We start from the raw sequence: 219,059 nt of genomic DNA, 5'->3' as shown, positions 1-219,059 counted from the left end.
GGCCCTGCCACCTTCCGAATACACCGCTGCACCCGATGGTTTGGCAAGCCCACTCTTCCACCCCGACACGTCGGTCGCGAGCCGCCCTAATGGGATGGATGACAAGAATTATGGCGCACAATATTGGGAGGGGGATAAGTTTTGTATTGTCCACACTATCTAGCCACAATACGACATAAAAAACCCGCCCAGAGTGACCTGAGCGGGCTTCTATTATTTAGCATTCAAATTTGAAAGCCGAATTTTAGCCAACAATTTCTTCTGGACGGAAGAAGTAGTTGATTTCACGTGCAGCAGATTCAGCAGAGTCAGAACCGTGAACTGAGTTCTCACCGATTGATTGAGCGAAAAGCTTACGTACTGTGCCTTCAGCAGCTTCTGCTGGGTTAGTTGCACCCATAACTTCACGGTGCTTAAGCACAGCGTTTTCGCCTTGAAGAACTTGAAGAACAACTGGTGCAGATGTCATGAACTCAACAAGCTCACCAAAGAATGGACGCTCAGAGTGCTCAGCATAGAAACCCTCAGCTTGAGCAGCTGTCATGCGTACACGTTTTTGAGCAACAATGCGAAGACCAGCGTCTTCAAACACGGCGTTGATTTTACCAGTTAGGTTGCGGTTTGTTGCATCAGGTTTGATGATAGAGAATGTACGCTGGATAGCCATTTTCAATTCCTTTGATTCCGCAACAAATAACGCGGAAATATTATATAGTGGGTTACTGTTGCGCCCTATAGCGCTGCTTTGTCATAAGGACAAGTCATAGCTGCTATATTGTGGCAATTTGGATGAGAACTTATCCCTTTTTATCCCAACCGCCGCGATCATTTTGCTGAAAATATCCAACAGTTTGGCCGGCATCTTTGGCAGCTTTAAACTGCGTGCGCGCTGTGTCGCGTGCATTGTAATCATCGCCATCAAACACAACCATGCACCGCACATATTTGGCGGCGTCAGATGGCTCATCAGGCAAACGATTTCCATCTAACAACACGATTATATCGGCATTGTTTGCAGGAGTAGATTCCGTTGAAAGCAAGATAGGTTGACGCTCTAGCGTATCTCCAGCTTTATCAGCACGCGCATGCGGCAGAAAGCTTGTATCTTTCCATGTCCATAAACCGAGATCCAGTCGCGGCAGGCGTTCCTTACTACCGACTATAAGGACACGCCATTCTTTTTGCAGGCATTTTTCCAGCAAAGGGCCGAGCGCTTCTTCTAAAGAAGTGCGCTCTAAATGGTAAAACCACCATTCCCCTTTTGATGTGCTGGCGTCATCAGACAAAGAGATTAGTCCTCGTAATTGTCAGCGACGATACGGTCTAACAAACGTGGACCATAACCTGAAGCCCAACCTGTTTCCATTGGACGGTTTTTGTTTGAACGCCAAGCCACACCCGCGATATCAATGTGCGCCCACGGTGTTTCGTTTTCAATGAAACGTGCAAGGAATTGTGCGGCTGTTGCTGATCCAGCAAGTGGGCCCCCCATATTGCGCATGTCTGCAATTTCTGAATCAATTTGTTTGTCGTATGTTGTAGATAAAGGCATACGCCAGATTGTTTCACCTTCAGCTTTACCAGCAGCATCAATCTGCCCAGCAAGCTCATCATTATTTGAGAACACACCTGCATGCTCATCACCCAAGGCAACAAGTATCGCGCCTGTGAGTGTCGCAAGATCAATAATTGCACGTGGCTTGTGTTTTTCCTGAGCGTACCAAAGCACATCCACAAGGACGAGACGACCTTCTGCGTCAGTGTTTTGAATTTCAATCGTTTTACCAGCAGCAGATTTAAGCACATCACCTGGGCGAATAGCATTTCCATCAGGCATATTCTCAACAAGACCGACAAGCCCAACAACATTGGCTTTGGCTTTACGTGTTGCAAGAGAGACCATAGCCCCAACAACAGCGGCGGAACCACCCATATCGCCTTTCATGTCTTGCATGTTCAAGCCAGGTTTGAGGGAAATACCACCCGTGTCGAATGTGACGCCTTTTCCAACAAGCGCGACTGGCGCAGCAGATTTATCTTTACTGCCATTCCATTTCATCACAACAAGGCGCGAACCTTTAACAGAACCTTGGCCCACACCCAGAAGTGATCCCATGCCAAGTTTTTCCATCGCTGCCTCATCAAGCACTTCGACTTCTAGACCCAAAGTTTCAAGCTCTTTAAGACGCTCTGCGTAGCTTTCAGGGTGGAGCGTGTTCGGCGGCTCATTCACAAGGTCACGGGCCATTTCTGTTCCATCAGCAGTTGCTGAAAGACGTACCCAAGCACTTTCAGCTTCTTTTACTGAGGATGTTACAATGGCGACATCTGTGAGGGTTGGTTTTGCATCATCTTTTAAAGTTGTGCGGTAATTATCGAATCGGTAAGAGGCCAAACGCGCCCCCAAAGCAAGGCGCGCAACTGAGTCAGCAGAACCTGCACCAACGATATCCAAAGAATTTGCACCTGATACGAGAAGTTTTTTCACAAGTGTTGCACCTGTGTTTTCAAAACTGCGATCATCAGCCTTATCTGATTTACCAAGCCCAACAATCAGCACACGCTCTGCGTCTACACCAGACGGTGCTAAAATTTCGACTATTTGTCCTAATTTTCCCTCAAAACGTGCAGCTTTCATCGCTTTTGTCAGAGCGCCTTGGGAGGATTTGTCTACCGATACTGCAGCTTCATCGAGAAGACTGTCACCTTCATAACATAGATAGGCGATTGCGTCGGCGTTTGCGCTGGATTTAAAAGTGATGTTCATATTGGCACGTCCCTTTAGAGTGTGTTTGCTCTGAAATAAGCGTCGACAGCCAGTATGCAAGGCGTTAGGCACAACTTATAGACAAAGCGCGTTTGGTTAAAACATAGACATTGGAATTGCCTTTAAATCAATCTGGCAATTTCAAGTTTTAGCTGTCAGGGTCAACTTCTTGCCTTTCTTGAAAGGCACAACATTGATAAGGGAAGTGAATGGATCGCTTTCAGCAATATCTGTTTGGGAATGTTTTGCGCACTATGGTCGCCATTGTGGGCGGTCTTGTCCTCATTGCACTGTTAACGCAGGGGCTAACCCAAATTGATTTGATTGTCGAAAATAGGCAATCAGCCCTCACCTTTCTATACGTGTCCGTGCTGGCTGCTCCCCAAGTGGTAGGTCTGTTGTTGCCTATTGCTTTGTTTGTGGCTGCCATCAGCACGTTGAACCGCGCGCACCGAGATAGTGAAATTGTTGTTGCACAAGCTGCGGGCATGTCACGCCTTCAAATTGCATCACCTGTTTTACGTATCGCAGCTTTTGCTGCCATCATTCATCTGTGCATAAATTTATGGGTGCAACCGGCTTCTTATCGAGAGATGCGCGAAACACTCACTTCCGCTAGAACTGACTTGGCCGCAACATTGGTTAAACCCGGGGAGTTTAACTCTCCTGCGCACAATTTGACAGTATATGTAGGAAAGTCTCTAGGGGGCGGTGAATTACGCACCCTTCTTATAAGCGATTCACGCGACCCAGATGCAAGCACGACATATATTGCGCGCACAGGTGCAGTGACGGAAGTTGAAGGCGTTCCAGCTATTCTCATGCGCAATGCGCGTGTTCAGAAAGTCGATGCCAATGGGCAATTGTGGGATGGAACTTTCGATCAATATATATACGAACTTGCTGCCTTTATGGATTCAGACACAAGCTATGTTCTCAAAGCATCAGACCGCTTTCTAGCGGAGCTGTTTTATCCAGATCAGAATAATTTTTACGACCGAGACAATGCTGATAAATTCCTTGCAGAAGGACACTCCCGTCTGGCATTGCCTTTGATGAATATGTTCATGGCGATGCTTGCTGTTGTAGCCGTTTTAGGTGGAGATTTCAGTCGCAGAGGCTATCAACGCCGCATAAGTATTGCGACAGGTATTGGATTATTTGTCCAACTGCTTGCATTGGCTTCCTCTTCCATTGGAGAAGACGATCCAAGCTTGAACATCATCCAATATGCCGTACCGATTTTAAGTTTTAGCGTACTCGCTTTCTTGTTCTTCTGGGCACGTGGCTTAAAATTGGCCGCAAAAGCGATGAAAAAAGACAATTCCGGACAATCCGAGGTTACAGCTTAAATGGTTATTGCCGGACGCATTCAACGCTATATTTTTATGCAATCGCTTGGTGGCTTAGCTATGACGCTGGGCATCATTCTCGGCGCTATTTTGCTTGTTGATATGGTAGAGCAATTGCGTACAGTCGGTGCGCGTGCAGAACTATCACTACTGGGTGCTTTTCAGCTTACCATTCTAAAAGCTCCGCAGCTCATTCTCGAAACAATGCCATTTGCCATACTTGTCGGTAGTATGTTGGCTTTTTCCAAACTCAATCGTTCATCAGAATTATCCGCGATACGTGCATCCGGAATATCGGCTTGGCGTTTCTTAGGGCCAGTATTCGCTCTCGCTGCAATGCTTGGCATATTATCCATGACCGTATTGGACCCGTTATCCACCTATTCAAACGCAAAATATGAATTTGAACGCGAATACCTTCTTAGCGACACAGGCGGTATAAAGGAAGAAAATGTCAAACTGAAAAATGTTTGGCTTCGACAAGGTAGTGATGGAAATCAGTCAGTTGTCCATGGAAACATCGCTGAAAACGACAATCAAAGCCTTGTCGATGTAGAGATTTTTATCTTTGACCGCGATGGTGATGAATTTGAATATCAGCGCCGGATTGATGCCAAACGGGCCACATTGCGTCCCGGTTTTTGGCAATTGGAGGACGTTACAGAATATTCCTCTTCAAATGAGCCAATCAAACAAGATTATCTGGCACTTACCACGACTCTTGATCCCGGAACCATTCTCAACCGTTATACAGATGCAAAGTCTGTCTCGTTTTGGAAACTTCCTCAACTCATTCAAGAAGCGCGACGGGCTGGCTTGGATGATGAACAATATGTTCTCAAGCTGCATACCCTTCTAGCTATGCCAGCATTACTGGGTGCAATGGCACTTATCGGTGCTGTCGTGTGCTTGAGATTAAGACGATCTGGCGGCGTTACGCAGTTATTGTCTGCGGGAATTGGCGCGGGTTTTCTATTGTTTTTCGTCAACCAAGTCTCGAAAGGGTTGGCAAGTTCAGGTGCAACACCGCCCGAGGCTGCTGCTTGGGCACCTGCTCTAATTGCTCTATTTAGTGTGCTAAGCATCATTGCTTTTGTGGAAGATGGCTAAAGAGACACAATAAAACAATCATTTTGCTCTGGACGTGGATACTCGCTTTCCCTAATCAGAATACAAGTTTAGTAAATAGTATCTGCAATAGTGTGCGGGCAAGGAAGAGTAGTGGTTTCAAATATTTTCCGATACGCAGCTGCTGCTGGGGCAATCATTTCTTTTGCCGGTCCTGCAATTGCACAGGATTCAGCACTTAGTCTGCCGCAATCTCAGCGCGTTTATTTGAATGCAGAACGTCTGATTCAAGATAATGATAACGAACAAGTTATCTATGAAGGCAATGTTCTTGCTCGCTTTGGCAATCGTATGCTGCGTGCAGATCGCGTTATCTATGATCAAAAAAACCGAATTGTACGCGCGCAAGGCAATGTCGAAATCATCGATGAAAATGGACAATCGCGATATGCTGACGAAATTCAGGTCGATGAGAACCTAAAAGACGGATATGCGCTAAACTTTTCCTCGCGGTTAGACGGCGGCGCAGTCGCAACAGCATCGGCTGTTATTCACGATGAGGAAAAAGGCAATACACTCGAGCAAATGGCATATACGGCCTGTCCTGTGTGTGTTGAACCCGGCACTGAACCCACTTGGTCGATTAAAGCCAAACGCGCAGTGCAGGACAAACAAAGCCAAATGATTAGTTATCAGCATGCCTTTTTAAATATAAAAGGCGTGCCTGTGATGTATGTGCCCTATTTCGCACACCCAGATCCAAGCTCCGAGCGACGCTCAGGTCTTTTACCGCCCGATCTAGGGATTAGCTCAAAGACAGGTGTTTTCTACGAACAACCCTATTATTGGACGATCTCACCATCTTCCGAACTGACCTTCAGTCCAACATTTTACGAGCGCGTAAACCCTTTGCTTGGGTTAGAATATAAGAAACGTTTTTGGTCAGGTTATGTCGCCGCCAAAGGGGCTTTCACATATGATTCAAACTTTGATGGTGATGGTGTAAAATTTGGCGACGAAACATGGCATAGTCACCTTTATGGTGAAGGCCTCTTCAACATAAACAAAGATTGGAAATGGGGATTTGGAACTGAAGTACAGTCTGACGATTTGTACGACCGCCGTTATGATATTGACGGTCAAAACCAAATTCGCGGTATTTACGCCAACCAATCCAGAAGCCTACTGACTCAATTGTTTGCTCAAGGGCAAACTGAAAGCATGTATACAGAAGTTGGTATTCTGCGATTTCAGGGACTTGAGGAAAGAACCGACCCAGCAAGAACGCCTCTTATTGCACCGACATTATTTGCTGAGAAAAATTTTGGCCTCGGAAGTTGGAGAGATTTAAACCTCGGCAACATCTCAGTCGCAGCCTCCACAGCAGTCATTGAGCGTGATCTTGGCGTCTCTTCCCGTCGCGCGACGGTTGATAGCAATTGGCGTATGCGAAACATTGTTGGTCCAGGGCTAGTTGTTGAGCCATTTGCACAAGTACGCGGCGATATCTATGATATCGAAGATACTGACGGTGTATATGAAGAAAAATCGACGAGCCGCACGCTCGCTTTGGCAGGTACTCAGGTTAGCTACCCACTGACACGTCGTGCTGGATTGTTTGATGTTGTTATCGAACCCACGGCGATGGCTGCTTGGGGAACAGACAATGCCAATAATGGCGGCATTCCTAATCAAGATGCAGTGCGGTTTGAAGCCGATGAATCAACACTGTTTAGACCGAATGCTGCTTCCAATTATGACCTCTGGGAAGGTGGATCGCGCTATTCTGTAGGCTTTAACGCAGCAGCACGTTGGGGACAAAACAACTCTATCAATGGTATTTTCGGAAGACGTTGGCAAGAAACAGCCGACCCAGCCTTTGATGAATTGACGAACCTAAAAGGCGCTGACTCTGACTATGTTGCGGGTGCAGCATTGAAATTGGGAAAAACACTCAACCTCAGCACACGTTTTCGCATGGATAATGATACCTTTGATCTGAAGCGTATTGATGCACGTGCGACTGTAGATTATTGGCGTTTGAAAAACACAATCCAGTATTTCCGTCTCGACGAAACACTAAGTAATTCCGGTGGTGAAGAAGGTTTCTCTTCATACGGTACGTTTAGACTTACAAAAAATATCGGGCTTGTTGCTGGAATAGACCGAAACATTGCAGATGAAAGCAATACGCGCCAAGTCTATGGTTTGTCATTCCAAGACGATTGTTCATTCTTTGAACTCACCTATGAGCGCAACCAAACTTTGGATCGCACAATTGGGCCATCAGAATCGATTAATTTCCGTTTTACGCTTAAATCATTAGGAAATATGGGCAGCAACGAATTTGATTAAACGCATCCTTCACTGCACAAAAACATTTCTTGCCTTAGAGTTTCCTTTTTTGTCGATAGAATGCATACCAACTCAGCTTTCTAATTGCGCCCACGCACAGAGTCGCTATGCTTGGCCTTCTTTGACGAAACTGGCTTTGACGATAGAAGGCGGGCACAAAATGGATAGATATATGACACGTTTTACATCCCGACTTAAAAAGCTAGCAATTGTTTCTACAAGCTTTCTGGTTTGCTCCCCTCTTTTGACGGCTCCACTGACAGCTTCTGCGCAAGAAGCACCTGCTGTAGAAGCCAGCGAGGGAATTGTTGCTATCGTTAATGATAAGCCAATTACTTATGAGGATGTGCGCCAACGTACACAGTTCATTCTCATCAGTTTGGGTGTAGCCCCCAATGAAGAGACAATCCGCCAAGCACAAACACGTGCTGTTGAAAGTTTGATCGACGAAAAACTTCAAATGGAAGAAGCTGCAGAGTATGATCTGGAAGTTTCCGAAGAAGAAATTGATGAAGCCATTGCAAATCTTGCTGCTGGTTCAAACGTAACTGTTGACGCTTTTCTTGCGAGCCTAGCTCAACGAGGGCTGAACCCGCGTACTCTTCGCGATCAGATACGTGCCGATACTGCATGGCGTCAGCTTGTGGGTGGTCGTTTTGGATCTCGCGTAAGAATTTCAGACCTTCAGATTGATGATAACCTTGAGCGTCTTGAGAAAAACCTCGACGAAACCCAATACAGAATTGCAGAGATTTTCCTACCTGCGAGTGGGCAGGAAGAATTTGCTCAAGTATTCCAAGGGGCTTGGGAATTAAAACGTCAAATTGAAGCGGGTACAGCACCTTTTGGAGCAGTCGCTAGACAATTTTCTGCATCACCTACAGCGAGCGCTGGTGGAGAAGTGGGTTGGTTGGGTGAAACACAGCTTAAAGCAGCTTACGCAGATCAAATAAAAGCACTGCAAGGCCCAGGGATAACTGAACCCATTATGACGGATAATGGTGTTTATCTTATTTCACTTATCAACAAACAGGCACCTGTTGAAGCAGAGCTTTCAGGGTTTGACCTCAAACAAATTTATGCAACGGGCGCAAACGCTGAGGCGGCTGTGTCTGAGGCTGCCAGCCAGATCAATTCTTGTAGCAATCTGAATGCAGAAACTGCAGCCGCCGCGAATGTTAAGTTTGCGGATTTAGGCGAGACAAAAATTGAAGAATTGAGCACAAGCTATTTTGATTTTTTCAATGCTTTGCCTGAGGGTGGCAAGTCTCAAATCCTAAACTTGAATGATGATAAAGCAGCGTTAGTGTTTGTTTGTTCACGTATTATGTCTCGTGGTAGCATGCCTACACGTGAAGAAGTTGAAGATAAACTTCATGGCGAAATGGTTGAAATGATGGCGAGCCGCTATCTGCGTGACCTGCGTCGCGAAGCAACTATTATCCGCCGCTAAACATCGTTTTAGCCTTTTACTGAACGGAATTATGCAGTGTCTCACCCCTTGCCGCTTGCTTTAACTATGGGCGATCCGGCGGGTGTAGGACCGCTACTGACATGGCGCGCTTGGGAAAAATGTAAGACCAAGCATGCGGACCATCAAAGTCCCTTTTTTGTCATTGCGTCTAAAGATATCCTTCATGCCGCCCAGAAAAAATCAGGGATTGAAGGGCGGATAGAAACGATTAATTCTCCTCAAGACGCGGTGGATATCTTTCATAAATCGTTGCCTGTTTTGCATATAGATTGCCCTGAAACCCAATTAGGAAAGCCAAACCCAGAAAGCGCGCACGCCATAATTGAGTCCATCCAGATGGCTGTGGATTTTACATATAAAAATCAAGCTTCTGGCGTCGTCACCAACCCAATTAACAAATCGCTTTTGTATAAAAAAGGCTTCTCTTTCCCCGGCCATACTGAATTTTTAGCGCATCTTGCACATTCTCAGCAGGGCGACAGCTTAGCGTCTGCTCCCCTTCCGATCATGATGTTGGTGGGCGGTGGTTTACGTGTGGCTCTTGCCACCATCCACACTGCTTTGCGTGAAGTGCCGGACTTGATCACTCAAGCTTTAATTGAGGACGTTTCGCGCATTGTCCATGCAGGGTTATCGCGTGATTTTGGATTAAATTCGCCGCGTATCGCGCTAGCAGGATTAAACCCACATGCAGGCGAAGAAGGCAGTCTTGGAATGGAAGAGATTGAACAGATAAATCCTGCGGCAAAAACTTTGCGTGATTCTGGATTGAACATCTCTGATGCGCAACCGGGAGATACTGTTTTTCATGCTATGCTGGAAGGACAATATGATGCTGTCATCGCCATGTTTCATGATCAGGGACTAGCCCCACTCAAATCGCTCGATATGTGGGGCGGCGTAAATGTGACACTGGGACTTCCATTTATTCGCACATCTCCCGACCATGGAACCGGATATGGTGTGGCAGAGGATGGATCTGCACGAGCAGATAGTTTAATCGCTGCTATTAATTTGGCATCTGATATGGCGAAAGCGCGCGCAAGCGCTTAAAGACATAGAATGTCCGAACCACACATCTTAAATGCACGCGCCAATAAATCTCTCGGTCAACACTTCTTGTTTGACCCAGACATCTTAAACCGCACCGCCCTTTGTACTGGCCCCGTTGAAGGGCGTACTGTAATCGAAGTCGGCCCCGGACCGGGTGGATTGACGGCTGCTTTGCTACGCAATGGTGCCAAAAAGGTTATCGCTGTGGAAATGGACCCCCGGTTTGCTGAGAATTTGCGAAGCTGGAAAGAGTGTAAGGAAGGCCGACTCAGCGTCGTCGGGGGGGATGGACTAACGCTCGATTATGAAAAGCTGGTGGAGGGTGAGTCCCTGCCCGTCAAAATCATAGCCAACCTTCCTTACAATGTTGGTACGCCCATGCTCGTCAATTGGATCAAATCTAAATCATGGCGCGGTGAAATGGGACTGATGTTTCAGCATGAAGTTGCGATACGAGTCTGCGCGCAGCCCGAAGATAAACATTATGGTCGCCTTGCCGTCTTATCACAGGCCGTCGCCAATACACACATCGCTTTCACTTTGCCACCCGGTGCTTTTAAACCGCCGCCTAAAGTAGATTCTTCAGTTGCTGTCCTCATGCCGCTCGCTGATGAAGAAAAATATCCTCACCTTGGTGCTTTAGAAAAAGTGACAGCAGCCGCCTTTGGCCAACGCCGAAAAATGCTGCGCGCCGCTCTAAAATCTTTGGCAAAAACTAAAAACTTGGACGCAACTGAATGGTTGGAAAAATGTGACATTGACCCCACCCGCCGCGCAGAAACACTAACGCAGCACGAATTTCGCGCGCTCACAGATGGTTTTTTATTGGGTTAAGTGGGGTATTTCAAATAGATACTCAAACATGCTTGCCTTTTGCGTTCTGCTTACGCATGGATTTAAACTAAGTTTCTTCTTACACGTGTTGGTGGAAACTAGCATTTGCAGAATTAAACCGATTAGCATTGAGTGATATTTTATGGCGGACTCACAAAAAACGATTGAGCAACTTTCCGCTCTAGCTCAGGACACACGCTTTGCAGTCTTTAAAGTCTTGATGCAGGCTGGAAAAGATGGATTACCTGCTGGCGAAATTGCCAAAATATTATCTGTTGCGCCCAACACACTTTCAAGCCATCTAGCCATTATCACACGCGCCAATCTCGCCACTGTAACCCGCGATGGACGAAGCTTAATATATAAAGCTCAGCTTGAGGGCGTGAAGGACTTGCTTTCAGCTTTAGTGGATGATTGCTGCAATGGGCATCCTGAAATCTGTATTGAATTATCTGATCTGACCTCGAAACGATGCTAAACATCCAATTCATTATTTCGGCAACTATTGAAATAAAAGAATTCCCCTGATATCACAGCCTCAAAGGAGCCTGTGAAATGGGTATATTCGAACGCTATTTGTCGTTATGGGTCGCACTATCTATCGCAATAGGTATTGGTCTAGGGACATTCTTTCCTGCCGTTTTTAGCGCGCTGGCCAATCTGGAATATGCAAATGTGAATTTGCCTGTCGCCATTCTCATATGGGCGATGGTGTGGCCTATGATGATTGGTGTTGACTTCACCAGCTTGAAAAACGTTGGCGATAAGCCAAAAGGTCTAATCATAACAATTGTCGTAAATTGGCTGATTAAACCTTTCACAATGGCCGCCTTAGCGGTTTTATTCTTCAAGCATATCTTTGCTGGCATCATTCCTAGCGAAGACAGCGAAAGCTATATTGCTGGATTAATATTGTTGGGAGCCGCACCTTGCACCGCAATGGTGTTTGTGTGGTCACAAATGACTAAAGGAGACCCCGCCTATACGCTTGCCCAAGTGAGCGTGAATGACACAATTATGGTGTTTGCTTTCGCTCCGATTGTAGCGTTCTTATTGGGAGTGACAGAAATTGTCGTTCCTTGGGCGACTTTAATCCTGTCTGTGGTTTTATATGTGCTTATCCCCCTCATAGCCGGCTTAATTATGCGGTCATGGCTTCAGCGCAAAGGCGGCATGCAAGCAATTGAGGGCTTTATCGCAAATGTGAAACCGTTTTCTGTTATTGGATTACTTGCAACAGTCGTTTTGCTTTTCGGCTTTCAGGGACAAGTCATTCTTGAAAGCCCTCTTATTATTGCCCTTATCGCTGTGCCAATCCTTATTCAATCATATGCGATATTCGCACTCGCTTATGGCGCTGCTTGGGTTTGGAAAGTTCCTCACAATGTCGCTGCACCCTGTGCAATGATTGGCACATCTAACTTTTTTGAACTCGCTGTTGCAGTCGCCATTAGTCTATTTGGCTTGTCATCTGGGGCTGCTTTAGCAACTGTAGTTGGCGTTCTGGTTGAAGTGCCGGTAATGCTATCACTCGTCGCATTCGCAAATCGAACACGGTCTAAATTTCCTAAGTGAGAACATCCATGATTGTTATTCATCACAACCCAGATTGCGGCACATCCCGCTCAACTTTAGAGCTTATAAAGGCTGAGGGACATGATCCCATTGTGATTAATTATCTTGAAGAAGGTTGGACACGGGCCCAGCTTCTCGCACTCTTTGCAGCAGCAGACCTAACACCGAGTGCCGCTCTTCGCAAAACTCAATCTCCGGCTCAAGAATTGGGGCTACTTGAAGAAGGCGTTTCAGAAGAGGCTATTCTAGCGGCTATGCTGGAACATCCCGTGCTGGTAAATCGGCCAATCGTTTGCTCACCCTTGGGCGTCAAACTTTGCCGCCCATCCGAGACAGTCAAAAACTTACTTTAAAGCTGTCGGTTTCTTAGAATTAAAGGCAGGGATTAACCTCCCTTCTCCAATTTTTCAGCATCAGCCAATAGCACATCAACGCGTGCACCTTGGCTCGCTTTACGGCGCGCTAGGCGTTCAGTATAAAGGATTGAGCGCAACTCTTCATAGGCCGTTTCGATATTGTCATTCATGATGACATAATCATACTCACCCCAGCGCTTTATATCTGGACCTGCACCTAACAAGCGCTTCATCACTGCTTCTGGTGTAGCTTCGGCGCGGCCTTCAAGACGTTTTTTCAATTCGGCTATGCTTGGCGGTAAAATGAAAACAGAGACAACATCGCCCGGCATGCATTGTTTGAGCATGCGTGCACCCTGCCAATCCACATCGAACAAGACATCAATACCCTGACGCAATAATGGTTCAACTTTGCCACGTGGCGTCCCGTAATAGTGCTCAAACACTTGCGCCCACTCAAGGAATTGATCTCCGCCAATTAGGCTTCTAAATTCATCATGTGATTTAAAGTAATAGTGAACGGCTTCTTCTTCATCCGGCCTGATGGCACGGGTCGTCGCCGATACGGAAAGCTCAACACCTTCAACCTCTTTCAACATCCTACGCGTGAGCGTTGTTTTTCCGGCACCTGAAGGGCTGGACACAACAAACATAATACCGCGGCGATCGGGACGATTAGGTTGAAGAGGGTTATTCGACATTTTGTATCTGCTCTTTAAATTGATCTATACCCGTCTTAAGGGCCAAACCGACATTTGTCAGGTCTAGTGAGGCAGATTTAGAGCACAAAGTGTTTGCCTCACGGTTAAGCTCTTGGCACAAAAAGTCCAGTTTTCGGCCTCTCGCACCTTCACCAGCAAGTAATTGACGCCCCGCTGCAATGTGTGCATCCAAACGGTCCAGCTCTTCTTTTACATCCGCTTTAGCAGCAAAAATGGCCGCTTCCTGTGCAATACGCTCATCTGTGACTTCATCCGCTTCTGCTTTTAACGCCTGCAAGCGGGCAACAAATCGATCACGAACCAAGGCCGGTTGCTCCTTTGCAATTTCAGCAGCTTTGATGGAATTTTCCGTTAGCTCATCCAAAATTCCATTGAGCACATTGAGCAACGCTTGCCCTTCAGAAGCGCGTGCAGCTTGAAAATTATCAAGTGCCTTATCCAGACTAACAAGCAGTTCTTTTTGCATATCATCATCAAAAGTATTGGCTGAACGGTTTGAACCGGATGCAACAACGCCTTTTATACTCATCAATTGCGATAGATTGTCAGCTAAGGTCGCATTCAATTGAGATTGAAGACGACTCTGACGTGAAAGGCGCGATAAGAGTGCAGTATCAATGCGCGGTCCTGTTTCAACGCGCTCGTGCTCGACCTGCAATTGGATCTGTAAATTACCACGTGTGAAGCGCGACTTTATACGTTTTTTGGCCTCAAAATCCAAAGCGTCCAGACCCGATGGCGTGTTCAGACGCACATCCAATCCCTTTCCGTTTACGCTACGGATCTCCCACACCCAATGGCCCCAATCCGCACTTCCCTCAGCACGCCCAAAACCGGTCATTCCCATAAGAGTCATACCGCTGGTCTCCACTTGTTTTTAATATTTCTGTCTACTTTTTCTTTTCACGCTCTATACGGCGCCAATTAGCTACATTGCGCAAATGCTCGCCATGCGTGACAGCAAATGCATGCCCGCCCGATCCATCAGCAACGAAAAATATGTATTTTGATTGAGGCGGATTTAAAACAGCCGCAATAGCCTCCTTACCCGGATTACATATCGGTCCTGGAGGTAAAGCAGGGATTTTATAGGTATTATAACCCGTTTCCATATCAAGTTCACTGCGCCGTATGCCGCGCTGATTGCCTTTGGAATCCACAAGGCGACCATTGCTACAACGATCAGGATGAAGCAAACAAACGCCGTAAATAATTGTAGGATCGGTTTCTAAACGCATTGAGCGCCGCAAACGGTTGGTAAACACAGCTGCCACTTCAGGGCGCTCTTCTGGAAGACCTGTTTCTTTTTCAACAATGGATGCCAGAATTATGGCATCTTCCTTTGTTTCAATAGGAAGTCCGGCCTGACGCGTCGCCCAAAGCGAATCAATCAGCGTATTTTGAGCGGCTATCATTCTCCGCACAATCGCTTCACGGCTCTCTCCACGTGATACCATATAAGTATCGGGCAACATCACACCTTCGGCAATATCGCTGGGTGCCTCACCTGTTAGAATATCCATTTCAGCTAAACGCTGAAGAATCATATCACTCGTAAGTCCTTCAGGAATCGTCACAGGATAAAGAATCGACTTCCCGTCTACGAGAATTTCCACGATTTCTTTCAAGCTGGCACCCGAAGGGATAGCAAACTCACCAGCCTTCATCTGCGTTTCTGATTTTAGATATTTGGCAGCAAGACGGAAATGGCGCGTATCTTCAATCGCACCCACTTCTTCGAGTGCATTCGCCATACTAAGGACGCTTGCACCTTTAGGGATCATAACAATACGATCTTCGCCTGTAGCCGTGATTGGACCAGGAGCGATAAGTTGTTGTTTTGCGTAATAATACCCGCCACCCACTAAAAGAGCGGCGAGCAATAATAAAGCTACAAACAGCGAAACGAGAATCTTCAAGGCACCGCCTTTTTTCTTCGGCGGGGTATCAATGCTCGTTTCGTTCATAGACTAATCTACTTTTTTTAGAACCATCGCTGCGTTCGTTCCACCAAATCCAAATGAGTTGGAAATCGCAGCCTTAACTTCTCTCTTAACAGCAACCTTTGGAGTGAGGTTTATTGTGGCATCAAAAGAAGGGTTATCAAGGTTAAGCGTTGGCGGCACGATATTGTCACGTATAGCAAGCGCACAAAAAGCAGCCTCAACCGCACCTGCAGCCCCTAAGAGGTGACCAATAGCAGATTTAGTAGAAGACAAATTCACACTTGCAGCATGCTCACCAAGGACACGCTCAACAGCACGCACTTCGGTTTCATCACCTGCAGGCGTTGAAGTACCGTGAGCGTTTACGTAATCGATGTCTGCAGCTGTGAGGCCCGATTTTTCTAGAGCGGAACGCATTGCACGTTCACCACCATTACCCGATGTATCAGGAGACGTAATATGGTAGGCGTCACCAGAAAGACCATACCCAGCAACTTCGGCATAAATCTTTGCACCACGTGCTTTTGCGTGCTCATATTCTTCAAGCACAACTATACCAGCACCTTCACCCATAACGAAGCCATCACGGCCTTCATCATAAGGACGGGATGCTGTTTCAGGGGCATCATTATAGCTTGTCGACATAGCACGACAGGCCACAAAACCTGCAATACCAATGCGACATACAGCAGCTTCAGCACCACCCGCAATCATCACGTCAGCATCACCTGACTGGATCAAACGCGCACTGTCACCAATTGCGTGCGCACCTGTGGCACACGCTGTTACAACAGCATGGTTGGGGCCTTTAAAGCCGTATTTAATGGAAACTTGACCGGAGACTAGGTTGATCAATGCGCCCGGAATAAAGAAAGGGCTGATCTTACGGGGGCCTTTTTCATGCAATACAACAGCAGTGTCTGCAATTGAAGAAAGACCTCCAATACCTGAACCGATTAAAACACCTGTACGGAATTTTTCATCATCACTTTCAGGAACCCATCCGGAGTCGGCGACCGCTTCATCAGCAGCCGCCATCCCGTAAAGGATAAATTCATCAATGCGCCGTCTTTCCTTAGCGGACATGACTTTGTCCGGATCGAACGAAGCAGGATCATCTTCTGATCCGCCGCCGCGACCTGATTTCCAAGGAACCTGACCAGCAATTTGGCAAGCCAAATCATCAGTCTCGAAAGTGTCAATCCGGCCAACGCCAGATTTCCCCTCGATAAGTCGTGACCAAGTCGCTTCACGCCCATGGGCGAGAGGCGTCGTGAGTCCGATACCAGTTATGACTACGCGGCGCATCAAATATCTAAAGCTTAAACGCGCTCTTTGATGAACTTAACAGCGTCACCAACAGAGTTGATTTGCTCTTGCACTTCATCTGGAATTTCGATTGAGAACTCTTCCTCAAACGCCATCACTAGCTCAACTAGGTCAAGACTGTCAGCACCAAGATCTTCTTGGAATGTTGCTGCTTCTACTACTTTGTCGGCGTCTACTTCCAGGCGCTCGACCACGATTTTCTTAACGCGTTCGATTACGTCAGCCATGGCTAAACCTCTTCTTTGTTAGCGGCTTCGCGGAGAGACCCCGTCTTGCCTTAGTGGAATGGCGCGTTAACACGCCATATTTTTTTTTACCATACTAAAAAGCGAAATTAACGCCTTTATAGCATAGCCATTCCGCCATTCACATGCAGAGTCTGTCCTGTCATGTAAGCAGCTTCATTACTGGCCAAATAAGCGACTGCGGCTGCAATGTCAGCCCCTTCACCCAATTTACCTGCAGGAATTGATGCTAAAATGTGTGTTTTTTGCGCTTCATTAAGCTCATCAGTCATTGGAGACGCGATAAATCCAGGTGCAACACAGTTCACCGTGATGTTGCGACTCGCCACTTCCTGAGCAAGTGATTTAGAAAAACCAATCATTCCAGCCTTGGATGCAGCATAGTTTGTTTGGCCTGGATTTCCAGTCACACCAACAATACTTGTAATCCCAATGATTCGTCCTGAGCGGCGTTTCATCATTCCGCGCATGCAAGATTTTGCGAGTCGGAAATAAGATTGCAAATTCACATTCAAGACGGTTTCAAAATCTTCGTCCTTCATTCGCATAAGAAGCCCATCACGTGTGATACCCGCATTCGCAACAAGAATATCTAAACCGGTGCCTAGAACTTCTTCAGCTTTACCAACAAGCGCAGATGTCTCTTCCGCATCCGATAGATTACAGGCGACAGCATGAGCACGCTCACCAAGTTCTTGGGCTAACACATCAAGCTTTTCTTGACGCGTGCCAGATAGAACGACGGTTGCACCCTGTGCATGGAGTGTTCTAGCGATCTGTCCGCCGATGCCACCTGTCGCACCCGTTACAAGTGCTGTTTTTCCACTTAAATCAAACATGGCTATTCCTTTAGACCTCGTCTAGCGATTTTGCGAAAGCCTCAAGGTCTGCTGGCGCATTGAGAGCCACACCTTTAAGCGAACGCGCAATGCGTTTATTCATTGTCGTTAAAACCTTGCCTGCACCAGCTTCTACCGTTAGGTCAAGCGCTCCGCCCTCTTCAGAGGCCATCCATTCCACAGATTCGCGCCACCGCACACGTCCAGTTACTTGCTCAACAAGCTGTTTACGGATTGTTTCTGGGTCCTCTGTAGGACGCGCCGTCACATTTGCGACCAGCGGGGCCATTGGTGCGATAATTTTAGTATCAGCTAAGGCAATCTGCATTTTTTCCTGAGCAGGCTGCATTAAAGAGCAGTGGAAAGGCGCGCTTACAGCAAGTGGAACTGCTTTTTTAATGCCAACATCTCCAGCCGCTGCACACGCAGCATCAATGGCTGCTTTGGAACCTGAGATTACAATTTGGCCCGGTGCATTATCATTTGCAATATCACACGCACCTACTTTGCGACCTATTTCAACCAATGCCTCTGCCTGCTCTTGGTCAGCACCCAACAAAGCCGCCATAGCACCTTCACCAGCCGCTACAGCATCCTGCATTGCCTCTCCGCGCAAACGAAGCAGCTTCGCGGCATCTGCCAATTTGATAGCACCAACAGCAGCAAGCGCAGAATATTCACCCAGCGAATGCCCCGCTACGAATTTCGCATCCGCAGGCTTAACATTGAATTCATTCTCCAATGTACGCATTACAGCAATGGAAACAGCCATCAAAGCAGGCTGCGTATTAGCTGTCATAGTCAATTGTTCTTCTGAACCATTCCATATGAGGTCTGAGAAGTTCTCGCCCAATGCAGAATCAACTTCATCAAAAACCGCTTTAGCAGCAGGAAATGTATTTGCGAGGTCTTGGCCCATTCCAACGCTCTGAGCGCCTTGTCCAGGAAAGATAAAAGCGTATCCGCTCAATGTGTCACTCCGAATTTGTTTTCTTCTTTTGGTAAATGCCTGAACGCAATCGCACAAGCTCCTATTTTCATTGATATGACTCGTTGGCTTTGTAATCATATCTTTTCAGGAAAAACTTGCTTTGCGTGCAGATATAGGTTATTTGCGCGCTTCGCCAAATTGGCGGTCCCGTCTTCGTCCTTTGAAGACATCAGGGATCCGACGTTTTTAGGTCGCCCTTCGTCCTTTAAGCGCCGCCAATTGCTAGAAGGGAATTATCTATGGCGTTTTATGAACACGTGGTCATTGCTAGACCAGACATTTCTCAGCAGCAAGTAGAAACACTTGTTGAAGAAATCACAGCAATTATCGTTGAAAAAGAAGGTACTGTTTCTAACACAGAGTACTGGGGTCTTCGCAATCTTGCTTACCCAATCAACAAATCCCGTAAGGGTCACTACTCACTTATTAACATCGACGGACCAGCAGCTGCTATCCAAGAAGTTGAGCGTCGCTTACGCATCAACGAAGATGTTATTCGTTTCCTGACCATCCGCGTCGAGGAATTGTCAACAGAACCATCAGCTGTATTGTCTCGCAAAGATCGCGGTGACAAGCCAGAACGTGGTGATCGTGATCGCGGTGAACGCCGCCCACGTCGTGACCGTGAGGATTCTTAATCATGGCCCAGCAAAAACTAAACATTTCAAACATTCCTTCACGTCGTCCATTCGGTCGCCGTCGTAAGGTTTGCCCATTTTCAGGTGATGCAGCTCCTGCACTCGACTTTAAAGATGTAAAACTTCTACAGCGTTACATCTCTGAAAAAGGGAAAATCGTTCCTGCACGTATTACTGCAGTAAGCCACAAGAAACAGCGTAAACTAGCACAAGCTATCAAACGCGCACGTCACTTGGCTCTTTTGCCATATGCTGTGAAATAAGGGAGATAAATTTATGAACATTATTCTCCTTGAGCGTATCGAAAAGCTTGGCGACATCGGTGATGTTGTAAATGTAAAAAACGGTTTCGCACGTAACTTCTTGCTTCCACAAAACAAAGCTCTTTTGGCAAATGCTGCTAACAAAGCTCGTTTTGAAGCAGAGCGTGAACACATCGAAGCGCGTAACGCTGCTAAACGTGAAGAAGCACGTGTTGCTGGTGAAAACATTGATGGTGCATCATACACATTGATCCGCCAATCAAGTGACACTGGTTTCCTATACGGTTCTGTTTCTGCCCGTGACATTTCAGAGCACGCAAAAACACTTGGCCACGACATTGCGCGTAACCAAGTTGACCTAAACCAACCAATTAAGAAAATTGGTTTGTATGAAGTCAAAATCCGTCTTCACGCTGAAGTCGTTATCACAATCTCAGTTAACATTGCCCGTTCAGAAGATGAAGCTGAACGCCAAGTTGCTGGTGAAAACGTTATTGAAGCAACACTTGAAGCATCCCGTGCTGAAGCAGATGCACAAGCTCAAGAGATGGCTCGCGCCTCTCGTGAAGCAGCTGCACAACGTGGTGATGTAGACGAAGAGCTTTAATCTCTCTTTGATCACAAAATTTAAGGGAGCCTTTAATCAGGCTCCCTTTTTTGTGCCTAAATTTCAGCTATCATAAAAAATGTTCTCATCTGTTCACGACTTCTCCACAGAAGCCGCAAACTTGTGAATCAGTAAAAATAAGGTAAAGATTTTACCTCGAATAAAGGTTAATATCGCTGCCATGACCCAAGATGACATTCCAGAATATTCAGCTGACGACTTTCGCGACAACACACCTGATGAAGTCGCATTAGCCGACAATGCACCGCTTGCAGATGTAATTGCGCATCCCTCTTCTGCCGAAAAATCGCGTGATAAAGGGATTAACGTTGACGAGCCTCACAATCTAGCCGCTGAAATGGCTGTTCTGGGGGCGATTCTATACGACAACAACGCTTATCAGCGTGTTGGTGACCTATTACAAGGCAGTGATTTTTACGCACCTGCCAATCAGCGAATCTACGAAACTGCGCAAGTTATGATTATGAAAGGTCGCGTCGCTGACGGTGTGACCTTGATGGAACATTTTGAAAGTGATGGTGTATTTGCAGATATCGGTGGCGCTCAATACCTCACGACACTTCTAGATTCGAGTGCTTTTGGTCCGGAGATTGTTGACTATGCACGTCTGATTCGTGATCTGGCCATCCGGCGTGAGCTAATGCAAATTGGTTCGATGATTGTCCAAAGCGCAGCCAAAAGTGATGGCGAAATGGATGGTGCGGGTCAAATCGAATCTGCTGAGAAACAACTTTTTGCACTTGCAGAACGAGGAACAGCACAGGGTGGATTTGTTTCTTTTGAGCAAGCGGTGGCAACATCCATCGAGCATGCCACAGTCGCCTATCAATCAGACGGTGGCCTCTCTGGTATCTCTACGGGATTGGATGATCTTGACCAAAAAATAGGTGGACTTCACCGCTCCGACTTGTTGATTCTCGCTGGACGCCCTTCCATGGGTAAAACAGCTCTAGCAACGAATATTGCATTCAATGTTGCTCAAGCTTGCGTTCGTGAAAAACAACCTGACGATAGCTATAAGAGTGTTCAAGGCGGCGTTGTCGGCTTCTACTCTCTTGAGATGTCAGCAGATCAGCTTGCTGGACGTATTCTTGCGGATGTGTCTTGCGTTCCATCAGACAAAATCCGTCGTGGTGATATGGATGAACGCGATTATGCACGCCTAAGGGAAGCAGCGAAAGAAATTGAACGTATTCCTCTTCATATTGATGATACTGGGGGGATCTCAATATCTCAGCTTGCGGCACGTGCACGTCGTTTACAACGTAGCCATGGGTTAGACCTTCTTGTCATTGACTATCTTCAGCTAGTGACGGCTGCAGCCGGAGCTAAATCCGATAGCCGTGTGCAGGAAGTATCTCAGATCACGATGGCGATGAAATCACTCGCTAAAGAATTGGCTATCCCTGTTATCGCCCTCTCCCAGCTTTCTCGTAAAGTGGAAGAACGTGATGATAAGCGTCCACAATTGTCAGACCTTCGTGAATCAGGTTCGATCGAGCAAGATGCGGATATGGTGATGTTCGTTTATCGTGAGAGCTATTATCTGGAACGACAAGAGCCAGACGAGAACAACGAAAATTTCCTCGCATGGAAAGAACGCATGGAATCTAAAGCTGGAAAAGCTGAAGTCATTATCGCCAAGCAACGGCACGGACCAATTGGTAAAGTTGAACTCGCCTTCGATTCAAATCGTGTTCGTTTTGGAAATTTGGCACCAGCTTTCCGCTCAAATGACTTTGATGACGACGAATAATAATCGATTATAATTCAAGTAGGGGTCGCGCTTGCCATAAAATCAGACTAATTGGGCTGGCATGACTCCTACTATGACAAACGCGCTCCATAACTCGACTGATTCTAACTCGATGATTTCATCTTCGAGCCCATCTTCGACAATTCATTTGCAGAATATAGTCGCCAATTGGCATACACTCGCAAAACTAAGTGGATCTGCGGAAACAGGTGTTGTCGTCAAAGCAAATGCTTATGGCCTTGGAGCAACAAAAATCGCACAGGCATTATACGAGGCAGGATGTCGTACTTTTTTTACAGCACATACCAATGAAGCAACAGAAATAAGAAAAGCGGTGGGACCGCTGGCTTTGGTATTTCTGTTCCACGGTTTGCAACAAGACAATGTCGATATCGTGATATCTCAGGATATCGTGCCCGTTCTAAATTCGCTAGAACAATTAAAACTATGGCAAAAAGCTAACGCTCCCTTCCCCGCAGCATTGCATATAGATACCGGTATGAACCGCCTTGGTTTGCAAATTAAGGACATTGCAGACGCAAAAGACATCTTACCTGAAGGACGCATTGGTTGGGTCATGAGCCATCTTGCATGTGCAGATACTCCAGAACACCCTATGAATGCGCGGCAATTAGAATTGTTTAAAAAAGTCGCCGCAGTTTGGCCTCAAGCACAAAAATCACTCTGCAATTCTGCGGGCATTTGCTTGGGTAAAGACTTTACATTTGACCTAACACGCCCAGGCATCGGGCTTTACGGCGGATATTCGCGCGCAAATGTATTTACGCCAAAACACGCAATCACGCTTACAGCGCCGCTTCTGAACATATTCTCACCGGAACATTTTGAAGATGCGACGATTGGTTATGGTGCGACATTACCGGTAAAACCAAATCAAAGGCTTGGCACTGTTGCACTTGGATATGCTGATGGAATGTTGCGCTCATTATCCAATTATGGATTTGGCTATATAAAGGGCGTGCGGTGTCCGATCGTGGGCCGCGTCTCTATGGATTTAATTACATTAGATATCACAAATGCGCCATCAGACACCTCAATTCTGGACAGAGTTGAGTTTCTAGGGCAACACGCCAACATAGAAGAACAAGCGCGTGCTGGCGTGACAGCAAGCTATGAACTTTTAACATGTTTGGGAACGCGTATACCACGTGTATATGAACAACCAGAACAGTCCTCGTAAGGACACATATTTATACAAGGGTGAGCCTTAAATGAGCCTTGCACTATTTAATCCATTTGCAGCTATCGGGCGCATGGTTCTTGCGACAAGTAAAGAAGTTGGACGTCTAACTATTTTTGCTGGTCGTACCTTATGGGCCTGTCTCACTCCCGTTATCTACATCCGCGAAGTTTTGCGTCAGTGTGTACAAATAGGCTTCTACTCCTTGCCCGTGGTGGGGCTAACAGCAGTCTTCATTGGTGCAGCTTTAGCTTTAAATATTTATACAGGTGGTTCACGCTTTAACGCCGAGCAATTCGTTCCTAATATTGTCGTCCTCGGTATTACACGTGAGCTCGGACCAGCATTCGCAAGCTTGATGCTTGCAGGACGTGTCGGTGCTGGGATCGCTGCGGAAATTGGAGCGATGCGCGTTACCGAGCAAATTGATGCGCTTCATACGCTTTCAGCCAAACCCGAACGCTACTTGTTTGCGCCTCGGGTCATAGCTGCCACGCTTACCCTACCCCTTCTTGTGCTTGTCGCAGATATCATTGGCGTTATGGGCGGCTGGCTCGTGAGTGTCGGTGCGCTAGACTTCAATGGAACCATATATCTTCGTAACACACTCGATTTCGTCACCCCTAGTGATGTTGCAACAGGTTTGATTAAAGCTGCTGTTTTCGGAGCAATCATTGCAATAATGGGCTGTTATCAAGGTAACAACTCCAAGGGCGGTGCTGGCGGAGTAGGACGAGCAGCGACGCTTGCCGTTGTATCTGGCGCTGTTCTGATCCTTGCCTCCAACTATGTGCTTACATCTTTATTCGTACAATTGGGGCTCTAAGATATGACCCAGTCAAACTCAAACGCACTCCTTGAACTTCGTAATGTTCATAAGTCCTTTGGTTCTAAACACATTCTACGCGGTGTTGACCTATCCGTTGCTCCCGGACAATCGCTTGTCATCATAGGCGGCTCAGGTACAGGAAAGTCAGTGACGCTCAAATGCGCTCTTGGCTTACTAAGCCAAGATACCGGAGATGTGTTTTTCGATGGCGAGCCGGTAAAGTCTCAAAAATCCATTGAAGAAGTCCGCGAACGCACCGGCATGTTGTTTCAAGGCGGCGCGCTATTTGACAGCCTAAAAATATGGGAAAATGTATCTTTTGCTCTCATTAATCGAGGCGGCATAAGCCGTAAAGCAGCAAAGAAGCAAGCTATAGATACATTGGCAAAAGTGCGTCTTGGCGCTTCCGTTGCTGACCAATACCCCTCAGAATTGTCCGGCGGTATGCAAAAACGTGTCGCCCTCGCTCGTGCCATCATCGATAAGCCAGACTTAATTTTCTTTGATGAGCCAACTACGGGTTTGGACCCAATCACTGCGGATGCAGTAAATGACCTTATCGTCGAACAAGTAAAAGCTTTGGGTGCAGCTGCGGTGACGATCACGCACGATATGGCATCCGTACGAAAAATCGCTGATGTAGTCGCGATGATATATGAAGGAAAAATCATTTGGTCCGGCCCTGTCGATCAACTGGATGATTCAGGCAATGAATACATTGACCAATTTGTGCATGGGCGCGCACAAGGGCCAATCCAGCCTTCTATGTAAACATCCGCTTCAGCATCCATTCAGTATCGGTGTGATTTAGGTATTTCATGGCCAAAATAACGACAGCATTTGTATGCCAATCCTGCGGCGCAACTTATTCCAAATGGAATGGGAAATGCGATGCATGCGGAGAATGGAATACACTGGTAGAAGAAACCCAAGGCGCACCCGGTGGTCTTGCTATGCCGCCAGCTGGTAAAAAGCGCAAAGTTGGCGCAATGACATTTGATGCGCTGGGTTCTGACATCCCAGTTCAACCACGATTGTCAACAAACATTCCTGAACTCGACCGTGTGTTTGGTGGTGGCCCCGCTCCATCTTCAGCCGTACTTATCGGAGGAGATCCTGGGATTGGGAAATCTACGCTCCTTTTGCAAGCAGCTGCCGCCTTAGCAGACCAAGGCATCAATGTTGTGTATGTTTCAGGTGAAGAAGCTGTCGCTCAAGTACAGGGCCGCGCGCAGCGACTAGGCGTTGGAAATTCACCAGTTAAGCTCGCCTCAGAAACAGACTTAAGAACCATAATTGAAGCTTTAAAAACAGAACGTCCGCAAGTCGCCGTCATCGATTCTGTGCAAACAATGTGGTCTGATAGCCTTGATGCTGCGCCCGGCTCAGTAGGGCAAGTGCGTGCGTGTGCACAGGAACTTACGCGCTATGCCAAGAAAAATGATTGTGTCATGGTCCTTGTTGGGCATGTCACAAAAGATGGCCAGATCGCGGGTCCACGTGTCATGGAACACATGGTTGATGCTGTCTTTTATTTCGAAGGCGAGCGCGGTCACCAATACAGAATATTGCGCAGCGTAAAAAACCGTTTTGGCCCCACAGATGAAATCGGTGTTTTTGAAATGTCCGAGCGCGGTCTTCATGGCGCACTTGATCCATCACAATTATTTCTTGGCGGCAATGAGGAATCAGTCCCAGGACGCGCTGTATTTGCAGCAATGGAAGGCTCCCGTCCTGTTCTATCAGAAGTACAGGCACTTGCCGGCCCGCAAGCACTTGGATCTCCTCGGCGTTCGGTAGTGGGCTGGGATTCCCCACGGCTATCAATGTTGCTTGCTGTCTTTGAAACGCAATGTGGTCTCGCCTTCGGAGCGCGCGATGTATATCTAAGCGTGGCAGGAGGGTATAGAATCGCTGAACCTGCAGGTGATCTAGCGGCAGCAGCAGCGTTGGCATCATCAGCTTTTGACAATCCAGTTCCAGAAGCGTCCGTCTTTTTCGGAGAAGTTTCGTTATCGGGCGCAATTCGCTCTGTAGGCAGAATGGATTCTAGGCTAAAAGAAGCAGCAAGACTCGGGTTTGAACGCGCATACGCACCTCCGGGCGCACCTTCCAATATCGACGGAATGGTGGTTCATGAGGTATCAAAGTTAGAAGACTTACTTAAAGTACTCCAAAAAGAGGCTCAATAAGATCATGGAAGAGTTTGCAGGCAGTCAAATCACTGCGTTTGATATTGTTGTTGTTGCTGTTATTTTCATTTCAGCCGTGATGTCTCTTAGTCGAGGACTCGTTAGAGAAGCATCATCCATATTGTCTTTTGTTGCAGGTGGTGCAGCTGCAATATTGCTGGTTCGATTCTTTGGCGAATCTGCACGCAATATGCTGCCCGAATCTTGGCCACCTTTAGCAGCCGATGCCGTATTAATTGTAGGTGGTTTCTTAACTGTCTACATCATTGCGGGTTGGTTGGGATCTCAATTGGCGAGATTCATTCACACTTCTCCCCAAATTGGCTCGCTTGACCGCATTGCAGGTGCAGTTTTTGGTGCTGCGCGTGGCATGCTTGCAATAATGCTCTTTGTTTTGCTCATGCACATGATGATTCCTAAAGATAATACGCCTGCCTTTATTGCCAACTCCAAACTTTATCCTTACGCGGATAATGCCGCGACTTGGTTTAGCGATAATTTCCCCGGCTTCGTGCAACAAGCCAAGGATGCTGCAGACCTATAGATTACTCGGCTCAGATATTCTGGGCCGATTTTCGTTTAATGCTGATGACCTAGGCAAAGGAACGCTTGTGCGCAACGACATGAAGACTGCAAACTCAGAAACGATTGCAGAAGAAAATATCGGGCTGGAAACAGCAAGCCTTAGACATAAATGTGGTGTATTTGGCGTATTCGGCCATAAGGATGCAGCGATCCTCACCGCACTTGGCCTTCATGCCCTCCAGCATCGCGGACAAGAAGCCGCTGGTATTGTCAGCTTTGATCGCACCTATCCAACAGACACCAAAAACGAAAAATCCCGTGACACTGCCTTCACACAATTAAGAAAAAACATGACAACCCATTCTGGGAAAATCCATGTTGAATATGATGCCTCTGATAGACCCGATACGGAAGAACCGGTCGAATCATTTTATATTGAACGTCACCTTGGTCTGGTCGGAGACAATTTTGGTAAAGATGGTGAGGCCATCAAGAACCTAAAAGGTAGCGCAGCGATAGGTCACAACCGCTATTCTACATCTGGAGGCGTTGCCCTTAGAAATATCCAACCAATTTTTGCAGATTTAAAACTTGGTGGCTTCGCAGTTGCCCACAATGGAAACCTTACAAATGCTGAAACGCTTTGGGATTCATTGATGCAGAAAGGCGCTATTTTCCAGTCCAAGATGGACACAGAAGTTATCCTTCAATTGACGGCGCACTCCAAAGAAAGCAACACAATCGATCGTTTCCTTGATGCGATCAAACAAATAGAGGGCGGATATGCCCTTGTCTGTCTTACAAATAAAAAACTTATCGGCGCGCGTGACCCATGGGGTATTCGCCCACTCATTCTAGGTAAAATCAAGAATTCCGACCCTGAGGCTCAACCCGCCTATGTGTTAGCTTCTGAAAGTTGCGCACTCGAAGCGGTCGGGGCTGAAACTGTTCGTGAGATCGAAAATGGTGAAGTCGTCGTCATCACGCGCAACGGCATCAAAAGCCACTTCCCATTCCCGAAAACTGAACCTCGTCCCTGCGCTTTTGAATACCTTTATTTCGCACGCCCAGACAGCATTATGCACGGAAAAAGCATTTATGAAGTCCGAGAAGAAATGGGACGTCAATTAGCCCTAGAACACCCTGTTGCAGCAGACCTTGTCGCGCCTGTTCCCGATGGTGGAAATCCGGCTGGACTCGGCTATGCAGAGGCAAGCAAGATACCCTTTAAGTTTGGAATTATTCGTAACCACTATATTGGACGCACATTCATCCAACCAACGCAGGATGCACGTGCAGGAAGCGTGACACGTAAACATGCTGCAAACCTGCACCTCGTACGCGGCAAAAGCGTTATTCTCGTGGATGACTCTATCGTACGCGGCACGACCTCAAAAGCGATTGTTGCAATGATGCGCAATGCAGGCGCAAAAGAGGTACACTTCCGCGTTGCATCTCCACCTATTAAACATCCAGACTTCTACGGCGTAGATATGCCCACGGAAGCTGAGTTGCTGGCGTCTCGAATGAGCATTGAAGAAATGACTCAATGGTTGGGCGTTGATTCCTTGGGCTTCTTATCCATTGAAGGGTTTTATAAAGCCCTTGGCGAAGACGCATATGACCCAGAAAACCCTAAATTTGCTGATCATTGCTTCACCAATAATTATCCGACCGTTTTGACGGATAAACGCAATGCTGAAAATAAAATTCACCAACAGAATATTTTTGGCCGCGATCGCTAAAATACCTCCTATCACACGGATATTATCATGACTGACAAACGCATTATTCTCGTTACAGGAGCTTCAAAAGGCATTGGCCGCGCAACGGCTAAAGCTCTTGCGAAAGAAGGTGCGCACGTCATTGCATTGGCACGTTCAACAGAAGCTTTAGAGGCATTGGATGATGAAATCCGTGCTGACACAGGCGAGAGCGCTACGCTGATAACATTGGATCTAAAAGATGGTTCCTCAATAGACCGCATTGCTGCCCCCCTAAAGGAGCGGTTTGGACGCATTGATGGTCTCGTCGCAAATGCAGGTATTCTCGGCACAATCGGTCCATTGGAAACCGTTAGCCCTCGCAGCTTTGAAGACACCATCAACATAAATCTAATTTCGAACTGGCGTCTTATACGAGCACTAGACCCATTGCTTCGTCAGAGTGAAGCGGGCCGCGCCCTGTTTATGACCTCAGGGGTTACAGTGCGACCACGCGCTTTCTGGGGCCCGTATCAGGCATCAAAAGCTGGTCTAGAAGCTATGGTACAAGCATGGGCTTTTGAAACAGAACAATCATCGTTGAATGTAAACTTGTTTGACCCAGGTGCCACAAAAACAGATATGCGTTTTTCAGCCGTTCCCGGTGAGGACCAATCTCTGCTACCGACGCCAGATGAAGTGGCGTCCAAACTGACATTTTATGTGTCCAAAGCCTGTGATCTACACAACCAACGTATTTCTTATCGTGAGCTGTAAACCTGCACTTGCACTTTCATAAAAACATCGTCAAAAGACGATAAATGATGAGAAAACTACCTTCTCATCAACGATTTGAAGCGCATTTGGACACAAATTAACGCATTATGATTTCTAAACACACTGTTTCGTTTAGAAATACGTGTGGTTAGGTTACAAGCGAGCCTCGAACGGCTATGACATCAACAATATATTAGCCATTATTTGACCGGACTTTAGGAGACCCCTCTCATGACAAGCCCTTTAACATCAGGAAAATCTCCCGAAGCCTACATTCAGGCCACCCGTGAAATTTTGGCCAAATACTCGTCAGAAGTTGCTCTGGACCCTCAGACAAACTCAGTGCGCCGTTTGGCAATAGATTTATTTCGTGAACTTGAAGTAGGTGACCTTCAGGTTTCAGATTTGCAAAGTGTGATCAACACTCTAGGCGGCAACGTCTTAGAGGACAGATGTGAAACCTTCCGCTCGCGCCACCGCCTCTTAGCAGAAGATGACCCTAGCGCCGAATTGCGCGGCTTGCTGGAAGCGCTCGCAAACAAAGGCGAGGCAGTATATCGCGCCGCTATGGAACGTGTCGCTTCTGGTGTTGTGTTCACAGCGCACCCAACATTTGCCCTTCACCGTAATTTGCGTCGCGCCTATGTTGAATCAGCCATATCAAAAGACGGCACACCGTGCCGTGAAGAGCTAAAATCCATCGCTGCTAAAGGCTTGTATCAAGACGACAGCATTTCCTTGATGATGGAACATGAAGATGTTCAAAATGCACTTCACAATGGGCAAGCAGCACTAAAAGAAATCTGGAGCCTTATTCTGGATGTTGCTAAAGATAAATTCGGTGACTCATGGAAGACAATCCACCCTGCACTCATCAATCTTGCGTCTTGGGTTGGATATGACCTTGATGGTCGTACAGACATTCACTGGGGCGCAACATTACACCTACGTCTCTCCGAGAAAGCTGTACAACTTGAACGCTATGCAGCTGACCTAAACTCTTTTGCGTCTTCAAACGAAGAACTAAAAGGTATCGCGTCAAAGCTTGAAACGGCTGCCGTCCATGCCCGCACCGCTGCAAATGCATTTGGTGGTGACCTTGATGACGCCGAAGTTCTCGTAAACGCAGCAAACACTTTGACGCCTGACAATGACGCAAAGCTCATTACACTAAAACCAATCATTGCACGTCTAAGAGAAATCGCTGTTAATTCAGATGACGCAACCGCAAAATCTCTTCTCTTATTAAGTTCACAAATGGATGCGCTTGGCTTGGGAACTGCGCGTATTCACTTGCGCATCAATTCCGCCCAAATCCACTCTGTATTGCAGCACGAATTGCGCATTGCGACAGATGATGTCGAATTTGGTCGTGTTGTATTGGCCGAACTTGCTAAACGCGCAGATGATGCTGATGTTCAGCACGTCAACTTTGCCGACCTCTTCCGAGAGCAAATGACTGCACGTCGCCAAATAATGCTGTGTGCGCAAATTTTAAAACACATTGATGCGGATACACCTATTCGCTTCTTGATCGCGGAAAGTGAAAACCCAGCGACAATTATGGGTGCTCTATTCCTAGCGCGCCAATATGGTGTTGCAGACCGCGTTGACCTATCACCGCTCTTTGAAACACCAGATGCGCTAGAGCGTGGTGACCGTTTTGTTGAACGCCTCATCGAAGATCCTGCTTTTGTCACATATGTAAAAGAGCGTGGACGTTTGAGCTTGCAATTTGGCTTCTCGGACTCAGGTCGTTTCTCATCTCAACCAGCCGCGAATATGGCAATTGAACGTATCCACAACCTTGTGGGTTCAGCTATGACAGCCCATGGCGATTTAGATGACGTTGAATTGCTTGTATTCAACACGCACGGAGAATCAATGGGTCGCGGAGCCTACCCTGGTCACTTCAGAGAGCGTTTCGATCACCTACTCACACCATGGACACGCACACAATTTGAGAAAAAAGGCCTCGCCTACATTCACGAATTTTCTTTCCAAGGCGGTGATGGTTTCATGCACTTTGATGCATTTGAAATTGCTAAATCTACGCTTTTAGAAGTTGCGACGCATATTTTAGCCGAGCCTAATGTAGACTTGGACGACCCTTTCTATAAGCGTCGGGATATCAGTTGGGATTTCTACCGCAAACTTCGTGAATGGCACGAAACTTTGTTTGAAAACAAGGACTACCCTGCTGCCCTTCTTGAATTTGGTCCTGGCCTTCTATTCAAGAGTGGATCTCGTAAATCTCGCCGCCAAACAGGTGCATCTGCAGGTGAATTAGGCTTACGCTCACTGCGCGCCATCCCGCAAAACGCTATTTTGCAACAGCTCGCAATTCCATTGAATGTTGCTTGTGGGTTTGGCTCTGCTGCTGGAAATGAACCAGACCGTCTTGTGGACCTCATGCGAAACTCAAAGCGCATGAAAAGTTTGATCCACATGGCTATTGAAGCACGTAACCTTACAAGCTTGCCGGCTTTCCGCGCTTATGGCTGTTTATATGACCCAAGCCTTTGGTTCGCGATAGCAAAGCGCAATGACCGTGCAAATGCCCAAGTTTACCGCCGTCTTGGCTATTTGTTTTCAGATTTGGAAACACATTCTTCGATCACAAAACTTGCAAATGCAATCACAGTAGACCTTGCACGCTTTGACCGTATTCTTGAAGATGTCGAAGGTGAAAGCGTCACAGCAGACCGTTATAAGTCGCGTTTGGATATGCACGTTTTCCACGCTGTACGCCAAGCCTTGATGATGCGTGCTTTCTCATTGTCAGCACGTCTACCAGAATTTTCGCGTCGCCATGGTTCAGCCATCAGTGCTGAAACGCTGCTCAAGCAAATTACACAACTGCAAATTCCAGACACGGTCACTAAGGTGCGCGATGTTTTCCCTGCAGAAGACAGACGTAACCCGAAATTTGACGAGTTGCTTGAACCATCAGATATGAATGCATCAGAGGACCAAGGTTATTCTGAAATTCACACTGAACTTCTAGCACCACTGGAAGAAATTGATGACGCTATGAAAGACCTAACTGTCGCTGTCTGCAGCCTCTATTCTGCCTATGGCTAAAACATAGAAACACCTCATAAAGAAAAGGCCTCCCATTTGGGAGGCCTTTTTTATTATATCAGAGTTATTTTGTTTTTCGGTTTCCATCCGCTTTATCCGCATATGGGTTTGCCCCTTGCCGGACAAATAAGCGAATAGGCACACCCGGCAAATCAAATGCTTCTCGCAATCCGTTCACCAAATACCTCTTATAACTTTCCGGCATTTGATCTCCACGTGATGCCATCAAAACAAAAGTTGGCGGCCGTGTTTTCATTTGAGCCATATAACGCGGTTTAATCCGCATACCACCTGGTGCTGGTGGCGGATTTTTCTGAACTGTATGCTGAAGCCAATTATTCAAATCACGCGTCTTAATACGCGCAGACCAGTCGCTAAACACCTTCGTTGCCGCAACCATCATCTTATCGAGATTACGCCCTGTCTCACCTGAAACAGTTACGAGCGGCGCACCTTTAGCTTGAGGCAATAAGCGACGCGCTTTATCTTCCAATTCCTTACGCAATGTAGATGCATCTTCTACCAGATCCCATTTCGTACACACAAACACTACACCGCGGCCTTCACGTAGAACTAGGTCAGCAATCTGCAAATCCTGCTTCTCAAATGCATCCCGAGAATCCATTACAATAGCCACGACATCGGCATATTTAATCGAGTGAATCGTCTCACCCGTGGACATTTTCTCTAGGCGCTCTTGGACTTTTGCCTTTTTGCGCAATCCTGCCGTATCGACCAGACGCATCTCACGACCTTCATACTCCCAAGCGACGGTTACACTATCGCGTGTAATACCAGCTTCCGGCCCAGTAAGAAGACGATCAGATTTTAGCAAAGCATTTAAAAGCGTTGATTTACCGGCATTCGGGCGACCAACAACTGTGAATTTCATCGGGCGCTCAGGCGGCGCTTCCAATTCTTCAGCTTCCATATCAAATTCAACAGAATCATCGTCCCAATCGGGTTCTGAATCTTTGTTTTGATCTGGGTCCGTTAAATCCGGTACAGCATCACAGATTGCTTGGAATAGGTCACTCATGCCTTCGCCGTGCTCGGCTGAAAGCGCAACAGGTTCGTTAAAACCTAAACTGAAAGCTTCAATCAGTCCGTCATTTCCCTGACGGCCCTCACACTTATTCGCGACAAGAATAGTTGGCTTGTCCGCTTGGCGTAGTAATTTCGCAAACCGTTTATCAATAGGTGTCACACCCACACGTGCATCAATCACAAAAAGTGATACATCTGCTTCTGCGATAGCAAGCTCAGTCTGGTGACGCATACGCGCTTCTAGTGATGCATCATTCACATCTTCAAAGCCCGCAGTATCAATCAAATCCAGCTCAAGATCGCCCAATCGACCACGCGCTTCTTTACGGTCACGGGTAACGCCCGGTTGGTCATCAACCAATGCGATTTTTTTACCGACGAGTCGGTTAAATAGCGTCGATTTCCCAACGTTAGGGCGACCGACAATGGCCACCTTCAACGCCATGATTCTGTCCTTCGTTTTAAAAGCTGTAAACCTTCATCTTATCGGATAGCGACTAGATCACCTTTATCCGTAAGAAGGTAGACACGCTCATGAGCTACAATTGGTTCAATGTAAACAGGGTCACCAACTTTCAATTCTTTTACCACATCGCCAGTTTGCGGGTCCAGAGCCACAACATGGCCTGTTGAGGAGGCAAGAATAACATGATCTGACGCGACCACAGGACCAGACCAAACAATTCTCTTCTTACGCTTCTTCTCTTTTTTATACTGACGTAATTGCTTAACCCAGACGACTCCACCCGTGCTTTTATCAAAACACGCAATCTGGCCCTCTGTGCTTATCGCAAATAGGAATTGTCCAGATAGTGCTGGCGAATGGATTGAACCAAAAGGCTTCTCCCACAAACGTACACCGCTGACAGCATCAATAGAGACAAGCACGCCAGATTGACTCGCGGCATAGACCGCACCTGAATCAATCACAGGGTTTCCCGCAATGTCATTAATCGCTGAGATCGGCGTGAACCGTCCTCCACGTGTTAGACTGTCAGTCCACAAACGGCGACCATTGCCCGGCACGTAGGCGATAACTTCTCCAGAAGAAAATGGAACAGCAAGCAAATCCCCCTCAATAGCTGGGCTTGGCGCTGATAATACACGCGCACTCTCTGCAATGGCCTGATCAGACCACGCAATGCTACCATCATTCAGGCTAAGAACATAAATCTCATTGTTTGAAGATGTAATGTAAGCATACCCATTATGTATAGTTGGCGATCCGGTGATAGGCGCTTGTGTTTCACGTTTCCACAACTGGGTTCCAGAATTAATATCTAACGCCACAACATAACCAAAGCCAGATGTCACAATGATCTTATCGCCTGCAACAGCCAAACCGCCACCAATTGCGATTTTATCACGCTTGCGTGGCGGCTCTAATTTCTTCTTCCAAATTGAATTACCCTGCAAGTTTACAGCACGCACAGTTTGTTCACTGTCGAGGATATAAAGCGCATCCGCTGTTGCAACTGGTGTGGCAATTAACCGAAGTTTGCGAGACGAGCCGCTTGCAACACCTTTTTTCCAATCAATCTTAAAATCAACGCCGCCAACGCGATTCCCAGCGTTTTTCTGAGAATTTCCGCCTGATTGTGGCCAAACACCCTCATTAGTAGCTGTCGGCAAATATACAGACATGGTCGCATAGTCGACATCAGCTTCAAGATCAGCGTCACTCGCAATAAGAGGCACGCGTTGCGCGCGGTCTGCTGCTTCAGCTTCCTTTTTCTCAGCTGACGTACATGCACCGAGTGCAAATAACAAAACAGCACCCATCGCTATTTTACATAGATTTCTCATGATGGGTCCTCTTGATTACCCGAAGCACCTTCTGACGCATCTTCAGAAACAGTTTCTTGTTCTGCCTCTACTTTCACGACAGTTTCATCAGTGACTGCTGTATCGGCTTCCGCATCAACTTTCACCGATGCAGGCAGAATCGCCAATGCTTCATTTGCGCGACTACGCACCCCTTCAGGTGCATTCAAGCGCAATGTTAACGCCTGATACTCAGAGCGAGCACGTTCTAAATCCCCTTCATCAAAAGCTTTAGCAGCGATCAATTCGTGTGCAAGGGCACCAAAACCGCCCTCATCGTCAACAAGATCACCAAGCGCAGTCTCTATTTCTGAGAGAGTTTTTGTATCCGCCAAAAAATAAGCCGCTTTTATCGTCGCTAATTTTGCAAGTGCACCTTCACCATCGGCAGCTGCTTTAAGCGCATTGGCCGCCGCTTCAGTATCTCCAGCCAACTGCAATTCAGCTTGTGCTAGATATTGCGCTGATAAGTCGGCAAATCCAGAGTCTGTATCCAACACTTTTCCAAAGTGATTGCGTGCGCCTTCAATATCTTGAATTTCAAGGGACTTTAGACCTGTTTCAAACGCACGACCATTCGCTTCCATTTTGGCAACAGCCGCATCATCAAAATACGACTTTGCACCGACCATTCCCACAATGGCGATGGACCCACCTAACACAAACGGCCAAGCCATTTTCCAAAACTGATTCAGTTTATCGGCCTTAACGTTCTCTTCTACTTCGTCAAAAATGTCGCTCACGCGTCGACCTTCCTCAATTCATTCAACTGATCAACCAACTAGGCAAATCACCTTCTCAGGCGGCGACACTAGCCGCCCCGCTTTTTCACTGCAATGCGCGATTGCTTGGTTTTTCCATTTGACGACATTGTATATGTCTCTTCTTCTCCTGGAAAACGTCTTCCTCGCACATCTGCGGCATACGCTTCTACCGCACGCCCAATCTCTCCGCGTACATCTCCATAGCGACGCACAAACTTTGGTGTCCAATCAAACATGCCAATCATGTCGTGCGTGACAAGGACTTGCCCATCACATGACACGGAAGCCCCAATCCCAATTGTTGGACATGAAACTGCTTTTGTTATTTCTTCCGCTAAGTCTTCTGCAACACCTTCCACGACCATTGCAAAACACCCAGCTTCGTCCGCCGCCTTTGCCTCAGCCATAACGCGCTTACGCTCTATATCCGAACGTCCCTTTGCGCGAAAGCCTCCATCGACATTCACAGCTTGAGGTCGCAGCCCTACATGCGCCATGACAGGGATACCACGCTCCACCATGTGAGCAACGGCACCAGCAGCATATTCACCACTTTCAATTTTAATAGCCTGACAGCCTGTCTCTTTCATAATGCGTGCAGCATTCAAAAAAGCGACATCAGGGTTTGTTTCATATGATCCAAACGGCATATCCACAACGACCATCGCCTGAGACGAACCACGCATAACTGCCTGCCCATGCAATATCATCATCTCCATCGAGACACCGACAGTCGAATCAAGGCCGTGTACCACCATGCCCACACTATCCCCCACAAGAATGAGATCACAGAATGGGTCCATCATTTTCGCCATGGGTGCATCATATGCTGTGAGACACACAATAGGTGTTGCCCCTTTCGCTTGCGCGATATCACGAACAGTCTTACGGCGAATTTGGTTTTGGGCAGACATAGGCTAAAGCTCCAACGCAAATATGAGCGCACATATTAGATTGCACGCTCACATTCATTTGTCGCGAAAATTAGGCGACTTTTCTTTTAAGATAAAGACTTAGATCAATACCGGCCTTCCGATCAACATGTCGTGCAGTATAAATACCGTCGCCATATAAAGTAAAAGTCCAACGCCGACTGCAATCACATCACCCTTCACGCTTACTTGCGCGCGACGCATACCTTCATCTCCGCGCAGCTTGGCCATAGTGCGCGAAATACTCGCCATGATCAGAAAACCTGCAAATAAGAGAACCGATGGCCAATCTCCATTATAAATCAGGTGAACACTTGCCCATAATTTAACACCGTTCAGCATGGGGTGTTTTGAGTATTTTTTTATGTAACCCGCCGGTGCCTCTGCCGCGACGAGCAGAATAAATGAAAATGGCATCACTGCGATAATGATATGGCGCGTCCACTCAGGCGCAATCCATAGTGGCGTATTCCAATTTTCATCTATCCGCGCCAATCCATAACCATAGATAATCATTCCGAGGCCAATTACCGAAAATAGCGCAAAAATAGCCTTATATTTTACACCAAATTTTTGGGAGATATTGCCATCCGCGCGAGACCTAAAGGATGCAAATACATGCAATCCTAAAAATACAGCCAATCCAGAAATCAAAATATACATTATTCTACCCCCGTTTTACGTCCTAAATTTCCAGACACACGCTTCAACAATCCTAGCAACACTTTAACGTCATCCGACGACAGCCCCTCAACAGCGACTAATTCTTGCGCACTAAAAGCCTCAATTACTTGTTTCATTTCATACGCTTTGGGAGTGCATTTTACCCTTAAGATGCGCGCATCATCTTTATCGCGCTCACGTACAACAATGCCTTTTTTCTCAAGTGCTTTCAGCGTGACCGAGATACCCGATGCATCCAACCCAAGCCGCGCTGCTAGAACCTTTTGTGGCACGCCCTGTGCCTCTTCAAATAACAGTCCCACAAGCCGAAATTCCGCGTAAGTAACGCCAATCGGCGCTAACGCATCTCGCATCAGTATGGAAAAGTGCCGCTCAATCCGTCCGATCCACGGTAAAATTTGGTTGGAAAACTGCTGATCCATATACCTCTCCCTACTTTAGTCTCTCCCTTAGCGCAATTAGATGAATTTATCAATGATTGATTTAATCAACTAATTGATCGCATTATTCGCCCTAGCGTAAAATCAGCAATCAGCGTATCCAAATGTCATGTGCGGACGATTTTACATACATGACATACCGTGGTCAGAATATTACGGGTATCTCAATCTCATTGAACCAGAAGGCGTATCGCCACCTGCGGCCAATTATAACATTGCGCCCATATCGATTGCGCCCATCATTCGCCCTCGCGAACACCGCCAACCCGGATATGAGATGATGCCGGCTTTATGGTCTCTTGTGCCATCTTGGTGGAAAAAGCCGCTTTCTGAGAAAAAATTCTCAACCTTCAACGCACGCAGCGAAGGTGTAAATGAAAGCAAAACCTTCCAAGGGCCATTTCGCCATCATCGCTGCCTCATCCCTATGAGTGGTTTTTACGAATGGTCCGGTAGCAAGGGATCGAAAACACCGTTTGCAATTTCACTCAGAAATCGCCGCTGGTTCTGCTGCGCTGGCTTATGGAGCCGCGCAATGATTGATGGATCAGAAATAGATACATTCTCAATCCTCACAACCTCTCCAAATGATGTCATGGCGGGACTACACACACGTATGCCAGTTATCATTCATCCTGAAGATTATGAGCGATGGATGCAGGCGCACTACAATGACGTTTATGACCTTATGCGCCCCTTTCCATCCGCTGGCATGCATGCATGGCCTATTGGACCAGATGTTGGAAATGTCAGAAACAATGGTCCGCACCTCATTGAAGAGGCCTAGGCCACATTGCCTTAACCAAAAATCTTAGATTTTTCAGACAAAACGCCCTCAAAATGACACGCGCTATCATTAAAAAACTGTTAGCAAGGTATATGCACAAAAGAATGTCGCGCATCAGGTGAATAGACTATTTGCATAGAATAACTTGTTGTAAGAGTGCTTCATCATCGATTTTTATCAACATTTCGATTCCGTGGGGCTCTTGCGGTCATTTCCATCGCGATCAGAAGGGACAAATTTATGAACACTCCAACTTCTTTGGCTACCCAAAGCCCAACTGCACTACAATATTTAGATAAAGCCGTCGGTGGTCTTCGCAATCTTGGGATCATGCCCGACAAACAAAACGAAACAGCACCGATTGTTGCGCTTCTAAACCAGATTTCAGACTTAGACCCAGATAAGACTGCTGCGATTGCGCGCACTCTGGATCAAATGTCTACCTTCAACGACATTGTACGCGAGCACATCTCAGGTGTGACAGTCGGTGAACGTTATGAAGGTATCACCACAGCATTCAACTCCATCCGCGACGATTCTAAATCACTCGTTGATCAATATTCCGACGGTAAGATCTCAACAATGGAGCGTGTCTCCAATGCTTGGATGAAAATGACACGCGGTGATGTTGCCTCTCGTTTTGGCAAAATCAAAGAGCTCTACCTCGAAGTGCAAGCAGAATCCGCCAACCAGATCGACAAAGAAAAGCAAATCCTCGAAGCCTACTTAGATTTCCGTGGCGCATTGAAACAATCAGAAGTCTTGGCTCTCGAAATTCTAAAAACAGCTGAGACCAAACTTGACGAAGCCAAAGCTACTGTAGCAGCCGCTCTTCAAGATGTTGTTGATTATGTTGGGCATGATGCTGCCCGCCGCGCAAACCTTGAATTGGTCCGCGATGAAAAATTGCGTAAACTTCAAGCTGAAGAAAAACGCTACCAAATCGCAAAAGACCTCTCAGACAATATCACAATCGGTTACAACACTTCCGAAGTGATTATGGCGCGCTTGGTTCAAACAACATCAGCTAAAGAGCGCATCTACGCACAATCTGTTTCATTCTTCTCAACCAATGAAGTTGTGCTGACAGCTCTTACAGCCTCTTTCACTGGCCTTCACGGATTGCACGAAAGCACACAAACACTTGAAGCCATGAAGAAGGGTGTCAATGAATCTCTTGAAACACTCGCTAACATTGGTGGAAAAGTTCAAGAAGCTGCCCTCAAAGCTGGTTACGGACCTACAGTCTCCGCAGCATCTGTAAAAATGCTTGTAGACTCAGTTGTGAAATACCAAGAGCGCAGCCAAGAAATCATTAAAGAAATGCGTACCCTCGCTACCGAAAACTCCGAAGAAATCCGCGAAAGCGTGGAAGAAGGCAAACGCCGCCTTACACGCCTCGTACAAGAAGGTGCATCCAGCGCCCTATTACCTCGTGCATAGAATGCCAACCGCATAAATGACAGAAGACCAAAATACTGAGCCGGCAACATCTTCAAAAACTCCCGATGTTGCCGATGCTCACACAAGCCCTCAAAAGCTAGACGATGTCCTCATTGCGATGGACATCGTTGATACGTTGCGCCATCGCGAACAATTGGTCTTAAGAGAGTTGGATACAGATTCCCGTGAACAGGAACTAATCCAACGCCTCAAAGAAATTTATGCAGCACAGGGAATTGATGTATCAGACGATACGCTCCGCGATGGTGTAAAAGCGCTTGAAGAAAATCGTTTCGTCTACACACCGCCCAAAAAAACGTGGAAAACAAAACTCGCAAAAATTTATGTAAAACGCGACAAATGGCTAAAGCCAGTCCGCAATGGTTTGCTTGCACTTTTAATTGGCTCCGGCGTTTGGCATTTTGGTGTATCGGCACCTCACAAACAAAAGCTTCAAGCTCAACAAATTGAGCTTACACAGACTTTACCTGAAGAGCTTACAAAGCTGCGTGACAACATCCAAGCAACAGCAACGCAAGATAAAGTCACCACGCAGGCAGAAGCCTATTATCAGGACGGTATCACAGCCATAGCGGACGCAGACCTGAACGCTGCCAAAGCAGCACTAAACGCTCTAACAACGCTTAAATCTGACCTTGATGTTGAATACACCGTCCGCATTGTGTCTCGCCCAGGCGAATATTCTGGCTTATTTCGTATTCCAGATGATGCACCTCAAAGACCCAATTATTACCTCATTGTAGAGGCAATTGATGGTGCTGACCGCGTGATAACAGTTCCTATTTCAAGCATTGAATCACAAAAAGCTAAACGCGTTTCCATTTGGGGCGTGCGTGTTCCTAAAGCTGTTTTCGACAAAGTTTCAGCTGATAAAAAGGACGATTCAATTATCCAATTCTCAGAAATTGGTTCAAAATCAAAGGGTCAGATAACCCCAGACTACACTATCGACACGCTCGATGGTGCAATTTTCGATTGGTGATGAGACATGGCTAGGCCCATAAGCGGACGAGAAGCCCTAGAACAACTTGATGGCAGCATTGTAAAAGCTCGCCAACAGTTAGCTCATGCTATCGAAGCAGCGGATGATGCACGTGCGCGCATTGCTGAAATTCGCAAAGAACAAGTTTCGGCCTATCAATCTCTCGCAGAGATGCGCCTAGAAACTCTTTCAGAAGACAAAGACTCTGATGAACTCACACTCCTGAATTCTGAAAAAAGAGCGCATATCCTATTGTTATCTCACGATTCTTTTATCGCTGACGAACAAGAAAAACTAAACACGGCCTCAAAAGACATTCTCCGCCTCGAAAATGATCGCGAAGAAATTGCCTTCCGCCTTGATGCTGCTGTGGAGCTTTATGAAAAGCGGGTTGCTAAAATAGAAGCTGAACTGTCAGAAGATGAAGCTTATCAAGCACTTGCTGAAGCAATGGAAGATGCAGCAGCAATTTCAGAACGCGCGCACTCCAAGCTCACTTTAGCGCAGGAAGATAAGTCCAACAAAGGAAAGCCATACGAAGAAGACCAGCTTTTCTCTTACCTATGGAAACGTAAGTTTAGAACGCCCGGTTACAAAGCCTCCCCTTTTATCCGCTTTATGGATAATTGGGTCGCGAAGCTGTGCAAATACGATCAATCTTATCTAAACTATGGCAGGTTAACTGAATTACCTATTCGCTTGGCTGAACACGCCAAGAGAACAGATGACGCCCTTACCAAAGCGCACAAAATGCTAGAAACAGCCGAAGCAGATGCTTTAACCGAAGGCGGTGCTGACGCACTCAAGAAAAACGCAGATGACCTCAGGGCCCAAGTGGAAAATTTGGATGCTCAAATTGAGGCTGCAGAAGCACGCCACCAAGCCTTAGCGCATTCGCATGACGCGGCTGTAAATGCAGAATCAGGTCCAGCCTTGGAAGCAAGACGCGTCCTCGAAAAAGCCCTCATGCGCGCAAGTTTCCCTGATCTTCGTGTCCTCGTCGCCGAAACGACAACCCCCGAAGATGATCGCTTAGTAGACAGACTGGTAAAGCTACGCACTGAAGAACTCGAATTTGAAGTTATTGCAGATGACCTTACAGAGGCACCTAAATCACGCCGCGACGACTTGTCTTTGCTCGAAGAATTACGTCGCGAATTCAAGCGTGCCAAATTCGACAGTCCATATGCAAGTTTTAAGTCTTCCAGCATTGAAACTGTCATTACATCGCTTCTTCGCGGTCACACAGATGTAAATGGTGCAAGACGATTGTTAAACAAAGCGATTATCCGGCAAAATCCACGGGTAGACCCCGATTTTGGTGGACGCAACCGCTCTTCAACTTTGGGACTGCCAACAATTTTCGGAGATATTGCTATTGAAATCGCTAAAGAGGCTGCCCGCCAAAGCACAGGGATGGGTGGTCGAAACCGGTCACCTTTCCCGTTTGGAGGACGTCCAACAACGCGACGCTTTCCTAGCCGCCGATCGTCTTCTGGTGTGAAATTTCCTTCTTCACGGGGAGGTTCAAATGGTATGGGGCGCAAAGGTGGAGGCTTTAAAACTGGTGGTGGTTTCTAAATCCAAAAGCCAAGTTTAACCATATTCGATTGATTGTTTCATTTTTATTCAAGTAATATTTAAGCAAGTTCAGATATAGAATAGCAACTGCAATTGCAGCATAACCGAGGTTGGAAATACCTCGTTAACTTGCTATAGCGCAACGAAGATTATGATTTATACATAGTTAGACTTGTGACGCGTTATTGGGGAAAAGGCAGGCATGAGCCTCGACACTACGGATCCTGACAAGAGTGCAAAGCGTGATAATTATCACGTGGCGAAACTGCGCCAGTTCCGCAATTCCGAGACAAATACCTCTAAAAATTCAAGCCTCAAACCCTCAAAAAGATTCCCAATTGATCGGTCTGGACTACGCTTCATATTGCGTAGTGTTGATTTTGTATTCGGCCTTGCATTGATCATAATATCCAGCAAGCTTTTGAATCTCGACCTTTTAAACCAAACTTTGCGTACATCTCTTCCCTATATTGCAGCCCCTATTATCGCTTTTTTAGGAATGCGGATTGGCGGCGCTTACCGTTTCACTTTCAATGAGCACCCTTTAATGCATTTATGCCGTGTCCTTTGGGGTGCAGGCTTAGGCTTAGGTGTGGTGCTAGCCTTAAGTTGGTTTTTCAAACTTGGTGGAGAACCTCGCAACCTCTTTGAAATCTGCGCAATCGTTTTACTTGCCTATATTGGTCTTCATGCGCACTACATGGCTATGATCCGATCACTAACCCGCTCCGGCGCACTTGCTGATAATGTTGTGGTGATCGGCGCGACGCCGGCTGCTTACGACCTTATCGAACGTAATCAAGAGAAGCGGGAGATGAACATTCTAGGCGTATTTGAAGATCGCTTAGACCGCACACCCAGCACAATCTCCAACGTACCCGTTTTAGGCAAAATAGATGATCTGCTCAAATGGGATAAGCTCCCCGAAGTTGACCGTATCATCCTGACAGTTACCTCCACGGCTCAAGATCGTGTACGCACTTTAATTGATCGCCTACGCCTATTGCCACAGGAAGTTATTCTTGTGCTTGATCTAGATGGTTTCAGTCCAGAAAAAACATCTATCGCTGACATTATTGATATGCCTGCCGCCTATGTCTCTGGTGCCCCCAAAGATGCCCGTCGTGCTGCTGTAAAGCGCTGTTCCGACATTGGTGTTGCGCTCAGCATGCTGATTTTGTTTTTCCCCTTCATGCTGATTATCGCTGCGCTTATCAAACTAGATAGCAAGGGACCTATCTTCTTCAGACAGAAGCGCCATGGATTCAACAATCAAATTATCAGAGTGTGGAAATTCCGCACAATGCGTCCCGATTCGGCAGCTGAAGAAGGTATCAAAGTTGTTCAGACTGTTAGCAATGATGAACGCGTAACACGTATCGGAAATTTCTTACGTCGCACAAGCCTCGACGAGCTTCCTCAGCTAATCAATATTCTTACTGGCGATATGTCCCTCGTTGGTCCACGCCCACACGCTGTTGGGATGACTACTGAAGAAGTAGAAGTGCACAATATTGTCGCTGAATATGCACACAGACACCGTATGAAACCCGGCCTAACTGGATGGGCGCAGATCAATGGATCTCGTGGACCTGTTCACACCGCTGAGCTTGTGAAAGAACGTGTCCGCCTCGACATGGAATATATGGAAAAGGCATCTTTCTGGTTCGATCTATACGTCATACTGATGACCGCGCCCTGCTTGCTGGGCGACACCAAAACCATGCGATAGGCGCGGACAGCACAATGAACATAATAAACGATACGCACTCTGCCTCTCCCGCAGTCATTGATAATGGCCGCGAGGTTGTCGTTGATAATCCGGTTTGGCATACGCACCCCCACCAGAAACTATCCATCCTTGTTCCTAGCTATAAGGACGACCCTGAGCCGCTCCTCACGGCTTTGGAAAAATGCTATGCAGTCGTCGATATTGAGCTGATTGTATATGATGATGGTGGCGGCAATGACCTACTCATTGAGAAGCTATCTAGCTGCGCTGCGGACCTATCCTACCCTATCCGCATCGTATCAGCATCTAAAAATACAGGTCGCTCATGCGCCCGGAACAGACTTCTGCACTATGCAAGATCTGATTGGGTTTTACTGCTAGATGCCGACATGATCCCAGATAAACCTGATTTTATCTCAAACTACATATTCGAAATTGAAAAATCTGCCGCCCCTAAACTCGTCGTCGGCGGTTTCTCCCTTAAACAAGCTTCAACAGCGCGTGAATTTGCAATTCATCGTTGGCAAGCTGAACAATCAGAATGTGTACCTGCAGAAATTCGAAGTACAGAACCAGGGCGCTATGTTTTCACAAGCAATGTGCTCGTTCATGCATCCGTATTTGAACATACACCGTTTGATGAGTCGTTTTCAGGTTGGGGCTGGGAAGATGTCGATTGGGGTTTACGCGTTGCTCAAGCCTTCCCCATCATCCACTTAGATAACACCGCCACCCATTTAGGGTTGGATCGCATAGAAGATCTTTTGAAAAAATATGGCGGGTCGGGCCCCAACTTTAGAAAAGCTGTCGAAAAGCATCCCGACACACTCCAGACGACCAATCTCTATGTGATATCGAATAAGCTAAAGCCCTTACCTTTTAAGCCTTTGGCAAAAAAAGCACTGAGCCTAGTCATGACGATACAGCTCTTACCAATTCCGATAAAAATGCGCGGTAACGCTCTAAAATTATGGCGTGCGATAGTGTGTGCAGAGGCTCTCAATGAAAAACGCTAACTACTCGCCAAACATAGATTGGTCACATACTCCCTCACGCTCCCTCCCAGCCAAGATACAACGCCGCCTTACACAATGGCGCTTTGCTGCGCCTGCGGTCGCGAGCGATAAAAGCTTCAATGTATCTTTCACTTTTGATGACTTTCCAATGTCTGCTGTAAATGGCGCGGATATCGTTGAAGCGCATGGTGGCCGTGCTGGCTTTTATGCATGCACCAGCATGATCGACACAATCGGTCCCTATGGTGAGATGTTTAACATTGAAACCATGTTGGAGCTCGATAAACGCGGACATGAAATTGGTGCCCACACACACTCGCACATAGATTGCGCCCTAGCGGATAAAGCTAAAGTCTTGGCTGATATTGCCAAAAACCTCGAAGAACTAAAAAAAGCTGGTTTAGAACAGACGCCAACCAGCCTTGCTTACCCTTTTGGCGAAACTCTATTTGATACGAAAAAGCAAGTTGTCGAACAATTTAATCTTTGTCGCGGTATCTTACCGGGCATCAATGTCGGCAAAGTTGACCGCGCACAATTGCGATGTTTTGAATTAAATGGCGATCCCTCCACTACGCTTCGCGCACAAGAGGCAATCGAAACAGCAGGGAAAACTGGCGGCTGGGTTATAATTTTCACCCATGATGTCTCGCCCACTCCGACTGATTACGGAACTACGTCTGCAACATTGGAAGACTTGTGCAAGCGATCTAACGATCTTGGCGCAAACCTTCTACCACCGACCCAAGCAGCAAAAGCGTGTGGAATAATTTGATGACAGAGACTTCATCCCCCTCAGGCTCTTCTATAGACGTTAGCATTGTCATTCCCACCTTCCGACGCAATCATGGTCTAAACGATGCCGTAAATAGCGTACTCGCAATGACAGACACATCGCTATCAAACGCGGAAATCGTCATCGTGGATAATTCTCCGGAAGCAGGCGCAAAAGAAACCGCGACTAAGCTACAATCAATTAGCCGTATCCCGATTAGCTATGTAAGCGAGCCAAACCCCGGTGTCGCAAATGCGAGGAACGCAGGTTTAGAAAAAGCTAAAAGTCGCATCATTGCATTCATTGATGATGATGAAACTGCCCGCAATGGCTGGTTGGACGGCTTGCTCTCGGCTCATAAATTACTCAATCCAGCCGTTGTATTTGGCCCTGTGGAAACTGTCCTTCCACCGGAAGCACCTAAAGCACACAAAGCCTATTTGGAGCAATTCTTCTCTCGCCGAGGCCCAGAAGAAACAATACTCATTGAAGAACCTTTTGGATGTGGAAATGCCCTTCTTGATCTAGACAAGATTCAACCCTGCCTTCCTGCTGGCGAACCATTTTTCAATAAGATTGCAAATGAAACAGGTGGAGAAGACGATTATCTTTTTGCTCGCGTTTCTCAAGCCGGACAAACATTTGCTTGGGCCCACAATGCAGTTGTAGACGAAAATGTTCCTGCCAAACGCGCACACCTTGGCTACACATTGCGACGTGGCTTTGCCTATGGCCAAGGACCTTCCACCAATTGCTGGCGTAATAATGAACGCCTAGATATTCTTGGTTTAATTTTTTGGATGATTATTGGTGCAGGACAATTTGCAGTGTTTGGTACTGCCGCACTTGCAATGTTCATTATCCGTCACCCACGTCGCGCCTTCATGATAGATAAAGCGATCAGAGGGTTGGGGAAAGTTTTATGGTTCCCGCCCTTCATTCTCCAATTTTACGGTGATGTACCTGAGAAAAAGAAGAAACAAAAGCAACAACCCGCTTAAACGGTAACGGGTATATAACTTTTCTCCTAATAAGATTTAGCCCGAAAGTTCGTCAGCCAATCGTGCATCTGCGCGCGTTGCATTTAATACAATGCCCATACACGTGCCACCATGACCTTCAATTTCTTGCCCAAGCTTGGATACTTGCGTGGCCGGAGTCTTATCTGCGCGTACGACAAGAGCAGTTGCATCCATCTGCGAACACACCGCTAATCCGGCTGAAGAAGAAGCCAATGGCGGCGCATCCACAATGACCCAATCAGCAATTTCACGAACAGCTTTCCAATAGTCCGCTCCCGTTTTCACTCGCACGCGCTGACCTGTATCAAGACGCTCTTTTCTAAAGCGAGATACGAGTAATTTAGAATCACCGACTCTATGCACGACAAATAAACCAGAATTGCCCTTTTGCCCTGGAGGCGGAGGCGGTGGTGGCGGAGAAATTGAGAAAAAAGCAGAATTATCAAGTTCTGCATTATGCGCAGGTCCGATACGTCCAAACGAATCAGAAAACTCTCCACCTCGGTCAAATGCCTTGAACAAAGTACCGTTCATAAGGTTGAGATCCACAAGCCAGACACCCTTACGTGCGCGCTGAGCAGCAAGCATTGCAAAAGAAGCTGCAACACTTGATGTACCCTCTCCCGCCATCGCTGACATAAACATAATTGTGCGTCCACCTGACTTGCTGGGCGCTTTCGTGGCAACTCGCCAAGTTTCTGTCAGGTCTTTGCGTAAATCTATCATAGTCTCAGCTCAATATGTCCCACACACTCAATTGGAGCACTTTTATAGTAAAGATACGCTAACTATGTTAATTGAATCACAAACCTGACCGACAAATGCTATCTAGTTTCAAGCTTTTGTCTGAGTGCTAGCGAACCCTGTTCCTACTGTTTTGATGTCACACCGATAACAGGTAGCCCAATCGTTTTTTCAGTAGAACGTCGCGTTGAAAGGCCTTTACGGCTAAACGCAGCCAACAAGCCAGCAATCAAAGCTGTAAACCCACCAAACATTATAGACGCAAGCGCAACAGGAATTTTCATACTTGTTCCTTTTGTTGGCACAAGCGCAAAGTCAACAATCGCGATATTGCTATTGGAATTTTGAGAAATTTCGGCTTCCGTTTTCTTTGTCTGCTCTTTTGTAGACAGCTCATACATAGCCGCTTCGAGAATATCACGCTCTCTAAGCAATTTTTTATACTCAGGTTGAACTGAAATTAGTTTCCTCTGACGTGCAGCAACTTCATTCATCTGACGACGCAACTCAGTCGCACGTGACCTTGAAGCCTCCACTTCCGATTGGGCAATATTTATACTGGACACGAGTTCTTGATAGGCAGGGTTGGGACCACTTCTACGCACCCCACCATCACCGCTCTCCAGCAAGGCCTGCATACCATTGATACGTGCATCAATCTCTTGCACCGCACGACTATCAGGTAGATACCTCAAGAGAAGCTGCTCACGCTCTAACTGCAAATCTAGCAAACGTTGTTTTGCATCATTATCCACGTGAATATCAATAGTTTCCGGCGTAGATTGGCGAACAGCACGCAAACCGTTTAGTCGTCCCTCAGCTTCTTTTCCAGCAGCCTCAACACGCAATAATTCATCCCGTAAATCAGACAAGAGTTTGGCAATAGAATCGCGATCTGTTTCAAACTCTCCGATGTCATGTTTGACTAAAAAATCACGCAATGTTTGCTCTGCTACGGCAAGTGAATCACCGACACGGCGTCGTTGACCCGCGACTGCATCGACATCATTCTGACTGCGTCTATTCTCTCTATAGTCTTGAAATTGTTCTAAAAACTCATTCACTACCAAAGCTGAAATTTCAGGTTCTTTATGCGTAAAAGAAAATGTCAGCAATGGAGATTTTGGTGCATTTCCAGCCGCAGAATCAGCGCCGAATGTCTCATAGGCTAAATCTTTTAAATCCTCTAATTTCTTCGCATCCTGTGTTTCTGCCATCTCTTCGGCAATCTTGGGATATACTCTTGCAATACCCAACTTTTCCAACACACGGCGCGCCAACACAGGCGAGTTAGCTTTCTCGACTTCGGCGCGTAAAATAGCATCAATTTCAAGTGACACACCGCGTCCAGCATCCCCCACAAGAGGATCGTAAACATATTGATTATCAAGGGAAACTTGCGCTGTTCCATAGGCAGTATATTTTTTCGGCATAGACATCGCAAACAAGATGCCCAAAATGGCAATGGGTATAAAAACCAAAATCATTAACCACAATGAACGCCATAATTGCAGAACAATATCGCCTATTCCAAAGCGAGGACGCACACGCAAATTCACACCGCGCTGCCCGCGACGATCTATTGTTGGTGGTGAAGAATTGTCTTGCGTCATATTCTGTGTCTACTTTCCCGATAATCCCAGCCTGTTGTCGCTTGAATTGCCTTAATATTTTGTTATCCAAAATGGATGCAATAAGAAAGCATTATGATGAAAACTAAAGCATCTCTTTTAACGTTAGCTTTACTTGCCTCTGCAAGCTGCTCAACGCCGCAACCGGGCCCGAACGTGCCTGCCTTCCAACCGATCCCTTTTGCAAAGTGGACGCAGGATGATGCTGCATATCGTTTTTATCCCGGTGACAAGCTTTCAATTTCATTTCAACACGCACCGGAACTAGATAGAGAAGTTACAATTGCACCTGATGGAAGAATTAGTCTTCCCCTCATGGACCCCGTCGTTGTAGCAGACCTCTCTGCTTATGAGTTACAGCAAATTCTAGAAAGTGTTTATGGACGAGAGTTGGTGGACCCCTCGCTCACAGTGACACCGACTGAATTTGCATCGCAACAAATCTTTGTTGGCGGCGAAGTTGGCAATCCCGGCGTATATCCATTGCCCGGTCAAATCGACTCACTTCAAGCCATTCTTATGGCAGGAGGCTGGTTAGACACCTCCAAACCCGAACAAGTCATCATCATGAGACGTGGTCGCAATGGCCAAGTTATGACGCGTGTCGTCGATGTTAAAAATGGCCTCAAAGATCCGCGTAAATTTGATGTCGGTCCGCTTAAGCGATTTGATGTTATCTTCGTATCCCGAAGCCGAATTGCAAACGAAAATCAGTTTATACAACAATATATCCTGAACGCATTGCCTTTGGACTTCTCATTCTTCTACGATTTGAATGACCGCCGCTTCTAATCGGCAGTTATCTTAAATCTCAAAGCAGGAAAGATAAGCCAACTTTTAGTTAGTTCGCTTTTTGCATCCACTCGCGTGCAGAACGTTGCGCTTGGCGCAATTCTTGTGTCGACATGTAGTCAACCATTTCTCTGCGAAGCATACGGGCTTCCTTGACGCCTTTAAGAGCTGCAAGGTTAAACCATTTGTGAGCAGCTACGTAATCAATAGCAACACCCATTCCTGTAGAATACATTAGTCCTACACGGTAAATCTCTTCACCCGCAGAGTTTTTGTTCAAGCACGCTTCCGGCGCTTCGATCAGTGCATCAGCATAAGCCATTTTATGTCATCCTTCGACAATGTGGCTCCGTGTCGGGTTATTTCCCATGATCAAAGAGCCGTTCCACCATAAACCATCACCTTCTCCGGCGATGTACACATTGAAGCGAATCTCTATTGATCTATAGTTAATTACAACGACAAATACTTCAAAACAGGCAGTTGTCACCGATCTTTTATTTTAAATTATTTGAATATAAACTGACAATAACAAAACGTTACTTGAACAGTTCAATTCTACATAGTTCTGCTTACCATGTTTAGGTAGGTCCTTAAAACAAGGTTGATAGAATGGAATAGATAAGCAGAACCATAGATAGACTATTGGAAGAATTAAAAACGCAAGACTGAAATAGTTCTCACTATTCCTTCAGCAAGGCATCTAATAACGGCTTCTCCCACCGCTCTGTCTGCGTGTCATATATAGAGAACGCCGCGCCAAAATCCCACAAACACCACCCAATGCCATTTTCTTCTGCGGCTTTGCGATAGGCTTCCGTCCATTTTACGCGCTCGTCTTGGGGCACTGTATTGATCACACCAAACTCACCAAGGAATATCGGCACCTGCCTTTTAATACCTAGCTCTCGAGCATCTTCAAACAATTGCAATGCGTCGTCTCGCTCTTTCTCGCTGCCCCAGACCTTCCCCGTTGGGAACTCCTGCTCGGTGAATGTTGCGCCTTGGTGGGTAAACTCAAACGGACTGTAATCATGGAAAGTCAGAATAAGACGCGGGTCATCTGGTATCCGGGCATTCTTGATACCATCAAAATTACCCCAATTATCGCCACCAACCATAATCCACGGCTCAGCTCCAACGATATTGCGTACTTTCACCACCAAAGCCGCATTGATTTTCTCAAGTTTTGTATTGGTCAAATTCTCTGTCGCTTCATTTAGAAGCTCAAAAACAATCTTATCGCCACGCCCTGCAAAACGCCGGGCAATTTGCCCCCACATTCCCTCAAGCCGCTCTACGTGCGCATTGGGATCTTCCATAATCTCTAAATAATGATGCACATTCAAAACAACTTTGAGATCATGTGCGATGGCCTCATCAACAACATGAACAACTCGGTCCATAAACTTGGGATCAATCTCATAAGGCGGCGCATCATCAGCATGCGCAGACCAACGCACAGGCACACGAACGCTTTGAAACCCTGCGTCTGCAATAGCTTTTAGGTGCTCATCTTCAATACGGTAAGTCCAATCACCTTCATTGGGTGCATCCAACGCATTCCCAAGATTTATACAGCGATCTACCGGCCCCTCAGGAATTGATGTTTGTATATAGCTATTTGTATCTGGCTCAGAATAGCCTTTCAGGACATAGTAGCCGCCCCCTACAATTAGCGCCCCTAGCGACAGCGCGGACATCAGCGCCAGTTTCATATTCATCTCACACGCTCCACAAAAAGGGATTTACTTTCAGCCACTTCCCCTACAGGTGGAATTCCACCCATATAGACCCGATAATAATTTCTTTATCGTCTATTTCTCATTGAAACACACCCCCTAACCGCCTAGTTTGCGACCACCTAATCTATTTTTTGGACACCCCACGCGATGCTATTTGAGACAGATCGCAAGTTTCAGCTCGAGCACCCAAAGGCGTTTTTCTGCGAGAAACTCCTGACAATGTTTGGTGTACTAGGCTATTCAGGCTTCATTCTGTTTCTCGTCATGCCCAATGCTGGCTTGACCGATGAATTTTCTGTCCTTGCAAAAGCGTCTTGGTATCTTGTCTACCTCGTAACATTACTCTTGGTATGTTTTCGTTGGAGAACACTTCTCCTAAAGTTACCCAAGATCATTCCGCTTATAGTAATGCTGGCATTGATCATCGCCTCGATAAGTTGGTCAATCATGCCAGAGGTATCTATCAAGGCCACGATCTCTCTCATCTTCACGCTTTTTTTCGGGCTATACCTCGCCACTCGAGGCCCACTCCTCTCCACATTGCGCATTTTTGGCGGCGCATGGCTGATAATGACCTTCCTAGCCCTAGCTTTGATTTTTGCCGTACCATCCTTTGGAGTCGATCAAGATATCCATATCGGTGCTTGGAAAGGATGGATGCTAACTAAAAACCACTTTGGTGGTAATATGGCACGTGCCAACCTGCTTTTCTTTTGTCTTCTCTTTTTAGATCAGCGCAATCGCAAACTCTGGATGCTCGGTCTCGCCATCACAATGATCTGCGTCATTGGCTCAACATCCAAAACAGCACTCTTATCAGCTTTAATGCCCTATGGATTGTGGATAGTGTACGCTATTTCAAAGCGTTCAATTTTATATGCCATAGCAATGGTATGGGCTTTCATCAGCATCGTCACCCTCACCACATATATGATCACAAACCACCCCGAACAATTTGTATCTCTTATAGGTCGAGACCTCACATTCACCGGACGTACAGGCATTTGGGAACAATCACTGCATTGGATACAACTCAACAAATGGATTGGGTATGGGTATTCAGCCTTTTGGGAAGCCCCCAACGGGCCTGCTGATCACATAAGATATGAGCTCGATTTTGAAGTCGCCCACGCCCACAATTCATGGCTAGATATCGCATTGGATACTGGCCTTATCGGTGCTGCCATATTTGCATCCATCACGCTCTGGTGCCTCCTGAAAAGCGCATGGCTCGCCACGGGACAGCACGGCCCCATACTGATAATTATGATGGTTCAAATTCTAGCTGTCACCTTTTCAGAAAGTGTCCTTCTAGGGTATAATTCCTATGTGAATGTCTTCTATTATTTTCTAATCAGCTACATTCTGATTGGGTACAAAATTCCATACCCAAACATAAACCAACCCCTCTCAGCTCCCGACTGGGCCTTCTCCACAAAACCCGCAAACTATCATGCATAACTAACGCTCAGTCAGAGAAATTTAACCTCGGACTCAGCTAGATACCTTGTCAGATATTGCGAACGCCTAAAGAGTGTCTCCTTTCCAGTTTTGGAATGGGTAAAGATGCTAGGATTTGGAGCAAGTTGAGTGCTATCAAACGACACTTATATTTCTAAATGGCATCCGCCTATCGGTCTCAAACTCACACCGATAGAATTAACTGAACGCGTTCTCGTATTCTTCGTCACACTTACCTATTCAGGTCTTTGGGTTGCGCTTTTACTCGGCCCCAGCACTGAAAGCCCTGGAATGATGGAGGTTGACCCCGGGCCAGTTGCTCGCGCCTCCTGGTTTCCCGCCTACCTTTGCCTGCTGGGGTTACTGGCCGTCAAATACAAACAATTTTTCGCCGCTATAATACGGTTTTGGCCAGTATTATTACTCATACTTCTAACTTTCCTATCCATCACATGGTCGATCAATCCTGAGATCACTCAAAGACGTGTAATTGCACTTAGCTTCACCTTCTTTTTCGGCATGTATCTGGCCATACGCGCACCATTTTTAGATACGCTAAAAATCATAGCAATCGCTTATCTATGTATCGCGATCATCAATCTATTGGTCATTGTCGGCATTCCCTCTTGGGGTATTCACTCGGAACTGCATGTGGGTGCTTGGCGTGGTTTCATGCTCGAAAAAAACCATATGGGCGGAGAGATGGCGCGTGCAAACCTCCTCTTCCTTGCCCTACTGTTTTATGATGGCAAACACGACAATGGCGATATCAAGAAAATCTGGTGGGTAGGGCTTGGCCTTACATTTCTACTCGTTTTAGGCTCAACATCGAAAACATCACTCATTGCGATGATTGTGCCCTATTTGGGATTGGTCTTTTACCAAATTGCGATCCGTACACCCATTTTAGCAATCATAGCTATTTGGGTAGGTCTAAGTATTGCCGGTATTGGATATGCAGTGCTCGCCATTGCGCCTGAATTTGTCGTTTCTCTTATCGGAAAAGACCTCACCTTCACCGGACGCACAGACATCTGGATACTGGTGATTGATCTTATAAATCAGCACAAATTTACAGGGTATGGATATGGTGTCTTCTGGAAAGATCCTGACGGTCCATCCGCTGACATTGTTACGATCTTGGATTGGAAAGTTCCCACGGCACACAATAGCTGGTTAGAGATTGGCTTATCGCTCGGGTATACAGGGTTAGCGCTTGTTGTCGTATTCACCCTGTTTGGACTCATAAAAGGTGCCTTCTTAGCCACAGGAAAACACGGCCCTTTCCCTTTTTTGATTGTCTTTCAGCTCGTACTTTTTTCGCTTTCAGAAAGTTTACTACTAACTCAAAACTCCTCTTCGTCCGCGCTCTTTTTCTATGCTTTAAGCTATATTTGCATCGCCCGGAAAATAGCGCCCGACCTCGATATTCCTAAAATATCAGCCCCACGCTGGGCACAAAAACCCCGCACAACAAGACGTCGATAAAGAATGATCTCCAACCGACTAATTTAGCATTATTCACTTTTGCTATGTACCAAAACGCAAATATAGTATTCAACACCACTCCCCCTTTTATTGGTCCCAAACCTATTTGGAGAAACTTGATGTCCCTTGATGATGTTGTATCCGCAATTGCACCCGTTTCTATGACGCTACGTGCAAGTGATCCTCAAGGGTTCGCAAATTCTCTTGGAGAAAGTTTCAAACGTTACGGATTTGCCGTTTTGTCTGACCACGGATTAGATCAAACAGTCTTAGACACCGCGCTTGATCGTACAAAGGCTTTCTTCGCTTTGCCAAACGACACCAAGCAGAAGTACAAGCATACGCGAGAAGGCCAACGTGGATATTTCCCATTCGGTCAAGAAAAAGCTAAAGATGCTCAACACATCGACCTAAAAGAATTTTGGCATATCGGACGCTCGCTCTCCACAGGTCATGCATACGCAGACCTCATGCCACCCAATGTCATACCAAACGAGGTGCAGGACTGGAACACAGCCACATATGGCATGTATCAGGCACTCGACGCATTAGGTGCAGACGTCCTCTCTTCAATCGCAATTTATCTTGGACTCGATGAAAATTGGTTCAAAAACCCTATGCAAGACGGCAACTCCATCTTGCGCCTTCTTCACTACCCAGCCCAAGATACACCCCCGCCAGAAGGCTCTGTGCGCGCCGCTGAACATGGCGATATCAATGTGATTACGCTGTTATTAGGTGCCGAAGAAGGCGGACTAGAGTTAAAAGACCGCGATGGCCGCTGGTTACCAATTTCTCCCCCTCCGGGATGCATCGTCGTAAATATCGGTGATATGTTAGAGCGCCTTACAAACAATGTCCTGCCGTCCACATTGCACCGCGTTGTGAACCCAAAACCTGAACGTTCAAAATTTGCGCGCTATTCAACGCCATTTTTCGCACACTTTCGTCCAGACTTTGAAATCAAAACTTTAGAGACGTGCATTTCACCAGAAAACCCAGACCTCTACCCTGAAAGCATAACTGCTCACGAGTTTTTGCTGCAAAGATTACGTGAAATAAACCTCATTTAATCAATCAGTTGGGTTTACCCGCCCGCGCAGTTTCTTGACTTGTCCGCGCTTCGTTTTTGTATCTGTACGCTTACGTTTTGCCGAAAGACTGGGGCGAGATGCAACACGAAATTTTGGCTTGTGCGCAGCTTCATTTAGCATTGCAAGTAATCGTTCTCGTGCATCATCACGGTTCATTTGCTGAGTACGATGTTGTTGCGCTTTGATTATAATAACGCCTTCTTTGGTCAGTTTAGACGCCAATTTGCGTGAAATTCGAGATTTAGTGGCGCCGTCAATCGTATCACATGCAGCCAGATCAAACCGTAATTGCACCGCAGTTGAGACCTTATTGACATTCTGCCCGCCAGGGCCACCTGCGCGAATGAAGCTCTCTTCTATAAAGGGCTCAACATCTAAAAACTCTATATTTGTCATTGCACTAGGCCAATTTCTATTTTCAACACCGGCCCATTTAGGCTTCATTCTTGCATACTATACACTAAATCGTGATATAGATGGAACCTTACTGTTCAGATTGAGTTCATCCTTATTAACGCACCATTTGCCATCGATAACGCCCAAAAGCAAAACTGCTTTTCTATAGACTTCTCGGCGTTTTCTCAGAAATAGCAGGAGATCCTGTTCATGACCTCGTTTAAAAAGATAGTCTCTGTCGTTAGCGCAATAGGGTTAAGCGCTTTTCTTATGCCCTCCGCTCTAACCGCAAATGCTCAATCAGCGCATCATTCCCGTTCCGACACACTCGCAGGCGGTTATGACGACAAGGCACGCACAACACACTATAGACATGGTCGAGATTATAGCAGTGGATACCGCAATAATTCGCATTACAATGACCAATGGAAACGGGCTGACCGCAATTATAACGCACACCATAATTCCCATTATAACCGATCTTATAATCCGGATGCGTTTCACCATCGCGAAAAACGTCGTATTATCCAGTCGCACAATCGTCACCGGAATGACAGATATTACGGCTATAACAACTCACGTTACAATAACTCACGTTATTACAGTAATTCACGCTTTGGGTCTCACCACCATACAGGCAATCAGCACCTTTATTGTGCCGACCACTCAGGTGCGCGCTATCACATAGGTGGAAATTACCGTCGTTCAGGCTCAAGCATCGTTATTTCAAATTACAACCGCCACGGCCTGTATTCTCCACCGCGTGGACATCACTGGGTTCGTGACAATGATCGTGGGGATGCCATTCTCGCATCTGTCGCAACTGGAGCCATTATCGGCCTCGTAGTCGGTGCGATCATCTCTGATGATGACAATGGACGCCACCACCACCACGGCCGCGGTTGGTAAAACGAAACGGTATCTTCTGAATACAAAAAAGGCGTCGGACTTTCATCCGGCGCCTTTTTTTTCATAACCTTGAAACTACAAACCTAGCTTGTCTTTAAGAATATCATTCACAGCTTTAGGGTTTGCCTTACCGCCGGACAGTTTCATTGCTTGCCCCACAAACCAGCCAAGTGCTTTTGGCTTTTTGTGGCCCTCTGCAAACTGAGCTTTCACTTGTTCAACTTGTTCAGGGTTACCCGCAATAATCTCGTCGACAACTTTCTCAATCGCGCCAGTGTCTGTGACCTGCTTCAAACCATCACGTTCCACAATAGCTGCAGGGTCCGCATCGTCTTCTTCGATCAATTTTTGGAACACATCTTTAGCGATTTTTCCTGAAATTGTGTCATTCGCAATCAAGTCAATCAAGCCACCCAATTGCTTCGCGGATACGGGACTATCAGCAAGCTCAAGGTCAAACTTGTTCAGATATCCAAACAATTCCTGCGTTACCCAATTTGCGGCCATCTTCGCATCACGGCCCTTAGCCACCTCTTCAAAGAAGGCTGCTTTATCAGATTCCGCAGACAAGACTCCAGCATCATATGGCTTCAACCCATACTCATTTACAAAGCGCGCTTTTTTCTGATCCGGCAGCTCTGGTAGGCTTGCCTTGATCTTATCGACATACTCTTGCGTCAGCTGCAGCGGCAATAAATCAGGGTCCGGAAAATAGCGGTAATCATGCGCATCTTCCTTGGAGCGCATAGACCGTGTGACTCCTGTCTCAGCATCAAACAAACGTGTTTGTTGATCAATCATACCGCCATCTTCAAGTATCTCTACTTGGCGGCGTGCCTCATATTCAGCTGCTTGCTCAATAAAACGAAATGAGTTGACGTTTTTTATTTCACAACGTGTTCCAAGGTGAGAGAAATCTCCCGTTTCTTGGAATTTGGCGTATTGCCCCACCTTACACACGGACACATTCACATCCGCACGCAAATTACCTTCAGCCATCACACCATTACATGTTCCAAGAGCCACCACGATAGAGCGCAATTTTTTCACATAAGCAGCAGCTTCTTTTGGTGAGCGAATATCCGGCTTAGATACGATCTCCATCAGCGCAACGCCAGAACGGTTCAAATCAACATAAGTTGAGTTTGGATCTAGATCGTGAATAGATTTACCGGCATCTTGCTCCATGTGTAGGCGCTCAATACCCACCATAATTGTTGAGCCATCCTCAAGCTCAACCTCAATCTCACCCTCACCTACAATTGGGTATTGGAATTGTGAGATTTGATAGCCTTGAGGCAAATCAGGATAAAAGTAATTTTTGCGGTCAAATCGCGAATACAAATTAATCTGTGCATTCAAGCCAAGTCCGGTCCGAACGGCTTGCTCTACGCAGAATTCATTGATGACAGGCAGCATGCCTGGAAGTGCCGTATCAACCAATGCCACATTGCAATTGGGATCAGCACCAAAATGGGTGGACGCGCCAGAGAACAATTTGGAATTGGATGTGATCTGGGCATGAACTTCAAGCCCCATCACGACCTCCCAGTCGCCAGTTACTCCAGAAATGATAAGTGGTTTACGGTCCGACATACGCTTCGCCAGTTTGTTGAATTTGAATCAGGGAGATGTTTAAAACACCTTATACCCTGTTTGACCCGATGATGAGCCATTTTTCAATCCGTCAACCGATGTTTTCTTAACTCAGATACACATCGATTGACGAAAAGATTCATTTTCAACTAGGCAACGTCGTCCCAGTGCGGCGCAAACGCAGGATCAAACAGTCTGCGATTGTTAGAACGCAATTTGTCGATGGTCTGCATTTCTTCAGATGTCAGCTCAAAATCGAAGACATCTATGCACTCTTCCAATGAAGAACGACGTGTTGCGCGTGGCAAAGCAATAATGCCTTCTTGCTGCATCATCCAACGCATAATAATCTGCGTTTTTGATTTTCCGTGATCAAGCGCAATGCGAGAAATCTCGTAGTGATTTAGCGCTTCACCATCTGCAGTTGGTCCATAGGCTACAATAGCAGCCCCCGTTTTATGCGTCGCATCAATAACACGACTTTGATTGATTAAGGGGTGATATTCAATCTCATTGCACAAAATTGGATTTTCAGAATATTCTGAAACTGTTTGAAACTGGCTAGCTGTAAAGTTAGCAACACCTAAATGGCGTGTCAGTCCCAATTCTTTTGCCTCATTCATCGCATCCATTGTACGGTGAAGTGAGTATTTCTCATTCGGCCAATGCAGAATCAGAAGATCCACATGATCCAAGCGTAAACGGTCAAGACTTTCCCGTACAGACCATAACAGGTCATACAAGCGGTAGTCATCGATCCACACTTTTGTGGACACAAATAAATCATCGCGCGGGACTTTAGATTCTTTTATTGCAGCACCGATTTGACGCTCATTGTTATAAATCTGAGCAGTTTCAATATATCGGTATCCTAAGCTCAAAGCTTTTTGAACTTCAGTCTTACATGTCATCCCGGATAGACCGCGGGTGCCTAGGCCTATGCGTGGCAATTCCATGCCAAAATGTGTTGTTGTGAGTGACATATTTTGCACTCCTAATTAAATTATATACTTCCTTACGAGGTTATTAGATTTAGCTCGCGACGAACCAATTCCAATGATTTACACATTGCACAATTGATGTAACGCCTGATTTTAGAACCCTTCTGAGGTCTAAAACTGCGCATTATTTCCATAGTATACACACTTTTTCTCATAGCACAACAAAATGTATATACGCACAATATACATTTATTTAATGGTCGAAAAAATAGCCGCAGGATAACCTACGGCTTGATATACATGATATCCAAACCATTTCAGCTTAACGTTAGTCGAGCTGGAAAGTTCCCATTTTTTTAAATTTTTTGGAAATTAATTTTCGTACATTTCATCAGCACACAGATCAGTAACTGTACGTCGAACAATGCCGCCTACCTCAATATCCAGCAAAGCTTGATCACGTGCCAAACGCTTTAACTTGCGCTCTAAAACACCACTCTCAAAAACTTGCGCCACGCATTCAAACCAAATTGGTGGTATTTCTGATCTGTTTTGCGCAGGATTTAACATGTCCGACACTTCTGCATTTACCAATTGAAGTGCGTTGTCACGCTGATTTCCACCCTGCTCTAAATCACTGACCAATACGCCGAGTGTCAGCGATAATGCTGTAAAAGAAGCCAAAATCACGAATTATTCTCCCAAACTCTACTTACGCCACATAATCTGCTGCCCGTCAGATTAACCTTAAGTACAAAAAATGACATAACAAATTGCAGTCATTTTCAGTTTGGAAAACCGCCCCCCTGAGGATCTCCGAAGCACATCTTGAACAGGTTATTACCAAAAGCTCAACAGCAAATGACTAATTTTTAATAAAAATCCGCTGTTGAGCTAAAATGGAACACTAATTCATGCTAAGTGACAGTTTTTAATCAATAACCCGCTAAACCTAGATCTGCCCTTAGGTTATTTATCCAGCGATTATATGTATTGTGAATCGTGCCTTCTTCGGGATTATACCGCATACGTTTACTATCAACGTATTCAATACTGTAGCTATTTTCTGTGTAGCTGACTTTGATAATTGCGCCGTAAGTTTGCTCCTGCGTTTCCTTATCAACCTTGTAAAGAGACGCGATAATCTCACCTGGCTTCTTCTCATCTACAGACCAACGGCGAAAACGCAGTGCATCTAAAATAGCATCTTCTGCTGCAGCTATCGTTCTTTCTTGGTTTGACTGAAATGTTTCACCCTTAACCTCATAAAGGCTCGGATAGGATTTTGAACATCCCCCCAAAACTGCACCAGCCATCAACGCAGTTACAATCAAAATATTCTTCATTTATTTCACCTAATACAAAAACAGCGTGAACATTACGCTCACGCTGCCTTCTATCAAGATTTAGGCCAGTTTAGGCCCACCATTCTTTGGCTTTCGCTGAAAAACCAGCTGAGTCTTCAATCACCTTTGCGACACGGAAACAGCTTTCTTCATCCAAGGCTTTTCCAATTATCTGCAACGAAAGCGGCAGCCCCTGTTTATTCAAGCTTACCGGCAGACTCATAGCTGGAAGTCCAGCGAGATTAGCCGTCACTGTGAAGATATCATTCAGATACATTTCAACAGGATCAGCAGATTTCTCTCCAAGTCCAAAGGCAGCAGACGGACATGTTGGCGTTAGCAATGCATCACACTGTTTATAAGCTTCTTGGAAGTCCATCAAAATGCGTTGGCGCACTTTTTGAGCTTTCAAGTAATATGCATCATAATATCCAGCAGACAGCACATAAGCACCAATCATCAAACGCCGCTTAACTTCTTCACCAAAACCTTCAGCGCGTGTCGTTGCATACGTATCGTCTAAGTTTTCACCTTCTTTGCGCACGCCATAGCGCATACCGTCATAACGCGCCAAGTTTGAAGACGCCTCAGCAGGCGCAACAATATAGTATGCTGGCAGAGCATATTTTGTGTGCGGTAAAGACACGTCCACAATTTCAGCACCAGCTGCTTTAAGCCATTCAATGCCTTGCTGCCAAAGTGCTTCAATCTCATCAGACATACCATCGACACGGTATTCTTTAGGAATACCAATCTTCATGCCCTTCACGCCTTTAGAAAGGCTTTGTGTCCATTTTGGTGTATCAACGTGTAAAGATGTTGAATCCTTATCATCAGCCGAACACATCACTTCCAACATCAAAGCTGTGTCTTCAACATTCTTAGCAATCGGGCCCGCTTGGTCCAATGAACTTGCAAACGCCACCATACCATACCGGCTTGCACGTCCATAAGTGGGTTTAATACCTACAGTCCCGGTAAAAGCAGCAGGCTGACGAATAGAGCCCCCCGTATCAGACGCCGTCGCAGCTAGACACATGTCCGCCGCAACAGACGCAGCCGATCCACCAGAAGAACCACCCGGTGTTAGCTGTGTCTCGTCACCAACACGACGCCAAGGGTTTACAACATTCCCAAAGCTGGACGTTTCATTGGATGACCCCATAGCAAACTGGTCCATGTTGAGTTTCCCCAACATAACAGCGCCTTGATCCCACAAGTTTTGCGTAACTGTTGATTCATAAGTGGGAACGAAATTGCCCAAAATATCCGAACATGCAGTTGTTCGCACACCTTTGGTACAAAACAGCTCTTTAACACCGATCGGTGCGCCTTCAAGAATACCGCCCTCACCTTTGGCAAGTTTAGCATCAGATGCATCCGCCATTTCAAGCGCTTTTTCACCTGTCACCAATGTATAAGCATTGATTTGCGGATTAGCTTTATCAATCACATCCAAATGGGCCTGCGTAATTTCTCTTGCTGAGAAATCTTTCGCTTTTAAGCCTTTTACCGCATCCGTCAGTGTCAGTTTTGTAAGATCGCTCACGCAGCGCTCCCGTTCGATTGTGACAGCTCATCAACAAGCCGTTTTTCCATAAAAATACTTAGAGGATTATCAGGATATCCCCCAAAAGGCCCGCACCGTTCATAACCTGCGCCTTCATACAACGCGACGGCTTCTATTTGAGGCGGTCCTGTCTCTAAAAATATTGTCTCAAACCCCATCGCCAGCGCTTCGGCTTCAAGTATCGCTAACATTTTTTTAGCCAACCCCTTACCGCGCGCCTCTGGACGCAAATAAAAACGTTTAAGTTCAATCTCATCAAACTTCGTCCGTTTTAAAGCTCCACACCCAACAGCATTTCCATCCAATGTCGCTAAAAAGAAAATACCATTTGTATTTATCTCTTCAGGCGACGCGCGATAGCAAAGACCTATTGAGTCTGGATAGAGGTCTTTCAGATAGGCATCAATTTCAGCAATCAGCACACGCCCTATTTGACTAGTCGCGTCAGCTTTACCAAATTCCAATGCCTGCTCCACCGATTACTCTACCGATTTAGGGACAACAAAAAAGCCATCAGCGGCGCTTGGCGCATTTGCCAAAACTTCCTCCTGGCGATTTCCATCTGTGATATCATCTTTGCGCATAGGCAGACTTGTCTCAACAACAGTTGTCATTGGTTCAATGCCGTCAACGTCAACTTCGTTAAGCTGCTCAATCCAATTCAGGATACTGTTAAGTTCCTGCGCCATTGGTTCAACACGCTCATCTTTGATTTTGATACGAGAAAGACGCGCTGCTTTTCGCACATCATCTGGGGTGACGCTCATGCCACTCTTGCCTCTTCATCTTTAATTCCACATGCGAGAGTTACGACCCCTCGCTTAATCTATCAAGGGCGTAAGCTATTCAATCAGCAAATGAAAGGGATTTGACGCTTTTACAATTACAAGCAAAGCAAATTCGTGTATATTTTCGGCAACCCTACGTGTTTTAGATAATTAAAAGAGGCATGCCATGACTAAAATTGCATCACTGATTCCCATCTTAGCAACCTCTCTCGCTTTAATTGCCTGCTCCACATCAAACGATGACGGCCCTCGCTATAATGAGTTTAGCGAACAAGACCCGCGCATTGGTGAGGAAGTCAAACGCGTATGTCGTGGCGGTGGTATTGATGGCTTTGGTGAAACAACACGCAATACTGTTGTTGTCTCCACCGGTGTTAAGAAACAACACCTGCTCAAAGTCGCTGGCGGCTGTTTCAATCTTCAAAATGCCCAATCAATCTCATTTGACCAGCACTCAAGCTGCCTTACGCGCGGCGATTCTTTACTCGCTTTTGAGAATGTATTTGGTCCAAGTGATACAGATCCTCGCCCTATCAAATGCATCATCACAAACATTTATGAATATGACATGGATGCCGTGAGCGACAGTGACCCAACGATCGAGCAAGAAGCCATCAGCAACTAGCTCCCCTGAATGGGCGTCAAATAATGATAGTGTTTCATATAATACCTCTATCATTCTATGTTCACTGGGATTAACACTGCCCAATGGCAATATGTGAATTCAGTGAACTGCCGCCCAAAGGCGCGCTCTTAGGTTTAGACCCTGGCACCAAGACAATTGGTGTCGCCGCATGCGATGTGACGCGTCTTATCGCAAGTCCAGTTGAAACTATCAAAAAAGGTAAGAAGCTGGCTCCTTCATTAGAGCGGTTGTTCTGGCTTTATGATGAGCGTAAATGTGTCGGCATCATTATGGGCCTCCCCGTCAATATGGATGGCAGCCATGGCCCACGCGTCCAAGCAGTCAAAGCCTTTGCACGTAATATATTGGAAAAACGCGACCTTCCGATCGCATTTTGGGACGAACGCCTTTCAACCGCCGCCGTCGAACGCACACTCATAGAAGCAGACACCAGCCGCGCACGTCGCGCCGAAGTGATAGATAAAGTCGCCGCAAGCTACATCTTGCAAGGCGCAATTGATCGACTAGCTGAAGGCTGGAATTAATTTCTCAGATCGACCTATACATGCTGCCGGCGCGTCTTTACCTTCATTCAAAAACTATGGAGGAATAAATGAGAAAACTGATCATCAGCTTATGGTGCGCCTTCAGCACGCTATTTCCTCTTTCAATGCATAGCGAAGAAATGGCTCAAACCAGCAAACCAGAAACTTTCGTCATCGTTCATGGCTCTACTGGCGGCGGATGGGATTGGAAAACAGTTGCAAATATTCTCGAAGATCGGGGCCACACAGCCTATCGCCCCACGCTTAGTGGACTTGGGGAACGCATGCACCTTGCAGCTAAAGACATAGACCTAGAAACCCATATCACTGATATCGTAAACACGATTGTTTTTGAAGAATTAGACAATGTCATTCTTGCTGGACACAGCTATGGCGGAGCCGTCATCACTGGCGTGATGGACCGTATCCCCGAGCGTATCAAACACGTTATCTTTCTTGATGCCATGGTGCTTGATGATGGCATGAGCATGCTGGATTTAAATTATGACTGGATGCAGGGGTTGGAAATCAAAAACCACCAAATCCACTTCAATTGGCTCGAACCAGAAGCTGAATACCCAAAGGATGTCCCTCATCCAGTTAAGACCTACACCTCTCCTGTTTCTTACAAAAACCCAGCCGCCAAAGAGCTCAACGTGTCTTATGTGGCGTTTATTCCTGAAGGGATGACTAAAGAAGAGAGAGCTAAAGATTCCTCTTGGAGCCGCGCTAAAGCACGTGGCTGGACCATCCGCACAATTCCTGGTCATCACACAATCTATCGAGAAAAACCAAATGAGTTTGTAGACATGCTGATCGCAAGTATCAGTGACAGAAACACTCAGGTCGAAGACATACAATAGCTTCTTGTATTCTAGGGTTTGCAAGTTGTGGAATTGTATAAATTTCACACACTTGCACCAATTGATGTGAGTAGCTATGCCTAGCTAATAAGTCCTGAAACGTTGGAACAATCATGCAAGACATGCCTATTGCGATTATCTACGCCATTGCCATCGCCGGTGGATACTTTTTTGGGTCTATTCCTTTTGGCCTCGTCATCACACGCATGGCGGGCTTAGGTGATATTCGCAGCATCGGCTCGGGAAACATTGGAGCCACTAATGTTTTACGGACAGGGCGCAAAGACCTTGCCCTCGCAACTCTCCTTCTAGATGCTGGAAAAGCAGGAATTGCTGCTGCGATTTTTAGTTTCATTTTTAGTTTTCACGCTGGATTACTTGCTGGTGCAGCCGCTTTTGTAGGCCATTGCTATCCTGTTTGGCTCAAGTTCAAAGGCGGCAAAGGTGTTGCGACATTTATCGGCATGCTCTTTGGCATTATGTGGCAAGTCGGGATCGCCTTCGCCATCTGCTGGCTCTCAATCGCAGTCGCTTTTCGCTATTCCTCACTTGCCGCACTCGTCACTGCCGCCCTCCTACCCGCGCTGACATATTGGCTAGTTGGAGACATTTTCGCCTTATGCGTCACGGCCGCACTTTCCATTCTACTATTTTATCGCCACCGCGAAAACATCAAACGATTGATGAATGGCACGGAAGAAAAAATCGGTAAGAAGAAAGCCAAAGACCTCGCATAGCTAAAGCTTAAACATTTGGAGGGGGGCCAAATGATGCATTCGCAAGAACATAAAACACTTTCTGATCAAGAACGGGTCAAGAGATTACAACTCTTGCGTACGCCTAATATTGGTCCAATGACATATGCACAGCTTATGGCGCGCTTTAAAGGCGATGTGGATGCAATCCTTGATGCACTCCCCAACCTCACGACAAAATCAGGCAAAGCCAAAAGCTTCAAAATTCCCAGCGCCGCCAATATAGAAAAAGAACTGATCCAAGCGACTAAATTAGGCGCGCGCTTTATTGCCTATGATGAAAGCGATTACCCCCTCCCTCTGAGCGCAATCTCGCCGCCTATTCCAATAATATGCGTACGCGGCGATATGGAAGCCTTTCTGAAGCCTGCCATTGCAATTGTCGGTGCCCGCAATGCGTCAGCGGCAGGACGCAAACTCACGCGGGACATATCTGCTGATCTTGCAAAATCTGGATACACCATCGTTTCAGGCATGGCACGTGGCATTGATGGAGAAGCCCACGCCGCCGCCCTGCAACATGGTCACACAATCGCCGTCCTCGCTGGCGGTGTGAATGCCATTTATCCGCCCGAACACGCAAAACTCTACGACCGAATATTAGAACGCGGCGCGATCGTCTCTGAAGCGCCAATTGGATATACAGCGACCGCACGCGATTTTCCAAAACGCAATCGTATCATTACAGGTCTTTCTATGGCGGTTCTTGTGGCCGAAGCTGCAAAGCGTTCTGGCTCCCTCATTTCGGCACGCGTAGCACTTGAACAAGGACGCGAAGTGCTTGCCATACCAGGCTCCCCCCTGGACGAACGCACGCATGGATCAAACGGCCTCCTCAAGCAAGGCGCATGGCTCGTAGAAGATGCCCACGATGTCATCGCAGCCCTAGAAGGCTGTACACTCCCCATACTCGCCGAGGCAGAATCTGAAGAATATGACCTTCCTCCACTCACAGATTGTTCAGCTTCAACTCTGAACACATTAAAAATTGCACTTTCACCAACGCCTACCCATATCGATGAACTTGTGCGCGTTGTTGGTGCGCCTCATAGAGAGGTCCAAATCGCGCTTACTGAGTTGGAATTAGAAGGTTTTGCGCAAACACACGCAGGCGGATTTGCCAATACAATCATCGAATGATTATCAGTCGCAAGCTGATAAGACCTGTGTAAAACTCGCCTTTTAAGTGAGAATTTTAGGCTAGATCACACATTGTCTTAAATTGATTAATTGACTTTCTTGTTCAGCTCTACCAGTTTCCGCCGCTCTAATGCATTGGGGTGGACAAGGTCTAAGACCGCCTAGAACACGTATAAACAGCCGGGAGAATATAATATGAAAGTCGTTGTCGTTGAGTCCCCGGCCAAAGCCAAGACAATCAACCAATACCTTGGAAAAGACTTTAAAGTGCTCGCCTCATACGGGCATATTCGTGACCTCCCATCTAAGGATGGTTCAGTCGATCCCGACAATGATTTTGCGATGACGTGGAAAGCGGATGCAAAATCCAACCAGCGCATCAAAGACATTGCAGACGCCTTAAAGGGAGCCGACGGCCTGATACTTGCCACCGACCCTGATAGAGAGGGAGAAGCAATTTCGTGGCACGTGCTAGACGTTCTATCTAAAAAACGTGGCGCGCTTAAAGACAAATCCATTGAGCGTGTTGTCTTTAACGCGATTACAAAAAAATCCATTCTTGAAGCTATGCAGAAGCCACGCGAGCTAGACCAAGAGCTTGTGGACGCATACCTCGCACGCCGTGCACTCGACTACCTCGTGGGCTTCAACCTATCACCTGTGCTATGGCGCAAGCTCCCCGGTTCTCGATCGGCTGGCCGTGTGCAATCCGTTGCGCTGCGTCTTATCTGTGAACGCGAAATGGAAATTGAGGTTTTCAAACCTGAAGAATATTGGCAAATCAAAGGTTTAATGAATTCAGTTTCAAAATCTGAATTTGAAACCCGCTTATATGAACTTGAAGGCAAGAAAGTCCAGAAATTCTCGCTTCCAAATAAAGAAGCAGCAGACAAAGCCCTCGAACATGTTCGTGTAGGTGGATATACAGTTCAATCTGTTGAAGCAAAGCCGGTAAAATCAAACCCGCCGCCGCCATTCACAACTTCAACACTTCAGCAAGAAGCCTCACGTAAACTGGGCTTTAATGCATCTCGCACAATGGGTGCCGCTCAAAAACTATATGAAGCCGGTCTCATCACATATATGCGTACTGATGGTGTTGAAATGGCTGAAGAAGCCATACATGCAGCGCGCGATGCAATTAAAGAAGTGCATGGCGAACGTTATGTGCCATCTAGCCCTCGTCGCTATTCATCTAAAGCAAAAAACGCACAAGAAGCGCACGAAGCCGTTCGCCCGACTGACTTCATGAAACACCCTTCCACCGTTCGTTTGGACCAGGATTTATCTCGCCTATACGAACTCGTGTGGAAGCGTGCCGTTGCCTCTCAAATGGAAACTGCCCAACTTGAACGCACAACAGCGGACTTAAAGTCTAAAGATGGAAATGCCATTTTACGCGCCACGGGTCAGGTCGTAAAATTTGATGGTTTTCTTGTCTTGTACCAAGAAGGCCGTGATGATGAAAACGGCGATGAAGACGGCAAACGCCTTCCAGCTTTAACGGTAGGCGATAATATCGACTTGAAAAAAGCCGATGCAAACCAAAGCTTTACTCAACCTCCGCCGCGTTTCACAGAAGCATCGCTCGTGAAGAAAATGGAAGAGCTAGGCATTGGCCGCCCATCCACATATGCCTCGACGCTCGCCACATTGCGTGACCGTGACTATGTGCACATGGATAAAAACCGTTTCATTCCAGACGATAAAGGTCGTTTGGTCACGATCTTCCTTGAAAACTATTTCAATCAATATGTTCAATACGACTTTACGGCTGACCTAGAAGAAAAACTCGACCTTGTTTCCGACGGAAAGCTTGCTTGGAAAACATTCCTTGCTGAATTTTGGAAACAGTTCAGAGCGAAAATCGAAGAAGTGTCTGAATTGCGCGTCACCCACGTGCTCGACCTTCTAAACGAAGTGCTTGGCCCTAAGATCTTCCCACCAAAAATTGATGAAAAGACTGGCGAACCAACGGGCGAAGACCCGCGCCTATGTCCTTTGTGTAAAGAAGGCCAGCTTTCAATGAAGCTTGGTCGTAACGGTGCCTTTATCGGGTGTTCAAACTATCCTGAATGTAAGCACACACGCCCCTTCACAACGGATGGATCAGACGCTGAGGACGCTGTATCACCAGACGGCAAGTTACTAGGACAAGACCCAGTTACAGGCAAAGACATTAGCCTACGTACAGGCCGGTTTGGCCCCTATGTGCAGCTTGGCGAAGGTGTCGGCAAGGAAAAACCAAAACGCGGTTCTATTCCTAAAGGATGGAGTGTTGAAGAACTCACACTTGAGCAAGCCATCAAGCTAATCAACCTGCCCCGTGAAATCGGTCCTCACCCCGAAGATGGTGAAATGATGTATGCCAATTTTGGGCGGTATGGACCTTATGTTCAGCACAACAAAACCTACGCTAACCTACCAGACCCAATGGAAGTGTTTGAAGTTGGCCTTAACCGTGCAGTTGCACTCATCGCTGAGAAAAATGCTAAAGGTGGTCGCGGCGGCGCAGCTAAAGCGCTGAAAGAACTCGGTAAACACCCTGCAACAGATGAACCAATCAATGTGTTTGATGGCCGGTATGGCCCCTATGTAAAACACCAAAAAACCAATGCCACCCTTCCCAAGGATGTCACTCCAGAAACAATTACTCTGGAAAAGGCAATTGAATTGATTGACGCAAAAGCAGGAAGTGCAACCAAAAAGAAAGCACCAGCCAAAAAAGCAGCCGCTAAAAAGCCAGCAGCTAAAAAAGCGACTGCCTCAAAAACGCCTAAAAAATCGACCAAAGAAACGTCATAATATAAGTCACGTCGAATTTAAGCTCAAAACAGGTATCTGTTTGCCGTTTTAAAATAGCAAATTGTGCAACAGAAACCTGCAAATATGCCTCAAACACCTACCACCAGATATGCGCGTCAGGCCCATTTCTGGTGGTTTTGGTTTTGAGCCATTTATACAGGTCACGTTTCGAATGCTATTGAATATATTACCCTCTGCCTTGGTTTCCATCATGCCAATGTCTGGTGTAGATTCCGCACAAATTGATCAATTGGCCTCAACATCAAAACGGGTAGCAATTGAATATATTAGCACCCTCAAAGAGAGCGAAACCTATATCCTCAAAGAGCTACTCGTTCCGTTCGAACAAGCTCGATTAGCCCGCATTTTCCCCAAAAACTTACAAGTTTGCTATCGTGATGGACGCCGCAACACCCCTGCTTCAGACGCATCGCAAAATATCAAAGACTATAAGCAAACATTTAAAATCACCTCCAAAGTCCGCCTCGCTTCAGCGCCCGTTGCCCAAGGTTGCCTTATGTCAGGATATGGTTTTCGTGGAACATCTCGACGCGCCTATTTACACAAGGGATGGGACATTGCCTTCTCAGAACCTGTCGATGTTTATGCCGGCGGAGATGGCACTATCATAGAAGCCCATTATCGCGGCGATTATGGAAATATGATTCTTATCGATCATGGAGATGGTGTTTTCACCCGATACGCGCATCTGGAAAATTTCGCACCGGAGATAAGCATTGGCACCCCCATTAAAGCGGGTCAAACCATTGGCCGTATGGGAACCAGTGCCGACAAACCCGTCGCGCGACACCTACATTATGAAATTCTAATCGGTGATTACAACACACCCAAACAATCATTTGGGCTAAAGCCAATCGATGTAACAGCACCACTTCCCAAAGTAAGCGAAGCGCTTGAATCGTCATAATATCCGTAAAATAGACGGTGAATTTGTTTTCTTTGCTGCAAACCTAAACAAAAAACGCGCATTGATCGCATTTTTAGGTTATATGCCCCCACATGAGTAATATAACTGAAAAAGCCGTTCTAGAATTTTTAGAGCGCAATCCCGATAAATCTAACAAACGCGAAATTGCACGAGGTCTTGGTGTTCAAGGCTCCGACCGTGTCGCGCTGCGTCAGATTCTGAAAAAGCTAGAGACAGAAGGCACGATTGCACGCACAGGCAAACGCCAGTTTGCAAGCGTTGATGCGCCCCCGCCAACCTCTGTTGTGAAATTTGAAAAAATCGATGAGCATGGCGATCTTGTTGGTCGCTGCATCGGCACAGATGGTCTGTACGGACCAGACATCACCTGTGTCGCAACCGCTTCGCGCAAACGCAATGAAACCTTTGCCATAGGCGACCGCGCTTTATGTAAAGTGGGGAAAGCGAATGATGGTCTATGGTATGCGAAAGTCATCAAGAAGTTTGACGACACACCGCAAACCACTGTCATTGGTCTGTTTGAAGCCAATAGACATGGTGGCCGCGTCAAACCGACAAGCCGCAAAGACAAACACGAATACCTCGTTGAAAAAGCACTCTCAAAAGATGCTGAAACAGGCGACATTGTTCGTATAAAACTAAAAAAATCTAAACCTCACGGCCCGCAAATGGCTGAAGTGGTTGAAATTGTCGGCACGATGGATAACCCCAAATCTGCCTCGATTGTCGCGCTGCATACGCATGATGTGCCAGATGAATTTCCAACAGAAGTTCTTGCTGAAGCCGAAAACGCCACTGCACAAGATACCAAAAGAGAAGACCTTACACACCTTCCCCTCGTCACGATTGACCCTGCGGATGCCCGTGATCATGACGATGCTGTTTATGCCAAGCCCGATGACGCCGAGAACAATAAAGGCGGCTGGATTGTCTATGTCGCGATTGCCGATGTCGCAGCCTATGTGCAGCACGGTACAGCGCTAGATGATGAAGCCTTTAGACGCGGAAACTCTACTTATTTCCCTGATCGCGTTGCGCCCATGCTTCCTGAAGCGCTTTCTGCTGAACAATGTTCGCTTAAAGAAAATGAAATCCGTGAGACATTCGCCGTTGAAATGCGTTTCAACGCGGCAGGTGACAAAATTGATCACCGTTTCATTCGCGGCACGATGCGGTCAGCTGCAAAGCTATCATATGAGCAAGCCCAAAACGCTGTTGATGGAAAGCCTGACGAAAAATCAGCGCCTCTGTTAGAGACAGTGCTGAAACCATTGTGGGCCGCCTATGCTTGCGTTGGTAAAGCACGTGAAAAGCGCCAACCTCTCGATCTAGACCTTCCAGAGCGCCGCGTTGCTCTCGATAAGGAGGGCAATGTCTTAGGCGTTTACACAAAAGATCGTTTTGATGCGCACAAGCTGATCGAAGAATTTATGATCCAAGCTAATGTGTGTGCGGCTGAAAGCTTAGAGAAAACGCACTCGCCGCTCATTTATCGTATCCACGAAGAACCTTCAGATGAGAAAATCCTCGCTCTAGGCATTTTCCTGCCAACAATCGGCATGAAGTGGACACGCGGCGAGAAGAAGACCTCAGCGCGCTTCAATCGTCTACTCGAACAATCGCGTTCAACCGAGCATGAACACCTTGTGTCTGAAATGGTGCTAAGATCTCAATCTCAAGCGCGCTATTCACACGAGAATTACGGGCACTTTGGATTAAACCTCGCAAAATATGCGCACTTTACATCCCCTATCCGTCGTTACTCCGACCTGATCGTACACCGCGCACTCATTCGTGCGTTGGGTCTTGGTCCTGATGGCATTTCTGATGTGGAATCAAAGCGCCTAGAACAAATTGCCGAACACCTCACAACGACTGAACGCCGCTCAATGGCGGCCGAACGTGATGCAACAGACCGCTATCTCGTGGCCTTCATGTCAGATAAAGTCGGTGCGGAATTTCAAGGCCGTATCGCCGGTGTCACCAAAGCTGGGCTATTTGTAAAACTCAACGATAGTGGCGCAGATGGCTTTATTCCAGCAGCACGCCTCTCGGAAGAATACTGGCTCTATGATGAGAACAATGCTGCGCTCGTCGGTGATCGCACAGAAATGCGCTATGAAATGGGTATGCCAGTCCTAGTAAAACTTGCAGAAGCCACACCGGTCACAGGTGGGCTATTGTTTGAAATGCTATCTGACCCGCGTCCTGCACGTGAAGAATTGTTAAAGCCTAAACGTGCACGGCATGGCCGCGACAACCATCCACCACGTGGACGCAAAGGTGGCTCTAAAAAGCGCACTGCTGCTTCACAAGGCCGCCCAAAAAACATACGCTTAGGAAAAAGAAAATAAGCCTAAGCGTAGGTGCGGGAGTGAAACGCAATGTCAGAAAACACATTCAAACCCGGACAATTTGACGACGCACCACCGGATATAAGCCTTGCGGATAATCCGGTGGATGCCAAAGATGCAGCCACAATGATCCTTGTGCGTAATGATGGCCCAACGCCGCGCATCCTTATGGGCCAACGCGCAAGTGGCCACACATTCATGCCTGATAAATATGTCTTCCCAGGTGGCCGCATGGACCCCACTGATTTGGACATAACAGCCATTGGCGACATGAACCCAACATGTCGATCCTTACTGCAAATTCAAAGCAACACCTCACCCGAAGGATTGGTTCTATCTGCCATCCGTGAAACATTTGAAGAAACCGGCCTCGTCATAGGTAAGCCCGTCTCTGAAGATATTGAGATCACGCCAAACCTAGATGAAAGCTGGCGCACATATCTTTCCTTTGGTGTACGTCCCTATCTCAACAACATCCAGTTTATAGGCCGTGCAATCACACCGCCCTACCGCCCAAAACGATTTGATGCACGTTTCTTCCTCGCTAAATCCGAAGACGTTCTCGCAGAACTCAAACGTCCCGTGGATAGTCATGAACTATTAGATTTGCGCTGGTTCACCTTCGAAGAAATCGCAGACCTAGACCTGCCCGGCATCACCCGCTTCACAATAAGCGAAGCCCAAAAGCGCATAGAAGAACCTGACGCGGACCACGCCCCCTTCATGACCTACTGGAAAGACAATGAAAGCTTTCTTGAGCGGCTGACATTGGATGCGTTTCCTTAAATCTCGGTCTAATTCTATGAAACTAATACCTAAAACACCTACAGAAAAAGAACGTGATTTAGTTCAACTCCAAGCCCAATTACGTGGCCAAATTATTGGCGCTTACAGCCAATGCGAGTTTTTGCTTTTAGATGTCGGAATGCAAGCACGAATAATTCGCGACTACTGGAAACTTAATATCCGATATCACCGCAAACTTAAAAACAGGATCGCTCAGGCCAAAGCGTTATTCTCGTCCCCCGGACCTCTAAATAAATATAATGCTAGAGCAATCAATTTAATTGATCGCTTAGAGCCATTCAGAGAGTATCGCGACTTTTTTGCTCATGCATTTTGTAGAATACATTGCAAAAGAGACGAAACTACCTTCGTTTACAAAATGTGGCGTGTAGATGATGAAAAGACCAACCGAATCCAAAAACAGTTTACGCAAGCTGAATTAGTAACATTGGAAAGAGATATCACTCTTATCGCTCAAGACTTCAACTTGTTATTTGCTGAGATCTACCTCAACGAGAATCTTGAAGTTTTCTCTAGAGATACGAATACAGTTTAATAATTTTAACAGCTCTTATCACTCTGCCCACTCAACAAAAAAGGCGGCCCCGCTAAGAGCCGCCTTCCTAATATTTAATCCTGCAAAAACTTACTCAGCCGGCACTGTTTGCTGTGCGACAGGTGCAGCTGCCTTCACTCCGTCGGACACATAAGCCTCAAACACTTTGAAGTTCTTCACGAACATTCCCGCAAGCTTTGCTGCTTGTGCATCATAGGCTGCTTTATCAGCCCAAGTTTCGCGCGGTGTCAGGATTTTATCATCCACGCCTTCAAGCTTGGTTGGCACCATAAAGCCAAATGTCTCATCCTTACGGAACTCACCCCGAACCAATGATCCATCCAGCGCAGCGTTTAGCAGCGCTCGTGTCGCTTTAATCGGCATACGGCTACCCGTGCCATAAGGACCACCTGTCCAGCCTGTAGACACCAACCAGCAGTCCACATTGTACTTCTCAATCAGCTTACCGAGCAGATCACCATATTCAGATGGATGACGCGGCATAAATGGCGCACCAAAACACGTTGAGAATGCAGCCGTTGGCTCCGTGACACCCTTTTCAGTTCCAGCCACTTTCGCTGTATAGCCCGATAAGAAGTGATACATGGCTTGCTCTGGCGTCAGTTTCGCAATTGGCGGCAACACACCAAAGGCATCCGCTGTCAGCATGATCAAGTTCTTTGGCTGTCCACACCGCCCGCTCTCCGACGCATTAGGAATAGCCGAGATCGGATATGCCCCGCGTGAGTTTTCTGCCAATGAGTTATCAAACAGATCAAGCTCACGCGTCACAGGGTCCATCACAGTGTTTTCAAGCACTGTTCCCCATTGCTTCGTCGTCGCGTAAATTTCTGGTTCAGCCTCTTGGGAGAGGTTGATCATTTTGGCGTAACAGCCCCCCTCAAAATTAAACAAACCATTTTCAGACCAACCATGCTCATCATCGCCCACAAGAATGCGAGATTGATCAGCAGACAAAGTCGTTTTACCCGTACCAGATAGGCCAAAGAAAATAGCCGCGTCTTCTTTCTCAGATGTATTCACCGAACAATGCATCGGCATCACATTTGATTCTGGAAGCAGATAGTTCAAAATCGTGAACACAGATTTCTTCGTCTCACCGGCATAAGATGTGCCGCCAATTAGAATCATCTTCTTTTCAAAATTCACAGCAATCACAGTCGAAGACCGTGTCCCGTGACGCGCCGGATCAGCGCGGAAAGATGGCAAATTCACAATCGTGAAATCATTTTCAAATGTCGCAAGCTCGGCGTCTGTTGGACGGCGTAGCAAGTGACGAATGAACAGATTGTGCCACGCCAATTCATTGACAATACGCACGCTCACACGGTGATCTAAGTCAGCCCCTCCAAAAAGCTGCTGAACATAAAGCTCATTGCCATTCATATGTGCTTGGAAATCTTCCCATAGAAGATCAAACTGCTCAGGCGTGATTGATTCATTATTGTCCCACCACACAGTTTTTTCTGTGTAAGCGTTCCGTACAGTGAATTTATCCTTTGCAGAACGGCCCGTGTGTTCGCCTGTTTTCACAACAAGCGCACCACCTTTTGCAACTTCACCTTCGCCGCGACGGATCGCAGCTTCATAAAGTGGCGCTTCTTTGAGGTTTAAATGCAATTTAGCTGGCGCGACCCCAAGGTCCGCCAATATGTTTGATGTTTTCATGTCCCGTACACTCTTTTATTTATTGAGCTTTTTTATTTTGAGTCTAAGAAAAGTCAGACATAAGTCAGAAACATTTCCCGCCCTGATTTCACTGTATCAAGAAAATCGGAGCTGTATATCCTTCCCAAAGCGTCAACTCTCATTCGCACAGGATTAAATTATTTCACAGGAAATGAAGACAATTGAGAAACGGCTCTTGACGAAATGAGGGGTTACTGATTAAAGCACGCTTTCCGTTTCACGCGCGAGTAACCGCGCCTCGACCAGAGCAAGAGATCAATGGCTAAACCTACCACTGTGAAAATTCGCTTGAATTCGACTGCGGACACTGGTTTTTTCTACGTAACAAAGAAAAACCCGCGTAACTTGACTGAAAAACTCGTCTTGAAAAAGTACGACCCAGTCATCCGTAAACACGTTGAATTCAAAGAAGGTAAGATCAAGTAAGATCAAACTTTCTATTTCATTATTAAAAAGGGCTTGGATGAATTTCCAAGCCCTTTTTATTTGCCTCAATGAACATAAAAAAATAGCGCCTCATCCGAAGCGCCATTTCCTAAAAACCATCAAAATTACAAACAATCTTATTCCGCCCCGATTCCTTAGCGCTATATAGCGCCTCATCAGCACGTTTGATCAATTGGTTCACGCTATCATCTGGCGGGAAAGTAACAGCCGCCCCACCCGACATGGTGACGCTTAATTTCCCAAGCCCACCATTGATACTGAATGGTGTTCCATCCACCTTTTCGCGGATACGTTCTGCCGTTAATTGGGCCATTTGAATGGTCGTATCAGGCATAATCACCAGAAACTCTTCTCCACCATAACGACATGCAATATCTGTTGGTCGAATGTTTTTCATCAAGCGGGTTGAGAACTCCCGCAAGACTTCATCGCCCACATCGTGACCATATCCATCATTCACTTTCTTAAAGTGATCTAGATCACACAGAAGAACAGACACAGGCCCGCCACCCATATTTGCGCGCTTCATGAATTGCTCAAGCTGGCTCTCCATATAGCGGCGATTGTGCAATCCTGTTAGCTGGTCGGTCACAGCCAATTCCATAGACTGGTCTAAGCGCGCACGCAGGGAATCAACATAACGCTTCTTGCTCACTTGCGTTTTCACACGCGCAAGCAATTCCTCAGGATCAATCGGACGTACCAAAATATCTGATGCACCAAGATCTAGCGCCCGCACGGCGAGTTTTTCATCTTCCGCGCCAACAATAGCAAGAATCGGCAAATCACGTGTAGCTTCCAAATTGCGCAGATAAGAACAAAGCTTCAGCCCGTCATATTTCTCGCCGCCAAGTGACAACACCATAATATCAACAGTCGCCGCACCTGCACCTAGCCCACCCGTCGCGTTTGCCAGCGTCATAGGCTTGTGGTCAGTTTCAAGATAACGACAAATTCTCGCGGCTTGACGTTCATTATCATCTACAACAAGCACACGCGCAGGATTTTGCCCGCGCCCTGTTGGCATGACATCAATCACACCAATGCGGCGTCCTGATGCTTCACGCTTGCGCAGCTCATCTGCTACCAATTTATATTTAGACAGCGCACGAACACGCGACAAAAGCTGCAAATCATTGATTGGCTTTGTCAAAAAATCATCCGCACCCGCACGCAAGCCCTTCAAACGGTCTTCACGTTCGCTAAGTGCTGTCACCATAACGACAGGAATGTGCTCAGTCCGTGGATCAAATTTCAGCTCACGACAGGCTTCAAACCCATCCATGCGCGGCATCATCACATCCAGCAGAATTACATCAGGCTCAGTCGCAATCGCTTTATCAATTGCATCCAACCCATCTACAGCAGTCGTCACCTGAAAATACTCATGCGCAAGCTTTGCACATAGAAGTTTTCGGTTAGCCTCTATATCATCAACAACAAGAACACGCGCGCTCAATGGGCTCGCTCCCGTCGTGCAGTCAATTCTTCAACCGCTTTAATAAATGAGCCCATTTGAATTGGCTTCGTCATATAGGCCTCACACCCCGCCTCAAGCACATCTTCTTCATCTTGACGCATAGCAAACGCTGTCACCGCAAGAATTGGAATGTCACGTACAGACTCATCATCTTTAATCCAACGCGCAAGGTCCAGGCCAGACACGTCAGGAAGCTGAATATCCATAATTATCAAATCTGGGTGAATGTCTTTAGCCATCTCAACAGCACGCAAGCCGTCTTCAGACTTCACCGCTTCAAAACCGAAAGCATCAAGAAGGTCGCAGAACAATTTCATGTTCAGCGGATTGTCCTCTACGACTAGGACTTTTTTCAATGTACTTCCGGCCATATCAGTCATTGCTCCAAGCGAAATCGCGCTTGCGATTCCTCACTCTTAACCTTCAATTTGGCGCAAGAGAGTTAAACACCCTTTTACATTCAAGCGAAATGCACTCTTTTCTCTGCTATTATCTTAAGAAAAGTGCATGAATATTCAGTCAATTAACAAACGTTCAGATTGAATTGCTCTAACTTATCATCATCCTTTTAAAACCAACCCAAAAAACGATTCTCAACAGACTCAGTCTGCACAATAAGAAAACCTAGCCTAACGATACCTTAATCTCGTCAAATAGAGTTAACGAACTTGTAAAAAGTCGATAATCTGTCATCTCATTAAACATCAAAAATTCGACAATTCTAAGCCGATCCGGAGACACACAATGCAATCACCTGAAGCTAAACTAGAACAATTGGGTATCGTTTTAGGTGAACCTAAAGCTGCTGTCGCAAACTACCTTCCCTATGTTATTTCCGGAAACCAGCTATTTATCTCTGGTCAAATTTCAATGGGTGCAGATGGATTGGTCCACGGGCGTCTGGGCGAGAATATGACAACAGAGCAAGGCCAAGCTGCCGCCCGCCTTTGCGCAATCAACCTCATCACCCAAATGAAGGGCGCACTTGGCTCACTCGACCGCGTCAAGCGAATCGTCAAGCTCGGTGGCTTCGTGAATGCAGCTCCAGATTTCGTGGAAATCCCTCAAGTTATCAATGGATGTTCAGACCTGATGGTTGACGCGTTTGGAGATAAAGGCCGTCATGCACGTTCCGCCGTCGCATGTCCGGTTTTACCTCTTGGCGTTGCTGTTGAAATTGATGCAATCGTTGAATTTGAATAAACGCAATCCTTTTGCGATTGCATCCGTTACACAAGGTCTCCACATATAGCCCATGACGGATGATGAACTAACACTTTCCATGCGCATAGAGACTTCCCTTTCCAAGGTGGATCGGGAAGCTTGGAATGCAATCGCAAATCCTGCTGATCTTCCTTACGATCCTTTTCTGGACTGGGATTTTCTTCAAGCACTCGAAGAAACTGAATGTGTCAGCCCCCAAACGGGATGGGCCCCACACCACATCATTGCGCAAGATCAAAACGGTATAATCGTCGGCGCTTGTCCAATGTATCTCAAGTCTCATTCTCAAGGTGAGTTTGTATTTGATCATGCATGGGCAGATGCGTTTGAACGTGCCGGTGGTCAGTATTATCCCAAGCTTTTGATCGCAATTCCCTTCACACCAGTGACAGGCCGCAGGCTGCTGACAAGCACAGCCCCATCAGGCCAACACATCAAAGATGCCTTGCTGCAAACAGCCATCCAGCTCACAGCAACCAACAAGCTATCATCCCTACACCTAAACTTCATCGACGCACTCGAATACGAGCATTTAGGTGCCCAAAGCTTGCTCCAACGGACGGATCAGCAATTTCATTGGGTAAATGATAATTACAAAAATTTTGACGCATTTCTCGATGTTCTCGCCTCTCGTAAACGCAAAAACCTCAGAAAAGAGCGCGCCCAAGCGCAAGATGGCATTCTCTATGAACACCTCACAAGTGATCAAATCACATCTGAACACTGGGATATATTTTACCAATATTATCAAGACACTGGTGCACGAAAATGGGGTTCACCCTATTTAAACCGCGCCTTTTTCCAGCTGCTTGGTCAACGAATGGGCGATAAAATTCTGCTCGTTTTAGCGCGCGATACTGAAGACAATCGCCCCATAGCCGCCGCCCTCAACATGATTGGTTCAGACACACTATATGGCCGCTATTGGGGATGTTCAGAACCGCGCCCCTGCCTTCATTTTGAAACCTGCTATTACCAAGCCATAGATTACGCTATCGCCCACAATCTAAAGCGCGTAGAAGCTGGTGCCCAAGGCGGCCACAAGCTCGCCAGAGGCTACGCACCCACCCCCACCTATTCCGCCCATTGGATTGCAAACCAAGGCTTCTCAGACGCTATCGCTCAATATCTGGAACATGAACGCGAACAGGTTGAAGCTGATATTGAATATCTTGGTCAACGTACCCCATTTCGCAAACCCGAAGACTAAACAAAGGAACATCCTATGAGCCTTCACGGACCTTATGATAATGAGAATATTTTCGCTAAAATCCTACGCGGTGACATGCCATGCGTGAAGGTCTATGAAGATGATATCGCATTGGCATTTATGGATGTCTTCCCTCAAGCTGACGGTCACACGCTAGTTATTCCCAAAAACGTAACAGCACGCAATTTTCTGGAAATGCCAACCGAAAAGCTCGGCCCCTATATGGAACGTGTTCAAAAAGTTGCAAAAGCCGTCGAGCGCGCTTTGGGGCCAGATGGCATTGTTTTAACTCAATTTAATGGCGAACCAGCAGGCCAAACCGTCTTTCACCTGCACTTCCATATCATCCCACGCAGACGTGGCCATTCTGTTGGAACACACGCCTCCGGCACGATGGCAGATATGGCCGAATTAGAAGCTATCGCGACAGAAATACGCGCTGAACTTTAAGCACTGTCCCGTGGATAGATAACAGGTACATGATCCTCATTTCCATAAGTATCTTTCCACGGTTTTCGCTTCACCATAATTGCCTCAAACAAAGGCGATGCCATCGCTGCCTGTAGCCATTTATGCACATGAGGAATGTCTTGCGCATCAAACCATTCACGGTCGGCCACGCGAAACTGTCGGATGAATGGAAATATAGCATAATCAGCTAAGCCCATAGTCTCCCCAGCTAGAAAGGGTTGTTCTGCTAATCGCTTGTCTAAATCAACTATGGTTTCAAATCCGGCGCTACGATGCTCTAAACCATCAACACCATCATATCGCGCCGCGTATTTATATCGGTCCAAATGCCCCTTAAAGGGACCATCATTGCGCTCAATCAATTCATACGTGACGGCACGATCCATTGCATTGATCGGCAACCACCCCTCAGGGTCATTCATCGTCAGCGCCCACAGCATCACATCAAGGCTTTCATCAATGACGGCCCCATTGGGCAAAACAAGCGTTGGCACAGTCCCTTTTGCGCTCGCCTCTAGCATTTGCGCGGGCTTATCCCGTAACAATATTTCACGCCACTCAAAGGATTGCCCAGACACAAGCAGAGCCATTCGCCCTCGCATAGCGTAGGGACAACGACGAAAAGTATATAAAATAGGTAGGGAGTCTTTAGTCATGTAGATATGGCTAACTGAAAACCGGCAAATTTCCAAACAAAAATGAGCTATCAACTCATTGTGATAACGCCCGACTTAAAAGTCTGATCCACTTGCTAGTGTTAGTATAGCATTCTAACCTTCTCCCAAAATACACACAAATGAACTACCAAAGTGCACAACTAAGGCACGTTATATTTTCTCGGGGACAGGCTTATGAAAAAAACACTCAAAACACTTCTATGCGCAACTGCGATCAGCTTAACCGCGACGCCTTTAGCGCTCGCAGACACAATCTACATTCATGCCGGTAAGCTCCTTGCCGAACCAGGTAAGGATATTCAAACCGAGCGCACAATCATTATTGTAGATGATAAAATCACAGATATTAAAAGCGGCTATGTGAAAGCAAGCAAAGGCGCGACGACTGTTGATCTAAAAGGCTATACCGTCCTGCCAGGCATGATTGATTGTCACGTTCACGTCCTACACGAAGGCGGGCCAGGAAGCGCCATTCGTGCACTATATGATAGTGAAGTTGACCTTGCTTTGGCGGGTGCTCAATTTTCTAAGCGCACATTGGATGCAGGCTTCACCACTGTCCAAGATCTTGGCGGAACGAATGAAGCTATTTTCTCTCTGCGTGATGCTATTGCCAGCGGAAAAGTCAGCGGACCACGCATCGTTGCTGCCGGACAATCCATCTCGGCAACGGGTGGTCATGGAGATACTAATGGCTACGCACCTAAAATCTCAGCCGTTTTTGACAGACAAAGCATTTGCAACGGCGCTGACGATTGCCGCCGCGCTGTTCGCGAACAGGTCAAACGCGGAGCTGATGTCATTAAAATCACAGCAACGGGCGGTGTTCTCTCCAACACCAAAGCAGGCTTAGAACAGCAATTATTTGACGATGAAATGCAAGCTATTGTCGAAACAGCTAAAACAATGGGCCGCCGCGTCACCGCTCATGCCCACGGTAAAAACGGCATTAACGCTGCCCTTCGTGCAGGTGTAAACTCCATCGAACACGGCACCTATTTAGATGATGAAACCATCGCCTTATTCAAGGAAAATGATGCGACGCTTGTGCCAACAGTGCTCGCTGGAATGACTGTTGTAGACTGGGCTAAAGAAGATTGGATGCCACCTGCCACCAAAGCAAAAGCGAAAATCGTTGGTCCGCTCATGCTCGATATGTTGCGCCGTGCGCGTGAAGGCGGCGTAAACGTCGCTTTTGGAACCGATTCTGGTGTTTCCAAACACGGCCTCAATGCGGGCGAGTTAAACTTCATGGTCCAAGCAGGCTACACCCCTACAGAAGCTCTACATGCCGCCACGGTTAATGCTGCTAAAAACCTCGAACTCTTTGATAAAATAGGCTCAATCAGCGTCGGCAAACATGCAGACATTATCGCCGTAGATGGGGATGTCACGAAAAGCGTGGAGCCAATGTTGAACGTTGATTTCGTAATGAAATCAGGAACCGTCCACAAAGCCCCCAAGAGCTAAACACGCCCCCAAAACGCTACTCAGCCGAGCATATCTATATGCTCGGTTGATAGCTTATATATGTTAGTCCTTACGCGCTTCTTCCTTGCCTGCAATAGACTTTAACCTTGCTTCTTCAGCGGCTGCGCGGGCGGCTTCTTTTTCAGCCTTTAAATCTTGGCCGACATGCGATTTACCGCGTTTTTTTGCTAGCTCAATTTGCTTTTGGCGCTCCATGAATGCAGCCTTTTTCTCAGGCGTATACTCATCATAACATTGGTGACAAGACACACCCTTTGTATATTCAGGGCGCTGCTTTTCTTCTTCTGTGATTGGACGACGACACGCAAAGCACTGGTCATAATCGCCAAGTTCTAGCCCGTGTTTCACCGAAACACGCTGATCAAACACAAAGCAGTCACCTTCCCATAAACTATTGTCTTCTGGAACATTTTCTAAGTATTTTAGAATGCCGCCTTTAAGGTGAAATACTTCCTCAAAGCCCATATCCTTAGCAAAAGCAGTGGATTTCTCACACCGAATGCCGCCCGTACAAAACATAGCCACTTTGGGCTTGTTGTGCGTGCGTTGAAACTCTTTAAACCAAGCTGGAAACTCGCGGAAGGTTTCCGTTTTCGGGTTCACTGCCCCCTTAAACGTCCCAATCTGCACTTCATAATCATTGCGTGTATCAATCACAACAACATCGTCACGGCTGATCAAATCATTCCAGTTTTCCGGATCAACATATGTGCCAACGATATTGCTAGGGTCAGTTCCCGGCACGCCCATCGTTACGATTTCATTCTTCAAACGCACTTTCATGCGCAAAAATGGCATCTCTTCAGCATGACTTTCTTTATGCTCTGTATCTTTCAGTTCCGGAATAGAACGGATAAATTGAAGAACTTCATCAATGCCTGAGCGCGTCCCCGCAATCGTTCCGTTAATACCTTCAGTCGCCAAGAGCAACGTCCCCCGCGTACCTGCTGCTTCACATGCTGCAAGTAATGGCGCTTGGATGTCTTTATAGTGAGGAAGCTTGGCAAAGTGATAGAGGGCGGCAACGACGATCTGGGTCATATTCGGTTTTTCAGTGCTCGTATTGAAGGTATTCATATTTATAAAACAAAGGGCGAGAGTACTTCTACCCTCGCCCCGTGTCTTAATACTTGTCTGCCGTAAAAGCCAGATCAAATTCCCATATTTAAAATGGGGCTAATTAATCTGTTAGTTCCGGCTCCTCTTCCTCTTCATTAGATGGACGCTTATTAGATCCATCTTCAAAAGTGAAAGCGAGTTTACTTGTGTCTTTGATGTCTACATCAATCGTCACAAGGCCACCCTTGCGCAGTTTTCCAAACAACAACTCTTCAGCCATTGGCTTCTTAACATGCTCTTGGATTACACGCCCAAGCGGACGCGCCCCATAAGCCTGATCATAGCCGCGTTCAGCCAACCAAGCCCGGGCTTTATCGGTAAGGACGATATCAACATTGCGGTCAGACAATTGACCCTCAAGTTGAAGTACGAATTTATCAACCACACGACCAATGACATCTGGGCCCAATGGTGCGAATGGAATAATCGCATCCAACCGGTTGCGGAATTCAGGTGTGAAGAGCTTTTTAATCGCATCCTCATCTTCACCTTCACGTTTACCGCGTCCAAATCCAATAGCCTCTTTTGCTGCATCCGCCGCACCAGCATTGGTCGTCATAATCAAGATCACATTACGGAAATCAATTTTCTTACCGTTTGCATCCGTCAACGTACCATTATCCATCACCTGCAACAGGATATTGAACAATTCAGGATGTGCTTTCTCAATCTCATCCAGCAACAAGACACAATGTGGATGTTGATCAACGCCATCGGTCAAAAGACCACCTTGATCATATCCAACATACCCTGGAGGCGCACCAATCAAACGTGAAACAGTGTGACGCTCCATGTATTCAGACATGTCGAACCGCAAGATCTCAACGCCCAAAATAGATGCCAATTGACGTGCAACTTCAGTTTTACCAACACCTGTAGGCCCTGAAAACAGGTATGACCCAATAGGTTTATTTGGTTCACGCAATCCCGCACGCGCAAGCTTGATAGCGTCAGACACAGCCAAGATGGCCGGGTCTTGCCCATAAACAACGCGCTTCAAATCGTTTGAAATAGATCGTAACGCCTGCTCATCTGTCTTATTGACTTGCTTCGCAGGAATACGCGCCATTTTCGCGATCACAGCTTCTATTTCTTTAGGTCCAATCTGCTTGCGACGCTTAGAATCCGGTTGCAACCATTGGCTCGCACCCGCTTCATCAATCACGTCAATCGCTTTATCCGGCAGTTTCCGGTCCGTGATGTGACGTGCCGCAAGTTCAACCGCAGTTTTAATCGCATCATTTGTATATTTGAGACCGTGAAAGTCCTCAAAACGTGATTTCAATCCCTGCAAAATCTTGATGGAGTCAGCTACAGTTGGTTCAACCACATCAATTTTCTGGAAACGACGCGCCAAAGCACGATCTTTCTCGATATGCTGACGGTATTCTTTATATGTCGTTGAACCCATACAGCGAAGTTCACCAGATTGAAGCGCAGGTTTCAGCAAGTTAGATGCATCCATAGCACCGCCAGATGTGGCGCCCGCACCAATCACAGTGTGGATTTCATCAATGAACAAGACTGAACGTGGCTGCTCTTCCAGCTCTTTTACAACTTGCTTCAAACGTTCTTCGAAATCACCGCGATACCGTGTACCCGCAAGCAATGAGCCCATGTCGAGAGAGTAGATAATGCTCTCTTCAAGAATTTTTGGAGCTTCACCGTCTACGATACGTTTTGCCAAACCTTCAGCAATCGCCGTCTTACCAACACCGGGATCACCCACAAGAAGCGGGTTATTCTTGCGGCGACGACACAAGACTTGAATACAACGATCCACCTCTAGCTGACGTCCAATAAGCGGGTCAGTTTTGCCAGACCGTGCTTTCTCGTTCAGATCAACACAATAGGCTTGAAGAGCTTCACCACCAGATTTAGCAGCCTCTTCTTTTTCTTCGCCCGCACCATCAACAGGGCGTGTACGCGACATGCCCGGCTTTTTGGCAACACCATGTGATATGAAGTTTACGGCATCATAGCGCGTCATATCTTGAGCTTGCAGGAAGTAAGCCGCATGGCTCTCCCGCTCCGCAAATATAGACACAAGCACATTCGCGCCCGTGACTTCATCACGGCCAGAGCTTTCCACATGCAAAACTGCACGCTGAACAACACGTTGAAATGCTGCAGTGGGATGCACATGCTCATCATCATCTACGACGATCGCATTTAGCTCTTCATCCATATAATCATTCAGGTCGCCACGTAGCTTATCTATATCAAGCTTACACGCGCGCATGACCTCCGAAGCGTCTTCATCTTCTGTCAAAGCAAACAACAAATGCTCAAGCGTGGCATATTCGTGCTTACGATCAGAAGCGAGATGCAGCGCTTTTTCAAGCGCGCGTTCTAGGCTGGGGGTCATTGAAGGCATTTAGTAACCTTTATTCTTCGCGTTCCATTACACATTGAAGAGGATGCTCACTTCTGCGGGCAAGGTCCATAACTTGCGCCACTTTTGTTTCAGCAACCTCATAAGTGAACACTCCACACACACCCACGCCCGTATTATGGACATGGAGCATGACTTTCGTCGCTTCTTCACGAGTCTTGTTGAAGAAGTGCTCAAGGATTAGAACAACAAACTCCATCGGTGTGAAGTCGTCATTCAAAATTAAAACACGGTACAAAGAAGGACGTTTCGTCTTTGTCTCAGTACGCGTGACGACACCAGTTTCATCATCGGTGTCTGTTGGGGATTTTTCGTCTGACATGAACCTATCAAAAGTTAACCAACATCACTTTGCCCTAAACACATTAAATATTTAGAACGCGTGTTTCATATTATTAACATATGAAGACACATCCGTTATGTAAGGGGGTAAACCGCATTAAAAATTGCAAACACTCCCTTAAGCGTTTTTACGTAGTAAATCTACCCAAAGCTCAATCCGTTTCCGATTTACACCAAAATCCTTGCGTCCGTATTTTGATCTGGAATAGATTGCCAGCGTAGATTTACCCTCTTCTAAATTAATAAACTTTACTGAAATAAAATCGGGGAAACCCATAAGTGGCGTTTTTTGACGCAATTCCAACCCCAAGCCCTCATCTTCAAGCACAGAAACCCGTGGTTGGTCCTGCATAATATGCAGAAAATCAGCTTTTAGTGTCGCCGCATTCTTTAAATAAAACACCGTCGGTTCCGCGTCTGGAACAGCATTTTCACACACTCCAATGGGCGCGAGCAAATAAGTGTTTGGTGTTTTGGGTCGTCTTAAATTTTTAAAGTCCAACATAATATTATCACAATTCATTGATCAGAATTCAGTTTGCAGCTTCCTCCACAAAACTTAATCTTCACTGCCTCAATTAGTTAACCTCGCCTCAATGAATCGAGATTAACATTACAACTAATTTACGCACGCATCTTAACAAGAGGGTCCCGCAGACATGACTATCCAGTCGAAATTCGCCGGTTTGACACGTAAACTCCTTATCGCCGGAACATTGTCTGTGCTCGCCGCATGTCCTTCATGGGCCGAAAAATACGCTTCTTATGTTATTGATATCGACACAAACACAGTTTTGCACGCACGTAACGCAGATGAACCGCGTTTTCCTGCATCTATCACCAAAGTGATGACGCTTTATATGGTGTTTGACGCACTCGAATCTGGTGATCTTATGCTCACGGACGAGCTAAAGATTTCCAAAACTGCAGCTGCTCAAGCCCCATCAAAATTATACCTTAAACCAGGTGAGACAATCACCGTTGAAACAGCCATAAGCGCGCTTGTAACAAAATCAGCCAATGATGCAGCCGTTGTAATTGCGGAACGCCTTGGTGGAACAGAAACACGTTTCGCTGCTTTGATGACTGCTAAAGCACGTCAACTTGGGCTTAAAAACACACGCTTCAAAAATGCATCCGGCCTCCCCGACGCTGCGCAAGTATCAACAGCGCACGATCTTGCACTCCTTGGCGAAGCCATGCTCGTGGATCACGCTGATTATTATGATTATTTCTCAATCACAGAATTTCAATATGGCCGCGCTAAATACAAGAACCACAACAATCTGCTAGACAAAGTGCGCGGTGTGGATGGCATTAAAACAGGCTACACACGTGCTTCTGGTTTCAACCTGCTCGCATCTGCTGAACGCGATGGTCACCGCGTTATCGCGGTTATGTTAGGCGGCTCAACATCAAAATCGCGCGACATGCACGTCACCGACCTCCTTGAAGCAGCATTTGATGTCATCGAAACCGATGGTTCAGATAAAAAGCCAAGCATCACAACCCGTATCGCCTTCAACGAATTGCGCGGCATGACAACGGATGATCTTAACTCCATCACTCTCAACGATATGGCAGAAGTTGACGAGAGCATTGTTGAGCAAGGCTCCTCTAAATAGGAGCACAACCAAAGCCCCCCCCTATTGCTTTAAGTTGCGCCAAATGCCATACCCCAATGACGTCGAAACGAAGACGTAAACATTGGGTTGGGGCACATGGTAAAGTATAGACACGCGCTAGATGGCTTGCGGGCCATCTGCATCATTTTCACGATTTTCAATCACATTTCATTTGTACCGCGCTATATTGATGGCTCGTTTGGCGTTGATATTTTCTTCGCCTTAAGCGGGTGGCTAATCACGTGGCTTCTATTGCGGGACACGTCAGCGGATGAAAAGTTCAATCTGAAGGCTTTCTATATCAGGCGCTTCTTCAGAATTGTCCCCTTATACGCCTTTACTATTCTTCTCTATTTTTGCGCTTCCACGCTTTTAGCGCGATTGGGACAGCCAGAGAAACAACATGATTTCCTTCGTGCCCTTCCCTATATTGCCTCCTTTAATAGCGAGTTCAGACCACTTGCCGCAGGCGACTCTTTTCTCCATGCATGGACGCTCGGCATAGAAGAAAAATTCTATATCATCTGGCCATGCATCCTATTTTTCTTGGTCAAAAAGCCACTTTGGGCATTCTCGGTGTCAGCACTTATTATAGGTTGCTTACTCTTTGTATCTCACGGTGAGAGTTTTTTTGTACGCGGCTATTTTGGTCTTGCCTTTGGCGCATTGCTGGCGATCATCGTCAAAAACAAACCCCACCTCATAGACATATTCAAGAAAAGCGAGATTGCATCCATTTGTGTCGGTCTGATGGTCCTCACATACACAGCATCTCTCATATTTCCGATGGTCAATATCTGGAACCTCGCCATGTCGTTTTTCGGTGCGGGCCTTGTCGCAAGCTTATGGTTTAATACCCACAGCCCAACATCCCGCATCTTATCCTTTGCTCCACTTGCATGGGCAGGAAAACTCACATTCGCAATCTACTTAACGCATGTGCTCGTTCTAAACGCTGTAGAGATTGCCATTGCTAAACTCGGTTTAGAAAGTTCAATGATGTTAGAGTTTATACTCGTCTACCCACTCTCCATCGCTTTGGCATACATGCTCCACGTCACGATTGAAAAACCCTGCATCGAAATCGGCCGCTCTATCGCAAAAGGCCCCATCATACACACGGGTCTATCACCGCGCATTTGATCACGCGCTTCGCACACCACAATGCCAGTCATTCACACTTTGACTCGAACGGCCTTCAAGGAATGACTGCGCATTTTCAATATTCAGGGGTTTGGAGAAATAATACCCCTGAATGAGCTGACAGCCCAATAGCTGCACAGTTTCCAACTGCTTATACGTCTCAACACCCTCTACAATACACGTCACATCAAGGCTGCGGCACAAATCAACAATCGTCATCATAATATCGCGTGTTGTTTTGCGAGTTTCGATATCAGAGATAAAAGCGCGATCAATTTTCAGTCGATCTATGGGCATTTTCTGAATGTAACTAAGACTGGAATACCCCGTTCCAAAGTCATCCAGCGCAATGCCAACGCCCATATTCCGAAATGGTTTCAACACCTCATTGGCATGCTGAAAGTTCAGCATCATAGTCGTTTCAGTAATCTCAAACACGATACGATGTGGCGCAAACCCACTCTTCATTATGATCGCCATCAAATTCAGCGCGGTTTCATTCGAAGAGATATCAATGGCGGATAAATTAAACGATAGATATGTGTTTTCCGGCCATGATTTCGCCGCTGCCAATGCTTTCCTCAGCAATATGGAACTTAACCCGCCCACAATTCCAAGGTTTTCAGCTGCGGGAATAAATTTATCGGGCGGCACTACCCCTATAACGGGGCTTGTCCAACGCGCTAACGCTTCCATTCCCACGACATGCCCCGCCACACAATCTACGATAGGCTGAAAAAACACTTGAAGTTCAGCTTCTAAATCAGCGTCTAATAAACACTGCTCCATTTTTCGTTTGCCGCTGATTTGCAATTCATGCTGAGTGGAAAACGTAACTGATGTTCCCTTGCAATTCTCCTTGGCATGGTAAAGCGCATAATCAGCGCATTCAAATAAACTCTCAGACAAGTGCTTTGTCGCTTGCAATTGGGCAAACCCAACCGTTCCTGCAATGCGCACAACAGCATCATTTAATGTGAAGGGAGATTTCAAACTCGCGCATATTGTAGCCCCTAATGCCGCCAGATCATCTTCTGTCCCACCATTGCTTACAATAATACCAAACTCATCACCGCCAAGGCGCGCGAGGAACACCCCCTCATCCATCAAGCCTTCTAATCTGCGCCCCACAGCGCTCAAAAGCTGATCCCCCGCGCCGTGGCCATGAATATCATTCACAGCCTTAAATCCATCCAGATCAATAATCCCAACACTCAATGTAGAATACACATGTGCCTTAGGGCCATTTAGTTCTTTTAATTCGCGGAAAAAACACCTTCTATTGGGAAGCGACGTCAGCGCATCTATATAAGCGAGCTTATCAATTTCCAGGCTTAATTTCTTATGCCGATAGATAACACTCACCAGCAAACCAATCCCGATAGCACCAAGCAATCCAAGCAATAATATAGAGAGCTGAGACAATGACCTATGGATATTCCCCTGATCCTTGGCGTATTTTGCCCGCTCAAAAGACAATCGAATTAATGTGCTCATCACACTATCGACTATCGCAAATGCTTGGTCGATTTCTTCAATCGTATTATTGAGGCGTTGGCGGTTTTCAGACCATTTGGTGAAATTCCGGCTATAATCTTCCAAGTTTAAAATCAGGTCTCGCTTTAAAGAGGTTTGACCAATTCTCTCTTCAATTTGCGCTTTGAGCATATGCATACGGTCAAAATATCGCTGCATATATTTAGGTTCATCCCGCAGCATAAAGTCTTTTTCATGCCTGCGCAGATACATCAAATTAGCTAATAGCTCTGAATCTCCCAATTCTTGGATTTTACTTTCAGCACTATGCGCTGCGATCCGCAATTGACCTTCAAGTCCTGAATTTTGATCCAATCCTATGGATTTGTGAAACTCAAAAAGCTTGCGTGCCGAAGCATGATATTTCAACAACCCACTTTGTAATTGAACCGCTTCTTCAATGTCTAAGGGGAGCCAGCGTGCATCAATCTCGCTATATATTTCACCAAATATGGTTTCAAATTCAGATAGCAATTCAAGCTTTCTCTCAATTGCAAAATCCTTTTCAAGCTTTCGCAATCCAATCACTTTCGTCTCAAGCAAAAGCCCGGAAGAAACTAACTCATTTTGCTTACGTTCTGTCGCAAGTGTCTCCACGCCCACAACCGATGTATAAATATAATACCCGATACAGAATATCAGAAAGAAACCGATTACCGATCCGATCAGCGTTTCACGTTTATCAATCGTACTTATGGAGTGCATTTTTTCAGCCAACACAGCAATAGAGACAAGAGGTTCCTTGCTATGTGAATTGGATTAATTTTCAGTGGTACACAATCGTCACAAAACTGTCTTAAACCTTATTTTTATAGTGTTTTTTCTATCATTTTACCCTCACACAAAACCTTGAGTTTTAGCTGAATGCAGTCTTCAATCTATAGAAGCATTCCTGCCTGAATGCACATTCATCATTCCGAAACAGAAAACTTATCCCCCTCCTGAAAACCTCGTGCATACTACCTCCATCACATCTCATGGGGCGGCTCGCGACCGATCGTGCTGGGGTGGGATGGTGTACCCTTCAAACCACATAGCGCATTCGGAGTGTCTATGCAGGTGTTGGGCGTGCTCTAGGGGATATCCTTTGCGGGGGTGGCTGTCGTCATCCTTAGCGGGCTTTGGGGGCAGGAACCCCTTATAAGAAGGAACCTCACCACGGTAAATCACCATGCGAGGCACGCAGATTTGCGGCCTACTTACCTGCTGAGGCCCGTGTGCAGATCGGGTCTTAGCTATACTGCCAAAAATCTGTGTGCTTCGCGCCCTGATTTTACGATTAAACCTTATACTCTCGCATCAGAAATGGTGGCGGAGGTTTTGGTGTATGTGTGTGTAATTTAGCATCTTTCCAACACCCAAATTTCACGCAAAACTAAAGACATACAATGAGCATTTGGAAATCCACGATATGAAAACCTCAGACGCATTTTTAGATAAATACGACGTCACGCTATTTGTCACTGATACGCCGGTGTACTTTGATATTTCCGCATCTTTTGATGAAGGCGGCAAACTCACCATCAGCAAAGGCAATAAGGACGATGATTGGTATCTTCACATCTCTAAAGGTGAAACACCTGCCCTTAAACGCGTTTTAGACAAAACCTGTAAGCCCCGCATTCACACCGGCGATGCAAATGCCGATACACTCGCAATGCTCAAAGCCCAATTTGGCGGTGAACGCGATGCATTTGAAAATATCTTAAAGTTTTTAGATAATCGCGGCGTAAAATACACCCAATCCCATTGGATCGGATCAGATCAATAAGAGGTCGCCTAAAACGATATTTCCTCGCCTTCCATACCCGGCAATTTCAACACTATAAGCAGGTCTCGGATTTCTTGACGCGCCGCCACATGGCTCATTGTAAAAGCGACATTTGATCCAGCTTCAGTCAGATCAAGCAATGTTAAACCCATAGGAAAGAGTTCACGATATATCACCCGCTCAGACAAACCCGGCGCAATCCGAAACCCAATCCTGCGTGCAAGATTATCCAGTGCCTCACCCACGCGCTGCTTATTGCGCGCATCAAGGGGCGACATACGGTTACGCATCACCACCCAATCAATTGGTTTACGGCTGGTTTTGGCTTTGCGTTTACGACAATCCCACACTTGCTCCGCATAGAAACTTGGTCGCACGACTTCCAGCGTTTGCGGGTCAATATCACCCAGAAGGTCAAAGTCGACAAAACTATCATTCAACGGTGTGATCAGACTATCCGCAGAAGAATGCGCCATGCGGGACAAGAATGTGTCCCCACCCGGACTATCTACAATAATGAAATCACATGTCTGAGAGAGACGCTTCACACTCTCATCAAAACGTTCTGCTTCTTCTTGTTCCGCCGCATCCAGATCTCGCGCTTGCGACCCATCAATACGAATCGTCTCCGGCACAGGCAGGCTACCACCGGTGGTCTGGTTCCAGCGAATACGGTTTTCAAGATAACGGGAAAAAGAGCGCTGGCGCACATCAAGATCAAGCAAGCCAACCTTTTTACCCATACGCATCAACGCAACAGACAGGTGCATAGCAACGGTAGATTTCCCCGCGCCGCCCTTTTCATTCCCGATGACAATTACGTGCGCCAAACGGTTGCTCGCTGATCTGCCAGCGCCAGCCTGCTCGGCTCCTTGAATTGTCATAGTCATTACTCCACAGTCCGCCAAATATTACTGAAGCACATTACCAGCTTTAGCTGGCTCACATGCCCCTGCGACTCGGCTCAAGTCAACACACACATCCGCAACTTCTTCCGCACTCGCAAAAGGCCCTGTGGATAGTCGTACACCGCCGCCGACTTCATCGTAATATGGGGTTAATTCTTGTAAATCCAACTCGGACTCCAAACGATTCCAGTCAGCTTGTGCAGCTCCTTGGGTCGGATACATCGCCAAATCTGCGTAACGGAATAAGGATTTCCCTTTCTCCAACGCTGGCGCTTTTTCATATTCGTCTGCATTTTCTGGCATATCAACAGAAGGCGTTGTCTCAGAAACTGTCACTTTTGAAGTGCTTTGCAGCGGCGCAGGTTTAGCTGCATGCTCACTATCTGCATAACTCAGCGCAGGTTCATCTACGGGCTGCATAATCTCAAGCGCGCTACGAAGCGTCTTGAGTTCATGGTTCAGCGCTTGAACCTTAGACTCAAGTTCATCCACCATCGCCAAATCATCGGCGGGTTGATAACCACGAAGATTAAGGGAGCGAACACTCCCCTCAGGCGGGTCTTGACGACGCGCATCATCGTAGAAAGAAGTTTCACCAGATCCGGATATGCGGGTGCACGCTGATAAAGCGATAGCGCCTACAGAGAAAACCGAAACACGAAGAATATGGAGCAAGTTAATTTTCATAACTCTAAAATCGCGCAACGTGGTTAATACATCATTGATATAGCGCGACCAAATCACCCATTTTTCGTTCACTTCTTGATAAAACAGAGAAAAGAAATTAACGCTTCGCATCATGAGCACACAAAACAAAATCCAAGTCCTTCGTACACCAGAAGAATTACGCCGCTGGCACACCGCCCAACGCCGCGCGGATAAGCGTATCGGCTTCGTCCCGACAATGGGCGCTTTGCATGACGGCCATGTCTCTCTGGTCAAAGAAGCGCAAAAACATGCTGACAGCGTCATTGCATCCATATTCGTGAACCCAACCCAGTTTGCGCCGAATGAAGATTTTGACAGCTATCCGCGTACCCTCGATTCTGATCTTGAAAAACTTGAAGCGGCTGGGTGTTGTGCAGCCTACTGCCCTGTCGCACGCGACCTCTACCCCGAAGGCGATGCAACAAAGGTTTATGTCGAAGGTCTCTCCAGCATCCTTGAAGGCGAACACCGCCCGCATTTTTTTGGCGGTGTCACAAATATCGTCTCGCGCCTCTTTATTCATGTTGCGCCAGATGTCGCTGTATTTGGACAAAAAGACTATCAGCAGCTCATGATCATCAAACGTATGGTCAAAGATTTAGGCATGGCCGTTGAAATCATAGGTGCGCCGACTATCCGTGAAAAAGATGGCTTGGCCATGTCATCTCGCAATCAATACCTCTCCGCCGATGAACGCACAAAAGCAGGAAATTTTGCAGGCGCTTTGCGCAAAGCCGCATCAAGTATTGAATCCGGTGAATCTATAAAAGCAAGCATAGACCAAGCGCTCAAAGACATTGCAACAGCAGGACTTGGCCCGATAAACTATGTCGCTGTGCGCAATGCAGACACGCTCGCCCCACTCGAAAGTGATACTTTAGAAAAAGGCACAAATGCCCGCATCCTTACAGCCGCATGGATGGGCAAAACAAGGCTCATTGATAATCTTCCGCTTGCGGGGAAGAAATAAAAGGGTTCGTGGAAATCACACTAAAAAACCCTCATAAACATCCCGCAAGACTTAACCTACCAGACGCCCGCTTCCTTGAGCGCTAAGGCTAGGTGAAGCGGGGTGTCACCTAGAGAGCGCGCAGCTTGCGATATGTCTGGAGGCGCGTCCGATGATTTCAAATAGCGCCACCCCTGAAACGGACGCTTCACCTTCACATGAACCGGCACCAACTCAGGATCAAAATGGATAAGACAAAACTTTGGCGCGCCTTCAATTTCAACACGTTCAATCTCGATAATGCGCTGACGTAGACATATCTTGTGCTTGATAACCCAATACATCGAACCACCATTGATAATCTCAGGGCCGCGCTTAGGCATCATTCGCGTTTCATGCACAGGATTAGGCGATAAGCCAGCTGCTTTTCGTCTTTCAATTACGCTTTGCTGCCACTGGGTGAAACTCTCAACAGATTCAGCACCCGCAGCCAGTTTAATCATGTTTAACGCCATATAGGCTAAATAGGGCGACTCTCAGCTTAGGTCAGCCCTCTGAATGTAAAATTTTAGTGAGACGGATAAATTTTAGACTCTAATTCCTGACGCGCATCACCAGCCAATGAAAACGCAACATCTGTGACTCGGACGGCAAAAGAGCGCTCGTCCTTCATGCCAAACCGTCCGCCACTCGCATACACATCATAACCAGTTACAAATGTGACCGCCCATTGCGTAGAGCGACCAAAATTGTACACTTGACGATATGTATCCACCCAAGCGCCTTCTGGCGTTTTAAACGGTGTATTTATCGAATATTCCAATCGTGACAAATTCCCCGTCTGCGCATCAAGAGTTAACCCACCAACCATGCTTTGGGATAAGATAGCGTCTACTGGACCATCATTGCTCGAAAGCTTATGCTGAAACGCAACGGTCCATCCTGTTGCCGTTTGTACAATCTCGCCCTGTCCTAAACTGGAGCGCAGATCATCCGCAAATAAACGCACATCCGGTTGAGCTTCCCTAGCCCAATCATCAACAATCGCATCAAGTTCTTCATCTTCACCGACGCGTCGAGAGATCCGAAAACGCCGGCTGGGCGGCTTTAGCGGGTCATACTCAATTTCTCGCACCGCACCCGCACTTGTAATACTGGCACGAAAAGCTGCCCGCATAGAAGGAATAGGTTCTGCATCCATCAATGCGTTATTGAGCGTTTCTATCGGTGATAATTGGCCACCCGCCAGATAAAGTAAAACCCCAACCAAAGCCGTCATCGTTAAAAGATCACCCATTCAAATGGAAAGAAAACGCAGAACACATTTACAAAAAAGCCCCTAAGAAAAAGGAAATCCTTTTCATTAGAGGCTTTGGTCTCACATCAATACGTTCAAAAAATGCAAACATCTTCGCATTATGAAGGCATTGTAATTTTAAGAGCGATTATTCTTCACGCGGTGCCCATGCAGGCCGACGTTCTTCAACCATCGCTGTCAGTCCTTCCACACCCTCGCTAGAAGAGCGTTGCTTGCTGCTTCGTTTCGCAACAGCATGCATCAGTGAATTATCAATAGGTTCAGCCTGCACAAAAGAGACAAGCTCCTTCGTGTTCGCCACAGCCGTCGGACTCGCCTTAAACACAAGCCCCGCAAGATATTCTGCGAGCTCTTCCATTTCACCTTCATTCTCAACAGCGTATTGAACCAAGCCAATTTGCTCGGCAAAACCTGCATCAAATGTCTCACTGGTGAGAAACAATGCCTTCGCCCAGCGTGGCCCGATTGCCTCCACGACAAAAGGCGCTATCGTCGCAGGCAATATTCCGCGAGAAACATCCGTGAAGCTAAAGCCTACTCCTTTGATCGCAATCGCGACATCACATGCCGCCACAATACCCAAACCGCCGCCACGCGCATCTCCATGCACCATAGCAAGAGTCATTTGCGGCATGTCATAAAGTTTGTGCAGCATGTTCGCCATAGCCAACGCATCTTCTTCATGCTCTTTTTCAGTGTAGGCAATCGCCGCTTTCGTCCATTCTTTATCTCCGCCGACGGAGAAAACCTCCCCTGCACCCCGGAAAATCACAAAGCGTACTTCTGGCGTTTTTGCGACCAAATCAATCGCGTCAGTAAGCTCTTCCACGACGAGCGTGTTAAACGCATTATGCTCTTCTGGTCGATTGATGAGAATGACCGCGAGACCCGCGCGCGAAACATCGAGTTCTATATGTTGGTAAGTGGACATAGATCATTCCTTTTTTCAAAACACGCCATCACATAAACATACACGAGACCAAAGCTGAACCACCAGCGATGTTTTAACGCACACTATTTGTAAGTTCGCCCACAAAACCTGATTTCAGACACATTTCATTTATTCAGAATTAATCCAATATAGGCAAGTATTAGCTATAAAACCCAAATAACAACTTGTATTTGAGAGCATCGTGTCACTTCCCGTACGTTTCCGTAAAGAAAAGCCAAAAATAGATAAGAGCCGATTACGTGGCCTCTTCTTTGGATCTCTGTCTTTTATCGGGGTTATTCTTGGATTGTTTTTGTGTTTCAGCATAACAATGGATGGCGTCAAATTCCTCAACAGCACGCCAGAAAACACTGCCATTGGGGAACTCGCCTTTGCTTGTAATCGCGCAATGAGTCATAATGACATTCGCGATACTGGCGGGTGTCGCTGTATAGCTAAAGCTGCCCTGACTGATGAGACTCTTGGCCCCAAAAGAACCAAAGCCCTACAAGTTTATTTTGAAAAATTAGAAACGACGACTGAAACCTTAAACGGCCATATCCCATCTCAATTGGAAGTATCTCGCTCGGTTGGGCTCATATATGGACACCCATTCCTGCGCGCTTATGGGCAGTGCATGCAAACAGGCTTGCAGTCAGACCAAACTAAAACAACCATTAACTAACAACCGACCTGCTCGATAACGAATATACGAAAAATCAACACCAAAGGTTAGCCATAAATTCTTACACATTTGTTTGGTATTGTCAGATACACTAAGAAAAATTCTGATACATCCTGTTTCCAAAACTTATATAAGTTTTAGCTGGAATGAATAAATGAGCGTAAAGTATGGGCCTCCTACCAAGTAAAGAAAAGAAACTCACCCAGTCGGTGCTTGATGGTATTCCTTTTTTGCAAGACGTACCCAAAGCCACATTGAAACTGCTTGAAAATGAAGTCTCTCACTTTTCAGTCCCTGGTGGACAACAGCTCTTGGCAGCAGGCTCCGCCGCAGATGCTATCTATTTTGTTATATCTGGCTCTTTAGGTGCCTTCACCCCCAGAATAGATGGCAGTTCAGAATTTCTAGGCCATATTCGCGCGGGTGAGCCCGTTGGTGAAATCGCTCTTGTCGCTGGTGAAAGCCACAATAACGATGTTTATACCCTGCGAGATTCTGAACTCATCCGCCTCACGCGAAATGGATTCATGAAGCTGATAAAATCCAGCCCAGGCTTACTAGAACGCCTCACCCGCGTCCTATTGCTTCGCTTACGCAAATCTCGCCGTAAACAGCCTCAACGCGCAGAGCCTCGTGTTTTCACGCTCTTAGCAACATCACCAACAATAGACTTAGACCTGCGTACGAAAACCCTCGCACAAGAGCTCGAGAAGCTCTCTCTTCGTGTAAAAATCGTTGATGAAAGCGATGCCGATAAAGATTCGCGTTACTTCGATGATTTGGAATCGCGCCACGATATTGTTTTATTCAAAGCAACTGTTGGCGACACTAATTGGTATCGCATGAGTATGCGCTATGCTGACCGCATTTGGGTTATGGCAAGGGCAGACGCACACCCATCGACTCCACTAATGCCAGAAGATGATAATCCAACCCGCCAATTCAAACTTGTTGATGTCGTCCTGCTCCATCACGGTAATTCTCGTACAGGTGCTACACCCGAAAAATGGCGCAACGCGGCCAAAGCCTCTCGTATATTCCATTGGGATGGTTTAGCCGATGATGATGCTTGCCGCCTTGCTCGTGTCATGGCGGGACGTTCAGTGGGCCTTGTCATGTCTGGCGGTGGAGCACGTGCCTATGCCAGCGTCGGTGCAGTACGCGCACTTCGAGAAGCAAATTGTCCAATTGATTTTGTAGGTGGCACTTCAATGGGCGGCGTTGTTGCTGCGTGTGTCGCGGCTGGCTGGTCAGATAGTGAGATTGACCGCCGCATCCGCAAAGCCTTCGTCGAAACCAATCCTCTTGGTGATTACAACCTTCCCGTCGTGGGACTGGTAAAAGGGCTAAAAGTGGACCGCCGACTTGAAGAACATTTTGGCGATATGATGATAGAATCTCTTGATATCCCATTCTTCACAGTCTCAACAAACCTCACTCACGGCACTGTTCGCATACACCGAGAAGGTTTACTGCGCCACGCTCTACGAGCATCTATCGCATTGCCAGGCATACTCCCACCTGTTGTTGAAGATGATCAGGTTTTGGTGGATGGCGGCGTACTCAATAATTTTCCGGCAGACATCCTCAAAGACATGCATCGCGGACGCAATATAGGAATTGATGTGGGGCAAGCAGATAAGGGCTTAAATGCTGAAGACTTTATCAACCCGCCCGGTTTCTTCCGCTGGACATTTAAACACGGCTTTAAAGCAGCGCCTCCTATCGCAGCATTGCTAATGCGCGCCGCGACCGTCAGTGTAGACCCGAATGAAGGGGCACAACATATTGATATGTTGGTTTTACCCGACAGCGAAGATACAGAAATTCGTGACTGGAAAGCCTATGACCGTGTCGTCGAAGGCGGATATTTAGCAACTAAGCGTGCCTTAAACGAAATCAATGGTCCGCTTGCACGTACGCTTCATATAACTCCCTAAGCAGGAGCAATACTCCGCCTCTTACTTACTTTCCGCGACGCGACACAAGGAAATAAGCTGCCATAAGGAATATTAAGCCACCAATGGCAATCATGAGCGGGCCAAAAGCGATATCGCTTTGGTTCACAATCTTACCGGGTTGCGCTTTTCTGTAAAAATCCAACACTCCCAATACGATAACAGCGATTGATGCGAACATAACACCAATCCACAAACGCCCATCAGAACGCGATGCTTCGGCATTATCTAATTCGTTTTGAGGAATATCATAGGCTGTTTCCTCCTCTAAAGCATCAAACCGAGGATCTTTAGGAATTGAGTTCTCAGCATAGCCATAGCCTGTTTGCAGCTCTTCTTTGGCAGCCGCTTCGACATCAGTTTTGGCACGTTTTTTAGGGTTTAGTGTCTCCGCTTTGCGATCATCATCAAAAACAGAAAGCTCCTCTTGGTCCTGCGTAAGACCTTGAGATAAATTCCATGCGTCTTGAGTTGAACCTTCTACATCATCCACAACTGGGACTTTGTCATTCACTTTTTCTGTAAGTGTCAGAAGGTCAGGTTCAAAAATACTCTCTAAGCGTTTTGCAACAGCATCAGCTGCTTCTTGAGGTGTTTTCGATGTTGAGGAAGGTGTTTGATCTTCTTTCTCAACACTCTCTTCAAGCAAGCTAAGAATAACTTCTTCTGGTGTTTCTTGTGATTCAGCAGCATCCGCGTCTGTAGTGTCTGGGTCAATTTTAAGCGAACCAATAATTGCATCATCATCAGACAGGATATCAAATTCACTTGCAGTATCTTTTGCCGCCTCAAAATCGGTAGATTGCTCATTATCTTGATCAGGCAAAACATCATTAGCGACAAGACGTTCAACTTTTTCAGACGCCAACGCAACTGAGCGGATGCGCTCATGCGTGGTTTCCACCTCTTTAGGCAATGTATCAACGACCGGATCGGACGAAGCTTCACTTGTATTCAGTGCATCATCTACTTCCGCACCAATAGCACTGAACACGTCTTCATCAGTTTCGCCGATAAAAACGATTTCGTTCTCATCCAACTCAGCCTCTTGTGAATCAATGTCTTTTTCATTGGCGTATTTGCTAAAATCATTGGCATCATTTTCTCCGATAAAATCCACTTTAAAAGCATCAAGATTAGTGTCTTTTTCTAAATCTTGTTCGGCTTTAGCGGTGGTGGCGTCAGAAAATGCCTCACCTTTATCTGCTTTGCGATTCAGCAATGCATCAATATCAAGCGTATTGCCCGCGCTTTCTGGATTGATAGACCCAGTCGCAATTAACCTCTCAATAGCCGACGTCATGCCTGCAACATCATCCTCACGCGGCGGTTGCGGCGCTATTGGACTAACCTTATTTGCTGAGAGGCCTTCGATAAGACCGCGATCAATTTGCGGCGCTACTAATGGAGTCGCAGCTGTCGCACGACCATCTGGGTGCTCAAGAAAAAGTGCTTTTTCAATAGCACGGCGGCGCACAAGCGCATCCACGACACAAACTTGACCATTTATCCGAGCTTTACGCCAAGCTTCTAGCGCATTCGCTGCCCCAAGATGATCTCCTGTATTTAATCGGTGCAATACATCACTGTCCCGAAATAGGCCAAGCGAGATATTGAACACAAATGATACAAGCGCGTCATGTTGGTTCTGGTTTAAGGGTGAGAATAATAAATCTTCAAACGCCTGCTCAATTGGCTTTAAGTCATACACCAACAGTGCTTCAGCATCTTCAGGTGACACTCTAACGCCTTCACGCGCTGATTTCACGTGTCCATGCCCAATAACCCAACGTCCGTCGGGGAGACGTGTCGCGCGCTCACGATAACCTTCAAAGCTCTTGATAAGAGCAAGGCCCGCACGAGAAATACGAAGTGAAAGAGTCATAGGGTTTGGCCTGAACTTATTACTATACATGTCGTTTGGCCAAACATATGCAATAAGGGTGCCTCTTTTATGGCAGCCTACATTAACACCGCCGTCGCCAGCCCGAGAAACGAGCTAAAGGCCACAATATCAACACTTGTCAGCACAAACACAGACGATGCCACAGCTGGATCAGCCCCCAATTTCTCCAAGCCAATCGGGACCAAAACGCCCGACACTCCCGCCCAGATAAAAGTGGAGAACATAGCCACCGATATCACACCGCTTAATTGCGGGTCTTTAAACCATACTAATGCGATCAGGCCCACACCTACAGAGAACACGACGCCGTTAAACATAGCGGTCAAAAACTCCCGTCGCACAGCACGACCAGCTCTAGCCCCTTGCATATCCCGTTCAGCAATCGCCCGCACTGTCACCGCCAAAGCTTGCGAACCTGCATTCCCGCCAAGTGCTGCAACAACCGGCATCAGCACAGCCAACGCAATAATCTCGGTCAATGTATCTTCAAATATAGAAATCGCACCTGACACGATAAACGCTGTAAACAAGTTCACGCCCAACCATGGCGCGCGTGATTGCACAGCATCCCATACGGATTGATACGACCCACCATCGCGCACCCCCGAGAGTGCAAGCATGTCTTCTTTGTTCTCCTGATGAATAACATCCACCATGTCATCCACAGTAATCATACCCGTCAAACGTCCTGCTTCATCAAGCACAGGCACCGATGCAAGGTTATATTGTTGGAAGATGTACGCCACTTCTTCTTGGTCCATATCCGGCTTCACCGCCGCAGATATATCCACACCCAAATCAGATAACAGCGTCTCTCTTGGTGCACAAATCAACACAGAAAGCGGCACTGCACCAACAAATCTAAAACCAGGATCAACCAAATACACCTCGAAGAATGGCTCCGGCAAATCCTCCGTTGAGCGCATGTGATCAATCGCTTGACCCACAGTCCAAAACTCTGGAGCGGCAACAAAATCCCGCTGCATCAGACGTCCAGCGGTTTCCTCATCAAAGTTTAGAGACGTTTCAATTGCGGCTCGGTCGGTCGCATTAATCTGTTCAAAGACGCGTTCTTGCCGGTCATCCTCAAGGTCAGATGCCAAAAGCGCAGCGTCATCGGAATCCAGTTCTCCCAGAACATCCGCCACCACTTTATCAGACAATGCATTCAGCGCATCAATCCGCAAATCTTCCGACAATTCCGCTATCGTGTCACCGGGCAGCATATCATCGAGCAATTTAACAGCTGTGTTGAACGTCTGACGTGGCATCTGCTCAAACACATCCGCCATATCGGCAGGGTGATAATCTTCCATCGCGACGATCAACCCATCACGTGCGCCCGCCTCCACCAGATCAATGAACAGATCAACTGTTTCTTCATCAACACCGGATGTTTCGCTCAATAACTCTTCGTGGGGAGAAATAACTTCGTTTATCTCTTGAGTCATGCTGGTGCCTCGCAGACTAAATCCAGACATCTCCTTAAACCAATACCCAACCAATTGCGAGTGACATTGCATCCAGAAAAGCCATGCTTGATAAAACAATTATGACCTATAATTTCACCCACCATTTCTAAGAGGTTTTGGTTTAGAAACCGCCTATTTTCAGTCCTCTTTGTTTGAAATAATATGCACATCGCGTTGCGGAAAAGGAATGGAAATCCCTGCTTCCTTCAATTTCTTGAAAATCGCGACTCGTAAATTTGATCGTATCATAATCCCCTGCTTCACATCGCTTGTGAAACAGCGCAGTTCAAAATTCAGCGAACTATCCGCAAAATCGCTAAAATACACGAAGGGTGCCGGATATTTTAAAACCTGCGTGTTTTCTTTAGCAACGGCTTCAAGCAACACCAACACTTCTTCTGGGTCAGCATCATAAGACACTCCCACATTGATCACCATGCGCCCGATTTTATCTTTATGCGTCCAGTTGGTTACTGCACCCGATATAAGCTCAGAGTTGGGCACAATCACTGAAGCACGATCAAATGTCTCAATCTCAGTGGACCGAACACTAATCTTTTTGACGAACCCCTCGCCGGACGCGGTCACAATCCAATCGCCCACTTTAATCGGACGTTCAAATAAGAGGATCAATCCAGATACAAAGTTGCTAACAATACTTTGCAATCCAAAACCAATACCCACCGATAGCGCACCAGCGATAATCGCTAGATTAGACAGGTTAAACCCAAACGCGCTCACCCCCGTCAAAAATGCAAAGACCAGCCCGATATACCCAATGAGCGTTTTCAGGGAGTTTTGCACTCCCACATCTATCCTCGACTTCGGGAAAACACGCACTTCAGCTGTTTTCTGAACAAAACGCGTCAGCGAAAGAATCAGTAGGAATACACCTATTGCCGTGACGATTTTCAAAACAGAGAAATTCACATTCCCGATTTTGAAACCAATAAAGGCATCCATAATGCCATCACGTACATCCGCCCAATCAGCGCCAAGCAGCAATAAAGCTGGTGGAATAAATGCAAGGATTGCCACAAAATCTACTGCAAAACCTATCCAGTAAAATAATAGATTTTCATGTCCACTATTGGCCTCTTTTGATTCGTTTTCATTGGGCAATGTGAACCGCTTATCAAACAAGCGCACCACTTCATGAAGGATGGACCTCAACACCCAAACTACTGCCGCTAGCGCAACAAGGAAGAAAGTTCGTGTTGTAAGATAATGGCCTAAATCAACATATCCAATACAAGCTGCAACTATAGAAACACCCGCAATAAGGCTCCCTAACAAGCGCACATGCGACCAATAAGACGTCGCCTCAATGACCTTCACCTCGTCGGGATTATCTTCCACTGGATGCTTGTGCCAATTTGACGGTCGCGACAGCATGAATAAGGTCACGGAAAGGATAATCGTCGTCACAGCCTTAACTAACGTCACAACTGAATCTGTTGCGCCAGCTAACTGCAAGGACTCCATTAACACCCGCTCGGCTACAATTGTGAAGGATGACACGAACAACAATGTTCGTAATCTAAACACTTGCGCATCAGCCAATTCTGCAATGCGCCATTTGGGTGCATTGGGTGCAATTAATCCGGATATAGCGGCATCTACCATGCTCAGCGCGACAAAGCCCAACCATATAGTACGCGCCAACGCCTCACCTTCTTGAGGGATAAACCCCATAGATCGCAGCGCTTCGTAAATAATATATCCACCGACAAGCCCGGGCAGAAAACGCGCAATCGTAAACACTGCTAGCACTAGCACTTTACGCCAGCGCAACACCTCAACACCCTCCAATCTATGCGCAATCGTCTTTTGCAATTGCCGGCGTATTGGAATGAAAAAAGCAAAGGCGAGCAAGAACGCACCACCCAAAATCAAAAGCGGTGTCCACCCCTTACCTTGCTCTGCCATACGTGTTTGAAAGTTTACAAATTGCTGTTTCCCTCGTGAAAAATCAGTCACAGCTTGGGCGAATGCATCCTGCCATATTTGTGGGCTTAATATTGACCCACTGCGCGCAAATACGGATGATGAGAATTGCTCACGGCGCAAGCTTGCAATCTCTTTCATCAATCGGTCAGCCTCGGCCATATTGATATCAGATTTACGCAAAATCCCATTTAACCGAGATATCTCCGTGTTTAGCCTGTCACGTTCACGCGCAATGCTCGCCGCTTCTTGAGGACCGCCTTCTTCTGGTGCTGGGCCCAATCTTTCTAAATCAGATGATGCTGCTTCAAGTTGCGCACGTAGCGGAGCTGATTGTTGTTCCGCGTCTCTTTGCAAATCCCGCAACGAATCACGTAACGCAATGAGATCAACATCCTTTTCACGCAGATTATTGGCAATCACCTCCAATTGCTCGGACCGTTGCTGGAAACCGGACATATCTGCTTTGTCTACTTGCGCAAAAGCTACGCAATTTACAAAAAACGCTATGAAAAGAATAAAACCGATACGCATCAAATCTAGATCCAGTTCTTTTTCCGAAACCAAAGCATTAAGCCAAGCGAGATAACTGCCAACAACACACAAAACGCCGCAAATGCAAACGGGTTATCCGCGCCCGGTATTCCGCCAATATTCACCCCTAGCAACCCTGTGAGAAACCCCAAGGGTAAGAAGATTGCAGCGACAACAGATAAAACCAACATATTACGGTTCATCTCTTCACCACGTTGATCAGAAAGCTGATCGTACAAAATAGCACTACGTTCGCGCACGGCATCCAATTCTTCCACCATCCGCGTGATTCGATCCAACGTTTCGCGAAGTGTGATTTGTTGCGCCTCATCTAGTATAGATAAACCATCCGAAGTCAGCTTACTCAAAGCTTCCCTTTGCGGACCAATATGCCGACGCAGCATAATCGTCGTGCGGCGCAATTTGGCTAAAGATGTACGCAAACCTTCTGGCTCAACTAGGCTCATCTCTTCCATCTCATCAACCTTGTCGCTCAATCCGCCAATGACAGGGTCCATACGTTCCGTCAAAGCCGCAGCAAGGTCTGTTATAAAACACCCCACTGTTCGCGGCGGGTTTCCGCTTTCAACGGCTTCTCGAATTCCAACCACCGCCATAAGACGGCGCAAGCGAACCGAGACAACTAAATTTTTCTCCACCCACATCCGAATAGACACCATGTCTTCTGGATTAGATTCTGGGTTTAGATTCACGCCGCGAAGGTTAAGCAATATACCATCATCATGGCGTGCAGATCTTGGCCGCGTATCTTCTAAAGTGAGAGAACGCGCAACCACATCGTCGACATGATGACGAATCCATTCACGTGTTCCGCCATGCGCTAAATCAAGGTGGACCCAGCGATAGGCAATATCGGGATTGTGTGGCTCAACAACTTGCAAGCTTGTTAGTTTTTCAACGCGACCATCTTTGTGAACATCAAATGCATAAATCGGCTCAACGGCCTGTGCGCCACTCATCATTATTGATCTCTTATCCAGTGGCAAATGCCAATTTCTAAATGTGATTCACTACAGACTATCGCGTTTCGCCTACTCTCCCAACGCTTTAAACACACAAGCAAAGCAACATAGTACCTGCAAGCATAAAGAACTTGCCCTTCATAGTACTTTCAGAGCAAAACCAGACGACTATCATCCCCAGCAAAGGCATAAAGCAAAGGGGCACCAGCGCATTAGCTGGCACCCCTCACACTACTCTACTTTAGGCTACTCTACACTCAATGGCTCTAATTCACGTTTGATGCGATTTCTTTATATTGCGTCTCAACGGATTTCATTTCTTCTTCACCCTCTTTGATAAGGCGCTTACCTTTTTCAATTTTGGATCTACCATCTGAAATGTCTTTTCGAGCTTTTTTCTGCTTTTTCAATGCGTTATTCAGGTCAGACTTGGCATCTTTTAGGTCTTTACTTAAAGATTTAATGCTATCGGCCTCATCCATAGCTTGATCAGGGTTCACAGCATCTCCAAGCGTAGAAATCGCAAGATCATATTTGCTTTGCGTTGCATCAACATTGCGCTGTGCTGCACGCTCGTCGGCTTCAGCCTTATCTAATGCCTTGTTTCCTTTACGAACTTTCTTGTTTCCATCACGCACAAGATCTTCACCAGTCGCAAGTTTTTTCTCGCCTTTTTTCCAGTCTTTCGCAACCTGACCGACTTCATCTCCAAAGTCTCTACCTGTTGACGCACATCCCGCTGTGCCAAGTGCAGCAGCAGCAAGGATTACGATAATGGCCATTCTTTTATCGAATTTAAACATAGCCTTTTCCTTTCATGCTGACGGGAAGTTCCGCCTATGCATTTCGTTTTAAAGACTAGATTTAAATCAGGCAAACGAATATAATTGGGCTTTAATATCGAAAAAAGCGATTTAAAATGGACATCACCCAAGCTCAAACCTTCCTCGCGATTGTTGAATGCGGTAATTTTATCGAAGCCTCCAAACGCGTATATGTGACCCAATCAACAGTCAGCGCACGCATAAAATCCCTTGAAGAACAATTAGGTAAGCCACTTTTTATTCGATCCAAAGGTGGCTGCGAACTCACTCCTGCTGGCCAACAATTTTACCGTTTCGCACATTCCATGGTGCGCATATGGGAAGAAGCCAAGCATCATGTCGCTGTGCCTGAAGGTTATGAAGATACATTGATAATTGGCGGACAATACAGCCTGTGGAATCGCTTATTGGTGCAATGGGTTCCCCATTTTCAAGCTTTAATGCCCAATGTTGCTTTACGCTGCTCTATAGGAATGCCAGCGCGCCTCATAAGAGAAATGGGAGAAGGCGTAATGGACATCGCCGTTGTCTACCAACCCGAACAACGGCCAGGTATGCATGTCGAAGAATTATTCGATGATCAACTCATCCTCGTTACAACAGACCTGAGTATACCTCTTCATAAAAACTATATTTACAACGACTTAGGGGAAACTTTTCGGTCAACTCATGCAGCAGCTTTCCCTGACCTTCACAATCCAGGCCTGACAATAAATTTGGGGGCTATCGGCGTAAACCTTGTGATACGTAATAAAGGTGCCGCCTATTTTCCTCGGCGAATTGTCCAAGACTATTTGAATAAAGGGGTACTTTTCAAAATTGAAACAGCACCAGAATTTTCCTACCCCGCCTATGTTGTCTATCAAGAAGAATTCTCAACACCTCACATTATGGAAAGCGCACTTTCGTCTTTGAGAGACATAGCAAACATGGCCCAAACCGGAGACCTACCGCCACCATTCTGGCAAAAACTAATCTCAAAATAGAGTGTAATCGTAAAGTCATGCCTAGCCTACTGACCAAAAGCAGATACATTGACCTTACCCCACATTGGCATCGCCTAATATCTCTCCTCTGAAAGGAAAAATATGCGAACCTCCCTATGCCTCGCCATGAGTTTACTTCTCACCCCTATTTCAGCTTGCGCGTCATCACCTTGGCAACAGCATGGAAAATTAGAAGTTTCTGAAAATGGGCATAGAATACAATATGAAGATGAAACACCTTTTCTTTGGATTGGGGACACCGCTTGGGGACTATTTCAACAGCTCACGAGAGAAGAAGTTGACCTATATCTCGATCACCGGAAAGAATTAGGCTTCACAGTCATTCAGTCTGTTGCCTTCTGGTACCCTCATGGTGGAGGCCTCCCAAATGGCCCACATAATGCGACCAATGCTTATGGCCACCGCCCATTTTCCGGAGAAGATGACGCCCCCAATACAAGCGAACCACTTATCGTAGACGGCGGGTCATCATCCGATCCCAATGACTATTGGGACCACGCTGATTACGTTATAAATGCAATAGAAAAACGAGGCATGCACCTTGCTCTACTCCCTTGCTGGGGCCGCGCTTATGTCACACCTCAGTTTTCAGGTGCCCACCCCGAGTTTACAGCTGAAGAAGCAAAGAAATATGGCGCATTTCTAGGAGAGCGTTATAAAAACTACCCAAATATAATTTGGGTTATAGGCGGCGATGCAAAACCTGAAATTGCACCAGACGAAAACAATCCTTCCGCCCAAAGTTATGATCACAAAGACATATTCAGAGCTATGGCAGAAGGTATTGCCTTAGGTACAACCCAGAAACAACTCAGCTGGAATCAACCCGATAAAGCTTGGGATGAAATCTTCATGACATATCATCCTGACGGTGATGTACCGTACAATTCTTCGAGCTGGTTTCACAATGATGCTTGGCTTGATGCAAATGGTGTAGAAGTCTGGAAGGAGGTCGATCACGTCTTCTCAACGATGCTTCGAGATTATCAGCTATCCTCTCCCGCCAAGCCAAGCCTTTTTCTTGAAGGCTCATATGAATATGGATCTTATCAACATGGGTGCGGATGGGTAACTCCTTTAAGAGCAAGGAGACAAGCCTACCATACGTTCTTCGCTGGTGGTGCAGGCCACACCTATGGAGCTGGCCCTATCTGGGCTATGCGTGGCACTGATGGCGATTACAATTGCGGCCACACATGGCAAGAAGCCCTAGACTTTCCTGCAGCCTTTCAATTGGCAAGCATCGCAAAGCAATTCCTCATTGACCACAATTGGCATGATTGGATTCCCGATGACAGCTTAATCACAGGCCCTAAGGAAGAAGGCGAAAACCTGAAATCTGGTGTTTCTTCTCCCCAACACGAAATAGCTCTCGTCTATTTTACCAACACATCTTCTACCGACGTAAAGAACACAGCTTCATACCCCGCATCCGCGCAATGGTTTGACCCTCGAAATGGAAACAAACAAGACGCAGGTAACTTCCAAATAGGCCAAGAGCGTTCGATGACGCCACCTAAGGAATGGGAGGACGCTATTTTAATCCTCGAAAAGGACTAAACATCTCTTCAATCAAATATTGCTTTAAATAACAGTATTATGAGACATTTCTATCCGAGTTCCCCGCTTGGCACGGGGCCTCTCTAGGATAGTTTGGTGCGGCCGAGAAGACTCGAACTTCCACGGGTTTTACCCCACAGCGACCTCAACGCTGCGCGTCTACCAATTCCGCCACGGCCGCAAACCGAAACGAGCAGCGACATATACAGATAGCTACGCGCATGTGAACCCCGAAAATTCACCATAATGAATTATTTTTTTGATTTGGCAGAGAATTTGATAAAAAAACGTCAGATTACTGAAATTTTCTTTCGCCTGAACACCGCCTCCATAGCAGCTACATGGTGTCTGCGACCAGACTGGGCACCTACAGCTACCAAGCAGCTTTGGGTGAGCTTATAGTCTGATAACCGAATGCTATTGCTCTGTGGCGTAATAGTCTTCTACTTGCGCAGCACCCGTTATAGATACGGATACACGTTCACCATCAATCACTAGCTCACCGCGTGCGATTGGGTGATTATTTGCAAGAATCCATACTTCATCGTATTCGCTAGCGTCCAAAGGAATCACAGCACCACGTCCCATACGCAATAATTGTTGCATAGGGATTTTGGAGCGCCCTAAAAGCACTGTAATCTCTATTTCGACGGAATCCATTTGCGACGACAAGAAAGAAACCCCATTTCTTAGTTATTAACCTAGACTTGGAAAATGACCTATCTAGGTGAGTAAGGAGTTAACATATTCAATGAGCGCGTCGATTAGTTCAAACATTCACGATCAAAGCATCCCAAAAATTGAATGGGCTATCTCTGACAATCTTGTTGATTACAACAAAGCCGTAGAAATAATGGAGGCGCGCGTCGCAGCTATTTCAGCGGGTGAAGCTGCTGAACTTGTATGGCTTCTGGAACACCCGCCAGTGTATACTGCCGGCACTAGCGCCAAAAAGGATGATCTTACCGACCCAGACCGCTTTCCTGTGATTGATGCAGGTCGCGGCGGACAATTTACATATCATGGTCCAGGCCAGCGTGTGGCGTATGTCATGCTGAACGTTGGCAAACGTGGGCGTGACGTGCGCGCGTTTGTAAGTGGATTGGAAGAATGGGTTATCGCGACGCTGGGAGAGTTTAATATACGGGGTGAACGGCGCGATGGACGCGTTGGTGTATGGGTGGACCGCACTGCATCAACCGGTCAAATGCACGAAGACAAAATAGCCGCCATAGGCGTGCGCCTACGCAAATGGGTGTCATTTCATGGCATTAGCTTAAATGTAGAACCCAATCTTGAGCACTTTAGTGGAATTATTCCCTGCGGTATTTCACAGGATGGATTGGGCGTAACCAGTCTCGCCGACCTTGGTTATCCGGTTACGCTCCCAGAAGTAGATAGTGTTCTTAGAGGCCAATTTGAAAAACTGTTTGGGGAGACGGTCAACGCCTCCCCTCCAGCCTAAAAGTAGTAATGACTATTCAAACTCAACAAGGACAGCATCCGCCGCAACAGAATCGCCAGCTTCTGCATTTACAGCAGCCACTGTGCCATCTGCTTCAGCGCGGATAATGTTCTGCATCTTCATGGCTTCCACCACACACACAGCCTCACCCGCCTTCACAGCCTGCCCCACCTCAACAGCAATAGACACCACAAGCCCAGGCATCGGGCTAAGGATCAATTTTGACATATCAGGTGCTTCTTTTTCAGGAAGCTTGGCATAGAGTTCAGCAGTCTTGGGCGACAGCACCAATACTTTAGCCTTCACACCGCGATGACGCAGCACATAGCCCTCAGTAGTATCTTCAATACGCACAGCGAATGGCGCATTTTCGATTGTGCCATCCATAATGCCCATGCCCGGCTTCCAAGCCGTAGATAAGCTGACCGGAGTCTTCTTGCCCTTAAAGCTAATTTCAGCTTCGCCTTCACTAAAAGCAATTTTCACTGGGTATGGTTTGCGATCAATCATCACCACCCACTCATTACGCAATCCACGCTCTGTATCCATCTGGTCTGAAATCTGGTTGGCGCGTTTTACAAAAGTAGAGTGAATGAAGGTTGCTACAGCCGCAAGCAAGATTTGTTGCTCTTTAGATGGATCAACGCCGCTAAACCCGTCAGGAAACTCATCTGGAATATAGTTTGTCGTTAGCTTACCGCTTTTAAAGCGATCTTGAGCAATCACCGCTTGCAAGAAAGGTGAGTTATCCTGAATACCTTCAATGTGAAGACGGTCCAACGCCATTTCATGCACATCAATCGCATCGCTGCGTGTTTTGCCGTGCGTGATTAGTTTAGCGATCATAGGGTCATAAAACATGGAAATTTCATCACCTTCGCGCACACCTGTATCGATACGCACTTCGCCTTTGCCTAGCTTACCTTCAGCTGGAAATTGGCAACGCTTCAAACGCCCAATGGACGGCAAGAAATTACGGTATGGGTCTTCAGCATAAATGCGCGTTTCAACTGCCCATCCTTTAATGCCGATATCGTTTTGCTGATGCGCTAGTTTTTCACCATAAGCGACAAGCAGCATTTGCTCGACGAGATCAATACCAGTTGTCATTTCTGTAACTGGGTGCTCCACCTGCAAACGCGTGTTCATTTCTAGGAAGTAGAAATTCTTGTCTTTATCGACGATGAATTCAACCGTACCAGCTGAGTCATAATTCACTGCTTTAGCAAGCGCTATAGATTGCTTCCCCATTGCCGCACGTGTTTTCGCGTCAATAAAGGGTGAAGGCGCTTCTTCAACCACTTTTTGGTTACGGCGCTGAATAGAACATTCACGCTCATTCAGGTGAATACAATGGCCGTGCTTATCACCTAAAACTTGGATTTCGATATGGCGTGGCTCAGTGATAAATTTCTCGATAAAGATACGGTCATCACCAAATGAGCCTTTAGCCTCAGCTTTGGAATCGCGGAAACCTTCACGGGCTTCCTCATCATTCCAAGCGATACGCATACCTTTACCGCCGCCGCCAGCAGATGCCTTGATCATCACAGGATAACCAACACTTTGGGAGATTTTAACCGCCTCTTCAGCGTCTTCAATCAATCCCATATGCCCAGGCACTGTGCTTACACCTGCTTCAGCAGCGAATTTCTTAGAAGTGATTTTGTCACCCATCGCTTCAATCGCTACGGGGTTTGGACCGATGAATGCAATTTTCTCTTTTTCGAGACGGCGCGCAAATTCAGCATTTTCAGATAGAAAACCAAATCCTGGGTGAACAGCTTGGGCACCTGTTTGCTTTACCGCCGCAATGATTTTGTCTTGCACCAGATAACTATCTGCTGATGCGGAGCCACCAATAAAGACAGCCTCATCAGCAAGTTCTACCGCTAAAGAGCCTGCGTCAGCTTCTGAATACACAACGACTGTTTTGACCCCGAGCCTTTTACAAGTCTTGATGACTCGGCAAGCGATCTCTCCGCGGTTTGCAATCAAAATTTTAGAAAACATAAGTTACATGTGCCCCGTTATATCTCGGATTAATCCGTTATTTTTATTTATTGATAGCCTTTACACTCTTGAAATACAATCAAGACCTTAGGCAGATAGTGCGACTTTCCAACACAGGCTAACGCGCTTCAAATTAATCGTTTCGATTGTTTTTTGTATGCATCCATACATTTTTCACACCAAACACAATCAATACGTGCATCTTACTATTCATATTGAATATTTTGCACGTTCTGGAAACCTACCCCATCCCCCTTTGGCGTATTCGCATACCAACGAAAATCTGTGTTCGTGTCGCGTAAATTTTCTCTAATTTCCGAAACCTTACCCCCACCATCGAATCTTCACTCGCACGCCACAATTCATTAACGAGACGTTAACCAAAAACAGCAAATGCTATTCTGTTAGAGCTCCATAGATGGACGCAAAAAGACAGGTTGAGTAAATGCTTATTTTCGGACTGCATCGCTGGCGTGGTGAAACAGGAAAAAAATACTGGTTCAACATTACCCTGACTGACAAAGGCCTCCCTTCTGACCCCGGAATTTACATTTTCGTGCGTCGCTATTTCGTTTTCTGGCTCAAGCCTCTTTATGTGGGTAAGGCAGCAAGCCTTAGCGGTCGCTTGAAAGGCCATGAAAAATGGGGGCGTGCATGGTGGCAATTGGGCGCAACCGAACGTCATGTTGCGCGTTTCAAATCCGAAGCAGAAAGACGTCGTGTTGAAGAAGACCTCATTCGCGGTCTCAAACCCGTCATGAATGATGTTCACATCCCGCGACACGCATTTGATGCACCCAATGACAAGAAATTATTGAAAAAATGGAATATGCGCCATTTCTGGTTCAAACGTAAAAAGCCACACGCGTTTTAATTAGCTCGACGACACCTGCGACATAGCTAAGATCAGCAAGCTGATGTTTTAATCTGTTGCTGAACAAGCAATGGGTTGATGCTTGGACACAATATGTATATACTTTGTCATACGTTTGATCCGTATGATGAAAGTATACGATTATGTCTCCTTCCAAAAAGAAGAGCAAAAAAAACAAAAAAGACAGTCAGTTGGTGCTTCGCGTCAACAAAGACGAACGCGATCTGTTTGTGGAACTCTGTGATGATCTCGATACGAGTGCCTCCAGAGAAATCCGCCGGTTCATGAAAGAATTTATCGCAGAACACACTGAAGAAGAAATTGAAGCTCCCAAAGCAGTCCCTCAAGAAGATCCAAAATCTGATCCTGCGGCAGCATAAGCTAAAGCTCTTTACAAGACACATAAAAAAGCCCGCTATCATAAGACAGCGGGCCTTTTATTATCTTGTGACAAATCGCCAATTATAGCGGGATGTTGTCATGCTTTTTCGTTGGATTTTTCACGTCTTTATTCTTCAATTGGCGCAGTGAACGCGCAATTCTAAAGCGTGTGTTGTGTGGCTGGATAACATCATCAATATAGCCCTTACCCGCAGCAACAAATGGGTTGGCAAATCGATCTTCATATTCCTTCGTGTGCTCAGCCATTTTTTCAGGGTTATCACGGTCCGCACGATAAATAATCTCAGCAGCCCCCTTCGCACCCATCACAGCAATCTCAGCATTTGGCCATGCATAATTCACGTCCCCGCGAATATGCTTAGAGCTCATCACATCATAAGCACCACCTAGGCTTTACGTGTAATGATAGTGATTTTAGGCACTGTGGCCTCAGCGTATGCAAACAATAGTTTTGCACCATGCTTGATCAAGCCACCATATTCTTGCTTAGTTCCCGGCATGAAGCCCGGTACGTCTACAAACGTAATAATCGGAATATTGAAACAGTCACAGAAACGCACAAAACGCGCAGCCTTGCGAGACGCATCAATATCTAACACCCCTGCCAATGTCATAGGTTGGTTCGCAACAAAGCCAACTGGCGCGCCTTCAATACGACCGAAACCACAGATAACATTCTTCCCAAAATCAGGGCTGACTTCAAAGAAATCCCCTTCATCTGCGACTTTCAAAATCAACTCGCTCATGTCGTATGGCATGTTCGGGTTAGCAGGAATAAGCGTATCTAAGCTTGCTTCCATACGGTCTATTGTATCAAAAGTGGGACGTTTAGGTGGTTTGTGTGCTTGAGAACCCGGGAGGAAGTTCACCAAACGGCGAATTTGCGTCAATGCTTCTACGTCATTGTCAAAAGCGCCATCTACAACACCCGATTTCACAGCGTGGACAGATGCACCGCCTAACTCTTCGTGAGACACAGTTTCATTCGTCACGGATTTTACAACGTCTGGACCTGTCACATACATGTAGGATGTATCTTTGACCATGAAAATGAAGTCCGTGATGGCAGGAGAATAGACATCCCCACCCGCACATGGCCCCATGATCACAGAAATCTGAGGCACAACACCGGAAGCCATGACGTTTTCAAGGAAGATTTCTGCATATCCAGCAAGCGAATCAACACCTTCTTGGATACGCGCACCACCCGCATCAAACAAACCAATCACAGGAGCACCATTGCGCACCGCTGCTTGTTGTACTTTGATGATTTTCTCAGCATGCGCTTTAGAAAGTGATCCACCAAATACAGTAAAGTCTTTTGAGAATACATAGACCGGACGGCCATCAATCGTACCCCAACCAGTCACAACACCATCACCGGGAATACGTTTATCAGCCATACCAAAGTCGCTACAGCGGTGCTCGACGAACATGTCCCACTCTTCAAAAGAACCTTCATCCAGAAGAACTTCGATTCTTTCACGTGCGGTCAGTTTACCTTTTTCGTGCTGCTTATCGATTCTAGCTTGCCCGCCACCAAGTCTTGCTTGTTCACGCTTTTCTGCGAGCCGTTCTAAGATATCGCTGCTCATCAAATGCCCCGTACTTATTATGTATCTTTATCTCTTACCTAAATAGAAGGCAGAAGCCCCATCTGGCAAGTGACGAATCCTCCCCAAACCGCCCAAATGATATATTCTTTAAGCAAAAATGCCGCAAAACCTGCATTTTTAGGTCGCGGCACTTTGTCATATGCTGCATTGCATCATTCGCTTTCGCAGCATTTATTCATTAACGACCAAAACTAAATTGATCGACTCGTCCATCCCGTCCCAAAGAGCATTGCGTACTCCTATTGCGGAATCCATCTGGACTATGCACACGCACAATGCCGGTGACGCGAAGGCTACCATGCCGCCCAACTTCAACACGTGGCTGCTGGGTATATTGGGCAGAATAGGCATTATACCGATAAGCTTGCTGGCTTGCTTCTCGTGCACAACTACCAATCGCCTCGCGTTCTTGGTAATGGCTTATCTGCTGATATCCGCCATGCCGATTGTGCCGGTCATATCCGCGATTATGGTTTTCATGCCCGTTATTGTAGCGGTCATTGTCATACACGCGGTCGTAATTTTCAGGGAAGCGCACACTAGAAAGCTCAAATATCGCGCGACACCCATCTCTAATCCACATGGAATTACCGCGAATACCCCATTCATCTCCGCGATCACAACTTCCCTTGGACTTGCGATCATGCACACGCGCATCCGCAATAGGGAAACCTACATCAAAATGGCAAGTGTTTTGACGATACCCACTTGATCCACATTCGCGTAAAACGGTTACTGCACGACCATTATTATTATGACGATTGCCACCAAAATGCTGTTTGGATATCTGCGTTTTAACGGACACATCAGCAAGAGTTGCGGGAGCTACGAAGAGCGTGGACGCTGCTATCGCAGCGACGGACGCCCATTTATGTAAAGATATATGTGTATTCATACATCCAGAATGCGCCCTACAAACCCAACCCAATATGAACAACGCATTCAAGCATCGCCATGTAAACGTTTGTAACTACAATAACTTAGATATTATCACGCGCTTGTGATTATCGCCTTATTTTCAGCTTTAAAGCGTCGCGAAAAAGACACCCAATCCTAAAGCTTGGTGACGGTTATATGCTGTTCGCGCCATCGCCTCTTCATCCTCACCCCATTGTTCAGCCTGAAATATCTCGTCAATACGTGAGAGATCAAACGCCTCTTCCGCCATTAAGCGCCCCTGCTCAACAGCCAAAGCCAAAACAGCAGATCCAAACAATCCAAGTCCAAAATTCAATCCTGTGAGCCGCATATCGCCAAGTCCCGCCGCATGCGCGCGCGCTGCCTCAAGTGATGTCGTCGGTTGAGGGCTTGCCATCACGCCTTCAACTGGCAGCAAGAATACGTTCAGCTCTTGTGCAGCCCAATCTCTGATAGGTGCCCACCCTTCCGCTTGGCGTTCGCGTAGACTCGTCGGGCCTTCAGCCAAATGCGACACCAGATCCGTTTCCGCATAACGTGCCACTTCCAGCGCCATTTCTTCACGCGCCAAAGGTGTTCGGTCAATCGCGACATTCACCAGTCGTGAAATATGCATTCCCGCAACATCAATATAATCTACCTGATCCGCCCATTCTGCGGCCACCGCACCTGCCAGTTCTTCTGTCGGCAGATCGAGCACTTTCTTTGCCGGCGTCTTAAGTTGGCGCCCATCAAGCAAAATCGTCCAGCCACCCTGCTCTAATTTTTCAACAGCCACTTGTTTGTAGAATTTTTTTAGTCTTTGGCCTGCATTTCCCAGCTCACTCATGACGTCACCTTTGCGCCAAATTCAAACAAGGATTGGCGTAGCTCGTTATAATCATGCACGACAGCATGCGCGCCCGCAGCAGCTAGCTCATCAGCTTTACCAAACCCCCAAGACACACCCAAGGCATGCACATTCGCTGCACGCGCCATTTGCATATCGAAAATTGCGTCCCCAATCATCACGGTCTGCTCGGCAAAGCATCCAAGCTGATCCATATTCTTCTGCACCATATGCGGATGCGGTTTACCCGGTCCATCATCAGCACACCAATGCGTGTCGAAGAACTTCTCCAAATCATGCATATCCAAAATATGGCTCAGCCCTTGGCGAGATTTTCCCGTCGCCACGCCCATCAGCCACCCATCGGCAACCATATCATTCAACAACTGAATTGAGCCGTCATATAATGGTTCTTTATAATCGGGCGCTTGGCGCAAAGCGATAAAGCTCTTCTTATAGTCTTCAGTTAGATTGGCGATGAGAGCAGGCTCAGCATCCGGCACGAGGTTTTCAATCGCCGTAGCCAGCGTTAGCCCAACGATTTGACGTGTTTGGTCATAATCAGGTGCTTTGATGCCCCATTTCGTAAAAGCGGAAACCATCGCGCCTTGAATGATTTCACGACTATCCACGATGGTTCCATCAAGGTCCCACACGGCTAATTTCAGTGACATAAAATTCTCCTCAGTGCCCGCACGCTCTAGCGACGGCGTCCTACAGGTGTAATTGTTTCAAATGGATTGCCCGCTTCTGATGGATGGAAACCAAACAAATCAAATGTTTTTTCCATGTGATCAGGCAAAGGTGCCACTATCTCAACGTCTGGCCCGTGACGACGCGGCAAACGCAGTGCACGCGCATGTAGATGCAAACCACCACCCACACCCGTTGGTGTTTCACGATCACATGTGTATTTATTATCGCCAATAATCGCGTGGCCAATTTCAGACATGTGATAACGCAATTGGTGCTTTCGCCCCGTAGATGGTTTTAGCGCGACCCAAGATGCACGCTGCCCTGCATTTGCTACCACTTTAAAATCTGTCACCGCAAACACGGCACCTTTTTGGCCGTGCACACCTGCTGTCATCAGCTCCTTATCAGCGCCCGTGGATTTATTCATCCAACCGCGCAGCTCCCCCTCGGTTGGGTTCGGCACACCGATAATCACAGCCCAGTAAATCTTATCCAAAGACCGCGACCGAAAGTGTGCGCTCATTTCTGCTGCTGACGCTGCTGTCTTCGCAAGCACAAGCAAACCGGACGTATCTTTATCAAGGCGGTGCACTAGCTTTGGCTTATCTTGTCCCGGACGCGTTAAAGCAGCTGCCATTCCATCTACGTGGCGCAATGTCTTAGTTCCGCCCTGCACCGCAAGTCCCGAAGGCTTATTCAGCACATATACGTCTTCATCTTCATATAGAATGAATGACTTAATCAATTCAGCATCGCGAGGTGATACGTAAGGTTCGTCATCTTTCTCAGCGTGCTTCTTGCCGCCTTCTGTTGATGGCATAGGCGGTATACGCACACTTTGACCTGCTTGAAGCCGTGTATTGGATTTAGCGCGCGCACCATCAACTCGCACTTCGCCCTTGCGTAATAGTTTTTCGACCTGCCCCTGTGTCAGCCCCGGAAAGCGGCGCTTTAACCAGCGGTCCAACCGTACATCATCTTCTGATTCAGATACAGGAATCTGTAAGACCTGTCCTTGGTTCCAATTCATAGTGCAAACACCTTTCGGGCGATCATCAAGCCAACAAACATGGCGACCACCCCGAGCGCCAAACTTCCAAATGCATATAACGCTGCTTGGCTATATGCTTTACGTTCTATCATCATCACAGTTTCTAGGCTGAAGGTGGAGAATGTCGTAAAACCACCCATCATCCCAGTTCCCAGTAACATTTTCCAATGCGTCCCTGCATCGCCTTTAAATGCGAGCCACCCCACAAGGATGCCTAGCAGAAACGATCCAAGAATATTCGCGCTAAATGTCCCCCACGGTATGCTCGGCCCTAATGTGCGCAATGCAAACCCCGAAAGGAGATAGCGAGCCGTCGCGCCGATAGCGCCGCCCATAGCAACAAGTAAAATGTTCTGCATGGCTGGCCTCTTAGCCTGTTTTCTCTTTCAATGCCAGTAGTCCCTCTTCAAGAGATAATTGTGCGAGACATTCACGCATATCATCTGGAGTATCTGCGATAATATCAATCTCGCCGCCCTCTGGGTGTGGCGTCAATAATCTATAGGCATGCAACATTAGACGCGGTGCTTGAAAACCATCTTCTAATTGCGCGACGCCATAATATGGATCAGCAAGAATTGGTCGCCCTATATGCTCCAAATGCACGCGCAATTGATGCGTGCGTCCTGTTTCTGGTGTCAGCAATATAAAATGGTAATCTTCATGGCTCGCCAGCACGAGATATCGTGTGCGCGCTTCTTGTGCGCCCTCATCTTCGGGTGCAGCCACACGCATCAATGCCAAATTTGGCTCTTTCTGATAGCGCTGAAGATGTGCATCAATCACGCCTTCATTTTCTTCAAATGCAGGACCACGCACAATAGCAAGATAAGATTTATAAACGCTACGCTCTTCAAAAGCTTTGGACATAAACACTGTTGCAGGTTTCGTCCGCGCAGCAATAATTACGCCTGAGGTCAACATATCCAAACGGTGCAATAAACGCGGGCGCTTTCCATTACGCTTTACATACACCTCTAACAAAGCATCAAAAGTACGATCAGCGGGGCTTCTTGTTTGACAAGCCAAACCACTGGGCTTGTTAAACGCTAGTATAGAATCGTCCATACCCAGAAGAAGATCGTCCATATAGTCTCTATCTTCGTTATTTACTTGGTAAGGTTTTATTAACTTTTTGGAAAAGTCGCCTTTTTTCCATGGTTTCTCGTCATTACTGTTGTTTTCCATGAAATTACCTTAGTTCTTAACGTAAAAAAGCATTGTCAATACACGAATCATTGTTCATGCTGTTTGTGGGGCTGTTCTATCTAATGCTTGATAAAGGTTACAAGCAAATGGACGAACAGAGTAAGCGTAGCGTATTTTCAGTGGTTGTATCCGAACGGCGTAATCGTTCAACACAACCAAAACTTCAGCTACCTAAATTTGATCTAACAGAAACGCATAAGCGTGACGCATATTGCTTGCGCGCAATTCTGTTTTCTTTTGATGCTGCGATTCTAAAAGCACCTACCGTGTTATTGGATCCCGCAGCATTTGTTCGGCTAGCGGCTGCACATGGGTTTCCTGTCAGCAGCGCTATCCAACGCGAACGCACATACGGCAACATCAGCGAAAACGCAATCAGGATGCTCGCCCAGCAAAATTGCTTGGGACACCGCCTTATCCAATTATGGAAACGTATATCCCCTGTAACTGCCAGTAGAGTTTTACAAATGCCAGCCACAAACCCAACACCAATGGAGCCATTTTCTCCGGGTACGATCCGCAAAATCCGAATGGCTCTCACCCCAATCCGTGATCAACTTGGTTTTGAAATTATTCGGAACCTAAATCTATTAGATGACCCTGTCGCGTTTTTGGCCATGTGCAAACGCATTGGCTATAATGGTCCAGGGTGGACATTCAACACCGACCGCCCAAACGACATGAACAAAGCTGTAGGTCAACGTTTGATCGACACTTGGCGCATTATGGTAGTCAGCTAATTTTCGCCTAAGCAAATGACGGCGAGACGACCCATCTTGCCGTCATTTATACATTTCTAGCGCAGTTTTCCTGACGGAAAACCACCAGACTGCCGCCAGCTCTGTTGCAGATACATGTCACATGCGTATCAAACGCCTAGCTCACACCCATCTGCCAACAAGCACACCCCCAGAACGGCCATAGCGCAAACCTAGCAGACTAGTCGTTTTTACGCGCAATCTCTGCACGACGCTTGGCCCAATAGTCCATTCTCTCACGAATGGGCGCTTCTCTGCCTCGACCTTCCGGCTGATAGAAAGAAGGACGCTCCATGCCATCTGGAAAATAATTTTGACCTGAGAATGACCCCTCCTCATCGTGATCATACTTATAGCCTTGATTATACCCAAGATTTTTCATCATCGTCGTAGGAGCGTTGAGTATATGCTTAGGCGGCATCAACGACCCCGTTTGCGCCGCTGCCTTACGTGCAAGTTTATAAGCTGCGTAAACCGCATTTGATTTGGGCGCAGTCGTGATATGAACCAAAGCGTGCGCTAGCGCCAACTCCCCCTCAGGCGACCCTAGCCGCTCATATGTCCTCGCCGCCTCTCCAGCTACCATTAGAGCGCTTGGATCAGCAAGCCCAACCTCCTCCGAGGCCATCCTTACAATACGGCGCGCTAAATAGAGCGGATCTTCGCCGCCTTCCAGCATACGGCAAAACCAATACAAAGCAGCATCAGGATCAGACCCGCGCACAGATTTGTGCAGAGCAGACGCCATATTATAATGCTCATCGCGATCTTTATCGTAAGAAGGCGCACGTTTTTGTAGAATTTTAGCTAAGTTTTCAACGCTCAAGGGTGCTACTTGACCCAAGGACGTGACTTCTTCAGCAAGGTTCAGCAGATAGCGCCCATCCCCATCAGCCATATCAACCAACGCAGACCTCGCATCAGTCTGTAGTGGTAAAGGCGAATTTGTTTCCTTTTCAACGCGCTTCAAAAGGCTTTCAAGTGCAAATTCATCTAACCTTTTCAACACCATAACCTGACAACGCGACAACAGCGCGGAATTCAGTTCAAAACTTGGGTTTTCTGTTGTTGCGCCAACGAGTGTAACAACGCCGCGCTCTACAAAGGGCAAAAAACCATCCTGTTGCGCACGGTTAAAGCGATGTATTTCATCTACAAATAAAAGTGTTCCCTTACCCGTAGAACGCCTTGATTCCGCGCGATCAAACGCGGCACGCAAATCCTTAACGCCTGAAAAGATTGCCGAAATTGGATCAAAGGCTAAACCCGCATCTTCTGCAAGCAATTGCGCGATAGTCGTTTTGCCCACTCCGGGCGGCCCCCACAAAATCATGCTCGCGAGACGTTTATTCGCCAGCATTCGACCTATGGGACCATCCTTTCCAATGAGATGGTCCTGCCCAATCACTTCAGTCAAATTTTTAGGCCGCAAGCGGTCAGCAAGCGGTTGCGGCGCATTTTCATCAAGTCCGGCAGCGGAAAATAAATCGGTCATAGCTACCTTCTAATCCCGCTCAAAAGTAAAAGTAAGCCCCAATTAAGAGGCTCACCAAAACTACATACGAACATTGGAAGATATGCGTCTTCCGTTTCGTTCTATTGTTATAGCCCACGTTGAGCCACGACCACCTTTTCCTTCAATGATATCAAGGAGTTCTTTGGAGGTTTTGATCACTTTTCCATTAACTTCGCGCACCATATCACCAGGTCGTAATCCAAACCTTGACGCGAGTGAACGCCCTAAAACCCGATTGACCAATACTCCAGAAGCAAAGGGGTCACGCCCTAATTCATCTGCCAATGCAGGCGAAAGGTCAGCAACTTCAGCGCCAGAAAAAGGTGTATTTCCTTCAATCAGCGCCATCTCTGCTTTTGTAGCACCTGGTGGTGGTGAAAGCGTAACTTTTACTGATTTTAATTTTCCAGACCGCATGTAATCCAGGGTTACTTTTTCGCCTGGTGCCAATGTTGCAGCTAAAAACTTCAATCCGCGCTCATCAAAGACTTCGCGACCATCAATTTGCGTTACCAAGTCGCCGCGTTTTAACCCTGCCTTCTCCACTGGTCCATCAGGATATATCTCTGTGATGAGAACCCCCATAGGACGTTCCAAATTCATAGATTTGGCAATTTCTGCGTTCACCGACTGACCTTTCAGCCCAAGCCATGGTCGAATAATTTGACCGTCATTCACAGCTGCATCGACAACACGCTTTACCATTTCAGATGGAATTGCAAAACCAATCCCATTTGAACCACCTGAACGTGAGAAAATAGCGGTATTTACCCCGACTAAACGCCCGTGAGAATCCACTAAAGCACCGCCTGAATTTCCAGGGTTGATAGCGGCATCTGTTTGTAAGAAAAAGGCATAATCAGACACACCAACATCTGTTCGCGCTTGAGCTGAGATAATACCCGTTGTCACCGTTTGCCCGACACCAAATGGGTTACCAATAGCGAGCACCAAATCACCCACTTCAACATCACGCGTTCCAGTAATTTCTAATGTCGGTAATTTTTCGCCTTCAGTATCAATTTTCAAGACGGCCAGATCAGTTCGCGCATCTGCAATCAGCAACTCGGCAGCATATTCACGTCGGTCTGACAACACGACTTTAAACTCGTCTGCGCCTTCTACTACGTGATTATTCGTCACGATAACACCGTCGCTACCCACGATAACGCCGGAACCAAGCGATGACTCAACGCGCTCTCTGGGCACGCCCCCCATTTGATCGCCGAAAAAGCGTCTAAAAAAGGGATCATTAGCAAACGGAGATGTGTTTTGCTTTACCACCTTGGTGGTGAACACATTCACAACGGCCGGTGCAGCCTGCTTTACCAACGGCGAGAAAGACATGGTCAATTCAGCTTGCGAAGACGGAACCACACGTTGCACGTGTTGTTCATTTACTTGCGCAGAACATGCTGACACCCCAAGCAGCGCAACGCCAAAAGTCGCTATCGCACCACAAGCCAATCGTTTGAAACGTGTTTCCATCATACTTTCAAATCCCTGAAAAACACGGCGCATTTAGGGCGAACCATGCCAAATTTATAATGATTTTACAGTGATATGTATGTTGTTAAAGTAATTTCAATTCCATCCGAACAAAAAAAACGCCGCCCTACACTATGCTATGGAAGGCGGCGTTCTTAAATATTATTCTGAAAACTTGGTTTAGTCTTCTAGGCTCATTGCAGCTTCAGCTTCAACTCGCTCACGGTCCACTTTACCTTTTGCTTCAACATCGCGATCTACAAGCTCGATAACAGCCATTGGTGCGTTGTCACCATAGCGGTAGCCAGCTTTAAGCACGCGAGTGTAACCACCGTTACGGTCTTTGTAACGCTCAGCTAGAACATCAAATAGCTTTTGAACTTGCTCTTTGTCGCGCATCTTGGAGATAGCTTGACGACGAGCAGCAAGGTCACCCTTTTTGCTCAATGTAACAAGCTTATCCACGAAAGAACGTAGTTCTTTAGCTTTTGGAAGCGTTGTTGAGATCTGCTCGTGTTGCACTAGGGAAGCAGCCATGTTTGCGAACATGGCCTTACGGTGCTCCGACGTGCGGTTTAGCTTGCGGTGCGCAATTCCGTGACGCATGGCTTCTTATACGGTCAAAAAGACCGCTCCTCTATCTTAATCTTCGTATTTTTTAGCTAAGTCTTCGATGTTTTCTGGTGGCCACGATGGTACATCCATACCAAGGTGAAGCCCCATAGACGCTAAGACCTCTTTGATTTCGTTTAGTGATTTACGTCCAAAGTTTGGCGTACGTAGCATTTCTGCTTCGGACTTCTGGATAAGATCACCGATGTATACAATGTTGTCGTTACGCAAACAGTTTGCTGAACGAACAGACAATTCCAACTCGTCAACTTTCTTAAGTAGAACTGGGTTAAAGCCAAGGTCTGGCTCTTGCTCAGCTTCCTGCTCAAGCACTGGCTCATCAAAGTTGATAAGCAGCTGAAGTTGATCTTGCAAGATACGTGCAGCATAGGCCACAGCATCTTCTGGTGTCACTGAACCGTCTGTTTCAACAGTCAATGTCAATTTATCGTAGTCAAGAACCTGACCTTCACGAGTGTCGTCAACTTTAAAGCCAACGCGCTCCACAGGAGAGAAAATCGCGTCTACTGGGATAAATCCAAGCGGAGCATCGTCAGGACGATTACGGTCTGCAGGAACATATCCTTTACCAGCAGCCACCGTAAATTCCATACGAATGTTTGCACCCTCATCCAACGTACAAATGACGTGGTCTGGGTTCAAAATACTCATATCACCAGGCAATTCGATTTGACCGGCTGTCACGACACCAGGGCCGGACGCAGTCAAAGTCATACGCTTAGAAGTTTCAGATACCATGCTGATTGCGATACGCTTCAAGTTCAGCACAATGTCAGTTACGTCTTCACGAACACCTGGGATAGATGAAAATTCGTGAACAACACCATCAATTTGAACGCCAGTGATTGCCGCGCCTTGCAAAGAAGACAAAAGAATGCGGCGCAAAGACGAACCAAGAGTTGTTCCAAAACCACGCTCTAGCGGTTCTACGATCAAGCTCGCTTTACGACGCGCATCAAAATCGTGCTCCACCACCGGACGGGATGGACGGATAAGCTCTTTCCAGTTTTTGTCGTTGACCTGAGCCATATTCATGAGGCGATCACCTTAGAAATTGCGTTTATAAGTGTTGTTCAAAAGAACGATGACGAAGCGTTTAACCTGTTTAGATTATACGCGACGGCGTTTGGGTGGACGGCAACCATTGTGAGGAATGGCTGTAATATCGTGGATAGTCGTAATTGTAAGACCAATAGACTGAAGCGCACGAAGAGCTGATTCACGACCAGAACCTGGACCGCGCACTTGCACTTCTAATGTTTTCAGACCGTGTTCTTGTGCCTTACGACCTGCATCCTCAGCAGCAACCTGTGCAGCATAAGGAGTCGATTTACGAGAACCTTTAAAACCCATGTGACCAGCCGAAGACCAGGAAATTGCATTTCCTTGAGCATCAGTAATTGTGATCATTGTGTTGTTAAAGCTTGAATTTACGTGAGCAACACCTGAAGAGATGTTCTTACGCGCGCTTCTTTTTACACGTGTTTGTTCGCGAGCCATTCTTAATTATCCGGTCTATTTCTTCTTACCAGCGATTGCTTTCGCTGGACCTTTGCGCGTACGCGCATTGGTGTGAGTGCGTTGACCACGGACTGGAAGACCACGACGGTGGCGTAGACCACGGTAGCAACCCAAATCCATCAATCGCTTAATATTCATTGAAACTTCACGGCGAAGGTCACCCTCCACCACGTAGTCTGCATCAATAGCTTCACGAACTTGAATGACTTCTGCGTCAGACAATTCGTTTACACGGCGTTCAGCCGTAATTCCCACTTTATCACAGATTTCCTGCGCCTTCGCCGGACCAATGCCGTGAATGTAGCGCAGCGCTATCGTGACGCGCTTATTAGTGGGTATGTTGACACCTGCAATACGGGCCACACTGCCCCTCCATTCATTAAACTGTTTCACGGCGATAGACGACAAATGGTCCTCACGCAGTATAGGAACACTGCATTCAGACCGTCTCTTCGTCGCGGAAGCCGTCACTTATATGCTGTGATATTCTGACGTCAACTAAATATTGAGTCAAAATACGGCTTCTTTTCCTGTTTCGTGCTTATGCACCCAAAACCTTGTCGATTTCTCGGGCCACAACCTCAATTGATTGCATCCCATCGACTTCAGTTAACTTTCCTTGCTCCGCATAAATCGGCAACAAAGGTGCAGTTTGCGCATTATAGGCATCCAAACGCTTACGGAAACTTTCCGGGTTATCGTCTGAACGCCCTTCTTCTTCAAAACGCTTAATGATTCGAGCCATCAAAGCGTCATCGTCTACTTTCAAGCGAATCACATGATCCACTTGTGTCTGCCGAGTTTCCAATAATTTATCCAAAGCCTCGGCTTGCGGAACTGTTCTTGGAAACCCATCAAAGATAAAACCAGCTGCATCTGGATTAAGATCCAACTGCTCATTAATCAATGCAATTACGATCTCATCTGACACAAGGCCACCCGAGTCCATAATTCCAGATACTTTTTGGCCCAACTCAGAACCAGATGAACGTGCTGCTCTAAGCATGTCCCCTGTTGAAAGTTGAATAAAACCACGCTCAGCAACAAGCTTCTTCGCTTGTGTACCTTTACCCGCAGCTGGCGGTCCAAAAAGTATTAAGTTCATTTTTTCCGACCCCCGAGCCGTGATCTTTTAATCATGCCCTCATATTGGTGGGCAATTAGGTGAGATTGAATTTGAGAAACTGTATCCATAGTCACAGAAACCACAATAAGAATCGAAGTTCCACCGATATAAAATGGAATGGACTTGAAATTCATTTTTAAAATTTCTGGTAAAAGACACACGATAGTCAAATATAATGCACCAATCACAGTCAGACGGCTAAGTACATAGTCGAGATAGTCAGCTGTCCTCTTCCCTGGGCGATACCCTGGAATGAACCCACCATGCTTTCTCAAATTGTCCGCTGTTTCTTCAGGGTTAAACACAATCGATGTGTAGAAGAAGCAGAAGAACACAACTAACAAACCATATAACACAACGAATAAGGGCTGCCCGGGACCGATAGTCGCAACAACTGAACGCAACATGTCAGACGCCGCACCTCCACCAGCTGCCCCCTGTCCTGCCGCCATCATTCCAGCTGCAGTTGTCGGTAATATAAGTAGAGACGTTGCAAAGATTGGTGGAATAACACCCGCTGTATTCAGCTTCATAGGTAGGAAAGAACTTTCTCCACCCATCATTCTGTTTCCCTGTTGTCGCTTAGGGTATTGAATCAGCAGTCTTCTCTGTGAACGCTCTACGAAAACGATAAATAGAATCATAGCGACACTGATTGCTGCGATCGCTATCAATACCATCACATTCATTGTCCCTTCACGGGTCAACACAAGAGCATTCCAAATTGTTTTTGGCATTATGGCCACGATACCCGCGAAAATGATGAGAGAAATACCATTCCCCACTCCTCGCGCAGTTACCTGCTCACCTAACCACATTAGAAAGACTGTTCCACCAACCAAAGTTACAACAGTTGATGTTAAGAAATACCAGCCTGGGTTCAAAGCAACAGACCCGCCAGTATTCGGGTCTATGGCGCTTAATGAAGCCGCGATACCATAGGCCTGCGCAATCGCAAGCAATACCGTACCATAGCGTGTATATTGATTTATTTGTTTTCGGCCTGCTTCACCTTCTTTTTTAAGGCGTTCCAAAGAAGGAACAGCAGTCGTCGCCAGCTGCATAATAATAGAAGCTGAAATATAAGGCATCACGTTTAGTGCGAAAATCGCCATGTTCTCGATAGCACCGCCAGAGAACACGTTCATCATTCCTAGAATACCACCTGACTGATTGCCAAAAGCAGCAGCCAAATTTGTAGGATCAATTCCTGGTATTGGGATGTGTGTACCCAGTCTGTACACAATAAGCGCGCCTAATGTGAATAGGATACGCTGTTGCAATTCTTTCGCCTTACCAAAAGACGAAAGATTGATATTCTTTGCGAGTTGTTCAGCGGCTGAAGCCATAAATGCTCGCTCCCCTAAAAGCAGCAAAATGCCAGCTACGCGGAACGAAGCTGACACAATGCAGTTACACTAATCGATACCTTACGCGACTCGCAAAGTATGAGACAGTCTTATTCAGCGTTTTTTACAGGCGCTGTAATTTTGACTGAGCCACCAGCTTTCTCGACAGCTTCAATAGCTGCTTTAGAAGCACCAGTAACCACGATCTCTAATTTGGAGCTTACTTCACCTTTTGCAAGGAGACGGATACCATCTTTTGCACGGCGAATAACACCAGAAGCGACCAATGCTGCTTCATCAATAGTAGATTTTGCGTCGAGCTTGCCTTCTGTGATCGCTTTTTCAATACGACCAACATTTACCCAAGCATATTTCTTAGCGTTAGGGTTATTAAAACCACGCTTAGGCATACGCATGTGGATAGGCATCTGCCCACCTTCAAAACCTTTGATAGCAACACCTGAACGGGCTTTTTGACCCTTCACACCGCGACCAGCAGTTTTACCTTTACCGGAACCGACACCGCGTCCAACACGCATACGGTCAGACGTAGCGCCCAAATTGTCGGAAAGTTCGTTGAGTTTCATCATCTTATCCTCGAACCAGTCGCCAAGCGCTTTTAATTGCGCGGCGCTTGGGTCTAACCTTCAATCACTTCGACCAAGTGGCCGACTTTGGAAATCATGCCGCGGATAGAAGGAGTATCCTCCAACTCACGTTCGCGACCTAGTTTATTCAACCCCAAGCCAACAAGTGTCTTGCGTTGAGTTTCGTTGCGACGGATCGGACTGCCGGTCTGACGCACACGCAGTGTTTTTTTGTCTGCCATTGTGGTTACTCCAACTTATCCCGACCCTACTGGGCCACCTCAGCAACACCAGCGCCATCTGTACGACGACCCACGATGTCTTGAACCTTCAGCCCACGCTTAGAAGCAACTTGACGAGGACTAGATTGTCCTTTCAACGCATCAACTGTTGCACGCACCATGTTGTACGGGTTTGATGACCCAATGGATTTAGCAACAACGTCTTGCACACCAAGCACATCAAAAACTGCACGCATTGGACCACCGGCGATAACACCAGTACCCGCAGGTGCTGCACGCATTACAACCTTACCTGCACCCCAACGGCCTGCACCGTCATGGTGTAGAGTACGTCCTTCACGCAATGGTACGCGTACCATTGATTTCTTTGCGTCTTCAGTAGCTTTACGGATCGCTTCAGGCACCTCACGGGCTTTACCGTGACCGAAACCTACACGACCTTTTTGGTCACCAACAACGACGAGTGCAGCAAAACCGAAGTTTTTACCACCCTTCACCACTTTAGCAACACGGTTAATCGCAACCAAACGGTCTACGATTTCTGACTGCTCTTCATCACGGTCGCGGCCTTTGCGACCGCCTTTTTCACGATTATCACGTGCCATGACGGTCTCCTTCTAAAATTTGAGGCCGCCCTCACGGGCAGCATCTGCTAGGGCTTTGATACGACCATGGAAGACGTAGCTTCCGCGGTCAAAAACACATTCTGTAACGCCAGCTTTCACTGCGCGCTCAGCAATAAGTTTTCCGATTACTGATGCAGCATCGCTAGATGCTCCAGTTTTACCGGCCTTTTTAAACTCAGCTTCTAACGTCGATGCTGCAGCAACTGTTATGCCTTGCAAATCGTCAATGAGTTGAACGGAAATATTCTTAGATGAACGGCTAACCGACAAACGAGGCTTGCCATTCGCATTCTTCCGAAGGCGAGTGCGCACCCGTTGGGCGCGGCGTATTTGCTTTTCGCGCGATGACAACATGGCTTACTTCTTCTTACCTTCTTTGCGACGAACATGTTCGCCTTCATAACGAATACCTTTACCTTTATAAGGTTCAGGCGGGCGATAGCTACGGATCTCAGCAGCCACTTGACCTACGGATTGTTTATCAACCCCTTCGATCTTGACTTCAGTTGGCTTCGCACAAGTAAATGTGATGCCTTCTGGTGCTTTGTGAACGACTGGGTGCGAAAACCCAAGGTTCAATTCCAAATCCTTGCCTTTAACAGCTGCACGATAACCAACACCGACCAACTCAAGGTTTCTTGAGAATCCTGTGGAAACACCATCAACCATGTTTGCTACACGAGCACGAACTGTACCCCACATAGCACGACTACGGTTGTCGTTTTCATCCACTGGAGACACAATCACTTCAGCACCTTCAACAGCAACAGAAACTTCTTCTGTTATATCGAGCGCTAAAGTACCCTTTGGGCCTTTAACTGAAATCGTACGGTCTGCAACAGTAACTGTAACACCACTTGGGACAGTTACTGGTTTTTTTCCAATCCGGGACATATCAAATAATTCCTCTACGTCCTAGGAGACCCGACAAAGAATTTCGCCACCGACATTAGCGGTACGAGCAACATTGTCAGACATCACGCCTTTAGGCGTCGATAAGATAGAAATACCCAATCCATTACGTTCCAAAGGAATGTCCTTTGAAGCAGAATAAACACGGCGTCCAGGTTTGGAAACACGAGCGATCTTTTGGATCACAGGCGCGCCATCAAAGTATTTCAGCTCAATTTCAATCTCAAGCTTCCCACTTTTCTCGATCTGTGTATATCCGCGGATGTAACCTTCAGATTGAAGAACATCCAATACACGTACGCGAAGTTTGGAAGCTGGCGTTAATACTGTAGACCGACCACGCATTTGCGCGTTACGGATACGAGTCAGCATATCGCCAAGAGGATCATTCAGGTTCATAGCCTATCCCTCCCTTACCAGCTCGATTTCACGAGCCCGGGGATCATCCCCGCGCTGCCAAGTTCGCGTAATGCGATACGAGACATCTTTAACTTGCGGTAAAAACCACGCGGACGACCAGTTACTTCACAACGGTTACGTACACGGTTAGGTGCAGAGTTGCGAGGCAATTTTGCCAATTTAAGGCGCGCTTCAAAACGCTCCTCTAACGGCGCATTGTCATCCAAGGCTTTTGCCTTCAAAGCAGCACGTTTAGCAGCATATTTCTCCACCAAACGCATACGCTTTTTATTCTTTTCGATTGCACTTTTCTTAGCCATTTAACTTTCTCCAGCGCCCTAGTTTCGGAAAGGGAAGCCAAACTCCTTAAGGAGTGCCTTCGCCTCTTCGTTCGTGGGCGCCGTTGTGCACACGATGATATCCATACCCCAAGGTTGATCAACTTCTTCATAGTTGATCTCTGGGAATACAAGATGCTCTTTCAAACCCATTGCATAGTTTCCACGACCATCAAAAGATTTACCGTTTAGACCACGGAAGTCTTTTACGCGAGGAAGCGCAATTGTTGTAAGCCTGTCTAGAAATTCGAACATGTGCGCACGACGCAAAGTTACCTTCGCACCGATTGTCATGTCTTCACGAAGTTTAAAACCAGCGATAGACTTACGAGCTTTAGTTTCAACAGGCTTTTGACCAGAGATAGCTGCAAGAGCCGCTACTGCTGATTTAACCTTTTTAGAATCGGATACGGCTGCACCCAAACCCATGTTGATAACGACTTTATCAAGTTTCGGTACTTGCATTTCATTGCTGTAGCCGAATTCTTTTTTCATTTTCGCGCGAATTTCATCCCGATAAAGGGCTTGAAGCCGCGGCTCGTATGTGGCGACATCAGACATCGATGGCCTCCCCTGAGCGTTTTGCAACACGAACCTTGCGGCCGTTATCGTCTGTTTTAAAACCGACGCGTGTTGGTTTACCGTCACGTGGATCTAAGTGAGCCACATTTGAAACATGCATAGGAGCTTCAAAGTTTTTGATGCCACCCTGGTCAGCTTGTGAAGGTTTCGTGTGACGTGAAACCATGTTCACACCAGACACAACAACCTTTTGGTCATCTACTAACACACGAGACACTACGCCTTGCTTGCCTTTATCTTTACCAGCAAGCACTACGACTTTGTCACCCTTCTTGATCTTGGCGGCCATCTTACAGCACCTCCGGAGCAAGTGAGATAATCTTCATGTGGTTTTTCGCACGCAATTCACGAGGAACTGGTCCGAATATACGAGTACCAAGAGGCTCACCGTTATTGTTCACAATAACTGCAGCGTTAGAATCGAAACGGATCACTGAGCCGTCGCGACGTTGGATGTCTTTAGATACGCGTACTACTATCGCACGGCGCACATCACCCTTCTTAACACGACCTTTAGGTGTCGCCTCTTTCACAGAAACAACAATCAGATCGCCGACAGAAGCGTAACGACGTTTAGCACCACCAAGAACCTTGATACACTGAACGCGTTTAGCGCCGGAGTTGTCCGCTACATCCAAATTGGTTTGCATCTGGATCATGTGTTAGATCCTTCCGCACCATTGACTAATTCCCAATGCTTCAACTTTGAGCGTGGTGGACATTCTTGGATAGACACTTTTTGTCCAACCTCAGCCACATTACCCTCATCGTGAGCGTGGTATTTCTTTGACCGACGAACGGTCTTCTTTAAAAGGGGGTGAAGATATGTACGATCAACACGTACAATTGCAGTTTTATCCGTTGATGTGGATACGACTACGCCTTCCATAATCCGCCTGGGCATCGTTCTCTATTCCCTCAAACTCACGCAGCGCCGGTTTGCGCTTTGGATTTTTCCGCTAGGATCGTCTTGATCCGTGCGATGTCCTTACGCACCTGCCGCACGCGGGCGGTGTTCTCCAACTGGCCAGTAGCCCTTTGGAAGCGAAGATTGAACTGTTCTTTCTTGAGTTTAGTCAATTCAGAAACAAGTTCATCGGGCGTTTTTGCACGAACGTCTTCAGTTTTCATTTTCTTTCAACGCTCCCTATTCGCCCAACCGTTTGACGATCTTGGTTTTGATCGGCAATTTGGCAGCACCCAGAGAAAGCGCTTCACGTGCGACCTCCTCAGATACACCATCGATCTCAAACATGATACGACCCGGTTTTACTTTGGCCGCCCAAAATTCAGGTGACCCTTTACCTTTACCCATACGTACTTCTGTCGGTTTAGATGACACAGGCACATCTGGGAAAATTCTGATCCATACTTTACCGACACGTTTCATGTGACGGGTAATCGCACGACGAGTAGCCTCAATTTGACGAGATGTCACACGCTCTGGCTCGAGCGCTTTGAGACCGAAAGAACCAAAGTTCAAAGTCGCGCCGCCTTTAGCGTTACCTTTGATCCGGCCCTTAAACTGTTTGCGGAACTTAGTCCGTTTTGGTTGCAACATGACCTATCCCCTTAACCCCGACTATTGTTGTCAGGACGAGATTGACGTGCACGCGCATCACCAGAGGCTTCAGCTTTACGATCACGCGCCATTGGGTCGTGTTCCATGATCTCACCTTTAAAGATCCAGACCTTGATACCAATGATACCGTATGTCGTTAGCGCTTCAGCTGTTCCATAATCGATGTCAGCACGCAAAGTGTGAAGTGGAACGCGTCCTTCGCGATACCATTCTGTACGCGCGATTTCAGCACCACCAAGACGACCGGCAACGTTCAAACGGATACCTTCAGCACCCAAACGCATAGCAGATTGAATTGTACGCTTCATAGCACGACGGAAAGATACACGACGCTCAAGTTGGTTTGCTACATCTTCAGCAACCAATTTCGCATCTACTTCTGGCTTGCGCACTTCTACGAGGTTCACAAAAATCTCATCAGAGACAAACTTTGAAAGATCCTTACGAAGCTTTTCAATGTCTTGGCCTTTTTTACCAATAATCATACCCGGACGGGATGTGTGAATGGTAATTCGACACTTTTTGTGAGGACGCTCGATGATGATCTTTGACACACCTGCACGGCGCTGCAAAGGCTCACCAACACGCTTGCCTGAGTTTTCGTCTTTTGGACGCCACTCTCTGATATACTTACGCAAACGAAGGTCTTCATGCAAAAGACGACCAAAGTCAGCGCTATCAGCATACCAGCGACTGTCAGATGTACGGTTTACGCCGAGACGCAACCCGATGGGATTTACTTTCTGACCCATTATGCTGCCTCCTGGCTTTCAGCATCCATAGACGAGTCACGCAAGACGATAGTCAATTGTGAAAACGGCTTCAGGATACGAGCTGCGCGACCACGAGCACGTGCCCGGATACGCTTCATGACAAGATTCTTACCAACGTGAGCTTGAGCAACAACAAGACTGTCAATGTCCAAACCGTGGTTGTTTTCTGCGTTTGCAATTGCAGAATTCAGAAGCTTCAACACATCTTGTGAGTGACGCTTACGTGAAAATGTTAGTTCAGCTTGTGCCTTTTCAGCCGACAAACCACGAATGGTTTGAGCGATAAGGTTAAGCTTTTGCGGGCTAACACGAAGCATACGCAATACTGCGCGACTTTCGTTAGACGCCTGCTTTGGAGGATTCTTGGCCTTACCCATCGTCCCTACTTCCGCTTAGCTTTTTTATCGGCACCGTGGCCATAATATGTCCGCGAAGGTGCGAACTCACCGAATTTGTGACCAACCATATCTTCGGACACATTTACCGGCACGAATTTGTTACCATTGTGAACCTGAAATGTCAGACCCACAAAGTTTGGTAGTATTGTCGAACGACGTGACCAAGTCTTGATCGGCGTCGGACGTTGGGCTTCTGAGGCAACTTCTGCTTTTTTTAGCAAGTAGCCGTCCACAAAAGGACCTTTCCAAACGGAGCGTGGCATATCGTTATTCCTCCGCTATTTCTTGTTACGACGACGAATGATCAAGCGATCAGTCGTTTTGTTATTACGAGTTTTTGGACCGCGAGTTTTCTTACCCCAAGGTGTCACAGGGTGACGACCACCGGAAGATTTACCCTCACCACCACCGTGCGGGTGGTCGACTGGGTTCATCACAACACCACGAACTGAAGGACGCTTACCAAGGTGACGTTTACGGCCAGCCTTACCAAGGTTTTGGTTCATGTTGTCTGGGTTAGACACAGCACCGATAGTTGCAATACAAGCTTCAGGGATCAAACGAAGCTCACCAGATGACAACTTCACCTGAGCGTATCCGTCTTGACGCCCAACGAGCTGCACATAAGTACCAGCTGCACGCGCGATTTGAGCACCTTTTAGAGGCTTCATCTCAACATTGTGGATGATTGTTCCAACAGGAATGTTCTTCAATGGAAGAGCATTACCTGGCTTCACATCAACCTTCTCACCAGCGATAAGAACATCACCAGGTGCAACACGTTGAGGTGCCACAATGTAGCTTTGCTCGCCATCTTCATAAGTTAGCAATGCAATAAAAGCTGAACGGTTCGGGTCATATTCCAAACGCTCTACAGTCGCAGGCACATCCCACTTACGACGCTTAAAGTCGATAATGCGGTAAAGTTTTTTAGCACCACCACCAATACGGCGCGCAGTGATACGACCAAGATTGTTACGTCCACCACTTCCAGTCAAACCCTGAGTCAACTTCTTGACAGGACGACCTTTGTGAAGCCCGGAACGGTCAACCAAAACAAGTTGACGAAGACCAGGCGATCTTGGGTTGAATGTCTTAAGAGCCATTTTCTCCGCCCTCGCCTTACAAGCCGGTCGTTACATCGATGGACTGTCCGTCCTTCAAAGTAACAACTGCTTTTTTAATGTCGTTGCGGCGTCCAAGAACACCTTTAAAACGTTTTGTCTTACCCTTTTGAACAACTGTGTTCACAGAGATAACGTTCACTTTAAACAAAGCCTCAACCGCATCCTTAATCTCAGGCTTAGAAGCCTCAAGAGGAACACGAAAAACAACTTTGTTTTGCTCAGACAAGATTGTTGATTTTTCCGTAATAATCGGAGCAACAACTTTATCGTAGTGAATTGTTTTCACGCCAGCCATGACTTAGGCCTCCTTCGCACGTTTGGCGATGACTTGAGCTACGTAACGTTGATCAACCTTCGCGCGAGGCGGCTTACCAGAAACCATCTCTTTCGCTTGAGCATACCAATCTTCACGTGCAGCGCGAGGACCATAACCAGCTTCCTCAAACACTTTCGCAGCAGCATCAGCAGACAATTTTGCGATAGACGTCAATGTTGCATACCCTGCCTTAGCCAAAGCTTTAGCAGATTGAGCACCAATCCCGTCCACAAGAACGATATCGTCCACAAAGTTATCGCCAGTAAAGTCCATCGCAACAGCTTCACCGTCAAAACGCGCATGAACACCTTCGAGCGCATCTTTAGTAAGAACCAATGTCTTACGACGCATAACATCATAAACATTCAATCCAGCCAAAGGCAGAACATCAATGTTTGGAATGTTACGAGCAGCTTTTGCAAAGTTATCGTCTAGCGTGACGCCACCAATAACCAAAGCATTTTGCAAGCCCAAAGCTTCAAACTGTGCACGCAATGTTTTTGTCTTAGCTTCTTTCACAGACGCTTCTTCAAGAATGATAAGAGATGAATCTTTCACTTTTGCAGACAAAGCGTGCTTAAGAGCCAAAGCGCGGAATTTCTTGGTAAGATCGTGAGCATGCGAACGGACGCGAGGACCGTGAGCCACACCACCACCAACAAAGATAGGAGCGTTACGTGAACCGTGACGCGCACCACCACCACCTTTTTGACGACCAAAACGTGTAGTTGTTTTATTCACTTCTGAACGAGACTTAGTCTTGTGATTACCAGACTGACGCTTAGCCAACTGGTAACGCACCATACGCTGAAGCACATCAGCACGAATTTCTTCGATACCGAACACAGCGTCGCTAAGCTCAACACTGCCCGCGCTCTTAGCGTCAAGATTTAGAACATCAAGTTTCATTAGGCTTCGCCTCCCTCAGCTGACACTTCAGCAGCTGCAGCAGCGACCTTCAAACCAGCCGGTGTAGGCACATCAGCAGGCACAGCCTTCTTAACAGCATCGCGAACTTCAACCCATCCGTTACGAGCACTTGGAACAGCACCCTTAACGAGAACCAAACCACGATCAGCATCAACGCGAACGACTTCAAGGTTTTGAGTGGTGATACGCACGTTACCGTACTGACCAGCCATCTTCTTACCTTTAAAAACCTTACCCGGATCTTGACATTGACCAGTAGAACCAAGCGCACGGTGAGAGATAGACACACCGTGTGATGCGCGCAATCCACCAAAATTCCAACGCTTCATCGCACCAGCAAAACCCTTACCCTTAGCAACACCAGCGATATCTACTTTCTGACCTGGCACGAAGTGCTCTGCAGAAAACTCAGAACCGATATCCACCAGCATATCTTCCTCAACGCGAAACTCGCGGAGAACTGCTTTAGGCTCAACTTTCGCAGCCGCAAACTGACCGCGCATTGGCTTAGTCACATTCTTAGCTTTACGAGAACCAGCACCTAGCTGAAGCGCAACATAGCCGTCACGCTCTTTTGTACGCTGACCAACAACCTGACAACCATCAAGCTGAAGCACAGTCACAGGTACGTGAGCACCATCTTCAGCGAAGACGCGTGTCATACCCAATTTCTTAGCAAGCAAACCCGTACGCATGATTAGCGGGCTCCCTCAAGTTTGATTTCAACAGCAACACCCGCTGAAAGATCAAGCTTCATAAGCGCATCAACAGTTTGTGGAGTAGGATCCACAATGTCCAATACGCGCTTGTGTGTTCTGATCTCGAACTGCTCACGTGACTTCTTATTCACGTGTGGAGAACGGTTTACTGTGAACTTTTCGATACGAGTAGGCAATGGCACAGGACCACGCACATCAGCGCCTGTGCGCTTAGCGGTCGACACGATTTCGCGAGCGGACTGATCCAGCGCGCGGTGGTCGAAGGCTTTTAGCCTAATACGAATGTTTTGTCGGTCCATGAGATCCGCCCGATAAACTGAAACGCGCCATATACCAAGGAGAACCAATCCCCGTGGCAGGACGTCGCGTGTAAAAATAATTGTTTCGTCTTATTCGCTTGCCGGTGTGTTTACATCTGCGCTCTCTAAAAGGCACTTCGCACGACCACCGTCGCAAGAGAAGGGCCTTATTAGTCTCCGACTCCCGAGTCGTCAACTGTTTGTTACGCTTGAATCAAAGAAATATGAAAAGAATCGCAGATTCTTATAAAAATCAGATTTCTCATCACTTTCTCGGATCACCACAACCAGCATCCAAACACAAAAAAGCCCGACCACAGGGGCCGGGCTTTCTTAATTCTTCTAGCTTGCGCTAGCGATACTAAACTTAGTCAGTGATCGCAGCAACAACACCAGCACCAACAGTACGACCACCTTCACGGATAGCGAAGCGAAGCTTCTCTTCCATAGCGATCGGCTGGATAAGTGCAACGTTCATTTTAACGTTATCACCTGGCATAACCATCTCTGTACCTTCAGGAAGTGTCACAACACCAGTCACGTCAGTAGTACGGAAGTAGAACTGTGGACGGTAGTTTGTGAAGAATGGAGTGTGACGTCCACCCTCTTCTTTTGTCAGAATGTATGCTTCAGCAACGAAGTTTTTGTGAGGCGTGATTGATTTAGGCTTACAAAGAACCTGACCACGCTGCACGTCTTCACGACCAACACCACGAAGAAGAACACCAACGTTGTCCCCTGCTTGACCTTGATCAAGCAATTTACGGAACATCTCAACACCAGTACATGTCGTTGTTGTTACTTCTTCAGTAATACCAACGATGTGAATTTCTTCACCAACTTTAACAATACCACGCTCAACACGGCCAGTTACCACTGTACCACGACCTGAGATTGAGAACACATCCTCAATCGGCATTAGGAATGGTTGGTCTACTGGACGCTCTGGCTCAGGAATGTAAGCATCCACAGCAGCCATAAGCTCAAGAACTTTTTCTTTACCGATGTTGTCGTCACGACCTTCAACAGCAGCCAAAGCTGAACCAGCAACGATAGGAATATCATCACCTGGGAAGTCGTAAGCAGAAAGTAGCTCACGGATTTCCATTTCAACAAGCTCTAGAAGCTCTTCATCATCAACTTGGTCAACTTTGTTCAAGAAAACAACAAGCGCAGGAACACCAACCTGACGCGCAAGCAAGATGTGCTCACGAGTTTGCGGCATTGGACCATCTGCTGCGTTCACAACAAGGATAGCACCATCCATTTGAGCCGCACCCGTGATCATGTTTTTCACGTAGTCAGCGTGTCCTGGACAGTCAACGTGAGCGTAGTGACGTGTAGCTGTCTCATACTCAACGTGTGATGTGTTAATCGTAATACCACGCGCTTTTTCTTCTGGCGCGTTATCGATGTCTTCATAAGACTTCTTCTCAGCACCAGTCACTTCAGCAAGCGTCATAGTGATCGCAGCTGTAAGAGTAGTTTTACCGTGGTCCACGTGCCCAATCGTACCGATGTTCACGTGCGGTTTATTACGTTCAAATTTTTCCTTAGCCATCTTATTACTCCTTGGGACGACCTAATTCAACACGGCTTACGCCGCACTTATCGATTAACCATTCAGTTTTTCAATGACTTCTTTAGACACAGCGTTTGGCACTGTCTCATAATGGTCGAACTGCATGCTGTACTGTGCTCGGCCCTGGGTCATTGACCGCAACGTGTTCACGTAACCGAACATATTTGAAAGTGGCACCATAGCTGAAACAACAACAGCTACACCACGCACTTCTTGACCAGAAACTTGCCCACGACGTGAGTTCAAGTCACCAATCACTCCACCGACATATTCTTCCGGTGAAATTACTTCTACCTTCATCACAGGCTCAAGCAACTTAATTTGAGCTTTGCTTGCGGCATCACGGAAGGCACCACGTGCCGCGATTTCAAACGCCAACACGGAGGAGTCAACATCGTGATACTTACCTTCAAGCAATGTTGCTTTAAAGTCGATAACAGGGAAACCAGCAAGAGGACCAGAATCCTTAATGCTTTTCACACCCTTCTCAACACCCGGAATGTATTCTTTAGGAACAGAACCACCCACAACTTTACTTTCAAAGATAAATCCTTCGCCCGGCTCAAGCGGCTCGAAAATCATCTTAACTTCAGCGAACTGACCAGAACCACCAGATTGCTTCTTGTGAGTGAACACAACCTCAGCCGCACGGCCAAGAGATTCACGGTAAGCAACTTGAGGCTGACCAATGTTAGCTTCAACACCGAATTCACGCTTCATACGGTCAACGAGAATATCAAGGTGAAGCTCACCCATACCCGCCATAATTGTCTGACCGGACTCTTCATCAGTTTTTACACGGAATGAAGGATCCTCAGCAGCCAACTTCTGAAGAGCAAGACCCATTTTCTCTTGGTCTGCTTTCGTTTTTGGCTCTACAGCAATCTCAATAACAGGCTCAGGAAATTCCATACGCTCTAGGATCGCTGGGTGAGCTGGATCTGAAATCGTATCACCAGTTGTTGTATCCTTTAGACCGGCAACAGCAACGATGTCACCAGCAAACGCCTCTTCAATATCTTTACGATCGTTAGAGTGCATCTCAAGCATACGACCAATACGCTCTTTCTTACCCTTAACCGTGTTCAACATTGTTGTACCTTTAACCAGCTTACCTGAGTAGATACGACAGAATGTCAATGTTCCCACGAACGGGTCGTTCATAATTTTGAACGCAAGCATACCAAGCGGCTCATTGTCGTCAGCTTTACGAGTCAATGGCTCTTCTGTTTTAGCGTCAATACCTTTAATCGCCGGAATATCTAGCGGAGACGGCAAGTAATCAACAACAGCATCAAGCAAAGGCTGAACACCTTTGTTTTTAAACGCAGTACCACACAAGATCGGCACGAACAGGTTCGCGATACAACCCTTACGGATCAACGCTTTAAGCTGCTCTTCATTTGGCTCCTCACCTTCAAGGTAAGCTTCCATTGCAGCTTCATCAGCTTCAACAGCCGTCTCAATTAGCTTGTCACGATACTCTTGAGCTTTATCAGCTAGATCAGCAGGGATTTCACCATACTCAAACTTCGCACCCAAGCTCTCTTCAAGCCAAATAACAGAACGCATCTTAACGATGTCGACCATACCTTTATATTGGTTCTCAGACCCGATTGGGATCTGCAAGCACAAAGGAGTCGCACCCAAGCGATCAACAACCATTTCCACACAACGGTAGAAATCAGCACCAAGCTTATCCATCTTGTTGATGAATATCATGCGAGGCACTTTATATTTATCAGCTTGACGCCAAACAGTCTCGGTTTGAGGCTCAACACCAGCATTGGCATCAAGACAACAAACTGCACCATCGAGCACACGCAGAGAACGCTCAACCTCAATAGTGAAGTCAACGTGCCCTGGAGTATCAATAATGTTTAGACGTTTTTCGTTCCAAAAACACGTGGTCGCAGCAGACGTGATTGTAATACCGCGCTCTTGCTCTTGGGCCATCCAGTCCATGGTAGCCGCACCATCGTGAACTTCACCGATTTTGTGCGATTTACCAGTGTAGTAAAGAATACGCTCAGTCGTCGTGGTTTTACCCGCGTCGATGTGCGCCATGATTCCGAAGTTACGATAGTCTTCGAGCTTATGCGTACGAGGCATGGCCTAAGTCACCCTGAATTTGGAGTGTTAAAATACTAAAACGAATTACCAGCGATAGTGTGAGAACGCACGGTTGGCCTCAGCCATACGGTGTGTGTCTTCACGCTTCTTCACTGCAGCGCCGCGCCCGTTAGCTGCATCAAGCAACTCACCAGCTAGACGCTCGCGCATTGTGCTCTCTGAGCGCGCACGAGAAGCAGCAACCATCCAACGGATAGCCAAAGCTTGACGACGCTCAGGACGAACCTCAACAGGCACCTGATACGTAGCACCACCAACACGACGGGAACGTACTTCCACAGATGGGGACACATTGTCCAACGCTTCGTGGAACAGCTCAACAGCATCGCGTTTTGCACGATCAGTGACAATCTCCAAAGCACCGTAAACAATACGTTCTGCTTTGGACTTCTTGCCGTCGATCATGAGGAGGTTCATGAATTTTGAAAGAATTAAATCGCCGAACTGAGCGTCCGGTAGGATTTGGCGTTTTTCTGCGCGGTGGCGACGTGACATATCTTACTCTTATTTCGGGCGCTTCACACCGTAGTGTGAACGACGTTTCTTACGGTCTTTTACGCCTTGAGTATCCAAGACGCCGCGAAGGATTGTGTAACGCACACCAGGAAGGTCGCGCACACGTCCACCACGGATAAGAACAACTGAGTGCTCCTGAAGGTTATGCCCCTCACCCGGAATGTAACAAATTGACTCATAACCAGAAGTCAAACGTACTTTCGCAACCTTACGAAGCGCTGAGTTTGGCTTCTTAGGTGTTGTTGTGTAAACGCGCGTACAAACACCGCGACGCTGTGGGCAGGCCTTCAGAGCCGGCACCTTGTTCCGTCTTGCCTTGTCTTGACGCGGCTTGCGGATCAACTGTTGAATCGTAGGCATCAGCCCTCGCTCTTTTCCAAACAGTATAGCGCAGACCAGTTCAGCCAATACGCGATACCAAATTCCAAATCACATAGCCGCAGCAGACCCCTGCCCGCCCCGGCTACTCTATATTACTAATTTGAAGGCTTTCGCACTTCAGAATTCTCAGGTGCTAAAACAATATTCAACGCTTATAGAACATCGTTTACGCGCAACGTGAGCGGGGGTCATACTCATCCTAGAGTGCTGGGTCAAGTGATTCATTAGCATCAGTTACGCTAATTCCTAAAAAGAGGTGATAAATCCCCTTTAAGCGCAAGCCTGCATCGACTTTTAAGACCCAATCATTCCCCTATAAGAAGAATATGCCTTTTTCCTTCGCAATATTTAACCGATCAATTCACAATCGAATCTACTGGAAAAATCTTCCGGAATAAGAAGAAAATAACATAACCAATTCCAAAATTAAACACGGACATCTTCCTCAAGATCCGAGCGGTAGGCTTTATATACTGATATAGGTCACAGTCACACCACAACATGACCGTACAAGGTACAGCTCAGCACCTGCCCCACACGACTCCGAGGCCACGTCATAGGCGGCTAGATAACAGCAGACTAACTCTCCTCTTACTGTTTGGTGGCGCAGACAAAAAAAGGGCAGCTCCTACGGAACTGCCCTCCTAAATTTAAAAGCTATAAAGCTTATTACTCTTCAGCCGGAGCTTCCGGAGCTGGAAGTGCTTCGACAGCTGCATTAACTTTGCGTTGCTCACGCAATTTAATATCACGATCATAAGCAATCTTACGATACTTACGAAGCGCTGCACCAGTACCAGCAGGGATAAGACGCCCGACAATAACGTTCTCTTTAAGGCCCTCAAGAGTATCAATTTTACCCTGTACAGAAGCCTCAGTAAGCACGCGTGTAGTCTCTTGGAACGATGCTGCAGAGATGAACGAACGTGTCTGTAGAGACGCCTTCGTAATCCCTAGAAGGATTGGCGTACCAATCGCCTCACGCTTCTTCGCACGACGCGCAGCAGAGTTTGCATCTTCAAACTCAACCGCATCAATTGTCTCACCTTTCAACAACATTGTTTCACCTGCGTCTGTCACTTCAACTTTTTGAAGCATTTGACGCACGATTACCTCAATGTGTTTATCGTCGATAGGCACACCCTGAAGACGGTAAACTTTCTGGACTTCATCAACCAGATAGTTGGCTAGAGCTTCGACACCCATAATTGCAAGAATATCTTGCGGTGCTGGGTTACCATCCAGAATATATTCACCTTTTTTGATAAGGTCGCCTTCTTGGATAAGAAGGTGCTTACCTTTAGGGATCAAATATTCAACAGGCTCGCGACCTTCTTCAGTTGGTAACAGACGAATACGGCGCTTGTTTTTATAGTCGCGTCCAAACTCTACTGTACCATCCAATTCAGCGATAATCGCGTGATCTTTTGGACGACGTGCTTCAAACAATTCAGCCACACGTGGTAGACCACCCGTGATATCTTTTGTTTTAGCACCACCTGTTTGAAGACGTGCAACCATGTCACCAGGCTTCATCTCATCGCCTTCAGCAACAGATAGAATCGCATCCACTGGCAAGTGGTAACGAGCTTCCGTTCCATTTTCCAGTTTCACAACTTCACCATTGCCGTCAACAAGAACAACAGCAGGCTTCAAGTCTGCAGCAGCTTTTGCACCTGATCGCCAGTCAACAAGCACTTTTGAAGCAATACCTGTGGCTTCATCAGTCTCATCACGTGTTGTCAAACCATCAAGCATGTCCTCATAGCGAACAATACCAGATGCTTCAGAGATAATTGGTGTCGCAAACGGGTCCCAATCAGCAACACGGTCACCACCAGAAACTTTGGCACCTTCACCAAATCTCAAGCGTGTTCCATATGCTGGCTTGAACGTCTGACGTACACGACCATCCTCATCAACGATCTTCACTTCCATTGAACGTCCAACAACCACGAAGGTTTTGTCTTCACGTTCAACAAGTGCAGCATTTTCAAAGGCTAACTTACCGGCAAATGCTGCATCCACAGAACTTTCTGTAGACACCTGAGCCGCTCCACCAATGTGGAAAGTACGCATTGTTAGCTGTGTACCTGGCTCACCAATAGATTGAGCCGCAATAACACCAACTGCTTCACCTTCGTTCACGCGTGTACCACGCGCCAAGTCACGGCCATAACATGATGCACACACGCCATTGCGCGTTTCACAAGTCAGCACTGAACGAACTTTTACCGAAGCAATTCCCAACTCATCAATTGAAGTTGCTAATTCTTCTTCAATATATGTATTAGCAGGTGCTACGATATCGTCTGTTGAAGGGTGCTTAATGTCCTCAGCAGTCGTACGCCCAAGAACGCGATCCCCCAAGGATACAACAACCTCAGCACCATTCATCACAGCTGCAAGCGTAATACCGCGTTCGGTACCACAATCTTGCTCCGTAATAATAGAATCCTGAGCCACATCCACTAGACGACGTGTTAGGTATCCAGAGTTAGCTGTTTTCAGAGCTGTATCCGCAAGTCCCTTACGTGCACCGTGCGTCGAGTTAAAGTATTCAAGAACAGATAGACCTTCCTTGAAGTTAGACACAATCGGTGTCTCAATAATCTCACCCGACGGCTTGGCCATAAGACCACGCATACCCGCAAGTTGCTTCATTTGGTTCTTAGAACCACGCGCACCGGAATGCGCCATCATGAACACAGAGTTTGCTTCGTCTTGACGCCCAGTTACAGGATCAACTTTAGGCTCAGCAGATGCATCCATCATTGCATCAGCAACTTTGTCTGTACACTGAGACCAAACATCAACAACTTTGTTGTATTTCTCACCACGTGTGATCAGACCATCAGCATATTGACGCTCATACTCTGTGACTTGGTCACGTGTATCTTGCACAAGTTTGATCTTCGCTTCTGGGATAACCATGTCATCCTTACCAAACGAAATACCACCACGCGCAGCTTCACGGAAACCAACAGCCATGATTGCGTCACAGAAAAGCACTGTCGCTTTCTGCCCACAAGCACGGTAAACTGTATCAATGATACGACCCACAGCTTTTTTGGTCATCAATTCGTTCACTAGGTCTGGGTTAATCCCTGCGACCTTCGGCAAACACTCAATGATCATCATGCGTCCAGGCGTCGTTTCAATCAGACGTGATACTTTGTTTCCATCAGCATCGAATGAATTGTAACGTGCCTTGATTTTGGTGTGGATTGTAAGCGAACGCTCAGCAAGCGCATGCTCAATCTCAGCCATATCAGCGAACACCATACCTTCACCAGGCTCATTTTCTTTCACGATAGAAAGATAATAAAGCCCCAGAATGATGTCCTGAGATGGTACCACGATCGGCTTACCATTTGCTGGAGACAAGATGTTGTTTGTCGCCATCATCAATACACGAGCCTCCAATTGAGCTTCCAAGCTCAATGGAACGTGCACTGCCATCTGGTCACCATCGAAGTCCGCGTTAAACGCAGCACATGCAAGCGGGTGAAGCTGAATTGCCTTACCTTCAATCAACTTAGGTTCGAACGCTTGGATACCTAGACGGTGAAGCGTTGGCGCACGGTTGAGCATGATTGGGTGTTCGCGGATAACTTCTTCAAGGATATCCCAAACTTCCGGCTTCTCTTTCTCCACCATTTTCTTAGCAGCCTTCACAGTCCCTGTGAGACCTTTGGCTTCTAGGCGAGAATAGATAAACGGCTTGAACAGCTCCAGCGCCATCTTCTTTGGAAGACCACATTGGTGAAGTTTCAATTCAGGACCAACCACGATCACAGAACGACCAGAATAATCCACACGTTTACCGAGCAAGTTTTGACGGAAACGCCCCTGCTTACCCTTCAACATGTCAGACAAGGATTTCAATGGACGTTTGTTTGTTCCTGTAATCACACGTCCACGACGGCCATTGTCAAACAACGCATCCACAGACTCTTGAAGCATACGCTTCTCGTTGCGAATGATAATGTCTGGCGCACGAAGCTCCATTAGACGCTTCAAACGGTTATTACGGTTGATCACACGACGGTAAAGGTCGTTCAAATCAGATGTCGCGAAACGACCACCATCTAGCGGCACCAATGGACGCAATTCTGGTGGAATAACAGGAACAATCGTCATAATCATCCACTCAGGACGGCTGCCCGAATGCATAAAGTTTTCGATGATTTTTAGACGCTTAGCGATTTTCTTAGGCTTAAGTTCACCTGTCGCTTCAGCAAGATCTTCACGAAGTTGATCAGCTACAGCTTCAAGATCCATGTTGATAAGAAGCTCACGAACAGCTTCCGCACCAATCATACCTGTAAAGGAATCTTCACCATACTCATCCTGAGCATCCATATATTCCTCTTCCGTTAGAAGCTGTTTAGGCTCTAGCGGAGTAAGACCTGGCTCAGTTACGATATAGGCTTCAAAATATAGAACGCGCTCAACATCTTTCAACGTCATGTCGAGCATGAGTGAAATACGTGAAGGTAGTGATTTTAGGAACCAGATGTGCGCAACAGGCGCTGCGAGGTCAATATGGCCCATACGCTCACGACGCACACGTGCCAATGTGACTTCAACACCACATTTTTCACATGTTACACCACGGTATTTAATACGCTTATATTTACCACAAAGACATTCATAATCTTTTACTGGTCCAAAAATACGCGCACAGAACAACCCGTCACGTTCAGGCTTGAACGTTCTGTAGTTGATCGTTTCTGGTTTTTTAATCTCGCCCGATGACCAGTCGCGGATTTGCTCCGGACTAGCGATTGAAATTTGAATGGCCTCGAAATTCGGTGCCGGGGCGTTTGGATTGTACAGATTGCTGACTTCCTGACTCATCCTGACGCGATCTCCCTTGAAGGGTGGGCTTGCGGACCGAGTCAACGAACCCGCAAGCATAAAAACATAACGAAATAGTCTCTAGAAGCGTCGAACTACGCTTCTGGATCCTCGGCCTCAAGCAACTCTACATTCAAACCAAGAGAACGCATCTCTTTGATCAAAACATTGAAACTTTCAGGGATACCGGCTTCGAAGCTATCATCACCACGAACGATAGATTCATACACCTTGGCCCGTCCTGCTGTGTCATCCGATTTAACGGTCAACATCTCTTGAAGAGTGTAAGCAGCACCGTAAGCTTCTAGTGCCCAAACCTCCATCTCTCCGAAACGCTGTCCACCGAATTGCGCTTTACCACCTAGCGGCTGCTGAGTCACAAGCGAATAAGGACCAGTTGAACGTGCGTGAATCTTGTCGTCCACCAAGTGGTGAAGTTTCAAGAGATACTTATATCCAACCGTTACCTTACGGGAGAAACGCTCCCCTGTTCGGCCATCATAAACGACAGACTGCCCTGACGTATCAAAGCCGGCACGTGTAAGCATTTCATCAATGTCACTCGCGCTCGCCCCATCAAATACAGGAGTCGCAATCGGAATACCTTTTGTGACGTTTCCAGCCAGCTCAACGAGCTCTCCTTCACCCTCAGGCAGCTCTTCGCCTTCACCATAACAGTGCTGAAGCATGCCTTTAAGCTTAGAAATATCATGATCACGGTGATACTCTTTTAGGGAGTTATCAATCATGCGACCAAGTCCAGAACACGCCCAACCAAGGTGCGTTTCAAGAATTTGCCCAACATTCATACGCGACGGAACACCAAGCGGGTTCAGCACGATATCAACAGGCGTACCATCTTCAAGGTGCGGCATGTCTTCAAGCGGGTTAATGCGAGAAATCACCCCTTTGTTTCCGTGGCGACCAGCCATCTTATCACCCGGTTGAAGCTTACGCTTCACAGCAATAAAGACTTTTACAATCTTCATCACACCAGGAGGCAGATCATCACCGCGTTGCACTTTGTCAACTTTGTCTTCAAAACGCGCTTCGATCAATGAGCGGGAGTTATCCAAAGCAGATTTAATGTTATCGATCTGCGTTTGAATACCTTCGTCTTCAACCGCAATCTTCCACATGTCTGTTTCATAAACTTCATTCAAAGCTTCAGCAGTCACTTCGCCTTTGCTAAAGCCTTTTGGCCCGGCAATAGCTTTTTGACCGATAAGAAGACTGCGGAGACGATCATATGAGTCACGCTCGATAATCGACAACTCGTCATCTTTATCTTTTTGTAGCGCTTCGATTTGTTCACGTTCAATTTGAAGCGCACGTTGGTCTTTATCTACACCGTGACGGTTAAAGACACGCACTTCAACGATCGTTCCAGTGTCACCCGGAGGTACACGAAGCGATGTATCACGTACATCAGAAGCTTTCTCACCGAAGATCGCACGAAGAAGCTTTTCTTCCGGCGTCATTGGGCTCTCACCTTTAGGTGTCACCTTACCGACTAGAATATCACCCGCAACGACTTCTGCCCCTACCGCAATAATACCAGCTTCATCGAGGTTACGAAGTGCTTCCTCACCAACGTTTGGAATATCACGTGTAATTTCTTCAGGACCAAGCTTTGTATCACGGGACGCGATTTCAAACTCTTCAATGTGAATCGAAGTGAAAACATCATCACGCACGATACGCTCTGAAATCAGAATGGAGTCCTCAAAGTTGTAACCAGACCATGGCATGAATGCCACAAGAACGTTACGACCAAGAGCCAAGTCACCCAGATCAGTAGATGGACCATCCGCTATAATATCACCAGCAACAATTTCATCACCAACCTTCACGATTGGGCGCTGGTTAATACAAGAGTTTTGGTTTGAACGTTGGAATTTAGACAAACGATAAATGTCCACACCTGAGCGTGTCGCATCCAGTCCATCCAACGCACGCACAACAATACGTGTCGCATCTACTTGCTCAACCACACCAGAACGCTTTGCCACAATCGCAGCACGAGAATCACGCGCAACGATACGCTCCATCCCTGTTCCGACGAGAGGTGCATCCGTTTTCACAAGCGGAACCGCCTGACGTTGCATGTTGGATCCCATAAGCGCGCGGTTCGCATCATCATTCTCAAGGAATGGGATCATCGCCGCAGCTACAGAAACAACCTGCTTCGGAGACACGTCCATATAGTCGATTTCTTCACGAGCGACCAAAGTTGCCTCACCAGCCACACGTGCATGCACGAATTCATTCGTGTAACGACCGCCTTCACCGATTGACGTGTTCGCCTGCGCAATCTTGAAACGATATTCTTCCATTGCAGACAGGTAATCCACCTGATCCTGAGGAATACCATCTTTCACACGGCGATACGGGCTCTCGATAAAACCATATTTATTAATACGCGCGTGTGTCGCCAAAGAGTTGATCAAACCAATGTTTGGACCCTCTGGTGTCTCAATCGGACATATACGACCATAGTGAGTTGGGTGCACATCGCGCACCTCAAACCCAGCACGCTCACGTGTCAGACCACCAGGCCCTAGCGCTGAAAGACGACGCTTGTGCGTAATCTCTGAAAGCGGGTTGGTTTGGTCCATAAACTGAGACAATTGCGAAGAACCAAAGAAATCACGCACTGAAGCATGAACCGGCTTCGCATTGACCAAGTCATGCGGCATAACTGTATCAATATCTACAGAAGACATACGCTCTTTAATGGCGCGTTCCATGCGGACTAGACCAACACGGTATGCGTTTTCAAGCAACTCACCACACGAACGCACACGACGGTTTCCAAGGTTATCGATATCATCGACCTCCCCTTTACCATCTTTGAGATCCAACACAGTAGACATCACACCAAGGATATCATCCTCACGCAATGTACGCTCAGTGTCCGGAGCTTCTTCTAGAGTAAACCCGAGGCGCATGTTCATTTTCACACGACCAACAGCAGACAAGTCATAGCGCTCTGGGTCGAAGAATAATTGAGTAAACAATGCTTCAGAAGCTTCAAGTGTTGGCGGCTCACCTGGACGCATAACACGGTAAATGTCTGACAAAGCTTCGGTACGGTTTGTCGCTTTATCAGCTTTCAGTGTGTTACGGAGCCAAGGGCCACGCGCAGCTTCACTATCAGTATCAAGGACAGTAATCATGTCCACGCCAGCATCGCGAAGTTCTGCAATATTCTCTTCAGTCAGCTCATCACCAGCTTCGACGAAGATTTCACCTGTTTCCATGTTGACGATATCTTCACCAACAAATTTACCTTCAAGGAAGGTAGATGGTACAAGCACTTCTTCAACACCAGCATCTGCAGCACGTTTAGCTTTAATCGGAGAAATCTTCTTCCCACCATTAAAGACAACCTTGCCGTCAGCTGCATTCAGAATATCAAATTCAACACGAACACTTTTCCAGCTCTCTGGAGAGAAAGAAGTGATCCAGCCAGCTTTATCAATGCGGTAGCCAACTTTTGTATAGAATGTATCAAGAATACGCTCATGATCATAACCAAGCGCTTGAAGCAATGCCGTCGCAGGCAGCTTACGCTTACGGTCAATACGCACGTGCATAATATCTTTAGCGTCGAACTCAAAGTCCAACCAAGACCCACGGTATGGAATAATACGCGCAGCAAATAGCAACTTCCCAGACGCGTGCGTCTTACCTTTATCATGGTCAAAGAACACACCAGGTGAACGGTGCATCTGAGACACGATAACACGCTCAGTACCATTCACGATGAAGGTACCTTTTTCCGTCATCAATGGGATATCACCAAGATAAACATCTTGTTCTTTAATATCTTTAATAGAGCGCGCACCCGTTTCTTCGTCTGTTTCAAAAACAATCAGACGGAGCTTAACCTTCAAGGGAGCCGCGTAGTTTAAGTCGCGCTGCAAACACTCTTGAGTGTCGAATTTCGGCGGCTCAAACTCATAAGATACATATTCAAGGGTCGCACGATCAGAAAAATCCTTGATCGGGAACACAGACCTGAACACTGCATCCAGGCCTTCACCCTGGCGTTCAGAAGAGGATACGTGCATCTGCAGAAAATGCTCGTAAGACGAACGCTGAATTTCGATCAGGTTCGGCATTTCGATGGATTCAGGGATGTTCCCGAAGGACTTCCGAATACGCTTTTTCGCCGTAAACGACAGAGCCATGTTTGGGCCTCTTGTTAAGGGTCAACAACATCGCGCCAATCAAGGGAATGCAGTGACCTCGCCACGTTCGGTGCGCAAAAGCGACGACCCTTCTGGGACGCCGCCTTTAGTGTTTTAAGGCTATTCGGCTACCTTCACGCGGGGTAACCGAATCGCCTGCATTCGTTAAGCTTACTTAAGCTCGACTTCAGCACCAGCTTCTTCAAGCTTTTTCTTGATGTCTTCTGCTTCAGCTTTTTCAACACCTTCTTTAACTGCTTTAGGAGCAGCTTCAACAAGATCTTTAGCTTCTTTCAGACCAAGACCAGCAACGATTTCGCGAACAGCTTTAATTACGTTGATTTTCTTGTCGCCTGCAGATTTCAGAATAACGTCGAATTCTGATTTCTCTTCAGCAGCAGCACCAGCGTCACCGCCAGCAACAGCAGCAACTGCAACAGGAGCAGCAGCTGAAACGCCCCACTTCTCTTCAAGAAGAGTAGCAAGCTCAGCAGCTTCCATAACGGTCAATGAGGATAGTTCCTCAACAATTTTATCTAGGTTGGACATTGGGTTTCTTCCTAATACTTCTGTAGTCTTCAAACTTGAACTGAGTGTTTAGAGATGTAAGCCTTAAGCAGCGTCTTTTTTGGCGTAAGCCGCGATAACGCGCGCCAATTGACCGGCTGGTGCTTGAAGTACGCCAGCAACTTTCGTTGCAGGAGCCTGAAGAACACCAATGATCTTGCCACGAAGCTGATCCAGAGAAGGCATTTTGGCCAGAGCCTCAACCTTAGCTTTATCAAGCACATCACTTCCCATAATACCGCCAACGATAACAAGCTTGTCGTTATCCTTAGAGTATTCTGCAACAACCTTAGCGGCTGACACAGGGTCTGGAGCAAATGCAATAGCAACAGGACCTTTGAACAAGTCTGTTGCCGCATCTCCACCTTGACCATCAAGAGCGATCTTCGCGAGACGATTCTTAATAACTTTCAGACTTGCACCTTCAGCGCCAAGCTTAATGCGCAGGTCTGACATCTCCGCCACAGTCAGTCCGGAATAATGGGTTACGATTACCGCACCCGCTTCACCAAAAATGCCTTTGAGCACTTCTAGCGCTTTAGTTTTTCCAGCTCTATCCATAGCGGCCTCCAATTTAGGCAACCGAACCATCCGGTCGCCCCAGGATAGCACGCGAACAATTATCGAATCGCACCTCAAAGCCTCCGAAGAAGCTAAACCGAGATACAACTAACACTTGTTAGCGTACCCCCGTCCTAGGGCGAAAAGGAAACCCAGCCTCAACACACCGTTACCAGCACATGAAACCTTAATCCGTTACACCCCGTCTCATACGGGCCAAATGATTATGCGAGTAATTCAGAAGAATTACCCCCACCCGCAATCTCGGACGAGAAAGGCGGCAGTACGATGTTTAACCATCGAGCTGCCGCCGAATTGATCTCTTATGCACACTTACGCGTTAGACGCAAGTACTTCTTGAGTATCAACTGCAACACCAGGCCCCATTGTGGAGCTCAGTGTGATTTTTTTAACATATGTACCCTTCGCACCAGATGGGCGTGCTTTTTGAAGCGCACCAATCAAAGCAAGAGTGTTTTCTTCAATAGCTTTCTCATCGAAAGAAGCTTTTCCAACACCGACGTGCACAATACCTGATTTCTCAGCGCGGAACTCAACAGCCCCACCCTTTGAATCTTTAACAGCCTGAGCAACGTTTGGAGTAACCGTACCAACCTTTGGGTTAGGCATAAGACCGCGAGGACCAAGCACTTTACCCAAACGACCAACAATCGCCATCATATCAGGCGTCGCGATAACACGGTCGAAATCCATTTTACCTTCTTGGATTGCTTCCATAAGGTCTTCCGCACCAACGATATCTGCACCTGCTTCACGCGCCTCGTCAGCCTTTGCGTCACGCGCAAACACTGCAACACGCACAGAACGACCCGTACCATTAGGCAAAGACACAACACCACGCACCATTTGGTCTGCGTATTTTGGATCAACACCAAGGTTCACAGCAAGCTCAATTGTCTCATCAAACTTTGCTTTTGCATTTGACTTAACAAGCGCAACAGCGTCAGCAACAGAGTAAAGCTTGCCAGCTTCAACAGCAGCACGTGCAGCTGTAATTCTTTTTCCTACTTTAGCCATGATACTACTCCGTCACCGTCAAACCCATTGCGCGCGCAGAACCGGCAATGATTTTTGTACCTTGATCAAGGTCAGAAGTGTTCAAGTCAGCTAATTTGATCTCAGCAATCTCACGACACTGAGCCATTGTCACATTACCCGCAGACTGACGACCAGGCTCTTTACTTCCTGATTTCAAACCAGCCGCACGCTTCAACAAGAAGCTCGCAGGAGGAGTTTTTGTAATAAATGTGAAAGATTTATCTTGGTAATAACTGATCACGACAGGCAAAGGCATACCCTTTTCCTGATCCTGTGTTTTAGCGTTGAACGCCTTACAGAATTCCATGATATTAATACCGCGTTGACCCAAAGCAGGACCAATTGGCGGTGACGGGTTTGCCGCCCCAGCCGCGATTTGCAGTTTAATCTGCCCTAATAATTTCTTCGCCATAATTTCCCTCTCGAAACGCGAAGCGTGCGCACAAGTGGAAACCTCCTCTCATACGCACTGGGAATAGCGTGGTTCGGCAAAACTATGGACTTACAGCCCGCCTCCCACACCGATTTAAAATCAAGCAAAAAGCCTTACAGCTTTTCAACCTGACCAAACTCAAGGTCTACAGGTGTTTCACGCCCAAAGATAGAGACTGTCACTTTTAAGCGCGCATTCTCTAAATCGACATCCTCAACCTCGCCCGCGAATGTCGCGAACGGACCATCAATAACTTTAACTTTTTCACCAACCTCGTAGATTACGGTTGGAATTTCTGGACGCTCAGCAGCTTCCGTTACCTGACCTAGAATACTGTCAACTTCACTCTGGCGCACAGGCAGAGGACGCTTACCACCATCAGATCCAAGAAAACCTGTTACCTTTGGTGTTTCTTTCACCAAGTGGTAGGCCGCATCTGTCAATTGCATTTTGACCAGCACGTAACCAGGAAAATAACGACGCTCTGTCGTCTTCTTCTTCCCGCGCACTACAGACACAACCTCTTCGGTCGGAACTTCAATTTCTTCGAACAGCTCCTCAAGCCCCTGCATTTCCGCCTGCTCGCGGATTGAGGCTGCAACTTTCTTCTCAAAGTTTGAGTAAGCGTGAACGATATACCATCTGGCTTTGGCCATGGACGATTAGATCCCTGTAATTAGTCCCACGACAAAGGATACCACCATGTCCGTGAGTAAAAAGAAAATTGACGCGAAAACAACCATAATCAATACCATGATTGTGGCTGCGATAGTTTCCTTTCGCGAAGTCCATGTGATTTTACGCGCTTCTGCTCGAACCTGACTAAAAAAAGTAAAAGGGTTCGTGCGCTTCTTGGTCTCAGCCATGAGCTATCCGTGTCTTCCCGAATTTAAGGGATGGGTTAAGCGAGGCGTTGTAGTCGAACACAGGCCTCACGTCCATACCTAACTAAAAAAACTATAAGGTTCAAATTCTAGTTGGCGCACATCGCGCAAAGTTTCAACCCTTTTCCCGCGACCAAAAACCAGAAACATCACCATGTAAGCGACTGTGTTACCTCGAAAAATGCTCAAAAAACAGTCAGAATCACCTCGCATTGATCACGAAACCGCTTTCACCTAAAAAAACATGACCAGATTTTCACAATAATCTCAATTTGCACTAGAGTATCCCTCAAATTCCTGCTGAATAATGGGTATGGAATTTAAAAAGACTGATTCTAATTATTTTGACGAAATGTTTGGCCACGGCGATCAACCGCGCGGGCCATATAAGAAATATTTTGAGTGGTTGATGCGCAAAGACGCGTCTCAACTAAACAAAAAAACTGTCGATGCGGAGACATTCTTTCGTCGCACCGGCATAACATTCAACGTCTACAGTCAAGAAGAAGCAGACGAGCGTCTTATTCCCTTTGATCTGGTTCCTCGCATAATATCCGCAAATGAGTGGTCTCGACTCACCCTCGGGATTGAGCAGCGCGTGCGAGCAATCAATGCATTTCTGCACGATATATATCATCGCCAAGAAATCGTTCGCGCCGGCAAAATTCCCGTAAACATGATTTCCAATAATGTCGCCTTCCTACCGGAGATGATCGGCGTCTCCCCTCCCGGCGGGGTCTACACCCACATTACAGGAACCGACATTGTCCGCACCAATGAAAACGAGTTTTACGTTCTTGAAGATAATGCACGCACACCTTCAGGTGTTTCCTACATGCTGGAAAACCGCGAAACCATGCTGCAAATGTTTCCAGAGCTTTTCTCTCAAATAAAAGTCCATCCCGTATCGGACTATCCACGTGACCTTGCTATGTCGCTCTCAAAGTGCAGACCACCCGCATGCGGCACACGTCCAGTTATCGCAGTCCTCACGCCCGGTATTCACAATTCTGCATATTTTGAACATGCATTCCTCGCAGACCAAATGGGAGCTGAACTCGTTGAAGGCAGCGATTTACGTGTAGAAAACGGGCGCGTCGCTATGCGAACCACACGCGGCTATAAAGCGATAGACGTTATTTACCGCCGTATTGATGATGCTTTCCTGGACCCTTTAAACTTTAACCCAGAATCCCTCTTGGGCGTTCCCGGTATACTCGATGTCTACCGCTCTGGCGGCGTCACAATAGCAAACGCCCCCGGCACAGGGATTGCGGATGACAAAGCAATCTATTCATACATTCCTGAGATTGTTAAATTCTACACTGGCGAAGAGCCTATTCTCAAAAATGTTCCTACGTGGCGGTGTTCAGATCCTGAATCACTTACCTATGTACTTGAAAACCTGTCAAAACTTGTCGTGAAAGAAGTACACGGATCTGGAGGTTATGGCATGTTGATAGGCCCAACATCTTCCAAAAAAGAAATAACTGCATTTGCAGCCAAGCTACGCGAAAAGCCTGACGCCTATATCGCGCAACCCACCCTCTCCCTATCAACAACCCCAATTTTCACCAAAAGCGGACTTGCGCCACGCCATGTCGATCTGCGTCCTTTCGCTTTAATGTCACCCGATAAGGTCAACATCACACCCGGAGGTCTCACACGCGTCGCGATGACCGAAGGCTCGCTTGTGGTAAATTCCAGCCAAGGTGGCGGCACAAAAGATACATGGGTATTAAAGGAATAGAGCATGCTAGGTAAAACCGCTGGCGGCCTCTTCTGGATGTTCCGCTATCTTGAAAGAGCTGAAAACATCGCTCGCCTGTTTGAGACAGGATATAGGATTTCAGTCACACGTTCAGCATCAAGCGTCGATGAATGGTCGCATATTGTTACCGCTGTTGGCAGCACTGAGCAGTATTTAGAGCGCCATAAAAGTTATGACTTCGACCAAGTCGTAGACTTTCTGCTTAGAGATCGTACCCACGGCTCAAGCGTAATGAGCTCAATTGAAGCTGCACGCATGAATGCCCGCCTAGTACGCACAGCACTCACACGCGAAGTCTGGGAAGCGGTAAACGAAGCATGGATGACACTCAAAGCTGTCTTACAACAGCCGGTAAATGAAGCAGATCTCTCAGATGTGCTCGCCACCATCCGCCAACAAACATCCCAAGTACGTGGTGCCCTGCACGGCACGATGTTGCGAAATGATATTTATAACTTCACGCGCATGGGCACATTCATCGAACGTTGTGACAACACAGCGCGTATTCTGGATGTAAAATATTACGTCTTGCTTCCCTCTTTATCTTATGTGGGCTCTTCTCTCGACAATGTACAATGGGAAGCCATTTTGCGCTCAGTATCAGCAGAGCGCGCCTTTCGTTGGGTGCAAGCAAATGAAGATGAAGACGTATCAATGCCCATGTCTATCGTGAAGTTTCTTATCCTCGATAGCCGAATGCCGCGCTCGCTTTGCCATTGCGCAGAAAAGACAATGAGAAACTTAGTCTACCTATCAAATTCTTACGAAACAAATCCCAAAAGCTTAGATCTCTCACGGGAATTACATACATTCACGCGCGAACAAACCATCGACAGCATTTTCGATATTGGTCTGCACGAATTTTTAGAAAGCTTTATCCATAAAGCTGGAGCACTTGGTGCTCAAATCGAAAAAGATTTCCGATTCTATGATTAGTAAAAGGTCATCCCGATGCGCCTAAGCATTTCACATGAAACTCGCTATCAATATGATGCGCCCGTCTCATATGCTTTACAACAATTGCGCCTAACGCCCAAGGCAACGGCTGGGCAGACCATTCTCCAGTGGAAAGTAGATGTAACGGGCGGCTCAGTTCAAAACACCTTCACAGACCACCACAACAATAAAGTCGAACTCATTCGGTTCGACCCCGATATCACAGAAATTATCGTCAAATGCGTTGGTGAAGTGGAAACAGCTGATAATTCAGGCGTAATCGGCTTACACGGTGGATATGCACCGCTTTGGCTATTTAAGCGCACCACCCCACTCACAAAAGCTGGGCCACTCATTGAGAAGTTTGCTAAGTCGATAAAAAAAGACGAAGACAGCATCGCGCTTCTACATACGCTTTGTGACGCCGTACTTACAAAAGTAAAATACGTCTCCGGCTCAACACAATCAACCACGACCGCTGAAGAAGCTATGCAAGCAGGAAATGGTGTTTGCCAAGATCATGCGCATGTCTTTATTAGCGCCGCACGCCTACTGGGCTTTCCTGCGCGCTATGTGTCAGGCTTTTTAATGACCGATAGCGAAGAACATCAAAATGCCGGTCACGCTTGGGCAGAGGCATATGTTGAAAACATTGGCTGGATTGGTTTCGATCCCCCAAACGAGCAATGCCCTGACGCACGCTATATTCGCGTCGCAACTGGACTAGACGCACGCGAAGCGGCTCCTATCTCTGGATTAATTCAAGGCGCAATTGAAGAAAAGCTTGTGGTAAACGTCCAAGTACAACAATAAGGTCTCACGAAAAATTTCGGTTGCGCCTAAGGAGCCAGCTTTATGACATATTGTGTGGGAATGCTCTTAAACAAAGGGCTTGTTTTCATGTCTGATACTCGCACGAATGCGGGCATAGATAATATTTCGACATTCAAAAAAATGTTCACATGGTCTGTGCCTGGTGAACGGGTCATCACTATAATGACAGCAGGCAACCTTGCAACGACACAAGCACTTGTTTCAACTTTGGACGAGCGCTCTAAAGCTCCCGATCAACGCAAGCCATCCCTTCTTGAAGCACCTTCAATGTTTCAAGTTGCGACAATTGTCGGTGAGACACTACGCGAAATCATCAAAAATCAAAAAGATGAGGGCCAACAAGCCTCCTCAACTTTTAACGCCACCATTATTATTGGTGGTCAAATCAATGGATCTGAGCCTCGCCTATTCATGGTTTACCCTGAAGGCAACTTTATCGAAAGCAGTGAAGACACACCATTCTTCCAAGTGGGGGAAACCAAATATGGCAAACCCATCCTTCTGCGCGCATACAATCCTGATATGAGTTTTGAAGAAGCGACAAAATTGCTTCTCGTGTCGTTCGACTCAACAATTAAAGCCAATCTCTCGGTAGACCTGCCACTTGATCTGCAATGCTACGAGAAAAACAGCTTCGAACTCAAATACCAAACACGCATCACAAAAGATAATCCTTACTATCAAAGTGTATCGTCTGGATGGGGCAATGCACTCAAAGCAGCATTTGACGAGCTAGAAGACTTTAACTTTTAAACCACCACCACCTTAGTCTTGATCAACTTTTTGATATATTGCCGCGCTTTCTTCACCTGATAGAACGCGCGGCTTAACAATCGGCTTGCCACTCACGGCATCAAAAAATGGGTTCATCTTATAGGTGCCAGTGACTTTCGCCTTTAGGACCCCTGACAATATTTTAAATATAGTTCTGCGCTGACCTATCCGTTTTATCGGACCATTCTTCGCCCCGCCTGTATTCACATCAAATATCTGCGCACCAATCAATTGATCCCGCGCATCTCCCATTTCTGGCGATTGCACACATGTATGAACCAGCCCCACGAATGCAAACTTCCTATCTTCCAAAGTGTTGGCTATCGCCGTATTGCAGCAGGTGGAATGCCATCTCATCAAGCCCTTCCCAGCCAAGCGCGTACAGCCTATATTTTCCAAGCCATGATGGAAACTTATCAATGCAGGGGAAGTTTGATAAATTTCTGTGCCACCGTGGGAATCCAACACTTTATCTACGTCTGTAAGATACGCCCCAGCCTGACAATCTCTACAATAGCATCTAATGCGATTTACGGTTTTTGAAGACGCTTTTTCAACGCGGCCCGAAACCTTACCACAGGCACATCCAATTTGCATTTCCTTCACCCTCCCACATCGTTGTCATTAGTCTAGCAAGCTATTTGGAAATGAACATATCTGAATAGTTGGCCGAATAATTTGAATGCCCACCAACTAACGCTACGACACGATTGTCAGCAGCATTCAAAAGAGTAAGCTCCCTAAAATTGTTACTCATTTGTCTGTTTAGGAGACTTGCATGTCTTTACCTTCTTCATTGAGCGAGCGCTTGAAGCTCCCCGTTATAGCCGCCCCAATGTTTATTATATCGCGTCCTAAACTCGTTATCGCACAATGCCGAGCCGGAATAGTTGGTGCATTTCCTTCGCTAAACGCCCGTAAACCCGGCGAATTTGAAGAATGGCTACAACTTCTTAATGAAACGCTCGGGCCAGATGATGCGCCCTATGCCGTAAACCTCATTCTGCATCGTTCAAATATTCGCCTAGAAGAAGACCTCGCGCTCTGCGTAAAATACAAAGTCCCAATCGTTATCACCTCTCTTGGTGCACGCGTTGAAGTCAACGAAGCAATCCATAGTTATGGCGGTATTGTTTTCCATGATGTGATCAACCAGACATTCGCACACAAGGCGATCGAAAAAGGCGCTGATGGCCTCGTACTCGTGGCTGCTGGTGCTGGTGGTCATGCCGGCACACTCTCCCCATTCGCACTCGTGCAAGAAACGCGTGAATGGTTTGATGGCCCTATCGCCCTTTCCGGCTCGATTGCCAATGGCGCATCCATTGCTGCGGCTAAAGTTATGGGAGCAGACCTTGGCTATATGGGATCAGCTTTCATCGCGACCGAAGAGGCAGATGCTGTACCAGCTTATAAGCAAATGATCGCCGATAGTGATGCTGATGATATAATCTACACAAACCTGTTTACAGGTGTTCATGGAAACTATCTAAAGCCATCCATTGTCAACGCTGGCATTAACCCAGATGAACTTGCTGACAAAGAAGCCAAGCACATGAACTTTGGTGATATGGGCAGCGACGCAAAAGCTTGGAAAGACATTTGGGGATGCGGGCAAGGAATTGGTGCCGTAAAATCCATTCAACCTGCTGCAGTTTTCATTGAAAAACTCAAAGAAGAGTATGCGATCGCCGCAAAACGCCTCGCCTAACACTCAAAGCACAAGCAGACACCAAACTAAAGGTCAGCATGAGCGAGGTAATCCACACTCTCTCATGCACCTTCTGGGCAGCACACACGGACCAGCCATATTCCACAGCCCAAGCAGGCAAGCTTCAGCACCGCCATTCCAAAACTACTCTAGTGACACCCATCCTGCGTTTAAAAAGCAGCATGAACAGTCACGTCTCTTTATGTATCGGGAAAAGGTAGTTTCAAAAAAATTGAAACCGCAACAATTGATCTAACGGAAATTCCATCAAAATTGCAAAAATAAACTTTTAAATGTGAAGGTTTTTAGTGAAAATACGTTTAAATTCAACAATTTCCACTGGCAGGGGCAGTAGGATTTGAACCCACGACCCTCGGTTTTGGAGACCGATGCTCTACCAACTGAGCTATACCCCTGCATTGGAAGAAACGCTGATACGCTATCATACAGATAATTACAAGTATAACTTACCGAGTAATGCCTACTTTTTCCAACTCAGTTCAATCTTCAGTGATGAAACAAAATCTCAGGCATTTTTTCTTATTTGTTTCACCTATACTCCCTAAATTGGCCCATATCTTGAGTATGAAAGCACAGGAAACACATAAATACGCATTTTCTCACGCAGTTATGCTAGAAATGTAACGTTTGGATACATACAAGCATACACTTATTAAGTGTGTTATTTATATAAAATTCGCCCATTCGCGAATTTTAAGTGAATATTGAATTATAGAGGTCGGGAAGCAAAGAAAATGAATGTTCTAGGACGCCTAAAAATTGCTATTGCAGCAACATTGCTGTTAACAGCCGCAGCCTGTTCAACACCAGCCACAAGCACTCAAACAGACACATCGGCTCTAATCAAACACCCAGCAGCATCTACTACAACACAAGAAGTTGTATCAAATAACGCCCCACTCTCTCCCAACCAAAACGCCAAGCCAACGGACAGTTTAGGTTACAAACTTGGAAACGGGGACACGTTGCGCGTCACTGTGTTTGGCGAACCAGACCTTTCTGGAGAGTTTCAAGTTGACGGAACAGGCATGATTTCGGTTCCTCTTATTGGCGAAGTGGAAGCTGCAGGCAACTCCGTACGCCAAGTGCAGCGCGCCATGGAAGATCGTTTTCGTCAGGGCTACCTAAACAACCCGCGCATTTCTGCAGAAGTTATCAATTTTCGTCCCTACTACATTCTCGGCGAGGTTAACCGCCCTGGAGAGTATCCATACTCTGATGGACTTACAGTCTTAAATGCCATTGCAACTGCAGAAGGCTACACCTACCGCGCTAACAAGCAGAAAATATTCGTGCGTGCTTCAGGTGGGATGGAAGAACGAGAAGTAAAACTAACTTCGACCACACCGGTAAACCCTGGAGACACACTCCGCGTTGGCGAACGCCTATTCTAAGCTAGCCAAAAATTGGTTCTAAAAGGCGTATTGGAGCTCTACCAATACGCCTTTTTTATATTTAGCTCCAAAATTTCATTTTTTTCTCAAAGAAGTCCATTTTACTATGGACGAACCCCTAATAAATGCGCTAACAGTCCCTCTCTCATATTTGAGCGGGTATAGCATAATGGTAATGCACTAGCCTTCCAAGCTATGTACCTCGGTTCGATTCCGTGTACCCGCTCCATATATCTCTGTTAAATCCATTCCCATAATATCATTATCTATTTTGGAATATTGGCGCAAAATTTGATTTTTTGCATATTTGAATTTTGCAAAACATGAGTGTTTTCGCGATGTTATGGTGCAATAATTGCTACATTTTATACAATACAGAACAAAGTGATCCACAGCGGCACGTTGTATTTTAATGGGGCTTTATTTTTATGTGTGCATCAATGCAGTGATATCACCAGATTAGTTTAACAGTGTTTTATAAACACTCGCGCTAAGAGCATTATAATTCCAGCATTATTTTGATATAAGCAGTTTCAGAATTCACATTAAATAACTTAGGCAACAGCCTCTTTACTGTGTACAAAGAATAAAAACAGACTTTACGGGTGAGTTAATGTCTAAATCGACCAATAATGACACAGTTGCTATTGTGATTGCTGCATACAACGCAAGCAATACTATAGAAAAAGCTGTTCGCTCTGCCTTAATACAAAAGTCTGTATCTCAAGTTATTGTTGTAGATGACGCCTCACAAGACAACACATACGAAGCTGCACTTTTAGCCGAAGATAATTCAGGCCGGCTACTTGTTCTAAAATTGCCGAAAAACAGCGGCCCCTCCGCTGCAAGAAACTTAGCTCTAAAAAACACAACGGCGCAATGGTTCACAGTCTTAGATGCAGACGATTACCTTATGGAAGGCCGAATAGATAAGCTGCTTTCGCTTGCCGGAAACGATTACGATATTTTAGCAGATGACTTATGGCTATTGGAAGAAGGCGATAATCCGGAGAACATCTCTCCAATGCTCAATATTGAACCAACGGATAAGGTCTCAGACCTATCCTTGGAAACCTTCATTGCTGGAAACCTTCCCCAGAAGGGAAAATCAAGACGCGAACTAGGTTTTTTAAAGCCGATCATTCGCAAAACAAGCTTGGATGAAGCCCATTTACAGTATGATGAGAAAATGCGCCTAGGAGAAGACTACGATCTCTACGTACGCCTCCTCGCAAACGGTGCCAAAGCCGGCCTCACATCGCCGCAGGGCTACGTCGCTATACGACGCGCAAACTCGTTAAGTGGCTGTCACGGGCATTCAGAGCTTATGCATTTTTACAATAGCATACGCACGCACCGAGATTTGCCAAATCTGTCAAAGGAAGCAAGACACTTAAACAAATTGGCGCGCACTAACGCATCTAGAAAATATCGCTGGGCCAAAATGATCCACGCGATAAAACATGGTAATATAGGCGATTTCCTTTCATGCCTAACCACCTCACCCGATAATATTGTGTTTTTATTTTCAAACTTGGCGCTTACTTTGCATTACAGATTGTTCAAGCACAAAAAAAAGCTTGATACACAAAAATTTTCTTGATCAGCTAGAACTGATCAAAAAAAGCATCTGGAAACCTCTGACAAAGCTGCATCAGCCTTAAAAAAACTTCAAGTTTCTTCTAAGTAGGCTTTGAAACCAAAGCATTCCCCAAAATTGAATATATAATATTAAGACTCTCTTGTGAGTCCTATCGATATGATTGGTTCATCATAATATTCTAAACTGGTGAACTCTTATGAACAGCTACGCCTCAGCACAATCAAGCGATGCACGCGTCATTGATCTTAAGACATACAAGCTTCCAACCACCACCTGCGAAGCCAACGAAGAGCGTTGGCCAGCTTGGAAAACATCACTATTCATATTTACGACATGTGGTGCATTTTGGGCCTCTATCGCCATAGCAATTCGCGCGATATTCTAGTAAAAACAATACTCCGAACACAAAAAAAGCCTCAACACATTTCATAGTGTTGAGGCTTTTTTTGTAATTTGGAAGTGACGCTTAACTCACTATATTCACGCAAATAGAATTAGTAAGCACCCTTACCCAGCAACACAGTCGGTACAGATATAAACAATATCTTGATATCGCCCCATACAGACCACTCACGTACGTATTTAACATCAAGCTCAACGCGCTTATCAAAACCTGTATCACTTCGACCGCTAAGCTGCCACAAACCTAACACACCAGGGCGCACACTACAGTATACAGTGAAATCTGACATCCCACCATAGTCTGGTGTTTCTGCACGCGTAATGGTTCTTGGACCAATAACTGACATCTCACCCTTTAGAATATTGATCAGTTGCGGCAACTCATCCAAACTAGACTTACGTAAAAAGCGTCCAACGCTTGTAATCCGTGGGTCTTTTTTCAGCTTTTTAAACTTACGCCACTCAGCTGCTGCTGCAGGGTCACTATCTAAAACCGCCTTTAGCTGTGCTTCAGCATTTAGCACCATTGTGCGGAATTTATAACAGTAAAATTCTTTGCCATCGACACCGATACGGCGCTGCTTAAAGAGAGCTGGACCACCGTCATTCATTTTAATGAGTATCGCAACCAATACGTATAAAGGAAATAAAAAGACTAACATTCCTAAAGCGAGAACGATGTCCATCGCACGCTTAGTTTTGCTTAAACGAGCTTTCGACCAATTGCTCTGGTTTTGCTCAACTCCGCCCAAACCACCAACGAAGCTACCTTCTATAATTGTATTGTGTTTCACAGCTATTCATCCCATTTGCGTGTTCTACACAAGGGTTCTCGCAAGAACCGCGCCAGTTCACATCCAACTTTCAAATTGACCTGCAAAAACTGTAAAAACACTCACCTACTCTACACTCGGAAACCCCAAATTCCTCCGTCAAAGGAGGAGAAATTTCACATGATCAAGATACCCAACCCGATTTGTGAAACTATTTTTGTACAAATAAACCAACAGAACAGAATTGCAATCAGTTAATGTTGTTTTTCTCCAACGAAGGGAATTTATTTCACACAACTCAACGACAACTCTAACTGAGCTCTACACATGAAGCAAAAAAATCATGATTACTCATGATTCAAAGTCATCAGCACTCACATGCAAATATATTTATACACCATCATACCGACACACGAATAAAAGCCAATTCAATATTTGATATCAACCAGCAAATACATCGACATTTCTTCTTCTCACTCCAAGAACTATTCAGCTTCTGCGCCCGGTGCGGCTGCGGATCCTGCCAATAACCCGCCATCAATATTCACCTCTGTGCCAGTCATGTATTTTACATCATCACTGGCGAGCAAAAGCGCTACAGAAGCAACCTCTTCAACACTTCCGAATCGCTTCAGTGGTGTCGATGCAACCATTGCAGCCTCTCGACTGTCCCGATCCGCTCCATCACCAAGCATTGCATCCCAAATCGGTGTCAAAATAGCGGCGGGATGAATAGAATTACATCGAATTTCCCATTTATTTTGCGCACAATACAAAGCAACTGATTTAGTATGGTTTCTGATCGCTGCTTTAGAAGAAGCATACGCTGCGGCACCAGGAATACCTACCAGCCCAGACCGAGAAGACATATTGATGATTGACCCTTGTCCCCTTCTCTTCATTGCACGGATTGCATATCGACACCCCAAAAAGGTACCTTCGAGATTGACTTGATGAACTCTGCGCCACTCTTCTAATGACACATTTTCAGGATCATGGGCACTTACAGTCTCCTCAAAGCCAGTAATTCCCGCATTATTCACCACGACATCAATTTGCGGATATTTATCTTCGCATGCCAACCAATCTTGCTCCGAGGAAACGTCGAGTTTAAAAAACTCACCACCTATCTCCTGCGCGAGCTCTAGTCCTTTTTCTTCAAGAACATCCGTTACAACGACGTGTGCACCTTCAGCCGCAAATGTACGGCAAATACTTTCACCGATTCCCATGGCAGCGCCCGTCACGAGACAGAGTTTGTTATCTAACTTTTGCATAATGATACCTAATTGAAACAGTCAGCTAAAATTTAGAGACATGACACAAGCATGACGAAATAGAACGCAAGCTCATAACAGCAATGTCACAAGGGCATTTCAGCGTGTATGTTTGAAATAATCAGCTTAATTTAGCTGAAGGAAGAAAAACCAGAAATCTTATGAATCATCAGCTCTTTTCCTGTCGCATGCTCAAATACTAGGCGAAACAAAAAAATGGTGGAGGGAGCTGGATTCGAACCAGCGTACGCAAGGCGGGCGGATTTACAATCCGCTGGATTTAACCACTCTCCCATCCCTCCACGGGATACAGCGTTTGTAACGCTGGTAAGATCAGTGCTTGACGAAGACCTCAGAACACTCCAAAGCCTGCTCGCAACAACCTTACGAAGGGCGCTTTATAGACATGAAGAACAAACCACGCAACTGGTCAAATGCTGACAATTCAAAAAAGTTTGAAAAAAAGCAAAAAAACTCCACTTATCAACACCTTCCAGAAGGTGAAGTGTGGATTTGGGGCGTGCATGCCGTGTCTTCTGCCCTAAAAAACAGCTCGCGTAAAAAAATTCGCGCTCTATTGAGTCGTAATGGTGCACAAAAATTAGGATTGGACCCGGACCATCTTCCTCACTACGCGCAACTCGCAGACCCAAAAGATCTTGATAAATTCCTGCCCCCAGATTCAGTTCATCAAGGCGTCGCCCTACATGCACGGGAACTTGAAGGCCAGGACTTCGAATCAATTCTAGCCCAAGGTGAAGGACCGATCATAATACTGGATCAAGTCACAGACCCGCAAAATGTTGGCGCTATTTTCCGATCAGCGGCCGCCTTTGACGCTAAAGCTGTCATTATGCAAACCCGCAACTCCCCTAAACTTGGCGGCGCATTAGCGAAGGCAGCAGTTGGAGCAGTAGATATTATTCCTGAAGTCGCCGTTGTGAATCTTTCGCGAGCTGTGAATGCGCTAACAGATGCAGGCTGGTGGGTTGTAGGGATGGATGGAAATACCGATACAGATATAGCACAAGCATTCAATACAACCGCCCCACTCGCCATCGTCATGGGTGCGGAAGGATCTGGAATACGTCAACTTGTAGCAAAAGCCTGCAGCCAACTTGCCAAAATCCCCATTCAAGCTTCGATGGAGAGTCTAAACGTATCTAACGCCACCTCTATCGCACTATATGAAGCACAAAGACAAAAACTCCAAAATTAGAAATGACATGGGTAATGGATGATTTCTATCCAATGGGCCTCATATCTCCAAAATTTCTTACAATCTAGCTAGGTAAGCGGGGTTATTCCCCGCCACCAAACTGCTCAGTCCATTCAGCAACCTGTCCATCTTCGATCTTTGCAAATAAAACGTCTGGTGGAGTAACATCCATTCCAGCAGGAAGCGCACTTAATAACGCGCCAATATCATCCCCAAATTGAAAAGAACGACGATCCTCAGGAACACTCAATGCATCGAGAATTTTTCGCCCTGCGTCCGGTATAATCGGCAATGCAAGAATACCAAACAGCGCGACCAGATTAAGGCCGTAACGAACCCCAACAGCTGCCGCATCTTTATCTGCCTTGTATTTCACCCACGGCTCAGCTTTTGTAAGATATTCATTGCCCGCAGCCCAAATCGCGCGCGTCTCCGCTGCCGCTTTTCTGAACTCCATATTCTCATAATGAGACATCAACACTGGCAACCGTGTTTTAAGCTCATTCTCGATCCAAGCTTCTGCTTCACCAGCTTGCCCTTCAGCCGGCAATTTTCCATCAAATTTAGAAACTGTGTATTTAGTGATCCTGTTGACAAAGTTACCGAGCACATTGGCAAGATCTGAATTTACAGTTGACTGAAAGCCTTCCCAAGTAAAACCAGCATCTGATCCCTCTGGCGCATTAGCAATCAGATACCAACGCCAATAATCGGACGGAAGCAGATCAAGCGCCTGATCCATAAACACACCGCGCTTTTGGCTCGTAGAGAACTTACCACCATACCACGTCACCCAATTAAACGCTTTGAGCTTATCGACAGTTTTCCAAGGCTCTTGAGAACCAAAAATAGTGACCGGAAACGAAACAGTGTGGAAGGCAACATTATCCTTTCCCATAAACTGCACATAGGACACATCATCTGCACCCTTGTCTTTTCGCCACCAACTAGCCCAATCGCGCCCCTCGCCAGCTTCCGCCCATTCTTGCGTCGCTGCAATATATTCAACTGGCGCATCAAACCAAACATAGAAAACTTTTTCTTCAAATCCTGGACGAACCTTACCATCCTTTAGGACTGGAATCCCCCACTTCAAGTCGCGCGTGATAGCGCGATCCTGCAACCCTTCATCCAACCACTTATAAGCGATCGAACGCGCTAATTGGGGCCAAGTTTCCGCTTCATCCACCCATGCACGGATTGTATCTTGCATTTTTTCTTGAAGAAGAAACAAATGCACCGTGTCTCGTATCTCAATATTCTTAGATCCAGACACGGACGAATATGGATCAATAAGGTCCACGGGATCTAACAAGCGCCCACAACTATCGCATTGGTCACCACGAGCTTTCGTGTATTCACAATGAGGGCATGTCCCCTCCACATAGCGGTCCGGCAAAAAACGGCCATCATCGACCGAATACACTTGTTTAGATGTGCGCTCTTCTATCAGCCCATTTTCTTCTAGCTTCTGTGCGAAATGCTGAGTTAGCACTGCATTCTGCTCACGAGATGAACGTCCAAACCAATCGAACGATAAGCCAAAACCTTCACAAGCTTTTTTCTGAATATCATGCTGCTCGTCACAGTACTCCTGAACGGTTGTGCCAGCATTCGCAGCTGCTAATTCTGCAGGTGTACCGTGTTCATCAGTTGCACAGATATATAAAACATCATCACCCAACAGCCTTTTAAACCGCGCATACACATCTGCGGGCAACATCGAACCAGCTAAGTTACCTAAGTGTTTGACACCATTGATATATGGAAGCGCGGAAGTGATCAGAATACGTGACATATTACTTTTCTGTCATAATAGAGTACAGTGACAATAAGGTCGTAGAGAATGCAGATATGCATGACCTCATTAAATGGCAATAGCGCCTTGTTTAACGCGCTAAAGGGCTAAAAGAAAAGAGCAGGTTTCTTAGGAGGGTAAAAAGATGCCAAGAATCGGTGGAATAAATGTAGTTGGCGTCCTATTGGCGACAATCGCTTTCTATATGGTGGGGTTTGTATTTTACGGTCTGGTCTTCCAAGCCGAATGGACAGCGCAAACCTTGGCTATGAGCGGCGTTGCCGACCTTGATTCGATTCGCCAAATGACTCCCGAACGTCTGGAAAGCGCATGGTATGAAGCATTCCCTGATGCAAACCCAGGACTTTCGATGGGGCTAGGTTTCGTCACGACCCTAATAACAGTTACAGTTCTCGCCATTATATTGCGCCAACTAACATCGGGTGCCTCTACAATTATGTCATATGCGGGGCTCGCCTGTTTACTTGCGATAGGTTTCTCGGTGACCACACTCGCATACGATCATATTTATGCGGCGAAACCCCTAACTTTACTTTGGATTGATTCAGGACACTTAATCATTGGATATGTGATTAGCGCTGTCATTTTGTCCTTCTTTGACTAGATAAAAACACCGTCTTTGTACTGCGCGGAAATATTTTTCAAAAAAACTAAAAAAAGGGCTTGCGTCCCGCCGCGCAAAAGACTAACTACAGCACCTCTTCAAGGTGTGCCGGCTTAGCTCAGTTGGTAGAGCAGTTGATTTGTAATCATCAGGTCGCGAGTTCGACTCTTGCAGCCGGCACCATCTTGAAGATTGATTTCACTAGATAAAGTGAAACAACTTCCCCATTCAATTATTTTACGCTCATCTGCGAACTGACTGAATTGTTCAGTCAATCTGACTGCATGACGCACAAAAAACAGCCGCTCCTATTGGAAACGGCTGCCTTTGTTATCTGATATGAATGTCGTGCTAATTCACGACAAAAAGCGAATCCAATCCTGCGTGAGATAATTCAGTCTCAGCTGTTGCAAAAGCAGCTTCTGCATATTGCGCCCGCTTCTCTTTTGATTTGAACAATTCGATCATATGGTCAGCATATTCCCGCGGCGTATCAGCACGTAAGACCGCCGCATCCAATGCAGAACCAAACCCGTCCACCCCCATTGGATAAGACACAACCGGCATCCCCAAAGCCAAATATTCAGCAATTTTGATGGATACTCCAGACGCAAGACGTGTAGATGCTATTCCAATGGCATCTGGACCAGCAAGATCAGCAAGATCAGGGATACGTCCTAGCACATCAACATTCGCTGTTGTAGCCGCGCTTGGCGTGGCATGCCCAATATCACCAACAACCTTTAATCTAGCAGATGGCACATCCTTCAAAACAAGCGGCCAAATTTCATCTAGGAAGTGCACAAGCGCATCGCGATTACCTGCATGATTTGCTCCCACATAAACTGCACACGCCTCATCACGCGGCTTAAGCGCATCTCGACGCGTCGTGACCATAGGACGTAGCCACGCATGGATCGCATCAGGACGCTGTTTCTTCACCGCTTCTAGTTCATTCCTCGACGCATAAATAAAGCCATTCGCGTGCTTGAATCTCGCCAATTCTTCATCAAAGCTCAATTCAAAATGATCTGGCTCTCTGCCCGATTCTTTAAAGGTTTTTGCGCGATGAGAAAATAGATCATGATGAAACACAATCTTGCTCTTCACATCAGGCAGCAAAGAAAAAAGAGGACCAAGCGAAGAATATTCAACCACTACCATCTCTGGCTTTAAATCTTTTACGATCTTTGCAGTCCGTTGTAGCTCTGAAATTGAAGGAACAACCCCAAGCGACGATCTAACTTTAGTTAAGCCGCCAAGATTCATTTTGAGCTTTGAAAGTCCTGCAACACCTAACCGCCAGATAAATCGCCCCCATACTGAAGGTGATGTAGACACATAAGTTTGCCCAACCTTAAACGTAGACGGCCACAGAATTTCAGCACGATCAGAAAATTCACTTTGAACCTTACACCAAACTTTATTCCCTATGGCTGTTTCGGGAATGCACACAATTCGTGCCTCATAACCAGCCTGTATAGCAGCATCCATGCACGTGCGTAGGTAAACAGCACTTCCTGAACGCATATCATCTAGGCGACGGTTGGTTACAAACACTGCTAAACGCTTGGATTGTTCATTCATCAATCGGCTCTCCATACTCGCTTAAAACGAGACAAGTTTCTTGGGTCTATTTCCTATTTAGCAAAATCAAAGCCAATATAGACGAATACTCCCCTCAATATTCTCTTTTTTGGGGAAAACAAAAAAACGCCCTACTTATGTTGAGTACATAAATAGGGCGTTTCAATTTTTTTCAAAAACACTAGTTGTTGATGTAGTACTTTGAATAAGCTTTGTAATTACTCAATGCTGCACCTGAGTGCTTAGATAAGCGTTTCAAGTCAACAAATGTCAGTGCAACACCAGCAACATTCGCATTGAATTCACGTAAGACACCCAATGTCTGCGTCAATGCTGCACGGCTTGTACGACGCCAGCGAGCAGCCACTAGAACCTGATCAGACTTAGCCGCAATGACACGCGTCTCTGCCATTAGCAAGATTGGCGCAGTATCCACAATGATTAGATCATAATCGACCTTCAAGCGTTCAATCATCGCATCAAAAGTTTTCGATCCAAACACATCACGTGATGTTTTGCGTGTAGATGTAAGAGGAAGAATATCTAGCTCTGTTTCGGCATCACGATGGATTGCATCTTGAAGCTCCACCTCACCCAACAAATACTCAACAAGACCGATTTCTGGTTTAAGACCTGAAGTTTCAGTCAATTGGTGACGACGGAAATCCCCATCAATCACAAGAGTGCGAGAACCAGTCATTGCTGATATACGCGCCAAGGAAAGAGACAGACTTGTTTTACCTTCAGCAGGGAAAGAAGACGTCACAGTAACCAGCTTCGCAGGGTTATCAATATTGGCAAACTTCACAGAAGCTCGAAGGTTTCTCATCGATTCTGCAAAAGCCGACATTGGGTGTTCAATTAAGTACTTACCCGGCTGAACTTTAGAACCAATACCTGACGGCAACAATGGAACATTTCCAAGGAATGGCACACCATTACGCTCTTCAATTTCTTCACCTGAAGACACTCGGTTGTCCAACAACTCCATGATCAGAACAATTGCACCAGCAACAGCCACACCAAGGAAAAGACCAAGTGCGAGGTTTACAGCTTTACGAGGCAATGCAGCAGATTGTGGAACATCCGCATATGCAAGCACACGAGAGTCGGCATCTTGAATAGATTCTTGTTGGTTTGTTTCTTTGAACTGCGACAAGAAATCTTCATACAATGTACGAGATGCATCCGCATTACGCTCAAGTTCACGAAGGCGAATTGTAGCGCGGTTGTTTTGAGAAAGTTCAGATTTTAAGTTGTTTGAGCTTTCACGCAAACTGTCCAAACGACGACGCGCAATAGAGACTTCACTTTCAAGGCTAGACACAATACGGCGGATTTCAGCGTCAATCTGTGCACGAAGGTCTTTTTCTTCACCAACAATAGAGATCACATCAGGGTGACGTGGCCCATACTTTGTTTCAAGATCTGCACGCTCGCGTGTGATTTGAGCTTGTTGCGTACGTAAATTACGGATCACATCTGATTGCAGAGCTTCAGACATGCCCTCAGCACCTGAACCTGCATTTAGAGAATTACGAACAGCTGTTAAACGTGCACGCTTTTCTGAATACTCAGCTTCTTGAGTAATCATTTGAGCTGTAATATCTGAAATCTGTTGCTCTGTTAGCGTGCTACCTTTGGTACTGAGCAAACCATTCGCAGAACGATATGCCTCTACAGCGCTCTCAGCAACATTTAGCTCCTGACGAAGACCTGACAAACGCTCATCCAACCAAGCATTCGTACGGCGTGTTTCATCAAATTTGGTATCCAACTGATCCACAAGGTACTGATCTGCAACAGCATTAGCGATCAGTGCAGAACGCTCCGCATCAACACTGCTAGCTGTCACCAAAAAGAGAAACTTACGACCATCACGTTCAGCTGTAACTTTGTCTGCCAAAATGCGTGCAGCTTGATCAATTACAGCTTGAGCCTTTTCTTCTTCAGTAAGAACAGCCTCTTCTTTTATCTCTTCTTTTGAACCAGGAATAAGAGATTTGATCACATCGGTTACGCGCCCTTTGAATACTTCCATTGAAGTTGGCACGTAAAGAGATGGGTTGAATTCAGGATATTTCTGAAGTTCCAATTTGCGAACAACTCGCTTTAGAAGAACTGGGCTTGTAATGATTTCAAGCTCGGTCTCAAAAACACCAGGAGCTGCCGGCAATCCCGAGAGAACGCCGACATCAAGAACACTATTTTCACGCTGATCAACAATCACCTTTGCAGATGCTTGGTAGATTGGAACCATCTGAAACGTCATCACGGCCACGATGGAAAAAATGGCTGCCACAACAATCAAGAGAAGCATCAGGTTACGTCTTACCGTGCGAACCACCTGTGAAAGACTAATCACCTGGCTTGGTCCGCTCTGGCTGCCTGGAAACGAACTTATCGCGTTCGATTCAATTGGATAAGGATATGCCTTGGTCAAAACTCTGGTCCTTCAGCGCTATATAGCTGTTATTATACTATTTAATAAATTCTATTGCCTTGCGGCCCTTCCCTTATGGGAAGAGCTTCAAGCCAACACCTACAATTGTTTGGTCAAAATTACGTCCGCGAGTCTCATTGCTTGAATCGCGGTTGTAGTAACGAAGATTGAAATCAAGATGCGCATTTGGGTTTAGCTTATATACAGCCCCAGCGCCTACATCGTAGAAATCTTGATTGTAAGAAGCGATTGCATTGTTACCGTCAAACTCTTCCACACCTGCATTAGCAGATGCTGTCAAAAGAATGTTACGCTTTAATTCGTGATCAACACGAACTTCACCACTTGTTACCAGAGCAGATGGAATATCGATTTGCCCAGTATCAGATGAATACCGATCCACACCCAAAGAAAGTGTTGTCAAAGGTGTTGGAAGCCACTGAACATCCGCATTAACTGCGAGACCTTCAATGTCTTCAAAACGTGCATCTTCACGCTCTTCAAACAAATACCCAACAGCAACTTCACCGCGTATCAAAGAAGATAGCTGGAAGTTTGTTCCAACTGTAGCACGGTAACCCTCTGCATCACGACGAATGTCGTTGTTTGGGTTTGTATCAGCCAAGTTAATGTCTTGGCTATAATCACGCTCATATGTCAGCGCTTGCACAAACACTGCGATGTCTGGGTTGATTGCATACCCAGCACGCGCTTTTATTTCGGTCTCATCAAAATCACGGAAAGAACGGTCATCGACGAAATCATTGTTCAAACGTACATCATCAAATGACAATTGGCGTACATTTGCACCAAGTGACAATTGAACAGCATCGCGTTCGAAATTTGCCGCTCCACCAAAACTTGCAACATCATATTCAGCTGGTTCTGCAGGCGAAGTGTCTAGGTCAACACTTCCACCATAAATCCCGCGCTGCTCAGTCAAGCTTTGTGCGCTACCAGTTACAGTGAAGTTGAATTCACGTGTCACGTCCAAACGACCGCGTAAGAAACCACCGATATTTGTGTGACTCTCATCACCATTGTCAGTGTATTCTTTGTGCTTGGCTTCAGCTGTCACACCCAAAGCGTGACGGCTCCAATCAGAGTCTAGATTAAACGCAGGTGATACCGCGACAATCACATCTGACTGTTCGTCATTTTCAAGTGCATAAATATTTGAATTTGTTTCAACGCCCAGCCCTAGCTCGGGTTGAAACTTGAAGGTGCCAACGCGAACAACACGCGGCTCAAACTCCGGAAGGTAGTGCTCACCCGCTCCGACAATACGGTCACGACTGAACATGTTATCTTGAGCGACTGCAACTTGAGTCCCGATAACCGTTGTCAGCGCGCCAACACTAATAGCTTTGATCAATTTGGACACTAGCATTCCCTTTTAGTTTTCGCACATCATGCGCGAGACCTGGATTTCCCCAACTGGAGCAATTTCGAGGCCAAGATTTCACCACAGGTGAGAATTATTCGGTTTTCACGACATTTTTTGAAAAAAATAGCGCCAACCCGAGAATTTAGCGTCACCTATCCGCCAAATCCGTATTTTTGTAACCTTCTAACACTTAGACACCTTAAATCGGGTTCAATTGCATAGAAGAATTCATCGTTAAGTATTCACGTCCGATTGAGATTACAAAACAAACTATTAATCTATTTTGCTAAAACAAACATAAACACCTCAACATTTCGTTTTCGTAATGTAAAAGCCAAGAGTTCGATACTATGGCGTGTTCAGATCTGGCACAAATGTGTGCATTTTTTGACATGAACACTTAAAATACAAAATTCTTATTTTAATTTGTGTAGCTTTTCCTTAGCGATCTTAAAAAACTGTCCAAAAACAAAACTCAAAGCACGCGGGCGTTGTGCCATGACTGCTAGCACACCTAATAAGCGTTTTGCTTTCAAATATTCAACTATTTGTTGAAATACGTGCGTATTTTCTAATCTCTCACGATGCAATCGCGCTGCATCTTTTTCGGCGGCAGACATAGCATCCCCATGACGGCGATCAAATCTCACAGCAGCATCCACAAGGCGCTCAGTTAATTGCGTATTCAACCTATGAGAAATCGAGCCAGCTTCCACACGATATGCGTATTTTGCAATTGGCTCAAAAGTCATCTTTCCACCCTTCGCTAGGATGTCTGCGACAAGATAATAGTCTTCTGAATTTCTCAAACTCTCATCATAGCTTAGATGATGCGCCTGCAAGAATGCACTCGAGAACAATGGCTTTAAATAGCCCAACGCTGGTGCATCCGACATGATCATATTGCAACGAATATAATGTTCTAGTGAGATAACGTGTCGTTTTGAGAATTCAGGCTGCGTCAAAAAAGGTCCGGCTTCAATTGATTGCCCCTGCCCATCAACGCGCACGATGTTATCAACGATAATATCAGCTTTTTCATCGTCAGCGGCTTTAACAAGCAGAGCAAGCCTTCCTGGCAGAAAAGTATCATCTGCATCAAGCACAGCAATGTAGCGTCCTTGCGCTACAGAAATTCCTTGATTGCGTGCTTTAGACGGTCCACCATTTTGGGGCATTTTGATAACCTGCAGACGGTCATCACCCTCTCCACATGCCCTAGCAACTTCAGAAGTGCGATCAGGAGATGCATCGTCCACGACGATAACTTCAATCTCCACTCCTTCTTGAGAGAGCGCCGATTCTATCGCATTTTGTATATAATCTTGAGCACGCCAAGCTGCGATAATTACACTTACATCTTTTTGAAAAGTCATAACCTACCCCACAGCCCAACACCCTCGAACTGCATTTTAAAAATTGAAAATCGAAACCTTTTTACGAGACGAAGATCACTTTTCTCGTGCAAGCTCTTTCCACTGTGATGAGATTGTTAGGTTTTGCGCAGGTTTCTTTTCAAAATAACTCTTTGGAACTAAAACAGTCTTGAAAGATAACGCTGTAAGACCACCCAAGAAGAGCATAATTTTGTTCATTTCAAACACATTGTACAAATCAGATTCCGTCATGGAACGTGCCAACGACACGAGTGTAATCATAAGGAAAAATGATGCGCTCAAATCTTGTCTGCGAAACCAATTTATTATGGCACGCCAAAGAACAAATGCCAGCGCGATCAACATAAAGCTCAGTCCGACCAATCCAAGATGAACTGTGATCTCAAAATAGGAGTTATGGAAAGAAAACCGCGTGTATTCTTCTTTGAAGAAATATTCTAACCAGCCCTCAGCGTCACCGCGTCCTAACTGCCAGAAACCCTCAGCTCCCAATCCAAAGATCGGATTCTCTGGGATCAATTCCTGTGCAAATCCCCATAATTCGGTACGCCCAGTAAGGGTTGTATCTTTTCCTAAACTATCAAGGAAAGCGACAACTGGGCCATCGACAAACATCGACATCCCGATAATCAAACCCAGTACAACCAAGGACACGATACTAATTATCAAAACAACGGAAGCTGATTGAATTTTTGTAACAGACTTCCACACTGTTCCCATTATCAACATGACACCGAAAGATACGATTGCCAGAACGAGTGAGGTCGCAGACTCCACTTTAAAAATACTGAGAAAGGTTAGCGGCAGAATTAATCCAGCTATCCACTTTTCAAATATGAGTGTTTTGCTCTCAAGTACCATAAAGAGACAGGCAACGAACAAGAAGAACATACGGTTCGCAACAAGGTTTTTCTCCTCGAACCCCATTGGCAGATCGTAAGGACCAAGGTTTGGGAGGTGAGAAAACACGACGAAAGCAACAGGAATATAGGCATAAAACAGACAGCGTATAATTTGATGCGGGCTCAATCGAACTGCTATGTAGATAAGGAGGATAATATCGAGCATATGCATCAAACCAAATTTCAGCGCCGTCGCTGAATTTGGTGACCACATTACAGAAAACGTTACCCAAGCAGGGAATAGAAACAAAAACCAAAGATGGCGTGCATACGGGCGCAAAAACGCTTGATTAAGGGCAACACTTCCCAAAAACCCAGCAAAACACAAATATCTGAGCGGCCCCATTCCTTCCAATTCTGTCGCAGTAGCGAAAAACCAGACAGACACGAGCAGCATTTCCCACTTCGCACCCTCAAAAGGAATACGTATAGGAATCATCTGATGCTTCAGTGGATCTGAAAAATTTTTATTAGCTGTCGAAGAAACAGACATACAAACCTCAATAAATATCTCAAACCCTACACAGTGTACGCTTTGAGCAACTTAAACAGCATTAATACAAGAATGATGCCCTTTTTGAGCCATGCCCTCACTTACCGTCATGTGAACCACATTGAAACACCCAATACGTCCACATTAAGGTCGCATTGCACCTCTAGGTAAAAGAAATAGCGTTAACTCAAATTCAAGCCACAATTAAACACAAAACCCTTTCAATAACCCTTAGCTTTTCCTGTTGATTTGTTTTCAAATCGAATTTGTTTGGCTAGTATCTTGCGTATTCTAGGCGGACACCTCTTTTAATTGGATAACACTAAAATGAATTTCTTTAAGTCACGCCAACTTTCTGGCAGTTTACTAATGGTCAGCTTGTCTGCCCTGTTGACCGCCTCAAGCGTTACAACATTTGGTGTTTTCGCATCTGCTGAAAAAGCAAACTCAGAAATTCACTCAGACCAAATCCCCTATAGCAATCCAAATAATCGCGAATTACTCGACTCCTTCGTAAAAACATTTGAAGCCGGCCATGACTATACCAAATGGTATATTTCCAACTTCATCATTGAAGACGACTTTTTCCAAAATGGGTGGACAACTGACAATACTATTTTCATGGAAAATGGTGATGTTGCGCTTGCTCTGACACACAGAAAAATGGCTAAAAAACCATTTAGTGGCGCTGAGTACCAAAAAAAGGGTTGGTCACAATACGGTCGTTACGAGACGATCATGACATCTGCGCCAGGATCAGGGATTGTCACCGGATTTTTCACGCACACCAATGACTATTTTAAAGACCCTCACGACGAGATTGATATAGAATTCCTCGGCAAAGATACCCAAAGCGTGCAATTCAATATTTATCGCGATGGCCGAGAAATGGGCGGTCACACGATAAAACTCCCTTACGACGCATCTGAAGAATTCCATCTATATGCTTTTGAATGGACCCCTACGGAAGTGCGTTGGTTTATCGATGACAAACTCATGTTTACAGCCACGGATCGCGATTTTGACATTCCAGACGCACCTCAACGTCTCATGATGCAAATTTGGACGGGCAATATTTTTGAATGGCATGGCAAAGCACGATTTGCAGACGGTGCCAGCGCGGTATTTCGATGTGTGTCCTACACAAGGCTCAATGATGATTCCGCCGAAAAATGCTCGGACAAGCCAGAATTGCTAAGCCAATCCGTTGTCGAACTCATAGAGAATGGCGAAATAACCAAAACAGCGCAGAACAACAATTAAACGCGCGATATAAGCGTCCCAAACCATAGAAAAAGCGACATAGGATAAAACTATGTCGCTTTTTTTAGTGGTCTCTCAAATCTTATACTGCGAGATCAGCTCTATCATTTGTAATGTGCTGATCTATTTAAACGGTAACTTCAATAGCTTGTTTCTCAACAGGAACAAACAAATACCCCTTTAAAAAACCTAATGCCCATGCGTTATGCATCGCCCCCAATGCAAGCCCAGCATTCAGGCCCGATATTTTCTTCAGCTTAACCGCACAAACAAGCCCCACCAAAACCAACACGCTCAAATAAACGATTGGCATCGCGGTCATCAGAGTAATCAACGGGAATGCAAGCAGCGAGTTTGTTGCCGCTAATACCCCCCACGCAACGACGGACGCAGCCATAATACCCAGATTAATAATCGGAATAGCTTGGCGCAATTTTGGTTTCGTTCCATGCTTTTTCATATTCATCGCACGGCCATATTTGAAATACTGCTTCCACGTCGCTCGAAATGTCGGACGCGGCATATATTCAATACGTCCCTCCGCATACATATATACTTTGTGACCAGCCTCATTCACGCGGTGATCATATTCAGCATCTTCATTGTGCGAGAAGTTTTCGTCATACCCGCCAAGGCTACGAAACACCTCCAGATCAAAGGCTGCATGATGACCATGATCAACATAGCCAGACTTGCTACCGCCTCTATGTGATGATCCACCACTTCCAAGCGGTTTATCTACAACCCACGCATTCGCCTCTTGATATCCCTGTGTTCCAACAGCATCCATTGGTACAACAACAGATGCAGCCTCAATCTCAGCGAGTTTACCAGCCACAGTCAAAACAAAGTCTTGCGGATAAATAGAATGCGCATCACACCGCACCATGATCTTAGCGCCATCTGGTGCCTGCTCCGCTGCTAAGTTTAATGCCGCTGCCTGCAATTTTTTAGGATTGTGCAAAACGGATAGATTGGAAAACTCACCTTTCAATCGCTCGACAATTTGCACAGTCTTATCATCACTACCGCCATCAACCACAACGAATTGAACGTGAGACAACGCCGCATCTCCCACCATCAAAGAGCGCAAACACGTCTCAATATAGTGTTCTTCATTTAAAGTTGGGATAACTGCATAGGTCTGTTTTGCAAGATCAACTTTATTTAGCATGCAATGTACTCCACTTTTATCACCGCCGATTTTATCGAAGCGATGTTTTTTTATACAGAAGTCTGCAAGAACAAAGCCAGTCATACCTCTTCATTGCGTGCATATAGACCCAGAGGGTATAAATTTTCAGTAAGCCTTTTCTTAATAATCGCAAATAATGCATCATCTCTCAAAAACAAAAAAAATCTCAGTCACAAGGCTGGTATAAGCGACAATTGACGTTATTAGTTTTACAATACTTTGTCAGCGTTGATGACGGGCTTTTGCCCCATTCAAAAGCGGCAAGAGACGATTGGGAGAGTTCTTAGTAAAATGACAGCGATCATCGCAGCTATAGCAAACCTCAAAGGCGGCGTCGGTAAATCCACGACCACTGTTATGCTTGCAGATGGTTTGGCTTATTTTTATGGCCTCAATGTTTGTGTCGTAGACCTCGATGCCCAAGCCAATTCCAGCCAAATGCTTCTAACAGAGCGCGGCGTTCAAATGGCATACGAGCAAGGTAAAGGTGCAACCCACCTTTTACGTGGTTTCATAGATGGTGACCCCTCCCACGCAGCAGACTTCATTATGCCAAATGCTGTCACGCTTGAAGAATTACGCATTGCCGAAGAAAATGATGAACGCAAAGGTTGGATCTCCGCTTTGCCGTCACACCCTCACCTTCGCTTACAAGAAATGGGGCTAGAGGAGAACTGGTATTCAAAAGCCGGTACGCCAACGTCACTTTCTCAAAAACTCGCCGAGCATTTCAAAGAAGGTTTTGATGTTTTGCGCAATTATTATGATGTCATCCTAATAGATTGCCCACCACATCTATCCCCGTTATCGCGCGCTGGCTTGTCGCTTTCCGACGTATTTGTCATGCCGACAATCGCTGATGCTGTATCAACTTGGGGCACAAAACAGTTTTCTGATTGGGTTGGCGCGAACATCGCACCCGATCTTGCAGAACGTAATTTTGTACTGATTACGCGCTTTAGAAACACGTCCTATGCAAAACAGGTTGCATCTGAATTACAAGATATTTACCTTAAAGGTAGATGGTTTGGCCCAAAAATTCCCGAGTCTGTCCATGTCTTGAACGCTATGGACCGGGCAGCTCCCGATAGTTACGATACTTTTCGTGGGAAATACGGTGGCGTAAAAGGTGATGTTTCACGACTAGCCGAGCGGTTCACAGATTTCCTACGTCAAAGAGCAGGACACAAATGGCAGAAGATCCGAGATTAGACGCAGTAGCATTCCTCGATCGCTTCTTCGATGAAGTAAGAGATGAAGCGCGTACAAATCCGCAATTTGCTAGTCGCTTAGTCAAGGCAATGGGCGGGCAAGTTGTGTTTGAAGACGCTACAAAAGCAGATGTTGCAAACCCTTATGTGCTTGCAGCCGATGGAGACAAGTCCGCTTTCTATTCGGTCTTTTCACCAATGAAACCATCTCAAATCAAAAAAGTGCTCAAAGACAACAATTTGGCGACATCTATTGATATTCGGGGAAAATCCGCCAGCCAGTTATTAGACATGCTGTATGATCGCGCATCCCTTAAAATATCAGAGCGTAAATCGAGTTATTTTTAAAGCTTAGGAGAGCTGTAAAACCGCGCTCAATCAATACGAATGATGAGGCTAACTGCTTTAATATCACTACCCTCTGGCGGCGTCGGCAGTTTCGATACGACAAGATCGCTTGCCTCAATATCAATCAATTCGCCGGTCGATTCTTTTAGAAAATGGTGGTGCTCACGTGTATTCGTATCAAACACGATAGACGATCCGCCCACATGTATCTGGCGCAATACGCCAATCTCAACAAAGCTATTGAGCGTATTATAAACACTTGCCAAAGAGACACTCTCATTAGATTGAGCCAACTGGTTCGCAACCCATTCAGCAGAAACATGGCGGTCCTCACCATCCATCAACAACAATTGCGCAACCGCCATGCGTGGGCGGGTAAAGCGCATATCGTGTTTCTCAAATAAAGCTGCTAATTGTTCTTTGGTCATATATTTTATGTAAGCAAGCTGCCCTAATCTCGCAAGATGTAGCGACAGCAAATAAATAAATTGTGGCCAGCTTGTCGCTTCACATCACAACAAGCTAGCCAAATAAATAAACCTAATGCGATAGGCTACGCACGCGCATCTTGTGTTTTCTTGATCAAACGCAATGTTGTTGCATCACGGTCTTTCGTTGATGTGCCCGAAATTGCGTTATCAATTTCCTCAGCCATCACTTTACCAAGCTCAACACCCCATTGATCAAACGGGTTGATGCCCAAAAGCATGCCATAGGCAAACGTGCGGTGTTCATACATAGCGATCAATGCACCAACAGAACGCGGCGAGATATCATCCAGAATAAACATTGAAGATGCGCGTCCGCCCTCCATGTGCATGTGAGGTGCGCGCGCTTTGATAGTCGCTTCATCTACGCCCTTCTCGCGCAGCTGAACCTCTGCCTCTGCCTCAGAACGGCCAACCAAAAATGCCTCTGCTTGTGCATATGCATTTGCCAACAAAGATTGACCGTTTGCTTTATACCCTTCATTCACACCAGCGTTCATTGCCACAACAAATTCCGCCGCAGAACGATCCGTCCCTTGGTGCAATAATTGGTGAAATGAGTGCTGCCCCAATGTACCAACAGAACCCCACGTGATTGGTGCAGTTATATCAGCTTTCACACCACGACCTGATGCCGCTGATTTACCGTTGGATTCCATCTCAAGCTGCTGCAAGAAATCTGGTAATTTTCGTAAGCGGTGCGCATAAGCCAGCACGACACGTGAAGGTACACCTCGTTGTGAGTGCACGTGATAATCCATCATCGCCAAACGCGCAGGCAAGTTCTCTTCCAAAGGCGCATCTCTAAAGTGCACATCCATATCAGACCCACCACCGAGGAACTCAGCCCAAGCTTCATTTCCAAGTGCGATCATCAAAGATAGCCCAACAGAAGACCACACAGAATAACGACCACCTACAGCAGAATCCATCGGAAAGATTCGATCCGCTGGCGCACCCCAAGCTTGCGCAAGATCTGGTGCTGAAGACACCGCCGCCATGTGGTTCATCAATTGATCTTCACCTAATTTAGAGATCAACCACTCGCGTGCCAATTGTGCATTTGCTTGTGTTTCGGGTGTTTTGAAAGATTTAGATACCACAATCACCAATGTTGTTTCAGCATCCAATCCTTCTGTTGCCTCTGCAAAATCAGCAGGATCAACATTTGCACAAAAACGAAGCGCGGGGCCCTCATGTCCCAATGGGCGCAAAGCATCCCAGATCAAACGCGGACCAAGATCAGAACCACCAATACCAATGTGCAAGATTGTTTTTACTTTATATCCCAAACCACCTGAGCGCACTTTCGTTGCAAATTCACCGCAAGCTTTGGCCTGTTCTGCAAACTCAGCCGATTTCGCCAAGTGAGCTGCATTGCCACGCAATGCCCAATGCAGTGCTGGGCGTTGCTCAGAACCATTAATGCTGTCACCCGCGAACAAAGATTTAATCGCGTCAGCAAGCTTTTGCTCCTCTGCGAATTTGAGCATTGATTTATAGCCAGCTTCAGACAAAGGCTGGCGTGTTACATCGGCCTCAACATGTGGCCCTTTCCAGACGAAGCGCTCGCCACGCCCATCTTCACGAACGATGTCTTTCAAAGCTTGGTGACTTCCTGTCGATGTGTTTGTCATACTATTCTGTCTTCCCCTGCATTCTGGAACTTCACCAACAGTTTGGCGTTTTAATTGCGACGATAAACCACTCATAAGGAATTGGATGGCATTTAGGTTGTCTGATACACTTGTTTGAAATGCGGGTCACGTACCTAAGGAGCCAGATAGCATGTTTAAATTCCGTTTTGTCGCATTCGCGATGTTAACGTCACCATTTTTAATCGCCTGTGGTCAACAAGAGACTACAACACCGACACAACAGACGCCCAGCGCAACGGAATCACAAGCAAACCAAGCAGACACCTCCGTCGCATCTGAAGCCGGTCAGAATGCAAACACAGAGGTAGCAGAAGACCCGATTCCAGCGAAATTAGCGGCTCTACCTGCCCCATATAATACTGCTGATTATGACAAAGGCCGCAGACAATATGCAACTTGCCGCTCTTGTCACCTCCTAGATGAAGGCGCTGGCCATCGCGTTGGCCCGAACCTCTTTAACTTGTTCAACCACAAAGTTGGACAGGCCGAAAAGTTTAAGTACTCCAAAGCACTACAAGAAGCCGACTTTGAATGGACACCAGAAAAGCTCGACCAATGGCTTGCAAACCCACGAGAGTTTCTACCAAACAACCGCATGACGTTCGCAGGTATTTCAAACGCAACACAGCGTACGAATTTGATTGCTTACTTAATGATTGAAACTGCACCAGAAGCGAAAGCTTCCGCAGAATAGTCAAAATAAACGTAGAATAACAGCGTCTTAGAACTGTTTCCAAATGGACATGAAGACGCTGTTTTCTTCAAATGCACCACTCATCTCCTGGCGCATTCCTACGCCCATATAGCTCTTCCCAAAACGACGACTTACCCCAACCTCTAGCTTTGCAAATTCTCTCCCTGGATATTGCTCGCTAAACGCTTTTACTTGCACATCCCACTTCTCATCCGGTTGATACCCAACAACTGCGTCAACAGTGACATGCTCACACCCTTGACGCGCGCCAGTTGCGATTTCTGCAAAACCATACAGTTTAGAGTTTTTCCACCCTTGCGAGTATCCAGCAGCCACTCCAAACTCACCTCCGAAACCGCCACAAGACTGGTCATCCAGCTTTTCTCCAACGTAAACAGTAGATTGCGCAGTCATATGCCATGCATCTTTGGACCATATTTCTCGCTTTGCGCCGATTTGACCTGATGACCGATCATTATAATTTGCTTCTGCACGCCAAACAGTTTCCATCTTCCCGGTCACTGTCCAATCGTCTGTCATACCAAATTCAAGATAACTATCTTGGCGCCAATTTTTCCCAAAATCACCGCGCTCATACCCAACATTTAACGATTGGTAGCCAGCATTCTTTGGCAATGTCCACGCACTTGCATGCGCAACATCCGAAAGAAACAAGGCCTTCAAACACCCCGTTGTCGCTGTCGTCACTATAGTTTTTACGCTAACTCGCCCCATCTCAAACACCCCAACTGCCCGATTACTTAATTGGTGCGACAATAAATTCGTAAAAACAAACACTTTCCCCTATATTTTCAGCGTGTTCGCCTATGAGTTGCAAGCGAATGCTTTTATAAAGCTTGACGAACAACGTCATATATTCGTCAATCCTTTCAAGCTTCGGAAAAATATGTTTTCAAAGACAAAATCAATAAGATGAAGCGCAAAGTAGAGAGATAACCGACATGAATGCGTCATCCCCCCGCATCCACTTCATCGCAAGCCAACGCCCAGAAGCGCAAACAGCATTTGGAATACTTTCTCGGCGATATGGTCAAACCAAATTGGATGCCGCCGATGTCGTAGTTACCCTTGGCGGCGACGGTACAATGTTGGAAGCACTACATACGCGCTTTCAAGATCACCTTCCTGTATACGGAATGCATCGGGGGTCAGTTGGTTTTTTGATGAATGACTACTCTGATGACAATCTACTAGAGAGAATTGATACTGCTGTACGTGCAATCATTCACCCCCTTGTAATGAAAGCAACTTTACTTGATGGAAGCGAAGTCACATACCGCGCTATCAATGAAGTTTCACTCATCCGCCAATCCGCTCAAGCAGCCAAACTTCGCATCTTCGTGGACGACAAAGAACGTTTAAATGAGCTGGCATGTGATGGCGTTCTTGTCGCAACCCCTGCTGGGTCAACAGCCTATAATCTATCAGCGCACGGTCCTATTCTTCCAATCCGCTCCAATCTGCTCGCACTAACGCCCATCTCGCCTTTCCGGCCGCGCCGATGGAGAGGCGCACTATTGCGTCATGATGCCGTTGTTCGCTTTGAAACAATTGAAGGCGAACGTCGCTCAGTTGCAGCAACAGCAGACACCCAAGAAGTGAGAAATGTGAGCATTGTAGAAGTTAGAGAAGACCGCCAAAATTCGCTAACGCTACTGTTTGACGAAGGTCACGCGCTTGATGATCGTATCCTTCAGGAACAATTTGCATTCTAATATCCCGCAAATGCAATTGTTATCCACACGCCTTGTTAACCAATATTCTCTTATGGTTATATGGAAAAGTATAAAACGACCGCACTCTGCATGGTTGTTTCGACCAATGTTTTAGATAGGCCTCCCAATGAGCAAAGCCAAACCAATCGAGATTTTTACGCCCCCAAACGCGTTGAAAGCGAAAGTCGGTGGAAGCCTCTCGCCAATGGACAAACGCGCGATAGCAAAAGCTGACCAAGCCTTGGCCAAACTATCTGTAGAATTTCAAGACTGGATTGAAGACGAACTCAAGCGTCTTGAAGAAGCGTGGCAGAGCTTTTCCAATGCAAGTGATAAAGTTCAAGCCGTTACGAACGTTCATGCTGTTGCGCACGACCTTAAAGGCCTTGCAAAAACATATGAATACCCACTTGTTGGACGTATGGCAGCCTCATTATGTCGACTGACAAATGATGAAGTAGATCGCTCCAAATCTCCAGAGCACTTGATCCGCGCTCACATTGATGGCGTTCGCGCTGCAATTAAAGGCCACATCAAAACCGAGGAGCACCCTGTAGGCTCCATACTGGTGACGGAAATGGAAACTCAAGTTTCAGACTTTGAAGCGAAAAACTCCATCATCACAGACGGTCAAGCTTAATAAAATACTGCTAAATCCTAACTATTCTTATGCGATATTGTTTTAAATTACGCACCTCAACTTCGCGGAGTTTAAAACTCATTCTGTTAACTTGGTTCCATAAACATAATAATAATGGACCAAGCTATGACCCTCGCCTCCCCGTTCAAAGTCATCGCCAACGACAATAAAGTCGCGCCTATCCGCGAATCTAAAATCCGTTTTGCCCGTATTCACGACCTTAAATCAGGTGAAGTTATTGGTGCCGACGCACAGACTGAAACCTCCTATGAGGAAGCTGCCCTTTTTGGATTTGCAGCAGGCAAGACAAACCTAGAAAGCCCAGCTCAATGGCTTGGAAATCAGATTGAACGCGTAGGCCGCCTTGCCAACGAATCCGGCATGGATGCACGCCCCATCTCCATCGTTGCCCCTTTAGCAGCACTCACACATCCTGACGCACCTATGGCAGCAGAGGCTGGAGCACGCCGCGCAAACATATGTTTACAAGAATTTCGCATCGAATTTCCTGATGCAGCCATTTATGAAGCTGAAGATATCGCACCCGCCTATATTGAAAGCTTTTACTCGCGTGGTTTCCGCGTAGGCATAGATGCACGCCAATCATGGAAAAGCCCTTTTGGGGCCTATATGAGTTCTGTTGTTGAAGCTGTCCGCCTTGATGCACGCACGATTTCAGATCTTCCACGATCTTCAGACCGAATTGAAAATGCTTATGGCTCTGGTGCCATTCTTTTTGTTGAAAATGCCGCTTGGCAAGATGCAGAAGACCTTAGCAATCAAGGCATTCAATACGCAGTAAACCCTCGCCTCAACGGTTAAGTTTGAGACGTTAGAGCAGCAAACTAAGCATGCTTCCTCGGATTTCCATGATAAGCTTCATCAAGTGAATCTAGCTTATCTAAGAGATAATCAAGATCTGCACGCGGAATGGCTTGAAATTGTGTCAGCACTCTTTCAGTCATTCTCTTGCGGAAACGTACAAGATCCCCGTCCCCACCATCCATCGTATTTTCGTGAAACACTTCTATCGCTAATTTAAAGGCTGGGAACATGCCACTCGGCAAACCTGCACGTTCGAATATGGTTTTCAGCCCCAAATTACCTGCGTCATGAATCATCAACCATGCTTTTGAGTGAGGCACACCCGCCAATTCGGCAAATGCCCACTCAACAAATGTCATATGCCCCAAACACATAGCCCGCATAATGAGTGATGGCGTCATACGCCCACTTAGATTTAGGTGCGCAACAAACTGACCTGGATCAGTTGTTTTACCAGCCTGCTCCACAAGATCCAATGTCGCGCGCTCACGTGCACCCGACGCAATCTCGATAGCCAATTGAGGCGGCAATTCATGGTCATTTACAAGACGGTCAAACAATTCACCTGTAACCAGTGACACCAATTTCTCAGCGATATGAATTGGTATGCGCTCACGCGAAATGATAGCGCCTTTTATTTCGTCATCTTGGTTGAAACGAGAGAGAGTTGTCTCATATGCACGGTCACTAAAAGCGGCACCTTCATTCAGAGCAGCTGCCTCAACCGCTTCTTTGTTTCCATGCTCAGCAATCACTTCAACCACAGCTTCTGACACCGTATCACGCTCAGCAATCGCAACTTGTTTTTCAGGAGAAGAAGCAAGCAACAGCTCAATCAAATCATCTTCTGAAAGACGAGGAGAGTGTTTCAAAATCGGTGTAGCGACACTTTCAATATCACGCGCTAAGCGTACAGCGAGATCACGCGGTAAATTGGGCGATGATCTTAGCGTAACCGCAAGTGTGCGACGCACGAGTGCGGCAGCATCTTCGGCTAGGATACGCATGATCTGATCGGCATTTTCACGATCTTTGGGAGACAGTTTAGCTGTATCAATCCGACGACAAATCTTGTGAGCCGCATTCGCTCGCGCTTCAGGGGTTGCCCCTTTAACAAGGCGGCGAATATCATCTTGAGTGAGATTTGAACGCATAGTGGCGACAGACATATTACACTAACCTATGGTAAACAGCGCTCCCAAAATACGATTAAGCGCCTAAACACAATGTGCTTTTATCGTTAACGAAGCTTTTATAACATTTAAGTTTTATGGATAGAAACTTTATCTTCTTGTTGTTTTTCAGCATTCTCAAAATGACGCGACTGCAAATCAAGCAGTGTCATCACCATTGTAGAGCTTAGCTGCACTCCCATTTTAATTCCATTTGATGGTGCTATGGGCATTTTTGAAACGTCGGACTGAAAAGACGCCATATACGAACCAACATCCTGTACCGGCGTCTTTTCTTGTGCCGGCGTATTTTCTGCTTGAGGCGCTTGTCCACCTGTTAAATGTGCGTACACCCCTGCAACAGAGCGTGCCTGCCCACTTCTTTCATTAAAAATCGCGCGATTAGCGCGTGCAGCCGCAGGAAACAGGTCTTCCGCTTTTTGTGTAGAACCTTGTTGCACTGCGTTTATCAATTCAACCGCCCCAGAAGGCCCCATAAAGTGGGCAACATACAATTCTTTGGAGGTGGGTTCCCTCCCGATTCCGCGTCTCAATATTGTAGCATTTTCATTGGCCAACTCACCTGCCATACGTGACGCCATAACAGGGTCTTCTCGCATCGCTAGGATTTCCGATTTATCCTTTGGGTCTGCAACAACTGCCCTACCAGCTCCAATTTGAACGGAATTTGCAGCATCGTCCAAACCATACTTTGCGCCATAGCGATCAATCATCCGCAACCAAGTATCGTCTGTGAATTGAAACAAACCAGTCGCAGAAGATGTCGTCGCCTTAGCGGTAGGGTCCATCCCAGACTCACGCTTGGCTGTTTTCAGTAAGTAACTGAAATCTGCGCCCGTCTCTTTTGCGGCCACGCGTATAGCAGCCTTGGGATCAAGGTTCTGAGAGTGTGCACCAACCGCTGACGAAGCGCGAGACATTGAATCCATAGTGAACTTTACCTTCTATTCAAACGTAAAATTACTCAATCAGTGTCAATCTTCCGTTAACAAACGAAGTTTGCCACACCTCTATTTTATCAACTCTTGCTGGAATAGCAGTGCCCCTCTTTCAAATGCTTTCAAATTCCTGTCTAACCAAGGGTCATAATATGCAGGACTTTCACAATGACTTCTTTTAATTCTGTCAACATTTTGGTCGTAGATGATCACCAGAATATGCGTCAGATTTGGCAAACAATCTTGAAGGGCTTTGGAGTTTCCAAGGTGCTACAAGCTTCAGATGCAGCCAGTGCACTTGAGGTTTTAAGAGATTATAGCGTTGATATTGCCGTCGTAGATGTTGTTATGCCCGATATTTTAGGCACTGAGCTGATCACAATGATCCGCCGAGCTGATGATAGTCCCAACAAAATGATCCCAATCATTGTGTGTACAGCCGACACAAGGCGCTCATGTATTTATCAGCTCATCAATGCTGGGGCTGATGAAATTCTGACAAAGCCCGTAAGACCAGACGCCATTTGGCAAAGACTGATCTCTGTCATCAACCACCGCCGTCAATTTGTAAAAACGCCAACTTATTTCGGGCCTGACAGACGCCGTGTTGATGATCCATCCTATAAAGGAAGAGACCGCCGCGAGTCAGCTCTTATTTAAGGCAACACTTTCTCAGAAGTGCTCTCTGCTGGTACTGACCTTTGGAAACGCCCTAACGAAAACTTCTGCTCCAACGTAGATAATTCCTGTTCAAGCAGCAATTTCACAATGATATCCGCAGTCAATGGTGAAAGCAAAATTCCATTGCGGTAATGTCCAGCTGCAACAGCGATTCCCTCAACTTTACTCCAGCCAATAATCGGCGCGTGGTCTATTGTTCCAGGTCGCACCCCAGCCCACGACATTTTCACGTCAGCTTCGGCTAATATCGGGCAAATTTCTGCCGCTGCGTTTTTCAATGCCAGAATATCAGAGTCTTGAACAATCTTGTCAGATACGCCCCATTCAGATGTTGCACCGATAACAATACGGGTCGATTTTGGAGCGATATAACCAGCTCCAAACCGTAAAACCTTTTCAGGTGCCCCCAGAATCGGATCAACGGCAAGCATTTGCCCTTTTACTGGGATAATACAGCCCTCATCGACAAGCTGTGTGAGCTCACCATCCACATACACACTTTCTTTAGTGCCGACGCCCGCAGTCCAAACGATTCTATCAAAATCACCCACACCCCTCACGCGCCAACCATTCTCATATCGGTGGAGATGTTTCACAGGCGTGTCTGGTAAAAGCTGCACTCCCGCCTTCGCAAGCGCAGACATCAACGCACCAATTGCTGCCCAATTATCAATTTGTTGATCCGTTGGCAGCAGCAATGCTGACTCAAGTGCAGAAGATAGGGATGCATCAATTGCTCTTGCACGCTTGCCCGTTAAACGCCGAACAGGTACCTCACGCTCTCGACATGCTTCCTCGAGACGGTCAAGCCGAATGACCTGCTCTGCATTCACTGCACATGCAAGTGTTCCCATGCCAAAATAATCAAGAGAGGTATCAGAATAAGCTTGCAGCCACGGCGCAAAATCACGCCAAATATCAGCCCCCGCCATACAAAGTTCAAATAGGTCAGCATGAGCTTCTGGCTCGTGCGCGGCCTCATATGCAGGTGCCAACATTCCTGCTGCCGCCCAGCTTGCACCGGTAGCTGGTTTCGCTTGATCGGCTAAAACAACCTGCACTCCTGCCTGAGCAAGACGCAAAGCGGTACACATACCCACAAGGCCTGCGCCAACAACAAGAACGCGTTTTTTCAAACTTAATTTTGAATCATGGAAAGTCATAGACACGATATAGTCGGAATGATTGCGACTTTCACCCTAATTCACCTAATAGCAGTGCTAATTTTGGTAAAAAAACCAAATAATACGCCAAGAGCTTGGAAAACCACCCGTAGTATATACCTAGCTAAGCGACTTTATCGTGTGATTGTCGTTGAGAACGCCAGAATAACAAGAATTTCGCGGCATGTGATCTGTCTTGGAAAATCAACTTGCGCCGTAATGCCAAGCCCGTGTGCTCGGTTGTCATCATGAAATCAAGTGCATTCGCAGCCTCATCACACGTATTAGACTCTTCACACCATTTTGCAAATGCATCCAAAGCGGACGCTAAACGCATCCCGTCACCAGCATCAGCACCCTCTAATCGCACAACAACTTCAGTCATAATCCGTCCCCAGAACTCTACTATCCCTGAAATGTCATCCCAACTAACTATCCAGTATTGAACAAGATAATCGTCAATGCATAAGACATCCAGACTATTAGCCTGATCGATGCAACAAGTGCGCCATATTCCCCAACGACCGTAAATATTTTTTAGGTAAATATAACAACTCAAAACAAAACTACCCAATACTGATAAAGTACTGGGCAGTTGAAATAATGACTGTTTAAATTTGAAGCTTACTTGTGCGCTGCTTTAATTCTGGCTTTCGCCATTTCTAAAGCGATTTCGCTTGATGGGCGAGTTTCCTGTATCGCTTTGTCTAGAATTTTACCAAGCGTCGCTGTAAGTGTTTCAACCTTGGACTCAACCCAAGGCATGCTGTACACACCTGAAATTTCTGATGCGACATTGATAATCCCACCGCCATTGATCACAAAGTCTGGCGCATACAATACCCCTGCTTGACGAACCTTCTCTCCCATATCAGCTGTTGCCAATTGGTTGTTCGCTCCACCCGCAATCGCTTTTACCTTTAAACGCTCAAGTGTTGTGTCATTGATGATCGCACCAAGCGCATTCGGCGAGAAAATATCTGCCTCAACGTCATAAATATCATCAGGAGCAACAATCGTTGCACCGGTCGCCTTGGATACGCGATTAAGGCTTTCTTGGTTGATATCAGTAATTGTTAGAATTGCGCCCGCTTTAGCAAGGTGCCCACAAACATACTCACCCACATGACCAACACCCTGCACTGCAATGCGCACACCTTTAAGGCTTTCGGTTTTCAAAGCGCGTCTTGCTGTTGCTTCAATACCTTTAAATACACCGAGCGCAGTCACAGGCGATGGGTCGCCAGATGCAGCATCTCCATCATCAAGCCCTGCAACAAAGCGTGTTTGCTCACCGACATATTTGATGTCATCTGGAGAAATTCCAACATCTTCAGCTGTCCAGTATTTACCATTCAAACTATCAACAGCTTGCCCAAATGCGCGGAATAACTCAGGTGATTTTTGTGTTTTACTGTCACCCCAAATAACACCCTTACCGCCGCCAAGAGGCAAATCAGCAATAGCGTTTTTGTAGCTCATTCCTTCGGAGAGTCGAAGCGCATCACGCATAGCCGCTTCACCATCAACATAATTCCACATCCGACATCCACCTGCTGCTGGCCCTAGAGCAGTCGAATGAATAGCGATAATGGCGCGCAAACCAGTCGCATCATCGTGAAACATGTGGACACTTTCGTGACCGGCGAATGCATCCGTGTCGAACATATCTAACTCCAGAACCAAAGCTGCCGAAAAATCAGGCAAAATAAAAGAGAGTTGATAAGCCTAATTTATAGCCTAGGGCAATGGTTGAATTGCGAATGTTCACGACCTCATTCGTCAATGCTTTTCCAGATTTTCAGTTGAATATGTGCAAAATGAGTATTTCGCGGTTTCAGCCCCAAGCTACTAGTCAAATAAACTATCAACAGCGCTTTGATCTAACTCTTCAGTGGCTTCTTCTTCGTCAACCTCAACTTCCCAACCCGCCGCATCATCTGCCGCTGAACTTGGTGAATTGATTATGCCGTCATTAGCGTCATCTGGCTGAATATCAGCTATAGCCTCAGCGGGCTGACCTTTTTCTGCTTCGTCAGCTGGCGCAAACAAATCAGCGTCCACCGCTTGTGCTGTTTCGTTCGCCAGAAAAGCTTCATTTAAAGGCTCATCATCTTCCGCCAATGCACCCGGTTTCTCAACGATCCAAACATCAACGCGTAATTGCCCTGCTTCAAGCGCTTTCAAACGTGAACGCCATGCTACAACTTCCCAAGACACTTCTTGCAACATCAATGCTGCATCGCGCCCGCCAATTCCCTCGGCAACCACATCTTCAAGCGCAGGCCCCAACCGAGCAAAAGCTGCTTTAACAGCATCAATCACAATAGGCGTTGCATCGACGCGTCGCACTAATTTGAAACCTGTAATTTCAAGCGTCTTTTGAAGTTCTTCGCCATGGCATAATTGGGGCTCAGCCCAAGCAGACGCAAAGGCGGTATCTGCCACATAGTCAGGGTTTGCAGAATAATCCATCAACGCCCAGCGTCCACCATCTCGCAGTGCGCGATAAACACGTGAGCTCAGCCCCGCTTTATGGTCCACGAAAGTCATCGCATCTACAGACACAACGCTTTTTAAAGTTCCATCTTCAAATCGGTTCATCCGATCAAGGTCAGCATTGGTCACGCGCGCATTTTCGGTCAGTTCAGAAGAGCGTTTCCCACACGGTTCACGCCACTCGACAAGCTCTAACGCCTCACCCGCCGCCTGCGCCAATATATCTGTTGATACAGCGTCAACGCCAAGCAGACCGATTTTGCCAATCCGTCCACGTACCCGCCCCATAGCCTCAATCAGCACAGCGTCCAATTCGCCATCGCCGGGCATATATCGCCCACGTCCCCAAATCGTTTCTAGTGCAGCTATACGAGGTGGAGGTGTTGAAATCTTTTTGTCGACATCAAGAGGTTTAATCTTAGAGCCATTTGTTGTCTGGTTTTCTTCATTCTCCGCGATCTGCGCGAGATATGCTTCCCTGTCGAAGTCCTTACCATTCCACCACGCGCCAAGACGCGCCTTGAGTTCCGCACGGCCCTCAGGTTCGGTGAATGAATTAAGCTGTTCAACAAGTTCCAAAACAGTCCAACCGTTTTTTAGTTACAATCCTACACAGGCAAACCTAACAGCCTGTGGTTAATATTCGGATATTTCCAAAGGTTGAATTCTTCATTTCCCAATATGAGCACGCAAAATCTATAAAAAAACAATTACCGCCAAGGTAATTCCGGCGCATTCGATGGCAATTCAGCACCACTATCTTTTGCAAATGCCATGATGTCATCCAGCACCACCTTACGCTGCAAGTCGCGCAGCAGCATGTGGTAACCATGCTCATAATAAGCAGTCTTCATATGTGCCGGCAGCTTAGGCGTAGTACGGATAACACCCTTTTCGGGAATAATTTGGTCTTTAGCGCCGTAGAGTAAAATCGTCGGTATATGCTCAGGAAGGCTGGATATCACCTTATGCGCATTCTCCATCACCTCAACGACTCCATACACACTATCGATTCGGTTCGTTTTTTGAAAATATGGATCTTCCCAGTGCGTACGCAAGACTTCTTCATTGTCCGTGGGTGTGATCGTTTTCAGCACCATTTTAGGCGGACGCACAATCCAAGCCGGCCTTACATGAGAACTTAGCCATAAGCTAACACGGTACAGCAAAGGATTTGTTCCCCAACCACGCAACCCCGGCCCCGACAACACAAGCATATCTGCATCGGGCGGATTATCAGAAGCAAATGCCGTCACAGACACCGCCGCGCCCATACTTACACCAATAACAACAATTTTAGCTGTAGGATGGCGACGTCTGACCTCTCTTGCGGCAACGCGCAAATCTTCACGCATTAATTCTTCTTCAGGCCAAATTCCTGATTGTGGAGAGCGACCAAAACCACGTTGGTCATATGCATAGGTTGTAATGCCGTGTTCAGCCCAATAAGGAGCTGACCAACGGAACGCCCCCGCATAATCATTCATGCCGTGTACGCCTAAAAAGACAATTTCAGTATCTTGGGTCCCTACTTCTAATTTACCCTCACGCTTGCCTGCCCACACAGAAAGCCCCAGCGGTGCGCCATCAAACGAAACAAATACAGATTCTTCAGGAAAGAAATGTCCTAATCTGTCTTGCGCACTTTCGCTTTGAGGCATTCCCAATCTTCCTTGTGTAACGGGCGCACATGATACAGCCACCCAACTAATGCACGCCAGAAGAAGCATAGCTTTAATCAATCGCTTCAACTTACACCTCGCATTCTATTCACTGTGGTTCTCAATTCTGCCTAACAATCCATGTCTTCATGCGCGAAGCTCTAATTTTCGCTCAACAATATTCCCCCTTGCGGAAACTAAATTGCGCCCTAAGCTTGCAAAAAATTACAATGGAGCAAAATAAAATGATCCGAAACGCCCTTACAACAGTTATTTCATCCATCTTGCTGGCCAGCACATTTGCTTGCTCTCCAGCAAGTGATGACGCCGCGCCGCAAGATACATCGACAACGGCCTCTACACCTTCTCCAACTCCTGTTGCGGATACTGAAGTGTCTGGCTTTCAAATGCCAGCCCTTCCAGTGGATACCTCACCAGAAATCACACCAGAGGATCTTGCTGAGCGCCTTGAAATAATTGCTTCAGACACCTTCAAAGGCCGCGCACCCGGAACAGTTGAGGGCGAAGCGTCAGCGCAATGGATTGCGGATGAAATGGCCCGCATTGGCCTAGCCCCTGCTGTAAACGGTTCCTACTCCCAAACCGTAAAAATGAATGCGCAAACGGTTGATTTAGAAAAATCTGGATTGAGTTTAAAAATAGGTGACGAAGACTTAGAGCTACAAGCAGGCAAAGACGCTGTTTTCTGGACCAAGCGCCAAATTGAAGGTCCAATTGATATTGCTGATTCTGAACTTGTTTTCGTGGGATACGGAATTAACGCTCCAGAACATAAATGGAATGACTATGAAGGCCTAGACATGAAGGGCAAGACTGCGGTCATTCTCATCAATGACCCTGGTTTTGAAACCCTAGATCCAGAACTCTTCAACGGTAAATCCATGACCTATTATGGTCGCTGGACTTACAAATTCGAAGAAGCTGCTCGCCAAGGCGCTGATGCCGCAATTATAATCCACGAAACAGCCCCTGCTGCTTATGGATGGAATGTTGTATCTGGTTCGTGGTCTGGTGAACAAGCTGATCTTGTCCGCGCTGGAAACGGCATGGACCGCGTTCCTATGGAAGCTTGGATTTCCAACGATATTGCCCAAAAGCTTTTCGCGCACATGAACACCACTTATGCAGACATGAAGAAGGCCGCTTACACACGTGGCTTTAAAGCTGTACCAATGGAAGGCATTGCGGCAAGCGGCTCCATCACTCAAACGGTGAGCCGTAAAGAAAGTCAGAACATAGCCGGTGTGGTAACGGGTAAAACACACCCAGATGAATACATGCTCTATATGGCTCACTGGGATCATTTGGGCGAAAAGAAAAATTTTGCAACAGATGACGCGATCCACAATGGTGCAATCGACAATGCAAGTGGTGTCAGCCTAATGCTCGAAATGGCTGAGGCATTCGCAAATGGTGAACAACCAGATAGGTCCGTTATTTTCCTTGCTGTCACACTTGAAGAAAGCGGCCTGCTAGGCTCTGCATATTTTGCTGAAAACCCATTCATCCCGCTCAATAAGATTGTGGCCGGTATCAACACAGATGCCACCTTCCCTCGCGGGCTGTCCAAGAACATGGAAATCATTGGATCAGGTTCTTCACAACTGGAAGATAGATTAGAAGCAATTCTAAAAACTCAAAACCGGTATGTTAGCCCCGATTCAACACCCCAAAACGGCTATTTCTATCGCTCGGATCACATCAGCCTTGCAAAAAAAGGTGTTCCAGTAATTTATGCAGATGGTGGTGCTGATCTCGTTAATGGCGGGGTAGAAGCAGGTCAAAAATTTGCGGCAGAATACACAGCTAAAGCCTACCACAAACCAGCCGATGAATTTAACCCAGACTGGAATTTTGAAGGCGTCGCTCAAGACGCTCAAGCCTTCCACGCTCTAGGGCTTGGCATTGCCAATTCTCAAGACTGGCCAAACTGGTATGAAGGCAATGAATTCCGCGCAATTCGGGATAAATCCTTAGCCGAATAAAGGGCATGGTATTCACGTTAATTTATGGTATATTGGCAACGAGTATTCACCATACTCGTTGCTCTTTACTCCAAAAGAGTTCGGAGCAACCGGATCGAACTGCCCGGGGAAGTCTGTGTTTAGGCATGGCTAATCCGGACTAGATAGAGCTTTGAAGCGAGTCTCAAAACTTGCCATTAGCGGAAGGACTAAAGACTTGGTTATTCGGACTGCAAACCGCCGTCCATCTTCTGTCCCAGCAGGCGACCGCAAACTCTCTTTACCTATAATTTGGAAGTCTTGCACACAGCTTCCCTAGGAGACAGATTATGACAACTGGTACAGTAAAATGGTTTAACGCAACCAAAGGTTATGGTTTCATAGCGCCTGATGATGGCGGCAATGATGTTTTTGTCCACATCACTGCTGTTCAGCAAGCTGGTCTTGCTGCTCTGGATGAAGGCCAAAAAGTTGAGTTCGAACTCGTAACTGATTCACAACGCGGCAAAACATCCGCAGGCAATTTGAAACCTCTTTAAAAGACGTTTTCTTTCGCTAAATTAAACATATAAAAAGCCGACATGTCCTATCTGACATGTCGGCTTTTTTGTATTTCAGTCTTAAAAAATTATATAACGAGAAATCCGGCAATTAGCGCAAATACTATAGCGATAACCACTGCAAAAGTAGATATCGCCAGAACACTTGGCATACCTTTTTGCTTCTCACCCTGCCGCGCTTGAGTCGGATCTAATTCTTCGTGATGTTCCACATTCTGATTTTGAACATGATCTGGAATCGGGGGTTGGACACGGTCAATCATATCGTTTTCTCCTTACCGCAAATCAACGCGGCATAAGAAGATATGTTCCAAAACGCCTCTTCCCTATCAGGCAGCTACCATCCAGATATCAAGTCTACATCAGACACACCGCAACCTGAAAGCAGAGAACGAGCAGCCCCTAACCACAAGATTAGCAGAAGCATAGCTATTACTCTTACAAGCCCGCACCTTTAGCAGCCCAATAAGTGATGCCTGCTACAACATAAGCCAATCCAAATAAATAGCCTGTCATTATAGCAGTCCACGCCCAAGAGTTTGTTTCACGGCGCACCGTCGCAAGCGTTGCAAAGCATTGCGGCGCATAAACGAACCAAGCTAAGAATGCCAATGCTGTGGGCACCGACCAAGCATTCTGAAGGGCTGCAGATAGCCCCTCTACATTCTCTTCACCACCATCAATAGCATAGATAGTACCCAATACAGACACTGCAACTTCACGTGCTGCCATGCCCGGTATCAGCGATATCACCATTTCCAGATTAAACCCGATCGGTGCGAAAATAGGTTCAATAACCGAACCGATACGTCCCGCTATAGAGTCCCTTAAACTTGCCCCTAATGGGAAAGTAACAAGCGCCCACAATATAACAGACGTTGCCAAAATTATCGTTCCAGCACGTTTTAAAAACGCTGAAATTCTTGACCATAACCCAAGGAAAAAATCCCGCGGCTGCGGCCACTTATACGTCGGCAACTCCATAATCAAGGGTTGAGAAGGCCCTTTTGTGAGGGTCTTTTTCAATACGAATGAGACTATAATCGCACTAATGATCCCCGCCATGTACAGGCCAAACATCACGACGCCCTGCAGCCGTATTGGGCCCCACACAACATCATTCTTAAAGAATGCACTAATAATCAGCGTATAAACGGGCAAACGGGCTGAACACGTCATTAGGGGCGCAACCATAATGGTAGTCAGTCGGTCTTTCTCATTCTCAATAGTTCGCGCCGCCATTACACCGGGAATTGCACAAGCAAACGATGACAATAACGGAATGAAAGCACGTCCGTTAAGTCCAACGCGCATCATAGCTTCATCCATAACGAATGCCGCTCGGGCCATGTATCCAGACGCTTCCAGCACAAGAATAAAACAAAACAGAATGATGATCTGGGGCAGAAACACCACCACTGACCCAACACCCGCAATCATCCCATCGACAATTAAGTCTTGGAGCAGTCCATCCGGCAAAACATTTGCAACAAAAACACCAAGCTTTTCAGCACCCGCTTCGATCATATCCATGAATGGCGTGGCCCAGCTAAACACAGCTTGGAACATCATAAACAATATAGCAAATAGTGCGATTATTCCACCAATTGGGTGCAAGGCAATTTTATCTACATTTCTCGTCACTTTATTCATGACGGGTTCAAATAAAATCACGCGATTTGCCATTGCTCTGGCTTCTGCCTGCAATGTTTTCAAATCAGGCTTATCCGCTTCTGGAAAAGGATTTTTCCCTTTCAAATCAGCAATATGCTTATCAACCGTCGCCAAAAAAGCTTCACGACCTGATGACCGCGTCGCACGTGTCGGCACCACCGGCACACCTAACTCTCTTTCAAGCGCTGGCACATCTAGCTTCACGCCATCACGTTCTGCAAGATCTATCATGTTGAGCGCCAAAACCATCGGTTTGCCCAACGTCTTCATCTGTAAAACAGTGTGGAGGTGCGTGCGGATGTGTGCTGCATCAATAACAACAACCAACGCATCTGGTGGCGTTTGATCTGCAATACTTCCAGAGATCGCATCTATCGCCACGCGTTCATCAATGGAATGCGCTTCGAGCCCATAAATACCGGGCAGATCCATCAATTCTACACCAACACCTTCAGGCGTATAAAACCGCCCAACACGTGTTTCGACGGTCACACCAGAATAGTTAGCAGTTTTAGCTTGCCCGCCAGTTAGACCGTTGAAAAGAGTTGTTTTTCCAGAATTTGGAGCACCAACCAAAGCTAATTTTAAAGATGTCACGCGCTCGCGGCCTTATTTGAAGGAATAATTTCAATCAGCGAAGCTTCGCTCTTACGCAAAGCAATCATTGTCCTATTCAATCTGTAGGACAATGGCGTACCACCGAACAATCCAGTATGTAGAAGCTCAACTTCGTCACCTTCAGCAAATCCGATTTCACGCAATTTAGATATTACTAATTGCGCTGCTTCTTCAGACGAAAAACCGGATACACGCGCTATCGTGCCTTTTGTCAGTTCGTTCAGCTTCATTTCACTACTCCAGAATAGATTCCAGATATATTGAGAATGGTTTGCAAACGCAAGCCCTAACCTAACAATAGAGATTCTCATCCTTATTTTATAAGCTAAAGGCTTGTTATCGCTTTTAAAAAGCTATTGTCTGGTCTGGAGCCTACAGATCGCAGCTAATTGCATTCCCATCAAGCCTTATAATCGGGCCAATTGGCATCTTTTTGCGAGACTGTTTTAGGCGCTATTGGTAGCTCGATTCCAAACGCAGGATCATTCCACCGCACACCTCGTTCACTTTCTGGAACATAGTCGGCTGAAGACATATAAAGCACTTCTGTATCATCTTCCAAAGTTAGATACCCATGCGCACAACCTACGGGAATGAGCAAAGCATCTCTATTTTCAGCGGTTAATTCAATCCCGCACCATTGTTGATAAGTTTCGCTCTCCGGACGCAAATCCACCATAAAATCAAACAGCCGCCCTCTAACGCATCGCACTAGCTTAGCCTCGCCGTGAGGGGCTGCTTGGTAATGAAGCCCCCTCAGTGTTCCCTTATGGGCATTGTGCGCCATGTTATGTTGAACAAAGCGCGTTGGCAAACCGTGTGCCCCCATTTCCTTTTCACAAAAAGCACGTGCGAAGAATCCTCTTTCATCACCTCGCTTTTCGAGAGACACCTTATGGGCTCCAGAAACGGATAACTCTTTAAATTGCATGACAATTTTTCCAATACAGAAACATCAATCTCTTCAGGATCGACGTATATAATTGATTTTTAGAAACCGCTTATGAACAACCTCAAATTTACTTCAAATTTAGCCTGCAAAGCTAAAATAATTGAAGTCCTTGGTTGTTATAAGCCACCTCGAAAAGTACAGTAGTTTGACGAAAAATACAGCGTTATTTCTACTAAATGGGGATTTTTAGAACGGAAGATGGCACGAATTCTGAATGCAACAAGCAAAGAATTCTAGAAACCAGCCACATCTTCACATTTTAGCACACTGGGTGTGCAGCAAAGAGGGACTCTACCGATATGATTATCGTTGACAGCAAACTCGCGGAGCGCGCCAAGGATCGCAACCCACTCAAAGTAGGTATTTTCGGTGCTGGTGCGATGAGCCGCGGCTTTGTCAACCAGATCATCCGGTACACCCCCGGAATGAAGGTTGCCGCAGTCTGTAACCGCACAATCTCAAAAGCTCGCGATATGTTAAGAGCCAGCGGCGTACCAGACGATCAAATGGTAGAAGCCGCAACAGCAGACGCTATCGATAGAATTATTGAAGCTGGTAAAATCGCTTTGGTTGAAGACCCTATAGCGATGACAAAATCTGGCCGCCTTGAAGTGGGAATTGAAGCAACTGGCCACGTCGAATACGGAGCCAAAATAACTGTTGCAGCTATTGATAACGGCCTCCCACTAGTCCTTATGAACGCGGAAATGGACAGCACAATTGGTCCCCTCCTTTATGACAGAGCCCGCAAAGCAGGTGTGATCATTACGGGCTGTGACGGCGACCAACCAGGTGTAGAGATGAACCTTCACCGCTTCGTGGAAAGTATTGGTCTAAAACCTCTAATCTGCGGTAATATCAAAGGCCTCCAAGACCACTACAGAACACCCGCAACACAAGCAGCCTTTGCAAAAGAGTGGGACCAATCAGTTCACATGGTAACTAGTTTTGCTGATGGAACTAAAGTTTCATTCGAGCAAGCTATTGTCGCAAATGCGACAGGAATGAAAGTCGCTAAACGTGGAATGCTTGGTATTGAGCATCGCGGCCACATCGACGAAATGGTCGACATGTACGATATAGACCAAGTGCGTGAACTTGGCGGAATTGTCGAATACGCATTGGGTACCGCACCTGGTCCTGGTGTATATGTTTTTGCTGAAGCACAAGATGACATTCAAAAACACTATTTGAAGTATGGAAAGCTCGGTGATGGCCCTATCTATAGCTTCTATGTCCCTTATCACTTGATGGTATTTGAAGTTCCATTAAGTGCGGCACGCGTCGGTCTACTAAATGATACTGTTATTGCCTCAAAAGCTGGACCAGAAGTGGATGTTATCGCCATAGCCAAAACGGACCTAAAAGCCGGGCAAACTCTTGATGGTATCGGTGGTTTTTACGCGTATGGTGTATGTGAGAACTACGAAACTGTTAGAAGCGACAACTTACTTCCGATGGGTATTTCCGAAGGCTGCATCCTTAAGAATGATGTCCGCAAAGATGCCGCAATCTCATATGATGACGTCATACTTCCAAAAGACAGCCTTGCTGTGAAGTTGCGCCAAGAACAAGATAAAATGTTTCCGATAACTCGTTAAACTAATTATTTCAAAAATAGCAGGCTCTTCCGATTCAGGAGCTTGCTATTTTACTACTTTAGAATTCTTCTCGATAGGTTCAAAAATGTTCGAATACCTTAAAGGACGTCGTGTTTTAGTTACCGGACACACGGGTTTTTGTGGCTCATGGCTATCTCTTTGGCTAAAACACCTTGGTGCTGAAGTATACGGCCTCTCAAGAGAACCGCACACCACACCGAACCTGCATTCACTCTTAGATGTTTGGAATGATAAGAATTCTTTCATCGGTGACATTGGTTTTTCTGGTGTTGTCGGACCAGTCATGGAAAATGTGAAGCCAGAAATCGTTTTCCACCTCGCTGCACAGCCAATCGTACGGCAATCATACGTTGATCCTATCGAAAATTATAGATCAAACGTCATGGGAACTGCCGAGGTCCTTGAAGCAATAAGACAATCCGACAGTGTGAAAGCTGCTGTCATGGTCACGACGGATAAAGTCTATCACAACAGAGAATGGATTCACCCTTACCGTGAAACTGATAGACTTGGCGGCAAAGACCCATATAGCGCCTCAAAAGCTGCATGTGAACTCGTAATCAATAGCTACATTGACACAATGCTTGATAAATCGAAAACACTGTGCGCTAGTGCACGTGGTGGGAATATAATTGGTGGCGGAGACTGGTCAGCAGACCGCCTTATTCCCGATATTGTACAAGCGGTGTCAGCGGACACTCCCCTTATTATTCGAAACCCTGCTGCAACACGCCCATGGCAACACGTACTTGCGCTATGTCATGGATATGTACAACTTGCAGAAACTCTTTTCAAAGGTGACGCTTCTAAATCAGGAAGTTGGAACTTTGGTCCTATAGATGAAACAGCCATTTCAACTCTACAAATCGTAGACGCTTTCGGGAAATACTGGAAAAAGCCAAAGGTAGACATTCAAGGCTCACCACTGCACGAAGCTCAACGCCTAGCGTTAGACAGCTCTAAAGCACGCATAGATTTAAAATGGACTCCAGCTTGGTCTACACAAGAAGGAATTGCCAAAACTGTCGAATGGTACAAAGAGTACCACCATTCAGGTAAGGACATGCAAGCCTTCTGCGAAAAGCAGATTATAGAATATCAGAAGACTCTTAAGCTGAATTCCAAAATTGCTGGCACTTAGACCTAAGTCATTTTCAAAACTAATTTTATAGAGCACTTACCTTTTTTGGAGCGCCCCAATGCCCACCCCATTAGTTGCTATTGTTACGCCAATCTACAATGGCGAGGAATTTCTCGCCGAAATGCTTGAATCTGTGCAAGCTCAGACCTACCCAAACCTCGTACACGTAATATTGGAAAATAATAGCACAGATAAAACACTAGAAATTATTGAAAGCTATTCAAACGGCCGTGTTCCAATTTTACTTCACAAGAATGAAGTAACACTTCCTAGAATGGAAAACTGGAATAGAGCATTCGAACTCGCACCGACTGATGCTGAATATGTTCGTCTTCTTTGTGCAGACGATACGATTACACCAGACTGCATAGATGAGATGGTCAAAGTGGGTGAAATGGATCCCGAAATCGGTGTCATTGGCTGCCTGCATTCTTGCGCTGGCGAAATACAAGATTTCTTCTGGGACAAAAACAGAAATGTCTTTGACGGTTTGGAAGCGAACCGTATGACATTGTTGCGTCAAGGTGTGATTATGCCTGTTCAAATGATGATGCGGCAAAAATTTGTAAGAATGCGCACCCCTCTTTTCCAAGGACCACTGACAGGAGGATTTGATTTAGATACCAAAATGAATCTTCTTACGTATTCTAAATTTGGTTTCGTCCACAAATCACTCGGAATGACACGTGTTCACGAAAATACTGTTTCCGCTGTTGAATATGGTCCCAAAACACGCTCTTGGACAAGTGATGGCTTATACCTCATGAATAAGTATGGGCCCGCTGCTTTCGGAACTGACTATGATGCTGCATCTAAACAGTTCATAAACTACTATATCCGTCGAATAATGAGTTGGAAAAAATCAGATGGTGGCACCCAGAATTTACAACGCCACTTCGATGCTCTTCAGGATGTAGGATTATCTTTCAATTGGTCCAGCAAAACTAAAGCAATGTTTGATTGGATTTTGATTAAATTGGGTATTCGTAGAAACTGGACGGGTTACCCTGGCTGGCAATAATAATTTTATTGAAAACTCATACCCCAAGGCACCGAAATTGCTTTGAGGTAACTAAGAACAAACTCTCTCTTTATTAATCCTGAAACGGGACACAAAAAATGAAAGTCGTCATTTTAGCTGGTGGGTACGGTACTCGAATTTCTGAAGAAACATCTGTACGACCAAAACCGATGGTGGAAATTGGTGGTAAGCCTATCCTTTGGCATATCATGCATTGCTACGCCAAATATGGTCACAAAGATTTCGTGATTTTGGCTGGTTACAAAGCTGATTTTATTAGAAATTATTTCCTAAATTACCACAGACAAAATTCTGATTTCACAATCAACACTAAAACAGGTGATATTTCTTGGAGTCGTTCTGATTTAGAAGATTGGAATGTGACGGTCGTTGATACTGGTCTTGATACTATGACAGGTGGGCGCATCAAACGCGCACGCGATGTTATTGGTGAAGAGCGTTTCCTACTCACTTATGGAGATGGTGTAACTGACTTGAATGTAGATGAGCTCATCGCGTTCCACGAAAAGTCTAAAAACCTAGCAACTCTAACAGCTGTAACTCAGCCCGGTCGTTTTGGTGCGTTGGGTTTAACAGATGACCTTGAAAAAGTGCGTGCCTTCCGTGAGAAAGCGGCGAATGATGGTGGTCTAATCAATGGTGGTTACTTCGTCTGTGAACCAGAAGTTTATGACCTAATTGATGGTGATGACACTGTGTGGGAACAAGAGCCAGTTGAGCGCCTTGTTGAAAAAGGACGTCTTGGGTCGTTCCACCACAAAGGCTATTGGCAGAACATGGACACTCTGCGCGATAAGCACACTCTTGAAACTATTTGGGCTAGCGGCAACGCACCTTGGAAGGCCTAAACACTCACTATCAGTGCTCGTTTCACCTTATTTTTTCGAGCACTGATTTACTATTCAAAATATAGATTTTTTTCGTTCGAAGTTGGCAAGATAAAAATGAGCACGCAGTCAGAACATGTCATCGCTTTTGGAGTTGATGCGCGGTTTGCGCCCCATCTCGCAGTGGTGTTAACTTCCGTCGTTAAAAATGCACCGGGTGGGAATTTCCGGTTTTTGGTCCTTCATGATGGCCTCCCCCAAGAACACAAAGATCATTTGATTTCTTGCGCACCGAACCAGACCTTTGAATGGCACGAAATCACTGAAGCGGGATATTTAGCCTTAGAGGGCAAAAGACATATTAGCCGAGCTTCATATTACCGAATAGCTATACCCGATTTCGCGCCAAGTACTGCTGAGAAAGTAGTATATTTAGACGCAGATATTGTCGTTACTGGGGATATTCGCGAGTTATGGGATGTAGACCTTAAAGGCAAGATGGTCGGCGGAGTATTCGATCCTGGTGTGGATCCAGTTGAATTTGCAAAACAATATGACTTATCGCCCAGATATTTAGGTTATCTCAATTCGGGGATATTATTGCTAGACCTCAAGCAAATAAGAGAAAAAAAGGCTTTTGATACGGTTTTTGAAATCGTTCGGGATAAAGCCGGAAAATTGGAATACAATGACCAAGATGCTATCAACATCGCATTTTGGAACGAATGGACTTCTATTGATCCAGTATGGAATGTGCAACGACGCATGGTCGTACGCAATGAAAACAAACCATGCTTCGCTAAGGATGAAGACATGCCTACACATAGGCGCCCTAAAATCATTCACTATACCGAGCACAATAAGCCTTGGTCTCAAGATGCCTACCACCCCTACACTTGGAAATATTACACCTACCTAAAGCAAACGCCGTATTGGAAGGAAGTAGCAAAAAGTGCAAATGCAACATTGCTTAGAAACCTTCGTAGACGCTTGCGTACTTTTTTAAGCTGGCTACCTCTCAAGGCATAAGTGCTTTATTTAACCATTTTCGTACCAATAGAAACTTTATCACAATCTAAATTGTGAAACAGTGTTTATGCTCCTGCAGTATAGTCTTCATCACCGATATTAGGTTCATGCCATGACTGATAGAACTTCTGGTAATCCAACGGCAGAAACGAGTGATGATACGAAGGCAAAAGGATTTAGTATATCATCCTCCATGCATAAAGGCATGGTGTGGAATTTCATCAACTTCTTCTTTTCGCAGGGAGCTGGTTTTTTTATATTCCTAGTTCTTGCGCTAAAACTTGACCCCACGATTTTTGGTATAATCGCGCTTTCAACAATTTTAGCTGATATGATCACTAATGAGGGGCGATATGCTTGCATGGATACAATACTGCAGGCAGATAAATTTGACGACGGCTATCTGAATACGAGTTTTTGGTCTTTCACATTCATAACTGTTCTATGCTCCCTAGCCCTCTTTATCGCCACTCCATATGCCGCAGCTGCTTATGATTCAGAGCTAATCAATAAATTTTTACCCGTATTCGCTTTAGTCCTCCTCCCTATTCCTTGGCTTGCTGTGATGGACGCATTGATTATGCGGGACCTAGGGTTCAAGACACTAACAATTCGCAACATTAGTGGAACAGTGATCGGCGGCGTAGCGGGGATTATTGTTGCTTTTTCTCCATGGAATATTTGGGCACTTGTAGTCCAGCGCATAGTCACGCTTCTAGTAGCGATTATACTGGAATATCATTTCACACGATGGTTACCTAAATTCCAGTTCAGCTTGAGCCTTCACGCAAAAGATTTTTTAAAACGCTTCACCTCATTATGGTCAATCGCACTTCTCAGCCAAGCCCTCATGCGCGTTTCCACTCTCGTATTTGGTCTACGTTTTGATGCATATACTGTTGGTCTTGTCAGAGCTGCTCACCGAATAATTGATTCCCTCAATGGCCCACTAATAAGTCCTCTAATGGGATTATGGTTCCCATTAATGGCGAAGGTGCGTGGTCAAAAACCCAAAGAACGCCGAATTTACACATCCATTTTGCAATCAGCCACTTTCACCTGCCTTCCTGCGTTCACAGGATTGGCGTTCGTGGCACCTGACCTTGTAAGCTTAATGTTGTCAGATAAATACGCGGGAACAGGCCCGATTGTACAATCCATGTCTTTGGCCGCTTTAACGATCCCATTGACAATGTTCACACCTATCGCAATGTCCTCACTAGGGTTCAACAAACAATCTCTGATATACACAGCCATGACGACAATATCGTGCATCATTACGCTGTTTGCACTTCCTCAATTGTCAGTTTCAGAGCTCATCATTGTGTTGGCCTTCCCAACGCTCTTTCTCTCCATCGGCGGAATGATATACATCAACAAGAAACTAGAACTTCCCAACATAGAACACATTATGGGTCTTGCCCCAGCAATAATCGGTGCAGCATTAATGGCTATCGCACTTTACTTTGTTCGAATACAAGCTGCAGACCTACCAACGCTTCTACTTCTTATCTGCTCCGTAGGGACAGGCGTAGTGGTGTATACAGCGTATTTAGGTATCTTTCACCTTAAATGGGCCAAATCCCAGATAAATACAATTCTCGGCAAAGAATCTCCTGACAACATCGACGCGGCGGACGGGTCGCTATAGGTAGTTGGCACTAGATTCCTCAGATACCTGTATATTGAAACGATAAAACTCTAGAAGGCATTTCACTATGGAAAAAACCAGTGTCATCCTACCGACATTCAATCGGGAAGATTTCCTTGTTGAAGCTCTAGAGAGTCTACTAGGCCAAACTCTACCTCCAGCCGAAATTCTAGTGATGGACGATGGTTCGACTGATAATACCTACCAACGAATGCAGGCCTATTCGGACAAAATAAGATATATAAAAAAAAGCAATACAGGAAAAGCAGACACACTGAATCAGGCACTAAAACTAGTTCAAAATCCACTCGTGTGGATTATGGATGATGATGATATTGCCCTCCCCAATGCACTCCTTGATATGACCAAATTACTTGATGGAAAATTGGATACAGGCATAGCTTACGGCCGCTATAACCGCTTTCATTTAGATGCAAAAACCGGTGAGCGTATCATTCAAGACGGTGGATATTGGGCTGAATGCGACGGTGAAACGTTCTTTCAAACTACATTACAAGATTTTTTCGTGCATCACCCTGGTATGCTTGTGAGAAAATCAGCCTATGAAGCAGCTGGAAATTTCTCACTCGAATACCCACGTCTAGAAGATTACGAAATGCTAGTTCGACTTGCACAAGTAACCAAATCCGAACGCACGGAATCGACTATTTTCTTGCAACGGCAACATGATGGGGATCGAGTAGATGGGTTGGCAGCCGATAAACGATTCGATAGATGGATTAGCGAAGAAAAGCAGTTTTTTACGAAACTCTATAGTTCACTACCGCTTAGTGCTTACTCAACATCCAATAGCTCGCAAAAAGTCACACCACCGTCGTTAGAACGCGAAGCACTCATCCAACGTGGCGTGGTAATGGCTAGAAAAAAGCTATGGAACCTTGCTCTACAAGACTTAGAGCGTGCAAGCTACATTCACGACTCCCCCAATGATAACTTAAGTGACTTGGAAACAAATGCTTTAAGGCAAATTTTATTCTCAAAGTATGGAAGCGAGGAATTTCTATCAGATCAAACAATCTTACCACACTTGAAAAAGATACGTAAAATTGGTCCAATAGGTCGTGCTATCACGAATACAATTGGCCGCGGACAATTATGGTTCATTCGTAGTTCACTTCAATCAGGTAAATTAACCACTTCATATCGCCATCTGGTGAATATGACCTCCCTTTGGCTTACGCGGTAATACTCTTAAATGTCTGTCGAAAATTCTGAAGAAGACACGGTAAAGACACCGCATGTCGCAAAAGCAATGCAATCTGGAATATTGTGGAATTTGCTGAACGCGTTTGCGTCTCAGGGGGCTGGATTCTTTATCTTCTTATTGTTAGCTGCTCGGCTCCCACCAGAGATATTTGGGGTAGTCGCACTTGCGTCAATTGTTGCCGATATGGTTTCAATTGAAGGTCGGTACTCAGGTATGGACGCAATTGTTCAAGCAAAGCGCTACGATAACAAATATCTAAACTCCTCTTTCCTTAGCTTCCAAGCCGTTGCTTTTATAAGCATGTTGCTGCTTGTCATATCTGCCCCCTTTGTGGCTAGAGTTTACGAAGCACCTCTATTGATGCAGTTCATGCCGGTATTTGGCTTGATGCTACTACCCATCCCATGGCTTGCAGTTATGGATGCGCTGATCATGAAAAATCTAGGCTTTAAAGAGCTAACTCAAAGGAATATTCTGGGAACGGTCCTTGGAGGCGTTGCTGGTGTAATTGTTGCGTTTTCGCCTTGGCTAGTATGGGCCCTTATCGTGCAACGCATTGTGACGTTGATTGTCTCTATTGTCTTTGAATACTTGCATACTAAATGGGCCCCAAACTTCCGTTTAGACCTTCTGGAGAGCAAAGATTTTACCAAACGCTTTTTCCCGCTTTGGATCGTTTCAACCCTAAACTTAGCCATGCCTAGGATTGCAACAATGGTATTTGGATTGCGCTATGGGTCCGAAGTCGTGGGATTATTGCGCGCTGCCCAGAGAATTGACGAATCTCTACGAGGCCCAATTATCTCTCCGCTTCAGGGCCTCTGGTTTCCGTTAATGTCTAAAGTTCGCGGTGATTTAGAAAAAGAACAAGAAGTATTTCTATCAATTATGAAAACAGCTGCTTTCGTCGCTCTTCCCGCATTCACCGGATTATGGATAGTTGCTGACGATATTGTTGCAGTCATTCTGCCTCAAACCTATGCTGGGGTTGGACCTCTCATGCAAGCTGTAGCTATCGTAGCTCTGCTTATACCTCTTTCATGGTTTAATTCACTTTCCATGAATGCACTAGAAATGAATAAGGCTGCTTTTTTCTACACGTTGATAACCGTTACCGCTTCAACAATTGCCTTACTCGCGTTTAAGAATGCAGAGCCAGACATGGCCATCATTATAATGGCTGTACCAGGGATCTTTATTGGGATTGGTGGCAATTTACTGGTCGTGCGTCGCTTAAAGTTATCCCTAGTCAAACACTATATAGGCCTATTTCCTGCCATTTTTGCCGCTGTTATTATGGGTTGCTGTGTCTGGATGTCTCGCGAGCTTATGGCGGACTGGTCAGCGCTGCCCCGCCTCATCGTTAGCAGCCTTGTAGGTGTTATAGTTTATGGTGGATGGATCGCTGTATTTTTCCCAAATTGGATGAAGAAACGCATCAACCTGTTGCGAGGAAGAGGCAAAGTAGAGGCAGAACAAGTGTAACCCTCTGGCTTTCTTACTTAGGTAGAAACTCCTTCATAGACACAGATACGTCGCCAAGCAAATGTGGCTCTAACTTAATACCCAAAGGTATTAATTTCTTAGCTACCAAAAATTCAGGTGCTGCATTCACCGCATCTACAGCTAATAACTGACCATTTTTCAGGTAAAAAACAGCAAATTTTCGCTCTTCAAGATTACCACGTACAACCGTCTCGTCATACCCTTGCGATAATCCTGCAATTTGAAGCTTCAAGTCATATTGATCTGACCAAAACCAAGGACATTCTTCTTTAGGACGATCACGTCCAAGAATAGAAGCTGCTGCAAGCTTACCTTGTTCAATTGCATTATGAACGCTCTCAAGTCTTCCAGTTCGACTATAATGCACTAGCGGTCTACGCGCGCAATCTCCTATAGCGTAAACATTAGGGTCACTGGTACATGCATCTTCATCAACGACAATACCATTGTCGCATAGAATGCCAGCGTCCTTGGCGAGTTCTTCATTTGGCAAAACCCCAATTCCCACCAGCAATAGGTCAGCCTGTAACTCAGTATCGTCATCTAAAATAATTGATGAGATTGAGCCATTTAGACCTTTAACAGTCTTCAATGCCGTATGCGTTTTAATATCAACACCTTGGCGACTATGTTCTGCTGTATAGAAAGCGCTTATTTCGGGGCCTGTCACGCGCGCTAAAATACGAGGGGCCATTTCCAATACGGTAACATCAAGTTCTAATTGGCGTGCTACAGCTGCTGCTTCCAAGCCTATATATCCCGCACCTAGAATAACCAGCTTTTGTCCAGCTTTCATCAGCGGCTTTATCAGTGTTACGTCTTTCATTCCCCTCAAAGTGAAAATGTTTCCCAATCCCTCAACATCATCCATCGAAAGGTTTCGGGGCCTAGACCCTGTCGCCAAGATCAACCTATCAAATGAAAGTTGCTTCCCATTATCTAGAAGCACTGTTTTATCGGTTCTATCTATAGCTTCCACAGCAGTACTAAGCTGAACGGAAACATTATGCTGCTCATACCAGTCCGATTGCTTCAAATAGAGCCGCTCTTCAGACATCTCGCCCTTCATATAGGCTTTAGACAAAGGCGGTCGCTGGTAGGGTAAATGCTCTTCTTCACTAAGCAATATGATCTCCCCTTCATACCCCCATTGACGCAAACTCATAGTCGCCTGTGCACCAGCCTGCCCGCCACCTACAATAACCACTCGATTACACATTCTGACCTCTTATATTCCTGTCGTTCACATACCATTAGATAGGTATTGAAGACATTCAAAACCATTCTAGACTTAGTTAAATTAGTAATTTTCAACTCGATACATTTGGCACAAAAAAAACCGCGTCTACATAAGTCTGTTTCCGCGGCTTCTAAGTTATTGCTAAATTACGTAATTCAAGACGAATATTCTTGGAATTATTCTCTTGTGAGTTCCACCAACTCATACCAAGTCATCATATAGCCATCGACTCCGCCTTTAAGGAATATTGCATCATCATCAGCTGTTACCCAAACTTCATAAGGCGGGTGACCACCATTATCAGTTGCCATACCACCTTCTTCATCAGAGAAGCGATAATGATAGGCATCAAAAGTTCCGGCCTTCACTTCGACGCGCTCTTCTCCAACATATTCAAGAAATAAGTTTGCCTCCGCAATCATAGGAGGTGTAGCACCTCTGTGATCGGGTGAAGGTAAAAACACTCTTATTTTGCGTTTATGTGGACCGCGTGAGCGATCCATCTTTTTTGTTAGATAGGCATCACCAGCAATCGGGTGTGTTCCAAATCCATCGAAGTCACCTACAATTGGTTGAGTTTGTGACAACCGTCCAATCGAGGGACCAAAACTTTCACATTCAACGACATCGTCTTTTATACGAAATAGCCCCGCACCCATAAATTCATCACCAACGCTTAAACGAACGAAGCAATCCATCGGCATATCGTTCTCATCAAGACTATACACGATGTTACGCATTACAGTTGGGTCTGGTTCTTCAATTTCGCATTGCGCTGTCATCGTACGCTTGCCATCTGCATGTACGTTGAATGCGAAGTACTCACGTCCCCGTTCTTCACCTTCACGTCCAGGTTTACGAGACGTGTAAAGGATTTTTCCTCGTATACTTCTATGTTTCATAGTCGTTTCCTCTGATGTCCATTATCTATTTTTATAGCAGGGAGTTTTTGCGATTAACGTTCAACGATTTCGAACAACGCATTTTCTGGGCTCTTTAAAATACCGACCCGTTTTCCACAATATGGAAATTCATGCCGAATAACGGGATTACTGAACCAATAATTATCCAAAGATTCGAAATCTTCATATTCAAACGAACAAATTGCCACCCCCGGAACTAGCTCTCCATCATTTGCAGGACGATGCTGCGCTTGGGTTGGATATTGATCTAACTCAATAAAATCTGCGCGATCCGCTCTCACGACCGCTATAGGGTGTTTTGTTGCGATATCTAACCCAAATGCTTTAGATATCATCGTATATTGTATTGAAACTGGCTCTGTAATAGCAAAGCCAAAAACCTCTTTCATCCAAGCTATCTGAGCATTTAAATCTTTACACGCCATCACTATTATAAATGGTCTATCAATAAATGTCCTAGGAACTGGCAGGCCCTCAATAGGTGTCGGTGAACTAAACTCTGTCAGATATAATATTTCTTTATTGGGCCCCTTAACCTGCATAGGCTTTATTCCAGGAAAGCCATCTAATTCCCTTGGCTCACCAATAACTTCAAAAGGTGATTCCTTCATTCTATTGTGAACTTTGGCTACATCTTTAACGCAAATTTCTGTAGCTGCCCAACCATAGGTTCTGATCGGTTCATATCTAGTGACTGGACTTCCTTCGATGAGACGAATATACACTGCTTCTTTCGAAGAGGGCTGCAAAACTACACACTTTGCTCCTACTGACCTTTGAGCATCCCAAGACTGCGCCAAGCCTTCATCGACCAAATATTCATCAACAATTTCGTATTCCAGCCATTGAGTGTATAGCTCAGCGGTTTCACGAACGTTTTCAACGACTATTGTTGAACATTTTAAAAGAGTCATATTGGGACTTTCTGACGAGCAACTTTCGCACCTAAACTCGAAGGCGGTCAAATATTTTAGTGCCAACCTAATAGGTTGCCCCAAATGATATATCTAATTTGAAATGATATGCCAATCCCTCCCCTCTTCATCATTGGATATAATTTTCCTGTCCTTATTAGGGTATTGGCCGTTTGTATTAGTCGGTTGTCGTCTTTGGCATTCGCCTTTAGTTGAGTTTTAGATATAATTAGAAACGCAAAAAGCCCGCTAAATATAGCGGGCTTTTGAGTATTATAGAAGTTTGGGTGCGGGGGTTGGATTTGAACCAACGACCTTCAGGTTATGAGCCTGACGAGCTACCGGGCTGCTCCACCCCGCATCAAACAAACGATGT

Annotated in this window: 211 protein-coding genes, 6 tRNA genes and 2 pseudogenes; 91 read left to right on the top strand and 128 right to left on the bottom strand. The window is 46.3% G+C overall.

Translation table 11 applies throughout. The annotated features are described in order from the left end of the window. Window positions 1–244: 244 nt before the first annotated feature. The 3 genes from ndk to ACFQS8_RS01115 form a co-directional block, all read right to left on the bottom strand. Window positions 245–667, bottom strand: a complete 423-nt coding sequence (ndk, locus tag ACFQS8_RS01125) for a nucleoside-diphosphate kinase (RefSeq protein WP_382164902.1) — start codon at window positions 665–667, stop codon at window positions 245–247. A gap of 130 nt (window positions 668–797) precedes the next feature. Continuing rightward, a complete protein-coding gene (locus ACFQS8_RS01120; protein ID WP_382164899.1) occupies window positions 798–1,286 on the bottom strand; it encodes a DNA polymerase III subunit chi in 489 nt (162 codons plus the stop codon). A gap of 5 nt (window positions 1,287–1,291) precedes the next feature. Continuing rightward, window positions 1,292–2,767, bottom strand: coding sequence for a leucyl aminopeptidase (locus ACFQS8_RS01115; protein ID WP_382164897.1), 1,476 nt, complete (start codon window positions 2,765–2,767; stop codon window positions 1,292–1,294). Window positions 2,768–2,976: 209 nt separating this feature from the next. Here ACFQS8_RS01115 and ACFQS8_RS01110 point away from each other — a divergent pair, with 209 nt between their 5' ends. The 9 genes from ACFQS8_RS01110 to ACFQS8_RS01070 all read left to right on the top strand — a co-directional run bounded on the left by ACFQS8_RS01110 (window position 2,977) and on the right by ACFQS8_RS01070 (window position 12,831). Beyond that, window positions 2,977–4,119 (top strand): LptF/LptG family permease, encoded by a 1,143-nt coding sequence (locus ACFQS8_RS01110; RefSeq protein WP_382164895.1) that lies wholly within the window; start codon window positions 2,977–2,979, stop codon window positions 4,117–4,119. Next, the gene (gene lptG, locus ACFQS8_RS01105; RefSeq protein ID WP_382164893.1) at window positions 4,120–5,229 is read left to right on the top strand and encodes an LPS export ABC transporter permease LptG; all 1,110 of its coding nucleotides are present in this window, start codon (window positions 4,120–4,122) and stop codon (window positions 5,227–5,229) included. 111 nt (window positions 5,230–5,340) lie between these two features. After that, a complete protein-coding gene (locus ACFQS8_RS01100; protein ID WP_382164891.1) occupies window positions 5,341–7,542 on the top strand; it encodes an LPS-assembly protein LptD in 2,202 nt (733 codons plus the stop codon). Window positions 7,543–7,714: 172 nt separating this feature from the next. Further along, on the top strand, window positions 7,715–8,995 hold the full coding sequence (locus ACFQS8_RS01095) for a peptidylprolyl isomerase (protein ID WP_382164890.1): 1,281 nt from the start codon (window positions 7,715–7,717) through the stop codon (window positions 8,993–8,995). Window positions 8,996–9,031: 36 nt separating this feature from the next. After that, a complete protein-coding gene (pdxA, locus tag ACFQS8_RS01090; protein WP_382164888.1) occupies window positions 9,032–10,069 on the top strand; it encodes a 4-hydroxythreonine-4-phosphate dehydrogenase PdxA in 1,038 nt (345 codons plus the stop codon). 9 nt (window positions 10,070–10,078) lie between these two features. Next, window positions 10,079–10,903 (top strand): 16S rRNA (adenine(1518)-N(6)/adenine(1519)-N(6))-dimethyltransferase RsmA, encoded by an 825-nt coding sequence (rsmA, locus tag ACFQS8_RS01085; protein ID WP_382164886.1) that lies wholly within the window; start codon window positions 10,079–10,081, stop codon window positions 10,901–10,903. A gap of 142 nt (window positions 10,904–11,045) precedes the next feature. Next, entirely contained in the window at window positions 11,046–11,381 is a 336-nt protein-coding gene (locus ACFQS8_RS01080) for an ArsR/SmtB family transcription factor (RefSeq protein ID WP_382164884.1), read from the top strand. A gap of 77 nt (window positions 11,382–11,458) precedes the next feature. Then, window positions 11,459–12,478, top strand: coding sequence for an ACR3 family arsenite efflux transporter (gene arsB / locus ACFQS8_RS01075; protein WP_382164882.1), 1,020 nt, complete (start codon window positions 11,459–11,461; stop codon window positions 12,476–12,478). Window positions 12,479–12,486: 8 nt separating this feature from the next. Next, complete coding sequence (locus ACFQS8_RS01070; RefSeq protein ID WP_382164880.1) at window positions 12,487–12,831, top strand: arsenate reductase family protein; 345 nt, start codon at window positions 12,487–12,489, stop codon at window positions 12,829–12,831. A gap of 32 nt (window positions 12,832–12,863) precedes the next feature. Here the strand turns inward: ACFQS8_RS01070 and gmk are convergent, their stop codons facing one another. From gmk to fabD, 7 genes are all read right to left on the bottom strand, one after another. Continuing rightward, window positions 12,864–13,535 carry a guanylate kinase gene (gmk, locus tag ACFQS8_RS01065; RefSeq protein ID WP_382164878.1) on the bottom strand — a complete coding sequence of 224 codons (672 nt, stop codon included), beginning with the start codon at window positions 13,533–13,535 and terminating at the stop codon, window positions 12,864–12,866. Next, entirely contained in the window at window positions 13,525–14,412 is an 888-nt protein-coding gene (locus ACFQS8_RS01060) for a YicC/YloC family endoribonuclease (protein WP_382164876.1), read from the bottom strand. The genes gmk and ACFQS8_RS01060 overlap by 11 nt, the downstream gene beginning before the upstream one ends. Window positions 14,413–14,446: 34 nt before the next feature. Further along, complete coding sequence (gene mltG, locus ACFQS8_RS01055) at window positions 14,447–15,523, bottom strand: endolytic transglycosylase MltG (protein WP_382164874.1); 1,077 nt, start codon at window positions 15,521–15,523, stop codon at window positions 14,447–14,449. 3 nt (window positions 15,524–15,526) lie between these two features. Beyond that, complete coding sequence (fabF, locus tag ACFQS8_RS01050) at window positions 15,527–16,810, bottom strand: beta-ketoacyl-ACP synthase II (protein ID WP_382164872.1); 1,284 nt, start codon at window positions 16,808–16,810, stop codon at window positions 15,527–15,529. Between the two features lie 14 nt (window positions 16,811–16,824). Continuing rightward, window positions 16,825–17,058: an acyl carrier protein gene (locus ACFQS8_RS01045; protein ID WP_382164870.1), complete on the bottom strand. Its 234-nt coding sequence runs from the start codon at window positions 17,056–17,058 to the stop codon at window positions 16,825–16,827. 116 nt (window positions 17,059–17,174) lie between these two features. Beyond that, the gene (gene fabG, locus ACFQS8_RS01040) at window positions 17,175–17,915 is read right to left on the bottom strand and encodes a 3-oxoacyl-[acyl-carrier-protein] reductase (RefSeq protein ID WP_382164869.1); all 741 of its coding nucleotides are present in this window, start codon (window positions 17,913–17,915) and stop codon (window positions 17,175–17,177) included. 10 nt (window positions 17,916–17,925) lie between these two features. Beyond that, window positions 17,926–18,885, bottom strand: a complete 960-nt coding sequence (gene fabD, locus ACFQS8_RS01035; protein ID WP_382164867.1) for an ACP S-malonyltransferase — start codon at window positions 18,883–18,885, stop codon at window positions 17,926–17,928. Window positions 18,886–19,145: 260 nt separating this feature from the next. Between fabD and rpsF the strand changes: the two genes are divergently transcribed. From rpsF to ACFQS8_RS00975, 12 genes are all read left to right on the top strand, one after another. After that, window positions 19,146–19,544, top strand: a complete 399-nt coding sequence (gene rpsF / locus ACFQS8_RS01030) for a 30S ribosomal protein S6 (protein WP_382164865.1) — start codon at window positions 19,146–19,148, stop codon at window positions 19,542–19,544. Between the two features lie 2 nt (window positions 19,545–19,546). Continuing rightward, window positions 19,547–19,807, top strand: coding sequence for a 30S ribosomal protein S18 (gene rpsR / locus ACFQS8_RS01025; protein WP_382164863.1), 261 nt, complete (start codon window positions 19,547–19,549; stop codon window positions 19,805–19,807). Between the two features lie 13 nt (window positions 19,808–19,820). Next, window positions 19,821–20,414, top strand: a complete 594-nt coding sequence (gene rplI, locus ACFQS8_RS01020; RefSeq protein WP_382164861.1) for a 50S ribosomal protein L9 — start codon at window positions 19,821–19,823, stop codon at window positions 20,412–20,414. Window positions 20,415–20,595: 181 nt separating this feature from the next. Continuing rightward, window positions 20,596–22,191, top strand: a complete 1,596-nt coding sequence (locus tag ACFQS8_RS01015) for a replicative DNA helicase (protein WP_382164859.1) — start codon at window positions 20,596–20,598, stop codon at window positions 22,189–22,191. Between the two features lie 73 nt (window positions 22,192–22,264). After that, window positions 22,265–23,392 carry an alanine racemase gene (alr, locus tag ACFQS8_RS01010; RefSeq protein WP_382164857.1) on the top strand — a complete coding sequence of 376 codons (1,128 nt, stop codon included), beginning with the start codon at window positions 22,265–22,267 and terminating at the stop codon, window positions 23,390–23,392. 31 nt (window positions 23,393–23,423) lie between these two features. Further along, window positions 23,424–24,218, top strand: coding sequence for an MlaE family ABC transporter permease (locus tag ACFQS8_RS01005; RefSeq protein WP_382164855.1), 795 nt, complete (start codon window positions 23,424–23,426; stop codon window positions 24,216–24,218). A 3-nt stretch (window positions 24,219–24,221) separates the two neighbouring features. Next, the gene (locus ACFQS8_RS01000; RefSeq protein ID WP_382164853.1) at window positions 24,222–24,992 is read left to right on the top strand and encodes an ABC transporter ATP-binding protein; all 771 of its coding nucleotides are present in this window, start codon (window positions 24,222–24,224) and stop codon (window positions 24,990–24,992) included. Between the two features lie 47 nt (window positions 24,993–25,039). Continuing rightward, window positions 25,040–26,413 (top strand): DNA repair protein RadA, encoded by a 1,374-nt coding sequence (gene radA / locus ACFQS8_RS00995; RefSeq protein ID WP_382164851.1) that lies wholly within the window; start codon window positions 25,040–25,042, stop codon window positions 26,411–26,413. A gap of 4 nt (window positions 26,414–26,417) precedes the next feature. Next, on the top strand, window positions 26,418–26,957 hold the full coding sequence (locus tag ACFQS8_RS00990) for a CvpA family protein (protein WP_382164849.1): 540 nt from the start codon (window positions 26,418–26,420) through the stop codon (window positions 26,955–26,957). Between the two features lie 79 nt (window positions 26,958–27,036). Next, window positions 27,037–28,683 carry an amidophosphoribosyltransferase gene (gene purF / locus ACFQS8_RS00985; RefSeq protein ID WP_382166566.1) on the top strand — a complete coding sequence of 549 codons (1,647 nt, stop codon included), beginning with the start codon at window positions 27,037–27,039 and terminating at the stop codon, window positions 28,681–28,683. A 27-nt stretch (window positions 28,684–28,710) separates the two neighbouring features. After that, on the top strand, window positions 28,711–29,418 hold the full coding sequence (locus ACFQS8_RS00980; protein ID WP_382164847.1) for an SDR family NAD(P)-dependent oxidoreductase: 708 nt from the start codon (window positions 28,711–28,713) through the stop codon (window positions 29,416–29,418). A gap of 231 nt (window positions 29,419–29,649) precedes the next feature. Continuing rightward, window positions 29,650–32,502 (top strand): phosphoenolpyruvate carboxylase, encoded by a 2,853-nt coding sequence (locus tag ACFQS8_RS00975; RefSeq protein ID WP_382164845.1) that lies wholly within the window; start codon window positions 29,650–29,652, stop codon window positions 32,500–32,502. A 64-nt stretch (window positions 32,503–32,566) separates the two neighbouring features. Here the strand turns inward: ACFQS8_RS00975 and der are convergent, their stop codons facing one another. From der to ACFQS8_RS00945, 6 genes are all read right to left on the bottom strand, one after another. After that, window positions 32,567–33,994, bottom strand: coding sequence for a ribosome biogenesis GTPase Der (gene der / locus ACFQS8_RS00970; RefSeq protein ID WP_382164843.1), 1,428 nt, complete (start codon window positions 33,992–33,994; stop codon window positions 32,567–32,569). 38 nt (window positions 33,995–34,032) lie between these two features. Further along, window positions 34,033–35,355, bottom strand: a complete 1,323-nt coding sequence (locus tag ACFQS8_RS00965) for a PQQ-like beta-propeller repeat protein (protein ID WP_382164841.1) — start codon at window positions 35,353–35,355, stop codon at window positions 34,033–34,035. Beyond that, window positions 35,352–36,116: a tetratricopeptide repeat protein gene (locus tag ACFQS8_RS00960; RefSeq protein WP_382164839.1), complete on the bottom strand. Its 765-nt coding sequence runs from the start codon at window positions 36,114–36,116 to the stop codon at window positions 35,352–35,354. Before ACFQS8_RS00960 ends, ACFQS8_RS00965 begins: the two co-directional genes overlap by 4 nt. Window positions 36,117–36,184: 68 nt before the next feature. After that, the gene (panB, locus tag ACFQS8_RS00955; protein WP_382164837.1) at window positions 36,185–37,051 is read right to left on the bottom strand and encodes a 3-methyl-2-oxobutanoate hydroxymethyltransferase; all 867 of its coding nucleotides are present in this window, start codon (window positions 37,049–37,051) and stop codon (window positions 36,185–36,187) included. A gap of 99 nt (window positions 37,052–37,150) precedes the next feature. Then, a complete protein-coding gene (locus ACFQS8_RS00950; protein ID WP_382164835.1) occupies window positions 37,151–37,732 on the bottom strand; it encodes an NnrU family protein in 582 nt (193 codons plus the stop codon). Further along, window positions 37,732–38,175: a MarR family winged helix-turn-helix transcriptional regulator gene (locus tag ACFQS8_RS00945; protein ID WP_382164833.1), complete on the bottom strand. Its 444-nt coding sequence runs from the start codon at window positions 38,173–38,175 to the stop codon at window positions 37,732–37,734. Before ACFQS8_RS00945 ends, ACFQS8_RS00950 begins: the two co-directional genes overlap by 1 nt. 127 nt (window positions 38,176–38,302) lie before the next feature. Here ACFQS8_RS00945 and ACFQS8_RS00940 point away from each other — a divergent pair, with 127 nt between their 5' ends. The 8 genes from ACFQS8_RS00940 to ACFQS8_RS00905 all read left to right on the top strand — a co-directional run bounded on the left by ACFQS8_RS00940 (window position 38,303) and on the right by ACFQS8_RS00905 (window position 47,531). Continuing rightward, a complete protein-coding gene (locus ACFQS8_RS00940; RefSeq protein WP_382164831.1) occupies window positions 38,303–38,980 on the top strand; it encodes an SOS response-associated peptidase in 678 nt (225 codons plus the stop codon). Window positions 38,981–39,220: 240 nt separating this feature from the next. Beyond that, window positions 39,221–40,423: a cell surface protein gene (locus tag ACFQS8_RS00935; RefSeq protein WP_382164829.1), complete on the top strand. Its 1,203-nt coding sequence runs from the start codon at window positions 39,221–39,223 to the stop codon at window positions 40,421–40,423. A 16-nt stretch (window positions 40,424–40,439) separates the two neighbouring features. Then, a complete protein-coding gene (locus ACFQS8_RS00930) occupies window positions 40,440–41,426 on the top strand; it encodes a DUF6384 family protein (RefSeq protein ID WP_382164828.1) in 987 nt (328 codons plus the stop codon). Window positions 41,427–41,432: 6 nt separating this feature from the next. Further along, a complete protein-coding gene (locus ACFQS8_RS00925; protein ID WP_382164826.1) occupies window positions 41,433–43,007 on the top strand; it encodes a coiled-coil domain-containing protein in 1,575 nt (524 codons plus the stop codon). Window positions 43,008–43,209: 202 nt separating this feature from the next. Further along, on the top strand, window positions 43,210–44,739 hold the full coding sequence (locus ACFQS8_RS00920) for an exopolysaccharide biosynthesis polyprenyl glycosylphosphotransferase (RefSeq protein ID WP_382164824.1): 1,530 nt from the start codon (window positions 43,210–43,212) through the stop codon (window positions 44,737–44,739). A gap of 14 nt (window positions 44,740–44,753) precedes the next feature. Next, entirely contained in the window at window positions 44,754–45,755 is a 1,002-nt protein-coding gene (locus ACFQS8_RS00915) for a glycosyltransferase family 2 protein (RefSeq protein ID WP_382164822.1), read from the top strand. Next, window positions 45,742–46,530, top strand: a complete 789-nt coding sequence (locus tag ACFQS8_RS00910; RefSeq protein WP_382164820.1) for a polysaccharide deacetylase family protein — start codon at window positions 45,742–45,744, stop codon at window positions 46,528–46,530. The genes ACFQS8_RS00915 and ACFQS8_RS00910 overlap by 14 nt, the downstream gene beginning before the upstream one ends. Then, entirely contained in the window at window positions 46,530–47,531 is a 1,002-nt protein-coding gene (locus ACFQS8_RS00905; RefSeq protein WP_382164818.1) for a glycosyltransferase family 2 protein, read from the top strand. Before ACFQS8_RS00910 ends, ACFQS8_RS00905 begins: the two co-directional genes overlap by 1 nt. Before the next feature lie 36 nt (window positions 47,532–47,567). Here ACFQS8_RS00905 and ACFQS8_RS00900 read toward each other — a convergent pair whose 3' ends face one another. After that, window positions 47,568–48,278: a P-loop NTPase family protein gene (locus tag ACFQS8_RS00900; protein WP_382164816.1), complete on the bottom strand. Its 711-nt coding sequence runs from the start codon at window positions 48,276–48,278 to the stop codon at window positions 47,568–47,570. A 143-nt stretch (window positions 48,279–48,421) separates the two neighbouring features. Further along, entirely contained in the window at window positions 48,422–49,909 is a 1,488-nt protein-coding gene (locus ACFQS8_RS00895; protein ID WP_382164814.1) for a GumC family protein, read from the bottom strand. Window positions 49,910–50,002: 93 nt separating this feature from the next. On the opposite strand from ACFQS8_RS00895, the gene ACFQS8_RS00890 reads away from it, so the two are divergent. Further along, complete coding sequence (locus ACFQS8_RS00890) at window positions 50,003–50,719, top strand: polysaccharide biosynthesis/export family protein (RefSeq protein WP_382164812.1); 717 nt, start codon at window positions 50,003–50,005, stop codon at window positions 50,717–50,719. A gap of 49 nt (window positions 50,720–50,768) precedes the next feature. On the opposite strand, the gene ACFQS8_RS00885 is transcribed toward ACFQS8_RS00890, so the two are convergent. Beyond that, complete coding sequence (locus tag ACFQS8_RS00885; protein WP_382164810.1) at window positions 50,769–51,041, bottom strand: SEL1-like repeat protein; 273 nt, start codon at window positions 51,039–51,041, stop codon at window positions 50,769–50,771. Window positions 51,042–51,402: 361 nt separating this feature from the next. Next, on the bottom strand, window positions 51,403–52,443 hold the full coding sequence (locus ACFQS8_RS00880; protein ID WP_382164808.1) for a glycoside hydrolase family 5 protein: 1,041 nt from the start codon (window positions 52,441–52,443) through the stop codon (window positions 51,403–51,405). A 168-nt stretch (window positions 52,444–52,611) separates the two neighbouring features. Between ACFQS8_RS00880 and ACFQS8_RS00875 the strand changes: the two genes are divergently transcribed. The 3 genes from ACFQS8_RS00875 to ACFQS8_RS00865 all read left to right on the top strand — a co-directional run bounded on the left by ACFQS8_RS00875 (window position 52,612) and on the right by ACFQS8_RS00865 (window position 56,486). Beyond that, a complete protein-coding gene (locus ACFQS8_RS00875; RefSeq protein WP_382164806.1) occupies window positions 52,612–53,925 on the top strand; it encodes an O-antigen ligase family protein in 1,314 nt (437 codons plus the stop codon). Between the two features lie 129 nt (window positions 53,926–54,054). After that, window positions 54,055–55,413 (top strand): O-antigen ligase family protein, encoded by a 1,359-nt coding sequence (locus tag ACFQS8_RS00870; RefSeq protein WP_382164804.1) that lies wholly within the window; start codon window positions 54,055–54,057, stop codon window positions 55,411–55,413. A gap of 119 nt (window positions 55,414–55,532) precedes the next feature. Continuing rightward, the gene (locus ACFQS8_RS00865) at window positions 55,533–56,486 is read left to right on the top strand and encodes an isopenicillin N synthase family dioxygenase (protein ID WP_382164802.1); all 954 of its coding nucleotides are present in this window, start codon (window positions 55,533–55,535) and stop codon (window positions 56,484–56,486) included. Here ACFQS8_RS00865 and arfB read toward each other — a convergent pair whose 3' ends face one another. Further along, complete coding sequence (arfB, locus tag ACFQS8_RS00860) at window positions 56,487–56,951, bottom strand: alternative ribosome rescue aminoacyl-tRNA hydrolase ArfB (RefSeq protein ID WP_382164800.1); 465 nt, start codon at window positions 56,949–56,951, stop codon at window positions 56,487–56,489. Window positions 56,952–57,113: 162 nt separating this feature from the next. Between arfB and ACFQS8_RS00855 the strand changes: the two genes are divergently transcribed. Further along, window positions 57,114–57,812: an RcnB family protein gene (locus ACFQS8_RS00855; RefSeq protein ID WP_382164798.1), complete on the top strand. Its 699-nt coding sequence runs from the start codon at window positions 57,114–57,116 to the stop codon at window positions 57,810–57,812. A 75-nt stretch (window positions 57,813–57,887) separates the two neighbouring features. Here ACFQS8_RS00855 and gatB read toward each other — a convergent pair whose 3' ends face one another. From gatB to gatC, 7 genes are all read right to left on the bottom strand, one after another. After that, a complete protein-coding gene (gene gatB, locus ACFQS8_RS00850) occupies window positions 57,888–59,408 on the bottom strand; it encodes an Asp-tRNA(Asn)/Glu-tRNA(Gln) amidotransferase subunit GatB (protein WP_382164796.1) in 1,521 nt (506 codons plus the stop codon). A gap of 149 nt (window positions 59,409–59,557) precedes the next feature. Continuing rightward, window positions 59,558–60,391: an aldo/keto reductase gene (locus ACFQS8_RS00845; protein ID WP_382164794.1), complete on the bottom strand. Its 834-nt coding sequence runs from the start codon at window positions 60,389–60,391 to the stop codon at window positions 59,558–59,560. 330 nt (window positions 60,392–60,721) lie between these two features. Then, window positions 60,722–61,039 carry a hypothetical protein gene (locus ACFQS8_RS00840; protein ID WP_382164792.1) on the bottom strand — a complete coding sequence of 106 codons (318 nt, stop codon included), beginning with the start codon at window positions 61,037–61,039 and terminating at the stop codon, window positions 60,722–60,724. 245 nt (window positions 61,040–61,284) lie between these two features. Beyond that, the gene (locus tag ACFQS8_RS00835; protein ID WP_382164790.1) at window positions 61,285–61,695 is read right to left on the bottom strand and encodes a hypothetical protein; all 411 of its coding nucleotides are present in this window, start codon (window positions 61,693–61,695) and stop codon (window positions 61,285–61,287) included. 70 nt (window positions 61,696–61,765) lie between these two features. Next, a complete protein-coding gene (gene gatA, locus ACFQS8_RS00830) occupies window positions 61,766–63,244 on the bottom strand; it encodes an Asp-tRNA(Asn)/Glu-tRNA(Gln) amidotransferase subunit GatA (protein WP_382164788.1) in 1,479 nt (492 codons plus the stop codon). Continuing rightward, window positions 63,241–63,741: a GNAT family N-acetyltransferase gene (locus ACFQS8_RS00825; protein ID WP_382164786.1), complete on the bottom strand. Its 501-nt coding sequence runs from the start codon at window positions 63,739–63,741 to the stop codon at window positions 63,241–63,243. The genes gatA and ACFQS8_RS00825 overlap by 4 nt, the downstream gene beginning before the upstream one ends. A 3-nt stretch (window positions 63,742–63,744) precedes the next feature. Then, on the bottom strand, window positions 63,745–64,032 hold the full coding sequence (gatC, locus tag ACFQS8_RS00820; RefSeq protein WP_382164784.1) for an Asp-tRNA(Asn)/Glu-tRNA(Gln) amidotransferase subunit GatC: 288 nt from the start codon (window positions 64,030–64,032) through the stop codon (window positions 63,745–63,747). Window positions 64,033–64,219: 187 nt separating this feature from the next. On the opposite strand from gatC, the gene ACFQS8_RS00815 reads away from it, so the two are divergent. From ACFQS8_RS00815 to ACFQS8_RS00770, 10 genes are all read left to right on the top strand, one after another. Next, entirely contained in the window at window positions 64,220–64,678 is a 459-nt protein-coding gene (locus ACFQS8_RS00815) for a DUF6491 family protein (RefSeq protein ID WP_382164782.1), read from the top strand. Between the two features lie 83 nt (window positions 64,679–64,761). Beyond that, a complete protein-coding gene (ruvX, locus tag ACFQS8_RS00810) occupies window positions 64,762–65,223 on the top strand; it encodes a Holliday junction resolvase RuvX (protein ID WP_382164780.1) in 462 nt (153 codons plus the stop codon). 68 nt (window positions 65,224–65,291) lie between these two features. Next, complete coding sequence (locus tag ACFQS8_RS00805) at window positions 65,292–66,086, top strand: alpha/beta fold hydrolase (protein ID WP_382164778.1); 795 nt, start codon at window positions 65,292–65,294, stop codon at window positions 66,084–66,086. 113 nt (window positions 66,087–66,199) lie between these two features. Next, a complete protein-coding gene (plsY, locus tag ACFQS8_RS00800; RefSeq protein ID WP_382164776.1) occupies window positions 66,200–66,823 on the top strand; it encodes a glycerol-3-phosphate 1-O-acyltransferase PlsY in 624 nt (207 codons plus the stop codon). A 30-nt stretch (window positions 66,824–66,853) separates the two neighbouring features. Then, window positions 66,854–67,981 carry a DNA-processing protein DprA gene (gene dprA / locus ACFQS8_RS00795; protein WP_382164774.1) on the top strand — a complete coding sequence of 376 codons (1,128 nt, stop codon included), beginning with the start codon at window positions 66,854–66,856 and terminating at the stop codon, window positions 67,979–67,981. A 195-nt stretch (window positions 67,982–68,176) separates the two neighbouring features. Then, window positions 68,177–70,786, top strand: a complete 2,610-nt coding sequence (topA, locus tag ACFQS8_RS00790) for a type I DNA topoisomerase (protein WP_382164772.1) — start codon at window positions 68,177–68,179, stop codon at window positions 70,784–70,786. A gap of 172 nt (window positions 70,787–70,958) precedes the next feature. Next, window positions 70,959–71,714, top strand: a complete 756-nt coding sequence (locus ACFQS8_RS00785) for a M23 family metallopeptidase (RefSeq protein WP_382164771.1) — start codon at window positions 70,959–70,961, stop codon at window positions 71,712–71,714. 92 nt (window positions 71,715–71,806) lie between these two features. Then, entirely contained in the window at window positions 71,807–74,089 is a 2,283-nt protein-coding gene (rnr, locus tag ACFQS8_RS00780; RefSeq protein WP_382164770.1) for a ribonuclease R, read from the top strand. 30 nt (window positions 74,090–74,119) lie between these two features. Further along, window positions 74,120–74,875, top strand: coding sequence for an NUDIX hydrolase (locus tag ACFQS8_RS00775; RefSeq protein ID WP_382164768.1), 756 nt, complete (start codon window positions 74,120–74,122; stop codon window positions 74,873–74,875). A gap of 16 nt (window positions 74,876–74,891) precedes the next feature. Then, on the top strand, window positions 74,892–75,431 hold the full coding sequence (locus ACFQS8_RS00770) for a hypothetical protein (protein ID WP_382164766.1): 540 nt from the start codon (window positions 74,892–74,894) through the stop codon (window positions 75,429–75,431). A gap of 90 nt (window positions 75,432–75,521) precedes the next feature. Here ACFQS8_RS00770 and ACFQS8_RS00765 read toward each other — a convergent pair whose 3' ends face one another. Beyond that, on the bottom strand, window positions 75,522–77,120 hold the full coding sequence (locus tag ACFQS8_RS00765; protein WP_382164764.1) for a phosphoenolpyruvate carboxykinase: 1,599 nt from the start codon (window positions 77,118–77,120) through the stop codon (window positions 75,522–75,524). A 279-nt stretch (window positions 77,121–77,399) separates the two neighbouring features. Between ACFQS8_RS00765 and rpmG the strand changes: the two genes are divergently transcribed. Then, a complete protein-coding gene (gene rpmG, locus ACFQS8_RS00760) occupies window positions 77,400–77,567 on the top strand; it encodes a 50S ribosomal protein L33 (RefSeq protein WP_015827825.1) in 168 nt (55 codons plus the stop codon). Window positions 77,568–77,676: 109 nt separating this feature from the next. Here the strand turns inward: rpmG and ACFQS8_RS00755 are convergent, their stop codons facing one another. Next, window positions 77,677–79,047, bottom strand: a complete 1,371-nt coding sequence (locus ACFQS8_RS00755; protein ID WP_382164762.1) for a PleD family two-component system response regulator — start codon at window positions 79,045–79,047, stop codon at window positions 77,677–77,679. After that, complete coding sequence (locus ACFQS8_RS00750) at window positions 79,044–79,439, bottom strand: response regulator (protein WP_382164761.1); 396 nt, start codon at window positions 79,437–79,439, stop codon at window positions 79,044–79,046. The genes ACFQS8_RS00755 and ACFQS8_RS00750 overlap by 4 nt, the downstream gene beginning before the upstream one ends. Before the next feature lie 373 nt (window positions 79,440–79,812). Here ACFQS8_RS00750 and ACFQS8_RS00745 point away from each other — a divergent pair, with 373 nt between their 5' ends. The 3 genes from ACFQS8_RS00745 to ACFQS8_RS00735 are packed head-to-tail and all read left to right on the top strand — an operon-like array spanning window position 79,813 to window position 81,952. Continuing rightward, window positions 79,813–80,271 (top strand): RidA family protein, encoded by a 459-nt coding sequence (locus ACFQS8_RS00745; RefSeq protein ID WP_382164759.1) that lies wholly within the window; start codon window positions 79,813–79,815, stop codon window positions 80,269–80,271. A gap of 52 nt (window positions 80,272–80,323) precedes the next feature. Beyond that, entirely contained in the window at window positions 80,324–81,502 is a 1,179-nt protein-coding gene (locus ACFQS8_RS00740; RefSeq protein ID WP_382164757.1) for a GNAT family N-acetyltransferase, read from the top strand. A gap of 15 nt (window positions 81,503–81,517) precedes the next feature. Next, on the top strand, window positions 81,518–81,952 hold the full coding sequence (locus ACFQS8_RS00735; RefSeq protein ID WP_382164756.1) for an HIT family protein: 435 nt from the start codon (window positions 81,518–81,520) through the stop codon (window positions 81,950–81,952). Here the strand turns inward: ACFQS8_RS00735 and ACFQS8_RS00730 are convergent. Further along, window positions 81,949–82,629, bottom strand: coding sequence for a glutathione S-transferase (locus tag ACFQS8_RS00730; RefSeq protein ID WP_382164754.1), 681 nt, complete (start codon window positions 82,627–82,629; stop codon window positions 81,949–81,951). The genes ACFQS8_RS00735 and ACFQS8_RS00730 overlap by 4 nt on opposite strands. Window positions 82,630–82,824: 195 nt before the next feature. On the opposite strand from ACFQS8_RS00730, the gene ACFQS8_RS00725 reads away from it, so the two are divergent. After that, a complete protein-coding gene (locus ACFQS8_RS00725) occupies window positions 82,825–84,120 on the top strand; it encodes a metal-dependent hydrolase family protein (RefSeq protein WP_382164752.1) in 1,296 nt (431 codons plus the stop codon). Between the two features lie 63 nt (window positions 84,121–84,183). Here ACFQS8_RS00725 and trhO read toward each other — a convergent pair whose 3' ends face one another. The 4 genes from trhO to ACFQS8_RS00705 form a co-directional block, all read right to left on the bottom strand. Next, complete coding sequence (gene trhO / locus ACFQS8_RS00720) at window positions 84,184–85,182, bottom strand: oxygen-dependent tRNA uridine(34) hydroxylase TrhO (protein ID WP_382164750.1); 999 nt, start codon at window positions 85,180–85,182, stop codon at window positions 84,184–84,186. Between the two features lie 139 nt (window positions 85,183–85,321). Next, window positions 85,322–87,637 carry an ATP-dependent Clp protease ATP-binding subunit ClpA gene (gene clpA, locus ACFQS8_RS00715; RefSeq protein WP_382164748.1) on the bottom strand — a complete coding sequence of 772 codons (2,316 nt, stop codon included), beginning with the start codon at window positions 87,635–87,637 and terminating at the stop codon, window positions 85,322–85,324. Between the two features lie 10 nt (window positions 87,638–87,647). Beyond that, window positions 87,648–87,977: an ATP-dependent Clp protease adapter ClpS gene (gene clpS, locus ACFQS8_RS00710; protein WP_382164746.1), complete on the bottom strand. Its 330-nt coding sequence runs from the start codon at window positions 87,975–87,977 to the stop codon at window positions 87,648–87,650. 138 nt (window positions 87,978–88,115) lie between these two features. Next, window positions 88,116–88,502, bottom strand: a complete 387-nt coding sequence (locus ACFQS8_RS00705) for a DUF1499 domain-containing protein (protein WP_382164745.1) — start codon at window positions 88,500–88,502, stop codon at window positions 88,116–88,118. Window positions 88,503–88,656: 154 nt separating this feature from the next. Between ACFQS8_RS00705 and ACFQS8_RS00700 the strand changes: the two genes are divergently transcribed. Both ACFQS8_RS00700 and ACFQS8_RS00695 read left to right on the top strand, forming a co-directional pair. Continuing rightward, on the top strand, window positions 88,657–89,622 hold the full coding sequence (locus ACFQS8_RS00700; RefSeq protein WP_382164743.1) for a D-alanyl-D-alanine carboxypeptidase family protein: 966 nt from the start codon (window positions 88,657–88,659) through the stop codon (window positions 89,620–89,622). 96 nt (window positions 89,623–89,718) lie between these two features. Beyond that, window positions 89,719–90,765, top strand: coding sequence for an acyltransferase family protein (locus tag ACFQS8_RS00695; RefSeq protein ID WP_382164741.1), 1,047 nt, complete (start codon window positions 89,719–89,721; stop codon window positions 90,763–90,765). On the opposite strand, the gene ACFQS8_RS00690 is transcribed toward ACFQS8_RS00695, so the two are convergent. Further along, window positions 90,766–93,006: a putative bifunctional diguanylate cyclase/phosphodiesterase gene (locus ACFQS8_RS00690; protein WP_382164739.1), complete on the bottom strand. Its 2,241-nt coding sequence runs from the start codon at window positions 93,004–93,006 to the stop codon at window positions 90,766–90,768. A 706-nt stretch (window positions 93,007–93,712) separates the two neighbouring features. Between ACFQS8_RS00690 and ACFQS8_RS00685 the strand changes: the two genes are divergently transcribed. Further along, a complete protein-coding gene (locus ACFQS8_RS00685) occupies window positions 93,713–94,072 on the top strand; it encodes a hypothetical protein (protein WP_382164738.1) in 360 nt (119 codons plus the stop codon). A gap of 8 nt (window positions 94,073–94,080) precedes the next feature. On the opposite strand, the gene ACFQS8_RS00680 is transcribed toward ACFQS8_RS00685, so the two are convergent. Then, entirely contained in the window at window positions 94,081–94,962 is an 882-nt protein-coding gene (locus ACFQS8_RS00680) for a division plane positioning ATPase MipZ (protein ID WP_382164736.1), read from the bottom strand. Window positions 94,963–94,983: 21 nt separating this feature from the next. After that, a complete protein-coding gene (locus tag ACFQS8_RS00675; protein ID WP_382164734.1) occupies window positions 94,984–95,667 on the bottom strand; it encodes a hypothetical protein in 684 nt (227 codons plus the stop codon). 112 nt (window positions 95,668–95,779) lie between these two features. Between ACFQS8_RS00675 and panC the strand changes: the two genes are divergently transcribed. Then, on the top strand, window positions 95,780–96,658 hold the full coding sequence (gene panC / locus ACFQS8_RS00670; protein WP_382164732.1) for a pantoate--beta-alanine ligase: 879 nt from the start codon (window positions 95,780–95,782) through the stop codon (window positions 96,656–96,658). Between the two features lie 56 nt (window positions 96,659–96,714). Here the strand turns inward: panC and ACFQS8_RS00665 are convergent, their stop codons facing one another. The 3 genes from ACFQS8_RS00665 to ACFQS8_RS00655 form a co-directional block, all read right to left on the bottom strand. Next, window positions 96,715–97,140, bottom strand: coding sequence for a DUF1489 family protein (locus ACFQS8_RS00665; protein ID WP_382164731.1), 426 nt, complete (start codon window positions 97,138–97,140; stop codon window positions 96,715–96,717). A 65-nt stretch (window positions 97,141–97,205) separates the two neighbouring features. Beyond that, complete coding sequence (locus ACFQS8_RS00660; RefSeq protein ID WP_382164730.1) at window positions 97,206–97,916, bottom strand: hypothetical protein; 711 nt, start codon at window positions 97,914–97,916, stop codon at window positions 97,206–97,208. A gap of 166 nt (window positions 97,917–98,082) precedes the next feature. Then, window positions 98,083–98,886, bottom strand: coding sequence for an enoyl-CoA hydratase-related protein (locus tag ACFQS8_RS00655; protein ID WP_382164728.1), 804 nt, complete (start codon window positions 98,884–98,886; stop codon window positions 98,083–98,085). Between the two features lie 202 nt (window positions 98,887–99,088). Between ACFQS8_RS00655 and ACFQS8_RS00650 the strand changes: the two genes are divergently transcribed. Both ACFQS8_RS00650 and ACFQS8_RS00645 read left to right on the top strand, forming a co-directional pair. Next, window positions 99,089–99,571, top strand: coding sequence for a hypothetical protein (locus ACFQS8_RS00650; protein ID WP_382164726.1), 483 nt, complete (start codon window positions 99,089–99,091; stop codon window positions 99,569–99,571). Window positions 99,572–99,738: 167 nt separating this feature from the next. Further along, a complete protein-coding gene (locus tag ACFQS8_RS00645; RefSeq protein WP_382164724.1) occupies window positions 99,739–101,511 on the top strand; it encodes a patatin-like phospholipase family protein in 1,773 nt (590 codons plus the stop codon). 25 nt (window positions 101,512–101,536) lie between these two features. Here the strand turns inward: ACFQS8_RS00645 and ACFQS8_RS00640 are convergent, their stop codons facing one another. The 5 genes from ACFQS8_RS00640 to ACFQS8_RS00620 all read right to left on the bottom strand — a co-directional run bounded on the left by ACFQS8_RS00640 (window position 101,537) and on the right by ACFQS8_RS00620 (window position 109,174). Beyond that, the gene (locus tag ACFQS8_RS00640; RefSeq protein ID WP_382164722.1) at window positions 101,537–103,414 is read right to left on the bottom strand and encodes a lysozyme; all 1,878 of its coding nucleotides are present in this window, start codon (window positions 103,412–103,414) and stop codon (window positions 101,537–101,539) included. Between the two features lie 77 nt (window positions 103,415–103,491). Continuing rightward, complete coding sequence (gene mgtE / locus ACFQS8_RS00635; protein WP_382164720.1) at window positions 103,492–104,886, bottom strand: magnesium transporter; 1,395 nt, start codon at window positions 104,884–104,886, stop codon at window positions 103,492–103,494. A gap of 159 nt (window positions 104,887–105,045) precedes the next feature. Beyond that, window positions 105,046–107,388 carry a DUF3772 domain-containing protein gene (locus ACFQS8_RS00630; RefSeq protein WP_382164718.1) on the bottom strand — a complete coding sequence of 781 codons (2,343 nt, stop codon included), beginning with the start codon at window positions 107,386–107,388 and terminating at the stop codon, window positions 105,046–105,048. 5 nt (window positions 107,389–107,393) lie between these two features. Continuing rightward, entirely contained in the window at window positions 107,394–108,371 is a 978-nt protein-coding gene (locus tag ACFQS8_RS00625; protein ID WP_382164716.1) for a zinc transporter ZntB, read from the bottom strand. Window positions 108,372–108,637: 266 nt separating this feature from the next. Further along, window positions 108,638–109,174, bottom strand: coding sequence for a hypothetical protein (locus ACFQS8_RS00620; protein WP_382164715.1), 537 nt, complete (start codon window positions 109,172–109,174; stop codon window positions 108,638–108,640). Between the two features lie 116 nt (window positions 109,175–109,290). Between ACFQS8_RS00620 and ACFQS8_RS00615 the strand changes: the two genes are divergently transcribed. Then, entirely contained in the window at window positions 109,291–110,181 is an 891-nt protein-coding gene (locus ACFQS8_RS00615; protein ID WP_382164713.1) for a LysR family transcriptional regulator, read from the top strand. 102 nt (window positions 110,182–110,283) lie between these two features. Then, on the top strand, window positions 110,284–111,762 hold the full coding sequence (locus ACFQS8_RS00610) for a glycoside hydrolase family 140 protein (RefSeq protein WP_382164711.1): 1,479 nt from the start codon (window positions 110,284–110,286) through the stop codon (window positions 111,760–111,762). A gap of 94 nt (window positions 111,763–111,856) precedes the next feature. Here the strand turns inward: ACFQS8_RS00610 and ACFQS8_RS00605 are convergent. After that, a tRNA-Leu gene (locus ACFQS8_RS00605) sits at window positions 111,857–111,943 on the bottom strand. A 236-nt stretch (window positions 111,944–112,179) separates the two neighbouring features. Next, window positions 112,180–112,422, bottom strand: a complete 243-nt coding sequence (locus ACFQS8_RS00600) for a FliM/FliN family flagellar motor switch protein (RefSeq protein WP_051089142.1) — start codon at window positions 112,420–112,422, stop codon at window positions 112,180–112,182. Between the two features lie 91 nt (window positions 112,423–112,513). On the opposite strand from ACFQS8_RS00600, the gene lipB reads away from it, so the two are divergent. Next, complete coding sequence (gene lipB, locus ACFQS8_RS00595; RefSeq protein ID WP_382164709.1) at window positions 112,514–113,227, top strand: lipoyl(octanoyl) transferase LipB; 714 nt, start codon at window positions 112,514–112,516, stop codon at window positions 113,225–113,227. Window positions 113,228–113,239: 12 nt separating this feature from the next. Here lipB and ACFQS8_RS00590 read toward each other — a convergent pair whose 3' ends face one another. Continuing rightward, complete coding sequence (locus ACFQS8_RS00590; RefSeq protein WP_382164707.1) at window positions 113,240–115,240, bottom strand: acetyl-CoA carboxylase biotin carboxylase subunit; 2,001 nt, start codon at window positions 115,238–115,240, stop codon at window positions 113,240–113,242. A gap of 445 nt (window positions 115,241–115,685) precedes the next feature. Between ACFQS8_RS00590 and ACFQS8_RS00585 the strand changes: the two genes are divergently transcribed. Both ACFQS8_RS00585 and ACFQS8_RS00580 read left to right on the top strand, forming a co-directional pair. Further along, window positions 115,686–116,114, top strand: a complete 429-nt coding sequence (locus tag ACFQS8_RS00585; protein ID WP_382164705.1) for a GIY-YIG nuclease family protein — start codon at window positions 115,686–115,688, stop codon at window positions 116,112–116,114. Window positions 116,115–116,257: 143 nt separating this feature from the next. Next, on the top strand, window positions 116,258–116,494 hold the full coding sequence (locus ACFQS8_RS00580) for a hypothetical protein (protein WP_382164703.1): 237 nt from the start codon (window positions 116,258–116,260) through the stop codon (window positions 116,492–116,494). Between the two features lie 82 nt (window positions 116,495–116,576). Here the strand turns inward: ACFQS8_RS00580 and ACFQS8_RS00575 are convergent. From ACFQS8_RS00575 to ACFQS8_RS00545, 7 genes and pseudogenes are all read right to left on the bottom strand, one after another. After that, window positions 116,577–118,111, bottom strand: a pseudogene (locus ACFQS8_RS00575) (acyl-CoA carboxylase subunit beta). Window positions 118,112–118,310: 199 nt separating this feature from the next. After that, entirely contained in the window at window positions 118,311–119,027 is a 717-nt protein-coding gene (locus ACFQS8_RS00570) for a DUF3011 domain-containing protein (RefSeq protein ID WP_382164701.1), read from the bottom strand. A gap of 129 nt (window positions 119,028–119,156) precedes the next feature. Then, the gene (locus ACFQS8_RS00565) at window positions 119,157–119,879 is read right to left on the bottom strand and encodes an ATP12 family chaperone protein (protein WP_382164699.1); all 723 of its coding nucleotides are present in this window, start codon (window positions 119,877–119,879) and stop codon (window positions 119,157–119,159) included. Continuing rightward, window positions 119,876–120,553 carry an HAD-IA family hydrolase gene (locus tag ACFQS8_RS00560; RefSeq protein WP_382164697.1) on the bottom strand — a complete coding sequence of 226 codons (678 nt, stop codon included), beginning with the start codon at window positions 120,551–120,553 and terminating at the stop codon, window positions 119,876–119,878. Before ACFQS8_RS00560 ends, ACFQS8_RS00565 begins: the two co-directional genes overlap by 4 nt. 26 nt (window positions 120,554–120,579) lie before the next feature. Continuing rightward, a complete protein-coding gene (locus tag ACFQS8_RS00555) occupies window positions 120,580–121,605 on the bottom strand; it encodes an RluA family pseudouridine synthase (RefSeq protein ID WP_382164696.1) in 1,026 nt (341 codons plus the stop codon). Then, entirely contained in the window at window positions 121,602–121,985 is a 384-nt protein-coding gene (crcB, locus tag ACFQS8_RS00550) for a fluoride efflux transporter CrcB (protein ID WP_382164695.1), read from the bottom strand. The genes ACFQS8_RS00555 and crcB overlap by 4 nt, the downstream gene beginning before the upstream one ends. Window positions 121,986–121,995: 10 nt before the next feature. After that, window positions 121,996–122,814, bottom strand: a complete 819-nt coding sequence (locus ACFQS8_RS00545) for an RluA family pseudouridine synthase (RefSeq protein WP_382164693.1) — start codon at window positions 122,812–122,814, stop codon at window positions 121,996–121,998. An 83-nt stretch (window positions 122,815–122,897) separates the two neighbouring features. On the opposite strand from ACFQS8_RS00545, the gene ACFQS8_RS00540 reads away from it, so the two are divergent. Next, on the top strand, window positions 122,898–123,575 hold the full coding sequence (locus tag ACFQS8_RS00540) for a hypothetical protein (protein ID WP_382164691.1): 678 nt from the start codon (window positions 122,898–122,900) through the stop codon (window positions 123,573–123,575). Between the two features lie 199 nt (window positions 123,576–123,774). Here the strand turns inward: ACFQS8_RS00540 and ACFQS8_RS00535 are convergent, their stop codons facing one another. From ACFQS8_RS00535 to secE, 41 genes and pseudogenes are all read right to left on the bottom strand, one after another. Further along, window positions 123,775–125,088: a replication-associated recombination protein A gene (locus ACFQS8_RS00535; RefSeq protein ID WP_382164689.1), complete on the bottom strand. Its 1,314-nt coding sequence runs from the start codon at window positions 125,086–125,088 to the stop codon at window positions 123,775–123,777. 60 nt (window positions 125,089–125,148) lie between these two features. After that, window positions 125,149–126,630 (bottom strand): DegQ family serine endoprotease, encoded by a 1,482-nt coding sequence (locus ACFQS8_RS00530; RefSeq protein ID WP_417461224.1) that lies wholly within the window; start codon window positions 126,628–126,630, stop codon window positions 125,149–125,151. Between the two features lie 147 nt (window positions 126,631–126,777). Further along, window positions 126,778–127,203 carry a 50S ribosomal protein L17 gene (gene rplQ, locus ACFQS8_RS00525; RefSeq protein WP_382164687.1) on the bottom strand — a complete coding sequence of 142 codons (426 nt, stop codon included), beginning with the start codon at window positions 127,201–127,203 and terminating at the stop codon, window positions 126,778–126,780. Window positions 127,204–127,239: 36 nt separating this feature from the next. Then, complete coding sequence (locus tag ACFQS8_RS00520) at window positions 127,240–128,265, bottom strand: DNA-directed RNA polymerase subunit alpha (RefSeq protein WP_382164685.1); 1,026 nt, start codon at window positions 128,263–128,265, stop codon at window positions 127,240–127,242. A gap of 75 nt (window positions 128,266–128,340) precedes the next feature. Continuing rightward, the gene (rpsK, locus tag ACFQS8_RS00515) at window positions 128,341–128,730 is read right to left on the bottom strand and encodes a 30S ribosomal protein S11 (protein WP_382164683.1); all 390 of its coding nucleotides are present in this window, start codon (window positions 128,728–128,730) and stop codon (window positions 128,341–128,343) included. A gap of 15 nt (window positions 128,731–128,745) precedes the next feature. Next, window positions 128,746–129,114, bottom strand: a complete 369-nt coding sequence (rpsM, locus tag ACFQS8_RS00510) for a 30S ribosomal protein S13 (protein WP_382164681.1) — start codon at window positions 129,112–129,114, stop codon at window positions 128,746–128,748. A gap of 178 nt (window positions 129,115–129,292) precedes the next feature. Beyond that, a complete protein-coding gene (locus ACFQS8_RS00505) occupies window positions 129,293–129,856 on the bottom strand; it encodes an adenylate kinase (RefSeq protein WP_382164679.1) in 564 nt (187 codons plus the stop codon). Beyond that, window positions 129,853–131,226, bottom strand: a complete 1,374-nt coding sequence (gene secY / locus ACFQS8_RS00500) for a preprotein translocase subunit SecY (protein WP_382164677.1) — start codon at window positions 131,224–131,226, stop codon at window positions 129,853–129,855. Before secY ends, ACFQS8_RS00505 begins: the two co-directional genes overlap by 4 nt. A gap of 110 nt (window positions 131,227–131,336) precedes the next feature. Beyond that, on the bottom strand, window positions 131,337–131,813 hold the full coding sequence (gene rplO, locus ACFQS8_RS00495) for a 50S ribosomal protein L15 (protein ID WP_382166564.1): 477 nt from the start codon (window positions 131,811–131,813) through the stop codon (window positions 131,337–131,339). A gap of 53 nt (window positions 131,814–131,866) precedes the next feature. After that, a complete protein-coding gene (gene rpmD / locus ACFQS8_RS00490; RefSeq protein WP_015827898.1) occupies window positions 131,867–132,055 on the bottom strand; it encodes a 50S ribosomal protein L30 in 189 nt (62 codons plus the stop codon). 26 nt (window positions 132,056–132,081) lie between these two features. Further along, window positions 132,082–132,660, bottom strand: coding sequence for a 30S ribosomal protein S5 (gene rpsE / locus ACFQS8_RS00485; protein WP_382164675.1), 579 nt, complete (start codon window positions 132,658–132,660; stop codon window positions 132,082–132,084). 12 nt (window positions 132,661–132,672) lie between these two features. Beyond that, window positions 132,673–133,035, bottom strand: a complete 363-nt coding sequence (gene rplR / locus ACFQS8_RS00480) for a 50S ribosomal protein L18 (RefSeq protein WP_382164673.1) — start codon at window positions 133,033–133,035, stop codon at window positions 132,673–132,675. 3 nt (window positions 133,036–133,038) lie between these two features. Further along, on the bottom strand, window positions 133,039–133,575 hold the full coding sequence (rplF, locus tag ACFQS8_RS00475) for a 50S ribosomal protein L6 (protein ID WP_382164671.1): 537 nt from the start codon (window positions 133,573–133,575) through the stop codon (window positions 133,039–133,041). A 21-nt stretch (window positions 133,576–133,596) separates the two neighbouring features. Beyond that, a complete protein-coding gene (rpsH, locus tag ACFQS8_RS00470; RefSeq protein WP_382164669.1) occupies window positions 133,597–133,992 on the bottom strand; it encodes a 30S ribosomal protein S8 in 396 nt (131 codons plus the stop codon). Between the two features lie 14 nt (window positions 133,993–134,006). Then, complete coding sequence (rpsN, locus tag ACFQS8_RS00465; RefSeq protein WP_382164667.1) at window positions 134,007–134,312, bottom strand: 30S ribosomal protein S14; 306 nt, start codon at window positions 134,310–134,312, stop codon at window positions 134,007–134,009. 18 nt (window positions 134,313–134,330) lie between these two features. Next, on the bottom strand, window positions 134,331–134,891 hold the full coding sequence (gene rplE / locus ACFQS8_RS00460; RefSeq protein ID WP_382164665.1) for a 50S ribosomal protein L5: 561 nt from the start codon (window positions 134,889–134,891) through the stop codon (window positions 134,331–134,333). Then, the gene (rplX, locus tag ACFQS8_RS00455) at window positions 134,884–135,201 is read right to left on the bottom strand and encodes a 50S ribosomal protein L24 (RefSeq protein ID WP_382164662.1); all 318 of its coding nucleotides are present in this window, start codon (window positions 135,199–135,201) and stop codon (window positions 134,884–134,886) included. Before rplX ends, rplE begins: the two co-directional genes overlap by 8 nt. Window position 135,202: 1 nt before the next feature. Then, entirely contained in the window at window positions 135,203–135,571 is a 369-nt protein-coding gene (gene rplN, locus ACFQS8_RS00450) for a 50S ribosomal protein L14 (protein ID WP_382164660.1), read from the bottom strand. Beyond that, window positions 135,568–135,816, bottom strand: a complete 249-nt coding sequence (rpsQ, locus tag ACFQS8_RS00445; RefSeq protein WP_382164658.1) for a 30S ribosomal protein S17 — start codon at window positions 135,814–135,816, stop codon at window positions 135,568–135,570. Before rpsQ ends, rplN begins: the two co-directional genes overlap by 4 nt. Window positions 135,817–135,836: 20 nt before the next feature. Continuing rightward, complete coding sequence (rpmC, locus tag ACFQS8_RS00440) at window positions 135,837–136,043, bottom strand: 50S ribosomal protein L29 (RefSeq protein WP_382164656.1); 207 nt, start codon at window positions 136,041–136,043, stop codon at window positions 135,837–135,839. A 16-nt stretch (window positions 136,044–136,059) separates the two neighbouring features. Continuing rightward, entirely contained in the window at window positions 136,060–136,473 is a 414-nt protein-coding gene (gene rplP / locus ACFQS8_RS00435; RefSeq protein WP_382164654.1) for a 50S ribosomal protein L16, read from the bottom strand. Between the two features lie 11 nt (window positions 136,474–136,484). Beyond that, window positions 136,485–137,246 carry a 30S ribosomal protein S3 gene (gene rpsC, locus ACFQS8_RS00430; RefSeq protein WP_382164652.1) on the bottom strand — a complete coding sequence of 254 codons (762 nt, stop codon included), beginning with the start codon at window positions 137,244–137,246 and terminating at the stop codon, window positions 136,485–136,487. Then, on the bottom strand, window positions 137,246–137,644 hold the full coding sequence (rplV, locus tag ACFQS8_RS00425; protein ID WP_382164650.1) for a 50S ribosomal protein L22: 399 nt from the start codon (window positions 137,642–137,644) through the stop codon (window positions 137,246–137,248). The genes rpsC and rplV overlap by 1 nt, the downstream gene beginning before the upstream one ends. A gap of 5 nt (window positions 137,645–137,649) precedes the next feature. Next, window positions 137,650–137,928 carry a 30S ribosomal protein S19 gene (gene rpsS, locus ACFQS8_RS00420; RefSeq protein ID WP_382164648.1) on the bottom strand — a complete coding sequence of 93 codons (279 nt, stop codon included), beginning with the start codon at window positions 137,926–137,928 and terminating at the stop codon, window positions 137,650–137,652. Window positions 137,929–137,943: 15 nt separating this feature from the next. Continuing rightward, a complete protein-coding gene (rplB, locus tag ACFQS8_RS00415; protein ID WP_382164646.1) occupies window positions 137,944–138,771 on the bottom strand; it encodes a 50S ribosomal protein L2 in 828 nt (275 codons plus the stop codon). 16 nt (window positions 138,772–138,787) lie between these two features. Next, window positions 138,788–139,087 (bottom strand): 50S ribosomal protein L23, encoded by a 300-nt coding sequence (locus ACFQS8_RS00410; protein ID WP_382164645.1) that lies wholly within the window; start codon window positions 139,085–139,087, stop codon window positions 138,788–138,790. Window positions 139,088–139,387: 300 nt separating this feature from the next. Beyond that, window positions 139,388–140,017: pseudogene (gene rplD, locus ACFQS8_RS00405) on the bottom strand (50S ribosomal protein L4); the annotation flags it as partial. Then, window positions 140,017–140,733, bottom strand: coding sequence for a 50S ribosomal protein L3 (gene rplC, locus ACFQS8_RS00400; protein ID WP_382164643.1), 717 nt, complete (start codon window positions 140,731–140,733; stop codon window positions 140,017–140,019). The gene rplC and the pseudogene rplD, both read right to left, overlap by 1 nt. A 2-nt stretch (window positions 140,734–140,735) precedes the next feature. Further along, window positions 140,736–141,056: a 30S ribosomal protein S10 gene (gene rpsJ, locus ACFQS8_RS00395; RefSeq protein ID WP_015827917.1), complete on the bottom strand. Its 321-nt coding sequence runs from the start codon at window positions 141,054–141,056 to the stop codon at window positions 140,736–140,738. Window positions 141,057–141,423: 367 nt separating this feature from the next. Next, window positions 141,424–142,617, bottom strand: a complete 1,194-nt coding sequence (gene tuf, locus ACFQS8_RS00390; RefSeq protein WP_382164640.1) for an elongation factor Tu — start codon at window positions 142,615–142,617, stop codon at window positions 141,424–141,426. A 54-nt stretch (window positions 142,618–142,671) separates the two neighbouring features. Then, complete coding sequence (gene fusA / locus ACFQS8_RS00385; protein WP_382164638.1) at window positions 142,672–144,750, bottom strand: elongation factor G; 2,079 nt, start codon at window positions 144,748–144,750, stop codon at window positions 142,672–142,674. Between the two features lie 45 nt (window positions 144,751–144,795). Then, window positions 144,796–145,266: a 30S ribosomal protein S7 gene (rpsG, locus tag ACFQS8_RS00380; protein ID WP_382164636.1), complete on the bottom strand. Its 471-nt coding sequence runs from the start codon at window positions 145,264–145,266 to the stop codon at window positions 144,796–144,798. 9 nt (window positions 145,267–145,275) lie between these two features. Beyond that, window positions 145,276–145,647, bottom strand: coding sequence for a 30S ribosomal protein S12 (rpsL, locus tag ACFQS8_RS00375; protein WP_015827921.1), 372 nt, complete (start codon window positions 145,645–145,647; stop codon window positions 145,276–145,278). 690 nt (window positions 145,648–146,337) lie between these two features. Continuing rightward, window positions 146,338–150,531, bottom strand: coding sequence for a DNA-directed RNA polymerase subunit beta' (gene rpoC, locus ACFQS8_RS00370; protein ID WP_382164633.1), 4,194 nt, complete (start codon window positions 150,529–150,531; stop codon window positions 146,338–146,340). Between the two features lie 95 nt (window positions 150,532–150,626). Further along, on the bottom strand, window positions 150,627–154,727 hold the full coding sequence (gene rpoB / locus ACFQS8_RS00365) for a DNA-directed RNA polymerase subunit beta (protein ID WP_382164631.1): 4,101 nt from the start codon (window positions 154,725–154,727) through the stop codon (window positions 150,627–150,629). Between the two features lie 171 nt (window positions 154,728–154,898). Then, window positions 154,899–155,276 carry a 50S ribosomal protein L7/L12 gene (gene rplL, locus ACFQS8_RS00360; RefSeq protein ID WP_382164629.1) on the bottom strand — a complete coding sequence of 126 codons (378 nt, stop codon included), beginning with the start codon at window positions 155,274–155,276 and terminating at the stop codon, window positions 154,899–154,901. 63 nt (window positions 155,277–155,339) lie between these two features. Next, window positions 155,340–155,855 (bottom strand): 50S ribosomal protein L10, encoded by a 516-nt coding sequence (rplJ, locus tag ACFQS8_RS00355; protein ID WP_382166563.1) that lies wholly within the window; start codon window positions 155,853–155,855, stop codon window positions 155,340–155,342. A 333-nt stretch (window positions 155,856–156,188) separates the two neighbouring features. Then, window positions 156,189–156,893 (bottom strand): 50S ribosomal protein L1, encoded by a 705-nt coding sequence (gene rplA / locus ACFQS8_RS00350; RefSeq protein ID WP_382164628.1) that lies wholly within the window; start codon window positions 156,891–156,893, stop codon window positions 156,189–156,191. Window positions 156,894–156,897: 4 nt separating this feature from the next. Then, window positions 156,898–157,326 carry a 50S ribosomal protein L11 gene (gene rplK, locus ACFQS8_RS00345; protein WP_382164626.1) on the bottom strand — a complete coding sequence of 143 codons (429 nt, stop codon included), beginning with the start codon at window positions 157,324–157,326 and terminating at the stop codon, window positions 156,898–156,900. Window positions 157,327–157,460: 134 nt separating this feature from the next. Beyond that, window positions 157,461–158,003, bottom strand: a complete 543-nt coding sequence (gene nusG, locus ACFQS8_RS00340; protein WP_382164624.1) for a transcription termination/antitermination protein NusG — start codon at window positions 158,001–158,003, stop codon at window positions 157,461–157,463. Window positions 158,004–158,009: 6 nt separating this feature from the next. Beyond that, window positions 158,010–158,213 (bottom strand): preprotein translocase subunit SecE, encoded by a 204-nt coding sequence (gene secE / locus ACFQS8_RS00335; RefSeq protein WP_382164623.1) that lies wholly within the window; start codon window positions 158,211–158,213, stop codon window positions 158,010–158,012. 331 nt (window positions 158,214–158,544) lie between these two features. Here secE and ACFQS8_RS00330 point away from each other — a divergent pair, with 331 nt between their 5' ends. The 4 genes from ACFQS8_RS00330 to ACFQS8_RS00315 are packed head-to-tail and all read left to right on the top strand — an operon-like array spanning window position 158,545 to window position 162,525. Continuing rightward, window positions 158,545–159,981 carry a circularly permuted type 2 ATP-grasp protein gene (locus ACFQS8_RS00330; RefSeq protein WP_382164621.1) on the top strand — a complete coding sequence of 479 codons (1,437 nt, stop codon included), beginning with the start codon at window positions 158,545–158,547 and terminating at the stop codon, window positions 159,979–159,981. Window positions 159,982–159,984: 3 nt separating this feature from the next. Next, the gene (locus tag ACFQS8_RS00325) at window positions 159,985–160,938 is read left to right on the top strand and encodes an alpha-E domain-containing protein (RefSeq protein WP_382164619.1); all 954 of its coding nucleotides are present in this window, start codon (window positions 159,985–159,987) and stop codon (window positions 160,936–160,938) included. A gap of 15 nt (window positions 160,939–160,953) precedes the next feature. Continuing rightward, window positions 160,954–161,751, top strand: coding sequence for a transglutaminase family protein (locus ACFQS8_RS00320; RefSeq protein ID WP_382164617.1), 798 nt, complete (start codon window positions 160,954–160,956; stop codon window positions 161,749–161,751). Window positions 161,752–161,793: 42 nt separating this feature from the next. Then, window positions 161,794–162,525, top strand: a complete 732-nt coding sequence (locus tag ACFQS8_RS00315) for a proteasome-type protease (RefSeq protein ID WP_382164615.1) — start codon at window positions 161,794–161,796, stop codon at window positions 162,523–162,525. Between the two features lie 12 nt (window positions 162,526–162,537). Here the strand turns inward: ACFQS8_RS00315 and ACFQS8_RS00310 are convergent, their stop codons facing one another. Continuing rightward, window positions 162,538–163,143, bottom strand: coding sequence for a DUF6151 family protein (locus ACFQS8_RS00310; protein WP_382164613.1), 606 nt, complete (start codon window positions 163,141–163,143; stop codon window positions 162,538–162,540). Window positions 163,144–163,324: 181 nt separating this feature from the next. Here ACFQS8_RS00310 and ACFQS8_RS00305 point away from each other — a divergent pair, with 181 nt between their 5' ends. After that, window positions 163,325–164,257 (top strand): NAD(P)H-dependent flavin oxidoreductase, encoded by a 933-nt coding sequence (locus tag ACFQS8_RS00305; RefSeq protein ID WP_382164611.1) that lies wholly within the window; start codon window positions 163,325–163,327, stop codon window positions 164,255–164,257. A 340-nt stretch (window positions 164,258–164,597) separates the two neighbouring features. Here ACFQS8_RS00305 and ACFQS8_RS00300 read toward each other — a convergent pair. Continuing rightward, window positions 164,598–164,673, bottom strand: a tRNA-Trp gene (locus tag ACFQS8_RS00300). A gap of 339 nt (window positions 164,674–165,012) precedes the next feature. On the opposite strand from ACFQS8_RS00300, the gene ACFQS8_RS00295 reads away from it, so the two are divergent. The 4 genes from ACFQS8_RS00295 (at window position 165,013) to ACFQS8_RS00280 (ending at window position 167,660) form a co-directional block, all read left to right on the top strand. Then, window positions 165,013–165,672, top strand: coding sequence for a polysaccharide biosynthesis/export family protein (locus tag ACFQS8_RS00295; RefSeq protein WP_382164609.1), 660 nt, complete (start codon window positions 165,013–165,015; stop codon window positions 165,670–165,672). A gap of 155 nt (window positions 165,673–165,827) precedes the next feature. Beyond that, window positions 165,828–165,901 (top strand) — tRNA-Gly (locus ACFQS8_RS00290). A gap of 384 nt (window positions 165,902–166,285) precedes the next feature. Next, complete coding sequence (locus ACFQS8_RS00285) at window positions 166,286–167,275, top strand: glycosyltransferase family 2 protein (RefSeq protein ID WP_382164607.1); 990 nt, start codon at window positions 166,286–166,288, stop codon at window positions 167,273–167,275. A 196-nt stretch (window positions 167,276–167,471) separates the two neighbouring features. Next, window positions 167,472–167,660, top strand: a complete 189-nt coding sequence (locus tag ACFQS8_RS00280) for a hypothetical protein (protein ID WP_382164605.1) — start codon at window positions 167,472–167,474, stop codon at window positions 167,658–167,660. A gap of 109 nt (window positions 167,661–167,769) precedes the next feature. On the opposite strand, the gene ACFQS8_RS00275 is transcribed toward ACFQS8_RS00280, so the two are convergent. From ACFQS8_RS00275 to ACFQS8_RS00265, 3 genes are all read right to left on the bottom strand, one after another. After that, the gene (locus ACFQS8_RS00275; RefSeq protein WP_382164603.1) at window positions 167,770–168,471 is read right to left on the bottom strand and encodes a sugar transferase; all 702 of its coding nucleotides are present in this window, start codon (window positions 168,469–168,471) and stop codon (window positions 167,770–167,772) included. 464 nt (window positions 168,472–168,935) lie between these two features. Further along, entirely contained in the window at window positions 168,936–169,727 is a 792-nt protein-coding gene (locus ACFQS8_RS00270) for an SDR family oxidoreductase (protein WP_382164601.1), read from the bottom strand. Between the two features lie 217 nt (window positions 169,728–169,944). Further along, window positions 169,945–170,029, bottom strand: a tRNA-Tyr gene (locus ACFQS8_RS00265). A 104-nt stretch (window positions 170,030–170,133) separates the two neighbouring features. Between ACFQS8_RS00265 and rlmB the strand changes: the two genes are divergently transcribed. Then, entirely contained in the window at window positions 170,134–170,946 is an 813-nt protein-coding gene (gene rlmB / locus ACFQS8_RS00260; protein ID WP_382164599.1) for a 23S rRNA (guanosine(2251)-2'-O)-methyltransferase RlmB, read from the top strand. Window positions 170,947–171,028: 82 nt separating this feature from the next. Here rlmB and metG read toward each other — a convergent pair whose 3' ends face one another. Then, window positions 171,029–172,744, bottom strand: a complete 1,716-nt coding sequence (metG, locus tag ACFQS8_RS00255; RefSeq protein ID WP_382164597.1) for a methionine--tRNA ligase — start codon at window positions 172,742–172,744, stop codon at window positions 171,029–171,031. Window positions 172,745–172,889: 145 nt separating this feature from the next. On the opposite strand from metG, the gene ACFQS8_RS00250 reads away from it, so the two are divergent. Both ACFQS8_RS00250 and ACFQS8_RS00245 read left to right on the top strand, forming a co-directional pair. Then, window positions 172,890–173,369: a DUF1761 domain-containing protein gene (locus ACFQS8_RS00250; protein ID WP_382164595.1), complete on the top strand. Its 480-nt coding sequence runs from the start codon at window positions 172,890–172,892 to the stop codon at window positions 173,367–173,369. Window positions 173,370–173,476: 107 nt separating this feature from the next. Continuing rightward, window positions 173,477–173,552: transfer RNA gene (locus ACFQS8_RS00245), tRNA-Thr, on the top strand. Between the two features lie 168 nt (window positions 173,553–173,720). On the opposite strand, the gene ACFQS8_RS00240 is transcribed toward ACFQS8_RS00245, so the two are convergent. From ACFQS8_RS00240 to ACFQS8_RS00220, 5 genes are all read right to left on the bottom strand, one after another. Further along, window positions 173,721–174,956: a glycosyltransferase family 4 protein gene (locus ACFQS8_RS00240; RefSeq protein WP_382164593.1), complete on the bottom strand. Its 1,236-nt coding sequence runs from the start codon at window positions 174,954–174,956 to the stop codon at window positions 173,721–173,723. 181 nt (window positions 174,957–175,137) lie between these two features. Next, the gene (locus ACFQS8_RS00235; RefSeq protein ID WP_382164590.1) at window positions 175,138–177,399 is read right to left on the bottom strand and encodes a GumC family protein; all 2,262 of its coding nucleotides are present in this window, start codon (window positions 177,397–177,399) and stop codon (window positions 175,138–175,140) included. 73 nt (window positions 177,400–177,472) lie between these two features. After that, complete coding sequence (locus tag ACFQS8_RS00230; protein ID WP_382164588.1) at window positions 177,473–178,789, bottom strand: outer membrane beta-barrel protein; 1,317 nt, start codon at window positions 178,787–178,789, stop codon at window positions 177,473–177,475. A 413-nt stretch (window positions 178,790–179,202) separates the two neighbouring features. Next, complete coding sequence (locus tag ACFQS8_RS00225; RefSeq protein ID WP_382164586.1) at window positions 179,203–180,162, bottom strand: glycosyltransferase family 2 protein; 960 nt, start codon at window positions 180,160–180,162, stop codon at window positions 179,203–179,205. A 75-nt stretch (window positions 180,163–180,237) separates the two neighbouring features. Next, on the bottom strand, window positions 180,238–181,578 hold the full coding sequence (locus ACFQS8_RS00220; RefSeq protein WP_382164584.1) for an O-antigen ligase family protein: 1,341 nt from the start codon (window positions 181,576–181,578) through the stop codon (window positions 180,238–180,240). A 327-nt stretch (window positions 181,579–181,905) separates the two neighbouring features. Between ACFQS8_RS00220 and ACFQS8_RS00215 the strand changes: the two genes are divergently transcribed. Beyond that, on the top strand, window positions 181,906–182,841 hold the full coding sequence (locus ACFQS8_RS00215) for a family 16 glycosylhydrolase (protein WP_382164582.1): 936 nt from the start codon (window positions 181,906–181,908) through the stop codon (window positions 182,839–182,841). Between the two features lie 127 nt (window positions 182,842–182,968). Here ACFQS8_RS00215 and ACFQS8_RS00210 read toward each other — a convergent pair whose 3' ends face one another. After that, window positions 182,969–184,015, bottom strand: coding sequence for a glycosyltransferase family 2 protein (locus ACFQS8_RS00210; RefSeq protein WP_382164580.1), 1,047 nt, complete (start codon window positions 184,013–184,015; stop codon window positions 182,969–182,971). A gap of 312 nt (window positions 184,016–184,327) precedes the next feature. On the opposite strand from ACFQS8_RS00210, the gene ACFQS8_RS00205 reads away from it, so the two are divergent. After that, on the top strand, window positions 184,328–185,248 hold the full coding sequence (locus ACFQS8_RS00205; RefSeq protein WP_382164578.1) for a ParA family protein: 921 nt from the start codon (window positions 184,328–184,330) through the stop codon (window positions 185,246–185,248). Next, window positions 185,227–185,595: a hypothetical protein gene (locus tag ACFQS8_RS00200; protein WP_382164576.1), complete on the top strand. Its 369-nt coding sequence runs from the start codon at window positions 185,227–185,229 to the stop codon at window positions 185,593–185,595. Before ACFQS8_RS00205 ends, ACFQS8_RS00200 begins: the two co-directional genes overlap by 22 nt. Window positions 185,596–185,621: 26 nt before the next feature. On the opposite strand, the gene ACFQS8_RS00195 is transcribed toward ACFQS8_RS00200, so the two are convergent. Next, a complete protein-coding gene (locus ACFQS8_RS00195; RefSeq protein WP_382164574.1) occupies window positions 185,622–186,023 on the bottom strand; it encodes a Fur family transcriptional regulator in 402 nt (133 codons plus the stop codon). 125 nt (window positions 186,024–186,148) lie between these two features. Beyond that, window positions 186,149–187,720 carry a glucose-6-phosphate isomerase gene (pgi, locus tag ACFQS8_RS00190; RefSeq protein ID WP_382164571.1) on the bottom strand — a complete coding sequence of 524 codons (1,572 nt, stop codon included), beginning with the start codon at window positions 187,718–187,720 and terminating at the stop codon, window positions 186,149–186,151. A gap of 151 nt (window positions 187,721–187,871) precedes the next feature. Between pgi and ACFQS8_RS00185 the strand changes: the two genes are divergently transcribed. After that, window positions 187,872–188,435 (top strand): c-type cytochrome, encoded by a 564-nt coding sequence (locus ACFQS8_RS00185; protein WP_382164569.1) that lies wholly within the window; start codon window positions 187,872–187,874, stop codon window positions 188,433–188,435. 27 nt (window positions 188,436–188,462) lie between these two features. On the opposite strand, the gene ACFQS8_RS00180 is transcribed toward ACFQS8_RS00185, so the two are convergent. After that, complete coding sequence (locus tag ACFQS8_RS00180; protein ID WP_382164567.1) at window positions 188,463–189,233, bottom strand: hypothetical protein; 771 nt, start codon at window positions 189,231–189,233, stop codon at window positions 188,463–188,465. 164 nt (window positions 189,234–189,397) lie between these two features. Here ACFQS8_RS00180 and ACFQS8_RS00175 point away from each other — a divergent pair, with 164 nt between their 5' ends. From ACFQS8_RS00175 to ACFQS8_RS00165, 3 genes are all read left to right on the top strand, one after another. Continuing rightward, on the top strand, window positions 189,398–190,171 hold the full coding sequence (locus ACFQS8_RS00175) for an NAD kinase (protein ID WP_382164565.1): 774 nt from the start codon (window positions 189,398–189,400) through the stop codon (window positions 190,169–190,171). Between the two features lie 127 nt (window positions 190,172–190,298). Continuing rightward, window positions 190,299–190,811 carry an Hpt domain-containing protein gene (locus ACFQS8_RS00170; protein ID WP_382164563.1) on the top strand — a complete coding sequence of 171 codons (513 nt, stop codon included), beginning with the start codon at window positions 190,299–190,301 and terminating at the stop codon, window positions 190,809–190,811. A 126-nt stretch (window positions 190,812–190,937) separates the two neighbouring features. Continuing rightward, a complete protein-coding gene (locus ACFQS8_RS00165) occupies window positions 190,938–191,633 on the top strand; it encodes an EAL domain-containing protein (RefSeq protein ID WP_382164561.1) in 696 nt (231 codons plus the stop codon). A 23-nt stretch (window positions 191,634–191,656) separates the two neighbouring features. Here the strand turns inward: ACFQS8_RS00165 and spbR are convergent, their stop codons facing one another. Together spbR and ACFQS8_RS00155 are read right to left on the bottom strand one after the other, a co-directional pair. After that, window positions 191,657–192,805, bottom strand: a complete 1,149-nt coding sequence (spbR, locus tag ACFQS8_RS00160; protein WP_382164559.1) for a SpbR family protein — start codon at window positions 192,803–192,805, stop codon at window positions 191,657–191,659. A gap of 92 nt (window positions 192,806–192,897) precedes the next feature. Then, a complete protein-coding gene (locus tag ACFQS8_RS00155) occupies window positions 192,898–193,758 on the bottom strand; it encodes a transglycosylase SLT domain-containing protein (RefSeq protein WP_382164557.1) in 861 nt (286 codons plus the stop codon). A gap of 177 nt (window positions 193,759–193,935) precedes the next feature. Here ACFQS8_RS00155 and ACFQS8_RS00150 point away from each other — a divergent pair, with 177 nt between their 5' ends. Beyond that, a complete protein-coding gene (locus ACFQS8_RS00150) occupies window positions 193,936–194,427 on the top strand; it encodes a response regulator (protein ID WP_382164555.1) in 492 nt (163 codons plus the stop codon). Here the strand turns inward: ACFQS8_RS00150 and ACFQS8_RS00145 are convergent. The 5 genes from ACFQS8_RS00145 to ACFQS8_RS00125 all read right to left on the bottom strand — a co-directional run bounded on the left by ACFQS8_RS00145 (window position 194,424) and on the right by ACFQS8_RS00125 (window position 199,771). Further along, window positions 194,424–195,584 carry an NAD(P)/FAD-dependent oxidoreductase gene (locus ACFQS8_RS00145; RefSeq protein ID WP_382164553.1) on the bottom strand — a complete coding sequence of 387 codons (1,161 nt, stop codon included), beginning with the start codon at window positions 195,582–195,584 and terminating at the stop codon, window positions 194,424–194,426. The genes ACFQS8_RS00150 and ACFQS8_RS00145 overlap by 4 nt on opposite strands. Before the next feature lie 151 nt (window positions 195,585–195,735). After that, window positions 195,736–195,996 carry a hypothetical protein gene (locus ACFQS8_RS00140; RefSeq protein ID WP_382164551.1) on the bottom strand — a complete coding sequence of 87 codons (261 nt, stop codon included), beginning with the start codon at window positions 195,994–195,996 and terminating at the stop codon, window positions 195,736–195,738. Between the two features lie 239 nt (window positions 195,997–196,235). After that, a complete protein-coding gene (locus ACFQS8_RS00135; RefSeq protein WP_382164549.1) occupies window positions 196,236–197,279 on the bottom strand; it encodes a Leu/Phe/Val dehydrogenase in 1,044 nt (347 codons plus the stop codon). A 183-nt stretch (window positions 197,280–197,462) separates the two neighbouring features. After that, window positions 197,463–198,689 (bottom strand): class I SAM-dependent methyltransferase, encoded by a 1,227-nt coding sequence (locus ACFQS8_RS00130; protein ID WP_382164547.1) that lies wholly within the window; start codon window positions 198,687–198,689, stop codon window positions 197,463–197,465. A 131-nt stretch (window positions 198,690–198,820) separates the two neighbouring features. After that, the gene (locus tag ACFQS8_RS00125; protein WP_382164545.1) at window positions 198,821–199,771 is read right to left on the bottom strand and encodes an alpha/beta fold hydrolase; all 951 of its coding nucleotides are present in this window, start codon (window positions 199,769–199,771) and stop codon (window positions 198,821–198,823) included. A 245-nt stretch (window positions 199,772–200,016) separates the two neighbouring features. On the opposite strand from ACFQS8_RS00125, the gene ACFQS8_RS00120 reads away from it, so the two are divergent. Continuing rightward, on the top strand, window positions 200,017–201,777 hold the full coding sequence (locus ACFQS8_RS00120; protein ID WP_382164543.1) for a M28 family metallopeptidase: 1,761 nt from the start codon (window positions 200,017–200,019) through the stop codon (window positions 201,775–201,777). A gap of 308 nt (window positions 201,778–202,085) precedes the next feature. Further along, on the top strand, window positions 202,086–202,295 hold the full coding sequence (locus tag ACFQS8_RS00115; protein WP_382164541.1) for a cold-shock protein: 210 nt from the start codon (window positions 202,086–202,088) through the stop codon (window positions 202,293–202,295). A gap of 89 nt (window positions 202,296–202,384) precedes the next feature. Here ACFQS8_RS00115 and ACFQS8_RS00110 read toward each other — a convergent pair whose 3' ends face one another. From ACFQS8_RS00110 to rfbC, 4 genes are all read right to left on the bottom strand, one after another. Further along, the gene (locus ACFQS8_RS00110; RefSeq protein ID WP_382164539.1) at window positions 202,385–202,579 is read right to left on the bottom strand and encodes a hypothetical protein; all 195 of its coding nucleotides are present in this window, start codon (window positions 202,577–202,579) and stop codon (window positions 202,385–202,387) included. Window positions 202,580–202,754: 175 nt separating this feature from the next. Beyond that, window positions 202,755–204,587, bottom strand: coding sequence for a ferrous iron transport protein B (gene feoB / locus ACFQS8_RS00105; protein ID WP_382164537.1), 1,833 nt, complete (start codon window positions 204,585–204,587; stop codon window positions 202,755–202,757). Next, window positions 204,584–204,838: a FeoA family protein gene (locus ACFQS8_RS00100; protein WP_382164534.1), complete on the bottom strand. Its 255-nt coding sequence runs from the start codon at window positions 204,836–204,838 to the stop codon at window positions 204,584–204,586. The genes feoB and ACFQS8_RS00100 overlap by 4 nt, the downstream gene beginning before the upstream one ends. Window positions 204,839–205,008: 170 nt before the next feature. After that, complete coding sequence (gene rfbC / locus ACFQS8_RS00095; protein WP_382164532.1) at window positions 205,009–205,539, bottom strand: dTDP-4-dehydrorhamnose 3,5-epimerase; 531 nt, start codon at window positions 205,537–205,539, stop codon at window positions 205,009–205,011. Window positions 205,540–205,859: 320 nt separating this feature from the next. Between rfbC and ACFQS8_RS00090 the strand changes: the two genes are divergently transcribed. The 8 genes from ACFQS8_RS00090 (at window position 205,860) to ACFQS8_RS00055 (ending at window position 215,585) form a co-directional block, all read left to right on the top strand. Then, window positions 205,860–207,161 (top strand): NAD(P)H-dependent oxidoreductase, encoded by a 1,302-nt coding sequence (locus ACFQS8_RS00090; protein WP_382164530.1) that lies wholly within the window; start codon window positions 205,860–205,862, stop codon window positions 207,159–207,161. An 85-nt stretch (window positions 207,162–207,246) separates the two neighbouring features. Then, window positions 207,247–208,323, top strand: a complete 1,077-nt coding sequence (gene rfbG, locus ACFQS8_RS00085) for a CDP-glucose 4,6-dehydratase (protein WP_382164528.1) — start codon at window positions 207,247–207,249, stop codon at window positions 208,321–208,323. Window positions 208,324–208,381: 58 nt separating this feature from the next. Beyond that, window positions 208,382–209,344, top strand: a complete 963-nt coding sequence (locus ACFQS8_RS00080; RefSeq protein WP_382164526.1) for a glycosyltransferase family A protein — start codon at window positions 208,382–208,384, stop codon at window positions 209,342–209,344. Window positions 209,345–209,442: 98 nt separating this feature from the next. Further along, window positions 209,443–210,213 (top strand): glucose-1-phosphate cytidylyltransferase, encoded by a 771-nt coding sequence (rfbF, locus tag ACFQS8_RS00075; protein WP_382164525.1) that lies wholly within the window; start codon window positions 209,443–209,445, stop codon window positions 210,211–210,213. Window positions 210,214–210,309: 96 nt separating this feature from the next. Beyond that, window positions 210,310–211,221 (top strand): glycosyltransferase family 8 protein, encoded by a 912-nt coding sequence (locus ACFQS8_RS00070; protein ID WP_382164523.1) that lies wholly within the window; start codon window positions 210,310–210,312, stop codon window positions 211,219–211,221. 112 nt (window positions 211,222–211,333) lie between these two features. Beyond that, window positions 211,334–212,872, top strand: a complete 1,539-nt coding sequence (locus ACFQS8_RS00065; RefSeq protein ID WP_382164521.1) for an oligosaccharide flippase family protein — start codon at window positions 211,334–211,336, stop codon at window positions 212,870–212,872. Window positions 212,873–212,939: 67 nt separating this feature from the next. Further along, on the top strand, window positions 212,940–214,079 hold the full coding sequence (locus ACFQS8_RS00060) for a glycosyltransferase family 2 protein (protein ID WP_382164519.1): 1,140 nt from the start codon (window positions 212,940–212,942) through the stop codon (window positions 214,077–214,079). Between the two features lie 9 nt (window positions 214,080–214,088). Further along, entirely contained in the window at window positions 214,089–215,585 is a 1,497-nt protein-coding gene (locus tag ACFQS8_RS00055; protein ID WP_382164517.1) for an oligosaccharide flippase family protein, read from the top strand. 13 nt (window positions 215,586–215,598) lie between these two features. Here the strand turns inward: ACFQS8_RS00055 and ACFQS8_RS00050 are convergent, their stop codons facing one another. The 4 genes from ACFQS8_RS00050 to ACFQS8_RS00035 all read right to left on the bottom strand — a co-directional run bounded on the left by ACFQS8_RS00050 (window position 215,599) and on the right by ACFQS8_RS00035 (window position 219,044). After that, window positions 215,599–216,825, bottom strand: a complete 1,227-nt coding sequence (locus ACFQS8_RS00050) for an NAD(P)/FAD-dependent oxidoreductase (RefSeq protein WP_382164515.1) — start codon at window positions 216,823–216,825, stop codon at window positions 215,599–215,601. A gap of 197 nt (window positions 216,826–217,022) precedes the next feature. Further along, window positions 217,023–217,748 carry a DUF3108 domain-containing protein gene (locus tag ACFQS8_RS00045; protein WP_382164513.1) on the bottom strand — a complete coding sequence of 242 codons (726 nt, stop codon included), beginning with the start codon at window positions 217,746–217,748 and terminating at the stop codon, window positions 217,023–217,025. 53 nt (window positions 217,749–217,801) lie between these two features. After that, the gene (locus tag ACFQS8_RS00040; RefSeq protein WP_382164511.1) at window positions 217,802–218,683 is read right to left on the bottom strand and encodes a VOC family protein; all 882 of its coding nucleotides are present in this window, start codon (window positions 218,681–218,683) and stop codon (window positions 217,802–217,804) included. Between the two features lie 284 nt (window positions 218,684–218,967). Further along, window positions 218,968–219,044, bottom strand: a tRNA-Met gene (locus ACFQS8_RS00035). Between the last annotated feature and the right edge of the window lie 15 nt (window positions 219,045–219,059).

This window comes from Hirschia litorea, assembly GCF_042665075.1.
Taxonomy (GTDB): Bacteria; Pseudomonadota; Alphaproteobacteria; order Caulobacterales; family Hyphomonadaceae; genus Hirschia; species Hirschia litorea.
This window is presented reverse-complemented; position numbering and strand designations above follow the sequence as displayed.

Coding starts and splice junctions, on each gene's coding strand:
- ACFQS8_RS00325 (WP_382164619.1), top strand. CDS start 159,985: ATGCTAGGTAAAACCGCTGGCGGCCTCTTCTGGATGTTCCGCTATCTT.
- ACFQS8_RS00140 (WP_382164551.1), bottom strand. CDS start 195,996: ATGACTGAAGTTGTTGTGCGATTAGAGGGTGCTGATGCTGGTGACGGG.
- ACFQS8_RS00875 (WP_382164806.1), top strand. CDS start 52,612: ATGCTATTTGAGACAGATCGCAAGTTTCAGCTCGAGCACCCAAAGGCG.
- rpsS (WP_382164648.1), bottom strand. CDS start 137,928: ATGCCACGCTCCGTTTGGAAAGGTCCTTTTGTGGACGGCTACTTGCTA.
- ACFQS8_RS00535 (WP_382164689.1), bottom strand. CDS start 125,088: ATGACCGATTTATTTTCCGCTGCCGGACTTGATGAAAATGCGCCGCAA.
- secY (WP_382164677.1), bottom strand. CDS start 131,226: ATGGCTTCAGCCGCTGAACAACTCGCAAAGAATATCAATCTTTCGTCT.
- ACFQS8_RS00855 (WP_382164798.1), top strand. CDS start 57,114: ATGACCTCGTTTAAAAAGATAGTCTCTGTCGTTAGCGCAATAGGGTTA.
- rpsJ (WP_015827917.1), bottom strand. CDS start 141,056: ATGGACCGACAAAACATTCGTATTAGGCTAAAAGCCTTCGACCACCGC.
- fabG (WP_382164869.1), bottom strand. CDS start 17,915: ATGTTTGATTTAAGTGGAAAAACAGCACTTGTAACGGGTGCGACAGGT.
- ACFQS8_RS00945 (WP_382164833.1), bottom strand. CDS start 38,175: ATGGATCAGCAGTTTTCCAACCAAATTTTACCGTGGATCGGACGGATT.
- rplL (WP_382164629.1), bottom strand. CDS start 155,276: ATGTCCAACCTAGATAAAATTGTTGAGGAACTATCCTCATTGACCGTT.
- ACFQS8_RS00210 (WP_382164580.1), bottom strand. CDS start 184,015: ATGCTAAATAAAGTTGATCTTGCAAAACAGACCTATGCAGTTATCCCA.
- rplO (WP_382166564.1), bottom strand. CDS start 131,813: ATGAAACTCAACGAACTTTCCGACAATTTGGGCGCTACGTCTGACCGT.
- ACFQS8_RS00895 (WP_382164814.1), bottom strand. CDS start 49,909: ATGACGCAAGACAATTCTTCACCACCAACAATAGATCGTCGCGGGCAG.
- ACFQS8_RS00195 (WP_382164574.1), bottom strand. CDS start 186,023: ATGACCAAAGAACAATTAGCAGCTTTATTTGAGAAACACGATATGCGC.
- ACFQS8_RS00070 (WP_382164523.1), top strand. CDS start 210,310: ATGAGCACGCAGTCAGAACATGTCATCGCTTTTGGAGTTGATGCGCGG.
- ACFQS8_RS00240 (WP_382164593.1), bottom strand. CDS start 174,956: ATGAATGAACAATCCAAGCGTTTAGCAGTGTTTGTAACCAACCGTCGC.
- ACFQS8_RS00950 (WP_382164835.1), bottom strand. CDS start 37,732: ATGTATATTTTGATTTCTGGATTGGCTGTATTTTTAGGATTGCATGTA.
- rplN (WP_382164660.1), bottom strand. CDS start 135,571: ATGATCCAGATGCAAACCAATTTGGATGTAGCGGACAACTCCGGCGCT.
- ACFQS8_RS00940 (WP_382164831.1), top strand. CDS start 38,303: ATGTGCGGACGATTTTACATACATGACATACCGTGGTCAGAATATTAC.
- rplC (WP_382164643.1), bottom strand. CDS start 140,733: ATGCGTACGGGTTTGCTTGCTAAGAAATTGGGTATGACACGCGTCTTC.
- ACFQS8_RS00980 (WP_382164847.1), top strand. CDS start 28,711: ATGACTGACAAACGCATTATTCTCGTTACAGGAGCTTCAAAAGGCATT.
- ACFQS8_RS00705 (WP_382164745.1), bottom strand. CDS start 88,502: ATGTTGGACTTTAAAAATTTAAGACGACCCAAAACACCAAACACTTAT.
- rplX (WP_382164662.1), bottom strand. CDS start 135,201: ATGGCCGCCAAGATCAAGAAGGGTGACAAAGTCGTAGTGCTTGCTGGT.
- ACFQS8_RS00725 (WP_382164752.1), top strand. CDS start 82,825: ATGAAAAAAACACTCAAAACACTTCTATGCGCAACTGCGATCAGCTTA.
- ACFQS8_RS00655 (WP_382164728.1), bottom strand. CDS start 98,886: ATGTCCACTTACCAACATATAGAACTCGATGTTTCGCGCGCGGGTCTC.
- ACFQS8_RS00315 (WP_382164615.1), top strand. CDS start 161,794: ATGACATATTGTGTGGGAATGCTCTTAAACAAAGGGCTTGTTTTCATG.
- ACFQS8_RS00570 (WP_382164701.1), bottom strand. CDS start 119,027: ATGAATACACATATATCTTTACATAAATGGGCGTCCGTCGCTGCGATA.
- rpoB (WP_382164631.1), bottom strand. CDS start 154,727: ATGGCTCTGTCGTTTACGGCGAAAAAGCGTATTCGGAAGTCCTTCGGG.
- ACFQS8_RS00915 (WP_382164822.1), top strand. CDS start 44,754: ATGAACATAATAAACGATACGCACTCTGCCTCTCCCGCAGTCATTGAT.
- ACFQS8_RS00065 (WP_382164521.1), top strand. CDS start 211,334: ATGACTGATAGAACTTCTGGTAATCCAACGGCAGAAACGAGTGATGAT.
- ACFQS8_RS00865 (WP_382164802.1), top strand. CDS start 55,533: ATGTCCCTTGATGATGTTGTATCCGCAATTGCACCCGTTTCTATGACG.
- panC (WP_382164732.1), top strand. CDS start 95,780: ATGAGCACACAAAACAAAATCCAAGTCCTTCGTACACCAGAAGAATTA.
- ACFQS8_RS00615 (WP_382164713.1), top strand. CDS start 109,291: ATGGACATCACCCAAGCTCAAACCTTCCTCGCGATTGTTGAATGCGGT.
- ACFQS8_RS00055 (WP_382164517.1), top strand. CDS start 214,089: ATGTCTGTCGAAAATTCTGAAGAAGACACGGTAAAGACACCGCATGTC.
- ACFQS8_RS00115 (WP_382164541.1), top strand. CDS start 202,086: ATGACAACTGGTACAGTAAAATGGTTTAACGCAACCAAAGGTTATGGT.
- rplQ (WP_382164687.1), bottom strand. CDS start 127,203: ATGCGTCACGGAATTGCGCACCGCAAGCTAAACCGCACGTCGGAGCAC.
- ACFQS8_RS00905 (WP_382164818.1), top strand. CDS start 46,530: ATGACAGAGACTTCATCCCCCTCAGGCTCTTCTATAGACGTTAGCATT.
- ACFQS8_RS00200 (WP_382164576.1), top strand. CDS start 185,227: ATGGCAGAAGATCCGAGATTAGACGCAGTAGCATTCCTCGATCGCTTC.
- ACFQS8_RS00150 (WP_382164555.1), top strand. CDS start 193,936: ATGACTTCTTTTAATTCTGTCAACATTTTGGTCGTAGATGATCACCAG.
- gatC (WP_382164784.1), bottom strand. CDS start 64,032: ATGAGCGTCACCCCAGATGATGTGCGAAAAGCAGCGCGTCTTTCTCGT.
- ACFQS8_RS00410 (WP_382164645.1), bottom strand. CDS start 139,087: ATGGCTGGCGTGAAAACAATTCACTACGATAAAGTTGTTGCTCCGATT.
- ACFQS8_RS00805 (WP_382164778.1), top strand. CDS start 65,292: ATGAGAAAACTGATCATCAGCTTATGGTGCGCCTTCAGCACGCTATTT.
- ACFQS8_RS00110 (WP_382164539.1), bottom strand. CDS start 202,579: ATGATTGACCGTGTCCAACCCCCGATTCCAGATCATGTTCAAAATCAG.
- rpsK (WP_382164683.1), bottom strand. CDS start 128,730: ATGGCTCGCGAACAAACACGTGTAAAAAGAAGCGCGCGTAAGAACATC.
- ACFQS8_RS00665 (WP_382164731.1), bottom strand. CDS start 97,140: ATGATTAAACTGGCTGCGGGTGCTGAATCTGTTGAGAGTTTCACCCAG.
- ACFQS8_RS00060 (WP_382164519.1), top strand. CDS start 212,940: ATGGAAAAAACCAGTGTCATCCTACCGACATTCAATCGGGAAGATTTC.
- ACFQS8_RS00185 (WP_382164569.1), top strand. CDS start 187,872: ATGTTTAAATTCCGTTTTGTCGCATTCGCGATGTTAACGTCACCATTT.
- rplR (WP_382164673.1), bottom strand. CDS start 133,035: ATGTTGTCATCGCGCGAAAAGCAAATACGCCGCGCCCAACGGGTGCGC.
- ACFQS8_RS00630 (WP_382164718.1), bottom strand. CDS start 107,388: ATGCGTATCGGTTTTATTCTTTTCATAGCGTTTTTTGTAAATTGCGTA.
- rplP (WP_382164654.1), bottom strand. CDS start 136,473: ATGTTGCAACCAAAACGGACTAAGTTCCGCAAACAGTTTAAGGGCCGG.
- ACFQS8_RS00505 (WP_382164679.1), bottom strand. CDS start 129,856: ATGAACTTAATACTTTTTGGACCGCCAGCTGCGGGTAAAGGTACACAA.
- ACFQS8_RS01000 (WP_382164853.1), top strand. CDS start 24,222: ATGACCCAGTCAAACTCAAACGCACTCCTTGAACTTCGTAATGTTCAT.
- ACFQS8_RS00990 (WP_382164849.1), top strand. CDS start 26,418: ATGGAAGAGTTTGCAGGCAGTCAAATCACTGCGTTTGATATTGTTGTT.
- lipB (WP_382164709.1), top strand. CDS start 112,514: ATGAGCGCGTCGATTAGTTCAAACATTCACGATCAAAGCATCCCAAAA.
- ACFQS8_RS00775 (WP_382164768.1), top strand. CDS start 74,120: ATGTCAGAAAACACATTCAAACCCGGACAATTTGACGACGCACCACCG.
- ACFQS8_RS00735 (WP_382164756.1), top strand. CDS start 81,518: ATGAGCCTTCACGGACCTTATGATAATGAGAATATTTTCGCTAAAATC.
- rplV (WP_382164650.1), bottom strand. CDS start 137,644: ATGGGTAAGGCCAAGAATCCTCCAAAGCAGGCGTCTAACGAAAGTCGC.
- ACFQS8_RS01095 (WP_382164890.1), top strand. CDS start 7,715: ATGACACGTTTTACATCCCGACTTAAAAAGCTAGCAATTGTTTCTACA.
- rpsH (WP_382164669.1), bottom strand. CDS start 133,992: ATGAACCTGAATGATCCTCTTGGCGATATGCTGACTCGTATCCGTAAC.
- ACFQS8_RS00815 (WP_382164782.1), top strand. CDS start 64,220: ATGACTAAAATTGCATCACTGATTCCCATCTTAGCAACCTCTCTCGCT.
- ACFQS8_RS00080 (WP_382164526.1), top strand. CDS start 208,382: ATGCCCACCCCATTAGTTGCTATTGTTACGCCAATCTACAATGGCGAG.
- ACFQS8_RS00125 (WP_382164545.1), bottom strand. CDS start 199,771: ATGCCTCAAAGCGAAAGTGCGCAAGACAGATTAGGACATTTCTTTCCT.
- rfbC (WP_382164532.1), bottom strand. CDS start 205,539: ATGCAATTTAAAGAGTTATCCGTTTCTGGAGCCCATAAGGTGTCTCTC.
- ACFQS8_RS00590 (WP_382164707.1), bottom strand. CDS start 115,240: ATGTTTTCTAAAATTTTGATTGCAAACCGCGGAGAGATCGCTTGCCGA.
- rpoC (WP_382164633.1), bottom strand. CDS start 150,531: ATGAGTCAGGAAGTCAGCAATCTGTACAATCCAAACGCCCCGGCACCG.
- der (WP_382164843.1), bottom strand. CDS start 33,994: ATGGCGTTGAAGGTGGCCATTGTCGGTCGCCCTAACGTTGGGAAATCG.
- ACFQS8_RS00935 (WP_382164829.1), top strand. CDS start 39,221: ATGAACACTCCAACTTCTTTGGCTACCCAAAGCCCAACTGCACTACAA.
- ACFQS8_RS00675 (WP_382164734.1), bottom strand. CDS start 95,667: ATGAAAATTAACTTGCTCCATATTCTTCGTGTTTCGGTTTTCTCTGTA.
- ACFQS8_RS00165 (WP_382164561.1), top strand. CDS start 190,938: ATGACCCTCGCCTCCCCGTTCAAAGTCATCGCCAACGACAATAAAGTC.
- ACFQS8_RS01005 (WP_382164855.1), top strand. CDS start 23,424: ATGAGCCTTGCACTATTTAATCCATTTGCAGCTATCGGGCGCATGGTT.
- ACFQS8_RS00750 (WP_382164761.1), bottom strand. CDS start 79,439: ATGGCCGGAAGTACATTGAAAAAAGTCCTAGTCGTAGAGGACAATCCG.
- ACFQS8_RS00295 (WP_382164609.1), top strand. CDS start 165,013: ATGAATGTTCTAGGACGCCTAAAAATTGCTATTGCAGCAACATTGCTG.
- ACFQS8_RS00045 (WP_382164513.1), bottom strand. CDS start 217,748: ATGAAACATAGAAGTATACGAGGAAAAATCCTTTACACGTCTCGTAAA.
- ACFQS8_RS00285 (WP_382164607.1), top strand. CDS start 166,286: ATGTCTAAATCGACCAATAATGACACAGTTGCTATTGTGATTGCTGCA.
- ACFQS8_RS00530 (WP_417461224.1), bottom strand. CDS start 126,630: ATGCGCCGTGTTTTTCAGGGATTTGAAAGTATGATGGAAACACGTTTC.
- ACFQS8_RS01070 (WP_382164880.1), top strand. CDS start 12,487: ATGATTGTTATTCATCACAACCCAGATTGCGGCACATCCCGCTCAACT.
- rpsE (WP_382164675.1), bottom strand. CDS start 132,660: ATGGCACGTGATAATCGTGAAAAAGGCGGTCGCAAAGGCCGCGACCGT.
- rplK (WP_382164626.1), bottom strand. CDS start 157,326: ATGGCGAAGAAATTATTAGGGCAGATTAAACTGCAAATCGCGGCTGGG.
- ACFQS8_RS00680 (WP_382164736.1), bottom strand. CDS start 94,962: ATGACTATGACAATTCAAGGAGCCGAGCAGGCTGGCGCTGGCAGATCA.
- ACFQS8_RS00280 (WP_382164605.1), top strand. CDS start 167,472: ATGAACAGCTACGCCTCAGCACAATCAAGCGATGCACGCGTCATTGAT.
- ACFQS8_RS00520 (WP_382164685.1), bottom strand. CDS start 128,265: ATGAATATGGCTCAGGTCAACGACAAAAACTGGAAAGAGCTTATCCGT.
- rpsQ (WP_382164658.1), bottom strand. CDS start 135,816: ATGCCCAGGCGGATTATGGAAGGCGTAGTCGTATCCACATCAACGGAT.
- plsY (WP_382164776.1), top strand. CDS start 66,200: ATGCAAGACATGCCTATTGCGATTATCTACGCCATTGCCATCGCCGGT.
- rpsR (WP_382164863.1), top strand. CDS start 19,547: ATGGCCCAGCAAAAACTAAACATTTCAAACATTCCTTCACGTCGTCCA.
- ACFQS8_RS00540 (WP_382164691.1), top strand. CDS start 122,898: ATGCTTGATAAAGGTTACAAGCAAATGGACGAACAGAGTAAGCGTAGC.
- ACFQS8_RS00625 (WP_382164716.1), bottom strand. CDS start 108,371: ATGATGAGTGGCGCACAGGCCGTTGAGCCGATTTATGCATTTGATGTT.
- ACFQS8_RS00835 (WP_382164790.1), bottom strand. CDS start 61,695: ATGAAGAATATTTTGATTGTAACTGCGTTGATGGCTGGTGCAGTTTTG.
- tuf (WP_382164640.1), bottom strand. CDS start 142,617: ATGGCTAAGGAAAAATTTGAACGTAATAAACCGCACGTGAACATCGGT.
- ACFQS8_RS00270 (WP_382164601.1), bottom strand. CDS start 169,727: ATGCAAAAGTTAGATAACAAACTCTGTCTCGTGACGGGCGCTGCCATG.
- ACFQS8_RS00730 (WP_382164754.1), bottom strand. CDS start 82,629: ATGACTAAAGACTCCCTACCTATTTTATATACTTTTCGTCGTTGTCCC.
- rpsF (WP_382164865.1), top strand. CDS start 19,146: ATGGCGTTTTATGAACACGTGGTCATTGCTAGACCAGACATTTCTCAG.
- ACFQS8_RS00305 (WP_382164611.1), top strand. CDS start 163,325: ATGTCTTTACCTTCTTCATTGAGCGAGCGCTTGAAGCTCCCCGTTATA.
- ACFQS8_RS00900 (WP_382164816.1), bottom strand. CDS start 48,278: ATGATAGATTTACGCAAAGACCTGACAGAAACTTGGCGAGTTGCCACG.
- ACFQS8_RS00040 (WP_382164511.1), bottom strand. CDS start 218,683: ATGACTCTTTTAAAATGTTCAACAATAGTCGTTGAAAACGTTCGTGAA.
- ACFQS8_RS00320 (WP_382164617.1), top strand. CDS start 160,954: ATGCGCCTAAGCATTTCACATGAAACTCGCTATCAATATGATGCGCCC.
- rpmD (WP_015827898.1), bottom strand. CDS start 132,055: ATGGCAGACAAAAAAACACTGCGTGTGCGTCAGACCGGCAGTCCGATC.
- ACFQS8_RS00700 (WP_382164743.1), top strand. CDS start 88,657: ATGACTATCCAGTCGAAATTCGCCGGTTTGACACGTAAACTCCTTATC.
- rpmC (WP_382164656.1), bottom strand. CDS start 136,043: ATGAAAACTGAAGACGTTCGTGCAAAAACGCCCGATGAACTTGTTTCT.
- topA (WP_382164772.1), top strand. CDS start 68,177: ATGAAAGTCGTTGTCGTTGAGTCCCCGGCCAAAGCCAAGACAATCAAC.
- ACFQS8_RS00155 (WP_382164557.1), bottom strand. CDS start 193,758: ATGGATTCAATGTCTCGCGCTTCGTCAGCGGTTGGTGCACACTCTCAG.
- ndk (WP_382164902.1), bottom strand. CDS start 667: ATGGCTATCCAGCGTACATTCTCTATCATCAAACCTGATGCAACAAAC.
- mltG (WP_382164874.1), bottom strand. CDS start 15,523: ATGAACGAAACGAGCATTGATACCCCGCCGAAGAAAAAAGGCGGTGCC.
- ACFQS8_RS00845 (WP_382164794.1), bottom strand. CDS start 60,391: ATGTCACTCACAACAACACATTTTGGCATGGAATTGCCACGCATAGGC.
- rplI (WP_382164861.1), top strand. CDS start 19,821: ATGAACATTATTCTCCTTGAGCGTATCGAAAAGCTTGGCGACATCGGT.
- ACFQS8_RS00610 (WP_382164711.1), top strand. CDS start 110,284: ATGCGAACCTCCCTATGCCTCGCCATGAGTTTACTTCTCACCCCTATT.
- ACFQS8_RS00225 (WP_382164586.1), bottom strand. CDS start 180,162: ATGACTTTTCAAAAAGATGTAAGTGTAATTATCGCAGCTTGGCGTGCT.
- rsmA (WP_382164886.1), top strand. CDS start 10,079: ATGTCCGAACCACACATCTTAAATGCACGCGCCAATAAATCTCTCGGT.
- ACFQS8_RS00925 (WP_382164826.1), top strand. CDS start 41,433: ATGGCTAGGCCCATAAGCGGACGAGAAGCCCTAGAACAACTTGATGGC.
- gmk (WP_382164878.1), bottom strand. CDS start 13,535: ATGTCGAATAACCCTCTTCAACCTAATCGTCCCGATCGCCGCGGTATT.
- ACFQS8_RS01115 (WP_382164897.1), bottom strand. CDS start 2,767: ATGAACATCACTTTTAAATCCAGCGCAAACGCCGACGCAATCGCCTAT.
- rnr (WP_382164770.1), top strand. CDS start 71,807: ATGAGTAATATAACTGAAAAAGCCGTTCTAGAATTTTTAGAGCGCAAT.
- rlmB (WP_382164599.1), top strand. CDS start 170,134: ATGAAGAACAAACCACGCAACTGGTCAAATGCTGACAATTCAAAAAAG.
- rfbG (WP_382164528.1), top strand. CDS start 207,247: ATGTTCGAATACCTTAAAGGACGTCGTGTTTTAGTTACCGGACACACG.
- trhO (WP_382164750.1), bottom strand. CDS start 85,182: ATGACCCAGATCGTCGTTGCCGCCCTCTATCACTTTGCCAAGCTTCCT.
- ACFQS8_RS00565 (WP_382164699.1), bottom strand. CDS start 119,879: ATGAGTGAGCTGGGAAATGCAGGCCAAAGACTAAAAAAATTCTACAAA.
- ACFQS8_RS00880 (WP_382164808.1), bottom strand. CDS start 52,443: ATGAATATGAAACTGGCGCTGATGTCCGCGCTGTCGCTAGGGGCGCTA.
- ACFQS8_RS00745 (WP_382164759.1), top strand. CDS start 79,813: ATGCAATCACCTGAAGCTAAACTAGAACAATTGGGTATCGTTTTAGGT.
- ACFQS8_RS00585 (WP_382164705.1), top strand. CDS start 115,686: ATGCTTATTTTCGGACTGCATCGCTGGCGTGGTGAAACAGGAAAAAAA.
- ACFQS8_RS00685 (WP_382164738.1), top strand. CDS start 93,713: ATGAAAACCTCAGACGCATTTTTAGATAAATACGACGTCACGCTATTT.
- ACFQS8_RS00885 (WP_382164810.1), bottom strand. CDS start 51,041: ATGGCTTATGCTGATGCACTGATCGAAGCGCCGGAAGCGTGCTTGAAC.
- ACFQS8_RS00975 (WP_382164845.1), top strand. CDS start 29,650: ATGACAAGCCCTTTAACATCAGGAAAATCTCCCGAAGCCTACATTCAG.
- dprA (WP_382164774.1), top strand. CDS start 66,854: ATGATGCATTCGCAAGAACATAAAACACTTTCTGATCAAGAACGGGTC.
- clpA (WP_382164748.1), bottom strand. CDS start 87,637: ATGCCTTCAATGACCCCCAGCCTAGAACGCGCGCTTGAAAAAGCGCTG.
- rpmG (WP_015827825.1), top strand. CDS start 77,400: ATGGCTAAACCTACCACTGTGAAAATTCGCTTGAATTCGACTGCGGAC.
- clpS (WP_382164746.1), bottom strand. CDS start 87,977: ATGTCAGACGAAAAATCCCCAACAGACACCGATGATGAAACTGGTGTC.
- ACFQS8_RS00740 (WP_382164757.1), top strand. CDS start 80,324: ATGACGGATGATGAACTAACACTTTCCATGCGCATAGAGACTTCCCTT.
- rplJ (WP_382166563.1), bottom strand. CDS start 155,855: ATGGATAGAGCTGGAAAAACTAAAGCGCTAGAAGTGCTCAAAGGCATT.
- arfB (WP_382164800.1), bottom strand. CDS start 56,951: ATGAAGCCTAAATGGGCCGGTGTTGAAAATAGAAATTGGCCTAGTGCA.
- ACFQS8_RS00560 (WP_382164697.1), bottom strand. CDS start 120,553: ATGTCACTGAAATTAGCCGTGTGGGACCTTGATGGAACCATCGTGGAT.
- ACFQS8_RS00620 (WP_382164715.1), bottom strand. CDS start 109,174: ATGTTTAAATTCGATAAAAGAATGGCCATTATCGTAATCCTTGCTGCT.
- ACFQS8_RS00765 (WP_382164764.1), bottom strand. CDS start 77,120: ATGAAAACATCAAACATATTGGCGGACCTTGGGGTCGCGCCAGCTAAA.
- ACFQS8_RS01045 (WP_382164870.1), bottom strand. CDS start 17,058: ATGGCTGACGTAATCGAACGCGTTAAGAAAATCGTGGTCGAGCGCCTG.
- ACFQS8_RS01080 (WP_382164884.1), top strand. CDS start 11,046: ATGGCGGACTCACAAAAAACGATTGAGCAACTTTCCGCTCTAGCTCAG.
- purF (WP_382166566.1), top strand. CDS start 27,037: ATGAAGACTGCAAACTCAGAAACGATTGCAGAAGAAAATATCGGGCTG.
- ACFQS8_RS00215 (WP_382164582.1), top strand. CDS start 181,906: ATGAATTTCTTTAAGTCACGCCAACTTTCTGGCAGTTTACTAATGGTC.
- rpsG (WP_382164636.1), bottom strand. CDS start 145,266: ATGTCACGTCGCCACCGCGCAGAAAAACGCCAAATCCTACCGGACGCT.
- ACFQS8_RS00660 (WP_382164730.1), bottom strand. CDS start 97,916: ATGACGGCTTTGGTTGGGGTTTTACTTTATCTGGCGGGTGGCCAATTA.
- ACFQS8_RS00785 (WP_382164771.1), top strand. CDS start 70,959: ATGCTATTGAATATATTACCCTCTGCCTTGGTTTCCATCATGCCAATG.
- ACFQS8_RS00640 (WP_382164722.1), bottom strand. CDS start 103,414: ATGACTCTTTCACTTCGTATTTCTCGTGCGGGCCTTGCTCTTATCAAG.
- rplF (WP_382164671.1), bottom strand. CDS start 133,575: ATGTCCCGGATTGGAAAAAAACCAGTAACTGTCCCAAGTGGTGTTACA.
- ACFQS8_RS00920 (WP_382164824.1), top strand. CDS start 43,210: ATGAGCCTCGACACTACGGATCCTGACAAGAGTGCAAAGCGTGATAAT.
- radA (WP_382164851.1), top strand. CDS start 25,040: ATGGCCAAAATAACGACAGCATTTGTATGCCAATCCTGCGGCGCAACT.
- ACFQS8_RS01015 (WP_382164859.1), top strand. CDS start 20,596: ATGACCCAAGATGACATTCCAGAATATTCAGCTGACGACTTTCGCGAC.
- rpsL (WP_015827921.1), bottom strand. CDS start 145,647: ATGCCTACGATTCAACAGTTGATCCGCAAGCCGCGTCAAGACAAGGCA.
- rplE (WP_382164665.1), bottom strand. CDS start 134,891: ATGTCTGATGTCGCCACATACGAGCCGCGGCTTCAAGCCCTTTATCGG.
- rplB (WP_382164646.1), bottom strand. CDS start 138,771: ATGGCTCTTAAGACATTCAACCCAAGATCGCCTGGTCTTCGTCAACTT.
- ACFQS8_RS00645 (WP_382164724.1), top strand. CDS start 99,739: ATGGGCCTCCTACCAAGTAAAGAAAAGAAACTCACCCAGTCGGTGCTT.
- ACFQS8_RS00545 (WP_382164693.1), bottom strand. CDS start 122,814: ATGGAAAACAACAGTAATGACGAGAAACCATGGAAAAAAGGCGACTTT.
- crcB (WP_382164695.1), bottom strand. CDS start 121,985: ATGCAGAACATTTTACTTGTTGCTATGGGCGGCGCTATCGGCGCGACG.
- gatB (WP_382164796.1), bottom strand. CDS start 59,408: ATGTCGGACCGTAAACCACTTATCATTTCTGGAGTAACTGGCGACTGG.
- ACFQS8_RS00050 (WP_382164515.1), bottom strand. CDS start 216,825: ATGTGTAATCGAGTGGTTATTGTAGGTGGCGGGCAGGCTGGTGCACAG.
- ACFQS8_RS00135 (WP_382164549.1), bottom strand. CDS start 197,279: ATGTTCGACACGGATGCATTCGCCGGTCACGAAAGTGTCCACATGTTT.
- ACFQS8_RS00175 (WP_382164565.1), top strand. CDS start 189,398: ATGAATGCGTCATCCCCCCGCATCCACTTCATCGCAAGCCAACGCCCA.
- ruvX (WP_382164780.1), top strand. CDS start 64,762: ATGGCAATATGTGAATTCAGTGAACTGCCGCCCAAAGGCGCGCTCTTA.
- ACFQS8_RS00580 (WP_382164703.1), top strand. CDS start 116,258: ATGTCTCCTTCCAAAAAGAAGAGCAAAAAAAACAAAAAAGACAGTCAG.
- rfbF (WP_382164525.1), top strand. CDS start 209,443: ATGAAAGTCGTCATTTTAGCTGGTGGGTACGGTACTCGAATTTCTGAA.
- ACFQS8_RS00770 (WP_382164766.1), top strand. CDS start 74,892: ATGAAACTAATACCTAAAACACCTACAGAAAAAGAACGTGATTTAGTT.
- fusA (WP_382164638.1), bottom strand. CDS start 144,750: ATGCCTCGTACGCATAAGCTCGAAGACTATCGTAACTTCGGAATCATG.
- ACFQS8_RS00090 (WP_382164530.1), top strand. CDS start 205,860: ATGATTATCGTTGACAGCAAACTCGCGGAGCGCGCCAAGGATCGCAAC.
- rpsC (WP_382164652.1), bottom strand. CDS start 137,246: ATGGGTCAGAAAGTAAATCCCATCGGGTTGCGTCTCGGCGTAAACCGT.
- mgtE (WP_382164720.1), bottom strand. CDS start 104,886: ATGACTCAAGAGATAAACGAAGTTATTTCTCCCCACGAAGAGTTATTG.
- ACFQS8_RS00170 (WP_382164563.1), top strand. CDS start 190,299: ATGAGCAAAGCCAAACCAATCGAGATTTTTACGCCCCCAAACGCGTTG.
- lptG (WP_382164893.1), top strand. CDS start 4,120: ATGGTTATTGCCGGACGCATTCAACGCTATATTTTTATGCAATCGCTT.
- ACFQS8_RS01110 (WP_382164895.1), top strand. CDS start 2,977: ATGGATCGCTTTCAGCAATATCTGTTTGGGAATGTTTTGCGCACTATG.
- metG (WP_382164597.1), bottom strand. CDS start 172,744: ATGTCACGTATTCTGATCACTTCCGCGCTTCCATATATCAATGGTGTC.
- ACFQS8_RS01060 (WP_382164876.1), bottom strand. CDS start 14,412: ATGACTCTTATGGGAATGACCGGTTTTGGGCGTGCTGAGGGAAGTGCG.
- pgi (WP_382164571.1), bottom strand. CDS start 187,720: ATGACAAACACATCGACAGGAAGTCACCAAGCTTTGAAAGACATCGTT.
- ACFQS8_RS00910 (WP_382164820.1), top strand. CDS start 45,742: ATGAAAAACGCTAACTACTCGCCAAACATAGATTGGTCACATACTCCC.
- panB (WP_382164837.1), bottom strand. CDS start 37,051: ATGTCTGCCCAAAACCAAATTCGCCGTAAGACTGTTCGTGATATCGCG.
- alr (WP_382164857.1), top strand. CDS start 22,265: ATGACAAACGCGCTCCATAACTCGACTGATTCTAACTCGATGATTTCA.
- ACFQS8_RS00310 (WP_382164613.1), bottom strand. CDS start 163,143: ATGCAAATTGGATGTGCCTGTGGTAAGGTTTCGGGCCGCGTTGAAAAA.
- ACFQS8_RS00890 (WP_382164812.1), top strand. CDS start 50,003: ATGATGAAAACTAAAGCATCTCTTTTAACGTTAGCTTTACTTGCCTCT.
- ACFQS8_RS00220 (WP_382164584.1), bottom strand. CDS start 181,578: ATGTCTGTTTCTTCGACAGCTAATAAAAATTTTTCAGATCCACTGAAG.
- ACFQS8_RS00100 (WP_382164534.1), bottom strand. CDS start 204,838: ATGAAGCTGAACGAACTGACAAAAGGCACGATAGCGCGTGTATCCGGT.
- rpsN (WP_382164667.1), bottom strand. CDS start 134,312: ATGGCTAAGAAAAGTGCAATCGAAAAGAATAAAAAGCGTATGCGTTTG.
- ACFQS8_RS00965 (WP_382164841.1), bottom strand. CDS start 35,355: ATGAGAAATCTATGTAAAATAGCGATGGGTGCTGTTTTGTTATTTGCA.
- arsB (WP_382164882.1), top strand. CDS start 11,459: ATGGGTATATTCGAACGCTATTTGTCGTTATGGGTCGCACTATCTATC.
- rplA (WP_382164628.1), bottom strand. CDS start 156,893: ATGGCTAAAGTAGGAAAAAGAATTACAGCTGCACGTGCTGCTGTTGAA.
- ACFQS8_RS00930 (WP_382164828.1), top strand. CDS start 40,440: ATGACAGAAGACCAAAATACTGAGCCGGCAACATCTTCAAAAACTCCC.
- ACFQS8_RS00600 (WP_051089142.1), bottom strand. CDS start 112,422: ATGGATTCCGTCGAAATAGAGATTACAGTGCTTTTAGGGCGCTCCAAA.
- ACFQS8_RS00230 (WP_382164588.1), bottom strand. CDS start 178,789: ATGCTAGTGTCCAAATTGATCAAAGCTATTAGTGTTGGCGCGCTGACA.
- ACFQS8_RS00250 (WP_382164595.1), top strand. CDS start 172,890: ATGCCAAGAATCGGTGGAATAAATGTAGTTGGCGTCCTATTGGCGACA.
- ACFQS8_RS00690 (WP_382164739.1), bottom strand. CDS start 93,006: ATGCACTCCATAAGTACGATTGATAAACGTGAAACGCTGATCGGATCG.
- spbR (WP_382164559.1), bottom strand. CDS start 192,805: ATGTCTGTCGCCACTATGCGTTCAAATCTCACTCAAGATGATATTCGC.
- fabF (WP_382164872.1), bottom strand. CDS start 16,810: ATGCGCCGCGTAGTCATAACTGGTATCGGACTCACGACGCCTCTCGCC.
- ACFQS8_RS00330 (WP_382164621.1), top strand. CDS start 158,545: ATGGAATTTAAAAAGACTGATTCTAATTATTTTGACGAAATGTTTGGC.
- secE (WP_382164623.1), bottom strand. CDS start 158,213: ATGGCTGAGACCAAGAAGCGCACGAACCCTTTTACTTTTTTTAGTCAG.
- ACFQS8_RS00120 (WP_382164543.1), top strand. CDS start 200,017: ATGATCCGAAACGCCCTTACAACAGTTATTTCATCCATCTTGCTGGCC.
- ACFQS8_RS00695 (WP_382164741.1), top strand. CDS start 89,719: ATGGTAAAGTATAGACACGCGCTAGATGGCTTGCGGGCCATCTGCATC.
- nusG (WP_382164624.1), bottom strand. CDS start 158,003: ATGGCCAAAGCCAGATGGTATATCGTTCACGCTTACTCAAACTTTGAG.
- ACFQS8_RS00555 (WP_382164696.1), bottom strand. CDS start 121,605: ATGAATTGGAACCAAGGACAGGTCTTACAGATTCCTGTATCTGAATCA.
- ACFQS8_RS00205 (WP_382164578.1), top strand. CDS start 184,328: ATGACAGCGATCATCGCAGCTATAGCAAACCTCAAAGGCGGCGTCGGT.